General features: G+C 71.8%; 207 protein-coding genes and 2 pseudogenes (2 of these 209 running past the window's edge). 110 read left to right on the top strand and 99 right to left on the bottom strand.

Going from position 1 to position 229,823, the window contains the following annotated elements:
* From IE140_RS03260 to IE140_RS03220, 9 genes are all read left to right on the top strand, one after another.
* Nucleotides 1-77 carry the 3' portion of a hypothetical protein gene (locus IE140_RS03260; protein WP_150197285.1) on the top strand. It extends 865 nt beyond the left edge of the window, so the window shows 77 of its 942 coding nt (coding positions 866-942); its start codon lies off the left edge, out of view; it ends in the stop codon at nt 75-77.
* 136 nt (nt 78-213) lie between these two features.
* Complete coding sequence (locus tag IE140_RS03255) at nt 214-1,452, top strand: amidohydrolase (protein WP_150197296.1); 1,239 nt, start codon at nt 214-216, stop codon at nt 1,450-1,452.
* A 182-nt stretch (nt 1,453-1,634) separates the two neighbouring features.
* Nucleotides 1,635-2,681: a BMP family lipoprotein gene (locus IE140_RS03250; protein ID WP_032763652.1), complete on the top strand. Its 1,047-nt coding sequence runs from the start codon at nt 1,635-1,637 to the stop codon at nt 2,679-2,681.
* A gap of 473 nt (nt 2,682-3,154) precedes the next feature.
* The gene (locus IE140_RS03245; protein WP_093444338.1) at nt 3,155-4,738 is read left to right on the top strand and encodes an ABC transporter ATP-binding protein; all 1,584 of its coding nucleotides are present in this window, start codon (nt 3,155-3,157) and stop codon (nt 4,736-4,738) included.
* Entirely contained in the window at nt 4,735-5,853 is a 1,119-nt protein-coding gene (locus tag IE140_RS03240) for an ABC transporter permease (protein WP_093444339.1), read from the top strand. Before IE140_RS03245 ends, IE140_RS03240 begins: the two co-directional genes overlap by 4 nt.
* Complete coding sequence (locus IE140_RS03235) at nt 5,850-7,115, top strand: ABC transporter permease (protein WP_150196916.1); 1,266 nt, start codon at nt 5,850-5,852, stop codon at nt 7,113-7,115. The genes IE140_RS03240 and IE140_RS03235 overlap by 4 nt, the downstream gene beginning before the upstream one ends.
* Nucleotides 7,112-7,525, top strand: coding sequence for a cytidine deaminase (locus tag IE140_RS03230; protein WP_093444341.1), 414 nt, complete (start codon nt 7,112-7,114; stop codon nt 7,523-7,525). Before IE140_RS03235 ends, IE140_RS03230 begins: the two co-directional genes overlap by 4 nt.
* Before the next feature lie 180 nt (nt 7,526-7,705).
* Entirely contained in the window at nt 7,706-8,983 is a 1,278-nt protein-coding gene (locus tag IE140_RS03225; RefSeq protein ID WP_109179875.1) for a thymidine phosphorylase, read from the top strand.
* Between the two features lie 97 nt (nt 8,984-9,080).
* Nucleotides 9,081-9,671: a Uma2 family endonuclease gene (locus IE140_RS03220; RefSeq protein WP_150196915.1), complete on the top strand. Its 591-nt coding sequence runs from the start codon at nt 9,081-9,083 to the stop codon at nt 9,669-9,671.
* Between the two features lie 81 nt (nt 9,672-9,752).
* Here the strand turns inward: IE140_RS03220 and IE140_RS03215 are convergent, their stop codons facing one another.
* Nucleotides 9,753-13,037 (bottom strand): S8 family peptidase, encoded by a 3,285-nt coding sequence (locus IE140_RS03215; protein WP_167533553.1) that lies wholly within the window; start codon nt 13,035-13,037, stop codon nt 9,753-9,755.
* Nucleotides 13,038-13,295: 258 nt separating this feature from the next.
* On the opposite strand from IE140_RS03215, the gene IE140_RS03210 reads away from it, so the two are divergent.
* Nucleotides 13,296-13,670, top strand: coding sequence for an STAS domain-containing protein (locus IE140_RS03210; RefSeq protein WP_150196914.1), 375 nt, complete (start codon nt 13,296-13,298; stop codon nt 13,668-13,670).
* Nucleotides 13,671-13,785: 115 nt separating this feature from the next.
* Here IE140_RS03210 and IE140_RS03205 read toward each other — a convergent pair whose 3' ends face one another.
* From IE140_RS03205 to IE140_RS03195, 3 genes are all read right to left on the bottom strand, one after another.
* Nucleotides 13,786-14,823 (bottom strand): sigma-70 family RNA polymerase sigma factor, encoded by a 1,038-nt coding sequence (locus IE140_RS03205; RefSeq protein ID WP_109179878.1) that lies wholly within the window; start codon nt 14,821-14,823, stop codon nt 13,786-13,788.
* A gap of 168 nt (nt 14,824-14,991) precedes the next feature.
* Nucleotides 14,992-15,708 (bottom strand): L,D-transpeptidase family protein, encoded by a 717-nt coding sequence (locus tag IE140_RS03200; RefSeq protein WP_093444347.1) that lies wholly within the window; start codon nt 15,706-15,708, stop codon nt 14,992-14,994.
* A gap of 165 nt (nt 15,709-15,873) precedes the next feature.
* Nucleotides 15,874-17,190 carry an MFS transporter gene (locus IE140_RS03195; protein ID WP_150196913.1) on the bottom strand — a complete coding sequence of 439 codons (1,317 nt, stop codon included), beginning with the start codon at nt 17,188-17,190 and terminating at the stop codon, nt 15,874-15,876.
* A gap of 62 nt (nt 17,191-17,252) precedes the next feature.
* Between IE140_RS03195 and IE140_RS03190 the strand changes: the two genes are divergently transcribed.
* Both IE140_RS03190 and IE140_RS03185 read left to right on the top strand, forming a co-directional pair.
* Nucleotides 17,253-18,206, top strand: coding sequence for a LysR family transcriptional regulator (locus IE140_RS03190; protein WP_032763637.1), 954 nt, complete (start codon nt 17,253-17,255; stop codon nt 18,204-18,206).
* Between the two features lie 64 nt (nt 18,207-18,270).
* Nucleotides 18,271-19,020: a hypothetical protein gene (locus IE140_RS03185; protein WP_150196912.1), complete on the top strand. Its 750-nt coding sequence runs from the start codon at nt 18,271-18,273 to the stop codon at nt 19,018-19,020.
* 100 nt (nt 19,021-19,120) lie between these two features.
* Here IE140_RS03185 and IE140_RS03180 read toward each other — a convergent pair whose 3' ends face one another.
* Nucleotides 19,121-19,882: an alpha/beta hydrolase family protein gene (locus tag IE140_RS03180; protein ID WP_167533552.1), complete on the bottom strand. Its 762-nt coding sequence runs from the start codon at nt 19,880-19,882 to the stop codon at nt 19,121-19,123.
* Between the two features lie 103 nt (nt 19,883-19,985).
* Between IE140_RS03180 and IE140_RS03175 the strand changes: the two genes are divergently transcribed.
* Both IE140_RS03175 and IE140_RS03170 read left to right on the top strand, forming a co-directional pair.
* Nucleotides 19,986-21,140, top strand: a complete 1,155-nt coding sequence (locus IE140_RS03175; protein ID WP_032783160.1) for an adenosine deaminase — start codon at nt 19,986-19,988, stop codon at nt 21,138-21,140.
* 134 nt (nt 21,141-21,274) lie between these two features.
* Nucleotides 21,275-21,574: a hypothetical protein gene (locus IE140_RS03170; RefSeq protein ID WP_010058552.1), complete on the top strand. Its 300-nt coding sequence runs from the start codon at nt 21,275-21,277 to the stop codon at nt 21,572-21,574.
* 126 nt (nt 21,575-21,700) lie between these two features.
* Here the strand turns inward: IE140_RS03170 and IE140_RS03165 are convergent, their stop codons facing one another.
* From IE140_RS03165 to afsQ1, 5 genes are all read right to left on the bottom strand, one after another.
* A complete protein-coding gene (locus IE140_RS03165; RefSeq protein ID WP_006127080.1) occupies nt 21,701-21,907 on the bottom strand; it encodes a PspC domain-containing protein in 207 nt (68 codons plus the stop codon).
* A 94-nt stretch (nt 21,908-22,001) separates the two neighbouring features.
* Nucleotides 22,002-22,574: a VanZ family protein gene (locus tag IE140_RS03160; RefSeq protein WP_093444350.1), complete on the bottom strand. Its 573-nt coding sequence runs from the start codon at nt 22,572-22,574 to the stop codon at nt 22,002-22,004.
* 148 nt (nt 22,575-22,722) lie between these two features.
* On the bottom strand, nt 22,723-23,367 hold the full coding sequence (locus IE140_RS03155) for a GerMN domain-containing protein (protein ID WP_150192939.1): 645 nt from the start codon (nt 23,365-23,367) through the stop codon (nt 22,723-22,725).
* Nucleotides 23,364-24,893, bottom strand: coding sequence for an ATP-binding protein (locus IE140_RS03150; protein ID WP_150192938.1), 1,530 nt, complete (start codon nt 24,891-24,893; stop codon nt 23,364-23,366). The genes IE140_RS03155 and IE140_RS03150 overlap by 4 nt, the downstream gene beginning before the upstream one ends.
* Nucleotides 24,890-25,567 carry a two-component system response regulator AfsQ1 gene (gene afsQ1 / locus IE140_RS03145; protein WP_006127084.1) on the bottom strand — a complete coding sequence of 226 codons (678 nt, stop codon included), beginning with the start codon at nt 25,565-25,567 and terminating at the stop codon, nt 24,890-24,892. Before afsQ1 ends, IE140_RS03150 begins: the two co-directional genes overlap by 4 nt.
* A 182-nt stretch (nt 25,568-25,749) precedes the next feature.
* Between afsQ1 and IE140_RS03140 the strand changes: the two genes are divergently transcribed.
* Nucleotides 25,750-26,541, top strand: a complete 792-nt coding sequence (locus IE140_RS03140; RefSeq protein ID WP_093444353.1) for a SigE family RNA polymerase sigma factor — start codon at nt 25,750-25,752, stop codon at nt 26,539-26,541.
* Between the two features lie 304 nt (nt 26,542-26,845).
* Here the strand turns inward: IE140_RS03140 and IE140_RS03135 are convergent, their stop codons facing one another.
* Nucleotides 26,846-27,553 carry a uridine kinase family protein gene (locus IE140_RS03135; RefSeq protein ID WP_093444354.1) on the bottom strand — a complete coding sequence of 236 codons (708 nt, stop codon included), beginning with the start codon at nt 27,551-27,553 and terminating at the stop codon, nt 26,846-26,848.
* 62 nt (nt 27,554-27,615) lie between these two features.
* Between IE140_RS03135 and IE140_RS03130 the strand changes: the two genes are divergently transcribed.
* Entirely contained in the window at nt 27,616-28,035 is a 420-nt protein-coding gene (locus IE140_RS03130; protein ID WP_093444355.1) for a hypothetical protein, read from the top strand.
* A gap of 94 nt (nt 28,036-28,129) precedes the next feature.
* On the opposite strand, the gene IE140_RS03125 is transcribed toward IE140_RS03130, so the two are convergent.
* The 3 genes from IE140_RS03125 to deoC are packed head-to-tail and all read right to left on the bottom strand — an operon-like array spanning nt 28,130 to nt 31,429.
* Nucleotides 28,130-29,047, bottom strand: a complete 918-nt coding sequence (locus tag IE140_RS03125) for an aldehyde dehydrogenase family protein (RefSeq protein WP_150198080.1) — start codon at nt 29,045-29,047, stop codon at nt 28,130-28,132.
* A complete protein-coding gene (locus IE140_RS03120) occupies nt 29,040-30,476 on the bottom strand; it encodes an aldehyde dehydrogenase family protein (RefSeq protein ID WP_150198082.1) in 1,437 nt (478 codons plus the stop codon). Before IE140_RS03120 ends, IE140_RS03125 begins: the two co-directional genes overlap by 8 nt.
* A gap of 5 nt (nt 30,477-30,481) precedes the next feature.
* Nucleotides 30,482-31,429: a deoxyribose-phosphate aldolase gene (gene deoC / locus IE140_RS03115; RefSeq protein WP_150198086.1), complete on the bottom strand. Its 948-nt coding sequence runs from the start codon at nt 31,427-31,429 to the stop codon at nt 30,482-30,484.
* A gap of 134 nt (nt 31,430-31,563) precedes the next feature.
* Here deoC and IE140_RS03110 point away from each other — a divergent pair, with 134 nt between their 5' ends.
* On the top strand, nt 31,564-32,202 hold the full coding sequence (locus IE140_RS03110; RefSeq protein WP_032763620.1) for a PH domain-containing protein: 639 nt from the start codon (nt 31,564-31,566) through the stop codon (nt 32,200-32,202).
* Nucleotides 32,203-32,277: 75 nt separating this feature from the next.
* Here IE140_RS03110 and IE140_RS03105 read toward each other — a convergent pair whose 3' ends face one another.
* The 3 genes from IE140_RS03105 to IE140_RS03095 all read right to left on the bottom strand — a co-directional run bounded on the left by IE140_RS03105 (nt 32,278) and on the right by IE140_RS03095 (nt 35,403).
* Nucleotides 32,278-33,918 (bottom strand): phospho-sugar mutase, encoded by a 1,641-nt coding sequence (locus tag IE140_RS03105; RefSeq protein ID WP_150198084.1) that lies wholly within the window; start codon nt 33,916-33,918, stop codon nt 32,278-32,280.
* A gap of 106 nt (nt 33,919-34,024) precedes the next feature.
* On the bottom strand, nt 34,025-34,849 hold the full coding sequence (locus IE140_RS03100; RefSeq protein ID WP_032763617.1) for a purine-nucleoside phosphorylase: 825 nt from the start codon (nt 34,847-34,849) through the stop codon (nt 34,025-34,027).
* Between the two features lie 116 nt (nt 34,850-34,965).
* Nucleotides 34,966-35,403, bottom strand: coding sequence for a gamma-glutamylcyclotransferase family protein (locus tag IE140_RS03095; RefSeq protein ID WP_006127099.1), 438 nt, complete (start codon nt 35,401-35,403; stop codon nt 34,966-34,968).
* A gap of 262 nt (nt 35,404-35,665) precedes the next feature.
* Between IE140_RS03095 and IE140_RS03090 the strand changes: the two genes are divergently transcribed.
* Together IE140_RS03090 and IE140_RS03085 are read left to right on the top strand one after the other, a co-directional pair.
* Entirely contained in the window at nt 35,666-37,105 is a 1,440-nt protein-coding gene (locus IE140_RS03090; protein WP_032783195.1) for an NAD(P)H-quinone dehydrogenase, read from the top strand.
* A gap of 186 nt (nt 37,106-37,291) precedes the next feature.
* The gene (locus IE140_RS03085) at nt 37,292-38,254 is read left to right on the top strand and encodes a DeoR/GlpR family DNA-binding transcription regulator (protein WP_093444359.1); all 963 of its coding nucleotides are present in this window, start codon (nt 37,292-37,294) and stop codon (nt 38,252-38,254) included.
* Between the two features lie 84 nt (nt 38,255-38,338).
* Here the strand turns inward: IE140_RS03085 and IE140_RS03080 are convergent, their stop codons facing one another.
* Together IE140_RS03080 and IE140_RS03075 are read right to left on the bottom strand one after the other, a co-directional pair.
* On the bottom strand, nt 38,339-38,881 hold the full coding sequence (locus IE140_RS03080) for a TetR/AcrR family transcriptional regulator (protein ID WP_442802322.1): 543 nt from the start codon (nt 38,879-38,881) through the stop codon (nt 38,339-38,341).
* Nucleotides 38,882-39,054: 173 nt separating this feature from the next.
* Nucleotides 39,055-40,809: an acetyl/propionyl/methylcrotonyl-CoA carboxylase subunit alpha gene (locus IE140_RS03075; protein ID WP_093444362.1), complete on the bottom strand. Its 1,755-nt coding sequence runs from the start codon at nt 40,807-40,809 to the stop codon at nt 39,055-39,057.
* 353 nt (nt 40,810-41,162) lie between these two features.
* Here IE140_RS03075 and IE140_RS03070 point away from each other — a divergent pair, with 353 nt between their 5' ends.
* Nucleotides 41,163-41,603, top strand: coding sequence for a hypothetical protein (locus IE140_RS03070; protein WP_032783212.1), 441 nt, complete (start codon nt 41,163-41,165; stop codon nt 41,601-41,603).
* Between the two features lie 41 nt (nt 41,604-41,644).
* On the opposite strand, the gene IE140_RS03065 is transcribed toward IE140_RS03070, so the two are convergent.
* The 4 genes from IE140_RS03065 to IE140_RS03055 form a co-directional block, all read right to left on the bottom strand.
* Nucleotides 41,645-42,256 (bottom strand): nucleoside triphosphate pyrophosphatase, encoded by a 612-nt coding sequence (locus tag IE140_RS03065; protein ID WP_032783214.1) that lies wholly within the window; start codon nt 42,254-42,256, stop codon nt 41,645-41,647.
* 63 nt (nt 42,257-42,319) lie between these two features.
* Nucleotides 42,320-42,448: a morphogenic membrane protein MmpB gene (mmpB, locus tag IE140_RS36370; protein ID WP_006127106.1), complete on the bottom strand. Its 129-nt coding sequence runs from the start codon at nt 42,446-42,448 to the stop codon at nt 42,320-42,322.
* A gap of 99 nt (nt 42,449-42,547) precedes the next feature.
* Nucleotides 42,548-42,754 carry an acyl-CoA carboxylase epsilon subunit gene (locus tag IE140_RS03060; RefSeq protein ID WP_006127107.1) on the bottom strand — a complete coding sequence of 69 codons (207 nt, stop codon included), beginning with the start codon at nt 42,752-42,754 and terminating at the stop codon, nt 42,548-42,550.
* A 42-nt stretch (nt 42,755-42,796) separates the two neighbouring features.
* Nucleotides 42,797-44,377 carry an acyl-CoA carboxylase subunit beta gene (locus tag IE140_RS03055; RefSeq protein ID WP_075264561.1) on the bottom strand — a complete coding sequence of 527 codons (1,581 nt, stop codon included), beginning with the start codon at nt 44,375-44,377 and terminating at the stop codon, nt 42,797-42,799.
* A gap of 227 nt (nt 44,378-44,604) precedes the next feature.
* Between IE140_RS03055 and IE140_RS03050 the strand changes: the two genes are divergently transcribed.
* From IE140_RS03050 to hutH, 5 genes are all read left to right on the top strand, one after another.
* Nucleotides 44,605-45,474, top strand: coding sequence for a biotin--[acetyl-CoA-carboxylase] ligase (locus IE140_RS03050; protein WP_150196264.1), 870 nt, complete (start codon nt 44,605-44,607; stop codon nt 45,472-45,474).
* Between the two features lie 238 nt (nt 45,475-45,712).
* Nucleotides 45,713-46,912: an adenylate/guanylate cyclase domain-containing protein gene (locus IE140_RS03045; protein WP_006127111.1), complete on the top strand. Its 1,200-nt coding sequence runs from the start codon at nt 45,713-45,715 to the stop codon at nt 46,910-46,912.
* 132 nt (nt 46,913-47,044) lie between these two features.
* Entirely contained in the window at nt 47,045-47,857 is an 813-nt protein-coding gene (locus IE140_RS03040; RefSeq protein ID WP_150196263.1) for an enoyl-CoA hydratase/isomerase family protein, read from the top strand.
* Between the two features lie 103 nt (nt 47,858-47,960).
* A complete protein-coding gene (locus IE140_RS03035; protein WP_032783220.1) occupies nt 47,961-49,115 on the top strand; it encodes a GGDEF domain-containing protein in 1,155 nt (384 codons plus the stop codon).
* Between the two features lie 76 nt (nt 49,116-49,191).
* A complete protein-coding gene (gene hutH, locus IE140_RS03030; RefSeq protein WP_030711034.1) occupies nt 49,192-50,742 on the top strand; it encodes a histidine ammonia-lyase in 1,551 nt (516 codons plus the stop codon).
* A gap of 84 nt (nt 50,743-50,826) precedes the next feature.
* On the opposite strand, the gene IE140_RS03025 is transcribed toward hutH, so the two are convergent.
* A complete protein-coding gene (locus tag IE140_RS03025) occupies nt 50,827-51,126 on the bottom strand; it encodes a hypothetical protein (protein ID WP_150196262.1) in 300 nt (99 codons plus the stop codon).
* A gap of 107 nt (nt 51,127-51,233) precedes the next feature.
* Between IE140_RS03025 and IE140_RS03020 the strand changes: the two genes are divergently transcribed.
* The 4 genes from IE140_RS03020 (at nt 51,234) to IE140_RS03005 (ending at nt 55,472) form a co-directional block, all read left to right on the top strand.
* On the top strand, nt 51,234-51,656 hold the full coding sequence (locus tag IE140_RS03020) for a hypothetical protein (protein WP_225682892.1): 423 nt from the start codon (nt 51,234-51,236) through the stop codon (nt 51,654-51,656).
* 263 nt (nt 51,657-51,919) lie between these two features.
* A complete protein-coding gene (locus IE140_RS03015) occupies nt 51,920-53,188 on the top strand; it encodes a L,D-transpeptidase (protein ID WP_093444368.1) in 1,269 nt (422 codons plus the stop codon).
* Nucleotides 53,189-53,426: 238 nt separating this feature from the next.
* Complete coding sequence (locus IE140_RS03010) at nt 53,427-53,792, top strand: DUF1330 domain-containing protein (protein WP_150196261.1); 366 nt, start codon at nt 53,427-53,429, stop codon at nt 53,790-53,792.
* Nucleotides 53,793-53,966: 174 nt separating this feature from the next.
* Entirely contained in the window at nt 53,967-55,472 is a 1,506-nt protein-coding gene (locus IE140_RS03005; protein ID WP_150196260.1) for a SpoIIE family protein phosphatase, read from the top strand.
* Between the two features lie 19 nt (nt 55,473-55,491).
* Here IE140_RS03005 and IE140_RS03000 read toward each other — a convergent pair whose 3' ends face one another.
* Nucleotides 55,492-55,941: an RDD family protein gene (locus tag IE140_RS03000; protein ID WP_150196265.1), complete on the bottom strand. Its 450-nt coding sequence runs from the start codon at nt 55,939-55,941 to the stop codon at nt 55,492-55,494.
* 496 nt (nt 55,942-56,437) lie between these two features.
* Here IE140_RS03000 and gdhA point away from each other — a divergent pair, with 496 nt between their 5' ends.
* From gdhA to IE140_RS02985, 3 genes are all read left to right on the top strand, one after another.
* The gene (gene gdhA, locus IE140_RS02995) at nt 56,438-57,826 is read left to right on the top strand and encodes an NADP-specific glutamate dehydrogenase (protein ID WP_093444372.1); all 1,389 of its coding nucleotides are present in this window, start codon (nt 56,438-56,440) and stop codon (nt 57,824-57,826) included.
* Nucleotides 57,827-58,080: 254 nt separating this feature from the next.
* Nucleotides 58,081-58,632, top strand: coding sequence for a hypothetical protein (locus IE140_RS02990; protein ID WP_308438335.1), 552 nt, complete (start codon nt 58,081-58,083; stop codon nt 58,630-58,632).
* Between the two features lie 9 nt (nt 58,633-58,641).
* A complete protein-coding gene (locus IE140_RS02985; protein ID WP_093444373.1) occupies nt 58,642-59,106 on the top strand; it encodes a helix-turn-helix domain-containing protein in 465 nt (154 codons plus the stop codon).
* Nucleotides 59,107-59,172: 66 nt separating this feature from the next.
* Here IE140_RS02985 and msrA read toward each other — a convergent pair whose 3' ends face one another.
* Both msrA and IE140_RS02975 read right to left on the bottom strand, forming a co-directional pair.
* Nucleotides 59,173-59,838 carry a peptide-methionine (S)-S-oxide reductase MsrA gene (gene msrA, locus IE140_RS02980; protein WP_032783236.1) on the bottom strand — a complete coding sequence of 222 codons (666 nt, stop codon included), beginning with the start codon at nt 59,836-59,838 and terminating at the stop codon, nt 59,173-59,175.
* A 74-nt stretch (nt 59,839-59,912) separates the two neighbouring features.
* Nucleotides 59,913-60,812: a LysR family transcriptional regulator gene (locus IE140_RS02975; protein ID WP_150196365.1), complete on the bottom strand. Its 900-nt coding sequence runs from the start codon at nt 60,810-60,812 to the stop codon at nt 59,913-59,915.
* A gap of 98 nt (nt 60,813-60,910) precedes the next feature.
* Here IE140_RS02975 and IE140_RS02970 point away from each other — a divergent pair, with 98 nt between their 5' ends.
* Complete coding sequence (locus IE140_RS02970; protein WP_150196364.1) at nt 60,911-62,134, top strand: MFS transporter; 1,224 nt, start codon at nt 60,911-60,913, stop codon at nt 62,132-62,134.
* Between the two features lie 105 nt (nt 62,135-62,239).
* Here the strand turns inward: IE140_RS02970 and IE140_RS02965 are convergent, their stop codons facing one another.
* On the bottom strand, nt 62,240-63,343 hold the full coding sequence (locus IE140_RS02965; RefSeq protein WP_109179902.1) for a hypothetical protein: 1,104 nt from the start codon (nt 63,341-63,343) through the stop codon (nt 62,240-62,242).
* 66 nt (nt 63,344-63,409) lie between these two features.
* On the opposite strand from IE140_RS02965, the gene IE140_RS02960 reads away from it, so the two are divergent.
* The gene (locus IE140_RS02960; RefSeq protein WP_093444377.1) at nt 63,410-64,555 is read left to right on the top strand and encodes a cystathionine gamma-synthase; all 1,146 of its coding nucleotides are present in this window, start codon (nt 63,410-63,412) and stop codon (nt 64,553-64,555) included.
* 65 nt (nt 64,556-64,620) lie between these two features.
* On the opposite strand, the gene IE140_RS02955 is transcribed toward IE140_RS02960, so the two are convergent.
* The 4 genes from IE140_RS02955 to IE140_RS02940 form a co-directional block, all read right to left on the bottom strand.
* Entirely contained in the window at nt 64,621-64,818 is a 198-nt protein-coding gene (locus IE140_RS02955; RefSeq protein ID WP_093444378.1) for a DUF1059 domain-containing protein, read from the bottom strand.
* A gap of 70 nt (nt 64,819-64,888) precedes the next feature.
* Entirely contained in the window at nt 64,889-65,152 is a 264-nt protein-coding gene (locus IE140_RS02950) for a hypothetical protein (protein WP_093444379.1), read from the bottom strand.
* Nucleotides 65,149-65,715, bottom strand: a complete 567-nt coding sequence (locus IE140_RS02945; RefSeq protein ID WP_109181584.1) for a sigma factor-like helix-turn-helix DNA-binding protein — start codon at nt 65,713-65,715, stop codon at nt 65,149-65,151. The genes IE140_RS02950 and IE140_RS02945 overlap by 4 nt, the downstream gene beginning before the upstream one ends.
* A 70-nt stretch (nt 65,716-65,785) precedes the next feature.
* Entirely contained in the window at nt 65,786-66,316 is a 531-nt protein-coding gene (locus tag IE140_RS02940) for a MarR family winged helix-turn-helix transcriptional regulator (protein ID WP_006127133.1), read from the bottom strand.
* A gap of 156 nt (nt 66,317-66,472) precedes the next feature.
* Here IE140_RS02940 and ilvA point away from each other — a divergent pair, with 156 nt between their 5' ends.
* The 3 genes from ilvA to IE140_RS02925 all read left to right on the top strand — a co-directional run bounded on the left by ilvA (nt 66,473) and on the right by IE140_RS02925 (nt 69,711).
* Nucleotides 66,473-67,702, top strand: a complete 1,230-nt coding sequence (gene ilvA / locus IE140_RS02935; RefSeq protein WP_150196363.1) for a threonine ammonia-lyase — start codon at nt 66,473-66,475, stop codon at nt 67,700-67,702.
* 159 nt (nt 67,703-67,861) lie between these two features.
* A complete protein-coding gene (locus IE140_RS02930) occupies nt 67,862-68,851 on the top strand; it encodes an ATP-binding cassette domain-containing protein (RefSeq protein WP_093444987.1) in 990 nt (329 codons plus the stop codon).
* Nucleotides 68,848-69,711: an ABC transporter permease gene (locus tag IE140_RS02925; protein WP_093444986.1), complete on the top strand. Its 864-nt coding sequence runs from the start codon at nt 68,848-68,850 to the stop codon at nt 69,709-69,711. The genes IE140_RS02930 and IE140_RS02925 overlap by 4 nt, the downstream gene beginning before the upstream one ends.
* A 94-nt stretch (nt 69,712-69,805) precedes the next feature.
* Here the strand turns inward: IE140_RS02925 and greA are convergent, their stop codons facing one another.
* Nucleotides 69,806-70,303, bottom strand: a complete 498-nt coding sequence (greA, locus tag IE140_RS02920) for a transcription elongation factor GreA (RefSeq protein ID WP_006127137.1) — start codon at nt 70,301-70,303, stop codon at nt 69,806-69,808.
* Nucleotides 70,304-70,496: 193 nt separating this feature from the next.
* A complete protein-coding gene (locus tag IE140_RS02915; RefSeq protein WP_032763791.1) occupies nt 70,497-70,913 on the bottom strand; it encodes a DUF4307 domain-containing protein in 417 nt (138 codons plus the stop codon).
* A 157-nt stretch (nt 70,914-71,070) separates the two neighbouring features.
* Here IE140_RS02915 and mca point away from each other — a divergent pair, with 157 nt between their 5' ends.
* Together mca and IE140_RS02905 are read left to right on the top strand one after the other, a co-directional pair.
* Nucleotides 71,071-71,952, top strand: coding sequence for a mycothiol conjugate amidase Mca (gene mca / locus IE140_RS02910; RefSeq protein WP_078566556.1), 882 nt, complete (start codon nt 71,071-71,073; stop codon nt 71,950-71,952).
* 1 nt (nt 71,953) lies between these two features.
* Nucleotides 71,954-72,199, top strand: coding sequence for a hypothetical protein (locus tag IE140_RS02905; RefSeq protein WP_150196362.1), 246 nt, complete (start codon nt 71,954-71,956; stop codon nt 72,197-72,199).
* Between the two features lie 180 nt (nt 72,200-72,379).
* Here the strand turns inward: IE140_RS02905 and IE140_RS02900 are convergent, their stop codons facing one another.
* The 7 genes from IE140_RS02900 to IE140_RS02870 form a co-directional block, all read right to left on the bottom strand.
* Nucleotides 72,380-75,598, bottom strand: coding sequence for a tetratricopeptide repeat protein (locus IE140_RS02900; RefSeq protein ID WP_150196361.1), 3,219 nt, complete (start codon nt 75,596-75,598; stop codon nt 72,380-72,382).
* A 154-nt stretch (nt 75,599-75,752) separates the two neighbouring features.
* Nucleotides 75,753-76,979, bottom strand: a complete 1,227-nt coding sequence (locus IE140_RS02895; RefSeq protein ID WP_150196360.1) for an ATP-grasp domain-containing protein — start codon at nt 76,977-76,979, stop codon at nt 75,753-75,755.
* A 48-nt stretch (nt 76,980-77,027) separates the two neighbouring features.
* Nucleotides 77,028-78,239: a cytochrome P450 gene (locus IE140_RS02890; protein ID WP_093444983.1), complete on the bottom strand. Its 1,212-nt coding sequence runs from the start codon at nt 78,237-78,239 to the stop codon at nt 77,028-77,030.
* 53 nt (nt 78,240-78,292) lie between these two features.
* Nucleotides 78,293-79,021, bottom strand: coding sequence for a class I SAM-dependent methyltransferase (locus IE140_RS02885; protein ID WP_150196359.1), 729 nt, complete (start codon nt 79,019-79,021; stop codon nt 78,293-78,295).
* A complete protein-coding gene (locus IE140_RS02880; RefSeq protein WP_150196358.1) occupies nt 79,021-80,304 on the bottom strand; it encodes an MFS transporter in 1,284 nt (427 codons plus the stop codon). The genes IE140_RS02885 and IE140_RS02880 overlap by 1 nt, the downstream gene beginning before the upstream one ends.
* 43 nt (nt 80,305-80,347) lie before the next feature.
* A complete protein-coding gene (locus tag IE140_RS02875; RefSeq protein WP_225682880.1) occupies nt 80,348-80,827 on the bottom strand; it encodes a pyridoxamine 5'-phosphate oxidase family protein in 480 nt (159 codons plus the stop codon).
* 31 nt (nt 80,828-80,858) lie between these two features.
* Nucleotides 80,859-82,169, bottom strand: a complete 1,311-nt coding sequence (locus tag IE140_RS02870; protein WP_225682879.1) for an SUMF1/EgtB/PvdO family nonheme iron enzyme — start codon at nt 82,167-82,169, stop codon at nt 80,859-80,861.
* 669 nt (nt 82,170-82,838) lie between these two features.
* Between IE140_RS02870 and IE140_RS02865 the strand changes: the two are divergent.
* Nucleotides 82,839-82,970 (top strand): annotated as a pseudogene (locus tag IE140_RS02865) (DUF255 domain-containing protein); the annotation flags it as partial.
* A gap of 328 nt (nt 82,971-83,298) precedes the next feature.
* Nucleotides 83,299-83,484, top strand: coding sequence for a hypothetical protein (locus tag IE140_RS02860; RefSeq protein WP_150196357.1), 186 nt, complete (start codon nt 83,299-83,301; stop codon nt 83,482-83,484).
* Nucleotides 83,485-83,653: 169 nt separating this feature from the next.
* Here the strand turns inward: IE140_RS02860 and IE140_RS02855 are convergent, their stop codons facing one another.
* On the bottom strand, nt 83,654-84,259 hold the full coding sequence (locus IE140_RS02855; protein ID WP_150196356.1) for a Uma2 family endonuclease: 606 nt from the start codon (nt 84,257-84,259) through the stop codon (nt 83,654-83,656).
* Nucleotides 84,260-84,409: 150 nt separating this feature from the next.
* On the opposite strand from IE140_RS02855, the gene IE140_RS02850 reads away from it, so the two are divergent.
* Nucleotides 84,410-86,431, top strand: a complete 2,022-nt coding sequence (locus IE140_RS02850) for a thioredoxin domain-containing protein (protein WP_189460038.1) — start codon at nt 84,410-84,412, stop codon at nt 86,429-86,431.
* Nucleotides 86,432-86,508: 77 nt separating this feature from the next.
* Here IE140_RS02850 and trhA read toward each other — a convergent pair whose 3' ends face one another.
* Nucleotides 86,509-87,201, bottom strand: coding sequence for a PAQR family membrane homeostasis protein TrhA (gene trhA / locus IE140_RS02845; RefSeq protein WP_150197729.1), 693 nt, complete (start codon nt 87,199-87,201; stop codon nt 86,509-86,511).
* Between the two features lie 225 nt (nt 87,202-87,426).
* Between trhA and IE140_RS02840 the strand changes: the two genes are divergently transcribed.
* Complete coding sequence (locus tag IE140_RS02840) at nt 87,427-89,250, top strand: phosphoenolpyruvate carboxykinase (GTP) (RefSeq protein WP_032763564.1); 1,824 nt, start codon at nt 87,427-87,429, stop codon at nt 89,248-89,250.
* Nucleotides 89,251-89,567: 317 nt separating this feature from the next.
* Nucleotides 89,568-91,301 carry a YncE family protein gene (locus IE140_RS02835; RefSeq protein WP_229826673.1) on the top strand — a complete coding sequence of 578 codons (1,734 nt, stop codon included), beginning with the start codon at nt 89,568-89,570 and terminating at the stop codon, nt 91,299-91,301.
* 129 nt (nt 91,302-91,430) lie between these two features.
* On the opposite strand, the gene IE140_RS02830 is transcribed toward IE140_RS02835, so the two are convergent.
* The 3 genes from IE140_RS02830 to IE140_RS02820 form a co-directional block, all read right to left on the bottom strand.
* A complete protein-coding gene (locus IE140_RS02830; RefSeq protein ID WP_075264521.1) occupies nt 91,431-91,838 on the bottom strand; it encodes an SCO4983 family protein in 408 nt (135 codons plus the stop codon).
* A gap of 81 nt (nt 91,839-91,919) precedes the next feature.
* A complete protein-coding gene (locus tag IE140_RS02825; protein WP_093444975.1) occupies nt 91,920-93,131 on the bottom strand; it encodes a pyridoxal phosphate-dependent aminotransferase in 1,212 nt (403 codons plus the stop codon).
* A 223-nt stretch (nt 93,132-93,354) separates the two neighbouring features.
* Nucleotides 93,355-94,167 carry an arylamine N-acetyltransferase family protein gene (locus IE140_RS02820; RefSeq protein WP_150198005.1) on the bottom strand — a complete coding sequence of 271 codons (813 nt, stop codon included), beginning with the start codon at nt 94,165-94,167 and terminating at the stop codon, nt 93,355-93,357.
* A gap of 189 nt (nt 94,168-94,356) precedes the next feature.
* Between IE140_RS02820 and IE140_RS02815 the strand changes: the two genes are divergently transcribed.
* Nucleotides 94,357-94,686 carry a hypothetical protein gene (locus IE140_RS02815; RefSeq protein ID WP_150198003.1) on the top strand — a complete coding sequence of 110 codons (330 nt, stop codon included), beginning with the start codon at nt 94,357-94,359 and terminating at the stop codon, nt 94,684-94,686.
* A gap of 76 nt (nt 94,687-94,762) precedes the next feature.
* On the opposite strand, the gene IE140_RS02810 is transcribed toward IE140_RS02815, so the two are convergent.
* The gene (locus IE140_RS02810) at nt 94,763-95,581 is read right to left on the bottom strand and encodes an NAD(P)-dependent oxidoreductase (RefSeq protein WP_150198001.1); all 819 of its coding nucleotides are present in this window, start codon (nt 95,579-95,581) and stop codon (nt 94,763-94,765) included.
* A 137-nt stretch (nt 95,582-95,718) separates the two neighbouring features.
* Here IE140_RS02810 and IE140_RS02805 point away from each other — a divergent pair, with 137 nt between their 5' ends.
* Nucleotides 95,719-96,132: a winged helix-turn-helix transcriptional regulator gene (locus tag IE140_RS02805; RefSeq protein ID WP_093444971.1), complete on the top strand. Its 414-nt coding sequence runs from the start codon at nt 95,719-95,721 to the stop codon at nt 96,130-96,132.
* 115 nt (nt 96,133-96,247) lie between these two features.
* On the top strand, nt 96,248-97,108 hold the full coding sequence (locus IE140_RS02800) for a S1 family peptidase (RefSeq protein WP_093444970.1): 861 nt from the start codon (nt 96,248-96,250) through the stop codon (nt 97,106-97,108).
* Nucleotides 97,109-97,151: 43 nt separating this feature from the next.
* Here the strand turns inward: IE140_RS02800 and IE140_RS02795 are convergent, their stop codons facing one another.
* The 3 genes from IE140_RS02795 to IE140_RS02785 form a co-directional block, all read right to left on the bottom strand.
* Nucleotides 97,152-97,973 (bottom strand): TetR/AcrR family transcriptional regulator, encoded by an 822-nt coding sequence (locus tag IE140_RS02795; protein WP_189460036.1) that lies wholly within the window; start codon nt 97,971-97,973, stop codon nt 97,152-97,154.
* Nucleotides 97,974-98,176: 203 nt separating this feature from the next.
* A complete protein-coding gene (locus IE140_RS02790; RefSeq protein WP_189460034.1) occupies nt 98,177-99,796 on the bottom strand; it encodes an N-acyl-D-amino-acid deacylase family protein in 1,620 nt (539 codons plus the stop codon).
* Nucleotides 99,797-99,846: 50 nt separating this feature from the next.
* Complete coding sequence (locus IE140_RS02785) at nt 99,847-101,172, bottom strand: alanine racemase (RefSeq protein ID WP_150198593.1); 1,326 nt, start codon at nt 101,170-101,172, stop codon at nt 99,847-99,849.
* Nucleotides 101,173-101,305: 133 nt separating this feature from the next.
* On the opposite strand from IE140_RS02785, the gene IE140_RS02780 reads away from it, so the two are divergent.
* The 4 genes from IE140_RS02780 to IE140_RS02765 all read left to right on the top strand — a co-directional run bounded on the left by IE140_RS02780 (nt 101,306) and on the right by IE140_RS02765 (nt 105,265).
* Nucleotides 101,306-102,445, top strand: coding sequence for a sugar kinase (locus IE140_RS02780; protein ID WP_150198595.1), 1,140 nt, complete (start codon nt 101,306-101,308; stop codon nt 102,443-102,445).
* A complete protein-coding gene (locus tag IE140_RS02775) occupies nt 102,442-103,200 on the top strand; it encodes an IclR family transcriptional regulator (RefSeq protein ID WP_032763550.1) in 759 nt (252 codons plus the stop codon). The genes IE140_RS02780 and IE140_RS02775 overlap by 4 nt, the downstream gene beginning before the upstream one ends.
* A 6-nt stretch (nt 103,201-103,206) precedes the next feature.
* Entirely contained in the window at nt 103,207-103,617 is a 411-nt protein-coding gene (locus tag IE140_RS02770; protein ID WP_003966665.1) for a RidA family protein, read from the top strand.
* Between the two features lie 172 nt (nt 103,618-103,789).
* Nucleotides 103,790-105,265 (top strand): GntP family permease, encoded by a 1,476-nt coding sequence (locus IE140_RS02765; RefSeq protein ID WP_032763547.1) that lies wholly within the window; start codon nt 103,790-103,792, stop codon nt 105,263-105,265.
* Between the two features lie 60 nt (nt 105,266-105,325).
* Here the strand turns inward: IE140_RS02765 and IE140_RS02760 are convergent, their stop codons facing one another.
* Nucleotides 105,326-106,411, bottom strand: coding sequence for a class I SAM-dependent methyltransferase (locus IE140_RS02760; protein ID WP_189460032.1), 1,086 nt, complete (start codon nt 106,409-106,411; stop codon nt 105,326-105,328).
* A 176-nt stretch (nt 106,412-106,587) separates the two neighbouring features.
* Here IE140_RS02760 and IE140_RS02755 point away from each other — a divergent pair, with 176 nt between their 5' ends.
* Nucleotides 106,588-107,898: an Nramp family divalent metal transporter gene (locus IE140_RS02755; RefSeq protein ID WP_150198300.1), complete on the top strand. Its 1,311-nt coding sequence runs from the start codon at nt 106,588-106,590 to the stop codon at nt 107,896-107,898.
* A 95-nt stretch (nt 107,899-107,993) separates the two neighbouring features.
* On the opposite strand, the gene IE140_RS02750 is transcribed toward IE140_RS02755, so the two are convergent.
* The gene (locus IE140_RS02750) at nt 107,994-109,724 is read right to left on the bottom strand and encodes a chitinase (protein ID WP_308438331.1); all 1,731 of its coding nucleotides are present in this window, start codon (nt 109,722-109,724) and stop codon (nt 107,994-107,996) included.
* A 575-nt stretch (nt 109,725-110,299) separates the two neighbouring features.
* Here IE140_RS02750 and IE140_RS02745 point away from each other — a divergent pair.
* From IE140_RS02745 to IE140_RS02675, 15 genes are all read left to right on the top strand, one after another.
* A complete protein-coding gene (locus IE140_RS02745; protein WP_176741887.1) occupies nt 110,300-111,166 on the top strand; it encodes a hypothetical protein in 867 nt (288 codons plus the stop codon).
* 267 nt (nt 111,167-111,433) lie between these two features.
* Nucleotides 111,434-112,141, top strand: coding sequence for a Flp pilus assembly protein CpaB (gene cpaB / locus IE140_RS02740; protein ID WP_010071967.1), 708 nt, complete (start codon nt 111,434-111,436; stop codon nt 112,139-112,141).
* Between the two features lie 7 nt (nt 112,142-112,148).
* Nucleotides 112,149-113,462: a CpaE/TadZ family protein gene (locus IE140_RS02735; RefSeq protein WP_109179923.1), complete on the top strand. Its 1,314-nt coding sequence runs from the start codon at nt 112,149-112,151 to the stop codon at nt 113,460-113,462.
* 3 nt (nt 113,463-113,465) lie between these two features.
* The gene (locus IE140_RS02730; protein ID WP_093812942.1) at nt 113,466-113,906 is read left to right on the top strand and encodes a TadE family protein; all 441 of its coding nucleotides are present in this window, start codon (nt 113,466-113,468) and stop codon (nt 113,904-113,906) included.
* Nucleotides 113,897-114,292: a TadE/TadG family type IV pilus assembly protein gene (locus IE140_RS02725; RefSeq protein ID WP_093444960.1), complete on the top strand. Its 396-nt coding sequence runs from the start codon at nt 113,897-113,899 to the stop codon at nt 114,290-114,292. Before IE140_RS02730 ends, IE140_RS02725 begins: the two co-directional genes overlap by 10 nt.
* Nucleotides 114,293-114,367: 75 nt before the next feature.
* A complete protein-coding gene (locus tag IE140_RS02720; RefSeq protein ID WP_032763533.1) occupies nt 114,368-115,705 on the top strand; it encodes a TadA family conjugal transfer-associated ATPase in 1,338 nt (445 codons plus the stop codon).
* A 10-nt stretch (nt 115,706-115,715) separates the two neighbouring features.
* Nucleotides 115,716-116,660 (top strand): type II secretion system F family protein, encoded by a 945-nt coding sequence (locus IE140_RS02715; RefSeq protein WP_150197995.1) that lies wholly within the window; start codon nt 115,716-115,718, stop codon nt 116,658-116,660.
* A 30-nt stretch (nt 116,661-116,690) separates the two neighbouring features.
* Nucleotides 116,691-117,578, top strand: a complete 888-nt coding sequence (locus tag IE140_RS02710; protein ID WP_032763530.1) for a DUF5936 domain-containing protein — start codon at nt 116,691-116,693, stop codon at nt 117,576-117,578.
* 144 nt (nt 117,579-117,722) lie between these two features.
* Complete coding sequence (locus tag IE140_RS02705) at nt 117,723-119,123, top strand: sensor histidine kinase (RefSeq protein ID WP_150197999.1); 1,401 nt, start codon at nt 117,723-117,725, stop codon at nt 119,121-119,123.
* Between the two features lie 14 nt (nt 119,124-119,137).
* A complete protein-coding gene (locus IE140_RS02700; protein WP_189460030.1) occupies nt 119,138-120,091 on the top strand; it encodes a response regulator transcription factor in 954 nt (317 codons plus the stop codon).
* A gap of 210 nt (nt 120,092-120,301) precedes the next feature.
* Nucleotides 120,302-120,532, top strand: coding sequence for a hypothetical protein (locus tag IE140_RS02695; protein WP_109179928.1), 231 nt, complete (start codon nt 120,302-120,304; stop codon nt 120,530-120,532).
* Nucleotides 120,532-121,140 (top strand): pilus assembly protein TadG-related protein, encoded by a 609-nt coding sequence (locus IE140_RS02690; protein WP_150198546.1) that lies wholly within the window; start codon nt 120,532-120,534, stop codon nt 121,138-121,140. The genes IE140_RS02695 and IE140_RS02690 overlap by 1 nt, the downstream gene beginning before the upstream one ends.
* Before the next feature lie 34 nt (nt 121,141-121,174).
* Entirely contained in the window at nt 121,175-121,789 is a 615-nt protein-coding gene (locus tag IE140_RS02685; RefSeq protein ID WP_150198548.1) for a hypothetical protein, read from the top strand.
* Nucleotides 121,790-121,797: 8 nt separating this feature from the next.
* On the top strand, nt 121,798-122,439 hold the full coding sequence (locus IE140_RS02680) for an OmpA family protein (RefSeq protein ID WP_150198550.1): 642 nt from the start codon (nt 121,798-121,800) through the stop codon (nt 122,437-122,439).
* A gap of 286 nt (nt 122,440-122,725) precedes the next feature.
* Complete coding sequence (locus IE140_RS02675; RefSeq protein ID WP_189460028.1) at nt 122,726-124,372, top strand: hypothetical protein; 1,647 nt, start codon at nt 122,726-122,728, stop codon at nt 124,370-124,372.
* 76 nt (nt 124,373-124,448) lie between these two features.
* Here the strand turns inward: IE140_RS02675 and IE140_RS02670 are convergent, their stop codons facing one another.
* The 3 genes from IE140_RS02670 to IE140_RS02660 form a co-directional block, all read right to left on the bottom strand.
* Complete coding sequence (locus IE140_RS02670; RefSeq protein ID WP_189460026.1) at nt 124,449-125,216, bottom strand: haloacid dehalogenase type II; 768 nt, start codon at nt 125,214-125,216, stop codon at nt 124,449-124,451.
* Between the two features lie 65 nt (nt 125,217-125,281).
* Entirely contained in the window at nt 125,282-125,908 is a 627-nt protein-coding gene (locus IE140_RS02665; RefSeq protein ID WP_150198234.1) for a hypothetical protein, read from the bottom strand.
* A 19-nt stretch (nt 125,909-125,927) separates the two neighbouring features.
* On the bottom strand, nt 125,928-127,967 hold the full coding sequence (locus IE140_RS02660; protein WP_150198236.1) for a hypothetical protein: 2,040 nt from the start codon (nt 127,965-127,967) through the stop codon (nt 125,928-125,930).
* A 272-nt stretch (nt 127,968-128,239) separates the two neighbouring features.
* On the opposite strand from IE140_RS02660, the gene IE140_RS02655 reads away from it, so the two are divergent.
* The gene (locus IE140_RS02655) at nt 128,240-128,836 is read left to right on the top strand and encodes a hypothetical protein (protein ID WP_150198238.1); all 597 of its coding nucleotides are present in this window, start codon (nt 128,240-128,242) and stop codon (nt 128,834-128,836) included.
* 239 nt (nt 128,837-129,075) lie between these two features.
* Nucleotides 129,076-130,278 (top strand): putative hexosyltransferase, encoded by a 1,203-nt coding sequence (locus IE140_RS02650; RefSeq protein ID WP_150198240.1) that lies wholly within the window; start codon nt 129,076-129,078, stop codon nt 130,276-130,278.
* Nucleotides 130,279-130,297: 19 nt separating this feature from the next.
* Here IE140_RS02650 and IE140_RS02645 read toward each other — a convergent pair whose 3' ends face one another.
* Nucleotides 130,298-130,681: a DUF192 domain-containing protein gene (locus tag IE140_RS02645; protein WP_093444949.1), complete on the bottom strand. Its 384-nt coding sequence runs from the start codon at nt 130,679-130,681 to the stop codon at nt 130,298-130,300.
* A 124-nt stretch (nt 130,682-130,805) separates the two neighbouring features.
* Between IE140_RS02645 and IE140_RS02640 the strand changes: the two genes are divergently transcribed.
* The 3 genes from IE140_RS02640 (at nt 130,806) to IE140_RS02630 (ending at nt 133,201) form a co-directional block, all read left to right on the top strand.
* On the top strand, nt 130,806-131,717 hold the full coding sequence (locus tag IE140_RS02640) for a prepilin peptidase (RefSeq protein WP_189460024.1): 912 nt from the start codon (nt 130,806-130,808) through the stop codon (nt 131,715-131,717).
* A 76-nt stretch (nt 131,718-131,793) separates the two neighbouring features.
* Nucleotides 131,794-132,618: a class I SAM-dependent methyltransferase gene (locus IE140_RS02635; protein ID WP_150198726.1), complete on the top strand. Its 825-nt coding sequence runs from the start codon at nt 131,794-131,796 to the stop codon at nt 132,616-132,618.
* A gap of 136 nt (nt 132,619-132,754) precedes the next feature.
* A complete protein-coding gene (locus tag IE140_RS02630; protein ID WP_150198728.1) occupies nt 132,755-133,201 on the top strand; it encodes a hypothetical protein in 447 nt (148 codons plus the stop codon).
* Between the two features lie 87 nt (nt 133,202-133,288).
* On the opposite strand, the gene IE140_RS02625 is transcribed toward IE140_RS02630, so the two are convergent.
* Nucleotides 133,289-134,482 carry a winged helix DNA-binding domain-containing protein gene (locus IE140_RS02625; protein WP_189460022.1) on the bottom strand — a complete coding sequence of 398 codons (1,194 nt, stop codon included), beginning with the start codon at nt 134,480-134,482 and terminating at the stop codon, nt 133,289-133,291.
* Between the two features lie 401 nt (nt 134,483-134,883).
* A complete protein-coding gene (mgrA, locus tag IE140_RS02620; protein ID WP_150194702.1) occupies nt 134,884-135,933 on the bottom strand; it encodes an L-glyceraldehyde 3-phosphate reductase in 1,050 nt (349 codons plus the stop codon).
* 262 nt (nt 135,934-136,195) lie between these two features.
* Between mgrA and IE140_RS02615 the strand changes: the two genes are divergently transcribed.
* From IE140_RS02615 to IE140_RS02600, 4 genes are all read left to right on the top strand, one after another.
* A complete protein-coding gene (locus IE140_RS02615) occupies nt 136,196-136,957 on the top strand; it encodes an isoprenyl transferase (RefSeq protein WP_093445000.1) in 762 nt (253 codons plus the stop codon).
* A gap of 327 nt (nt 136,958-137,284) precedes the next feature.
* Nucleotides 137,285-138,607, top strand: coding sequence for an RNA 5'-3' helicase PhoH2 (gene phoH2 / locus IE140_RS02610; RefSeq protein WP_006127221.1), 1,323 nt, complete (start codon nt 137,285-137,287; stop codon nt 138,605-138,607).
* 389 nt (nt 138,608-138,996) lie between these two features.
* Complete coding sequence (locus IE140_RS02605) at nt 138,997-139,710, top strand: aggregation-promoting factor C-terminal-like domain-containing protein (protein ID WP_032763504.1); 714 nt, start codon at nt 138,997-138,999, stop codon at nt 139,708-139,710.
* Nucleotides 139,711-139,882: 172 nt separating this feature from the next.
* Nucleotides 139,883-141,265 carry an AI-2E family transporter gene (locus IE140_RS02600; RefSeq protein ID WP_093444944.1) on the top strand — a complete coding sequence of 461 codons (1,383 nt, stop codon included), beginning with the start codon at nt 139,883-139,885 and terminating at the stop codon, nt 141,263-141,265.
* 92 nt (nt 141,266-141,357) lie between these two features.
* On the opposite strand, the gene IE140_RS02595 is transcribed toward IE140_RS02600, so the two are convergent.
* Together IE140_RS02595 and IE140_RS02590 are read right to left on the bottom strand one after the other, a co-directional pair.
* Nucleotides 141,358-141,891 (bottom strand): alkyl hydroperoxide reductase, encoded by a 534-nt coding sequence (locus tag IE140_RS02595; protein ID WP_032763502.1) that lies wholly within the window; start codon nt 141,889-141,891, stop codon nt 141,358-141,360.
* Nucleotides 141,892-141,903: 12 nt separating this feature from the next.
* Nucleotides 141,904-142,458 carry a peroxiredoxin gene (locus IE140_RS02590; RefSeq protein WP_003966619.1) on the bottom strand — a complete coding sequence of 185 codons (555 nt, stop codon included), beginning with the start codon at nt 142,456-142,458 and terminating at the stop codon, nt 141,904-141,906.
* A gap of 133 nt (nt 142,459-142,591) precedes the next feature.
* Here IE140_RS02590 and IE140_RS02585 point away from each other — a divergent pair, with 133 nt between their 5' ends.
* Nucleotides 142,592-143,581: a hydrogen peroxide-inducible genes activator gene (locus tag IE140_RS02585; RefSeq protein WP_150194704.1), complete on the top strand. Its 990-nt coding sequence runs from the start codon at nt 142,592-142,594 to the stop codon at nt 143,579-143,581.
* A 58-nt stretch (nt 143,582-143,639) separates the two neighbouring features.
* Here IE140_RS02585 and IE140_RS02580 read toward each other — a convergent pair whose 3' ends face one another.
* From IE140_RS02580 to IE140_RS02560, 5 genes are all read right to left on the bottom strand, one after another.
* The gene (locus tag IE140_RS02580; RefSeq protein WP_150194706.1) at nt 143,640-146,042 is read right to left on the bottom strand and encodes an FtsX-like permease family protein; all 2,403 of its coding nucleotides are present in this window, start codon (nt 146,040-146,042) and stop codon (nt 143,640-143,642) included.
* Nucleotides 146,039-146,725, bottom strand: coding sequence for an ABC transporter ATP-binding protein (locus tag IE140_RS02575; RefSeq protein ID WP_093444940.1), 687 nt, complete (start codon nt 146,723-146,725; stop codon nt 146,039-146,041). Before IE140_RS02575 ends, IE140_RS02580 begins: the two co-directional genes overlap by 4 nt.
* Complete coding sequence (locus IE140_RS02570; RefSeq protein WP_150194708.1) at nt 146,722-147,246, bottom strand: PadR family transcriptional regulator; 525 nt, start codon at nt 147,244-147,246, stop codon at nt 146,722-146,724. The genes IE140_RS02575 and IE140_RS02570 overlap by 4 nt, the downstream gene beginning before the upstream one ends.
* A gap of 112 nt (nt 147,247-147,358) precedes the next feature.
* Nucleotides 147,359-147,646 carry a type II toxin-antitoxin system antitoxin gene (locus tag IE140_RS02565; RefSeq protein WP_150194710.1) on the bottom strand — a complete coding sequence of 96 codons (288 nt, stop codon included), beginning with the start codon at nt 147,644-147,646 and terminating at the stop codon, nt 147,359-147,361.
* The gene (locus tag IE140_RS02560) at nt 147,643-148,614 is read right to left on the bottom strand and encodes an SPFH domain-containing protein (protein WP_150194712.1); all 972 of its coding nucleotides are present in this window, start codon (nt 148,612-148,614) and stop codon (nt 147,643-147,645) included. The genes IE140_RS02565 and IE140_RS02560 overlap by 4 nt, the downstream gene beginning before the upstream one ends.
* 240 nt (nt 148,615-148,854) lie before the next feature.
* Here IE140_RS02560 and IE140_RS02555 point away from each other — a divergent pair, with 240 nt between their 5' ends.
* On the top strand, nt 148,855-151,083 hold the full coding sequence (locus tag IE140_RS02555; RefSeq protein ID WP_150194714.1) for a transglycosylase domain-containing protein: 2,229 nt from the start codon (nt 148,855-148,857) through the stop codon (nt 151,081-151,083).
* 92 nt (nt 151,084-151,175) lie between these two features.
* Here IE140_RS02555 and IE140_RS02550 read toward each other — a convergent pair whose 3' ends face one another.
* The 3 genes from IE140_RS02550 to IE140_RS02540 all read right to left on the bottom strand — a co-directional run bounded on the left by IE140_RS02550 (nt 151,176) and on the right by IE140_RS02540 (nt 155,626).
* Entirely contained in the window at nt 151,176-153,083 is a 1,908-nt protein-coding gene (locus IE140_RS02550; RefSeq protein ID WP_093444936.1) for an ATP-binding SpoIIE family protein phosphatase, read from the bottom strand.
* A gap of 384 nt (nt 153,084-153,467) precedes the next feature.
* Nucleotides 153,468-154,154 (bottom strand): cytidylyl-2-hydroxypropylphosphonate hydrolase, encoded by a 687-nt coding sequence (gene fomD / locus IE140_RS02545; protein ID WP_088573151.1) that lies wholly within the window; start codon nt 154,152-154,154, stop codon nt 153,468-153,470.
* Between the two features lie 56 nt (nt 154,155-154,210).
* The gene (locus tag IE140_RS02540) at nt 154,211-155,626 is read right to left on the bottom strand and encodes a class II fumarate hydratase (RefSeq protein WP_150194716.1); all 1,416 of its coding nucleotides are present in this window, start codon (nt 155,624-155,626) and stop codon (nt 154,211-154,213) included.
* A gap of 105 nt (nt 155,627-155,731) precedes the next feature.
* On the opposite strand from IE140_RS02540, the gene IE140_RS02535 reads away from it, so the two are divergent.
* A complete protein-coding gene (locus IE140_RS02535) occupies nt 155,732-157,285 on the top strand; it encodes a ricin-type beta-trefoil lectin domain protein (RefSeq protein ID WP_150194718.1) in 1,554 nt (517 codons plus the stop codon).
* A 74-nt stretch (nt 157,286-157,359) separates the two neighbouring features.
* On the opposite strand, the gene IE140_RS02530 is transcribed toward IE140_RS02535, so the two are convergent.
* The 7 genes from IE140_RS02530 to IE140_RS02500 all read right to left on the bottom strand — a co-directional run bounded on the left by IE140_RS02530 (nt 157,360) and on the right by IE140_RS02500 (nt 173,373).
* A complete protein-coding gene (locus tag IE140_RS02530) occupies nt 157,360-159,942 on the bottom strand; it encodes an amino acid adenylation domain-containing protein (protein WP_150194720.1) in 2,583 nt (860 codons plus the stop codon).
* Between the two features lie 109 nt (nt 159,943-160,051).
* A complete protein-coding gene (locus IE140_RS02525; protein WP_373296142.1) occupies nt 160,052-160,951 on the bottom strand; it encodes an SDR family oxidoreductase in 900 nt (299 codons plus the stop codon).
* Nucleotides 160,948-161,688: a thioesterase II family protein gene (locus IE140_RS02520; protein WP_150194722.1), complete on the bottom strand. Its 741-nt coding sequence runs from the start codon at nt 161,686-161,688 to the stop codon at nt 160,948-160,950. Before IE140_RS02520 ends, IE140_RS02525 begins: the two co-directional genes overlap by 4 nt.
* A 58-nt stretch (nt 161,689-161,746) precedes the next feature.
* The gene (locus IE140_RS02515) at nt 161,747-163,048 is read right to left on the bottom strand and encodes a M18 family aminopeptidase (RefSeq protein ID WP_093444931.1); all 1,302 of its coding nucleotides are present in this window, start codon (nt 163,046-163,048) and stop codon (nt 161,747-161,749) included.
* Nucleotides 163,045-168,783: a MupA/Atu3671 family FMN-dependent luciferase-like monooxygenase gene (locus tag IE140_RS02510; protein ID WP_150194724.1), complete on the bottom strand. Its 5,739-nt coding sequence runs from the start codon at nt 168,781-168,783 to the stop codon at nt 163,045-163,047. The genes IE140_RS02515 and IE140_RS02510 overlap by 4 nt, the downstream gene beginning before the upstream one ends.
* Entirely contained in the window at nt 168,780-172,007 is a 3,228-nt protein-coding gene (locus IE140_RS02505) for a type I polyketide synthase (protein WP_150194726.1), read from the bottom strand. The genes IE140_RS02510 and IE140_RS02505 overlap by 4 nt, the downstream gene beginning before the upstream one ends.
* The gene (locus tag IE140_RS02500) at nt 171,952-173,373 is read right to left on the bottom strand and encodes an MFS transporter (protein ID WP_093444998.1); all 1,422 of its coding nucleotides are present in this window, start codon (nt 173,371-173,373) and stop codon (nt 171,952-171,954) included. The genes IE140_RS02505 and IE140_RS02500 overlap by 56 nt, the downstream gene beginning before the upstream one ends.
* Nucleotides 173,374-173,455: 82 nt before the next feature.
* Here IE140_RS02500 and IE140_RS02495 point away from each other — a divergent pair, with 82 nt between their 5' ends.
* The gene (locus IE140_RS02495) at nt 173,456-174,457 is read left to right on the top strand and encodes a LuxR C-terminal-related transcriptional regulator (RefSeq protein ID WP_032763482.1); all 1,002 of its coding nucleotides are present in this window, start codon (nt 173,456-173,458) and stop codon (nt 174,455-174,457) included.
* A 216-nt stretch (nt 174,458-174,673) separates the two neighbouring features.
* On the opposite strand, the gene IE140_RS02490 is transcribed toward IE140_RS02495, so the two are convergent.
* On the bottom strand, nt 174,674-176,344 hold the full coding sequence (locus IE140_RS02490) for a fumarate hydratase (protein ID WP_032763481.1): 1,671 nt from the start codon (nt 176,342-176,344) through the stop codon (nt 174,674-174,676).
* 245 nt (nt 176,345-176,589) lie between these two features.
* Between IE140_RS02490 and IE140_RS02485 the strand changes: the two genes are divergently transcribed.
* Nucleotides 176,590-177,285 (top strand): DUF1707 SHOCT-like domain-containing protein, encoded by a 696-nt coding sequence (locus IE140_RS02485; protein ID WP_150197353.1) that lies wholly within the window; start codon nt 176,590-176,592, stop codon nt 177,283-177,285.
* Nucleotides 177,286-177,456: 171 nt separating this feature from the next.
* Entirely contained in the window at nt 177,457-177,828 is a 372-nt protein-coding gene (locus IE140_RS02480; RefSeq protein ID WP_093444928.1) for a WhiB family transcriptional regulator, read from the top strand.
* A 79-nt stretch (nt 177,829-177,907) separates the two neighbouring features.
* On the opposite strand, the gene glpX is transcribed toward IE140_RS02480, so the two are convergent.
* Nucleotides 177,908-178,939 carry a class II fructose-bisphosphatase gene (gene glpX / locus IE140_RS02475; protein WP_032780787.1) on the bottom strand — a complete coding sequence of 344 codons (1,032 nt, stop codon included), beginning with the start codon at nt 178,937-178,939 and terminating at the stop codon, nt 177,908-177,910.
* A gap of 202 nt (nt 178,940-179,141) precedes the next feature.
* On the opposite strand from glpX, the gene IE140_RS02470 reads away from it, so the two are divergent.
* The gene (locus IE140_RS02470) at nt 179,142-179,648 is read left to right on the top strand and encodes a DUF4245 domain-containing protein (protein WP_006127252.1); all 507 of its coding nucleotides are present in this window, start codon (nt 179,142-179,144) and stop codon (nt 179,646-179,648) included.
* A 141-nt stretch (nt 179,649-179,789) separates the two neighbouring features.
* Here IE140_RS02470 and IE140_RS02465 read toward each other — a convergent pair whose 3' ends face one another.
* The 4 genes from IE140_RS02465 to IE140_RS02450 form a co-directional block, all read right to left on the bottom strand.
* Nucleotides 179,790-180,380: a malonic semialdehyde reductase gene (locus IE140_RS02465; RefSeq protein ID WP_032780786.1), complete on the bottom strand. Its 591-nt coding sequence runs from the start codon at nt 180,378-180,380 to the stop codon at nt 179,790-179,792.
* 138 nt (nt 180,381-180,518) lie between these two features.
* Nucleotides 180,519-180,767 carry an exodeoxyribonuclease VII small subunit gene (locus tag IE140_RS02460; RefSeq protein WP_032780785.1) on the bottom strand — a complete coding sequence of 83 codons (249 nt, stop codon included), beginning with the start codon at nt 180,765-180,767 and terminating at the stop codon, nt 180,519-180,521.
* Between the two features lie 105 nt (nt 180,768-180,872).
* Entirely contained in the window at nt 180,873-182,105 is a 1,233-nt protein-coding gene (gene xseA / locus IE140_RS02455; RefSeq protein ID WP_189460019.1) for an exodeoxyribonuclease VII large subunit, read from the bottom strand.
* A 134-nt stretch (nt 182,106-182,239) separates the two neighbouring features.
* A complete protein-coding gene (locus tag IE140_RS02450) occupies nt 182,240-183,706 on the bottom strand; it encodes an APC family permease (protein WP_373296147.1) in 1,467 nt (488 codons plus the stop codon).
* Nucleotides 183,707-183,897: 191 nt separating this feature from the next.
* Here IE140_RS02450 and IE140_RS02445 point away from each other — a divergent pair, with 191 nt between their 5' ends.
* Nucleotides 183,898-184,887 (top strand): 4-hydroxy-3-methylbut-2-enyl diphosphate reductase, encoded by a 990-nt coding sequence (locus IE140_RS02445; RefSeq protein ID WP_176741886.1) that lies wholly within the window; start codon nt 183,898-183,900, stop codon nt 184,885-184,887.
* 38 nt (nt 184,888-184,925) lie between these two features.
* Nucleotides 184,926-185,678: a polyphosphate--glucose phosphotransferase gene (gene ppgK / locus IE140_RS02440; RefSeq protein WP_032763471.1), complete on the top strand. Its 753-nt coding sequence runs from the start codon at nt 184,926-184,928 to the stop codon at nt 185,676-185,678.
* A gap of 153 nt (nt 185,679-185,831) precedes the next feature.
* Here the strand turns inward: ppgK and IE140_RS02435 are convergent, their stop codons facing one another.
* Nucleotides 185,832-186,389: a DUF6542 domain-containing protein gene (locus IE140_RS02435; RefSeq protein ID WP_064750841.1), complete on the bottom strand. Its 558-nt coding sequence runs from the start codon at nt 186,387-186,389 to the stop codon at nt 185,832-185,834.
* 322 nt (nt 186,390-186,711) lie between these two features.
* Here IE140_RS02435 and ychF point away from each other — a divergent pair, with 322 nt between their 5' ends.
* From ychF to IE140_RS02405, 6 genes are all read left to right on the top strand, one after another.
* Nucleotides 186,712-187,800, top strand: coding sequence for a redox-regulated ATPase YchF (gene ychF / locus IE140_RS02430; RefSeq protein ID WP_150197428.1), 1,089 nt, complete (start codon nt 186,712-186,714; stop codon nt 187,798-187,800).
* Nucleotides 187,801-188,150: 350 nt separating this feature from the next.
* Complete coding sequence (locus IE140_RS02425) at nt 188,151-188,402, top strand: type II toxin-antitoxin system VapB family antitoxin (protein ID WP_097982624.1); 252 nt, start codon at nt 188,151-188,153, stop codon at nt 188,400-188,402.
* Entirely contained in the window at nt 188,399-188,815 is a 417-nt protein-coding gene (locus tag IE140_RS02420) for a PIN domain nuclease (protein WP_150197429.1), read from the top strand. The genes IE140_RS02425 and IE140_RS02420 overlap by 4 nt, the downstream gene beginning before the upstream one ends.
* 310 nt (nt 188,816-189,125) lie before the next feature.
* Nucleotides 189,126-189,476 (top strand): 5-carboxymethyl-2-hydroxymuconate Delta-isomerase, encoded by a 351-nt coding sequence (locus tag IE140_RS02415; RefSeq protein WP_150197430.1) that lies wholly within the window; start codon nt 189,126-189,128, stop codon nt 189,474-189,476.
* Nucleotides 189,477-189,778: 302 nt separating this feature from the next.
* Nucleotides 189,779-190,216 (top strand): NfeD family protein, encoded by a 438-nt coding sequence (locus tag IE140_RS02410; RefSeq protein ID WP_109179956.1) that lies wholly within the window; start codon nt 189,779-189,781, stop codon nt 190,214-190,216.
* A gap of 61 nt (nt 190,217-190,277) precedes the next feature.
* Nucleotides 190,278-191,393, top strand: a complete 1,116-nt coding sequence (locus tag IE140_RS02405) for an SPFH domain-containing protein (protein WP_109179957.1) — start codon at nt 190,278-190,280, stop codon at nt 191,391-191,393.
* Nucleotides 191,394-191,497: 104 nt separating this feature from the next.
* Here IE140_RS02405 and IE140_RS02400 read toward each other — a convergent pair whose 3' ends face one another.
* The 3 genes from IE140_RS02400 to IE140_RS02390 form a co-directional block, all read right to left on the bottom strand.
* Nucleotides 191,498-191,746, bottom strand: a complete 249-nt coding sequence (locus tag IE140_RS02400; RefSeq protein WP_032763454.1) for an SCO4226 family nickel-binding protein — start codon at nt 191,744-191,746, stop codon at nt 191,498-191,500.
* Nucleotides 191,747-191,829: 83 nt separating this feature from the next.
* The gene (locus IE140_RS02395; protein WP_150197431.1) at nt 191,830-194,520 is read right to left on the bottom strand and encodes a glycosyl hydrolase family 65 domain-containing protein; all 2,691 of its coding nucleotides are present in this window, start codon (nt 194,518-194,520) and stop codon (nt 191,830-191,832) included.
* Nucleotides 194,521-194,720: 200 nt separating this feature from the next.
* On the bottom strand, nt 194,721-195,842 hold the full coding sequence (locus IE140_RS02390) for a threonine synthase (protein WP_189460017.1): 1,122 nt from the start codon (nt 195,840-195,842) through the stop codon (nt 194,721-194,723).
* Between the two features lie 229 nt (nt 195,843-196,071).
* Between IE140_RS02390 and IE140_RS02385 the strand changes: the two genes are divergently transcribed.
* Nucleotides 196,072-197,658, top strand: coding sequence for a S8 family peptidase (locus IE140_RS02385; protein WP_150193716.1), 1,587 nt, complete (start codon nt 196,072-196,074; stop codon nt 197,656-197,658).
* 115 nt (nt 197,659-197,773) lie between these two features.
* Here IE140_RS02385 and IE140_RS02380 read toward each other — a convergent pair whose 3' ends face one another.
* Nucleotides 197,774-199,204, bottom strand: a complete 1,431-nt coding sequence (locus IE140_RS02380) for a glycoside hydrolase family 18 protein (protein ID WP_109179960.1) — start codon at nt 199,202-199,204, stop codon at nt 197,774-197,776.
* 269 nt (nt 199,205-199,473) lie between these two features.
* Between IE140_RS02380 and IE140_RS02375 the strand changes: the two genes are divergently transcribed.
* The 5 genes from IE140_RS02375 (at nt 199,474) to IE140_RS02355 (ending at nt 204,775) form a co-directional block, all read left to right on the top strand.
* Nucleotides 199,474-200,226: a GntR family transcriptional regulator gene (locus tag IE140_RS02375; protein ID WP_032763448.1), complete on the top strand. Its 753-nt coding sequence runs from the start codon at nt 199,474-199,476 to the stop codon at nt 200,224-200,226.
* 242 nt (nt 200,227-200,468) lie between these two features.
* Nucleotides 200,469-200,669 (top strand): hypothetical protein, encoded by a 201-nt coding sequence (locus tag IE140_RS02370; RefSeq protein WP_032763443.1) that lies wholly within the window; start codon nt 200,469-200,471, stop codon nt 200,667-200,669.
* A 303-nt stretch (nt 200,670-200,972) separates the two neighbouring features.
* Nucleotides 200,973-201,377: an NUDIX hydrolase gene (locus IE140_RS02365; RefSeq protein ID WP_150193715.1), complete on the top strand. Its 405-nt coding sequence runs from the start codon at nt 200,973-200,975 to the stop codon at nt 201,375-201,377.
* Nucleotides 201,378-201,549: 172 nt separating this feature from the next.
* A complete protein-coding gene (locus IE140_RS02360; RefSeq protein WP_006127301.1) occupies nt 201,550-201,993 on the top strand; it encodes an ATP-binding protein in 444 nt (147 codons plus the stop codon).
* 214 nt (nt 201,994-202,207) lie between these two features.
* The gene (locus IE140_RS02355; protein WP_093444895.1) at nt 202,208-204,775 is read left to right on the top strand and encodes a SpoIIE family protein phosphatase; all 2,568 of its coding nucleotides are present in this window, start codon (nt 202,208-202,210) and stop codon (nt 204,773-204,775) included.
* Between the two features lie 21 nt (nt 204,776-204,796).
* Here IE140_RS02355 and IE140_RS02350 read toward each other — a convergent pair whose 3' ends face one another.
* The gene (locus IE140_RS02350) at nt 204,797-205,510 is read right to left on the bottom strand and encodes a PspA/IM30 family protein (RefSeq protein WP_093444894.1); all 714 of its coding nucleotides are present in this window, start codon (nt 205,508-205,510) and stop codon (nt 204,797-204,799) included.
* A 58-nt stretch (nt 205,511-205,568) separates the two neighbouring features.
* Nucleotides 205,569-207,677 (bottom strand): TPM domain-containing protein, encoded by a 2,109-nt coding sequence (locus IE140_RS02345; RefSeq protein WP_189460151.1) that lies wholly within the window; start codon nt 207,675-207,677, stop codon nt 205,569-205,571.
* A gap of 398 nt (nt 207,678-208,075) precedes the next feature.
* Between IE140_RS02345 and IE140_RS02340 the strand changes: the two genes are divergently transcribed.
* Entirely contained in the window at nt 208,076-209,707 is a 1,632-nt protein-coding gene (locus IE140_RS02340) for a glycosyltransferase (protein ID WP_150195860.1), read from the top strand.
* Between the two features lie 8 nt (nt 209,708-209,715).
* Nucleotides 209,716-211,227: a DUF6056 family protein gene (locus IE140_RS02335; protein WP_150195862.1), complete on the top strand. Its 1,512-nt coding sequence runs from the start codon at nt 209,716-209,718 to the stop codon at nt 211,225-211,227.
* A gap of 6 nt (nt 211,228-211,233) precedes the next feature.
* On the opposite strand, the gene IE140_RS02330 is transcribed toward IE140_RS02335, so the two are convergent.
* Complete coding sequence (locus IE140_RS02330) at nt 211,234-211,755, bottom strand: MarR family winged helix-turn-helix transcriptional regulator (RefSeq protein ID WP_373296141.1); 522 nt, start codon at nt 211,753-211,755, stop codon at nt 211,234-211,236.
* A 128-nt stretch (nt 211,756-211,883) separates the two neighbouring features.
* On the opposite strand from IE140_RS02330, the gene IE140_RS02325 reads away from it, so the two are divergent.
* The gene (locus IE140_RS02325) at nt 211,884-212,309 is read left to right on the top strand and encodes a Rid family hydrolase (protein WP_150195867.1); all 426 of its coding nucleotides are present in this window, start codon (nt 211,884-211,886) and stop codon (nt 212,307-212,309) included.
* Nucleotides 212,310-212,373: 64 nt separating this feature from the next.
* Here IE140_RS02325 and IE140_RS02320 read toward each other — a convergent pair whose 3' ends face one another.
* Nucleotides 212,374-213,399, bottom strand: a complete 1,026-nt coding sequence (locus IE140_RS02320) for a TY-Chap domain-containing protein (RefSeq protein WP_150195869.1) — start codon at nt 213,397-213,399, stop codon at nt 212,374-212,376.
* Nucleotides 213,400-213,495: 96 nt separating this feature from the next.
* On the opposite strand from IE140_RS02320, the gene IE140_RS02315 reads away from it, so the two are divergent.
* The 3 genes from IE140_RS02315 (at nt 213,496) to IE140_RS02305 (ending at nt 219,268) form a co-directional block, all read left to right on the top strand.
* A complete protein-coding gene (locus tag IE140_RS02315; protein WP_093442498.1) occupies nt 213,496-213,972 on the top strand; it encodes a PaaI family thioesterase in 477 nt (158 codons plus the stop codon).
* A gap of 134 nt (nt 213,973-214,106) precedes the next feature.
* Nucleotides 214,107-216,728: a serine/threonine-protein kinase gene (locus IE140_RS02310; protein ID WP_150195872.1), complete on the top strand. Its 2,622-nt coding sequence runs from the start codon at nt 214,107-214,109 to the stop codon at nt 216,726-216,728.
* 161 nt (nt 216,729-216,889) lie between these two features.
* On the top strand, nt 216,890-219,268 hold the full coding sequence (locus tag IE140_RS02305; protein WP_150195874.1) for a serine/threonine-protein kinase: 2,379 nt from the start codon (nt 216,890-216,892) through the stop codon (nt 219,266-219,268).
* A gap of 150 nt (nt 219,269-219,418) precedes the next feature.
* Here IE140_RS02305 and IE140_RS02300 read toward each other — a convergent pair whose 3' ends face one another.
* The 3 genes from IE140_RS02300 to IE140_RS02290 form a co-directional block, all read right to left on the bottom strand.
* The gene (locus IE140_RS02300) at nt 219,419-220,204 is read right to left on the bottom strand and encodes a D-Ala-D-Ala carboxypeptidase family metallohydrolase (RefSeq protein WP_150195876.1); all 786 of its coding nucleotides are present in this window, start codon (nt 220,202-220,204) and stop codon (nt 219,419-219,421) included.
* A gap of 185 nt (nt 220,205-220,389) precedes the next feature.
* Nucleotides 220,390-220,914: a MarR family winged helix-turn-helix transcriptional regulator gene (locus IE140_RS02295; RefSeq protein ID WP_109179969.1), complete on the bottom strand. Its 525-nt coding sequence runs from the start codon at nt 220,912-220,914 to the stop codon at nt 220,390-220,392.
* 59 nt (nt 220,915-220,973) lie between these two features.
* Entirely contained in the window at nt 220,974-221,978 is a 1,005-nt protein-coding gene (locus IE140_RS02290; protein WP_150195898.1) for a PP2C family protein-serine/threonine phosphatase, read from the bottom strand.
* 206 nt (nt 221,979-222,184) lie between these two features.
* Here IE140_RS02290 and IE140_RS02285 point away from each other — a divergent pair, with 206 nt between their 5' ends.
* Nucleotides 222,185-222,688, top strand: a complete 504-nt coding sequence (locus tag IE140_RS02285; RefSeq protein WP_150195878.1) for a nitroreductase/quinone reductase family protein — start codon at nt 222,185-222,187, stop codon at nt 222,686-222,688.
* 49 nt (nt 222,689-222,737) lie between these two features.
* Here IE140_RS02285 and fabG read toward each other — a convergent pair whose 3' ends face one another.
* The 3 genes from fabG to IE140_RS02270 form a co-directional block, all read right to left on the bottom strand.
* On the bottom strand, nt 222,738-223,529 hold the full coding sequence (fabG, locus tag IE140_RS02280; RefSeq protein ID WP_150195880.1) for a 3-oxoacyl-ACP reductase FabG: 792 nt from the start codon (nt 223,527-223,529) through the stop codon (nt 222,738-222,740).
* Nucleotides 223,530-223,800: 271 nt separating this feature from the next.
* On the bottom strand, nt 223,801-224,016 hold the full coding sequence (locus IE140_RS02275; protein ID WP_150195882.1) for a DUF397 domain-containing protein: 216 nt from the start codon (nt 224,014-224,016) through the stop codon (nt 223,801-223,803).
* Complete coding sequence (locus IE140_RS02270; RefSeq protein WP_150195884.1) at nt 224,013-224,852, bottom strand: DUF5753 domain-containing protein; 840 nt, start codon at nt 224,850-224,852, stop codon at nt 224,013-224,015. The genes IE140_RS02275 and IE140_RS02270 overlap by 4 nt, the downstream gene beginning before the upstream one ends.
* A gap of 93 nt (nt 224,853-224,945) precedes the next feature.
* Here IE140_RS02270 and IE140_RS02265 point away from each other — a divergent pair, with 93 nt between their 5' ends.
* Genes IE140_RS02265 through IE140_RS02250 form a run of 4 tightly spaced genes read left to right on the top strand, consistent with a single transcriptional unit; the run spans nt 224,946 to nt 226,359 of the window.
* Nucleotides 224,946-225,206 carry a hypothetical protein gene (locus tag IE140_RS02265; RefSeq protein ID WP_032780723.1) on the top strand — a complete coding sequence of 87 codons (261 nt, stop codon included), beginning with the start codon at nt 224,946-224,948 and terminating at the stop codon, nt 225,204-225,206.
* On the top strand, nt 225,203-225,652 hold the full coding sequence (locus IE140_RS02260) for a hypothetical protein (protein ID WP_229826670.1): 450 nt from the start codon (nt 225,203-225,205) through the stop codon (nt 225,650-225,652). Before IE140_RS02265 ends, IE140_RS02260 begins: the two co-directional genes overlap by 4 nt.
* A gap of 4 nt (nt 225,653-225,656) precedes the next feature.
* Entirely contained in the window at nt 225,657-226,121 is a 465-nt protein-coding gene (locus IE140_RS02255) for a hypothetical protein (RefSeq protein ID WP_150195886.1), read from the top strand.
* A gap of 28 nt (nt 226,122-226,149) precedes the next feature.
* Nucleotides 226,150-226,359, top strand: coding sequence for a hypothetical protein (locus IE140_RS02250; protein ID WP_109179977.1), 210 nt, complete (start codon nt 226,150-226,152; stop codon nt 226,357-226,359).
* Between the two features lie 64 nt (nt 226,360-226,423).
* On the opposite strand, the gene IE140_RS02245 is transcribed toward IE140_RS02250, so the two are convergent.
* A complete protein-coding gene (locus tag IE140_RS02245) occupies nt 226,424-226,834 on the bottom strand; it encodes a DoxX family protein (RefSeq protein ID WP_109179978.1) in 411 nt (136 codons plus the stop codon).
* A gap of 433 nt (nt 226,835-227,267) precedes the next feature.
* Entirely contained in the window at nt 227,268-227,765 is a 498-nt protein-coding gene (locus tag IE140_RS02240; protein ID WP_229826669.1) for a hypothetical protein, read from the bottom strand.
* A 273-nt stretch (nt 227,766-228,038) separates the two neighbouring features.
* On the opposite strand from IE140_RS02240, the pseudogene IE140_RS35815 reads away from it, so the two are divergent.
* Both IE140_RS35815 and IE140_RS35810 read left to right on the top strand, forming a co-directional pair.
* Nucleotides 228,039-228,116: pseudogene (locus IE140_RS35815) on the top strand (hypothetical protein); the annotation flags it as partial.
* Between the two features lie 316 nt (nt 228,117-228,432).
* Nucleotides 228,433-228,888, top strand: coding sequence for a DUF2690 domain-containing protein (locus tag IE140_RS35810; protein ID WP_229826668.1), 456 nt, complete (start codon nt 228,433-228,435; stop codon nt 228,886-228,888).
* A gap of 61 nt (nt 228,889-228,949) precedes the next feature.
* Here the strand turns inward: IE140_RS35810 and IE140_RS02230 are convergent, their stop codons facing one another.
* A protein-coding gene (locus tag IE140_RS02230) for a glucoamylase family protein (RefSeq protein ID WP_150195890.1) crosses the window boundary here: on the bottom strand, nt 228,950-229,823 show its 3' portion. 587 nt of this gene lie beyond the right edge of the window; the window shows 874 of its 1,461 coding nt (coding positions 588-1,461); its start codon lies beyond the right edge, outside the window; its stop codon occupies nt 228,950-228,952.

Here is a 229,823-nt window from a genome sequence, read left to right as displayed (position 1 = left end):
TCCACTTCAGCCTGCCGGACCAGCGCCTGGGCGGTCGGATCTTGGTGGGGGTGTTCGTCGACCACTTGCCCACCTGAGGAGTGAACGGGTATACCCGCAACCACCCTCCGTCACACATCCTCACCCGAACTTTGTTCGCCTGCACGGCTGAAATTTCCTAGATCCATGGCCAGTTGGGGGGCCGAGGGGCCTACGCTTCATAAGGTGAACCAGTTGAAGTCCCGCGCCTCCCGCCCCCACAGCCTGGCCGACCAGCCCGGAGGGGGTGCGCTGCCCGGCCGGCTCGGTGACGAACTCCGTGAGGAGCTGATCGCCTTCCGCCGGGATCTGCACATGCACCCCGAGCTCGGCAACCAGGAGTTCCGGACCACCGCCGCCATCAAGGACCGGCTGGAGAAGGCCGGACTGAAGCCGCAGGTCCTCGCCGTGGGGACCGGGCTCATGTGTGACGTGGGGGAGTGGGACGGGGTCACGCCCATGCTGGCCCTGCGGGCGGACATCGACGCGCTGCCGATCCCGGACACCAAGGCCGGTGTGCCCTACCGGTCCACCGTGCCCGACCGGGCGCACGCCTGCGGGCACGACGTCCACACCACCACCGTCCTCGGCGCGGGCCTCGTGCTCGCCGGTCTCGACCGGCAGGGGCTGCTGCCCAACGCCGTGCGGCTGATCTTCCAGCCCGCCGAGGAGGTCCTGCCCGGCGGCGCCGTCGACGCGATCGAGTCCGGGGTGCTGGAGGGCGTCGGCCGGATCATCGGCGTCCACTGCGACCCGAAGGTCGACGTCGGGCGGATCGGGCTGCGGATCGGGGCCATCACCTCGGCCTGCGACCGGCTGGAGATCACCCTCGACGGGCCCGGCGGCCACACCGCCCGCCCCCACCTGACCACCGACCTGGTCACCGCGGCTGCCCGGATCGCCGTCGACGTGCCCGCGCTGCTGGCCCGCCGCGTCGACGCCCGCGCCGGGCTCGCCCTGACCTGGGGCCGCCTGGAGACCGGGCACGCCCCCAATGTCATCCCGCAGCACGCCGAGCTGTCCGGCACCGTCCGCTGCCTGAATCTGGACGCCTGGCGCGAGGCCCCCGACCTGGTGCACGCCGCCGTGGACGAGGTGGCCGGAATGCATCGGGCCAAGACCGTCATCAACTACGTGCGCGGCGTGCCGCCCGTGGTGAACGACGCCGAGTCCATCGGCCTGCTGGACGCCGCGATGACCGAGCGCCGCGGATCGTATGCGATCGAGGACACCGAGCAGAGCCTCGGCGGCGAGGACTTCTCCTGGTACCTGGAGCAGGTGCCCGGCGCGATGGCCCGCCTCGGCGTCCGGACCCCGGGCGACACGCGCGGGCTCGACCTGCACCGCGGCAACTTCGACGTGGACGAAGAGGCCATCACCGTGGGGGTCGAGCTGTTCACGGCGGCCGCCCTGCTCGACGGCGGCCGTTCGTGAAGCGTTGACACGCTCTTCGTAGTCCGTTCGTGGACTCCTGTGCCGCCTTGTGGGTGGCTTCTGTTCGCGACGATCCGATAACGGCTTCCGTACGTGCTCTTATCTGACATCTACGCGCGTTACGATCGCGGCGAAACCAGCGCCGGAAGAGGCGCTTCGGTCAGGTTTGAAGGAGCCTCCCCTTGCGCCGGATCACCAGGATCACCACCGTGGGCATCGCGTCCGCGGCGCTCGCTCTCAGCGTCACCGCGTGTGGCGGAAACTCGTCGGACTCCGGTTCCGGCTCCGACGGCGACAAGGCCGCCATCGCGTACGACATCGGCGGCCGCGGCGACCAGTCGTTCAACGACGCCGCCTACGCCGGACTCGAGAAGGCCGAGAAGGACCTCGACGTCCAGGGCTCCGAGGCCGAGCCCTCCGACGGTGAGGGCGACGCGGACAAGGTCCAGCGCCTCACCGAGCTGGCCCGCTCCGGCAACAACCCGGTCATCGGCGTCGGCTTCGCCTACGCTCCCGCCATCAAGAAGGTCGCGCCGAAGTTCCCGAAGACCACCTTCGGCATCATCGACGACGCCTCGGTGACCGGCGAGAACATCGCCAACATCGTCTTCAACGAGGAGCAGGGCTCCTACCTCGCCGGCGTCGCCGCCGCCAAGGTCACCAAGTCGAAGACGGTCGGCTTCATCGGCGGTGTCGAGACCCCGCTGATCAAGAAGTTCGAGGCGGGCTTCGTCCAGGGCGTCAAGGACACCGACGCCTCCGTGAACGTGCTTCCGCAGTACCTGACGCAGCCGCCGGACTTCGGTGGCTTCTCCAAGCCCGACCTCGGCAAGGCCGCCGCCCAGGGCCAGCTCGACAAGAAGGCCGACGTGATCTACTCGGCCGCCGGTCTGGCCGGCTCCGGTGCCATTGAGGCCGTCTCCAAGGCGGGCAAGTGGAACATCGGCGTCGACTCCGACCAGTACCAGCAGAAGGGTCTCGCGCCCTACAAGGCGTCCATCCTGACCTCGGTCACGAAGGACATCGAGGACGCGGTGTTCAACCTGATCAAGTCGGTCCAGGACGGCAAGCCGCAGACCGGTGAGATCCGCTACGGCCTGGACAAGAACGGTGTCGCCCTGTCGATGTCCAACCCGGCCTTCGCCGACATGAAGGACGTCATCGCGGCCGTCGACAAGGCCAAGCAGGACATCATCGACGGCAAGATCACCGTCAAGACCGCTCCGTAAGGACGGTCCTGAGTCCGACGGCCCCACCCGGGCCGTCGGGCCCCGTCGGCCCCCGTGCCGTCGGCCCCGGCTGGTTTCCCAGGCCCTGTCCGTACGCCGCGTGGCTCTCGCCGCCGGTGACGGGCAGGGCCGCGGACCAGCCGCCGAGCCGCACACACTGGGGCTTCACCGAAGACCCGCGGCACCGGCGGCCCGCAGCCCGCGGTCCGTAGTCCGCAGCCTGCGGCACCGGCGGTCCGCAGTCCGCGGCACCGGCGGTCCGCAGCCCGCGGTCCGCAACCCTCAGTACGACCCGAAGAAGATCCGCCTCTCGCAGTGCTCTCCCGCCCGGTCCGGACCCCGTGTCCGGGCCATGACGTGCACCCGTGTTTCACGATTCGGCAGCGCTACGCGTGTAGACAGCCCTCCGGCGCGATAACTTCACCCCCGCCCCCCAGGGCCCCCGAGCCCCCCGAGCCCCTCCGCCCCCGCTCCTGTCCGGCCAAGGAGAGTGCGTCATCAACGCGTCCAGCAGTCCCCCTGCCGTAGAACTGCACGGCATCACCAAGCGCTTCCCCGGCGTCGTCGCCAACCACGACATCGACATCACCATCGGCAAGGGCACCGTGCACGCCCTCGTCGGTGAGAACGGCGCCGGTAAGTCCACCCTGATGAAGATCCTCTACGGCATGCAGAAGCCGGACGAGGGCACCATCGCGATCGACGGCGAGCAGGTCTCGTTCGCCAACCCGGGTGACGCCATCGAGCGCGGCATCGGCATGGTGCACCAGCACTTCATGCTCGCCGACAACTTCACCGTCCTGGAGAACGTCGTCCTCGGCGGCGAGAAGCTGTACGGCATCGGCTCCGGCGCCCGGAAGAAGATCATGGAGATCTCCGACGCGTACGGGCTCGGCATCCGGCCCGACGCGCTCGTGGAGGACCTCGGGGTCGCCGACCGGCAGCGCGTGGAGATCCTCAAGGTGCTCTACCGGGGCGCCCGCATCCTGATCCTGGACGAGCCGACCGCGGTCCTCGTGCCGCAGGAGGTCGACGCGCTCTTCGCCAACCTGCGGGAGCTCAAGGCCGAGGGCCTGACCGTCATCTTCATCTCGCACAAGCTGGGCGAGGTCCTCTCGGTCGCCGACGACATCACCGTCATCCGCCGCGGTACGACCGTGGGCACCGCCGACCCGGCCTCCACCACGACCAAGCAGCTCGCCGAGCTGATGGTCGGCAGCGAGCTGCCCTCGCCGGAGACCCGCGAGTCCACCGTCACCGACGTCCCCATGCTGCGGGTCCAGGACCTGAAGCTCACCGTCACCGACCCCGACGGCACCGTCCGCGACGTGCTCGCCGGCATCGACTTCACCATCCACCAGGGCGAGGTCCTGGGAATCGCGGGCGTCGAGGGCAACGGCCAGACCGAGCTCATCGAGGCCCTCATGGGCATGCGCGACCCGGACGCCGGAGTGATCACCCTCGGCTCCGACGACATCTCGCACGCCCCGACCCGCAAGCGCCGCGAGTCCGGCATCGGCTACATCCCCGAGGACCGCCACCGCCACGGCGTCCTGCTGGACGCCCCGCTGTGGGAGAACCGCATCCTCGGCCACGTCACCGAGAAGCCCAACAGCCGCGGCTGGCTGCTGGACAACAAGGCGGCCCGTACCGACACCGAGCGCATCGTGCGCGAGTACGACGTCCGCACCCCCGGCATCGACGTCACCGCGGCCTCCCTCTCCGGCGGCAACCAGCAGAAGCTGATCGTCGGCCGCGAGATGAGCCACGCGCCCAAGTTCCTGATCGCCGCCCACCCCACCCGCGGGGTGGACGTCGGCGCACAGGCCCAGATCTGGGACCAGATCCGCGAGGCCCGCCGCGAAGGGCTCGCCGTGCTGCTGATCTCGGCCGACCTGGACGAGCTGATCGGGCTCTCCGACACCCTGCGCGTCATGTACCGCGGCCGGCTGGTCGCCGACGCCGACCCGGCCACCATCACCCCGGAGGAACTGGGCTCGGCCATGACCGGCGCCGCCACCGGTCACCTCGAAGGCTCGGAGGACGAGGCCCGATGAAGAAATTCGACAAGGACCGGCTGATCCTGGGCTTCGCCGGCCCGGTGCTCGCCCTGGTCGTCGCCCTCGCGCTGACGACCGTGGTGCTGCTCGCCTCCGGGCAGAACCCGTTCGAGCCGTACCGGATCATGTTCGAATCGGCCTCCTACGCCGACGTGCAGGTCCTGATCATCAACCAGGCCGGTACGTACTACCTCGCCGCACTCGCGGTGGCCGTCGGCTTCCGGATGAACCTCTTCAACATCGGGGTCGACGGGCAGTACCGCCTCGCCGCGATGATGGCCGCGCTGGTCGGCGCGAGCGTCGAGCTGCCGGGACCGCTGCACATCGCGCTGATCGTGATCGTCGCGATGCTCGTGGGCGCGTTCTGGTCCGGCATCGCGGGCTTCCTCAAGACCACTCGCGGGGTGAGCGAGGTCGTCTCGACGATCATGCTCAACTCGATCGCCACCGCGCTCGTCGCCTGGATGATCCTGCCGAAGAACTTCGGCGAGCAGCCTCCCGGCTCCAACAACCTCACCACCGGCGAGATCGCGGAGTCCGGCTGGTTCCCGGGGCTGCCGATGGGCGACATGGCCGGGGAGATCTACGGCTTCACCTTCGTCGCCGCCGGCTGCGGTGTCCTCTACTGGTTCGTCCTGAACCGCACCCGGTTCGGCTTCGACCTGCGCGCCACCGGCGCCAGCGAGACCGCGGCCCAGGCCTCCGGCGTGGACGCCAAGAAGATGATCCTCACCTCGATGCTGATCTCCGGCGCCGTCGCGGGCCTGGCCGGAATGCCGACCCTGCTCGGCGACACCCACACCTACAGCCTCGACTTCCCCACGGGCATCGGGTTCACCGGCATCACCATCGCGCTGCTGGGCCGGAACAACCCGCTCGGCATCGCCCTCAGCGCCCTGCTGATCGCATTCCTGGACAAGTCCTCGGCCTCGCTCGACCAGTACGGGTACGAGAAGGAGATCGCCACGATCATGCAGGGCCTGATCGTGATCTCGGTCGTCGTCTCCTACGAGCTGGTCCGCCGTTACGGCATCCGCCGCCAGCAGCAGAAGGTCGGCGAGGAGCTCGCCGCCGGACACGCCCTCACGACCGAGAAGGAGGCGGCCCTGTGAGCACCAGCAAAACCATCGCCGCACGCCCCGCCCCCAAGAAGGGCAACGGCCGCCGCAAGCTCTCCCTGCCCGTCGTCCTGCTGATCATCGCGGGCGGTCTCGCCCTGGTCTCGCTGGTCCGCATCATCAGCGGCGCCAACGACATCACCTCCGTCGGCCAGGTCCGCGGCGCCCTGGCACTCGCCGTTCCGATCGGCCTCGCCGGACTCGGCGGTCTGTGGGCCGAGCGTGCGGGCGTCATCAACATCGGCCTCGAAGGCATGATGATCCTCGGCACCTGGTTCGGCGCGTGGGCCGGATTCCAGTGGGGCCCGTGGGTGGGTGTCCTCTTCGGTGTCCTCGGCGGCTGCCTCGGCGGTCTGCTCCACGCCGTCATCACCGTCACCTTCGGTGTGAACCACATCGTCTCCGGTGTGGCCATCAACATCCTCGCCGTCGGCGTCACCCGCTACCTCTCCAACTTCGCCTTCGACGGCGTCCAGGGCGGCTCCTCGAAGCAGTCCCCGCGCGTCGATCCCATCGACCGGATCACTGTTCCGGGGCTCTCGGACTGGATGCAGGACCTGCAACAACAACACTGGTTCCTGATCTCCGACCTGGCCGGCATCATCGGCGGGCTCGTCACCGGCCTGTCCCTGCTCACCGTCGTCGCCCTGCTGCTGATCCCCGCCACCTGGTGGATCCTGTGGCGCACCCCGTTCGGGCTGCGGCTGCGCTCCTGCGGCGAGTCCCCGGTGGCCGCCGAGACCCTCGGCGTCAACGTCTACAAGTACAAGTACATCGCCGTCACGATCTCCGGCGGTCTGGCGGGCCTCGGTGGCGCGTTCCTCGCGATCGTCTCCACCGGCATCTACCAGGAGGGCCAGACCGGCGGCCGCGGCTACATCGGTCTCGCCGCGATGATCTTCGGCAACTGGATGCCGGGCGGTATGGCGCTGGGCGCCGGCCTCTTCGGCTTCACCGACAGCCTCAAGCTGCGCGGCGGCGCCGAGAACGTCCACGCGATGCTGCTCCTGCTGGCGATCCTGCTGGTCATCGCGGTGTTCTGGCAGCTGTACAAGAAGAAGTACGTCTCCGCGGCGATCGCGGCGGTCGTCTCCGCGCTGCTGTTCACCTGGTACTTCCTGACCGACCAGGTGCCGAGCCAGTTCGTCGACGCCGCGCCGTACGTCACCACGCTGCTGGTCCTCTCGCTCTCCGCGCAACGCCTGCGGATGCCGAAGGCCAACGGGATGCCGTACCGCAAGGGCGAGGGCAAGTGACACCCCCGCCCGCCCCGGCCTTCGGCGAGGCCGACTGGGACGCCCTGCGGGAGGCCGCCCGGGACGCCATGTCCCGGGCGTACGCCCCTTACTCGGGCTTCCCGGTCGGTGTCGCCGCCCGGGTGGACGACGGCCGCACCATCACCGGCTGCAACGTGGAGAACGCCAGCTACGGCCTCTCGCTCTGCGCCGAGTGCGGCCTGGTCTCCACGCTCCACGCCACCGGCGGCGGCCGGCTGACCCACTTCACCTGCGTGGACGGCACCGGGGCGATCCTGGTGCCGTGCGGCCGGTGCCGGCAGCTCCTGTACGAGTTCGGCGGCCCGGAGCTCCTCCTGGAGACCCCGGACGGCTTCCGTACGCTCGACGCGATGCTGCCGCAGTCGTTCGGCCCGCAGCACCTCGGCTGAAGCCCGCAGCACCTCGGCTGAAGCCCGCAGCACCTGGGCTGAAGCCCGCGGCACCTCGGCTGCACCCCGTATCTCCCGGCGGTGGCCCTTCCCTCCCGGAAGGGCCACCGCCCTTTCCCCTCTCTATGCGCGTAGAGTCAACGAGGACTCTTGCGTACGCACCCGGCCGGAAGGATTCCCATGGACGCCATCTCCGTCATCCGCACCAAGCGGGACCGAGGCGAACTGACCCCCGAGCAGATCGACTGGGTCATCGACGCCTACACCCGCGGCGAGGTCGCCGACGAGCAGATGTCCGCCCTCGCCATGGCGATCCTGCTCAACGGCATGAACCGCACCGAGATCGCCCGCTGGACCGCCGCGATGATCGCCTCCGGCGAGCGGATGAACTTCGACGCGCTGTCCCGCCCCACCACCGACAAGCACTCCACCGGCGGCGTCGGCGACAAGATCACCCTGCCGCTCGCCCCGCTGGTCGCCGCCTGCGGCGCGGCCGTGCCGCAGCTCAGCGGTCGCGGTCTCGGCCACACCGGCGGCACCCTGGACAAGCTGGAGTCCATCCCCGGCTGGCGGGCCCACCTCACCAATGCGGAGATGCTGAACGTCCTCGACACCACCGGCGCGGTCATCTGCGCCGCCGGTGACGGCCTCGCCCCCGCCGACAAGAAGCTGTACGCGCTGCGCGATGTCACCGGCACCGTCGAGGCGATCCCGCTGATCGCCAGCTCGATCATGTCCAAGAAGATCGCCGAGGGCACCGGCGCGCTCGTCCTGGACGTCAAGGTCGGCTCCGGCGCCTTCATGAAGACCATCGAGGACGCCCGCGAACTGGCCTCCACCATGGTCGCCCTCGGCACCGACAGCGGGGTGCGCACGGTCGCCCTGCTCACCGACATGTCGACCCCGCTCGGCCTCACCGCGGGCAACGCCCTGGAGGTCCGCGAGTCTGTCGAGGTCCTCGCCGGCGGCGGACCGAGGGACGTCATCGACCTGACCCTCGCCCTCGCCCGCGAGATGCTGGACGCGGCGGGCCTCAAGGACGCCGACCCCGAGAAGGCCCTCTCCGACGGCTCCGCGATGGACGTCTGGCGCCGCATGATCTCCGCCCAGGGCGGCGACCCGGACGCCACGCTCCCCACCGCCCGCGAACAGCACGTGGTCACCGCCCCCGCCTCCGGCGTCCTGACCCGCCTGGACGCCTACGACGTCGGCGTCGCCGCCTGGCGCCTCGGCGCGGGCCGCGCCCGCAAGGAGGACCCGGTGCAGGCGGGCGCGGGCGTCGAACTCCACGCCAAGCCCGGCGACACGGTCACTGAGGGCCAGCCGCTGATGACGCTGCACACGGACACCCCGGAGAAGTTCGACTACGCCCTGAAGGCCCTGCCGGAGTCGTACGACATCGCCCCGGCCGGCACGTCGTTCTCGCCGCTGCCGGTGGTGCGGGAACGTATCGCCTGACCTGCGGTTTCCTCGTACGGGTGAACGGGATCGGTGGACTGCCGCCGGTCCCGTTCGGCATGCTGGACTCGGTGACGTACCGATAGAGGAGACCGCCATGAGCGCACTCACCGTCGACCCCGCGCCGGGCCCTGGCCAGGACTGGGACGACCTCGTCCGGATCTGGGAGGAGACGGACGCACCCGAGGGCTGCAAGGTGGAGATCATCGAGGAGATCGTCACCGTGTCGCCGCCGCCGTCCAAGGACCACAACACCACTGCTGAGCTGCTCCAGCGCAGGCTTTACACCGTCATCCCGGAGGAGTGGGGGATCTACCAGACCCTCGGCCTCTCCCTCCCGGGGCGGGGCGGGATCTACATCCCCGACCTCGTCGTCGTGGACCGCGCCTCCGCCACCGGGCCGGGCAACACCGTCCCCGCCGAAGAAGCCCGCCTCGTCGTCGAGATCACCTCCCGCGCCAACGCCAACCACGACCGCGTCAGCAAGGTCAACGGCTATGCCAAGGCCGGAGTGGAGCTGTTCCTGCTCCTCGACCCCTGGCACTCCGGCCGCCCGACCGCGACGCTCTACGGCGAGCCGGAGGGCGGTACGTACCGGGTGCTGGAGACCGTCGAGTACGGGCGGGAGCTGCCCCTCCCCGAGCCGTTCGGGCTGGTGCTGGACACCGGTGTCCTCCCCATCAGCTGACAGACAGGCGGCCCGCCGCACGGATCCTCTCCGCGCGGCGGCCCGCCGTCGTGCGTGGGGTGAACTACCCGCGAGCGCCTGTCACTTGCCCAGGTACGCGCTGTAGATCTTCACCGACGAGGTGTTGCCCTTCTTGTCGGTGACCTTGGCGGCGAAGGAGATCGCCTTGTTCTTCGCCGGGTTCTTGACGGTGATCTTCCCCTTCTTCACCGTGACCTTCTTCCAGGTCTTGCCGCCGTTGTAACTGACGTACGTCTTCAGCGACTTCAGGTTCTTGCCCGCGGCCGCGCCGTGCACCTTCACCGGTACCGAGACGGTCTTGCCCGCCTTGGCCCGGCCGTCGGCGCCGAGGGCCGGGGTGAACCGGACCGTGGAGACCGGGAGCATCGTGAACGCGGTCTTCTTCGACGAGAACGTCCAGGAGGCGTCCACCCGGGTGGAGAGCGGGTTGACCTTCGCGCTGTGCTTGACCGAGGTCGACAGCTTGTAGGTGGCGGATCCGGCCGGGACCTTGAAGGGCTCGTAGCCGCTCACCGGGTCGTTGTTCTGGCCGACCTTCTTGCCGTTGCGGTACAGGACGGTCTTGGCCGACGTGTACTCGATGCCGCCCGCGTTGCCCGCGCCGTCCGCCAGCAGCGGGAGCATGCCGAAGATCTCGTTGCCCTCACGGACCACGCCGTAGTCCTTGCCCACCAGCGGGCCGAACACCCCGGTGTTCACGGACTTGTTGTAGGTCCTGCCCGCCTTGAACCTTGCTTCGTCGCTGATCTGGTAGTCGGCCTCGTACGTCGGCCAGCCGTCCTGGTCGACCGGGCCCAGCTGGCTGAACTCCAAGCCCCAGCCCACCTTGTCGGCGGTGGACAGGTACAGCGTGCGGGTGCCGGGCAGCTTCTGCTCGACCGCCGTGGACCAGCCGCCGCTCGACGTGGGCAGGAGGCCCAGGGCGGAGACCGAGCCCTTCTTCTTCGGTGCGGCCGAGCCCATGGCGATCTTCACCTTGGCCAGCTGCGCCGAGGTGAACTTCCGGTCGAAGCCGGTGGCGAGCTGCTTGACCGTGCCGCCGACCGCGATGTCGTACTGGGTCGACGCGCCCTTGGTCCAGGTGCCCGACCAGTGCTGGGCGAGCGAACCGTCAGTGATCTTCGGGCCGACGTGGAGCGTACGGATGCCGGCCGGCGAATCCATCACCCAGCCGAAGGAGACCGCGTCGTTCGCCGCCTCCACCACGTAGTCCGGGGAGAACAGCTCACCCTTCGCCTTCGCGTCCGGCAGCGTGACCTTCACCGGCTTCGCCTTGCGGGCGTCGAACGTCAGCGAGGTGTTCTTGGTGACCGCGACCTTGGGCTGCGCGATCCAGTCGGCGCCCTTGGTGACGTCGTCCGGGTCCTCGTACACCGTGGAGTTGGCCACGTACGTGCCCTTGGGCACCCGGATCTTCGCCGTGCCGTCGACGACCTGCGGGCTGAGGAACGGGTTGCCGGACTCCGCGCCGAAGCGGAAGAGCGTGCTGTCCACGTGAGCGGCCGGACGGCCGTCCCGCCCGAGGTGCTTGATGGAGACGTCGTAGCTCTCCACCTCGCGCTCGACCGCGGCGGCCGTGCGCACGGTCTGCCCGCCGCCGGTGGCCACCAGGTAGGCGGAGTACGTGCCGTCGACGGTGCCGCCGAGCCGGGTGTCGGCGGTCAGCGTGACCTCCGCCGTGCCGCCCGCCGGAACGGTCACCTTGTCCGCGCCGAGTGTGAAGAAGCCGGCCGGAGCGGGCTTGCCCGTCGGGTTGGTGCCCGTCGCCTTCAGATCGAGGGTGACATCGCTCGTGCCGAGGTTGCGGTAGGTGACCTTCTCGGTGGCGGGCTTGTCGTCGGCGTGCGGCCACTGCTGCACGCCGAAGCTCACCGAGACCGGCTCCGTCACGACGCTCTGGCCGATTGCGCGGTCCACCTGGATCCGGCCGGAGCCCTGCTGGAACGGGTTGTACGCCCCGGGCTTCGTGGACGCGGTCAGCGCGCCCTTCAGTTCGGCGAACTTCCAGTCGGGGTGCTGCTGCTTGAGCAGCGCGGCCGCGCCCGCGACATGCGGGGTGGCCATCGACGTACCCGAGATGGTGGCGTAACCGGCGGGCTTCTCGCCCACCTCCTGGGCGATCAGCGAACCCGGCGGGATGGCCGCCGTGGTGTCCACGCCGGGAGCCGTCACATCCGGCTTGATCGCACCGTCGCCGATCCGCGGTCCGCGGCTGGAGAACTCCGCCAGCTTGTCCTCGTCGTCGACCGCGCCCACGGTCAGCGCGGCGTCCGCGCTGCCCGGCGAGCCGACCGTACCCGCGCCGTCGCCCTCGTTGCCCGCGGCGATGGCGAACAGCACGCCCTTCTCGGCCGACAGCTTGTCGACCGCCGCCTCCAGCGGGTCCACCTCGGGGGTGTCGGGCCCGCCGAGGCTCAGGTTGACGATGTCGGCGCCCTGGGCGACCGCCCACTCCATACCGGCCAGGATGCCGGAGTCCTCGCCGTAGCCCTCGTCGTCCAGCACCTTGCCCGAGAGCAGCTTGGCGTCGGGGGCCACGCCCTTGAGCTTGCCGCCCGACTTCGCACCGGTGCCCGCCGCGATCGAGGCGACGTGCGTACCGTGGCCGACCCGGTCCTTCGTGTCCTTCGCGGCGCTGAAGTTCTTCTCCGCGAGGATCTGGCCCTTGAGGTCCGGGTGGGTGGAGTCCGTCCCGGTGTCCAGGACGGCGATCTTGACACCCTTGCCGGTGAACCCGGCCTTCCAGGCCGCCGGGGCGCCGATCTGCGGGACGCTCTTGTCGAGGCTCGCCTTCCGCACGCCGTCCAGCCAGACCCGGTCGATTCCGGCGGCGGTCGTCACCCGGTCGCCCCCGGCGCGACGCTCGGTGAGCGCCTTCCAGATCTCCGGCGCGTCGGTCGTCGGCGTCGTCACCGACTCGGCGTTCAGCGACGTCAGGCTCCGGCCGACCTCGGTGCCGCCCGCGTCACGGACCTGCGCCTTCGCGGTGGAGGCCTGCTTGCCCCGGTAGCCGACGATCAGCTTCAGACCGTCCCGCTGGGCCCGCAGGTTCTCCGGACGGCTCAGCTCGGTGACGTCGAACAGCCGGCGGTCGAGCTTGCCGGAGACGATCAGCCGGTGGGCGTCGGCCGGAATGACGAAGGTGTGTCCCTGGTGGCTCATCCGCTGGACCGGGATGTGCTCCCGCCCCTTCGCGGGCCGGAAGGCGACCGGCTTGCCCTGGGCGTCCACGGTGACCCGGTCGCCGGTGACGAGGGTCAGCTGACGTGTCTCCCGGTCCTGGGCCTGCGCCCGGGTGCCGGCCGCCCCCCTCGGGTCGGGCTGGGCGACGGCGGGGCTGACCATGCCGGCCGCCAGCGCCACTGCGGCCGCAGTGGCGACCGCGGGTATGCACGCGTTTCTCACGTGTCTGCGCAACTCTCCCCCTGGAGAACTCGATGGTTCTTCACGCCGTCGGCCCGCAGACGCGCAGAGATGACGGCTGCGGCCGTCGGTTCACCGAACTAGAGGGAAAGCCGAGCAGGTTGGTTCACAGGATCCGCACAGAGAGCCGGAGATGACGCAAAAGAGCCCCCGCGCGAGAGGCTCGCCGGGGGCGGGCCGATGAATTTCGCCCGCCGGTGCGGTCTGCCTGGTGTGGATGCCGAGAATCCGATCGCCCTGACCGTGACCGGCCGGGTCAGCCGTGCCGTCGTACCCGACCTCTGCGCCGAGCTGGAGCGCGCCCTCGCCGGTCCGCGCGGCGCCGCCCTCGCCCCCGGCGCGGCGGTGGACTGCGATGTGGGCGGGGTGATCCGGCCGGATCTGGCCGCCGTCGAGGCGGTGGCCCGGCTGGGACTCGTGGCTCGCCGGGCCGGCCACACCCTGCGGCTGCGCCGCGTGCCACCCGAACTCCGGGCGCTGCTGGACCTGGTGGGGCTGGCCGATGTGGTGGCCCTGGAGGAGGGGCCGGAGGAACGCGTGCCGGGACTGTACTGACGTACGCGGGTGGGGAGACAGACCAGACGTACGCGGGTGGGGAGACAGACCAGACGTACGCGGGTGGGGAGGCAGGCGCCGTACGCGCCTGCCTCCCCACGCGTCCGCCTACGCCCTACGCCCCCTGCGCGTCCGCCGGGAGCCGGTCCGGCAGACCGAACAGCGGGAACCAGCGCGGGACGTCCAGGAAGCAGTGCATCCCGCTGATCGCCCCGTCCTGGATGTCGATGACCTGGATCGCCCACGGCACGAACCCGGATCCGTCCTCGGCGGGCTTGTAGTGCGCGAAGCCGGGGGAGCCGTTGGCCGAGACGGGCACCAGCCTGGAGCCCGCGCACGCCGCGCCGATGGAGGTCATGAAGCCCGTGATGTCCCCGGTGCCCCGCAGCCACAGGTCGAACGGCGGCATGGTCATCACCGCGTCCTCGTGGAGCAGCGCGGTCAGGGCGGCCATGTCATACCCCTCGAACGCCTTCACATAGCGCTCCAGGAGCTTCTGCTGTTCCTCGTCGAGCGGGTCCGCCGCATCGCCCGCCCGGCCCTCCGTCTCGGTCAGTGTGGCGCGGGCCCGCTGGAGGGCGCTGTTGACCGAGGCGACGGAGGTCTCCAGCAGCTCCGCGACCTCGGCGGCCTTCCAGGCGAGCACCTCGCGCAGGATCAGCACGGCCCGCTGCTTCGGCGGCAGGTGCTGGAGGGCGGCGACGAACGCCAGGCGCACCGACTCGCGCGCCACGGCCGCCTCCGCCGGGTCCTGTACCGAGGGCAGGACGCGCCCGTCGGGCATCGGCTCCAGCCAGACGTTCTCCGGGCGGGGGCTCAGCGCGGCCTGGGCGAGCGGGGTCGGGCCGGTCAGATCGACCGGGCGGGCCCGCTTGTTGCCCGCGTTCAGCATGTCCAGGCAGACGTTGGTGGCGATCCGGTATAGCCAGGACCGCAGCGAGGAGCGGCCCTCGAACTTGTCGAAGTTGCGCCAGGCCCGGACCAGGGTGTCCTGCACCGCGTCCTCGGCCTCGAAGGCGGATCCGAGCATCCGGTAGCAGTAGCCAGTCAGCTCGACCCGGTGTCCTTCCAGGCGGCTGTCGATCCCGGCCGCATCCGGCTTCTCGGCGTCCGCCGCCGCTCCCGCGGCCGTCGTCGTGGTCAGATCGCTCATCGCTCCACCCCTGTCGCGCGCCCTCGCGCTGTGGCATCCGTCACCCGGTACGTCGGAAGCTACCGCAGGCCACTGACAGTCGGGGCGGAAAAGAGGACAAGGGGTGCCGGAGGACGTGGCTCCGGCCACGACCGCCCGGCACCCCTAGGGATGCGCTCAGCGCCTCGCTCAGGTCCCGGGCTTGCGCCCGTACACGTACACGTCGTCGCCGTTCTTCAGCAGTTTCCAGTATGCCTTCGCGTCGGCGGGCCGCATGTTGACGCAGCCGCCGGAGCCCGGCGGGTTGTACATGGACTTGGTGACCGAGTGGAACGCCTGGCCGCCGTCGAAGAACTGGGAGTGCGGCATCCAGACCTTGTAGATGGTCGACCAGTGCTTGATGTTGCGCCAGTAGATCTTCTTGGCCCCGGTCCGGGTCTCCGCGCCGTCCCGCCCGGTCCGCACCGGCACGGGACCGTACTTCAGCTTCTTGCCGTCCTGGATCCAGCTGAGCTGCCGGGTCAGGTCGACACAGGCGATGCGCCCCTTGTTGGTGGGGCACTTCCCGGCCTTGTTGGGGTTCTTCCCGGCCGCTTTCTGGGCGAGCATCGTGTTCATCGTGCGCCAGGTCAGCGGACCGGCGTAGCCGATGGTCGGGGTGATCCCGTGGGCCTTCTGGAACTTCTGGATCGCCTTGCAGTCGGCCGTCGACTGCTTGCCGTCCACGGGCCGCTCGAGGAACTTCTCGACCTGCTTCTGGTGGGGGCCCACCGACTTCGTGCAGGACGCCGCGTGGGCGGCGGTGCCGCTGCCCAGGACCAGGGCCGGAGCGGCCACCAGCCCGGCGACGGACAGCGCCACCCCGCGTCGCAGCCGTCTGCCGGATGTCTTCGCCATGTCTCCCATGCGGCAACTCCCCTTCGCCCACAGTGGTTTTGTGGTTACGCCTGGTAGACGTACGAAGGGGAGCGGTGGTTGCGCGGGGGAGGTCTCGGTTGCGTCCCGGTCCGGCAGCGCGGGGATGACGACGTCCGGTTCAGCGGGTCGCCGGACCGAGGCGGACCCGTGCGCTCAGCGGGTGGCCGTCGCCGGAACCAGCGCCCGCCGCTCCGCCCGCGCCACCCGGGTCCCGTACAGGGTGATCGAGACGACGCCGAGCACCGCCAGCAGGCCCAGCGCCACCGTCGCCGCCCAGCCCCCGGCGTGGAAGGCGACCGCGCCCAGCGTGCCGCCCGCGCTGGAGCCCAGGTAGTACGCCGACTGGTAGAGCGCCGACGCCTGCGCCCGGCCCTCCGTCGCGGTCCGGCTCACCGAGGACGAGGCGACCGCGTGCCCGGCGAAGAAGCCGGCCGTGATCAGCACCAGGCCCAGCAGCACGGCGGCCAGCGAGTCCGCCAGCGAGAGCAGCAGCCCGGCGGCGGTCGTGGAGACCGCCAGGTAGAGCGCGCCCCGGCGGCCGAGGCGGGCCACCAGACGTCCGGCGGCCGCGGAGGAGACCGTACCCACCAGGTAGACGAGGAAGATCGAGCCGATGACGCCCTGCGGCAGGCTGAACGGCTCCTCGACCAGCCGGTAGCCGATCACCGTGTAGACCGCGCCGAACACCGTCATGAACAGGGCGCCGATCGCGTACAGCCGGACCAGCAGCGGGTTGCCCAGGTGGGTGGCGACGCTCTTCGCCAGGGCCTTCGGGTTCAGCGAGCCGGGGCGGAAGTTACGGGCCTTGGGGATCAGGAAGTGGAAGACCACCGCGCACGCCAGCGCGAGCAGCCCGACCGCCGCGAGCGCGGCGCGCCAGCCCCAGGCCTGGGCGACCCAGCCGGTGAGGATGCGGCCGCTCATCCCGCCGATGCTGTTGCCCGCGACGAACAGCCCGATCGCGGCGATCAGCGCCTTGGGCCGCACCTCCTCCGCGAGATACGCCATCGCGGAGGCCGGCAGCCCGGCCAGCGCCGCACCCTGGACGGCGCGCAGCGCGATCAGCGCGGCCATCGACGGGGCGAGGGGCACCAGCAGCCCGACCAGTACCGCGATTGCCAGCGACGCCGTCATCATCTGCCGCCGCCCGAACCGCTCCGAGAGCGCGCTCAGCGGGAGGACGAACAGGGCCAGTGCCCCGGTCGCCGCCGAGACGGTCCAGCTCGCCTGTGCGGCGGTGGCGTCGAACGAGGCGGAGACGGCGGGCAGCAGGGCCTGGGTGGAGTAGAGGAGGGCGAACGCCGCGACACCGGCGGCGAAGAGGGCGAAGCTCATCCGGCGGTAGCCGGGGCGGCCGGGCTCCAGGCGCTCATGGGTGGCGGCGGCCGGCGCGGCAGTGGTGGTGACGGGGGACGACGGGGCAGAGGCACCCACCACGACGGTGGATGCCCCGGTATCGGCGGGAGGCATACGTCGAAAGTAGACCCGCGGGTTTCATGCGTCCAATGCACGAAACTGCGATAATCAATCCCATGGCGCATGAACGCAGCTCAGGGCCTCGGCTGTCACCGAGTAGTTACGAAGAAGACATCCGGGCCGTGCTCGCGCCCCGCCTGGCGTACTTCGAGGCGGTCGCCCGGCACGAGCATGTGACCCGCGCCGCACATGAGCTGGGCGTCCCGCAGTCCACGCTCTCCCGGGCCATGGTCCGGCTCGAAGCGGACCTGGGCGTCGCCCTGTTCGCCCGCAAGGGCCGCACCGTCTCGCTCACCCCGGCGGGCCGCACCTTCCTCGGCTCGGCCGAACGCGCCCTGGCCGAGGTGGAGAAGGCCGCCGACTCGGTCCGGGCGGACGCCGACCCGACGGCGGGCCGGGTCTCCTTCGGCTTCCTGCACACGATGGGCTCCGAGACCGTGCCCGCCCTGATCCGCGCGTTCCGGGCCGACCACCCGAGGGTCCGCTTCCAGCTCGTGCAGAACTACGGCGAGGCCATGATCGAACGGCTCCGCGCGGGCGGCCTCGACCTCTGCCTCACCTCACCCGTGCCCGACGCCCCCGACCTGGTCACGCGCCGCCTCGACGAACAGCGGCTGCGCCTCGTGGTCCCCGACGACCACCGCCTCGCTGCCCGCCGCCGGATCCGCCTCGCGGAGGCCGCCGACGAGACGTTCGTGACGCTGGAGCCCGGTTACGGGCTGCGCCGGATCACCGACGACCTCTGCGCCGAGGCGGGCTTCACCCCGCGCGTAGCCTTCGAGGGCGAGGAGGCGGAGACCCTGCGCGGGCTGGTCGCCGCCGGACTCGGGGTGGCGCTGCTGCCGCCGCCCGCCGTCGCCCGCCCCGGGGTCGTCGAGCTGACGGTGACGGCCCCGCGCGCGGCCCGCGAGATCGGCGTCGCCTGGCTGGACGGACACCCCGACACCCCGCCGGTCGCCGCCTTCAAGCGCTTCCTGCTCTCGCGGCGGGGAAACCTGCTGCCGGACTGAGGGGACTGGACGGGGCCGGGGGCCAGGCGGGCTCTGACGGGAACAGGTGAGCGAGAATGGCGCGGTGAACCGTCCCGCTTCTTCCCGGCCGTACCCGCAGCCGCCCGGGCTCCCGGGCCTGCAGGGCGTCATCTTCGCGTCCGTCGTCGGCTCGGTGCTGGTGCTGGCGGCGGCCATCCTGTTCGCGCTGCTGCCCGGCGCCCTCTCCGAGGCCGCCGACTTCCGGGCGGCGCGGCCGTGCTCGGAGGCCGCCGCGCCCGAGAACGGCGACTGCCTCGCCGAGTGGCCCGCCACCGTCGTCTCCACCGAGACCGGCCGTTCGAACAAGGCCGTCACCCACTGGGTCACGCTCGACGGCGGGGCCGCGGAACCGCCGTTCCGGGTGCGGATGCGGGGCGACGGGCCCCTCTGGGAGAAGCTGGCACCCGGGGACCGGGTCACCGTGCTGTCCTGGCGCGACGTGGTGTGGGCGGTGGAAGCGGGCGAGCTGCGCCAGGACACGACCGCCAGGCCGGGCCACGACTCGACCGTCCAACTGGCCCTCGGGCTCACCCTGCTGGTCGTCGGGGCCGTATTCCTGCGGGGGGCGGGGTGGCTGCACCGCCGCCGCGCCACCCGCGCCACGGACACCCCCACGGCACAGGTCGTCGTGGTGATGGCGGCGACCCTGCTGGCGTCCGGCATCGCCGCCACCGCCGCCACCGTCACGGACACCGTCTGGCTCGTCCTGCTGGTCGCCGCCGCGGGATGCGCGACCGTATGGGCGGCCACGGCGCTGCTGCTACGGGGACTCGCGCGGCGCCGGACGGCCTGACGCCGGACCGGACCGGCCCGGCGGTGGCAGCCCGCGCCGGGGGCTCGGACGGCGGCACGCTCACCGTCCCGGTACCCACCCCGGTCCGGCGCCCCGCCCATCAGTGCCGCAACGACCGCCCGAACCCGGCGGCCAGCGGCATCCGCAGCCCCAGTGGCGGCGGTGCGGCGAGCGCGTCCGCGACCGGGCGGGCGTAGGACCGGGCGAAGAGCGAGCCGCGGACGAAGTCGGCTGCCAGCGCCACCACTTCGGAGCGGTGCTGGCGCAACGCGTGCCCGTCGGAGTGGACTTCGAAGCGGCAGGTGTCCCGGTTGGCCTTCTTCGCCCGCTCGGCCAGCCGGTAGGACAACTCCGGGTCCGTGCGCTCGTCGTTCGTGCCGTGCACGATCAGCACCCGCCGCCCCATCAGCTGCTTCACCGGCTCGGGTTCGGCCGCCGTCCGCTCCGGCAGCCACGGCGCCATCGCCAGGACCGAGGTGACCGCACCGTGCCCGGCGGCCCGCAACGCGGCCCGTCCGCCCATCCCGTGGCCGACCAGGCAGACCGGGACGTCGCCGTAGTGCCGCTGGACCTCGTCGGCCGCCCACGCGGCGTCCTCGGCCGGATGCGCGTCGTCCGCGTTCCAGCCCCGGCAGCGGTAGCGCAGCACGTGCACCGCGAGCCCGTCGCCCTCCCCGGCGCGGGCCAGGGCGCGGGCGAACGGCAGTTGTATGGCGTACGAGAGGGTGGAGGGACGGCGGCGCGAGTCGGCCTCGCCGTCCGGGAGCAGCAGAACCACGCCGCTGACCTCGTCGGTTGCTCCGGCCGTCTGTACGGCCCGTCCCAGCCTGGCTGCGGGCAGGGGGAGTGCGCGCTGTCCCATGACAGAACAGTCTCAGAAGAGCAGGTGTACTCCACCCGACTTTCCGGTCACTGTTACGCATCGACAACCGGCGCTCTACGCGCGTAGGCGCTAGAGTGCCAAGATGACGAGCCAGACCCCGAATGTCCCTGATTCCGACCAGATCCGGCGCGCCCCCAAGGTGCTGCTCCACGACCACCTCGACGGCGGCCTGCGGCCGGGCACCATCGTCGAGCTCGCCCGCGCGCAGGGTTACGACTCCCTCCCCGAGACCGAGCCCGACAAGCTCGGCATCTGGTTCCGCGAGGCCGCCGACTCCGGCTCGCTGCCCCGGTATCTGGAGACCTTCGCCCACACCTGCGCCGTCATGCAGACCCGTGACGCGCTGTTCCGGGTGGCCGCCGAGTGTGCCGAGGACCTCGCCGAGGACGGTGTCGTCTACGCCGAGATCCGCTACGCCCCCGAGCAGCACCTGGAGGGCGGGCTGACCCTCGAAGAGGTCGTCGAGGCCGTCAACGAGGGCTTCCGCGAGGGCGAGCGCATCGCCCGCGCCAACGGCCACCGCATCCGCGTCGGCGCCCTCCTCACCGCGATGCGGCACGCCGCCCGCGCCCTGGAGATCGCCGAGCTGGCCAACAGCTACCGCGACCAGGGCGTCGTCGGCTTCGACATCGCGGGCGCCGAGGCCGGCTTCCCGCCCACCCGGCACCTCGACGCGTTCGAGTACCTCAAGCGCGAGAACAACCACTTCACCATCCACGCGGGCGAGGCCTTCGGCCTGCCGTCGATCTGGCAGGCCCTCCAGTGGTGCGGCGCCGACCGGCTCGGCCACGGGGTACGGATCATCGACGACATCGAGGTCGCCGAGGACGGCTCGGTCTCGCTCGGCCGCCTCGCCTCCTACGTACGCGACAAGCGCATCCCGCTGGAGATGTGCCCGACCTCCAACCTCCAGACCGGCGCCGCGGACTCGTACGCCGGGCACCCGATCGGGCTGCTGCGCAAGCTGCACTTCCGCATCACGGTGAACACGGACAACCGGCTGATGAGCGGGACCAGCATGAGCCAGGAATTCGAGCACCTGACTGAGGCTTTCGGATACACGCTCGACGACATGCAGTGGTTCACAGTCAATGCGATGAAATCAGCTTTCATTCCTTTCGACGAACGTCTCGCGATGATCAGTGACGTCATCAAGCCCGGATACGCCGAGCTGAAGTCGGAGTGGCTTTTCCGTCAGACCGCTGTGACCAGCAGTTCTACGGTCTCCGCAGGCTGAGGGGCGCCTGAGGTGAAAGGGCCGGGAAGCGGATTCCCGGCCCTTTTCCGCGTGTCGGGATGTTTGCGGACCGGGCGGCGGGATGGCTAGTTTGCAGAGCCGCTCACATCCCCTTCCCCAAGGATGAATTCTCCATGAAGAAGTCTGCCAAGACTCTCGGTGTCGCCGCTCTCGGTGCCGCTTTCGCCGCTGCCGCCGCCGGCAGCGCCTCGGCCGCCCCCGCGCTGCCGCTGGACGCCGCGGCCGGGGCGCTCCCCGTCTCGACGATGGCGCTGGACACCGTCGCGCAGTCGGTCCAGAACGCGCCGGTCCAGGACACCGTCGGCAAGGTCCTCGGCGGCCAGGCCACCGACGCGGCCGCCCCGGTCACCGGCCTGCTCGGCGGACTGCCCACCCAGGGCCTCACCGCCAACGGGATCCCGCTCGGCGGCTGACCCGCCACCCGCGCGCCGGGATTCCGGCGCGCACCCGCACATGTCGGTGGGGCGCACACCCTGGACCAGGGTGTGCGCCCCACCGCGCGTTCTCCTCCGCCTGCTCGCTCCCCGTGGCCCGGCGCGTCACCAGGCCGTCGCGGAAGAGGCGGACTTCTCCGAGGGCAGCAGCAGCCACAGCGCCAGGTAGAGCAGGAACTGCGGGCCGGGCAGCAGACAGGAGACGACGAAGATCACGCGCATCGTGCTCGCCGACGTACCGAAGCGCCGGGCGAGGCCTGCGCACACTCCGCCGATCATGCGGCCTTCGCGGGGGCGGACAAGTGCGGCCATGGTGGGCTCCTTCGCGAACCGTTGCGGCAGGAGCAGCTTTCTCTGCTCCCCGATGTATCCATGGTGCCGCCGCGAAGGGGGACAAAGCATCGCTCTACGGGGCGAGGCCGACCCCGGTAATCGTCGGGGTCGATCCCTGAGGGGCCTCGTCCCTGAGTCGGGTCTCGTGACGGAAGTACGGCAGGTCCCGGACCCCCGGCAGCCCCCGGCGGCGCAGCCGCGCCCGGCACAGCGGGACGACCAGCAGATGGGCGAGCACCACCCCGGTGGTGTTCAGCAGCAGCGAGTCGATGTCGACGACCTGCCCCGGAACCCCGGTCTGCCCCAGCTCGATGGCCAGCGAGATCAGCGCCCCGGCGGCGACCGTACGCAGCAGCGAGATCCAGGGGGAGACGAAGATCCGGCCCCCGGCCATCGGCAGCAGCACCCCGAGCGGGGCCAGCAGCACCAGCGCCCCGCCGATCCGGCGGGCCGCCTCGGCCGGTCCCAGCGCGAGGTCCGCCCTGATCCCGGCGAGCGGCTCGAAATTGGCCGCCGTGATCCAGGGGACGTCCAGCGGGCGCAGCGTCAGCCACCCGACGAACAGAAGGTGTGAGATCAGGAGAGTGATGCCCGCCGCGCGGAAGTGGATGACGGTCTGGCCGTCCGAACTGTGACGCACGCCCACCAAGACGCCACGACCGGCAGGATCGGTTCCGTACGGCCGGGGCCGACTGCGTACAACCGGCTCTCCCGGCTCTCCCGGCTCTCCCCGACCCCGCCCCGGCCCTCCTGCCGCCCCCTCCCGACCTCGCCCCGGCCCCTCCCGGCCCGCGTCAGTCCAGTCGGAGGGCGTCCGGCGTGGCCAGGTCCCCCGGCCGGGCCTTCGTCTGCGAGGTGCACAGATAGCCGCGCGGCGGGTAGTCCCCGGGCCCGCCGAGGACCACCGAGCCGTCCCGGACCAGCGCATCGCTCTCCGTGTACGTGCACACCAGCTGGGCCAGCGCCTCCTCCGACAGGTCCTCCGGCTGGCTGCTCAGCCGCAGGGTGCCCGCCGGATCGCCGTCCCGGGGCGGATCCACCCGCAGCCCCGCCGGAACCGCCGTGGTGAACCCGGCCCGCCGCTCGCCCGCGGACGGAGCCCGTTGGACCTCGCTCAGCAGCGCGCGGGCCACCTCCACCGGCTCGGCCCCGACCGCGTCGGCCGGCACCGGACGTTCCACGGTGACCAGCTGCGAGGCGCAGACCAGATACACCTCGGCGCTCACACCGTCCGGCGACGGTGTGGCGACGTCCGACGCGGCGAGCCGGCACGGCACCCGGGAGGGAGCGGCCCCCGCGTCCACCGGCACCGAGGTCGTCCGGATCCCGCACCCGGAGACCAGCGCCGTGAGCGTCAGCAGGCCGACGAGGGAGACGGCCGACCGCCCACGCGACCGCAGCGCGCTCCGCCTCCGGTACGTGACATCGCCGCGCTTCACGTCGCCCCGTCCTCGCCCGGGGCGTCCGCGCCCGGTTCGTCGTTCCGTACGATCCGCTCGGCGTCACGCAGCAGCCGCAGGGTGAACACGGCACCGCCGTCCGGGGAGTTGGCCGCCGAGATGTCACCGCCGTGGATGTGCGCGTTCTCCACGGCGATGGAGAGGCCGAGCCCGCTGCCCTCCGACCGCGGTCGGGAGGCGCTCGCCTTGTAGAACCGGTCGAAGACGTGCGGCAGCACGTCCTCGGGGATCCCCGGACCGTGGTCCCGTACCTCGATGACCAGCTCCTCGCCCTCGGTCCGCACCCGCACGCCCACCGGCGAACCGCCGTGCTTGAGGGCGTTGCCGATCAGATTGGCCAGGATCACGTCCAGCCGGCGCGGATCGAGCCGGGCCATCGTGCCGCGCTCCGCGTCCAGGTGCACCGCGTCCAGCCAGGCCCGCGCGTCGATGCACGCGGTCACCTGGTCGGCCACGTCGACGTCGTCCAGGACGAGCCGGGCCGTGCCCGCGTCGAAGCGGGTCACCTCCATCAGGTTCTCCACCAGGTCGTTCAGCCGCCGGGTCTCGCTGACCACCAGGTGCACGGCGGGCGCGATCATCGGATCGAGGGTGTCCGCCTCGTCCTCCAGCACCTCGGCCACCGCGGTGATCGCGGTCAGCGGCGTACGCAGCTCGTGCGACATGTCGGCGACGAACCGGCGGCTCGCCTCCTCCCGCGCGCTCATGTCCGCGACCTTCTTCTCCAGCGAGCTCGCCGTCCGGTTGAACGTACGGGAGAGATCGGCGAGTTCGTCCGTGCCGGAGACCACGAGCCGGGTGTCGAGCTTGCCCTCGCCGAGCTTGCGGGCCGCGTCGCCGAGCCGCTGCACCGGGCGCAGCACCGTCGTCGCGGCCGCCTGCGCGAGCAGCGCCGAGCCGACCAGAGCGAGCGCGGTGGCGATCCCCAGCGACCAGGCCAGCGAGTTGAGGTCCTGCCGCTCCTGGTCGAGGGACTTGAGCATGTAACCGGTCGGGCCGCCGCCGATGATCCGCGTACCGGCGACGAGATACGGGGTGCCCGCGATGCTCGTACGCTGCCAGAACAGGTGGTACTCGTGCTCGTTGCTCGACGACAGCGGCTGCTTGCGGGCCACCTGCTCCTGCAGCGAGTCCGGCACGTGGGCGCGGGTGAAGCCGTCCAGGTCGGAGTAGCCCACGATCGGCTTGCCGCGCTCTCGCTCCGCCTCCAGCAGCACGTTGTAGCCGGGGCCGCTGGACGCCATCTTCCCGGCCGCGCGCTGGAGATCGTCCTTGGTGGGCCGCGCCGGCAGCGCCGCCGCCGTCTCCTGCATCTGCCGCCGGAAGTCGCCGAGCGCGGTGTCCTGCGTCCGGGTCAGCACGGCCTCGCGGTTGAGCCAGTACGCGATCCCCGAGGCGGACACCGCGGCGACCAGAGCCACCAGCGCGAACACCACGACGAGCCGCAGGCGCAGACTGGTCCAGCGCAGCCCCGCACGCAGGGACCGCTTGACGGTCTCGGTCACTGAGGCGAGTCCAGCCGGTAACCCACGCCCCGCACCGTACGGATGAGGGTCGGCGAGGACGGCACGTCCTCCACCTTCGCGCGCAGCCGCTGCACACAGGCGTCCACCAGCCGGGAGTCGCCCAGGTAGTCGTGCTCCCACACCAGACGCAGCAACTGCTGCCGGGACAGGGCCTGCCCGGGCCGGCGGCTCAGCTCCAGCAGGAGCCGCAGCTCGGTCGGCGTGAGCTGCAGATCCTCCCCGTCCTTGGTGACGGTCATGGCGGAGCGGTCGATCACCACGTTGCCGAAGGTCGCCGAGTCGGTCGACTCGCGCTCCCCGCGGCGCAGCACCGCCCGGATCCGGGCGTCCAGCACCCGGCCCTGGACGGGTTTCACCACGTAGTCGTCCGCGCCGGACTCCAGTCCCACCACGACGTCGATGTCGTCGCTGCGCGCGGTCAGCAGAATGATCGGCAGCTGGTCGGTGCGGCGGATCCGCCGGCACACCTCGAAACCGTCGATCCCGGGCAGCATCACATCCAGCACGACCAGGTCGGGCCGCTGCTCGCGCAGCAGCTCCAGGCCGTCCTCTCCCGTCGCCGCGGTGGCCACACGGTGGCCCTGGCGTGACAGCGAGAGTTCGAGGGCCGTGCGGATGGCGTCGTCGTCCTCGATCAGCAACAGGAAAGGCACGAGCGTCATTCTGGCCCATGGTGGCGCTTCAGTTCGACCTGTGGTCCCGTCCGATTGTCCGGGCACGGCCGCGACCGCCCCTGTGACAGGCCTGTGACAGTCGGGGGACAGCGCCATGAAACTGCCCCGGCAAGCTCATGGTCAGCAAGGAACGAACGGACTCCACCGATAGGGGGCGCGAGATGAACGCACTGCACAGCACCAGCTCAAGCGCAGTTGTCACGCGCCTCCACGACATCGGCCGGAGCAGCGAGAAGTCCGGTGTGACGAACATGCGGGGGTGTGTTCGAAGCGCCGGGCGTCAGCATCTGCCGTCGCAGCCGACCGCGGAGCAGCCGCGTTCGACGTACATGACGGTGGTTGACGCACCCACGGGGGATGTGGGGGGCAACGGGGGAAACGCGTACGGGAAGGCCACGGGGGATCGCACCACGGGGGCGGAGAACGCGGACGCCGAAGCGGCGTTCACGGCCTACGTCCAGGAGCGACGGGCCTCCCTGTACGCGACCGCCTACCACCTGACCGGTGACCGCTTCGAGGCCGAGGACCTGCTCCAGAGCGCCCTGTTCTCGACGTACCGGGCCTGGGACCGGATCAGCGACAAGGCGGCGGTCGGCGGCTATCTGCGCCGCACCATGACCAACCTGCACATCAGCGCCTGGCGCAGGCGCAAGCTCAACGAATACCCGACCGAGGAGCTGCCGGAGACGGTGGGCGACACGGACGCGATGCGCGGCACGGAGCTGCGGGCGGTGCTGTGGCAGGCGCTCGCCCGGCTGCCCGAACTCCAGCGCACGATGCTGGTCCTGCGGTACTACGAGGGCCGCACCGACCCGGAGATCGCGTCCATCCTCGACATCAGTGTCGGCACGGTGAAGTCGAGCATTTGGCGCTCCCTGCGCCGGCTGCGCGAGGACGAGGTCCTCAGCTTCGGACGTGACGAGCAGGAGTCCTTCGGCGAGCTGGTGGCCTGAGGCAGGGCCCTCCGCTTCGGGGGAGGCGGGGGCCACGGGGGAGTACGGGGAAACACGGGGGAGCAGTAAAACGGGGACCGAGGGGACCCGGGGGAAACAGGGGGGAACGGCTCGTCGCTTCGGGGGAGGCGCGGGCCACGGGGGAGTACGGGGGAAATCAGCGGGGTCGTACGGGCCGGGGGGTCCTGTACGGCCCCGCTTTCTTTCAGCGCCCCCGGCGTTTGAGGAGCGGGGTCCGGGGCGGAGCCCCGGTGACGGGAAGGGGCGGGGAGAAAGCCCGCCGCAGGCACCCGCCGCCCGCGGGCTACACCGCCCGCCCCGCCGGCGCCCCACGGTGGCACCGCCCCGCCGCTGCGGCGGCGAACCGTCCCAGCGCCTCCTCCTTGCCGCACGGATACGCCCCCAGCGCCGTCTGACGGGCCACGATGCGCCGTTCGGCACGCATCAGGCGCCAGCCGCGCCGCAGCAGGAACGGGACCGACTTACGGCCCTCGCGCAGATCGCGCACCAGGCGTCGGCGGAACGTGGTCGACGGCCGGCCGCGCAGGCAGAGCGCGTCGGCCAGCAGGCCCAGCCCCTGGCAGCGCTCCACGATGTCCGCAGCGAAGATGCCCTCCGCCACGAACAGCGGTGAGCGCTCGATGTGGAAGGTCTCGTGACCCGTACGGGAGCTGGTGGCGATGTCGTACACCGGAACGTCCGTACGGCCTCGCCGGCACAGCTCGGCGATCGCGGCCACCGCCGCGTCCGCGTCCCAGGACCCGGCGGAGTCCCAGTCGATGTCCGTGGAGCCGGGGACCCGGGGCAGCGTCGGGTCGTCGTACTCCTTGTAGAAGTCGTCCAGGCGCAGCACCGGGAGGCCGGTGCGGGCGGCCAGGACGGACTTGCCGGAGCCGGAGGGGCCCGCGAGCAGCACGACGCGGGTCGGGATCGGTTGGGAACTCACAGAACAGAAGTGTGAGGCATTGACCCGCGTAGGCGACCCCTCGGGTCTCCTGTTGGTATCCAGCATCACACCTCAACTACTCTGCGCGTACGGACGATTACCCGACCAGGCTCGATCAGGTGGAAAACATGGCACTTCATGCACGTAAGCCCGAACGTCGCGTCCTGCTGCGCGCCGGTCTGACCTTCACCGCGCTGGGGGCCGCGCTGGGGGCCGGTGCGGGCTCCGCACAGGCCGTCTCGCTGCCGTCGGCGGCCGAGGTCCCGGAACAGGGCGTCTCCGCCCTCCAGGCGGTCGGCGAGACGGCCGCGCCCGCCGTGACCAGCGCGCTCGGGACTTCGCTGGCCAGCAGCGTCGCCCCGATCACCGACCTTCAGCTGGACCCGCTGGCGGGGACCGGCGTGGACCCGCTGGACAACGCCGTCGGCACCCAGATCGCCGACTTCAAGCCGGTGACCACCGCCATCCTCACCGACCCGATCACCAGCGGCGGTTCGCTGAGCGATCTGCCCGTGGTGGGTTCGGTGACCAAGCTCGTCACCGGCTGAAGCGCGGACACGGGCACGGACACGGGCACGGCGAACGGGGCCGCCCCGGGGTGGTGGGGCGGCCCCGTTCGCGTGCGTGAGGCGTGGTTCGTCCTCAGTACGAGGAGCCCGCGGCTCCAAGCGCGCCCGTCGGGTGCCAGACCGTCTTGGTCTCCAGGAACGCCGTCAGGCGGTCCGTGCCGGGGGAGGCCTGCCAGTCCTCGGAGTCGGACGAGCCGTCCGCGTCCACAGGCTGTGGACGGCGTACGCGCTTCAGATTGTCCGCCGCCGCGATCTCCAGCTCCTTCGCCAGCTCGGCGTCCGCGCCGGTCAGGTCGATCGCGTTGACGTCCTGGTGCGCCGCGAGCGGTGCGGCGATCTCCGCCGTGACGCCCGTCAGGATGTTGACCACACCGCCGGGAACGTCGGAGGTGGCCAGCACCTCGCCCAGCGACAGCGCGGGCAGCGGCGCGTCCGCCGAGGCGATGACGACCGCCGTGTTGCCGGTCGCGATCACCGGGGCGATCACCGAGACCAGGCCGAGGAGCGACGACTTCCGCGGTGCGAGGACCGCGACGACGCCCGTCGGCTCGGGGGTGGAGAGGTTGAAGAACGGCCCCGCGACCGGGTTGGCCCCGCCCGCGATCTGGCCGATCTTGTCGGTCCAGCCCGCGTACCAGACCCAGCGGTCGATCGCCGCGTCGACGACGGCCGCCGCCTTGGACTTCGACAGTCCCTCGGAGGCGGCCACCTCACGGACGAACTGCTCCTTGCGGCCCTCCAGCATCTCCGCGACACGGTAGAGGACCTGGCCCCGGTTGTACGCGGTCGCGCCCGACCAGCCGCCGAACGCCTTGCGCGCCGCCACGACCGCGTCCCGCGCGTCCTTGCGCGATGACTTCGGCGCGTTGGCCAGCCACTGGCCCTTGGAGTCCGCCACCTCGTACACCCGGCCGCTCTCGGAGCGGGGGAACTTGCCCCCGACGTACAGCTTGTAGGTCTTGAAGACGCCAAGTCGGTTGTTCTCAGACATCGAGGTACGCCTCCAGGCCGTGGCGGCCGCCCTCGCGGCCGAAGCCCGACTCCTTGTAGCCGCCGAACGGCGACGTCGGGTCGAACTTGTTGAACGTGTTGGCCCAGACGACGCCCGCGCGGAGCTTGTTGGCGACCGCGAGGATGCGGGAGCCCTTCTCCGTCCAGATGCCGGCCGAGAGGCCGTACTGACTGTTGTTGGCCTTGGCGACCGCCTCGTCCGGGGTACGGAACGAGAGCACGGAGAGGACCGGGCCGAAGATCTCGTCCCGGGCCACCGTGTGCGCCTGGGTGACGTTCGTGAAGAGCGTCGGGGCGAACCAGTAGCCGGAGGAGGGCAGTTCGCAGGGAGCGCTCCAGCGCTCCGCGCCCTCCGCCTCGCCCGTCTCGACCAGGGCCGTGATCCGGGCGAGCTGCTCGGCGGAGTTGATCGCGCCGATGTCGGTGTTCTTGTCCAGCGGGTCGCCGAGCCGGAGGGTCGAGAGCCGGCGCTTGAGCGCGTCCAGCACCTCGTCCTGCACCGACTCCTGGACCAGCAGCCGGGAGCCCGCGCAGCAGACCTGGCCCTGGTTGAAGAAGATCCCGGTGACGATGCCCTCGACGGCCTGGTCGATCGGGGCGTCGTCGAACACGATGTTCGCGCCCTTGCCGCCCAGTTCGAGGGTGACCTTCTTGTCCGTACCGGCGACGGAGCGGGCGATGGCCTTGCCCACGGCCGTCGAACCGGTGAAGGCGACCTTGTTGACGTCCGGGTGCGTGACGAGGGCCTCGCCCGCGTCGCCGTAGCCGGTGAGGATGTTGACGACGCCCTTGGGGAGTCCCGCCTGGCGGCAGATGTCCGCGAAGAAGAGCGCGCTCAGCGGCGTCGTCTCGGCGGGCTTCAGGACCACCGTGTTGCCCGTGGCGAGCGCCGGGGCGATCTTCCACGCGAGCATCAGCAGCGGGAAGTTCCACGGGATGACCTGGCCCGCCACACCCAGCGGGCGCGGGTTCGGGCCGTAGCCCGCGTGGTCCAGCTTGTCGGCCCAGCCCGCGTAGTAGAAGAAGTGCGCGGCGACCAGCGGGAGGTCCGCGTCGCGGGTCTCCTTGATCGGCTTGCCGTTGTCGAGGGTTTCGAGAACGGCCAGTTCGCGGCTGCGCTCCTGGATGATCCGGGCGATCCGGAACAGGTACTTGGCGCGTTCGGAGCCGGGCAGCCCCGACCACTTGTCGAACGCCTTCCGCGCCGCCTTCACGGCCCGGTCCACGTCCGCCGCGCCCGCCTGCGCGACCTCGGAGAGAACCTCCTCGCTGCTCGGCGAGACGGTCTTGAAGACCTTGCCGTCGGAGGCCTCGGTGAACTCGCCGTCGATGAAAAGCCCGTACGACGGGGCGATGTCGACGACGGAGCGGGACTCCGGCGCCGGTGCGTAATCGAATGCGGATGCCATGGCTATCAGTCCACCGTCACGTAATCGGGGCCGGAGTAACGGCCGGTGCTGAGCTTCTGGCGCTGCATCAGCAGATCGTTGAGCAGGCTGGAGGCGCCGAACCGGAACCAGTGCGGGTCCAGCCAGTCCTCGCCCGCGGTCTCGTTCACCAGGACCAGGAACTTCACCGCGTCCTTGGTGGTGCGGATGCCGCCGGCCGGCTTCACACCGATCTGTACGCCGGTGGCCGCCCGGAAGTCCCGGACCGCCTCCAGCATCAGGAGGGTGTTGGCGGGGGTGGCGTTGGTGGCCACCTTGCCGGTCGAGGTCTTGATGAAGTCCGCGCCCGCCAGCATCCCGATCCAGGACGCCCGGCGGATGTTGTCGTACGTGGACAGCTCGCCGGTCTCGAAGATCACCTTGAGGCGGGCGGGGCCGCACTCCGCCTTCACAGCGAGGATCTCCTCGTACACCTTCAGGAACCGGCCGGAGAGGAACGCCCCCCGGTCGATCACCATGTCGATCTCGTCGGCCCCGGCCGCCACGGCGTCGCGGACGTCCGCGAGCTTGACGTCCAGCGCGGCACGGCCCGCCGGGAAGGCGGTCGCCACGGATGCCACCCTCACACCGGAACCGGCCAGCGCGGCGGCGGCGGTGGAGGCCATGTCGGGGTAGACGCAGACGGCCGCGGTGCGCGGGGTCGTGCGGTCGGTCGGGTCGGGGTTGACGGCCTTGGCGGCGAGAGCCCGGACCTTGCCCGGGGTGTCCGCGCCTTCCAGCGTCGTCAGGTCGATCATCGAGATGGCGAGATCGATGGCGTACGCCTTGGCCGTCGTCTTGATCGAACGGGTTCCGAGGGAGGCGGCGCGCGCTTCGAGGCCGACGGCGTCGACGCCGGGCAACCCGAACAGGAAGCGGCGCAGCGCACTGTCGGACGCGGTCGCGTCGGCGAATGCGGGGGCAGTGGTGGGCATGGTCACCAGAGGAGCATATCTACGCGCGTAGCGACCTGTACAGGGGGCCGGGCCATCCGTGCGATCCGCCTCGGGGGCGCAAGCGCGGGCGGGCGCTCCTCCCGGGCGGACGCCCGTCAGGCAGAATCGGCCCCATGACGAGCCCCACACCTCCCGCAGAGCCGCCCCACGCCGACCGGACCTACCGTTCCGTGGCCGCGCTGGTCTGCGGGTCCCTGCTGCTCCTGCTGATCGCCTGGATGGCCGGGGACGCCATGATCCGGGGCGAGGGGCGGACGCCGTGGCTCGCGCTGGCCGCGCTGCTCCTCGTGGTGCCGCTGGTGGTGGCGTTCACCCTGCGGCCCGCCGTCTTCGCGAACGACGAGCGCATCCGGGTCCGCAACCCGTTCCGGACGATCCAGCTCCCCTGGACGGAGGTCGCCGACGTACGGGCCTCGTACTCCTCCGAGCTGCTCGCCCGGGACGGCACGAAGTACCAGCTGTGGGCCATCCCCGTCTCCCTGCGCGCCCGCAAGCGCGCGGCGCGCACGGCGGCCCGCGCGGCGCACGACGACCCCTACGGCCGTACGTCGGTCAGCGCCGACGTCCGTGACTCCGCCGGGCGCACCGCCTCCGCCGACCAGACCGTCCGCGATCTGCGGGACATCGCCGAGCGGGCCGGTGACACGACCCCCGAGGGCGCGGACAGGGGCTCGGTGCGCTGGGCGTACGAGGTGATCGCCCCGGCCGTCGCGGGGGTCGTGCTGCTGGTGGTGCTGGTGGCGGTGGGCTGAGGCCGACGCGACGGAACGCCGAAGGGCCGGTACCCGGGTGGGTGCCGGCCCTTCGGCGTGCGGGGAAGTGGTCCGTCAGATGCCCGCTGCCGTCGCCAGGTCCCGCTTGATCCCGGCGAGCAGCTCCGCGCCCCGGGCCCGCGCCGCGGGCAGCCCGGCCGCGTCCGCCACCGGGACGACGACCTCCAGGTAGCACTTCAGCTTCGGCTCGGTGCCGCTCGGGCGGACGATCACCCGGGCCCCCTCCAGGTGGTAGCGCAGCCCGTCGGTGGGCGGCAGCCGGTCCGTGCCCCGCGACAGGTCCTCGGCCGAGGTGACCGCGAGGCCGGCCAGGGCGGTCGGGGGCTGCTCGCGGAGCCGGGCCATGGCGTCCGAGATGACCGACAGGTCCTCCACCCGCACCGAGAGCTGGTCGGTGGCGTGCAGGCCGTGGGCGAGCGCCAGATCGTCCAGCAGGTCCAGGAGCGTACGGCCCTGCTCCTTGAGTACGGAGGCGAGCTCGGCGACGAGCAGGGCGGCGGTGATGCCGTCCTTGTCGCGGACGCCCTCGGGGTCGACGCAGTAGCCGAGCGCCTCCTCGTAGCCGTACCGCAGGCCGTCCACCCGGGCGATCCACTTGAAGCCCGTCAGCGTCTCCTCGTACCCGAGGCCCGCCTTCTCGGCGATCCGGCCCAGCAGCGACGACGACACGATCGACTCCGCGAACACGCCGCTCGCGCCCCGCTCCACCAGGTGCGCGGCGAGCAGCGCGCCCACCTCGTCGCCGCGCAGCATCCGCCAGCCGCCCTCGGCGGAGGTGTCGGGCACGGCGACGGCGCAGCGGTCCGCGTCCGGGTCGTTGGCGATGATCAGGTCCGGGGCCGCCCGGCGCGCGGTGGCGAACGCGAGATCCATCGCGCCGGGCTCTTCCGGGTTGGGGAAGGCGACGGTGGGGAACGCGGGGTCGGGCTCGGCCTGCTCGGTGACGAGCACCGGCTCCGGGAAGCCGGCCCGCGCGAACGCGGCCGTCAGCACGGACGTGCCGACGCCGTGCATCGCCGTGTAGACCGTGCGCGCGGTGCGGGGGCTGCCGGAGGCCAGGACCGCGTCCGTACGGGCGAGATAGGCGGCCAGGACCTCCTCGCCGAGGGTCTCCCAGCCGTCCTCGGGGCGTACGACGCCCGCCAGCGGGCCGACCGCGGCGATGGCGGCCGCGATCTCGCCGTCGGCGGGGGGCACGATCTGCGAGCCGTCGCCGAGGTAGACCTTGTAGCCGTTGTCGCGCGGCGGGTTGTGGCTGGCGGTGACCTCGACGCCCGCGACGGCGCCCAGGTGCCTTATGGCGTACGCCAGGACGGGGGTGGGGAGCGGGCGGGGCAGCACGGCGGCGCGCAGCCCGGCGCCGGTCATCACGGCGGCGGTGTCGCGCGCGAAGTCCGCCGACTTGTAGCGGGCGTCGTAGCCGATGACGACGAGGCCGCCCTCCTGGCCCTGGGCCTTCAGATAGGCGGCGAGGCCCGCCGCCGCCCGGATCACCACGGACCGGTTCATCCGCATCGGGCCGGCCCCGAGCTCGCCGCGCAGTCCGGCGGTGCCGAACTGGAGCGTGCCCGCGAAGCGGGCGGCGAGCTCGTCGGTGTCGCCCGCGTCGATGAGGGCGGCCAGCTCGTCGCGGGTCTCGGGGTCGGGGTCCTCGGCCAGCCAGGTCCTGGCCTGTGCGATGAGGTCGTGCTGCACGGGGGCCGCCTTTCGGGGTGTGCGGGTGGTGGTGGGGCGGTGCGGGTGGGTGGACGCCGGGGCTCCGCCCCGGACCCCGCTCCTCGAACGCCGGAGGGGCTGAGAACTAGATGCGCTCCAGCACCCTCGCCAGCAGCGCGCCCATCCGGGTCGCCGAGTCGCGGCCCGCCTGGAGGACCTCCTCGTGGTTGAGGGGTTCGCCGGAGAGGCCCGCCGCCAGGTTGGTGACCAGGGAGAGGCCGAGCACCTCGGCGCCCGCCTCGCGGGCCGCGATGGCCTCCAGGACCGTGGACATGCCCACCAGGTCGCCGCCCATGACCCGGACCATGTTGATCTCGGCCGGGGTCTCGTAGTGCGGGCCGGGGAACTGGACGTACACGCCCTCTTCGAGGGTGTCGTCGATCTCCTTGCACAGCGCGCGCAGCCGCGGGGAGTACAGGTCGGTCAGGTCGACGAAGTTGGCGCCGATGATCGGCGATGCGGCCGTCAGGTTGATGTGGTCGCTGATCAGGACCGGCTGACCCGGGCGCATGCCCTCGCGCAGACCGCCGCAGCCGTTCGTCAGGACGACGGTCTTGCAGCCCGCGGCCACCGCCGTACGGACCCCGTGGGCGACGGCGGCGACGCCCCGGCCCTCGTAGAAGTGCGTGCGGCCGAGGAAGACCAGCGCGCGCTTCTCGCCGATCCTGTACGAGCGGACCGTGCCGCCGTGGCCCTCGACGGCGGGCGCGGGGAAGCCGGGCAGCTCGGTCACGGGGAACTCGGCCTCCGGGACGCCGAGTGCCTCGCCCGCGGGCGCCCAGCCGGAGCCCATGACCAGGGCGACGTCATGGGTCTCGGCGCCGGTCAGCTCGCGCAGGCGGGCGGCGGCCCCGGCGGCGGCTGCCTGCGGGTCGCCCTGGATGTTGTCCGGAATAACAGATGCGTTCACGCGGATGAGCGTAACCGCTGAATCCCTACGCGCGTAGATGCACTGGCGCAAAGAGGCGCACGTGGTGTTTGTGTTTTTGTACGAAGAGGAGCGGTTCGGGGGTGCGTTCGCCCTGGTCAGCAGGGGCGCTTGCGGAGTTCCATCACATAGTCGTGCGGGGCGCCCGCGGACTCGGCCGCGTCCGCGATCTCGCCCAGATAGCGCGCCGAGGGCAGCCCGCCCTCGTACCCGTTCAGCACGTAGATCCAGGCCGGCTCCTCGCCGTCCAGGGTGTGCACCCGGATGCGCATGCGGCGGTAGATGTCGAGCCCGACGCCCTCCCAGCGGTCCATGGAGTCCTCGTCCATCGGCGCCAGGTCGTACAGCGCGACGAAGACCTGGGAGCGCGGCGCCTCCACCACGGTGGCGAGCGCCCCCTCCCAGCCCATCTGCTCCCCGCCGAAGGTCAGCCGCCAGCCGTTGAGCCAGCCGGTGCTGCGCATCGGGGAATGCGGGGCGCGGCGGGTCATCAGCCGCGCGTCGAGGTTGCCGGCGTACGCGGCGTAGAGCGACATGGGTCCGAGGGTACGGGAGGTGGCGGCGGGAGCGGCGGTTCCTGTGACGAAGGCCCCGGTCGGGGGAGCGGCAAGCCTCCTCGTTCCCGTGCGGTGGACGGGTCCGTTCCGGGGCTCGTTCCCGTATGGAGGGCCCCGGGGCGAAGCACCTTGGCGCGTGCGGGACAATGGAGTACGTACTGCATTCCCCCGGGGCGATCCCCCGGACCCCCGGCCGGGACGGCAGGCGGCCGCGGGTTACACAACGCGAGGCGGACTTTTCGTGACCCGGATCGTGATCATCGGCGGCGGCCCCGGCGGCTACGAGGCGGCCCTTGTGGGTGCCCAGCTCGGCGCGGAGGTGACCGTCGTCGACTGCGACGGCCTCGGCGGAGCTTCGGTCCTCACCGACTGCGTGCCCTCGAAGACCCTGATCGCGACGGCCGAGGTGATGACCACCTTCGACTCCTCGTACGAGGAACTGGGCATCATCGTCGCCGACGACACCCCGCACATCGAGCAGGCCGCCCGGGTCGTCGGCGTGGACCTCGGCAAGGTCAACCGCCGGGTCAAGCGCCTCGCGCTCGCCCAGTCCCACGACATCACCGCCTCCGTCACCCGGGCCGGCGCCCGGGTGATGCGCGGCCGGGGCCGGCTGGACGGGCTCCAGGCCGCCGACGGCTCCCGGCAGGTCGTCGTCACCGCCGCCGACGGCACCGAGGAGCGGCTGACCGCCGACGCCGTGCTGATAGCGACCGGCGGCCACCCCCGGGAGATCCCGGACGCACAGCCCGACGGCGAGCGCATCCTGAACTGGACCCAGGTCTACGACCTCGACGAGCTGCCCGAGGAGCTCATCGTCGTCGGATCCGGTGTCACCGGCGCCGAGTTCGCCGGGGCGTACCAGGCGCTCGGCTCCCGCGTCACCCTCGTCTCCTCCCGCGACCGGGTGCTGCCGGGTGAGGACCCGGACGCCGCCGCCGTGCTGGAGGACGTCTTCCGCCGCCGCGGGATGAACGTCATGGCCCGCTCCCGCGCCCAGTCCGCCAAGCGGGTCGGCGACCGGGTCGAGGTGACACTCGCGGACGGCCGGGTCATCACCGGCTCGCACTGCCTGATGGCGGTCGGCGCGATCCCGAACACCGCGAACATGGGCCTGGAGGAGGCCGGCGTACGGCTCAAGGAGTCCGGGCACGTCCTCACCGACCGGGTCTCGCGCACCAGCGCCCCCGGTGTCTACGCGGCCGGTGACGTCACCGGGATCTTCGCGCTGGCCTCGGTGGCCGCGATGCAGGGACGGATCGCGATGTACCACTTCCTCGGCGACGCGGTCGCCCCGCTGAACCTCAAGGCCGTCTCCGCCAACGTCTTCACCGACCCGGAGATCGCCACCGTCGGCTACAGCCAGGCCGACGTCGACGCGGGGAAGATCGAGGCCCGGGTCGTCAAGCTGCCGCTGCTGCGCAACCCGCGCGCGAAGATGCAGGGCATCCGCGACGGCTTCGTCAAGATCTTCTGCCGCCCCGGTACGGGGATCGTGGTCGGCGGCTGCGTGGTCGCGCCGCGCGCCAGCGAGCTGATCCACCCGATCTCGATCGCGGTCGACAACAACCTGACGGTGGAACAGATCGCAAACGCTTTCACCGTGTACCCGTCCCTGTCCGGATCGATCGCCGAAGTGGCCCGGCAGTTGCACACCCGCAAGCTCACGGGCGAGGGCTGAGGGTCCGGAAGTCCGGGCAACTCACGTCAGACCCCGGCGAATCGGGCGGCGCTCCGGCCGCCTCGCGATCGTCCCTGAGTGATGAAGGGGCCTCCTATACCACTTGGAGGCCCCTTTGAAGTACAACTTCTGTTATTCGGCGCAAACTGCTGAAAACTCACCGGCGGCCAGGTTACTGTCAGTTTCGTGTTCGCTGCAGAACGTCGTCAATTGATCCTCGAAATGGTGCGCGCCAACGGGGCGGTATCGCTCCGTGAGCTCGCCCGCGTCGTCCAGACCTCCGAAGTGACCGTACGGCGGGACGTGCGGGCGCTGGAGGCAGAAGGACTCCTCGACCGCCGGCACGGCGGTGCGGTCTTGCCGGGCGGTTTTACGCGGGAGTCCGGCTTTCCGCAGAAATCCCATCTCTCCACCGCGGAGAAGACGGCCATTGCCGACCTGGCGGCAGGGCTCGTCGGCGAGGGCGAGGCCATCGTGGTCGGCGCCGGTACGACCACGCAGGAGCTGGCCCGCCGGCTCGCGCGGGTCCCCGGTCTGACCGTCGTCACCAACTCCCTGCTGGTGGCGCAGGCGTTGGCCCATGCCAACCGGGTCGAAGTCGTCATGACCGGCGGCACCCTGCGCGGGAGCAACTACGCGCTGGTGGGCAGCGGGGCCGAGCAGTCCCTCCAGGGGCTGCGGGTCTCCCGGGCCTTCCTCTCCGGGAGCGGCCTCACGGCGGAGCGTGGCCTGTCCACCTCCAACATGCTCTCGGCCAGCGTCGATCGCGCTCTCGTGCACGCCGCCGCGGAGGTGGTCGTCCTGGCGGACCACACCAAGCTCGGCGCGGACACCATGTTCCAGACGGTGCCCACCGAACTGATCACCCGTCTGGTGACCGACGAGCCCCCGCTCCACGACGAGCGGGCCGCCGCCGAGCTCCAGTCCCTGGCCGACCAGGGGGTGGAGGTCACCGTGGCCGGTCCGGACGCGGACGCGCCGGGCGGGGACGGGCCCCCTGCGGGGGCCCGTCCCCGGAGGGACATGCCCCTGCCCGGCCAGCGACGCACCCAGAACGGCGGCCTCGGGCCGCAGTTGCGCAGCGCTTCCGCCCTGACGGACGTCTCGGGCGAGCAGCGGGCGAGGGTGGCGGACCTGCGGCGGCGGTAGGTCCGTGTCGGGGGCGCCGCCCCCGAACCTCCGCTCCTCAAACGCCGGAGAGGCTGGATTCGCGGAACCCCGACAAGGTTTCGGCTACTTCAGCCCCCGCAGCGTCAGCCGCAGCAGCCGGTCCGCCAACTCCGGGTCGTCCGGCGACTGTTCGGCGGCCAGGGCGATCGCGTTCGTGAGCTGGAGCAGGTCGTCGATGGAGACGTCGTCCCGTACGGAGCCGCTCTCCTGGGCCCGCCGCAGCAGACCCGCGCCCGCCTCCCGGAGCGGCAGGTGGCACTGGACCAGGGCCGACGTCTCGTCGCGCGAGGCGGACATCAGGGAGTGGGCCAGGCCGCGGTACTCACCCGCATGAGTGACGATCGCGCCCAGCCAGTCCACCAGCGCCCGGCACGGGGCCTCCGCCGCCGCCAGTTCGCGGGAGCGGTCCAGGAGTGAGCACAGGGCGTCCTGGAAGACCGCGTTCATCAGGGCGTCCCGGTTCGGGAAGTGCCGGTAGAGGGTGCCGATGCCCACGCCCGCCCGCCGGGCGATGTCCTCCAGCGAGGCGTCCGTACCGTGCTCGGCGAAGGACCTGCGCGCCTCGCCGATGAGCCGGTCGTGGTTCCGGCGCGCGTCCGCGCGCATCGGCCGGGCCGACGGCTGTTCCGTGCTCGTGTCCATCGGGATCGCCCCTGCCATGGCTCCGCCCCTCCCTCGGTCCTCGGGACCTTCGTGGGTTCCAGGATGCCACTGCGACGAGGGGGCCCGGTCCACGTCGCGAAGACGTGGGCCGGGCCCCCTCGGAGCGTTCCGGGCGGTCAGTCCTTGATCTCGCAGATCAGGGCGCCGGAGGAGACGGAGGCGCCCACCTCGGCGGCGAGGCCCTTGATGGTGCCGGAGCGGTGCGCGTTGAGCGGCTGCTCCATCTTCATGGCCTCCAGGACGACGACGAGGTCGCCCTCCTTGACCTCCTGGCCCTCCTCCACCGCGATCTTGACGATGGTGCCCTGCATGGGCGAGGCGAGGGAGTCGCCGGAAGCGGCGGAGCCGGCCTTCTTGGCCGCGCGGCGCTTCGGCTTGGCGCCGGCCGCGAGGCCCGTACGCGCCAGGCTCATGCCCAGCGAGGACGGCAGCGAGACCTCCAGGCGCTTGCCGCCGACCTCGACGACGACGGTCTCGCGACCGGCCTCGTCCTCCGCGTCCGCTTCGGCGGGCGCGGCGAAGGGCTTGATGTCGTTGACGAACTCGGTCTCGATCCACCGGGTGTGCACGGTGAACGGGTCCGCGGTGAAGGCGGGGTCGGCGACGACGGCCCGGTGGAACGGGATCGCGGTGGCCATGCCCTCGACCTGGAACTCCGCCAGCGCGCGGGCGGCCCGCTGGAGCGCCTGCTCGCGGGTGGCGCCGGTGACGACCAGCTTGGCGAGGAGGGAGTCCCACGCCGGGCCGATCACCGAGCCGGACTCGACGCCCGCGTCCAGGCGGACGCCGGGGCCGGTCGGCGGGGCGAACAGCGTCACCGTCCCGGGGGCGGGGAGGAAGCCCCGGCCCGGGTCCTCGCCGTTGATCCGGAACTCGAAGGAGTGGCCGCGCACCGCCGGGTCGTCGTAGCCGAGCTCCTCGCCGTCGGCGATGCGGAACATCTCGCGTACGAGGTCGATGCCGGTGACCTCTTCGGTGACCGGGTGCTCGACCTGGAGGCGGGTGTTGACCTCCAGGAAGGAGATCGTGCCGTCGAGGCCGACCAGGAACTCGACCGTGCCCGCGCCGACGTAGCCGGCTTCCTTCAGGATCGCTTTCGACGCCGCGTACAGCTCGTCGTTCTGCGCCTGGGTCAGGAAGGGCGCCGGGGCCTCCTCCACCAGCTTCTGGTGGCGGCGCTGGAGCGAGCAGTCACGGGTGGAGACGACGACCACGTTGCCGTGCTGGTCGGCCAGGCACTGGGTCTCCACGTGGCGCGGCTTGTCGAGGTAGCGCTCGACGAAGCACTCGCCCCGGCCGAACGCCGCGACCGCCTCGCGGACCGCGGAGTCGTACAGCTCGGGGATCTCCTCCAGCGTGCGGGCCACCTTCAGGCCGCGCCCGCCACCGCCGAAGGCGGCCTTGATCGCGATCGGGAGGCCGTTCTGCTCGGCGAACGCGACGACCTCGTCGGAGCCGGAGACCGGGTCCGGGGTGCCCGCCACGAGCGGGGCGCCCGCGCGCTGGGCGATGTGCCGGGCGGCGACCTTGTCGCCGAGGTCGCGGATGGCGGCCGGCGGCGGGCCGATCCAGGTCAGCCCGGCGTCCAGGACGGCCTGGGCGAACTCCGCGTTCTCCGACAGGAATCCGTACCCCGGGTGGATCGCGTCCGCCCCGGAGTCCGCGGCGGCCTGCAGCACCTTGGCCATGTCGAGATAGCTGGCGGCCGGGGTGTCACCGCCCAGGGCGAACGCCTCGTCAGCGGCCCGGACATGCAACGCGTCCCGGTCCGGCTCGGCGTAGACCGCGACACTCGCGATCCCCGCGTCCCGGCACGCCCGAGCAACGCGGACAGCGATTTCGCCACGGTTGGCGATGAGCACCTTGCGCACGATGACTCCCTCCTCGAATCAAGCTGAGTTTAGGGACTACCGACACGGCCGTGCGACCTGTCCCCAATGGTGAGCTTGCCCACACGGAGTGTGATCCGAGGCTTGCCCCAGTAGTGAAATCCCTTGTGGCACCACGGTACGCCGGGATCCTCAACCGCACAGTAACCACCCGGTGTGGTCCAGGTCTCTGTCATGGCAGTTAAGTCCTTACGGCGATTCTTTGTGGACTCCCTACGAACGGCCGGTGGATTCTTTGCCCGTCGCCAGAGCCCGTCCAACCCCTTGTCCGGAGGAATACCCACGAGTAGCGTCCGCGCTACGCACGTACCAGAGGTAACAGGGGTGGGACGCTGATGCGCAGACCGGTGGCGATCGTGACCGCGCTCGTGCTGTTCGGGGAGGCGGTGGGCATCGTGCTCATCAACGCCGTCCTGGCCACGGTCGCCGAGAACCAGAACATGTCGCTCGCCGGAATGGACCCGGCCGCCATGTCCGCCGGGACCTGGGCGATGGGCGGCGTCTCCGGACTGCTGCTGGTCCTCTGCGGGCTGATAGCCCTGATCGCCGGGATACGCGACCGCGCCCCCGGACGCGCCGGACGGATCGTCCTGATCGGCTGCGCGGTCGTGCACGGCGTCCTCGGCGCGGTCACCGTCGGCCTGGTCGGCTGGTCCGCCTTCGCGTTCATGATGGTGGTGCTGGCCCTGCTGGTGCTCACCCTGGTCTCGTACGGGCCCGAGAGCCGCGCCGATGACGCGGTGGGCGGCGACAAGGCGGCCCCGGCGGCCGTCTGAGCCGCCCGGGACCCGGAATCAGGCCCAGCGGCGGCCCGAACTCACACCCACAGCTCCGTGACCGACACGTCCAGCTCGCCCAGCAGCCGGCGCAGCAGCGGCAGCGACAGGCCGATGACATTGCCGTGGTCGCCCTCGATCGCGTCGACGAACGGGGCCGACCTGCCGTCCAGCGTGAACGCACCCGCCACGTGCAGCGGTTCGCCCGAGGCCACGTAGGCCGCGACCTCGGCGTCGCTCGGCTCGCCGAACCGTACGACCGTGGACGCCGTCGCCGACGCCGTACGGCCGGAGGCGGTGTCGATCAGGCTGTGCCCGGTCTGCAGGATGCCCGCCCGGCCGCGCATCGACTTCCAGCGGGCGGTGGCCTCCTCGGCGTCGGCGGGCTTGCCGAGCGCCTCGCCGTCCAGCTCCAGCACCGAGTCGCAGCCGATGACCAGGGCGCCCGCCGCCTCGGGGCGCTCGGCGACGGCCGCCGCCTTGGCCCGGGCCAGGACGAGCGCCAGCTCGGCGGGGGTCGGGGCGCTCAGCGCGTCCTCGTCCACCCCGCTGACGATCACCTCGGGAGCGAAACCGGCCTGGCGCAGCAGACCGAGACGGGCGGGGGAGGCGGAGGCGAGCACGAGACGGCGCTGATCAGTCATGCACGCCATCGTAGAAGGGCCGCCGGGCCCTGCGGCAGCGGACGCCGGGGCCGGGGATCCAGGGATGCCGGGTCAGCGGATGCCGAGCACGAACATCGCCAGCAGCATCGCCAGCGCCAGCAGCACGCCGGCTCTGCGCATCATCGCCTGGGCGTCACGCAGTTCCTTCGGCGGCTTGTTCTCGGGGTCGGACCACAGCATGCTTCCGATCCTGCTGCGCCGGGTGCCGCCGCGCCTGAGTACGGGTACTCAAGAGGCGGCGGCACCCGGTTCCGGCCTCAGACCCTCCGGCGGAGGGTCTCAGGCCGGCCAGTACGTCCGGGCCCAGGCCCGGGGGCCCGGACGCGGGCGGCCGGTGCGGGCGATACGGCCCGGGTCGGACCACTGCTCGGGCGGCAGCGGCGCGCCGGAGGACACGGCGGCGGCGGCCGCGGCACGCGCCTGGACCACCGCCACGGCGGCGGCCAGCTCCTCCGGTGTGGGGTTGCCCCGTACGACCTTGATCATGGGCAGACCTCTCTGTGAGCGGGCGAGCGGATGGGCCGATGGCTACAGCGGGATGTTGCCGTGCTTCTTCGGAGGCAGGGATTCCCGCTTCGTACGGAGCTGACGCAGCCCCTTGACGATGTGGGCCCGGGTGTCGGAGGGCATGATCACCGCGTCGACGTAGCCGCGCTCGGCCGCCACGTACGGGTTGAGCAGCGCGTCCTCGTAGTCCGCCATCAGCTCGGCGCGGGTCGCGTCCGGGTCCTCGGCGGCGGCGATGGTGCGCCGGTGCAGGATGTTCACCGCGCCCTGCGCGCCCATGACGGCGACCTGCGCGGTCGGCCAGGCCAGGTTCAGGTCGGCGCCCAGGTGCTTGGAGCCCATCACGTCGTACGCACCGCCGAAGGCCTTGCGGGTGATGACGGTGATCAGCGGGACCGTGGCCTCCGCGTAGGCGTAGATCAGCTTCGCGCCGCGCCGGATGATGCCGCCGTACTCCTGGTCCACGCCCGGGAGGAAGCCCGGCACGTCCACGAAGGTGAGGACGGGCACGTTGAACGCGTCGCAGGTGCGGACGAAGCGGGCCGCCTTCTCGCTCGCGTCGATGTCCAGGCAACCGGCGAACTGCATCGGCTGGTTGGCGACGATCCCGACCGGGTGGCCCTCGACGCGGCCGAAGCCGGTGATGATGTTCGGCGCGAACAGGGCCTGGGTCTCCAGGAATTCGGCGTCGTCCAGGACGTGCTCGATCGCGGTGTGCATGTCGTAGGGCTGGTTCGCCGAGTCCGGGATCAGCGTGTCCAGCTCGCGGTCCTCGTCGGTGGTGGCGAGGTCCGCCTCCTCCGGGAAGGCCGGGGCCTCGGAGAGGTTGTTCGAAGGCAGGTAGGACAGCAGGGACTTGACGTACTCGATGGCGTCCTTCTCGTCGCCCGCCATGTGGTGCGCCACCCCGGAGGTGGTGTTGTGCGTACGGGCGCCGCCCAGCTCCTCGAAGCCGACGTCCTCGCCGGTGACCGTCTTGATGACGTCGGGCCCGGTGATGAACATGTGCGAGGTCTGGTCGACCATCACCGTGAAGTCGGTGATCGCGGGGGAGTAGACCGCACCGCCCGCGCACGGGCCGACGATCAGCGAGATCTGCGGGATCACCCCGGAGGCGTGCACGTTGCGGCGGAAGATCTCGGCGAACAGGCCGAGGGCGACCACACCTTCCTGGATGCGCGCGCCGCCGCCGTCGTTGATGCCGATGACCGGGCAGCCGGTCTTCAGCGCGAAGTCCATCACCTTGACGATCTTCTCGCCGTAGACCTCGCCGAGCGAGCCGCCGAAGATCGTGAAGTCCTGCGAGTACACGCAGACCGGGCGGCCGTCGACCGTGCCGTAACCGGTGACGACCCCGTCCCCGTACGGGCGGTTCTTCTCGATGCCGAAATTGGTGGAGCGGTGCCGGGCGAACTCGTCGAGCTCCACGAAGGAGCCCTCGTCCAGCAGCAGCTCGACCCGCTCACGGGCCGTCAGCTTGCCCTTGGCGTGCTGCTTCTCGACCGCGCGGGCCGAACCGGCGTGCGTCGCTTCGTCGATGCGGCGTGTCAGGTCCGCGAGCTTGCCGGCGGTGGTGTGGATGTCGCTTTGCGGCTCGGACATCGGGGGAGGCTCCCTGCCTGGTCACGGGGACGACGACCGGATGGTGGTCACGGGGGGACCGGCGGTCGTCCGTCCGGCTCTGCGGCTACTGGCTCGTCACGCGGATCAGCGGATCACTGGATGCTGCTCCGGCGCTGTGTTTCGTCACTCTGCGGTTACTGCCTCGTAGGGTATCGGCGCGCCTCCGGAAAGGCAGTGCGTCCTTTGCCACACCTAGGCTGGGTTGCATGACACCACCGGATGCGTCACACAACCGCTGGTCGGACCTCGACCGGCCCCCTCTCAACGCGACCGCGCTGCGCCGCGGGCTGCTGCGGCCGGACACGCTGTGGGCGTCGCTGGAGGTCGTGGAGTCCACCGGGTCCACCAACACCGACCTCGCCGAGCGGGCCCGTGCCGGGGCGGCGGCCGAGGGCACGGTGCTGGTCGCCGAGGAGCAGACCGCGGGGCGCGGACGGCTGGAGCGGAACTGGACCGCACCGCCCCGCTCCGGGCTGTTCTTCTCGGTCTACCTGGAGCCGGGCGACATCCCGGTGGAGCGGTGGGGGTGGGTGCCGCTGCTGGCCGGAGTCGCCGCCGCGACCGGGCTCGCCAAGTCGGCCGGTGTCGACATGTCGCTGAAGTGGCCCAACGACCTGCTGGTCACGGTGGAAGGGGAGGAGCGCAAGACCGGCGGCATCCTCGGCGAGTTCGCCGGCGACGGCATCGTCGTGGGCCTCGGCATCAACGTCTCCCTGCGCGCCGACGAACTGCCCGCCCCCACCGCGGGCTCCCTCGCCCTCGCCGGGGCGGTCTCCACCGACCGCGAGACCCTGCTGCGCGCCGTCCTGCGCTCGATGGAGCACTGGTACGGCGCGTGGAGGGCGGCCGACGGCGACGCGGCCGCGAGCGGGCTCCAGGCCGCCTACGCGGCGGGCTGCGCGACGCTGGACCGGACGGTGCGGGCCGAGCTGCCGGGGGGCGCGTCCCTGGTCGGCGAGGCGGTCGCGATCGACGGGGACGGCCGCCTGATCGTCTCCACCGAGGACGGGCTCCAGCAGCCGGTGTCGGCCGGGGACATCGTCCACCTGCGGGGCGCGGCGGGCGGCCTGACCTGAGGCGGCCCCCGGCCCCCGACGGCGTACGGACCCGTGGGGGCCGCCGCCCCCTACGGCGTACGGACGTGAGAGCGCTCCCGCCGCGGATGTCACGCGCGACGCACCGAGGTCGGACGACCAAGGACGTGAGCCAGAGCACACCTGCCGTATTGTTGAGGCGATCCAGCGACAGATCACTGTTGGGGCGATCAGCGACAGATCGGCAGGCAGTGCGCAGGGAACGGGCAGGAGGCGGCTGGTGACCGTCGGCGACACGTCGTCCGGCGCGGGTGAGGAGCCCGGGGCGGACTCCTCGGTCCACGCCACACCCCACCACGAGGTCGACCACACGGTGGAACCGACCGACGACCCCCTCGCCATCCGCCTCGAAGCGCTGATCCTGGGGGCGGACCGGCGCTACACGCCCTTCCAGGCGGCCCGCACCGCCGGGGTCTCGATGGATCTGGCCTCCCGGTTCTGGAGGGCCATGGGCTTCGCCGACATCGGCCAGGCCAAGGCGCTCACCGAGGCCGACGTCCTCGCCCTGCGACGGCTCGCCGGTCTCGTCGAGGCGGGCCTGCTCAGCGAGCCGATGGCGATCCAGGTCGCCCGCTCCACCGGGCAGACCACCGCCCGGCTGGCCGAATGGCAGATCGACTCGTTCCTGGAGGGGCTGACCGAGCCGCCCGAGCCCGGCATGACCCGCACCGAGGTCACGTATCCGCTGGTCGAGCTGTTGCTCCCGGAGCTCCAGGAGTTCCTCGTCTACGTGTGGCGGCGCCAGCTGGCCGCCGCCACCGGCCGGGTCGTGCAGGCGGCGGACGACGAGGAGATGGTCGACCGGCGGCTCGCGGTCGGCTTCGCGGACCTGGTCGGCTTCACCCGGCTTACCCGGCGCCTGGAGGAGGAGGAGCTCGGCGAGCTGGTCGAGTCCTTCGAGACGACCGCCGCCGACCTGGTCGCCGCGCACGGCGGCCGGCTCATCAAGACCCTCGGCGACGAGGTCCTCTTCGCCGCCGACGACGCGGGCACGGCAGCCGAGATAGCGCTCCGGCTGATCGAGGCGATGTCCCAGGACGAGACGATGCCCGCCCTGCGCGTCGGCATCGCCTTCGGCACGGTCACCACCCGGATGGGCGATGTCTTCGGCACCACGGTGAACCTCGCCAGCCGGCTGACCTCGATAGCTCCGAAGGACGCCGTCCTGGTCGACGGGGCGTTCGCCAAGGAGCTCGTCCGCCACGGCGACGCCCCCGAGTCCGAGGCCCAGGCCGCCGAAGCCGTCGCGGCCGCCGCCGAACGGGCCCGGCTCGCCGAGAAGGAGGGCCGCGAGCCCGACGACGAGCCGCCGCTGCCGACGTACCGCTTCGGGCTCCAGCCGATGTGGCAGCGCCCGGTGCGCGGGCTCGGCGTGGTGGAGCCGTGGCTGCTGGCCCGGCGGGGGAAGACCGGTTCCTGAGCGGTTACGGATTCGCCCTGTCGGCGGTCCGGCCGTCCTGTCTAGGATTCCTGCCGGATAACGCTCGTTAACGGGCGCCCGTCCCACGGCTGTCGTCAACCGACAGCGCCGTCAACCGACAGGGGTGCAGCCATGACCGTCACGTCCGAGCAGCGGTACGGGGAGTTCGTCGTCGTACGGCGGCACGAGGGGCAGGACCACGTCGCCGAGCTGGTCCTCGACCGCCCCAAGGCCATGAACGCCGTCTCCACCGACATGGCCCGGTCGATCGCCACCGCCTGCGACGCGCTCGGCGCCGACCGGGACGTCCGGGCCACCGTCCTGACCTCCAGCCACGAGCGGGCCTTCTGCGTGGGCGCGGACCTCAAGGAGCGCAACTCCTTCTCCGACGCCGACCTCGTCCGCCAGCGGCCCACCGCCCGCGCCGCCTACACCGGGGTCCTGGAGCTGCCGATGCCGGTGATCGCCGCCGTGCACGGCTTCGCCCTCGGCGGCGGCTTCGAACTCGCCCTCGCCTGCGATGTGATCGTCGCCGACACCACCGCGCTCGTCGGGCTGCCCGAGGTGTCCGTGGGCGTCATCCCGGGCGGCGGCGGTACGCAGTTGCTGCCGCGCCGGGTGGGCGCGGCCCGCGCCGCCGAGCTGGTGTTCAGCGCCCGCCGCGTCGAGGCCGCCGAGGCGCGCGAACTGGGGCTGGTGGACGAGCTGGTCGAGGCGGGCCGGGACCGCGAGGAGGCCCTCGCGCTGGGCGCCCGGATCGCCGCCAACTCGCCGGTCGGGCTGCGCGCGGCCAAGAAGGCGCTCCGGCTGGGGCAGGGGCTCGATCTGCGGGCGGGTCTGGAGGTCGAGGACGCGGCCTGGCGGTCGGTGGCCTTCTCCGGCGACCGGGCGGAGGGCGTGGCCGCGTTCAACGAGAAGCGGCGCCCGGACTGGCCCGGCGAGTGACGACGCGCGTGCGTGACACAGGGTGATCTCCCGGCGCGAAATAGTTGAAATTAGTGACGCACCAAACTGATCAAAAGGGGACAAATCTACATAGGCTGTAGAAATGGGTGGTGACGACGAACGGCTGCGGGCCGTGGTTTCGCTGGCGCAGACCATGGCCGCGGCCTACACGCCGCGCGAATCGTGGCGGGCGGCGGCGCTGGGCGCCTGCGAGGCGTTGAGCGGCAGTTTCGCCGCGCTCTCCGTGTGGGAGCGGGACCGGGGCAGGCTGCGGGTGCTGGTGAACGCGGGGCAACGGGCCGAAGGGGAGGAGGAGTTCCCCGAGGAGGAGGCCTATCCGGTCCACGAGTTCCCGGAGATCACCGAGTTCCTGCACGAGCGCTGGGCCGGTGGCGGCGAACCCGACGCCTGGGTGGAGACCGCCGACGGGCTGGCCGGAGCGGGCGGCCCGGCGCGCGGCGCCCGCCCGTACTGCCATCAGCGGGTCGCCGCGCTGCGACGGCGCGGCCGGGGCTGCTGCGTGGTCGCGCCGATCGTGCTGCACGGCCGGGCGTGGGGCGAGCTGTATGTGGCGCGGCCGGCCGGGCAGCCCGTCTTCGGCCGCGCCGACGCCGACTTCGCGACCGTGCTCGCCGCCGTCGTGGCCTCCGGGATCGCCCAGACCGAACGCCTGGAGGAGGTCCGCAAGCTGGCCTTCACCGACCCGCTGACCGGCCTCGCCAACCGCCGCGCGGTCGACATCCAGCTCGACGAGGCCGTCGAGCGGCACCGGGTCGACGACACGGTCGTCAGCCTCGTCGTCTGCGACCTGAACGGCCTCAAGGCGGTGAACGACACCCACGGCCACGCCGTCGGGGACCGTCTGCTGGAACGTTTCGGCTCGGTGCTGTCGCTGTGCGGGGCGATGCTGCCCGAGGCGCTCGCGGCCCGGCTCGGCGGTGATGAGTTCTGCCTGCTCGCGGCAGGGCCGCCGGCCGACGCGGTGGTCGGCGTCGCCACCGAGCTCTGCGACCGGGCGGCGGTGATCGAGCTGGGCGACGGGGTCGCCTGCGGGGTCGCGTCGACCGGTGATCCGATCGGCCCCGTGCACTCGGCCCGGCGGCTGTTCCGGCTCGCGGACGCCGCCCAGTACCGGGCCAAGGCCGCCCGCTCCAAGGGGCCGGTGGTGGCCGGGCGGGACGGCGAGGTCATCCGGCTCGCGGACTCCCCGCCGAAGTCCGCGCACGACCGGCGCAGGCTGCGCGGCAACCGGCCGTGAGCCCGGCCGCTGCCGTAAGGGGCCCTGTACGGCAGCACTAGTGACATGAAGGGTTTCAGTCCGTACGCTGCTGAATATGGATATGCACACTGTCGTGGTGGGGACGTCCGGAACCACCGCCGAGGACGTCGTCGCCGTGGCCCGCCACGGCGCCCGGGTCGAGCTCTCCGCCGCCGCCGTGGACGCGCTCGCCGCCGCCCGTCTCATCGTGGACGCGCTCGCCGCCAAGCCCGAACCGGTCTACGGCGTCTCCACCGGCTTCGGCGCCCTCGCCAGCCGCCACATCAGCCACGAGCTGCGGGCCCAGCTCCAGCGCAACATCGTCCGCTCGCACGCGGCCGGCATGGGCCCGCGCGTCGAGCGCGAGGTCGTCCGCGCGCTGATGTTCCTCCGGCTGAAGACGGTCGCCTCCGGTCACACCGGCGTACGCCCCGAGGTCGCTCAGACCATGGCGGACCTGCTGAACGCGGGCATCACGCCCGTCGTCCACGAATACGGCTCCCTCGGCTGCTCCGGCGACCTCGCGCCCCTCTCGCACTGCGCGCTCACCCTGATGGGCGAGGGCGACGCGGAGGGCCCCGACGGCACGGTCCGCCCGGCCGGCGAACTGCTCGCCGCCCACGGCATCGCGCCGGTGGAGCTGGCCGAGAAGGAGGGCCTCGCCCTCCTCAACGGCACTGACGGCATGCTCGGCATGCTGGTCATGGCCCTCGCAGACCTGAAGAACCTCTACACCTCCGCCGACATCACCGCCGCCCTCTCCCTGGAGGCGCTGCTCGGCACGGACAAGGTGCTCGCCCCCGAACTGCACGCCATCCGCCCGCACCCCGGACAGGGCGTCAGCGCGGACAACATGCTGCGGGTGCTGGCCGGTTCGGGCTTGACGGGCCATCACCAGGATGATGCACCCCGGGTCCAGGACGCCTACTCGGTGCGCTGCGCACCCCAGGTCAACGGCGCGGGCCGCGACACCCTCGACTACGCCGCCGTCGTCGCGGGCCGCGAACTGGCCTCCTCCGTCGACAACCCGGTGGTCCTCCCCGACGGCCGGGTCGAGTCCAACGGCAACTTCCACGGCGCGCCCGTCGCGTACGTCCTGGACTTCCTCGCGATCGTCGCCGCCGACCTCGGCTCCATCTGCGAACGCCGCACCGACCGGCTGCTCGACAAGAACCGCTCGCACGGCCTGCCGCCGTTCCTCGCGGACGACGCCGGGGTCGACTCGGGTCTGATGATCGCCCAGTACACCCAGGCCGCCCTGGTCAGCGAGATGAAGCGGCTCGCGGTCCCCGCCTCCGCCGACTCGATCCCCTCCTCCGCGATGCAGGAGGACCACGTCTCCATGGGCTGGTCCGCCGCGCGCAAGCTCCGTACCGCCGTGGACAACCTGGCCCGGATCGTCGCCGTCGAGCTGTACGCGGCGACCCGCGCCGTCGAACTCCGCGCCGCCGAGGGCCTCGTCCCCGCCCCCGCCTCGCAGGCCGCCGTGGCCGCGCTGCGGGCCGCGGGAGCCGAGGGCCCGGGTCCGGACCGCTTCCTCGCGCCGGACCTGGCCGCCGCCGACACGTTCGTACGGGAAGGGCGGCTGGTCGCCGCCGTGGAGCCGGTGACCGGGCCGCTGGCCTGAGGAAGCCGGACCCGTACGGGTACGGAGGAGGGTCCCGGCGCCGGGGGGCGCGGGGACCCTCTTCGTATGCGTACGCGTACCGGATCAGCAGGCCGAGTGCGTCCCGGACCGGCGTACCGAGTACGTGACGAAGCCTGCGCCGATGCCCAACAGGGCGGTGCCGCCGATGAGATACGGGGTGGTGTCCAGGCCGGGACCGGTGTCGGCGAGGCGCGCCCCGGAGGCGTCGTCGGCCTGGCCGGCGGTCCGGTCGGACGTGGCGGCCGGGCCGCCCTGCTGCCGGGCGTTCTCACCGGTCGCGTTGGCCGACGGGACGAACCAGAGAGCGGCCAGCAGCGTGCCTGCAGCGGTGGCGGTCAGCAGCGTGCGACGAGCGACGGACACAGATTCGATCCCCTTGCGACAAGCATGAGTTAGCCCCGTGGGCCGATGCTAAGCAAAGCAGCGGGTCGGTGGAAAGTCGCGGCCTCGCCGGGCCGTACGCTCCGGCCATGAGCACAGATGAGACATCCAGGTTTGTTCGACTTCGCGTCGAGATGGTGCTGGAGGTCACCGACCTCGACGCCCTGACCGGCACCGCCCTCGAATCGATCGCCGCCGAGTACGGGGAGCCCGTCGCGGGCGTCGGCGGCGGCGAGAGCGCCGAGGAGCGGATGCATGCCGAGGCCACGGTCCGGGCAGACGGTGCAGAGGCCCTCGCCTCGCTGGTCGACCCCTTCGACCTGGTCAGCGAGGTGCCCGGGGTCGAGCTCGCCCAGGCCTCCTGGAGCAGCGAGTCCATCGAGTACGACCCCGACGCGGAGGGCTGGGACGACGCGGACGACGGCGAGGAGGGTCTCTTCCTGCCGCGGGACGGGGACGACGAGGAGGGGTACGGCGACACGGTCGCGCACAATGGGAAGAACGACGGCTAGGACGGTGACCCCGCGCAGCGGGTGTGACGTGTGAGAACACCGGCCCCGGCCCTGCTCACCAGCGGACCGGGGCCGCGCCGTGCGGCGACGGAAACCGGGGCCCGGCAACGGGAACCATGACCGCCGGGGCGGCGTCGATGAGTGGTGTTCCCCACATCTGTCGAGGATGCGGAACGGACCGCCCTTTCCGGGTGTTCTTGGAACATTGACGGGGAATGGCCGCCTGGCGGTCCCGTCCGGGGATTTTGGGGAAATCGGCAACGATGGAGAAGCGTGTGATGACGGACAGCAAGCGGCGCAAGGGCCTCGTGGCCGTGTCCGCACTGCTCGGCGGCGTGCTGGTGCTTTCGGCCTGTACCGACGACGGCGACAAGGGCGGAAAGACGAGCGCCGGGAGTTCGGAGTCGTCGCAGCAGGAAGTGGACAAGGCGGCAGCCGCAGACGCCTCCGAGGCGCAGATAGCGATCAAGCCGAAGAACGGCGCGACCAACGCCAGCATCAACAACGCGGCGCAGGTCACCGTCACCAAGGGCAAGCTGACCAAGGTCGTCATGACGACCGCGGACGGCACCCCGGTCGAGGGCACGCTGGCGGCCGACGGCTCCAGCTGGAAGCCCACGGACCAGCTGGAGCGCTCCACCACGTACAAGATCGACGCCACGGCGGCCGACTCGAAGGGCCGCGAGGCCCACGAGAACAGCTCCTTCACCACCGTCTCGCCCGACAACAGCTTCATCGGGAACTTCACCCCCGAGGACGGCTCCACGGTCGGCGTCGGGATGCCCGTCTCGATCAACTTCAACAAGGAGATCACGGACAAGAAGGCCGTCCAGGACGGCATCACCGTGAGCTCCAGCAGCGGCCAGGAGGTCGTGGGCCACTGGTTCAACGGCCAGCGCCTGGACTTCCGCCCGGAGGACTACTGGAAGGGCGGCTCCACCGTCACCCTGAAGCTGGCCCTCGACGGGGTCGAGGGCGCGGACGGCGTCTTCGGCGTCCAGCAGAAGACCGTCACCTTCAAGATCGGCCGTAACCAGGTCTCCACCGTCGACGCGAAGACCAAGCAGATGACGGTCACCCGCGACGGCAAGACGATCAAGACGATCCCGATCTCCGCGGGCTCCCCCGAGAACCCCACGTACAACGGTCAGATGGTGATCTCCGAGAAGCACAAGGAGACCCGGATGAACGGCGCCACCGTCGGCTTCACCGATGACGACGGCAAGGGCGAGTACGACATCAAGGACGTGCCGCACGCCATGCGCCTGTCCACGTCGGGCACCTTCATCCACGGCAACTACTGGGGCAAGGGCATCTTCGGCAACGCCAACACCAGCCACGGCTGCGTGGGCCTCGCCGACGTGAAGGGCGCGAACGACCCCAACGCCCCCGGCGCCTGGTTCTACGACAACTCGCTCATCGGCGACGTGGTCATCGTCAAGAACTCCCCGGACAAGACGATCACCCCGGACAACGGCCTCAACGGCTGGAACATGAGCTGGGCGGAGTGGACGGCCGGTTCCCAGGCCTGATCCACCCACCGGCTTCCCCTCCGGGGTGCCGGTTCCCCTTCTCCGCGCCACCCCGTCCCCGCCCGAAGGCGGCGGCCCCGGACCCCCGGGACCGCCGCCTTCGGCGTGTCCGGGCCCGGTCGGCCCGCCCCGCACGACCTCCGCATGACCTCCGGGGTAATCGACGGCCGCCGCCTCGCCAGGCAGCATCGTGGGTGTCGAAACAGAGCACCGACCCGATCGCACGGAGGACCGGACCATGACCGCGTACGCCATCGCCCACCTGCGCCCCGCCGACGGCCCCGTCCAGGACGAGGTGCTGAACTACATCGAGCGGATCCAGGCCACCTTCCAGCCCTACGGAGGCCGCTTCCTGGTGCACGGAGGCGAGGTGGAGGTGGTGGAGGGGACCTGGCCGGGCGCGCTGGTCATGGTGGGCTTTCCCGGAGTGGCGGAGGCCCGTGCCTGGTACGCGTCCCCGGCCTACCAGGAGATCCTGCCGCTGCGCACCCGGCATCTGGACGGTGACGTGGTGATCGTTCCCGGCGTCGGCCCGGAGTACGACGCGCCGGCCACGGCGGCGGCGATGCGGGCGGCGCGGGACCGTACGGCGCAGGAGGTCTAGGGCCTCTCGTCCGGACCAGGCCGGATCAGGGACCGGGCTCGGCCCGTGCGCTCGCTCCTGGGCTGCCCACCCAGGTCGCGAGGGGGACAATGGAGCAGCCGGGAGATGGATGTCGGCACAGGGACCGCACCGGCGGACGACAGCCGGAGCCGGGGGCCGGGAGGAGTCTGGGTCATGGGTGCCACCGAACGTTTCCAGGGCGACCCCGGCTCCTCGGCTGTGGCGCCGTCGGGACCCGGTGGCCTCCTGGATGTGCTGAACGTGGCCGCTGTCCTCCTGAACGCCGATGGCAGGATCGATCTCTGGAGCCCCCAGGCCGAGATCCTCTTCGGCTACAGCGCCGAGGAGGCCCTGGGCGAGTACGCGGGCCATCTGCTGATCGACGAGGAACACCTCGACAAGGTGCTGGGGCTGTTCGCCCAGGTCATGGACGACGGCGAGAGCTGGGCAGGAGTCTTTCCCGTCCGGCGCAAGGACGGCAGCACGCGGATGGTGGAGTTCCGCAACATGCGGCTCCAGGACGACCAGCGCGAGTACTGGGCCCTGGGACTGGCCACCGACCAGACGACGCTGCGGCGGGTCGAGCGGAACCTGGCCCTGTCCGCCCAGCTGGTGTCCCAGGCGCCGATCGGGCTGGCCATGCTGGACACCGACCTCCGGTACATCTCCGTCAACCCCGCGGAGGAGCGGATGAACGGTGTGCCTGCAGCCGAGCATGTCGGCCGGCACGTCAGCGAGGTGCTGCCCCTGATCGACGCGGCCTTCGAAGGCGCCATGCGCGAGGTCCTGGCCTCCGGGACACCGATCGTGGACCAGTACACCGTGGGCCGCACGCCGGCCGACCCGGACCATGACCACGCCTGGTCGATCTCGTTCTACCGGCTCGAATCCTCCGACGGGAGGGTCCTGGGAGTGGCCACCTCCAGCGTCGATGTCACCGATCGGCATCGCGCCGTGGAAGAACAGCGCCGGACCGCCCTCACCCTCCAGCGCAGCCTGCTGCCCCACCCGCCCGCACAGCGGCCGGGGCTGGAGGTCGCCTTCCGCTACCGCCCCGCCCAGGCGACGATCGAGATCGGCGGGGACTGGTTCGACGTCATTCCCCTGGCCGGCGACAAGACCGCCCTCGTCGTCGGCGACGTCATGGGCAGCGGTGTGACAGCCGCGGCCACCATGGGACAGCTGCGCACCGCCACGAGAACCCTGGCCGATCTCGATCTGCCCCCCGCCCGGGTCCTGCACCACCTCGACCACATCACGGACGGCCTCGACACCATCGCCACCTGCGTCTACGCCGTCTTCGATCCCCGCACCGAGCGATGCGACCTGTCCGTCGCCGGGCACCTGCCGCCCGTCCTCCTGCGTCCGGACGGCACACGCGAGCTGCTCGACCTGCCCACCGGCGCGCCCTTGGGAGGCTGCGGCATCTCCTTCGAATCGACCTCCATCGACTTCGAGCGGGGAGACCAGCTCGTCCTCTACACCGACGGCCTCGTCGAGACCCGCGACCAGCCGATCGACGCACGCCTGAAGGCTCTCCTCGACGTTCTCGACGACCCCCGCCGTTCGCTGGACGCCACCTGCGACCTGCTTCTGCACACCCTGCGGCACAGCGGAGAGCGCGACGACGTGGCCCTGCTCATCGCCCGGGCCGGTGCCGGCCCGCGGGGGAGGCCATGACGGACTGTTGTCTCCGAGCTCAGTCCGTACGCTCCCGCACCGCCGCCCGGTAGGACCGCAGGTCGCTGCGGCGCACCTGGCGTACCCCCGCGAGGTCCTCGTGCGGCTCGGCGGGGCGGCCGGCGGGGTGCTCGGGGCCGCGGGCCGTCGCCGGGCCGCGGAGCCTGCGCCAGGGCTGGAGCGGCAGCCAGAGGAGCCCGTACAGCCAGCGCAGCACCAGCCTGCGGAAGCCCGGCCGGCCCGCGTCGGGCAGCCGGATCACCCGGACGCCCATGATCAGCTTTCCGGCGCTCGCCCGGACGGCCATCGTCAGCAGCACCTGATTGGCGAACGACAGCACGGTCAGCTGGACGACCAGCAGGGCGATCGCGCGCCCCGTCCCGCCGGAGTCCAGGCAGGAGCGCACCAGCAGCCCGACGGACAGCAGGCACAGATAGGCGTCGAGCCCGACCGCCAGATACCGCCGCATGTCACCCGTGCCCTTGGGGACGCGCGGCTGCCTGGGGGGCCCCGGGGCGGGGTAGGCCGAGAGGCGGGCGTACGCCGGATACTCCGCCCGCGCGGGCGCCCGTACGGGCGGCGGCGGGGTCGGGGCCGGGCGGGACCGGGCGGGGCCGTTCGCGGCCCGGTGCGCCCCGCGCGACGCCCGTAACGCGTCAGGAGGCAGCCCTCTCCGACGCCCCCGTGGCTTGGTCATGGGGGCATCATGACTGATCGTCAGGCGAGGTGTCCCCGTTCCTGACGGGTAACAACGGAGCCGGGCCCCTGTTTCGCCGGGCCCGCCCGGCCGGCGCGCAGGCACCTCTGTACGGGCACGGGGCCGGAGTGGGGGAAAACGCCCGATCATGGTCAGTATGTGGATGGTCCTCGAAGATCATCGGCCCGCACGGGAGAATCGGACCGGTGGCGTCCTCCGGGACGGGGGCGCCGACGCGCACGAGCCGACCACGGAAGGTCAGAATCAGATGCCGGTCATCCCCGACTCGCCCGACTCCGCCCGCACCCAGGACGCCGCGGCCCGTGTCATCGAGCCGCTCTACGCCGAGATCCTGCGCCGCAACCAGGGCGAGCAGGAGTTCCACCAGGCGGTCCGCGAGGTCCTGGAGACACTCGGGCCGGTACTGACCCAGCGCCCGGAGTTCGTCGACGCCCGCATCATCGAGCGCATATGCGAGCCCGAGCGCCAGCTGATCTTCCGGGTGCCGTGGTCGGACGACTCCGGCGACATCCACGTCAACCGCGGCTTCCGGGTGGAGTTCTCCAGCTCGCTCGGCCCCTACAAGGGCGGCCTGCGCTTCCACCCCTCGGTCAACCTCGGCATCGTGAAGTTCCTCGGCTTCGAGCAGATCTTCAAGAACGCCCTCACCGGCATGCCCATCGGCGGCGGCAAGGGCGGCGCGGACTTCGACCCCAAGGGCCGGTCCGACGCCGAGATCATGCGGTTCTGCCAGTCGTTCATGACCGAACTCCACCGCCACCTGGGCGAGTACACGGACGTGCCCGCCGGGGACATCGGCGTCGGCGGCCGCGAGATCGGCTACCTCTTCGGCCAGTACAAGCGGATCACCAACCGCTACGAGTCCGGCGTCCTCACCGGCAAGGGCCTCGGCTGGGGCGGCGCACAGGCCCGTACGGAGGCCACCGGCTACGGCACGGTCCTGTTCACCGCCGAGATGCTGCGCAGCCGCGGCGAGTCCCTGGAGGGCCAGACCCTCGCGGTCTCCGGGTCCGGCAACGTGGCCATCTACGCCATCGAGAAGGCCCAGCAGCTCGGCGCGACCGTCATCACCTGCTCGGACTCCGGCGGATACGTCGTCGACGAGAAGGGCATCGACCTCGCTCTCCTGAAGGAGATCAAGGAGGCCGGCCGGGGCCGCGTCTCCGAGTACGCCGAACGACGCGGCTCCCACGCCCGGTTCGTACCCGGTACGGGCGTGTGGTCGGTCCCCGCCGACGTGGCCCTGCCCTGCGCCACGCAGAACGAACTCCACGAGGCCGACGCGTTGAACCTCGTACGCAACGGGGTCAAGGCGGTCGCGGAGGGCGCCAACATGCCCACCACGCCGGAGGCCGTACGGGTCCTCCAGGAGGCGGGCGTCGCCTTCGCCCCGGGCAAGGCGGCCAACGCGGGCGGGGTCGCGACGAGCGCGCTGGAGATGCAGCAGAACGCGTCCCGGGACTCGTGGACCTTCGCCCACACCGAGGAGCGCCTCGCCGAGATCATGCGGCACATCCACGACTCCTGCTACACGACGGCCGAGCGCTACGGCAGCCCCGGCAACTACGTGGTCGGCGCGAACATCGCGGGCTTCGAACTGGTCGCGGACGCGATGCTGGCGCAGGGGCTGATCTGACGGAGGCCGGGGCGATGCGGGTCGGGGAGGGCTACGCCTCCCCGGCGACCGCTGGCCCGCACGGCTGAGACCGGCGCGTACGGCCTCCCCCGCGCGGGGGAGCGGCCCGGCACGCGCGGGGGATCCGCCGTCGGGCCCGCCCCGCGAGGGTGGAGCCATGACACCGAAGCTCTTCCACCGCCCCCCCGCCCGCGGGGGACACCGAGCGGCCCGTTCCGCGCTGGGCGACGCGCCTGGCCCACGCGTTGCCCCTGTTGCTGCTGCCGGCGTGCCTGTGGCGGCTGCCCTTCGCCGTGCACTTCGAGATGGGGCAGGTGCAGACGGGCGGCATGCCCGCCTACTGGCTGAGCGTTCCGTACGTCCTCGGGCTCAGCGTGCTGACGGAAGTGATCGCGATCCTGACCGTCGGGCTGGTCCGGGGCTGGGGCGAGGCGGCGCCCGCCTGGATACCGCTCATCGGCGGCAGGCGCGTCCGGCCTCTGGCCGCCTTCGTCCCGGCGGTCCTCGGCGGCCTGATCCTCACTGTCCTCTTCACCGCTGTCCCTCTCGGCGACGACCGCAGCCTCACCCTGTACGGAGTCGTCGACAACGTCGGATACAGCAGCGACGCCTGGGAGTTGTTGGCGACGGTGTGCGTCGCCCCCATCGCCGCCTGGGGGCCGGTCACCATCGCCCTCGCGATCGCCTACTACCGCCGCCGGACCGCCCGTCCTGCGAACACAGCCGTCTGTCACGGAACTTCGCCGACAGCAGATCCGCCCGGAGCGCAACGCCGACCCCGTGCCGAGGGGGTGCCGCGCTCCTAGTCTGGGACGGTGACCATCCGAACGACGAACCAGGCCGACGTGATCCCCCTGCGCCCGCTCCCGACGGCGGCGGACCCGGCACCCCGGGACCTGTCCCAGGACCTGCCCCGGGAGCCGCTCTGGCGCGACCTCGTCGGGGAGGTGCTGCGCCGCGAACGACGGGCGCAGGGAAGGACGTTGAAGGACGTGTCCGAGGCGTCCCGGATCTCCATGGCGTATCTGTCCGAGGTGGAGCGCGGCCGCAAGGAGGCCTCCTCGGAGGTGCTGGCCGCCGCGGCCCAGGCGCTGGGTCTCAGCCTTGCCGACGTCCTGGCGCTGGCGGGGGAGCGGCTGGTGAGCCTCGCGGCCGCCCGCACCCGGAGCCGGTCCCGGTCGCTGGGGGCGGCGGGCGGTCACCGGTCGGTACGAACGACAGGACCGGTCGGCGCGACCGGCCCTGCGGGTCCGATGGGCGGCGTGCTGCTGGCGGCCTGAGCGTCGGGCGGCGGCGTGCCGCCGGAGGTCCCGCCCCGACGCCGGGCGACGACGCGAGGCCCTGGCTCAGCCCTCGGCCGGGGCCACGCCGATCGGGCAGGAGACGCCCGTGCCGCCGATGCCGCAGTAGCCGCCCGGGTTCTTGTCCAGGTACTGCTGGTGATACGCCTCCGCAGGCCAGAACGGGCGGCCCTCGGCCGGGAGGATCTCCGTGGTGATCTCCTTGTGGCCCGAGGCCGTCAGGACCTTCTGGTACGCCTCACGGGAGGCGTCGGCCGCCGCTGCCTGGGCGGGGGAGTGGGTGTAGATCGCGGAGCGGTACTGAGTGCCCACGTCGTTGCCCTGGCGGAAGCCCTGGGTCGGGTTGTGCGACTCCCAGAACAGCTTCAGCAGCTCCTCGTACGACACGACGGCCGGGTCGAAGACGACGCGTACCGCCTCCGTGTGGCCGGTCAGGCCCGAACAGGCCTCCTCGTACGTCGGGTTCTCCGTGTAGCCGCCCTGGTAGCCGACCAGCGTCGTCCACACGCCCTCCGTCTGCCAGAACTTCCGCTCGGCGCCCCAGAAACAGCCCAGCGCGAAGTCCGCCACCTCCAGGCCCTCCGGGTACGGGCCCACCAGCGGATTGCCGAGGACCGTGTGGCGGGAGGGGACGGTGAACTCGGGGACGGGGCGGCCGCGCAGGGCCTGCTCCGGGGTGGGGAGCACGGGGGTGCGGTGGTTCAGGAACATGCGGGGCTCCTCCGGGGGTCGGTGTTCGGTACGTACAACACGGGAGAGGCCGCCGGGATTCCGGGCACCGGCGCTCACCTCGTGGCCCCGGTGACGTCCGCCAGGGCCCGGGCGAAGCCCCGCGTCCGGGCCGTCTCCTGGTTCCGGTGCCACACCAGCGCGAGGGAGGACTCCGGGAGGCCGGTCACCGGGACGAAGGCCACCGCGTGGCTGCCGTGGTAGTCGGCCGTCGGGTCGCACAGCAGCATCCCGCCCAGGTCCGCCCGCACCAGGGCGAGGCCCTCCTGGAGGCTGCTCACCGCGGGCCCCGCCGGGATCGCGCGGCCACCGGGCGTGACCACCGGGGCCTGGGCGAGGCGCCAGTACTCCGGGGCCGCTCCCGCAACGCCGATGAGCGGGCAGCCCGCCAGGTCCTCGGCGTCGATGCCGGGGCGGCGCGCGTACGGGTGCCGGTCGGAGACGGCCAGGGTCAGCGGCCGGGCGGAGAACACCGGGCCGAGCACCAGCGCGTCGTCCCGGACCGGCATCAGCACCACCGCCGCGTCCACCTCGCCCCGGTGCACCGCGCCGAACGGATCGGCGAGCGGGATCTCCACGATCTCGGCGGCGCAGTCGGGATGCCCGTCCCGGAACGCCGTGACCGCCCGCATGAACGGGTCGTTCGCCGTCCCCTGGAAGCCGACGCGGAACACCCCGCCGACGCCGCGCGCCGCCTCCCGGACCCCGTCGATCGTCTCCACGATCGCGTCGAAGGCGGGCCGCAGCCCCGCGTGCAGCTGCTCGCCGAGCGGGGTGAGCCGGACCCGGCGGCTCGTACGGTCGACCAGCCGTCCGCCGATCCTGCTCTCCAACGCCCGCAGCAGCTGGCTGATCCGGCTCTGCGAGAGGTAGAGGCGCTCCCCGGCCCGGCCGAAGTGCAGCTCGTCGGCCAGGGCGAGGAAGGCCTCCAGCTCCCGGATCTCCGGATTGCTCATGTGCCCCCGCCTCCCTGGTCCGGATCGATGAGTCCAGCTCATAGAAGGATGAGGACTCGGCCGTTGTTCCCGGTCTCCGGCCCCGATTGGCTGGGGGCATGACGCAGGTTCAGGAATCATCGGGCGCCCGGGCCGCCCGCCCGGCACCCTCGCGCAGCGGCTGGCCCGGCGTGGCGGCCCTCGCGCTCGGCACGTTCACCGTGGTCACCTCCGAGATGCTGCCCGTCGGGCTGCTCACCCCGATGGGCCGCTCGCTCGGCGTCCCCGAGGGCGTCGCCGGACTGACGCTGACCATCACCGGCCTCGTCGCGGCGCTCTCCGCCCCCGCCCTCGTCCCGCTGCTCGGCCGCGCGGACCGGCGTACGGCCCTGTGCGTGCTGGTCGCCGTGCTGGTCGTCGGCAACCTCGGTGCGGCCTGGGCGCCCGACTTCGCGACCATGGTCGTCGCCCGCGTCCTGGTCGGCGTCGGCATGGGCGGCGTCTGGGCCGTCGCGGCCGGACTCGCGGTCCGCCTGGTCCCGGCGAAGTCCGCGGGCACGGCCACGTCCCTCGTCTTCAGCGGTATCGCCGTCGCGTCCGTGCTGGGCGTCCCGGCCGGAACGTACCTCGGGGACCTCGCCGGCTGGCGCGCCGCGTTCCTGGCGGCCGCCGGGCTCGGGGCCGTGGTGCTGGTCGCCGCCACGCTCCTGCTGCCCCGGCTCCCGGCGGAGCGCACCGTCCCGTTCGGCGGTGCGCTGCGGCTGACCCGCGACCCCCGGCTGCGTACCGGGCTCCTCGTCGTCGGCTTCCTCGTCACCGGGCACTTCGCCGCGTACACGTACATCAGGCCGGTCCTGGAGGACGTCTCCGGCGTCGGCGCGGGCACGATCGGCGTCCTGCTCCTCGTGTACGGGATCGCCGGCGTGGCCGGGAACTTCCTCGCCGGGGCCGGGGCGGCCCGCTCGCCGCGCACCACGCTGCTGGTGATCGGCACGGTCCTGGCGGCCACCGTCGCCGCGCTGCCGTGGCTGGGCGGTTCCCCCGCCCTCGCGGCCGTCCTGATGGTGCTCTGGGGCCTCGGCTACGGCGGTGTCTCGGTGAGCACGCAGACCTGGGTGCTGCTCGCCGCCCCCGACGCCCGCGAGGCCGCCTCCTCGCTGTTCGTCGGGGTGTTCAACGGGGCCATCGCGCTCGGGGCGCTGGCCGGCGGGCTGGTGGCGGACGGCATCGGGGTCACGGCCGTCACGGTGACCGGCGCGACGCTGGTGGCGGGTGCCGTGGTGACCACGGCGGTCGGCCGGGCCCCTGTGCCGGAGGCACCCGTCGTACCCGGGAAGACCTGACCCCGCCGCGACGGCCCCCGCCCCCGCCAGGCCATGAAGCCGTACGGAGCCGGAGCCGGAGCCGACCCGGCCCCCGCCCCGCCAGACCATGAAGCCGTACGGAGATCAGTGCGGCAGCGTCGCCGGGCTGCCGCCGTTCGCCTCGTACCCCGCCACCGCCAGCGCCCGGTAGACCGTGTACTGCGCGGCCGGGTCCGCCTCCGCCGTCCAGGGCAGCGCGCCCACATGGCCGTCGATGCGGACCAGCTGGTGCATCGCCTCCGACCAGCGCTCCATGTGCACCAGGAACAGCACCAGCAGGTGGCGGACGTGGGCGAGCATCGGGTCGTCCTGGCGTGCCGCGTGCACCGCGAACATCGCCCCCTCGACCGCCTTCGTCACCACCTGGCTGCGGTAGAAGCCCTGCACCAGATTGACCTCCGGCAGGTGCTCGTACACCGCGAACAGCGGCAGCGCCGCCAGCAGCGAACCCTGCGGGGCGCGGGCCGCGGCGGCCGTGGCGAAGGCCTCGGCGTCCTTGCGCGAACCGTGCCACCGCTCGGAGTGGAAGTGCAGCGCCGCGATGTGCGCGCCCATGTGCGCCGGGGCCCGGTCGATGATCTTCGCCCACAGCTGGTCGAACTGCTCGGGGGTGTAGCCCAGGCCCCGGGCCACCGCCAGCTCCACGATGTAAGGCACGGGGTCGCCCGGGGCGAGCAGGGCCGCCTCGCCGCAGACCGTACGGGCCTCCTCCAGGATGATCCGGAAGTCGTCGCTGCCCGCGGCCGAGGACCGCCACGCCTGCTGCACCAGGAACTCCGCGTGCACCGCAGCGCCGCCCGCGTCCTTCGGGGACTCCGCGCGCCAGGCCCGCAGCCACGACCCGCCCTTCCCCGGCTGCTGCGCCAGCTCCAGCGAGGCCGCCCCCGCGAAGGCCTGGATCCGCTGCCAGCGCACCTCGCCCTCCTTCGGCGTCCCGGCCAGCAGCTGGGAGGCCGCCTGCCACCGCTGAGTGCCCTGGACCACGTCGAGCACGTCCAGGAGGTCCTGGTCCGGGCCCGGCATCCGGACGTCCAGCTCCTCCTGACGCGCGAAGCCGTACGTGTCCGGGTCGGCGGCGTCCGGCGAACCGGGGGCGACCTGGCGGATACCTCCCCGGCGGCGCATCACCCAGGGGCCGATGACCGCCGCGAGCATGCACATCGCGAGCAGGAACAACAGAATCTCCATGGACCCATTGTCCCCGGAGCGGCAAGTGGCCGGTAAGGGCCTCCGCCAGGAACTACGCTCGGCCCCATGAGCGACCAGCACAGCTTCGAAACCCTCGCCATCCACGCGGGGAACACCGCCGACCCCCTCACCGGCGCCGTGGTTCCGCCGATCTACCAGGTCTCCACGTACAAGCAGGACGGCGTGGGCGGACTGCGCGGCGGATACGAGTACAGCCGCAGCGCCAACCCGACCCGCACCGCGCTGGAGGAGAACCTCGCGGCCCTCGAAGGCGGCCGCCGCGGTCTCGCCTTCGCCTCCGGCCTCGCCGCCGAGGACTGCCTCCTGCGTACGCTGCTGACCCCCGGCGACCACGTGGTCATCCCGAACGACGCCTACGGCGGCACGTTCCGGCTGTTCGCGAAGGTCGTCTCGCGGTGGGGCGTGGAGTTCTCCGTGGCCGACACCTCGGACGTGGCCGCCGTACGGGCCGCGATCACCCCGCGCACCAAGGCGGTCTGGGTGGAGACCCCGTCCAACCCGCTGCTCGGCATCACCGACATCGCCGCAGTCGCCCAGGTCGCGCACCAGGCCGGGGCCCGCCTCGTCGTCGACAACACCTTCGCCTCGCCCTACCTCCAGCAGCCGCTGGCACTCGGCGCGGACGTCGTCGTCCACTCCACCACTAAGTACATGGGCGGCCACTCCGACGTCGTCGGCGGCGCGCTCGTCGTCAGCGACCCGGAGCTCGCCGAGGAACTTGCGTACCACCAGAACGCCATGGGCGCGGTCGCCGGTCCCTTCGACGCCTGGCTCGTGCTGCGCGGCATCAAGACCCTCGCCGTCCGCATGGACCGGCACACCGAGAACGCCACCAAGGTCGCCGACCTGCTGACCCGGCACCCCAAGGTCTCCCAGGTCCTCTACCCGGGCCTGCCCGAGCACCCCGGCCACGAGGTCGCCGCCAAGCAGATGAGGGCCTTCGGCGGCATGGTGTCCTTCCGTGTCGCGGCCGGCGAGGAGGCGGCGGTCGAGGTCTGCAACCGGGCGAAGCTGTTCACGCTCGGCGAGTCCCTCGGCGGTGTCGAATCGCTGATCGAGCACCCGGGGCGGATGACGCACGCCTCCGCCGCCGGCTCCCCGCTGGAGGTCCCCGCCGACCTGGTCCGTATCTCCGTCGGCATCGAGAACGGCGACGACCTGATCGCCGACCTCACGCAGGCGCTGGGCTGACCCGGCACCCGTCATCACAGGGGCGCCCGCCGGTCACCGGCGGGCGCCCCTCGCGTTCATGCCGTTCAGGCGCTCACCTTCTCGTTCGCGTCCTCCAGCATGCCCCTGATCTGCTCGCGCAGTTCGGGGGTGTTCTCGTGTCCGTGGACCGACGCCGCGTGCTCGCTCGCGGCCCGGACGACCTCGTCCTCCTCACCGGTGAGCGTGAGGGTGCAGTTCATCTCGCTCGGATACTTGCGGCAGTCCGCGGTCTTCCTCGTCATCACGGCCTCCTCGGCTCGTACGACAGCCGCTCTCTCCAGCGTAGGCCTCTCCCGCCGGGGGCCCAACGGCTCACCAGCCCTCCAGCGGCGGAGTGACCTGTGCGGGCTCGGTCGCCCACGGCTGCTCGACGCCGGCCCAGACCAGGAACGCGACGAGCACCACCGCCAGCAGCCAGCCCGCCGTCCGGTTCGCGGCCCGGCGCAGCCGCAGGCGCCGTCCGCCGTGCCGGACCGCCCGCGCGGCCAGATCGGGCGGCACAACCGGATGCGGGCCGTCCAGCATCCGCCGGACCTGCTCCTCGCGCGGGTCCGGGTCCCGCCGCCCGGCGCTCACGGCGTCCCCCGGCCACCGGGCGCGGAGGCCGGTCCGGCAGCGGAGGCCCGCCCGGACCCGCCGGGGCCGTGCCCGGCTCCTGCCGCCCCACGCCCCACTCCGGCCGCCCCGCGCCGGGGCCCGGCCGTCCGCAGCGTCGCCACCGCCCGCGCGCACACCGCGCGGATCCGGTCGGCCGGCAGCCCGAGCAACGCCGCCGTCTGCTCCTCGCCGACCTCCTCGTACATCCGCAGGACCAGCACCAGCCGCTCCATCGGGGTCAGCCGGTCCAGCAGACCGCCGCGCGGCCGCTGATGGCGCCGGGCCTCCCGGGCGAAGCGGAGCGCCAGCTCCCGGCGGGCCCGGTCGTAGGGGTCGCCGCCGTGGAGCCTGTCCCAGTCGGCGTACGTACGGGCGAGCGCCACGCGCAGCAGCGCCTCGGCCCGCACATACGCACCCGGCGGCTGCGACGGTTCACCGGTGAGCAGCGTCGCCGTGTGCAGCAGGCGTCCGCCCGCGCCCGCCACGAAGGCCTCGAACTCCAGGGCGCGGAGCCGGTCCCGGTGGGTCGCCCGCTCTGCCATGCACCACATACGAGCCCCGGTGCACCGCCCCGGTCAAGACTCCGGACACGACAGGACCTAGGGGCCGCCGTCAGTCGGGCTGCGGCGGCTGGTACGCGGCCTGCCGGGCCGCCAACGACCCGTTGAAGCGAGTGAGCAGGGCGCAGAACGTGTCCCGCTCCTCCTCCGTCCACCCGTCCGTCACCTGCGACATCAGCTCGCGCCGCGAGGCGCGCACCTCCTCCAGGCGGGCCTGGCCGCGCGGGGAGAGCTGAAGCACGACCGCCCGGCCGTCCTCCGGGTGCGAGGTGCGCTTGACCAGACCGGTGTCGACGAGCGGCGCGACCTGCCGCGTCACCGTCGACGAGTCGATCCCCATCCCGGCCGCCAGCGCCTTGACGCCCATCGGCCCTTCCTTGTCCAGCCGGTTCAGCAGCAGGTACGCCGCCCGGTCCATCGAGTTGCGGACCTGGCCGACACCGCCGAGGCGGGTCTGCTCGGCACGGCGGGCGAAGACCGCCACCTGGTGCTGGAGCGCGTCCAGCAGGCGGTCGGGGCCCGGGTGTTCGGGGGCGGCGCCCCCGGAAGGAGACGCAGCAGTCGTCATGTCCTGAGGGGGCATGGCCGGTGACTCTCTTCGTGCGGTGTCGGATGAGTGGGGGACAGAGTACGCGGCCCCGGGGCAACGTGTACCAGTGCCGCACAAACCTGCGGACACCACCGCAGGCCGCCATGGGCAAGTCTGCCGCGCCCCGTCCGAGCTGCAAGACTTGCGGGCATGAACTTCCGCGCGACCCCCCACCACCCGGCCCTGATCCTCGACGACGTCCGGGGCGCGCAGAAAATGCTGGACGGCGTGGCCCGGGTGACCGCACTGGAGGGAAGCCGCCATCTCACCGAGCTGGTCGGCGCCCCGGTCCACCTCAAGTGCGAGAACCTCCAGCGCACCGGCTCCTTCAAACTGCGCGGCGCCTACGTCCGGATCTCCGGCCTCACCCCCGTGGAGCGGGCGGCCGGGGTGGTCGCCGCCAGCGCCGGGAACCACGCCCAGGGCGTCGCGCTCGCCTCGTCCCTCCTCGGCGTACGCTCCACGGTCTTCATGCCCGTCGGCGCACCCCTGCCCAAGGTCGCCGCGACCCGGGAGTACGGGGCCGAGGTGCGGCTGCACGGCCAGGTCGTCGACGAGACCCTCGCCGCCGCCCAGCGGTACGCGGAGGAGACCGGCGCGGTCTTCATCCACCCCTTCGACCACCCCGACATCATCGCGGGCCAGGGCACCGTCGGCCTGGAGATCCTGGAACAGTGCCCGGAGGTCCGCACGATCGTCCTCGGTATCGGTGGCGGCGGGTTCGCCGCGGGCGTCGCCGTCGCGGTGAAGGCCCTGCGCCCCGACATCCGGATCGTCGGCGTCCAGGCCGAGGGCGCCGCCTGCTACCCGCCCTCCCTCGCCGCCGGCTACCCCGTCTCGCTGGACGCCCCGGCCACGATGGCCGACGGCATCAAGGTGGGCCGCCCCGGCGACGTACCGTTCGCCCTGGTCGAGGAGCTGGTCGACGAGGTCCGCACGGTCACCGAGGACGAACTGTCCAGCGCGCTGCTGCTCTGCCTGGAACGGGCCAAGCTGGTCGTCGAGCCCGCCGGGGCCAGTCCGGTGGCCGCGCTGCTCAGCGACCCGAAGGCGTTCCGCGGGCCGGTGGTCGCCGTGCTGTCCGGCGGCAACGTCGACCCGCTCCTGATGCAGCGCATCCTGCGGCACGGGATGTCCGCGGCGGGCCGCTACCTCAGCCTGCGGCTGCGGCTCACCGACCGCCCGGGGGCGCTCGCGGCCCTGCTGGCCACGCTGACCGTGGCCGACGCCAACGTCCTCGACATCAGCCATGTGCGCACCGACCCGCGCCTCGGACTGACCGAGGCGGAGGTCGACCTGTATCTGGAGACGAAGGGCCCGAGGCACTGCGCGGACGTCGAGGAGGCGCTGCGGGCGGAGGGCTACCGGGTCATAGGCTGACCGTGCGATTCGCGCCGACTGGCCGGATCCCGCTATTCACCGCGCGATGCGGCCCTCCGAATCCTAGGATCGCCGAGTAGGCCCGCACGGCCACCGGCTCCCCACCGGCACCGGTTCCGTACGGGCACAGTCGTCCACAAGTGACGGGGGAGTCCCTCCATGCCAGGTGCGATCCACGCCGAGGGTCTGGTGAAGACCTTCGGTGACGTCCGGGCCCTGGGCGGTGTCGATCTCGACGTCCCCGAGGGCACCGTCCTCGGACTGCTCGGGCCCAACGGCGCGGGCAAGACCACCGCCGTGCGGGTGCTGACCACACTGCTGCGCCCGGACAGCGGCACGGCGACCGTGGCCGGGATCGACGTACTGAAGAAGCCCAACGAGGTTCGCCGCTCGATCGGGCTCTCCGGGCAGTTCGCCGCCGTCGACGAGTATCTGACCGGCCGGGAGAACCTCCAGATGGTCGGGCAGCTCTACCAGCTGAGCGCCCGGGACGCGAAGGCCCGCGCGACCGTCCTGCTCGACCGGTTCAACCTCGGCGACGCCGCCGACCGCACCGCCAAGACGTACTCCGGCGGTATGCGCCGCCGCCTCGACCTCGCGGCGGCGCTCGTCGTGTCGCCGCCCGTGATGTTCATGGACGAGCCGACGACCGGCCTCGACCCGCGCAACCGGCAGCAGCTCTGGGACGTGATCGAGGACCTGGTGGCGGGCGGTACGACCCTGCTGCTGACCACGCAGTACCTGGAGGAGGCCGACCGCCTCGCGAACGACATCTGCGTCATCGACCACGGCAAGGTCATCGCCCGCGGCACCTCCGACGAGCTCAAGGCCCGCACCGGCGGCGAGCGCGTCGAGGTCGTCGTGCACCGCCCCGACGAGATCGAGCGCGCCCGGTCCGTCCTGGCCTCCGTCGGCAAGGGCGAGGTCAGCGTCGTCCAGCTCTCCCGCAAGCTGACCGTCCCCGTGAGCGGCGGGGCCAAGCTGCTCGCCGAGATCATCCGCGAGCTGGACGGCAGCGGCGTGGAGATCGACGACATCGCCCTGCGCAGGCCCACCCTCGACGACGTCTTCCTCTCCCTCACTGGCCACGCGGCAGAGGCGAACCGGAACGAGGAAGAGGACTCCCGGAGCAAGGAGGACACCCGGTGAGTGCGATCGCCAAGGATGCCCCCACGTTGGTGCCCCGCCCCTCCGGAGGCGTCACGCAGTCCGTGAAGGACTCTCTCGTCGTCGCCAAACGGAATTTGATCCGAATGGCCCGGATCCCCGAGATGCTGATCTTCGGGCTGATCCAGCCGGTCATGTTCGTGGTGCTCTTCACCTATGTCTTCGGCGGCTCCATCAGCATCGGCGGCTCCACCGACCCGCAGCTGTACAAGGAGTTCCTGATGGCGGGCATCTTCGCCCAGACCGTCACCTTCGCCACCGCGGGCGCCGGCGCGGGCATCGCCGACGACATGCACAAGGGGCTCATCGACCGCTTCCGGTCGCTGCCCATGGCCCGGGGCGCGGTCCTCACCGGACGGACGCTCGCCGACCTCGTCCAGACCACCCTGACCCTCGTCGTCCTCGCGGGGGTCGCCCTGCTGGTGGGCTGGCGCACCCACGAGAACTTCGGCAAGGTCATCTGCGGCTTCCTGCTGCTGCTCCTGCTCGGCTACGCGTTCTCCTGGATCGGCGCGCTGATCGGCCTGTCCGTCCGCACCCCGGAGGCGGCGACCTCCGGCGGGCTGATCTGGCTGTTCCCGCTGACGTTCATCTCGAACGCCTTCGTGCCGGTCACCGGTATGCCGACGTTCCTCCAGCACGTCGCCGAGTGGAATCCGTTCAGCGCCACCGTGGCGGGGGCCCGCGAGCTGTTCGGCAACACGATGCCGGGCGTGCCGAAGTCCGTCACCGGGGCCTGGCCGATGGAGCACCCGATCATCGCCTCGATCATCTGGTCGGTGCTGATCATCGTGGTCTTCCGGACCCTCGCGGTCCGCAAGTACCGCTCGGCCGCCACCTGAGCGACCGGGGACCGGCCCACGACGCGGGAGCCCCGGCCTTCATCGAGAAGGCCGGGGCTCCCGCGTCGTCGTATGCGTCGTGGCGGGCCGGACGTCAGCCCGTGTACGGCTTCGCCGCCAGGATCTTCACCGAGGCGGTCCTGCCGTTCGGCAGCTCGTAGTCCGCGTCGTCGCCCGTCCGCTTGCCGTTCACACCGAGGCCGAGCGGGGACTGCGGGGAGTACGTCTCGATCTCCGTGCTGGCGTATTCACGGGAGGCGAGCAGGAAGGTCAGCGTGTCGTCCTCGTCGCCGTCGAAGGCGATCGTGACGACCATGCCGGGCTCGACCACGCCGTCGTCGGCCGGCGCCTCGCCGACCTTCGCGTGCTCCAGGAGCTGGGTCAGCTGGCGGACCCGCAGCTCCATCTTGCCCTGCTCCTCCTTGGCCGCGTGGTACCCGCCGTTCTCCCGGAGGTCACCCTCCTCACGGGCCGCCGCGATCTTGACGGCGATCTCCGTGCGCGCGGGACCAGACAGGTACTCCAGCTCGGCCTTGAGCTGGTTGTACGCCTCCTGCGTGAGCCAGGTGACGTTTTCGCTGGTCTGAGTCACAGGTGCTCCTCGTCGGTACTGGGAAGTGCTGGGAATACAAAGCATCGCCCTACCCAGAAGCATGTGCCTCTGCGGGTGGGCGAAACCACGAGCCTAACAATTCCCCAGGAAAAGGGGGAGAAGGTAAACCGTCACACGCCCGGACCGGCCGCCGCGCCGGGTATCGCCGCAGGTCAGGGGTGGTCTGTCCGGATCAGCCGCGCGGGCCGTCGTCGGCCGTGCAGCCCATCGGCTCGACCGCGGTCGCCCGGGACCGGGTCACCACGGTGACGAGCTCGTCGATCCGGTCCTCGGCCCGGTCGAACCGGACCTCCTTGCGGCCCACCTCGGAGCCGTCCTCGCTGAGCGCCCGCACCACGCAGTAGCCGTGGCCCTCGCGGTCCTTGCGGACCTCCAGATGGACGTCGGCCCGGGTGTCGGAGACGACCTTGAACTTGATCATCTCGCCGCTGATGCCCTGGTTGCCCACGTAGTCGTAGCCGATCCACCCGATCACACCGAGCAGGGCGACGCCCAGGACCGATCCGACGATCTTCAGCTTGCGGTCCGCACGCTGGTCCTCGGTCCGGCCGTACCGCCCCTCGGGCGCAGCCTCGCGAACCGTCGTCATGATCGTTCCCTCCGGACCGGGCATCGAGGAATTTTCCGGCCCCTCGTTCAGTCACTATAGAAGCCGCCCGCCCGTCACCCGATCGCGCCCCACGCCGACCGGATGGACCAGAGCGACCGATGATCGACCAGAGCGACCAATGACTGAGGATCGAGCTTTGACTGAGCAGCTGCGACTGATGGCCGTTCACGCCCACCCCGACGACGAGTCGAGCAAGGGCGCGGCCACCATGGCCAAGTACGTGTCCGAGGGGGTGGACGTGCTGGTCGTGACCTGCACGGGGGGCGAGCGCGGCTCCATCCTCAATCCGAAGCTCCAGGGCGACGCGTACATCGAGAAGAACATCCACGAGGTCCGCAAGAAGGAGATGGACGAGGCCCGGGAGATCCTGGGCGTCCAGCAGGAGTGGCTCGGCTTCGTCGACTCGGGGCTGCCCGAGGGCGACCCGCTGCCGCCGCTGCCCGAGGGCTGCTTCGCCCTGGAGGACCCGGAGCTCGCCGCGGGGCGTCTGGTGGCGAAGATCCGCGCGTTCCGGCCGCAGGTCATCACCACGTACGACGAGAACGGCGGCTACCCGCACCCCGACCACATCATGACGCACACGATCTCGATGATCGCGTTCGACGGTGCGGCCGACGCGGAACGCTTCCCCGAGGACGAGTTCGGTCCGGTCTGGACGCCGCGGAAGCTCTACTACAACCAGGGCTTCAACCGGCCGCGCACCGTCGCGCTGCACGAGGCGCTGCTCGCCCGGGGCCTGGAGTCCCCGTACGGCGAGTGGCTGGAGCGGTGGAAGGAGTTCGAGCGCGTCGAGCGCACGCTGACCACGCACATTCCCTGCGACGAGTTCTTCGAGATCCGCGACAAGGCGCTGATCGCGCACGCCACGCAGATCGACCCCGAGGGCGGCTGGTTCCGGGTTCCGATGGACATCCAGCGCGAGGTCTGGCCGACCGAGGAGTACGAGCTGGCGAAGTCTCTGGTCGATACCTCCCTCCCCGAGAGCGACCTCTTCGCGGGCATCCGCGACAATGCCTGATATGTACGCGACCCAGGCACTGACGCACCTCGTCCCGCTCGCCGCCGAAGAGCTCGACAAGAACAAGGTCACCCCCGGCGTCCTCGGCTTCCTCGTCTTCGCCGCGCTCGCCGTCGGCGTGTGGGCCCTGATGAAGTCGATGAACCGCCACATGGGCCGGGTGAACTTCGAGGAGGCCCCCGACCCTGACGCGGTGGCGGCCGAGCCCGCGGGGGGCTCGGGCAAGGCGGCCTCGCCCGCCAAGTAGCGCGCCGAACCCCGCGCGTACGGAGACGACCTCGTGCGTACGGAGACAACCTCGCGCGTACGGAGACGGGAAGGCGTCCGGCCGGGTGGCCGGACGCCTCGCTCCCGTTTCTCCGCCCCGTACGGTCAGGCTCCCCGCCCGTACGGTCGTGGGCGCGCGGCCCCCTCGCCGCTCACCCGGTCACGGACTCGCCGGCTCCACCGCCACGCCCATGATCTGGCCGGCGCCACGGGTCGGGGTCAGCCCCAGCCGCCACGCCTGCCAGCCGTCCTCCAGGTCGACGCCCCGTTCCAGCGCCACCGCGAACGCCGCCGCCGACTGCTCCAGCTTGGCGTCCCGCGCCGGATGCCGGGCCGCGACCAGCTCGGCCAGCTCCTGCTGGGCGACCACCGTGCCCACCTCGCTGCCCCCGGGTGAGGCGTACGGCAGAAGCGTGCAGCGCAGGAACCGGGCCCAGTCGCCGCCCCGCGCGTCCCCGTACGAGTCGAACAGCTCCGCCGCCTCGCCGCACAGCTCCAGCGCCTGCGGGGCCCGCCCGTTGCCCGCGTCGATCAACGCCAGCTCCAGGCACGCCCACGCCTCCCCGTACGGCACCTTGATCCGCCGGAAGTCGGCCCGGGCGTCCATCAGCAGCTGCCGGGCGAACCCCGAATTGCGGAGGTTGCCCGTCTGCGCGGCCCGCTGGTCCCGGGTCACCCGGCCCGAGTGGTGCCGGGCGCAGGCCAGCCCGTACACGTCCCGCATCCGGGAGAACATCGTGCGGGCCCGCTCCAGCTCGCGCACCGCCTGATCGGTGTCGCCGTCCTCCTCCAGTGCCTGGCCCAGGTAGTACAGGGTCCACGCCTCACCGCGCGCGTCCTCGTTGTCCCGGTGCCGGGCCAGGGCGTCCCGCAGCTGCTCCAGTGCGGCGGCCGGGTCCCCGTCCAGCAGCCGGGCCCGGGCCAGCTGGGTGATCGCCCACGCCTCACCGCGCCCGTCACGCGTGCGCCCGTACAGCTCAAGGGCGGTGCTCAGGGCCTCCTCGGCGGCCGCCACCTCGCCCGTGCGCAGCCGGACCTGGCCCAGCTGGAACTGCGTCCACGCCTCGCCGTGCAGGGACTCGCCCTCCCGGTGCAGCCGCAGCGCGTCGGCCAGCAGCGCCAGCGCCCTCGGCAGATCGCCCCGGTCGCGCTCCACGGCCGCGAGCGCGTGCAGCGTCCACGCACGGTCCTCGGCCTGCGCCCCGGACGACTGGAGCGCCAGCGCCTCCTCCAGCCGGGCCGCCGCCTCGGTCAGATTGCCCTGGTGGTGCAGGGTGATGCCGAGCGAGCACAGCGCCAGCGCCTCGCCCGCGTCGTTCTGCGCCTCGTGGTAGAGACCGACGACGGAGGACAGGGTGGTGCGGGCCTTGTCCAGCTCGCCGAGCTGCCGGGCCGCGATGCCCGTACGCCACTGCACCGAGCGCTCCAGCAGCCCCTGGTCCACCGCCTGCGTGAGCTCGCTGATCTCACCCAGGCGGTACAGGTCGCCGCGCAGCAGGCAGTAGTCGCACAGCGCGCCCAGCAGATGCAGCACCGTGGCCTGGTCGACGCCCTCCGCGTGCCGCAGCGCGGAGGTGATGAAGCTCGACTCGTCGTCCAGCCAGCGCAGCGCCGAGTCCAGCGAACCGAAGCCGTGCGAGCCGAACTGTCCGGCGCGGGTCGACATCTTCCCGTCGACCATCCGGATCACCGCGTCGGCCAGCTCCGCGTAGTTCGTCAGCAGCCGCTCCTGGGCCGCCGTCCGCTCGGCCTGCTCCTCCTCGTCCAGCAGCCGGGCCAGCGCGAAGGCCCGCACCAGGTCGTGCAGCCGGTAGCGCGATCCCCGTACGCGGGTGAGCAGCCCGGCCCGCGCCAGCACGGTGAGCAGCCGGTCCGCCTCCTGCTCGTCGGCGGAGAGCAGCGCTGCCGCCGCTGCCGCGCCGAGGCTCGCCCGGCCCGCCAGCGCGAGCCGCCGCAGCAGCCGGCGGGCCTGGTCGCCCTGGTCGGTGTAGCGCAGCCACAGGGCCCGCTCGACCGGGTCCACAGGACCGTACGCGCCCAGGTCCTCCGCGAGCGTGTGGCGGCTACGGGCCCCGAGCGCGGAACCGGCCACCCGCAGCGCCAGCGGCAGCCCACCGCACAGCTCCACGATCGCGTCCGTCGACGGGTAGTCGTACGGTCCGGTCTCCTCCTCCTCGGCGACCTCCCGCAGCAGCTCCTCCGCGCCCGCCGCGTCCAGTGCGCCGACCGGCAGCTGGCGCACCCAGGCCGCCAGGTCCTCCGGCAGCTCCAGCGGCTCCCGGGCGGTCACGATCACCAGGCTGTCGGAGCGCTCCGGCACGAGGGCGCGCACCTGACCGGCGTCCGTCGCGTCGTCGAGCACGATGGTGACCGGCGTCCCCGTGAGGTGCTGGTGGTACAGCTCGGAGAGCCGTCGCACCTGCTGCTCCGCCGACGCGCCCTCGCGGAACAGCAGTTGCTCGCGAGGGGCGCCCAGACGGTTCAGGAGGTGCAGCAGGGCGTCCCGGGTCGGCAGCGGGTTCTCCCCGGCGACCTGGCCGCGGAGATCGACCACGCAGGCGCCCCGGAACTGGTCCTTGAGGGTGTGGGCCGCCCGCACCGCGAGCGCGGTCCGCCCCGAGCCCGGGGCGCCGTGCAGCACGACGACGGTCGGCCGGGTCTGCGTGGAGGCGCGGGCCGCGTGCACCCACCGGGCGATCTGCGCCAGCTCGGTTCGCCGCCCGCTGAACGGCCCGTCCGCCTGCGGGAGATGGCCGAACGACTGCTCCAGCACCACCCGGGTGCGGGCCGCCGCGCTGCGGTCGCCGCCGCGCAACTGCTGGACCACCGGGGTGGTCTGCTTCTTCGGCGTGCGCTTGGCGGGGTTGAGCATCCGCTGCTGGTCCAGGTACGGGCGGATGCCCCGCACCTCCAGGGCGGTCAGCCACTGGAGCCGCAACTGCTCGGCCCCGCCCGGCTGTCCGGCGGCCGCGGCCCGGCGGTGGGCGGCGGGCCAGTGCGAGGCGGTGACCTTCGCCATGGTCGTCGCCGTGCCGGCCACCGCGACGGCCGCGCCCGCGCCGAACGCCAGGCCGGTGTTCGCGCCGAGCGCCAGATCGGCGCCGAACGCGGCGGCCGCGGCAACTCCCGTCACCAGCAGGGGCGTTCCGAGTGTCGCTCTGCTGAAGCGCTCCGCCGGCGGGCGGTCGCCCGCCGCCGAGTCCAGCGCCCGCGTGTAGGCGGCGTACTCCTCGTCCGCGCTGGCGGCGATGGTGTCGAGCGCGGCCCGTGCCCGCGACATCAGCGCACCCGCGTCGGTCCGCCCGCCGCTGCGCCGCGCCTCTTCCTCCACGGCCCGCACCAACAGCCTCTCGGCTTCCGCCCGATGGCTGTCCCGCATATGTGTCCCCCTCCGAGAGCTGCGTTCCGGATCCCGGGTTCCGGAGCGTCGGATATCAGGCGCCGGATGTCGACGTCGGGGTCAAGTGTCCTGCGTGGCGCGCTCCGGCGCGAGGGGCGCAGGGCAAGGGAGGGTCAAGGCACGGGCGGAGAACTCACCGCCCGGGAGGCTCCTCCTCGGTCACCTCGAAGCCGATGCTGCTCTCGATCCGGTCGAGGCTCGCGTCCACCTCGGCTCCCGAAGCCCCTTCGACCACGACGAAGCCGTGCCGGTCGGCGGACCAGGTGACGGGCCCGATCCGGTCGCCGGGACCCACCAGCAGGCCCGAAGCGACGCACTGGTCGACAGACACCGCCTCGTCCCAGCCGGAGACCGAGGCGAGCCGCCCGGGAGGCCGGACGATCAGGTGGCGCATGCCCGCGCTGCGGGTGGTGGGCGGAAGGGCCTGCGCCGGCCGCCCCAGCACGTCGTCGAGGTACAGCCCGTACATCTCCAGCCCGGGGCGCGCGTACTCGGCCATCGTCGGGATGAACGCGCCGCCCGGCCTGGCGTGGATCTCGCCGAGCACGACCCCGGTGCCGTTCGTCCAGAACTCGACGTGGAAGGGGCCCCGGGTGAGGCCCACGGCGGGCAGCGCCACCTTCATCTGGGCGTCCACCAGGGCGGTCTGCGCGTCGGAGAGATCGGCGGGAATGCGATGTCCGGTCTCCACGAACGAAGGACCCGTGGACTTCTGGGCCAGTGCGGTGATGACGGGAACACCGCCCACCACGACACCGTCGGCGGAGAACTCCGGGCCGGGAACGAACTCCTCGATGAGGGCGGGGGATCCCTGCGGGCGGCCGTCGAACGCCTGCTCCAGATCGGCCGCCGAGCGGACCAGAGCGACCTGGGCGCTTCCCATGCCGTCGCGGGGCTTGATGATCCAAGGACCCGGAGGTGTGGCGTCGAGGAACTCCCGGGCTTCCGCCACGTCCCGGACGAGGGCTGCGGCGGGCTGCGGCAGACCGGCCTCCCGCAGACGGTCCCGGCTGAGGTCCTTGTTCCGGGTGGTCCTGGCCGCCGCCGGGCTGATCGCCGCTATCCCCAGCGTCCGGGCCACCTCCGCGAGAGGTTCCACGCACAGGTCGCGGAAGGCCAGCACCCCGGCGAAATCCGCGTCCACCGATTTCATCGTGGCCGCCGCCGCGGCCGAGTCCTCCACCTCGCACGGAACGAGTGCGGAGAACCTCGACGCGTCGGCGAACGACAGGTTCGCGGGTTTCTCCGCCCCGATCAGGTCCAGCCCTCTGCGCCGCGCCTGCTCGTGCAGGAGCCGTATCTGGTCACGTCCATGTCCTGACCGCAGACCACAGCCCATGACGAGAACCGCTGTCGGCATGTTCCACTCCCCACTTCCACTCGCCGGATCTCCCTGCCCGTACGCCGCTCACCACTCGACGGGAACCCGTGCGAGTCCTCCCATCATCATGTCCGTCCGCCGGGTGAGTTCCTGGTGCGGAACGGAGAGACGGAGCGCGGGGAAGCGTTCGAACAGCATGCTCAGCGCCGCGGCGATCTCGACGCGGGCGAGCGTGGTGCCGATGCAGAGCCGGGGCCCGTGTCCGAAGGACAGGTGCGGATTGGGATCCCGGGAGATGTCGAACGCGTCCGGTTCCGGGAACACCGACGGGTCGCGGTTGGCGACGAGCGTGGACAGCAGCACGGCCTCGCCGGCCCGCACGGTCGTGCCGGAGATGACCAGGTCCTCGCGGGCGTACCGCAGGAGCGGGTGGTCCGGCGACGACAACCGCAGGACCTCCTCCACGGCGGTCTCGGCGAGCGCGGGATCGGCCCGCAGGGCTGCCCGCTGGCCCTCGTCGGCGAGCAGGAGCACCGCACCGTAATCGATCTTGATGGCGGTGGTCCGGTATCCGGCGAAGAGGAGGGAGGCGGCCACGTAGGAGAGGTCGTCCAGGACAGCTTCGCTCCCCGGCGCGGGGGAGGCGAGGGTCATGTCCCCCGAACCGACCAGATCGCTGATGAGGTCCTCGCCGGGGCGGTCGCGCTTGCGTTCCGCCAGCGCCGCCATGTACGCGCCCATGGCCTGCCGCGCTTCCGAGGACTTCTGGAGGTCCGCCATGCCGGCCAGGCCTTCGAACCAGGACCGGAAGAGGTCGTGGTCCTCGTAGGGAACCCCCAGGAGCCGGCAGATGACGTGCAGCGAGACGGGCATCGAGAAGGCCTGGTGGAGATCGACGGGAGGCGTGAGCCCGGACATCGTGTCCAGCGTCTCCCGGATGACCTCCTCGGTGCTGTCCCGCAGCAGCCGCATGCGCTTCGCCGAGAACGCCGGAGTGAGCCTGCGCCGGTAGCGGGCGTGGTCCTCCTGCTCCGACGCGTAGCTCCCGACCGGACCCGCCGTGCTCAGCGCCGAGTTGCCGAGGCGTGCCGCGTCACGCGGCGCCGGATGGGAGCGGCCGAGACGGGCGTCCGCGAGCAGGCTCCGTACGTCCTCGTAGCGCGTGACGAGCCACGCCTCGTCCCCCGCCGCGGTGAGCACCCTGACCAGGTCCCCACCGCTCTGCATCGCGCGGAGTTCATGTGGAACGTCGAATATGCCGCGCCGCTGGAAGGGAAGCCTGGGCAGAACGGATTCCATGTCGTCCTCTGTTTCGTCACCGGTGGTTTCGGGTCGCGGGCAGTCCCTCCGGATCACGGCTTCTGGTACACCGCGACGTATCCCCCCGAGGCGTCGTAGCCGGAACCGCTCCAGTCGCCCGTGCGGGAGGCCGGACCCAGCCCGGCCAGCCTCGCCATCAGGTCCAGTTCGGAGGGCCAGACGTAGCGGTAGCGCAGCGGGTGGAACCGGTTGCCCCCGCCGTCGAACACGATGTTCTGCACGTCGACCCGCTGTTCCGCGCGGTTGTGCCGGCGAGCGGTGACGACCGCGCTTGCCTCGTCCACGTGACGGGTGTGGGTGCTCTCCTTCTTGCAGAAGAGCCCGTGCTGCGGAACAGTGGCCTGGACCACGAACCGGCCCCCGCTCGTCAGCCGTTCCGCCACATTGCGTACACAGGCGATCTGGCTCTCCTGGGTCGGGAGGAGGAAGAAGGTCTCGCTGATGCAGTAGACGAGGTCGAAGGTCTGGTCGACGCCCACGTCGGCGAAGTCCCCGACGACCACGTCGATGCTCTCGTCGGTGATCTTCCGCTTCAGCTGGTCCACCATCGAGGAGGAGCCTTCGATGCCGGTCACCGAGACCCCGTGACGCGCCAGCGGCAGAGCCACGCGGCCGGTGCCGATCCCGAGCTCCAGGGCCTTGCCGTCCGTCGCGAGGCCGGCGAGGAAGGCGCTCGCCTCGGCTTCGTCCTGCCGGAGCTCCCACAGCATCGCGTCGTAGTCAGGCCGCTTGTCCCCGTACGCGGCGATGTCGTAACCCATCACGTCTCCCTGTTCTGCTGGTGCTTGCCGAGTTGTGCGGCCGGTGCGGCCTCGGGCGGGTCCGGAGGTGGTGCCATCGGCCGTATCCACGTCATACCGAGCGCGAGGCCCAGGATGAGGAACGCCGACAGGAAGACGGCCCCACGGCCGCCGAGCGCGTGGACCAGCGGGCCCGAGGCCAGCAGGCCGATGGGCGCGGCCAGCGTGGAGACCGTGGACCAGAGGGTCAGGACGGGCTGCTCGTCCCTTTCCGAGAGGAAGGTGTGCAGGTAGGAGTACGCCACCGGCGTGAACGGCGCGTAGACCACGCCCCCGATGAAGAAGGCGACGGCCGCCGACGTGACGTTCTGACTGAGCGCCAGCCCCACCGTGGTGGCCCCCCACGCGGCGATGATGCCCATCATCAGGGGAACCTGGGGTACGGACCGCAGAAAGTTCGTCGCCAGGGCGCCCAGCAGGGCGCCGATCCCGAAGAGGGTCCAGACCGCCCCGAGGGCCTTGCCGTCGCCGCTCAGCGGGCCGTTGACCAGCAGGGGCAACGCGATTTCCACCGGCATGTACAGCAGGTTGAAGAAGAAGACGACGACGAGCAGGCGCCAGGCGACGGGGAGCCTGCGCATCACCTTCAGCCCGGACTCGTTCTCCTTCGCCTCCTTGCGCGTAGAGCGGGAACGAGGAACCACCAGAAGGGTGGCGAGCAGCAGCGGCAGGAATGTGGCGCCGTCGACCACCAGAGCCCACTCCGGGCTGGCGAAGCCCGCGATCAGGCCGCCGATGGCGGGTCCCACCACGTACAGGGTGAACTGTCTGACCGTGGCCAGCAGTCCGTTGACGGCGAACCGGCCGTGACTCGGGGCCATACCGAGCGCGGCGAGCCTCGTCGCGGGCGTCCCCACGGAGCGCAGGCAGGACCCGACGAACAAGGCGGCGATGAGCGCGAAGACGGTCAGGGACTCGCTGACGGCAGCCAGCCCGGCGGCGACGAGCGCGGCCCCCCGCAGCAGGCAGTCGGAGACCAGGCCGGCCCGCACCGGAAAGCGCCGGGTGCCGAGGCTGAAGGGGAGGGCGACGAGGGTGGAGGAGACGAAGGGCGCGGCTGCCGCGAGTGACACGGCGATGGCCACCGGCAGGTCGCCGTGGATCTTGATGGCCAGCAGGGGGATGGCGGCGATGAGCATGCCGTCGCCGATACCGGAGAAGGCCACACCGCCCAGGAAGAGAGCCAGCCGGGGGTTCTTCAGCGCCTGGACGTAGGACCACTCCGGCGTGGCAGGCTGCGACATCTTGCATGTCCCTTGCGTGTAGCGGCTCCGCTGCGGGCGGCAGTCACGGGTGGTCGATCGAGGGGCGGAAGGACTGGTCGGAGACCCAGAGCGTGTCCGGGGTCAGCCGTATCCACCAGATGTCCTCGACCGTGCCCCCGATGGCGAACCGGTCGTCCCACAGGCTTTCGTCGGGTCCCAGGTAGCGGGTGAGTTTGCGGCGGCCGCGTTCGGTGTCGAACGGCACGACCGAGCCTTCCCCGCGGCCGATGACCTGGAGCACCTTTCCGGTGTGCGGGTCACAGGTGTCGACGGCGAGTTCGAATCCCGGGTCGGCGCGGAGTCGTTTCGCCATGCGGGACCACGCGCCGCTGAAGACCCAGAAGGACTCGTCCTCCCACAGATACCAGGTCGGCCGCACCACCAGATTTCCCGTGGCGATGCGCGCGACCAGCGGCTGGAGGAGGAACGCGTCCACATCGAACGGTGCTCCGGTCAATTCTCCGAAACCGTCCTGGCGGCGCTTGAATTTCACGGTCGGCACGGAATGAAGCCCTTCGTCGCAGCCACGGCTGTCAGGTCGGATACACGCAACGGAACCCGATTTCGTTGTGCCTGTCGGTGAGGAGGTCTTTTCCTCGGTAGTACGTCGTCAGGCAGACTGCGGGAGACGTCCACGTTCCGCCGCGCAGAGCGTAGAAGGCGTCCCTTCTGTTCATGAACTCGATCGGTTTCCGCCCCTTGAAGAAAGGATCCATTTCCTCTCCGGTGTAGAAATTCGTGGAAGTCATCTCCCAGACGTTACCGGAGAGGTTGAGCGCTCCGTAGGGGCTTGCGCTGCCCGGCAGGGAGTCCGCGGGGAGCACGGGGGTCTTCGGGTAGCCCGCGTGTGCCGACTCCAGCAGGCGTTCGAGATCGAGGCGGCCCTCGGGCTCAACGCCGAAAGACCGGGAGACGTCGTTGGCGTTCGCCGCGTCCCACTCGTTCCCCCAGGGGAAGATCCTCGCGTCCGTCCCGCGCGCGGCCTTCTCCCACTCGTCCTCGCTGGGAAGCCGGCCGCCGGCCCAGGAGGCGAAGGCCCAGGCGTCGTACCAGTCGACGCCCACGACGGGCAGGTCGGGACCGTTGAAGCGGGCGTCGTGCCAGTGGGCCGGCGTGTGGTCGTGACCGACCGGCTGATCAGGGTGGTCGAACCGGTCCGTGCCGTTCGCCTCGGCGAGGAAGGCCGCGTAGCGCCGGTTCGTCACGGCGGTGCGGTCGATGGTGAACGACGGGAGTTCGACGACGCGCAGGCGGTTGTCCTGGTCGTTCATCTGGAAGGAGCCGACCTGCTGGTGCACCCGGTCGATGTGCTCCTGCGACGCGCCGGCGATGAAGGGGCCGCCGGGCACGAGCACCACGTCGTCATGGTTCCGCTGACGCGTCTCGGCCGCCACTTTCCGGCGCAGGCCCGCGAAGTGCTCGTCCTCCAGGCGGCGCAGCGTGTCCGGATCGTCCGACCCGAAGATGGAGAGCAGCGCCCTCTTCGTGTAGGCGGCGCCGAAACCCACCGGCTTGCTGGTGTGCTCACGGGTGATCTGGCTGGGCCATCCGGCGATCCCGATCAGGTCGCGTATCGCGGTGTCGACGCGCCGTTCGCCCGCGGTGCGGATCGCTGTGAACGCCACCTGGTCCACCGGGTCGTGCGTTCCGTAGGCGATGGCTTCCTTGGCTTCCTCGACGTCGGAGAAGTGTTCCCCCAGCAGCTCGACGCATGCGGCGCGGACGGGCCAGTCGCGATGGTCGCGCGCCATGGCGCACAGGGCGTGCACCTGTCCGCTCACGGCGATCTCGCGAGCTTGGGAGATCCCTTTTTCCACCCGTACGTCGAAGGCGTCGGAATTCAAGGCGGCGGTCCTATCTGGTCAAAAAGGATGATCGGGGATTCGGGTGCCGGGAAGCTCTTTCGCGAAGGCCTTGAAGGGTGGTGCCGCCGCCCGGATATCACTGGGCGGCGGCACTCGGTGGGGTCCTGTGATCAGGCCTCCCACTTGGTCGTTGCCTTCTTCTCGTCGCGCGAAGCGATGAAGTCCTTGTCCGACATGGCGAACACCTCCCTCCTCGAATCGGTGAACGCAAATCAACGTAGATACGCGCCACCGGCGGGGTCAATTGTTGAACTTTGTGAACTGGGTCACCCTGGGGCCGTAAACATGTCGTCAGATCTTGGCTGAAATTGGCCACCATATGCGGAGGGTTGAATTCATCCCCCCAGGGGTGTGGCCCACGCCGGCCCGGCACTTTTCCCCGTCCTTCGATGGCTGTGCCAACTATTTGCCTGATCCGGTTGAGTGAACACATTGGTCCGGGTTTCGGGCACGGGGGCGGGTTTGCGCCGGGCCACTATCAAGCCGTGCAATCCGTGATCCGCGCGGGGCCGCCGACCCTGTGCGGCCAGGCGGCCGGGCCGGGGGCCGGCCTTGCGCGGCGGAACGGGACGTCGGAGGCGTCGGGGGTGCGGGTGATTCCTCGTTGCGTACAGCGCCCCGAGGCCGACCGTGGCAGGGAACGGCGCGGTGGCCTTCACAGCGCTGGTGAACACCTCGCCTTACCTGCTTCAGCACGCTGACAATCCGGTCGACTGGTGGCCGTGGGGACCGGAGGCGTTCGTGGAGGCGGAGCGGCGTGAGGTGCCGGCGCTGCTGAGTGCGAGTTCACGGCCATCGGACGTTCAGCCCCGCCGTCCGGCCGACTGTGTGTCAGGTCACATCAACTTGCCTCTGGTGACGGGAACATCAGCCCTCCCATGAGTCGTTCCAGTTACTGGTTCCCGCTGGTGCTCCGATGGGAACCGGTCTTCCTGTTTGGTCTGAGGCACCGGTACAGGTCTGTATGCGGGCGATGACACAGGCAGCCAAGCCGTACTGAGCGCGATCACCAGCAGCGCCCGGATGGATCAACCTGTCGTCAACGGCAGGGTGGTCGGGCTGGGCTGCCGCCATGGCATCGGTCTGACTCCCTGTGGGGAGGAACCCGGTGCAGTTCAAGATCATGACCGTCATCATCGTCCTGCTCATCGCGCTCGTCATCGCGCTGGCCGCGATTCTGTACAGCCTGATTGGCGGCGGCTCGCGCCAGGCGGCGATGAGGACGGGCGGCGTCGCCTTCGTCTCGGTAGCGGGACTCGGCATGGTGATCACCGCCTATCTGAACCCTGCCTGAACCGAGGCGGCCGTGTGGGACGGCTCGCTGCCGTCCCACACGGCCAGGATCGCCACGTGAGCTTCTGTACTTGACTCGGCGGGGGATCGACCTGGCCTCTCCGGGTCCCATGTCTCGCCGCCGACGCAGCGCCGCGGTTCCCGGTCTGTCCGGGCACGGCTGCGTGACGCTAACGGCCAGATGTCGAAAGCGGAGACTTCTCCGGCCCCCGCATATCCCCAAGATCGACCGTGATGGAGAAGGGGGCGGCGGCCTTCACTGTGCCGGTGAACATCTCGCCGTCCCTGTAAGCCTTGGTGGCGGGGTCGAGGACGTACGTATAGACGATCGGGACACCGGTGGCCGCCTGCTCGACCCGCCAGTAGAAGGGGATGCCCGCCTTGGCGTACTGGTCCACCTTCACGATCCGGTCGGTGGTCTCCGAACCGGGAGCCACGACCTCGACAACCAGGAGTACGTGCTCGGGGCGGGTGGGTGTGAGGTCGATGGTCTCCGCCCGGTACACGATGACGTCCGGGCGGCGGTTGGTGAGCGGAACGTCCTGCAGGCGGACGTCGAAGTCCGTGTCGGCGTTCCAGTCCGGGCCTGCGGCGGCGTCCAGGGCATTGGCCAGGATGCGGGCCAGCCGGCTGTGGTGCTTCGAGACCCTTGGGCTGACGACGGTCATCCCGTCCACGATCTCGATGCCGGCACACTGCTCCTCGGACCAGGAGTCGTACTGTTCCGCCCTGATCTGCGTGTGCATCCACGCGGGCACCACCATTTTGGTGGTCACGGTGTGCCTCCTTCAGGTGCTCCCACAGCTTACGGTCCGGGGATGCCGCGCCGCCCGGTATCCGCAGCGCCCACCCTTCCCACCTGCCCCTTCCCACCCCGCCCCGTGGCGCGCGAGTGTCCTGGAGGCGGGTGCGCGAGGATTGGGGGCATGGCCAACCGACTTGCGCAGACCACCTCCCCGTACCTCCTCCAGCATGCCGACAATCCCGTCGACTGGTGGCCCTGGTCGCCCGAGGCGTTCGAGGAGGCCCGGAAGCGGGATGTGCCCGTGCTGCTCAGCGTCGGGTACGCCAGCTGTCACTGGTGTCACGTCATGGCCCACGAATCGTTCGAGGACGAGACCGTGGCCGGCTACCTCAACGCGCACTTCGTGCCCGTGAAGGTCGACCGGGAGGAGCGGCCCGACGTCGACGCCGTGTACATGGAGGCCGTTCAGGCGGCCACCGGGCACGGTGGGTGGCCGATGACCGTGTTCCTCACGCCGGACGCCGAACCCTTCTACTTCGGGACCTACTTCCCGCCCGAGCCCCGGCACGGCTCGCCCTCCTTCCAGCAGGTTCTGGAAGGGGTCACAGCCGCCTGGACCGACCGGCGCGATGAGGTCGCCGAGGTCGCCGGGCGGATCGTCGCCGATCTCGCGGGGCGGTCGCTGGTCCACGGCGGGGACGGGGTGCCGGGGGAGTCCGAGGTGGCGCAGGCCCTGCTCGGGCTGACCCGGGAGTACGACGAGCAGCACGGCGGGTTCGGGGGCGCGCCCAAGTTCCCACCGGCCATGGTCGTGGAGTTCCTGCTGCGGCATTACGCGCGGACCGGGGCCGAGGGCGCCCTTCAGATGGCCGCCGACACCTGTACGGCAATGGCTCGCGGCGGGATCTACGACCAGCTCGGCGGCGGGTTCGCGCGGTACTCCGTGGACCGGGAGTGGATCGTCCCGCACTTCGAGAAGATGCTCTACGACAACGCCCTGCTCTGTCGGGTGTACGCCCATCTCTGGCGGACCACCGGGTCGGACGAGGCCCGCCGGATCGCGCTGGAGACCGCCGACTTCATGGTGCGGGAGCTGCGGACCGCCGAGGGCGGGTTCGCCTCCGCGCTGGACGCCGACAGCGAGGACGCGGACGGTAAGCATGTCGAGGGCGCCTATTACGTGTGGACGCCCGAGCAGTTGCGTGACGTGCTCGGGGAGGACGACGCGGCTTTTGCCGCCGCCTACTTCGGGGTGACTGAGGACGGGACCTTCGAGGAAGGCGCCTCCGTGCTCCGGCTGCCGGGGGACGCGGGGCCCGTGGACGCCGCCCGCGTCGCCGGCGTACGGGCCCGGCTGCTGGCCGCCCGTGACGAGCGGCCGCACCCCGGGCGGGACGACAAGGTCGTCGCCGCCTGGAACGGGCTCGCCATCGCCGCCCTCGCCGAGACGGGCGCCTACTTCGACCGGCCCGACCTCGTGGAACGGGCCACCGAGGCCGCCGATCTGCTCGTCCGGGTGCATCTGGGCGAGGTGGCGCGGCTGACCCGTACCTCCAAGGACGGGCTGGCCGGGGACAACGCCGGGGTGCTGGAGGACTACGGCGATGTCGCCGAGGGCTTCCTCGCGCTGGCGGCGGTGACCGGGGAGGGCGCCTGGCTGGAGTTCGCCGGGTTCCTGCTGGACATCGTGCTGGAGCAGTTCACGGGGGAGGGCGGCCAGTTGTACGACACCGCCCACGACGCCGAGCAGCTCATCCGGCGTCCCCAGGATCCGACCGACAGCGCCACCCCGTCCGGGTGGACGGCCGCCGCCGGGGCGCTTCTCTCGTACGCCGCGTACACCGGGTCCGAGGCCCACCGCACCGCCGCCGAGGGCGCGCTCGGCGTGGTGAGGGCGCTGGGCCCGCGCGTCCCCCGGTTCGTCGGCTGGGGCCTCGCCGTGGCCGAGGCGCTGCTCGACGGGCCCCGGGAGGTCGCCGTCGCGGGACCGGTCGGCGGTGAGCTGCACCGTACGGCGCTGCTGGGGCGGGCTCCGGGCGCGGTGGTCGCGGCCGGGGAGGGACCGGGGGCGGGGGCCGAGTTCCCGCTGCTGGTGGACCGGCCGCTGCTGGGCGGCGAGCCGACCGCGTACGTCTGCCGGCACTTCGTCTGCGACGCGCCGACCACGGAAGCGGGGGAGCTGGCCGCCAAGCTGGGCGGGTGAGAGACCCTCAGCACGAGTGACGCAGGGAGGGCCGGTCGTCTGAAGGCGACCGGCCCTCCCTGCGTCACCCGAGGCGTCTACCCGTGCTGGTACGCCACCAGCGAGATGCCCACGTAGTGCGCGATGAACGCCGCCAGCGTCAGCGAGTGGAAGACCTCGTGGAAGCCGAACCAGCGCGGCGACGGGTTCGGCTTCTTGAGGCCGTAGATCACGCCGCCCACGCTGTAGAGCAGCCCGCCGACGACGACGAGGACCAGGACCGCGATGCCGCCCGTCCGCATGAAGTCCGGCAGGAAGAAGACCGCCGCCCACCCCATGGCGATGTAGCACGGGGTGTAGAGCCAGCGCGGCGCGCCGACCCAGAGGACGCGGAACGCGATACCCGCCGCGGCGGCCGCCCAGACCGCCCACAGCAGCGGCCGCGCCGTCGACTCGGGGAGCAGGAGCAGCGTCAGCGGGGTGTAGGTGCCCGCGATGATCAGGAAGATGTTCGCGTGGTCGAGGCGGCGCAGCACCGCCTCGCCGCGCGGTCCCCAGGTGCCGCGGTGGTAGACCGCGCTCACACCGAACAGCAGGCAGGCGCTGAGGATGTAGACGGCGCAGGCGATCCGGCCCGTCGTGCTGTCGGTCAGCGCGATCAGGGTTATGCCGGCGATCAGCACCGCCGGGAACATGCCGGCGTGCAGCCAGCCGCGCATCCGCGGTTTGACGGGGGCGGGGTCGAGTACGACGGGGCCCGGGGTCGCAGCGGCAGCGGCGGCGTCAGTCATGACTCGCATGCTACCTACGCCCCCGTAGGTAGCGGATACAGGGCGCAAATGAGTGGCGATGCTCACGTGTGAGGCCCCCTGGACATATGGGCGGATCGGTCGGATGATCAAATGAGTGCAGTCGGCACCGGATGAGCGCCAGGGGATTTCGAAGGGTACGAAGCATCCGGGTCGCAGCCCCCACGGGGCCTACAGACAACTGACACCCTCAACGTAGGAGCGATCGTGGCGCGCGACATCGCGGCTCCCCTCACTGTCCCCACCCACCACCAGGAGCTGATCTCCTGGGTCGACGAGATCGCAGCCATCACCCAGCCGGACCGGGTGGTCTGGTGCGACGGCTCCGAGGCCGAGTACGAGCGCCTGTGCGGGGAGCTCGTCGCCAAGGGCACGTTCACCAAGCTGGACGAGATCAAGCGGCCCAACTCGTACTACGCCGCCTCCGACCCCACCGACGTCGCCCGCGTCGAGGACCGTACGTTCATCTGCTCCAAGGAGGAGAAGGACGCCGGTCCGACGAACCACTGGAAGGACCCCGCCGAGATGCGGGAGATCTTCACCGGTGAGAACGGTGTCTTCCGCGGTTCCATGCGCGGGCGCACCATGTACGTCGTGCCCTTCTGCATGGGGCCCGTCGGCTCGCCGCTCTCCGCGATCGGCGTCGAGATCACCGACTCCGCGTACGTCGCCGTCGCCATGCGCACCATGACCCGCATGGGCCAGGCCGTCCTGGACGAGCTGGGCACCGACGGCTTCTTCGTGAAGGCCGTCCACACCCTCGGCGCGCCGCTGGAGGAGGGCCAGGAGGACGTCCCGTGGCCCTGTAACTCCACCAAGTACATCTCGCACTTCCCCGAGGACCGCGAGATCTGGTCGTACGGCTCCGGCTACGGCGGCAACGCCCTGCTCGGCAAGAAGTGCTACGCCCTGCGCATCGCCTCCGTCATGGCCCGCGACGAGGGCTGGCTCGCCGAGCACATGCTCATCCTGAAGCTCACGCCGCCGCGCGGTGAGGCCAAGTACGTGGCCGCCGCGTTCCCGTCCGCCTGCGGCAAGACCAACCTGGCCATGCTGGAGCCGACCATCCCCGGCTGGACCGTGGAGACCATCGGCGACGACATCGCCTGGATGCGGTTCGGCGAGGACGGCCGTCTCTACGCGATCAACCCCGAGGCCGGCTTCTTCGGCGTCGCGCCCGGCACCGGCGAGCACACCAACGCCAACGCCATGAAGACCATGTGGGGCAACTCCGTCTTCACCAACGTGGCGCTCACCGACGACGGCGACGTGTGGTGGGAGGGCATGACCGAGGAGGCGCCCGCGCACCTCACCGACTGGAAGGGCAACGACTGGACCCCCGAGTCCGGCACGCCCGCCGCCCACCCCAACGCCCGCTTCACCGTCCCCGCCGGACAGTGCCCGATCATCGCGCCCGAGTGGGAGGACCCCAAGGGCGTGCCGATCTCCGCGATCCTCTTCGGCGGCCGCCGCGCCTCCGCCGTCCCGCTGGTCACCGAGTCCTTCGACTGGCAGCACGGCGTCTTCCTCGGGGCCAACGTGGCCTCCGAGAAGACCGCCGCAGCCGAGGGCAAGGTCGGCGAGCTGCGCCGCGACCCGTTCGCCATGCTGCCGTTCTGCGGCTACAACATGGGCGACTACATGAACCACTGGGTCAAGGTCGGCGCCGACAAGGACCAGGCCAAGCTGCCGAAGATCTACTACGTGAACTGGTTCCGCAAGAACGACGCGGGCAAGTTCGTGTGGCCCGGCTTCGGCGAGAACAGCCGCGTCCTGAAGTGGATCGTGGAGCGCCTGGAGGGCACGGCCGAGGGCGTCGAGTCCCCGATCGGCATCCTGCCGGCCAAGGGCGCGCTGGACACCGAGGGCCTGGACCTCTCCGAGGCCGACCTCGACTTCCTCCTCACGGTCGACAAGAAGGTCTGGCGCGAGGAGGCCTCCCTGGTCCCCGAGCACCTGAACACCTTCGGCGACCACACGCCCAAGGAGCTGTGGGACGAGTACCACGCGCTCGTCGAGCGCCTGGGCTGATCCCGGCACTCCTCACGGACCCCGCGGCCGGGTCCATCGGACATCCGCCCTGACCTGTGGGGCCGAACGATCCGCCGCGGTACGGGGCCTGTCGTCGCGTCAGTCGTCGCCGGCAGCCCCCGGAGGGCCTGTCCCCGACCAAGGACGCCCCTCCCGGCCCCCGGAACCCCCTCACGGTTCCGGGGGCCGCCCCATTCGCGCAGAACGTCCATGCATCGCCGTATGCTTGCACACGAGATCTTCACTCTTGTTGACTCGGCCTTCACAAGGCGGCCCGCTCGTCGGAGGGCCGCGAACAGTTCGTGGGGGGAACGCAGTTGAAGATTTCTTGGCAGCGCATACGTACGGTGGCGGCCCTGACCGTGCTGGCACTCGGCACCGCGGGCCTGACCGCCGTCTCCGCTCCGGCGGCGGTGGCGGCGACGGGGGAGCAGGTGGCCAAGCTTCCGGTCCCCTCCTACTCGGCCCTCGTCGTCGACTCCGTCAACCAGCGCGTCTACGTCACCGACGACAACCGCTCCCGCAACGCGGGACGGGTCCTCGTCTACAACTTCCAGGGTGAGTACACCGGTTCGCTCGCCACCGACACCTCGCCCTCGGGGATGGCGCTCAGCACGGACGCCTCCAGGCTCTACGTGTCGCAGTCGAACGGCATCCTCTCCTTCGACACGCAGACGCAGACCCGCACCGGCCAGGCGTACGCCGCCTACGTCGTGGAATGCCCGCGCGACGTGGCCTTCGCCGGCGGGAAGCAGTGGTACACCGAGGTCGCGGGCATGACCGACTGCGACACGCGGAACAGCCGGCTGTACACGGCCGAGGGCACGGGAGTCGGCTACACCGGCTGGAACGACTCCGGGCGGCTTCGCCTGTGGAGCGGCCCCGAGGTCCCCGGCCGCCTCGTCATGGGCCAGTCGCGCACCGCGGGGGTGACCGATCCCTTCCTCACCACCTTCGACGCGACCGGCAGCACGCTCGTACGCGGACCGGAGCGCCGGTTCGCGGGCAGCGACGGCAAGGGCGCGCTCGACCTGAAGGACGTGGCGCAGTCCTTCGACGGTACGCGGATCGCCGTCGCCGACGCCGCCGCGGGCACCCGGCTGCTGGACGCCGCCGACCTGTCCGACGCCCCGGTGCAGTACCAGCCGCTGCCGGACGGGGCCACGGCTTCGGCCGTCGCCTTCAGCGGCGACGGGAGGTACCTCGCGCGGGGGGCCTCCGCCGCCGGGGGCACCGCCGACCTGCTGGTGCAGGCGGCCGACCCGGCGGACCGCACGGCGCCGCTGGAGTTCGCCTTCGAAGGGGCGCTGGAGGGCAACAGGGTCGCCCCGCGCGGCCTCGGCTGGTCGGCGGACGGTTCGCGCCTCTTCGCCGTCACCACCAACACGTACGGCACCGAGTACTGGCTGCACGTCATCCAGCCCCCGGCCGTCCAGCACGACTCCCGCTTCACCGGGGCGCTCAGTACCGCTCCGGGGCAGCCGGTCGTCGGTGAACCCCTCGGTATCCGGGGGCGGCTGGAGCTCGACGGCCCCGCTCCCGCCGAGCCGGTGAAGGTCTCCGCGGTGCGCAGTGACGCGAACGGCGACCGCAGGCTCGCCGCCGTCGAGGTCGACGCGGACGGCTCGTTCACGGTCCTGGACGTGCCCGCGCTCGTCGGCGAGGCCACGTACACCGTCTCCTTCACCGGAGACCTGACCCACCGACCGGCCCAGGACGTCATCCTCGCCGTCTCCGTCGCCAAGGCGCCGACCGCGCTCACGCTGAACGCTCCGGCCGAGGGTGTGAAGGGCCAGGGCCTGGAGATCACCGGCAGGCTGACCTGGCAGGGCCGCGCCCTCCCGGCCGGGGTCACGCTGTCCGTGGAGCGCGCCGACAAGAAGGGGACCGGTGTCCTGACGTCGGCGGCGATCGCGGCCGACGGCACGTTCCGGATCAACGACATGCCGCGGGTGAACGGCCCGGTCACGTACACGGTCGGCTACGCGGGCGACGAGCTGCACAGCGGCTCGACGGCGTCGGCGACCGTGCGGGTGCGCAAGGCCGGCTGACCCGGGCTTCCGCCGGGCGGCGGACGGTCGGACGGCGGAGTGCCGCGCTTCGCCCGTGACACCGTTCGCCGCCCGAAGGTGAGCGTGGCGCCCGGTCCGCACGCCTCCGAGGCGCGCGGACCGGGGCCGTCAGTGGGCGCCGACCAGCTGCCCGGAGGAGGCGGGGTCGGCGAGGGCGGCGAGGGCCGCGGTGTGGGCGTCCATCCGCTCGGCGGAGAGGATGGCGGCGGTCGTGTCGGCGCGGGACGCCGCCACCAGCAGGGCGCGGCCCGCGAGGGCGTGGGCGCGGCGGTGGAGGTCGGCGGGGGTGGCGGCGGTCAGCCCGGCGTGCCGGGCGGGCGGGGCGCCGCGCAGCCGGGCCACCTGCTCGGCGATACGGTCGCCCGCCGCGCCCAGGCCCAGCTCGTCGGTGACCGCGAGGAGGGCGGCCAGGTGCCCGGCGAGCTGGATGTCCAGCTCCTCCTCGCGGCTGCGGTGCGGAAAGTCCGCGTCGTCGGCCGGGCTGTGGACCGAGGGGCTGCGGATCGGCTCGTACATGGATGGCCTCCCGAGGGTGCGTACGGCCATCCTACATTGGAACGAGTCTAAAGTTGTCTACGATCCGGAAGCGTGACCGGTCTACGGCTGTCCGTAACCGTCCAGGAAGGTGCCGATCCGGGTCACCGCGTCGGCCAGGTCCTCGACCGCGGGCAGCGTGACGATCCGGAAGTGATCGGGCTCGGGCCAGTTGAACCCGGTGCCCTGCACGACCATGATCTTCTCGGCCCGCAGCAGGTCCAGCACCATCTGCCGGTCGTCCTTGATCTTGTAGACCTTGGGGTCGAGCCGGGGGAAGAGATACAGCGCCCCCTTCGGCTTCACGCAGGTCACCCCGGGGATCGACGTCAGCAGGTCGTACGCCGTGTTCCGCTGCTCCAGGATCCGGCCGCCCGGCAGCACCAGGTCCTCGATCGACTGCCGCCCGCCGAGCGCGGTGGCCACCGCGTGCTGCGCGGGCATGTTGGCGCAGAGCCGCATGTTGGCGAGGATCGTCAGCCCCTCGATGTACGAGGTGGCGTGCGCCTTCGGGCCGCAGACGGCCATCCAGCCGGAGCGGTAGCCGGCCACCCGGTAGTTCTTGGAGAGCCCGTTGAAGGTCAGCACCATGAGGTCCGGGGCCAGGGCCGCCGTCGGGGTGTGGGTGGCGCCGTCGTAGAGGATCCGGTCGTAGATCTCGTCGGAGCAGACGATCAGGTTGTGCCGGCGGGCGATCTCGGTCAGGCCGCGCAGCATCTCGTCGTCGTACACCGCACCGGTCGGGTTGTTCGGATTGATGATCACCAGGGCCTTGGTGCGGTCGGTGATCTTCCGCTCGATGTCCGCGAGGTCCGGCATCCAGTCGGCCTGCTCGTCGCACCGGTAGTGCACGGCCGTCCCGCCCGCCAGCGAGACCGAGGCGGTCCACAGCGGATAGTCGGGAGCCGGTACGAGCACCTCGTCGCCGTCGTCCAGCAGCGCCTGCATCGACATCTGGATCAGCTCGGAGACGCCGTTGCCCAGATAGATGTCCTCGACGTCGAGCTCGATGCCCTTGGTCTGGTAGTGCTGCATCACCGCACGGCGCGCGGACAGCAGGCCCTTCGCGTCGCCGTAGCCGTGCGCGCCCGCGACGTTGCGCAGGATGTCCTCGAGGATCTCCGGCGGGCATTCGAACCCGAACGCGGCAGGGTTGCCCGTGTTCAGCTTGAGGATGCGCTGACCGGCCGCTTCCAGCCGCATCGCCTCCTCCAGCACGGGGCCCCGGATCTCGTAACAGACGTTGGCGAGCTTCGTCGACTGGATGACCTGCATGTCCGCGAGCTTACGGCGGCGTTTCGCGGGGTGCGCGGGGATTGCTCCCGGCGTACTCCCTCCGGGGCGCGCCCCGCCCCCGCCCCGTCTTCCATCGCCATGCCCGCCGCCGCCCCGGACCGTGGGATCGCCCGGTCGGGGCGGGGTCGCGGCTTGGAAAGGAGGCGTGGACGGCCGGGACGGGTGAGATGCGCCACGCGGGGGTTCCGGCCGGCCGGAACCGTCACTCCGGCAGCCGGGTGCCCTCCGGGAGCCGGATGCCGAAATCGTCCGCCAGGACCCGCAGCGCCTCTTCGCCGTCCTTCAGCGTCCGCTCCGTGACCGTGCCGTCGTCGGCCGTCTCCACCAGGTCCAGCCCGGCCAGCAGCAGGTGCGAGCCGGGCCGGGTGCGCTGCGCGTACACCGCCTGCCGGAACGGCGAGCGCGGGTGCGTCGCGATGTGCCAGTTGATGACCTCGTAGTCCGGCGCCTCGAACGGCTCCAGGGTGAACGCGTACTGCGGCTCCCACGCGCCGCCCTTCTCCGCCTGGAACTCCCACATCGGCAGCGGGCCGTCGTGCGCGACGTGGACGAGCCGGTGGTGGCGCGGGCCGTCGAACAGCTCGGCGCCCTCCACCAGCGCGATCGGCTCCACCAGCGCGCCGGTCGCCCCGTAACCGACGTCCGCCACATACGGGTGCGGCTCCCCCTCCACGTCGACCTTCAACAGCATGTGCGTACGCGGCCGGATGTCGCCCGGCGCCGCACCCAGCACCACGCGGGCCACCAGCAGCGTCACGGGGAAGCCGAGCTGCCGCAGGACGGCGGAGAAGAGGGTGTTGTGCTCGTAGCAGTAGCCGCCGCGCTCGCTGCGCACGAGCTTCGCCTCCAGGTCGCCGAGCGCCAGCGACGGGGCTGAGCCGAGAACGGCGTCCAGGTTCTCGAACGGGATGCCGGACAGGTGCGCCCGGTGCAGGGACCGCAGCACCTTCAGGGTGGGGCGGGGCTCCCCGGTCCAGCCGATGCGGGCGAAGTAGGCGTCGAGGTCGAGTGTCATACGCCGACCGTACGCAGCCGGGGGACGGGCGCGCCTCCGGCTGCGGACCGAAGTGCGTGACCGGTGGGCCTCGGTCGCTGGACCGAGGCCCACCCGAGGCGGGCGGGGCAACGTGGGCCCGGCCCCGGCGGCGGCTCAGATCTTGCTCAACTCCGGTGAGAGCCGGGCCGGCCCGGGTAGCAGTGGATCATGAGTCTGTTCCGGAAGCCCCAGCCCCTCGCCGTACTCGTCGTCCGCGACACCCCCGATGTCGTCGCCGGCCTCCGGCGCGCGCTGGAGACCGCCCCGGACGCCGAGCGCCCCGGACTGGAGCGGGCCCTCGCCATGGCCGAGGAGTCCGCCGGGCGCTCGGACGCGGAGCTACGCGGCCGGTGGGTGCGCCAGCGGCTGGACGCCGTCGGGTACGAGGGCCCGGCGGACTCCGTCGAGGCCATCAAGAACCTGCGACAGGCCGAGCCGGGACTGTCGCTGCGCCAGGCGGTGACGTACGCCAAGGAGACCGCGGCGACGGAGGCCTGACGCGGAAGCGCCCGAGGCGTGAGGGCGGGCCGGGGCGGCGCGTGCCCCGGTCCGCCCCGTTGCACGACGCGGACCGTCACACGCCGTTCATCGCGCCCGCCGACGCGACCAGCAGCGCCGTGCCGACGCCCTGCTCCTCCGCCGTACGGAGCAGCGCCGCGTCCCCCGCCTCCGCCACGGCCGCGCTGGTCGGGTCCTCGGGCGCGGGTCCGCCCGCGTACACCGCCGTCGCCGGAGCCATCGCCGTGAGCCAGTCCGCGACCAGGGTGCCGAACTCCTCCTGGTCGATCCCTGCGTCCGCCACCAGCGCGGCCGCGTGCCGGGCCCCGGCGAACATGGCGGTCATCGCGCTGAGCAGCGCCACGTCGTGGAGCGCGGCGAAACCGGGGTCGGCGCCGACGTACCGGGTGGCGGCGGGCACGGCCAGCGTCTCGCGGTGGGCGTCGAAGACCTCGCGGGAGCCGCTGTAGAAGACATAGCCCCCGGCCTCCGGCACCCCGATCATCGGCGGTACGGCCATGATCCCGCCGTCCAGGAAGCGGGCGCCGCGCTCGTCCGCCCAGGCCGCGCGGGTCCGCGACTCGGCGGGGGTGGAGGTGGTGAGGTCGACCAGGTCCCTGCCCGTGAGGTCCGCCTCCGCCAGCGCCTCGCGGACCGAGGCGTCGTCCAGCAGGCAGGTCACGACGAGCGGGCTCGCGGCCACCGCCTCGGCCGCCGTCGCCGCCACCCGCACGCCGGCGGCGGCGAGTTCGGCGGTTCTGCCGGGGCTGCGGTTCCAGACGGTCAGGGGGTGCCCGGCGGCGAGCCAGGTACGGGCGAGCGCGGCGCCCATCGCGCCGAGGCCGAGCAGGGTGAGAGGGGTGGGCGAGGCGGAGGCAACGGTGTTGTCGGACATGGCGATTAGGCTGGTCGAAGGCTCCGACGGCGACAAGTACGCACTTTGGAGTGGGTGGTTACCTCGTTGACAGTGACCAGATGGGGAGGGGTGGACGGGCGATGACGGGCGGACGGGAGACGGCAGGGGGACGGGCGATGACGCGGATCGTGCGGAGACCGGGGGCGTTCGTCTGCGGGATCGACGCGGCGATGGATGTCATCGGCGGCAAGTGGAAGGTGCTCATCCTGTGGGCGCTGAACGAGAAGACCTGCCGCTTCGGTGAGTTGCGCCGGGCCGTGCCCGGGGTGACCGAGAAGGTGCTCAGCTCCCACCTCAAGGAGCTGGAGGACGACGGCATCGTGCACCGCGAGGTGTATGCCGAGGTGCCGCCGCGCGTGGAGTATTCGCTCACCCCGCTGGGTCTCTCGCTGAACGCGGCGCTGGAGCCGCTGGGGGCATGGGGTCGTGACCACATCTACCGGAGCGCGGAGGAGCCCGGCGCGGAGGCCGCCGCCGAGTCCGGCGTGGAGGCCGCCGCCGAGCCCGTGGCGGGACCGGGACGGCGGTAGCCGTGGCCGCGGCCGGAATTGACCTCTTGTGATGGCCTGACATCTGCGCAAACATGCGCATGTCAAAAGCCGGAAGATCTCCGGCCCTTGGCATCACTGGAGGTACCCCCCCCACATGAACAAGCCTCTCGTCGGTGCGTTTCTCGCTGCCCTGCTCATGGGAGCGGGCGTCGCGCCCGCCGTCGCAGCCGAACCCGCACAGCAGGCACAGGAAGCCGCGCCCAAGGCCGGCCCCGAGGCGAAGGCCGTGACCTTCGCCGGGACCGTCGCGCTCAGCAACTGTTCGGGATCCGTGGTCCGCACCCCCGACGCCGCCCCCACCGACCCCGCCCTCGTGCTCTCCAACGGGCACTGCCTGGAATCCGGCTTCCCGGGTCCCGGCGAGGTCATCGTCGACCAGCCGTCCTCCCGGACGTTCACCCTGCTCAACGCCTCGGGCAGCGGTGTCGGCACGCTGAAGGCGAGCAAGATCGCGTACGGCACCATGACCGACACCGATCTCTCGCTCTACGAAACCACCTCCACCTACCAGCAGATCGAGGACAGCTACGGCATCCAGGCGCTGGAGCTGGAGACCGCCCACCCGACGGCGGGCACCGCTATCACGGTCGCCTCCGGCTACTGGAAGCGCACCTACAGCTGCGACATCGACGGCTTCGTCCACCAGCTGAAGGAAGGCCGGTGGACCTGGAAGGACTCGGTCCGCTACACCCCGGAGTGCCGGACCATCGGCGGTACGTCCGGTTCGCCGGTGATCGACGACGCCACCGGCAAGGTGGTCGCCGTCAACAACACCGGCAACGAGAGCGGCCAGGAGTGCACGGACAACAACCCGTGCGAGGTCGACGAGAACGGCAACGTCACCGTCCGCGAGGGCATCAACTACGCCCAGCAGACGTACAACATGGTCCCGTGCATCGGGGCCGGCAGCAAGATCGACCTCGACCGTGAGGGCTGCGGGCTCCCCAAGCCGTAGTCGCCTGAAGTCTCATGGGTGCGTCGGCCGGACCCGGCCCCGGTCAGGTCCGGCCGACGCGTGCCGCCTCGATCCCGTCCAGCAGCACCCCGAGCCCCACCCGGAACGTCTCGCGTGCCTCACGCTCCGGATACGGCACCCCCTCGGCCCCCTCGGCCCCCTCACCCGGACACGGCTCCGCCGGCCCCTCCGCCTCCAGGCCGCTCACCGCCGGGAAGCGCTCCGCGAAGTCGGGGACCAGCTCCAGCAGGGCCGCCGAGCGCGCCGCCCACCACTCCTCGTCGGAGCTCCCGGTCGCCGCGGCGGCGAGCCTCGCGTCGGCCACTGCCTGCGCCGAACCCCGTAGATACGGGAACAGGGTCCCCACCAGCCGCCGCACCACCCCGGTCGGCAGCCCCGTCGCCCGCAACAGGGTCACCAGCGTGTCCAGGCCCGCGTACTCGTGCGGCCCCAGTACCGGACGCGCCTGCGAGACCTGGAGAACCCAGGGATGGCGGACGTAGAACTCCAGGACCTCCCCGGCCCAGGCCGTCAGCGCCGCCCGCCAGTCGCCTGATTCCGACTCCGGGTACGCGGTGGGCAGTTCGGCGTGCACCGCGTCGTACATCAGGTCCAGCAGCTCGCTCTTGCCGGGGACATAGGTGTAGAGCGCCATCGCCGTGCGCCCGAGCCGGTCGCCGACCGCGCGCATCGACAGGGCCGTCATTCCCTCCTCGTCCGCGAGCGCCACGGCCGCCGCCACGATCGCGTCCACGCTCAGCCGGGGCTTGGGTCCCGGGCCGCCGCGGGCCGGCGGCGGGGCGTCCGCACGCCACAGGAGGGAGAGGGAACGACGCGGATCGCCCTGCCCGGCGAAGACCACCACGTGCGACTCCTTACGGCGTAACGTAACGTCCGGCGGGGGATTCATTACGCCGTAAGGTATCAAGCTCCACGGGAGAGGGGTCGGATCGCGATGGGCCAGGCGCCCGGGCGGCCGAGCGCGCGGCGGACGCTTTGCAGGGACCCTGGGGCGGCGGACGCTTCGTAGGCGGGGCCTCGCGCGGCGGGCGGGCTTCCCGTGGGCCGTCAGGCGGCCCCGGCCCCCCTGACGGCCTTGCCCGTCAGGACCGACGTCCGCTTGCCGTCCTCGATGACGAACCGGCCGTCGATCAGGACGTGCGGGATGCCCACCGGCAGCGTGCGCGGCTCCTCGAACGTGGAGCCCGCCGCCACCGTCTCCGGATCGAACAGCACCAGGTCCGCTCGGTAGCCCTCGCGCACCAGGCCCCGGTCCGCGAGCCGCAGCCGGGCGGCCGGACGCGAGGTCAGATGGGCGACGCACTCCTCCAGCGAGAGAATCCCCAACTCCCTTGCGTACCGGCCCAGATACTGCGGGAACGTGCCGTACGCCCGGGGGTGCGGCTTGTCGCCCTGGAGGATGCCGTCGCTGCCACCGGTGTGCACGGCGTGGCGCATGATCTGCTGGACGTTCTCCTCGTGGCCCACATGCTGGAGGATCGTCGTCCCGAGCCGGTCCTCGGTGAGCAGCCGCCGCGCGGTCACCCAGGGCTCCTCGCCCCGCGCCGCCGCCGACTCCTCGACCGTACGGCCCACGTACTCCGCCAGGTGCGGCGCGCTCACGCCACTGATCTCGATGGTGTCCCACTCGATCGGTACCCCGTGGCAGCCGTCCGAGCCCAGCACCTCCAGATGGTGCCGGATCCTCTCCGCGCTCGCCGGGTCCGCGAGCCGGTTCAGGACCGACTCCGGGCCTCCCTCGCTCGCCCAGCTCGGCAGCATCGCCACGAGGGTGGTGCAGCCGGGGGTGTACGGGTACGTGTCGAGCGAGATGTCGGACCCGGCGGCCAGCGCGCCGTCCAGGAGGGCCAGCAGGTCGGGCGCCTTGCCCTTGTTCACGCCGAAGTTCATGGTGGCGTGGGCGAGATGGAGGGCGCAGCCGGCGGTGTGGGTCAGCTGCACCATCTCCTCGTACGCCTCCAGCGCGCCCGCTCCGTAACTGCGGTGGTGCGGGCAGTAGTAGCCGCCGTGGCGGGCCACCACCCGGCAGAGATCGGTGAGTTCGGCGTCGTCCGCGTACATCCCGGGGGTGTACGTCAGCCCGGACGACATGCCCACCGCGCCCTCGCGCATGCCCTGGTCCACCAGCTCCCGCATCCGGGTCAGTTCGGCGTCGGTGGCGGGCCGGTCGTCCCACCCGACCGCGTACATCCGGACCGTGCCCTGCGGGATCAGATAGGCGGCGTTGACCGCGATGCCCTGGCCGCCGAAGTTGCGGTCCAGGCGGTCCAGATAGCCGCCGACCGTGCGCCAGTCGAAGTCGATGTCGCTTCCGTCGCCGTTCCAGCCGGTGATGGAACGACGCACCTCGGCGAGCGTACGGTCGTCGACGGGCGCGTACGACAGGCCGTCCTGGCCCAGCACTTCGAGCGTGACGCCCTGCGCCGCCTTCGCGCTGTGGTCCGGGTCGCGCAGCAGCGCCAGATCGCTGTGGGCGTGCATGTCGATGAAGCCGGGGGCGAGCGCGAGGCCGTCCGCGTCCACGGTCCGGGCGGCGGTGGGGCGGGGGCCGGGGGAGCCCTCGGGGTGGATCTCGGCTATGCGGCCGCCGTCGAGGGCCACATCGGCGCGGTAGGAGGGCTCGCCGGTGCCGTCGACGACGAGCGCGTCACGCAGGACCAGATCCATGGGTGGCCTTTCGGGGCGGGAGGGCGGGAGGTCAGGAGAGGGGCGGCTGCTCAGAAGAAGGTGCGGATGTAGTCCGTGACCGTGCCGTCCGCCTCGACCAGCGGGATCAGCTGCCACTTGTCGAAGCTGGTGCAGGGGTGCGAGAGGCCCATGCCGACCCAGTCACCCACCTCCAGCTCGGCCCCGCCCTCCGTGCGCACCCAGGTGTGCTGGTCGGAGAGGCCGGTGACCGTGACCCCGGTGGCGGGCCGCACCGAGCCGTCCCGGCCGGAGCGGACCACCTGCGCCTCGGGCAGATCGAGGTCGTACGCCGCGTCCCGCTTGCCCGCGTTCAGGAACGCCTGCTCGCCGGTCGGACGGGAGACGACCTGCGCCCAGAGCCGAAAGGCGGGCTCCAGGGCCCCCTCCTCGGGGACGCGGTTGAAGGGGGTGAGGTGCTTGTAGTGGCCGTCGTCGTGCGAGACGTACGCACCGGAGCGCAGCAACTTCAGCACCGGCAGGCTCAGTTCGGGGATCCCGCCGAAGACGTCCGCGACCGCGTCGAACCAGGCGCTGCCGCCCGCGCTGATCACGATCTCCTCGGCCCCGGCGAACCGCTTCTCGCCGTCGAAGACGGCCGCGAGCGCGACGAGCCGCCGCAGCCACGCCCGTACCCGTTCGGGGTCGGCGTCCGGCACCTCGCCCTCGTATCCGGCGACGCCCACCAGGCGCAGCGACCCGGCCGCCGCCACCGCGTCGGCCACGGCCGCGCAGTCGGCCTCCGTACGGGCCCCGGTGCGCGCACCCTCGCCCGCGCCCAGCTCGACGACCACGTCGACCGGGCGGGTGGCGCCGGCGGCGCTCAGGGCCTCGTCCATCAGCTCGACGCCGCGCACGGAGTCGACGTAGCAGACGAAGCGGAACGCCGGGTCGGCCGTCATCTCGCCGGCCAGCCAGCGCAGGGCGACCGGGTCGACCAGCTCGTTGGCGAGGAAGATCCGGCCGATCCCGTACGCCCGGTAGACCCGCGCCTGGTGCGGCACGGCGGCCGTGATGCCCCACGCGCCGCGCTCCAGCTGGTCCACGAAGAGCTGGGGGGACATGGACGTCTTGCCGTGCGGGGCGAACGCGAGGCCGTGGCGCTCGGCGTACGTCTCCAGGAGGTCGAGGTTGTGGGCCACCGACTCGGCGGAGAGCGCGAGGACGGGGGTGGTGAACCCGCCGGTGAAGAGGTTGCGGCGCTCGGCGGCCAGCGCCCCGACGGTCAGGCCCTCCGCGTCCGGCGGCAGAGCTTTGAACCGGTGGTCGACGCGCTCGTCGGCGAGGGAGGCCGTGAGGGACGCCGCGGGGGATTCCCCGGGGGACGCGGTGCGGTCGGTGGGGCTTTCGGCTGCCAAGGGGAGCTCCTCGAAGTTCGTTGCAACATATGCAACACCCATTGCGTATATCGCTCAACGCTGTCTAACATCCGAGCCGATGCCCGGTCAATGGTGACCACCGGCCCGCACGCCGATCAGCGAGGAGCCCTCAGTGTCCGGACCCGCAGCAGGGACGGCCGTCGCCGCCACGACCACCGATGTCGTCTGTCTCGGTGAGTCCATGGTGACGTTCCTTCCCTCGCAGCCCGGCCGCCTCGCCGACGTGCCCTCCTTCGGGCGCGGGATCGGCGGGGCCGAGTCCAATGTGGCCTGCGCTCTCGCCGCCGCCGGGCACCGGGCGGCCTGGGTCGGCCGGGTCGGCGCGGACGGGTTCGGCGACCACCTCGTCGAGACGATCGCGTCGTACGGGGTCGACACGTCGGCGGTCCGCCGCGATCCGGTCCGGCCGACCGGCATCTACTTCCGCACGGCCACGGACCGGGCGACCGACACGCACGAGGTCGCGTACTACCGGGCGGGGTCGGCGGCGTCCGCGATGTCGCCGGCGAACGTGCCGTACGAGGAGCTGTTCGCGGGGCGCGTCCTGCATCTGTCCGGGATCACGGCGGCGCTGTCCGGCGACTGCCTGGCGCTGCTGCGGGAGCTGACGGCCGCGCGGCCGGGGCGCCCGCTGGTGTCGTTCGACGTGAACCACCGGCCGCATCTGTGGCGGGGCGGCGACGCGGACGCGTCCGTGCTCCTGGAGCTGGCGCGCCGGTCCGACCTGGTGTTCGTGGGGGAGGACGAGGCGGAGGAGGCGTGGGGGATCGTGGGCGCGGAGGCGATCCGGGCGGCGGTTCCGGAGCCGGCCGTGCTCGTGGTGAAGCGGGGGAGCGCGGGCGCCACGGTGTTCGCCTCGGGGCTCCGCCCCGGACCCCGCTCCTCAATCGCCGGAGGGGCTGAAAGCGCCGGAGCCCGCTCGTCGAGTGCGGGAGGGGCTGAACTCGCCGACACCGTCACCCACGTCCCCGCCCTCCACGTCGACATCGTCGCCGCCGTCGGCGCCGGGGACGCCTTCGCCGCCGGGTTCCTCTCCGCCACCCTGCGCGGGCTGCCCGTCCGTGACCGCGCCCGGCACGGGCACCTCATGGCCGCCGCCGTCCTCACCGTCCCCGGCGACCTCACCGAACCGCCCGCCCGCGACCACGCCGACCGCCTCGTCGCCCTCGACGACGACGCCTGGGGGAGACTTCGTCTCGGCCCCGGCTGGACCGCAGCCGACCGGGCCTCCGAGGAGGTACGCATACCATGAGCCAGACCGTCGACCGGGCACTGAGCATCCTGCCGCTGCTCGCCCAGGGACCCGCCGACCTCGGGCAGGTCGCCGAGCGGCTCGGCGTCCACAAGTCCACGGCGCTGCGCCTGCTGCGTACGCTCCACGAGCACGGCCTCGTCTACCGCCAGGAGGACCAGCGCTACCGACTCGGCGCCCGGCTCTTCGCGCTGGCGCAGGAGGCCGTCGAGAACCTCGACGTGCGCGAGATCGCCCACCCCCACCTGGTCGCGCTCAACGACCGGTGCGGGCACACCGTCCACCTCGCCGTGTACGAGGAGCAGGAAGTCCTCTACATCGACAAGGTCGAGAGCCGCTACCCGGTCCGGATGTACTCCCGGATCGGGAAGCCCGTCGCGATCACCGTCGCGGCCGTCGCCAAGCTCCTGCTGGCCGACCTCACCGAGCCCGAGCGGCGCGCGATCGCCGAGAAGCTCGACTACCCCATGTACACGTCCCGTTCGACGCCCGACGCGGCCGGCTTCCTCAAGGAGCTGGCCGTCGTGCGCGAACAGGGCTGGGCCACCGACCTCGGTGGCCACGAGGAGTCCATCAACTGCATCGGCGCCCCCATCCGCGGCGCGGACGGGCGGGTCGTCGCGGCCATGTCGGTGTCCGCACCCAATGTGGTCGTCACGGCCGAGGAACTCCTCACCCTGCTCCCGCTGGTCCGGCGCACCGCCGAGACCATCAGCCGGGAGTACTCCGGCACCAACCGACCCAAGAAAGCCTGATCAGCCATGACCGAGAAGACCGCCCTCACCCCCTCCACCCACACCACGCCGCCCGCGAAGTTCTCGCACGGCGTGAAGAAGGGGAACATCCTCCAGGTCGCCGGCCAGGTCGGCTTCCTCCCCGCCGTGGAGGGCCAGGCCCCCACCCCGGCCGGCCCCACCCTGCGCGAGCAGACCCTCCAGACCTTCGCCAACGTCAAGGCGATCCTGGAGGAGGGCGGCGCGAGCTGGGACGACGTGATGATGATGCGCGTCTACCTCACCGACGTGGACCACTTCGCGGAGATGAACGAGATCTACAACGCCTACTTCGCCGAGCAGAACCTGAAGGAGGCCCCCTCCGCCCGCACGACGGTCTACGTGGGCCTGCCCAAGGGACTGCTCATCGAGATCGACGCGCTCGCGGTGCTCGGCTGACGGTCACGGCCCCTGAACGGCTCGCATCCCCTCTGATCCCTGACCCCTGATCCTCTGATCCTTTGCTCCACACGCAGAACCCCTCCCGCAGTACGCCGTACGGCACGGCGCCCCGCTCCCCGGGGGCGCCGTGCCGCGCTCCCCCCTGCCCTCCAGCACCATCGGAGTCCCCATGCTGCTCGCCGCAACCCCCGCGCCGGCCGAGACACCACCGCACACCGGTGGACTGCTCCTCCTGATCGACGGCACGGCCGGTCTGCTGACCGTCGCCGCGCTCGGTATCGCCCTCCTGCTCTTCCTGATCATCAAGGTCAGGCTCCAGCCGTTCGTCGCCCTGCTCGCGGTCTCCATAGCCGTCGGCCTCGGCGCCGGGCTCTCGGTCACCGAACTCTTCGGCACCGTGCAGAAATCCGCCGCCGTCTCGGTCATCGAATCCGGCATGGGCGGCATCCTCGGCCATGTCGCGATCATCATCGGGCTCGGCACCATGCTCGGCGCGATCCTCGAAGTGTCGGGCGGGGCCGAGGTGTTGAGCGCCCGCCTGCTGAACGCCTTCGGCGAGAAGCGCGCCCCGCTCGCCATGGGTATGACGGGTCTCGTCTTCGGTATCCCGGTCTTCTTCGACGTCGGCATCTTCGTCCTCGCGCCGATCGTGTACGCCGCGGCCAAGCGCTCCGGAAAATCGATCCTGCTCTACGCCATGCCGCTGCTGGCGGGCCTGTCGATGACCCACGCGTTCCTGCCCCCGCACCCCGGTCCGGTGGCCGCCGCGGGACTCTTCAACGTGTCGCTGGGCTGGGTCATCCTGATGGGCGTCGTCGTCGGCATCCCGTCCGTCATCGCCGCCTGGGGCTACTCCGCCTGGATCGGCAAGCGGGTCTTCGTCGACGTACCGCAGGACATGGTGGAGGCCGCCGAGGAGGCCAAGGCCGCCGTCGCCGCCGAACAGCGCGCCGCGGGCGTCACCCCGCACGAGAAGCCGGTGCCGCTCGCCACGGTCCTCGCGATCATCGGCACCCCGCTGATCCTGATCCTGGCTGCGACGTTCTCCTCGATCGCGCTGGACCCCTCGACGCCGCGTTCGGTGATCGAGTTCTTCGGCAACCCGTTCGTCGCCCTGACGATCGCCCTGTTCCTCGCGTACTACCTCCTGGGCATCCGGCGCGGCTGGTCCCGCAAGTCCCTGGAGTCCGTCTCCACGTCCTCGCTCAAGCCCGTCGGCAACATCCTGCTGGTGGTCGGCGCGGGCGGCATCTTCGGCGCGGTCCTCAAGGGCAGCGGTATCGCGGACGCGCTGGCCGACACCTTCAACGACGTCGGGCTCCCCGTCATCCTGCTCGCCTGGCTGATCTCGGTCGTCCTGCGCGTCGCCCAGGGCTCGGCGACGGTGGCGATCGTCACGACCGCGGGCATCGTGGTCCCGCTGGTCGAGGGCCAGGACCTCTCCCAGGCCCACCTCGCGCTGATCATCATGGCGATCTCGGCGGGCTCGATCTTCGCCTCGCACGTCAACGACGGCGGCTTCTGGATGGTGTCGAAGTACTTCGGCATCAGCGAGCGCGACACCCTGAAGTCCTGGACGGTCCTGGAGACGGTGCTCTCGGTCGCGGGCTTCGTGGTCGCGGCGCTGCTCAGCCTGGTGATCTAGGGGTACGGGGGCGGGCTCGGCGCGGACAGCACCGCGCCCGCCCCCTCTGCGGCCCCTCCCTCAACTCCCCTTGCGGGCCACGTAGTACACGTTCAGGATGTCGCCCTCCACCTCGCGCACCTCCACCTCCCCGAAGCCCGCCTCCTTCAGCATGCGCAACGCGGTCTGCCTGCCCCATACGGTCCCCAGGCCCGCCCCGCCCTCGCCGAGCGAGACCGTCATGCAGTAGAAGACCGAGAAGGTGTAGAGCGTGGGGCCCAGCGGGAGATCGAGGTTCTCCTCCAGCTTGCTGGAGGCCGCGATGTCGCCCATCAGGAACACCCCGTCGTCCCGCAGCGCACCCGCGACGGCCGCCAGGGCCTCCGCCGGGCGGGCCAGGTCGTGGATCACGTCGAAGGCGGTGATCAGGTCGTACGGGCCGGTCACCGCGGCCGCGTCCGCCAGCTCGAAGTGCGCGTTCCGCAGGCCCAGCCGCTCCGCCGCCTCCCGGGCCGCCGCGATACCGCCCTCCGACATGTCCACCCCGGTGAACCGGCTGGCCGGGAACGCCCGCGCCAGCAGATTCACCGCGTGCCCCTGCCCCGTACCGACGTCGAGCACGTCCAGACAGTCACCCGAGTCCAGCCGCTCCGGCAGCCCCGGCACCAGCGGGATGATCGCGTCCACCAGCGCCGCGTCGTACACCCGGGCCGTCTCCTCGGCCTGGAGCTCCTGGAACTTCGGGTACGAGGAGTAGGGCACCCCGCCCCCGTCCCGGAACGCCGCGACCACCTCGTCCTCGACCAGCCCGAACAGCGCGAGGTCCTGGAGGAAGGAGGCCACGTTGTCCGGCCCGGCGTCGCGGCACAGGGAGGCGGCGTGCTCGGGCGGCAGCCGGTACGTCCCGTCCGCCGGGTCGTACGCGACGATCCCGCCCACGGTCACCCCGCCCAGCCACTCGCGCACATAGCGTTCGTTCAGCCCGGCGGCCCCGGCGATCTCCTCGCTGGTCGACGGCGGCAGCTGCGCCATCACGTCGAAGAGCCGTGTCCGGTGTCCGATGCTGCACAGATACCCCAGGCAGGAATCGTTGAGCACCTGGAGCATCCGCCCGGCGAACTCCTCCTGCCGGACCGGATCCGCTGTCCGTTCGATCGTGTGCGCCATGGCGCACCTCCTTCGGCATGCCCGCAGCGCCCCACCGGAACCGCACCCGCTCCACCCCGCGGACGCCCGCTTCGCCCCCGTATCCGCCGCTCGCTGCCGGCCGATGGGTCCCCTCAAGATTTTACTGCCGTGCACACCCCTTGTGCCGCCCCGCCGATTGCGCTTCCTTGATCGGCATGTCCGAGACGAGCGCAACCACAGAGACAGGGGAGCCGGCCTCCCGACCACGTAAGTCCAGCTGGAAGTACATCGGCCCCGGCATCGTCGTCGCGGCGACCGGGGTCGGTGCCGGGGATCTGGTCGCGACGCTGATCGCGGGCAGCAAGTTCGGCTACACCCTGATGTGGGCGGCGGTGATCGGCTGCGTCGTCAAGATCTCGCTCGCCGAGGCCGCCGGCCGCTGGCATCTGGCGACCGGCCGCACGCTCTTCGACGGCTGGCGCAGCCTGGGGCCGTGGACCACCGTCTACTTCGCGATCTACGTCGTGGTCTGGGGCTTCATCTACGGGGCGACGGCCATGTCGTCCAGCGCCCTGCCCATCGTGGCGCTGTTCCCCGACGGGCCGGGGCTGAAGTTCTGGGCGATCGCGACCGGACTGATCGGACTGGTCTTCGTCTGGTTCAACCGGTACGCCGTCTTCGAGAAGGTCATGACGGTCCTGATCGGCATCATGTTCGTGGTGGTCATGTACGTGGCGATCCGGGCCGTCCCGGACGTCGGGGCCTCGTTCGCCGGGCTGCTGCCCGTGCTCCCGGACGGCTCGCTCCTCTACACCCTCGGGCTGATCGGCGGCGTCGGCGGCACGATCACCATGGCCGCCTACGGGTACTGGGTCAACGCCAAGGGCTGGAGCAACTCCTCCTGGATGAAGGTGATGCGGCTCGACAACCGGGTCGCCTACATCACCACCGGGCTGTTCGTCGTGGCGATGCTCATCGTCGGCGCCGAGCTGCTGCACGCCTCGCAGACCGCCCTCACCTCCGGCGACCGCGGACTGATCGACCTGGGCAAGGTGCTGGAGGACCGCTTCGGCGCGGGCACCGCCAAGCTCTTCCTCATCGGCTTCTTCGCCACGTCGTTCTCGTCGCTGATCGGCGTCTGGCACGGGGTGAGCCTGATGTTCGCCGACTTCGTGGAGCGGCTCCGGGCCCCGGCGGCCGGGACGCAGCAGGTGGAGGAGCACGCCGGCCCGGCCGTCACCGAGCGGCAGCAGCGCTCGCTGCCCTTCCGCGCCTACCTCCTCTGGCTGACCTTCCCGCCGATGACGCTGCTCTGGCTGGACCAGCCCTTCGGCCTCGTCATCGCGTACGGGGTGCTCGGCGCGTTCTTCATGCCGTTCCTGGCCCTGACCCTGATCTGGCTGCTCAACTCCTCCCGTACGCCGGGAGAGTGGCGTAACGGATGGGTCAGCAACGGGATGCTGGCCCTCTCCGGGCTGCTGTTCATCGTGCTGTGCGTCCAGCAGGTGCGCGACCTGCCCTGGTGACGGGCGGGTGCCGACAAAACGCCGCAGCGCCGCCGGGGGAGCGGCGGCGCTGCAGGTTCCGGGATGCGTCGGTGTTACGGGATACGGGATACGGGTTACGGCAGGCTGCGGACGTGCGGGCCGACCGCCTTCGACCAGGCGAACCCGGCCGTCGCGTCCCAGTTCGTCGACCAGGTCATCGCGCCGCGCAGCGACGGGTAGGTCTTCGACGGCTTGAACGAGCCGCAGCTGGTGCCCTTGGTCAGGCAGTCCAGCGCCGCGTTCACGATCGACGGGGCGACGTAGCCGCTGCCCGCACCCCGGGTGGAGGCGGGGACGCCGATGCCGACCTGGGACGGGTCGAGGCCGCCCTCCAGCTGGATGCAGGCGAGCGCGGTGAGGAAGTCCACCGAACCCTGCGAGTAGACCTTGCCGTCACAGCCGAGCATCGAACCGCTGTTGTAGTACTGCATGTTGACGACGGTCAGAATGTCCTTGATGTTGAGCGCCGTCTTGAAGTACTCACCCGACGTCGACTGCATGTCGATCGTCTGCGGAGCCATCGTGATGACCAGTCCGCTGCCCGCCTTCGCCGACAGCTGGCGCAGCGCCTTCGTCATGTAGGTGGCGTTGAGACCGTTCTCCAGGTCGATGTCGACCCCGTTGAAGCCGTAGTCCTGCATCAGCGCGTACACCGAGTTGGCGAACGCGGTGGCGGAGGCGTCGTTGTCGACCCGGACCGTGCCCAGCTCGCCGCCGATCGAGATGATGACGTTCTTGCCCTGGGCCTGCTTGGTCTTGATGTCGGCCCGGAACTGGGCGTCGGTGTAGCCGTTCAGTCCGGCCGTGTCCAGGTTGAAGGTGACCTGGCCCGGCGTCGGCGTGGCGTCCGCGAAGGACACCGCGATGATGTCGTAGTCGGCCGGGACGTCGGTGAGCTTCTGGACGGCCGCACCGTTGTTGAAGTTCTGCCAGTAGCCGGTGACCGCGTGCTTGGGCACCGCGGGGCCGGGGCCGGGGCCCGTGCCCTCCTTCGCCGTACGGGCGCTGATGGCCGCCGACTTGACCGACTCGCCGGCCGCGTTGGTGGCGCTCACCGAGAACTCGTAGGCGGTGTCCGCGGTCAGGCCCGTGACGGTCGCCGAGGTCCCGGTGGAGGTGGTCGCCTGCGCGCCGTTCCGGTACACCTTGTAACCCGTGGCGCCGGAGACCGCGTTCCAGGACAGGGCGACCGACGACGTGGTCGTGGCACCCGCCGTGAGACCGGCCGGAGCCGCCGGGACGACCGGTCCGGGCTCCTCGCCGCCTCCGCCGTCGGGGCCCGTCACCTCGATGTCGTCGGCGAAGTAGGCGGCCTGCCCGTACCAGCCGTGGGTGTAGACGGTCACCGACGTGGTGTTCGCGCCGGTCGTGAAGCTGGTCGACAGCTTGGTCCAGGAGGAGGAGCCCGGCGTCCAGGTGGAGACGTCGGTGGTCCCGGTGCCGCTCGCGCCGAGGTAGGCGTAACCGCCCTGCACCCAGGAGCTGAGTGTGTACGTCGAGTTGGGCTTGACCTTGACCGACTGCGAACACTTGGCGTTGTCCTGGCCGGCCGGGGTGGCCTTCAGCGCCGACGTACCGCTGCGCACGGGGGAGGAGACGGCGGCGCCGCTGCCCCCGGAACAGGTCCAGTTGGCGAGGCCCGACTCGAAGCCCGCGTTCTTGGCGTTGTTGACGTCGGCCGCCTGGGCGGTGCTGACGAGCCCGGTGACGGTCAGGGCGGCGGCCGTGGCGACGGCCAGGGTGCCGCCGAGTACGGACCGGGAGCGGCGGCGTCTTCTGCGACTGCGGCCTGCGGAGCGTTCCACTGGTGCCTCCGGGAGGAGTTGGGGGGTGCCGGGGATGGGCGGTGCGGTGCAGTGCGCATAAACTGGTCCAGACCAATCAAGTTGTCAAGACCTCTGGCAGTGAAAGGCCGTCCGGGTGGGTGGCCGCGAGGGGCAGCGGCCACCCCCGTGCGGGGGTGCCGGACGGCGGATTCCCGGCCCGGGAGCGCCGCCGCGACCGCACTCGGCCCCCCGCACGAGTGATCTTGCGGGAGATCTTCGTGCCGTCACGGAAACGCCCTTACGAAAAGGGAGCAGGTCGCCCCGAAAGCCGGGGTGACGTGCGTGAATGGATACCTGATCGAAAAGCGGACGCGGGGTTCGGTAACGCTCCGCAGTGAACGCCGAGTTGGACGGAATCGATTTCATCCCGTTTAGCACCCGGCCGCCGTTGGAACGGTGTTCGCATGGTGCCGTACTGGTCTCCGATAACTGTTCTCTGCCTGGTGAGACGTGGCTAAAGTGCTGGGGCAGGAGCACGGAGCAGGAGCGATTGCGGTCGGCGTCCCCACGTCGACCGGAGCCGAAACGGGGAGAGCGTGCCGACCGCGATAGCAGTGACGAGCGCAGACCTGGTGCTGCCGCCCACCGACCAGCAGACACCGACCGCCGCTCTGCTCCAGGCCCCCGAGGCCCAGGTGCTGGAGCTGGCGATCGGCGACATGCACCTGCTGCTGGAACAGCACGGTTATGTGATCGCCCTGTACCCCTCGGGCATCCGGCCCGAGCACGAACGCCGCCTCCACTCCATCCGCTCGGTGCTGGAGAGCGACCGGATCGCCCTGGTCAAGGTGGACCTCCCGCCCCTCGGCGTCGCCGTACTGGTGCGCCAGCTGCGGCAGTTGTCCATCTGCGACTTCAGCCCCGGGGTGGTCGCCTCCGCCGCCCGGCTGCTGTCGCACTACATCTACGCGGGCGCCCTCCTCAACTCCGTCGCCCGGCTCGACCGGGTCCCGGTCAGCCTGAAGAGCCACGCCAAGTCCTGGGTGCCCGGCTCCCAGTTCGCCGTGCTCGCCGGCCCCGAGCCGCAGCTGGTGAAAGTGGGCCCGGCGGCCGAACCGCTGACCGGACCGGATTTCGGCACGCATCTTCTGGTGGCCAAAGGGAATCTGCAGTCGGAGTGGGTACAGGAGACCCTTGCGCCCGCCTGGAAGGTCCAGGCCATTCACGACACCTCGGTCCCGGCCGACTCGCCGCGCTGGTGGGGCACGGGAAAGCTGGTGGAGTTCGCCGCCCATCTCCCGGACCTCTCCGTCCTCTACCAGCTGGTTTCCTCCGTACGCCGGGAAAAGTGTCACTGGTGCGCCATGGAACTCATCGGCGACCGCTGCGCATTCTGTTCCGCACCTCTTCCGGTTTCGGAGAACCGCGCGCTGCCCGCCGGTGTCCAACACCTTGGGGCCGACGAATCACCGGGCCCCTGACGCGACCGCTCCCCGCCCACCGTCCCCGCTCCCCGTTCACCGTCCCCGCCGGCCGCCTCCTCCCGGCCGCGGTGGACGCAGGCGCAGATGTAAGCGCGTAACCGATCAGCAGCACGAACCGCTCCACCCGCACCTACCGGTTTCCACCGAACGTCCCCGATCCACTGCACGTCCCCGCTCCACCGAAACGTCCCCGTTCCGCAGCACCGCTCACTCTCTGTCAGCTGTCCGTTCCACGCATCCGATTCGAACGAGGTTGTCCGGACCATGAACTCCCGCCAGCGCCGCGGCGTGATACTCCTGCTCCTGTCGGTCCTGTGTGCCTTCGCGGCCTTCGCCGGCGTGCTCTCGGTGATCAGTGACGTCAACTCGAAGGTCGGACCCGAGGTGACGGCGTACCAGCTGAAGACCAACGTGGCTCCGTACACCGCCCTGAACAGCGGCCAGTTCGAGAAGATCAAGATGCCCAAACGGTGGCTCTCGGAGAACGCCGTGACCGACCTGCGGGAGGTCGAGTCGAAGATCGCGGTGACCGAACTGCGCCAGGGCTCCCTGCTCCAGTCGGACATGATGGTCCGCAAGCCCGAACTCCGGGCCGGCGAACAGGAGATCGCCATCATGATCGACGCCTCCACCGGCGTCGCGGGCAAGATCACACCGGGCGCCACGGTCAACATCTACGCCACCTTCGCCGGTGAGCAGCAGGGCGACCCGGCCCAGTCCAAGGTCATCGTCTCCAACGCCAAGGTGCTGGACGTCGGCGAGCTCACCGCCCTCGACCCGAGCGCGGACGACCGCGGAACCCGGGCCACCGAGGCCGTGCCGATCACCTTCGCCCTGAACACGCTCGACACCCAACGCGTCGCCTACGCCGAGTCGTTCGCGGAGCACGTGCGCCTCGCGCTCGTCGCGCCCGGCAGCGACGGCACCATCCGTCCGGGGGACCGCACCTACACGCTCGACAAGGACAAGTGAGGATGGGATGACCACCAGAATCCTCCCGGCCGTCGGCGACCTCGACGCGGCCCGCTCCGTCACCACCCTGCTCAGCCAGCTGCCCGACGCCGAACCGGCGACCCCCGTCGGCGACTCCACCCAGCTCATCGACACCCTGGCCCGCCTCGCGGGCGAGGCGCTCGACGAGCTGCCCGAGGTGGTGCTGGTCCACGAGCGGATCGGCCCGGTGCCGGCCCTGGAGCTGATCCGGGAGGTGTCGCTGCGGTTCCCGTCCGTCGGCGTCGTCCTGATCACCGCGGACGCCAGCCCGAACCTCTTCGCCAACGCGATGGACTCCGGCGCCCGCGGCCTGGTCACCCTCCCGCTGAGCTACGAGGAACTCGCCAACCGCGTCCAGGCGGCCGCCCAGTGGTCCGCCGGCGTACGCCGCCACCTCACCTCCGGCAACGAGGTCTTCACCGGCCCCGGCGGCACCGTCGTCACCGTCACCGGCGCCAAGGGCGGCGTCGGCGCGACCGTCACCGCCATCCAACTCGCCCTGGCCGCTCAGGCGTCCGGCAACACGGTGGCACTGGTGGACATGGACCTCCAGACCGGGGACATCGCCTCGTTCCTCGACGTACAGTTCCGCCGCTCGCTGGTCGACCTCGCCATGATCACGGACATATCGCCCCGGGTCCTGTCCGACGCGGTGTTCTCCCACTCCACCGGCCTCGCCCTGCTCCTCGCCCCCGGCGAGGGCGAACGCGGCGAGGAGGTCAGCGACCGCTCGGCCCGCCAGATCGTCAGCGCGCTCCGCACCCGCTACGAGATCGTCGTCATCGACTGCGGCAGCCAGATGAACGGGGCCAACGCGGCCGCCGTCGAGATGGCGGACGTGGCCCTGCTGGTCACGACCCCTGACGTGGTCGCGGTGCGCGGCGCGAAACGCGTCGTACGGATGTGGGAACGGCTCCAGATCCGCAAGGCGGAGGAGACGATCACCCTCGTCAACCGCTTCACCCGCAACACCGAGATCCAGCCACCGCTGATCCAGAAGATCACCGGCACCCGGGTCGCCTCCGCGGCGGTCCCCGCGAACTTCAAGGAACTCCAGGCGTCCATCGACTCCGGACGCCTGCACGAACTGGACGCCAAGAGCACGGTCAAGCAGGCGCTCTGGGGCCTGGCGGGAGAGCTGGGCATGGTGAAGGAGAGCGCGACAGGCAAGAAGAGCGGCGGCGCCCTGGCCAGACGGAACAGCGGCGCCCTCAAGAACGACCGGGGCTCGATCGGACGCCCGCGCCGCCGGCGCGACGGTTCCGGCCGCGGCCCCGGCGACTCCGAGGGGACACGTTGAGCGATGACCACCACGAGAACAGCTCGCAGCGGCATACGGGGGCGGATCACCGCCCTACGTGACCGCGGGGGCCGGGACCGCGGCCAGACGGCCGTCGAGTTCCTGGGCATGACCCCCTTCATCATCCTGATCATGCTGGTGCTCTGGGAGTGCGCCCTGATCGGCTACACGTTCAGCCTCGCGGGCAACGCGGCGGACGTGGGGGCGCGCAAGGGCAGCGGGGCGGAGTTCGCGCCCGGGACGGCGTGCCGGGAGGGGGCGCTGAGAGACCTGCCCGACGCGTGGTCGGAGAGCGCCGTCGTCGAATGCGGCGGGACCAACAACCGGCTGTACGAGGCCACGGTGAAGCTGAAGGTCCCGGTGCTGGTGCCGGGCCTGTTCGACCTCGACACCGAGATCAAGGGCACGGCCGGATCGCCGAGGGAGGAGCAGTCATGGTGGTGACGACACAGCCGCACCGGGAGAACGGTCGCGACCGGGGCCAGGTGGCCATGGAGTACCTCGGCTTCCTCCCCCTGCTGCTCCTCGTGGCGGTGGCGGCCATCCAGCTCGGCGTCGCCGCGTACGCCGCGAGCCAGGCGGGCACGGCCGCCCGCGCCGGAGCCCGTACGGAAGCCAGCGTGGACGCCCGGGGCAGCGGCGAGAGCAACGCCCGCGACGCGGTGAGCGACTGGGTGGAGGACGGCGGATTCGAGTACCGCAGGACCGGCGGCCGGGACATCACGGTCACGGTCGAGGTGAAGGTGCCCTCCATCGTGCCGGGACTGGACGACTGGACGGCCAAGCGGAGCGCGACGATGCCCAACGAGCACGTCGGCTCCGGCTTCTGAGCCCGGCCCGCCCGAGAACCCGAACGCGACCCGAAGACCGGACGACCCGACCATCCGACGAGGAGAGTTACGCACATGAGCCTGCGGGCACGCATGACCGCTCCGGAGGAGCAGGGCGGGGCACGGGAGGACGGCCACATGGTGGCCACCTACCGGGCCAAGCTGCTGGAGGAGATCGACCTCGCGGAGATGTCCTCGCTGGCCGCCGCCGACCGGCGGGCCCGGCTGGAACGCGTCCTCGGCCACATCATCAGCCGCGAGGGCCCGGTCCTCTCCACGGTCGAGCGCTCGCAGCTCATCCGCCGCGTCGTCGACGAGGCGCTCGGCCTCGGCATCCTGGAACCGCTCCTGGAGGACGCGTCCATCACCGAGATCATGGTCAACGGCCCCGACCAGATCTTCGTCGAACGCAACGGCAGGGTCGAACAGCTCCCGATGCGCTTCGGCTCCCACGAGCAGCTGATGCAGACCATCGAGCGGATCGTGTCGACCGTCAACCGGCGCGTCGACGAGTCCAACCCGATGGTCGACGCCCGCCTTCCCAGCGGCGAACGTGTCAACGTGATCATCCCGCCGCTGTCGCTGACCGGCGCCACGCTCACCATCCGCCGCTTCCCGCGCTCCTTCACGCTCCAGGAGATGATCGGCTTCGGCTCGCTGGACGAGCAGATGCTGGTGCTGCTCGCCGGGCTCGTCCAGGCCAAGCTCAACATCATCGTCTCGGGGGCCACCGGCACCGGCAAGACGACCCTCCTCAACGCGCTCTCCGGACTCATCCCGAACACCGAGCGCATCGTCACCATCGAGGACTCCGCCGAACTCCAGCTCCAGCAGAGCCATGTGATCCGGCTGGAGTCCCGCCCGGCCAACGTCGAGGGCAAGGGCCAGATCACCATCCGCGACCTGGTCCGCAACTCGCTGCGTATGCGCCCCGACCGGATCGTCGTCGGTGAGGTCCGAGGCGGCGAGTCCCTCGACATGCTCCAGGCGATGTCCACCGGTCACGACGGATCGCTGGCCACCGTCCACGCCAACAGCGCCGAGGACGCGCTGATGAGGCTCCAGACCCTCGCCTCGATGTCGGAGGTCGAGATCCCCTTCGAGGCGCTGCACGACCAGATCAACAGCGCCGTCGACGTGATCGTCCAGCTCACCCGGCACGCCGACGGCGCCAGGAAGATCACCGAGATCGCCGTCCTGGACAGCCACGGCCGCGACCCGTACCGCATCGTCACGGTCGCCCGCTTCGACGCGCAGCCGATGTCGGCGGACGGCCGCATCCACGGCGACTTCCAGTACCTCCCGCTGCCCCGGAGGCTCGCCGAGCGCCTCTACCTGGCCAGTCAGCCCATCCCGCAGGCGTTCGGCGTCGCCCAGTCCGCCGAACAGCTCGCCACCCGAGAGGCCAACTAGGTACCGCGCCATGGACAACGTCAACCTCCCCCTGGTCACCATCGGCGTCACGCTGCTGTGCTGCGTGCTCGGCGTGATGGGCCTGTACGCCTACTCCGGCGGCAAGGCCGACCGCGACGCCCTCGTCGAGCGGCTCTCGCACGTCGGGCAGATCCCCGAGGCGGGGCGCGTCCGCCGCTTCAAGGGGCTCGACCGCAGGCTGCGCGGCACCGTGCTCGGCCGGAAGCTGGAGCTGAAGCTCGCCGCGACCGGCCTGGACATCACGCCCGGTGAGTTCCTCGTCTACGCGGTCGTCGCGATGGCGGGGCTCTGGATGATCGCCTCCTCCATGCTCGCCGCGTTCTTCGGCCCGGTGGCCGCGCTGATCGGACTCTGGGGCACCAACGCGTTCCTCAACTGGCAGCGGATCAAGCGCACCGAGCGCTTCATCAACCAGCTCCCCGAGCTCTCCCGCATCCTCGCCAACGCCACCCAGGCGGGCCTGGCCCTGCGCACCTCGCTGTCCATGGCGGCGGAGGAGCTGGAGAACCCGGCGGGGGAGGAACTGGCCCGGGTGGCACGCCGCCTGGCCGTCGGCGAACCCCTGGAGGACGCGCTGAGCGAGCTGACCGACCGCCTCCCCTCCCGCGAACTGGTCGTCCTGGTCACCACTTTGGTCCTCTCCAACCGGGCCGGCGGTACGGTCGTCAGCTCGCTGCGCAACCTCACCGAGACGCTGGAGGAGCGCAAGGAGACCCGCCGCGAGGTCAAGACGCAGCTCTCCCAGGTCACCGTCACCGCCTACGCGGTCCCCATCTTCGGCATCGGCGCGATGCTGCTGATGAACGCGGTCATGCCCGGTGCGCTGGACCGGATGACGGGTGCCTTCATCGGCCAGGCGGCGGTGGTCGTGGCGATCGTCCTGTACGCGATCGGGTTCGTCGTGATCCGCCGCCTGTCTCGTATCGACGTCTGACGAGCTGACGAGCTGAGAGGAAGAACCGCCATGGACCTGCTGCTGGCTCTCGTCGTCGGACTCGCCGTGTACGGGGCGATCCACGGCATCCGGATGTACCGGGCCGACGCCAAACTCCCCGGCGACCTGGCCGTCGCCCTCGAATCCGGTGCCACCCGCACGAGCGCGGTCGGCTCCGGCATCGACCGCCTCGGTATCCGCTGGGCCCCCGCGGTCCTGCGGATGATGGGCCCCAAGGCCGTCAACAAGAAGCGCCGCCAGATCGACCTGGCGGGCAACCCCGGCGGCCTCACCATCGACCGTTACGCCGCCCGTCGCGCGGTCTACGGCGCGCTGGGGATCCTGGGCGCGTTCTCCATGCTCCTGCGCGGCCAGCTCTTCCTGGCCCTCCTGATGGTCGCCTTCGGCCTGTTCTGGGTGGAGGCGGGCATCTGGTCGGCGATCCGGGTACGCCGCGACCACATCGAACGCACCCTGCCGGACTTCCTCGACGTCCTGGCCGTCGTGGTCTCCGCCGGACTCGGCTTCCGGCAGGCGCTGGACCGGGTCGCGGAGAAGTACGAGGGCCCGTGGTCCGACGAACTGCGCATCACACTGCGCCAGATGGACATGGGCGTCAGCCGCCGCCAGGCCTTCGAGGAACTGCGCCGACGCAACGACTCCGAACAGGTCGCCATGTTCGTCACGACGCTCCAGCAGGGGGAGGAACTGGGCGCGCCGATCGTCGAGACGCTGATCCAGATCGCCAACGACATGCGCCGCACCGACGCCCAGAACGCCCGCCGCAAGGCGGCCAAGGCGGTGCCGAAGGCGACGTTCGCGGTGACCACGTTCCTCCTGCCCGGCACGCTCCTGCTGCTCACGGTCGGATTCGTGTACGGAGCCGACGTCGACTTCGGGGCACTCACGGGCGGGTGACATGAACGACGGGCGGGATGGGGACGGGAACGGAGACGGGGACGGGAACGGAGACGGGAACGGGAACGGAGACGGAGACGGAGACGCAGGAGTCGTCGTACGGGACACCGGACGGACGGGACACACGACGGAGGTGACAGGCACATGGCATACCAGCTCGGCAGCGCGCACCCCGGACTGACCGCGGAACTCACCCGCGCCCACTCCGGCACCCCGGCCCGCCCGGCGTTCGCCATCCAGGTCAACGCGCTCCAGGCGATGTGCCGCCAGGTCTTCGGTTTCCGCCTGGCGATGATCGCGATAGCGACTCCGTACGCCATCGGCCGCACCGCCCCCGGCCTGCCCACCTGGTTCATCGGCTCGGCGATCCTGGTCACCTTCATGGGCTCGTACCTGCTGTTCCGGGACTGGGAACGCTTCGGCCCGGTCCTCCTGCGCCACCCGTGGCTGCTGGCCGTCGACGTGTTCTTCGGCGCGCTGCTGCTGATCACGGCGACCCCCGAGTCGACCCTCGCGTACGTCACCGTCTGCACCCCGCTGCTGGCGGGCCTGGTCCACGGCTGGCGCGGCGCGGCGGTCTTCGCGGTGCTCCAGGTGCTGATCGTCTTCGGCGTCTACGCGAGCGTCCCGAAGCTGGAGGGGGACGGCGCGACACGGCTCCTCCTCCCCGGCTTCTGCGTGATCGCGGGCGCGGTCGGCGTCACCCTGCGCAACCTGCTCCTGCGTTTCGGGACGGCCACCCAGGCGCTCACCGAGACCCGGGCGCGGCTGGCGGTGAACGAGGCGGTGGAGGGCGAACGCACCCGCCTGGCGCGGGAGATGCACGACTCGGTCGCCAAGACCCTGCACGGCCTGGCGCTGGCCGCCGACGGCCTCGCCGGCTCGGCGGACCGCATGGACCCGCCCACCGTGAAACTCCAGGCGGAACTGGTCGCCCGGGCCGCCCGCAGGGCCGCCGCCGAGTCCCGGGAACTGCTCACGGACCTGCGCCGCGAACAGGGCCTGGCGGGCGGTGTCGACCTGATGGCCGAACTGGCGGCCCAGGCACAGGACTTCACCGCCCGCCACCCGATCACGGCCACCTTCCGCCGCCTCTCCGAGGAGACCCCGGTCCCCCCGGTCCCGCAGGCGGTGGCCCGCCAACTGCTCACGGTCGCCTCGGAGGCCATGGAGAACGCCCACCGACACGCGTCCCCGACGTACCTGATCGTCCTCGCGGGCGTGAAGGGCGACATGCTCCGCGTCACCGTGTACGACGACGGCCGCGGCCTGCCCGCCGGAACGACGCTGGAAACGCTGCGCCGGGCGGGCCACTTCGGCCTGGTCGGCATGGTGGAGCGGGCCGCGTCGATCGGGGCCCGGATCAGGATCGGCCGGGGGAAGGCGGAGAAGGGGACGGAGGTACGGGTGGAACTGCCGCTGGCGGCGCTGGCGGGCGGGCCCGGGACCACCCCGCAGCCCCCCGAGCAGGCGCCGGCACACGTACCCGCACCGATGTCCGTACCAGAGACGGCCACGCCACTCACCCACAACCCTCAACCCTGAGAGGAGGTCGCAGCATGCCGGACGATGTCTCCCCAGCGCCGAACCACTACGGGCCGGCGGCCCACCGCCACGCCCCCCAGCACCCGTCGCCGCCCATCCCCAGGCCCTCTGCGATCCCGTCCCCGCCCCCGTCCCCCTTCGCCCCGGGCCCCGCCGCTCCCGCTCCCGAACGCCTCCGGGTGGTGGTCGCGGACGACAATCCGGTGGTCCGGGCCGGCCTGGGCGTCCTGCTGTCCGGCCGGGCGGACATCCAGGTGGTCGCGGAGGCGGCGGACGGCCGGGAAGCGTACGAGAAGACCCTCGAACACCGCCCCGACGTGGTCCTGCTGGACGTCCGCATGCCCGGCGTGGACGGCATCTCGGCCCTGCCGCACCTGGTCGGCATCGCACCCGTGCTGATGCTGACGTACAGCCGCGAGAGCGAGATCGTCCACGAAGCGCTGCGCCTGGGCGCGGGCGGCTATCTGGTGCACGGCGAGTTCACGGCGAACCAGTTGGTCCAGGCGGTACGCGACACGAAGCACGGCCGCGCCAACTTCACCGTCACCGCCGCGGACGCCCTCCTGGCCCATATGCGCCACGGCACCCCGCCCCAGCGGGGCCCGCTCCCCGAGGGCCTCGGCTCGGCACTGGCGACGGCGCCGGCCCCACCGCCCCCGCACACCGCCGAACCTTCGGAAAGTCTTTCGCAACTGCAACCAGTTGTGGGACAGTCTTCTGTATCCGGGGGGTCGGTACCCACCCCCAACAGGCAGCAGTACGGGCTGAGTTCGAGGGAGGTGGAGGTCATGGACCTGATTGCGTCCGGAATGAGTAATCAGCAGATCGCCGCCACCTGCTTCATCAGTGAGAAGACGGTCAAGAACCACATCAACCGCATCTTCACGAAGCTCCACAGCGCCACCCGCAGCGAGGCGATCGCCCACTGGCTCGGCACAGCGCCCCGAAACCCCGGGCGGCAGCCGTGACCATGACCGAGCGATTCCGCAACGCGGAGACCCAGAAGGACCTTTGGGCCCGGGAATGGGCCCACGGACCCTCTGCGGGAGTGCGGGTCCCCGCTTATGTTTCTCATGTCGCCAGCGGCACCGGCCAGGAGGAAGCCGGTAACGGGGGCGGCACCGCAGAAACGCGCGAGTCGGCCGGCAACCGGTCGGCCGAACCCGGAGGGGAACACCATGTCGGACATCACCCTGAAGACCGCCGTCCGCGTCAACGGCTGGGCCAACACCGCCGTCAGCGCCATCCAGAAGCGCTACGCGGCGAAGGACCGGGGGCAGACGGCGTTCGAGTACCTGGGGATCATTCTGGTGGTCGTGGCGATCATCGGGGCGATCGTGGCCACGGGTATCGGTGGCGCGATCTCGGAGCGCATCAGCGGCCTGGTGGATTCCATCACGGCTCAGTGATGATCGGTCGTTCTCGCAACGACGGAGGGCAGGCCTTCCCCATCTACATCATGATGGTGGCGGGCCTGCTCTTCCTTGCGTTGGCCTTCTTCGCTGTGGGTAAGGCGTCGGCTCTGCGCAACGGTTCCCAGGGCGCGGCGGACGCCGCCGCGCTCGCCGCTGCCCAGAAGGCGCGAGACAACTTCGGAACGGGCTTCTACGCCTCGCTTCCCACCAACATGTTGGACGTGTTCCTCAACACGCCTTTCGCTGCGCCTTGTTACGAGGCAAGTCGCCTGGCGGCGGCCAATGACGCCAGAAGGACTTCGTGCTACGCGACTCCTGGATATCTGCGCGACCGGATCACGGTCGGGGTCAGGGGCAACAAGCCGGTGGACTCACCTGTACTCCCTGGTTCGGAGAACAAGAAGGCCAAGGCCAAGGCCACCGCACTCATCGAGTTCCGCTGCCCCAACCCGAAGGCTGTGGACTTCAACAGTGACGGAGTCCAGGACCTGTTCATCTTCACGTGCCGAAACGGCAAGATCCTCGAGATCGCGCCCGCCAGCCCCCCACCATGGGAGAGCGTGAGCAGAACTCTCTTTGACGTGCGGTTGGTCGACCAGTGACAGCGAAGCGAACGACGAGTAGAGGAATCGGACCATGAGCATGCGGCGGACCACGACGACCAGAAGGGCCATGGCGGCTGTCAGTATGACGGCTGCTCTGGCCTTTGCTCTCGCCGGCTGTGGCGACGACGGAGGCGAGAAGCCCGGCAACGAGGGCTCCAGTGCGCCGTCCGCCCCGGCCAGCCCCTCCGCGGAGGACAAGGGCGAGTCGCAGCAGGAGGACACGGCTGCGGGCGAGAACGTGGACCCGAATGCCAAACTTGCGGAGATCCGTGGTGACGGCCTGGTGATGACCATTCACCAGGCCAAGCGCGACTCCGGTGGATTCATCACGCTGCAGGCGTCGATCAAGAATGAGGGCACGCAGTCGAAGAACACGACCGCGTGGGCAGGCACGGAGACGGCACTTCTGGCGAAGAACCCCAACTCGGTCGCCGGCGCGACTCTTGTCGACAAGGTCGGCAAGAAGCGCTACTACATCCTGCGTGACACTGAGAATCGTTGCCTGTGCACGACCGGTATTCCGCCCTTGCTGGCAGGGAAGACCACATCCGTGTTCATGCAGTTCCCGGCACCGCCGGAGACGACGACGGAGGTCGACTTCACGCTGCCGACGTTCGCGACCACGTCGGTGAAGATTTCCGGGTGACGGCAGAGATGACACACACACGCACCCGGAAGAAGCCAGTAGGACTGTCGGCCGCCTCGTTCCTGGTCGTCGCGAGCTTCACGCTGTTCGGGGCGACGCCCGCCCTGGCAGACGACGGCCCGAGCGTCCCCCCGGGAACCGAGGCGCAGTCGGTCCCCCCGGTTCAGGTTGACCCCAACGACCCGGACCTGAAGATGCCCGACGGCGGCACCCTCGGCCCGTCCAAGGTCCTCGACATCGTCCAGGTAGTCGAAGACCTCGGCGGCGAGGAGCGCCGCGAGGACAGCAACGCCGACATCAAGTTCGCGCTCCAGGCGGAAGTCCTCTTCGGCAAGGACAGCGCGAAGCTCTCCTCGGCGGCCAACGCCCGTATCGCCGCCATCGCCGAGGAGATCAAGAAGCAGAACGCGACCAAGGTCCGCGTCTTCGGCTTCACCGACAATCTCGGTTCCTCGGCCCACGGAGACGTCCTGTCCAAGCAGCGGGCCGACGCCGTGCACGGGGTGCTGTCGAAGGAGCTCGGCCCCACGGTCACCTACGAGATCCGGGGCTACGGCGAGCAGTACCCGATCGCCAGCAACAGCAACGAAGAGGGCCGGAAGAAGAACCGCCGCGTGGAGGTCTCCTTCCCGCGCGGAGAGGGGTCCTGACCTCTCCCCACCCCCTCCGGGGCCGCCCACCTCGAAACCCGCGCCCGCCGTCGTTCTTCCAACGACGGCGGGCGCGGGCGCGTCTTCCGAGGCCACGCCGCCAGGGCACGAATCCGGCCACATCCTCGCCGAGCCCGTCACCCGAACGGCGGACCGTCGTTTGTGTTGTGGGCCCGCATCCGGACTGCCCGGCGTAGCAGACTGTGACACGCCGCGCGCCGCTGACACCACGCACAGGCCGGTGGGTGCCGCGGTGCACATACGAACAGTCGTCGAGGAAGGTGTGATGGGTGTGGAGGCCCACGCGACGAACGAACGCGTGACGGGACGCAGGTGGACGGTGCGGCTGGATCCGGTCGGCCGTGGGCGTGCGGACGTGCGTGTCTCGTGCAGCCGCCCGGCCTGCGCCGCGCAGGTGCTGCCGTCCGCCGCCGCCGGTCGTACGGCGGCGATCGGCCACCTCAAGGCCCACCTGCGTGCCGGCCCGGCCCCCCGACCCTCGGCGCAGTGCGCCTGTCGGGCCGAGGAGTGCCACACGCACATCCGCCCCGCCGGACCGCGTGAGCGACCCGTTCCCTGGCGGTGCGGGGGAGCGGTCGTCCTGGCCGTCATCACGGACCGGGAAGGGCGCTGGTGGCAGGTCATGGAGTGCTGCTCGCGCTGCGCCGCCGCCCACCCCACCGCGAAGGTCGTCGCCACTGCTCCGGCCGTCGAGGCACCGGCACGGAGCGACGGGTTCCGGGCCGATGCCGCAGCCCCCACGACCCCCGCCGGCATCGCGCCCCCCGGTGGCCCCGCAGCCACCACGCCGACCTTCTCGGCGGCCGGCCCGCACTTCTCCCACAGCGCCACCGCCACCGCCGCCGGCACCGCCGTCCCCCAGCAGACGTCGGCGCCCCGGTCCGACCACAGGTCCGACCCCCACTCCGCCCCCCGGTCCGCGAGGCCGCCGCGGAGGCGCCCCCCGCGAGGGAGGATCGCCCAGCGCCTCGTCCCCCACGATCTGCGGCCCGTCGCACTGCGGGACGAACTCACCGAGCTGGGCGAGCTCTTCCGCGCCTACCAGGCCCGCACCGAACCCGACCTCGCGATGCTCGCCGACCTCCACGCCCGCAAGGCGGAGGCCTTCCACGCCTGGGCCGAAGCCACCGCCGACACCGGTCTGCGGCTCGACGCCCGGCGGGCCGAACAGGCCGCCGCCACCGCCCGCCTCCAGCATCTGCACCGCATCGGCCAGGCCCCGGACGGCGAAGGGCCCGCCGTGGCGCGGCTGCTGACCGCCCCCGCGCAGTGGAACCACGCCCGATCCGTCCTCGCACACGTGGCCGAGACCGCCCCCCTGCCCGGAGCCGAGGCCCGCCTGCTGGTGGTGATGGTGACGCTGCGCACCGCACAGTCCGGGGTCGGCAACCTCGTCGGGCAGGACATCAAGGGGCTGCCCCTGTCGGATCCCGAGCAGTTGGTGGGGCAGTTGGTGGAGTCCGGCTGGCTCGGCATCTCCGGGACCGTCGAGGAGCTGATCGCCTCCCGCCCGGAGAACCCCACTCAGATCACCGTGCCGTCCCTGACTCCTGACGAGGACGACCCGGGTCCGTTCACGTTCGGGCGGAAGCTGCGTCCCAAGCTCAGCGGATGGGCCCAGCGGGTCGTCGGGGAGAAGAAGCTCCGCAAGGGCAAGACCGAGGCCGGCGTCCGGCTCCTCGCCCTCGCCCTGGCCACCGGCTCCGACGGAGAGGGACGACTGGGGCCCGGAGGGGAGGGCATCGGCGTGGACACCCTGTCCTCCTGGTGCGCCGTCGACCCCGGTGACCTGCCGGCCCTTGTGGACCGGCTGACCGCTGCGGACTGGCTGGCGGAGGCCGACATCACCGGCACCCACCTCACCGGCAAGCTCACCGAACGGGTCCTTCCGCTCGGCTGCCCGCTGACCTGAGAAGCACAACGCGTCCCCAGGGCCCTGGGCAGCGCGCAGCATGCCTCGGTGTCCCCCGGCCCCCCGCCCGCAGGCCTCAGGACACCCCGAGCTGATCCGCCAGGTCCGCCAGGTCCTCGGCGTACAGGTCGAAGCGGTCCGAGGACGTGGGCGGGTCGCCGACCGGACGGGCCACATACGCCGTGCGCAGGCCCAGCGCCTGCGCGCCGCGCAGGTCCCAGGCGTGGGCGGCGACCATCAGCAGGCGTTCCGGTGGCAGCCCGGCGACGGTGACGGCCAGCCGGTAGACCTCCGGATCCGGCTTGTAGGTACGGGCGTCCTCGGCGGACAGGGCCTGGTGCCAGCGCAGCCCGGCGTGGGCGTTCAGCTCCAGCAGTGCCGTCCGGCTCGCGTTGGAGAGGCCGATCAGCGGGAAGCGCTCGGCGAGGCGGGCGAGTCCTGCCACGGTGTCGGGCCACGGCGGGAGGCGACGGGCCGCCCGGGCCAGCGACGCCACGGCGTCCGGGTCCGCCCTCGCCGCCGGGTCCTCCGCTCGGGCCGCCCGCGCCACGATCTCGGCGGCCTCCCGGTCCAGGGCGTCGCTCGGGAGGTAGGGGCGGTCGCCGTCGACGATGCGGCCCTGCTCACGTTCGATGTGCCGTTGCCACAGCAGCAGAAGCCGTTCGGTCCCGGAGTCGTCCAGGGACAGGGACGTGGACGGGGACGGGGGCGGTGGCGGGGACGCGGACGGTGGCGGGGACGCGGACGGGGTCAGCACGCGGATGCCCGCGCGCAGTCCTGCGGGTTCGTCGACAAGCGTGCCCAGCACATCGAACACGACGGCGTCGATCGTCAGCTCTGCCATGGCGAGGTCTCCTCCAGAAGGTGGCCGGCAGAGGGAACAACATCCCAACCGTTCCTCTCCATGCCCTACTTCACCGAAATCGACCCCACGAACGCGTCCAGGTCCTCCGCGTCCACCGCGTCCTTCACCGCGTTCAGGCGCACCACGAACGGAACGCCCTTCGAGTCCACCCCCGCGACCAGGACCCCGGTCATCGGCGTCCCCCGGTTCGGCGTGTCCTCCTGGCCGTCCGACGTGAAGTCGTAGTCGATCCGGCGTGCTTCGCGGGCCTCGCCGGCGTCCTCCGGGCCCGCGAGGCGTACGTCGTCCGTCGCCTTGCGGGTGGAGTTGAGGCCGATGCCCGCGCCCGCCGCTGCCGCCGCCCCGGCCGCGTCGTGCACGCCCGTGGCGAAGTCCAGCTGGACCGAGACCATGCCGGTCCGGATGCCGTCCTCCTCCTTGAGCGCGACGGCCGCGTTGGCCTTGGCCCGCTCGGCCGCGGGCTGCTCCGCGTACCCCTCGCCCTTCGGGTAGCCGACGCTCAGGCTGCCGGTCTCCAGCGTGCCCCAGCCCTCGGGCACGGAGGCCTTGTCCGCGTCGCCGCCGCAGCCGGTCAGCAGCACGGCCGCTGCCGCGACCGCCGCCGTGACCGCTGCCCCGGTGGTCGTCCGCCGCCGTCGGGGCCTTCGCGCGCCCCACGTCCTGGTACTCATCGCTTCTGTCACCGCCCGTTCAGTTCGCGCAGTAGCTGTACGGAAGATACGTGCGCGCGTCGCCCCGTGGCGCCCCGAGGAACTGTGCGTCCGTCAGTGTCTCCTTCTTCTCCTCCGTGGAGAGGGAGAACCCGAGGCTCATCCCGAGCGAGATCTCGAAGCCGAACTCCTGGGCGTCGCTCTCGCCCGTGTACCGCATGGTGCTGGACAGCCCGTCCTCGAACATCAGCTGCTGGAACGGGTCGTTGCCGTCGGGGCGGTTCTCCATGCCGTGGTCCCCGAAGAGGTACTCGAAGGGGGCCGTGTTGTTGCCGGAACCGTCCAGCCACTGTTCCGCGATGCCCCGCTTGGCCTCGGTCGCCGCGTCCGTGTCCTTGCCGAAGACGATCGAGTTCGTCACGACGTCGATGCCGGTCTCGCCCGAGGAGTCCGAGGCGCTGCCCTTGCCGCCCCGCTTGTCCTGGCCGCTCTCGCCGTTGTCGCCGCCGACCTCGACCTTGCCGGACGTCGAGCCGCTCTCCACCGTCTGCGTCATGTCGATGCGGACGATCTTCCCGGTCTTCTGGTCACGGGTGACGGTGATGGCGCCGGTACGGTTCTGCTTGCCGCCCACCGTGCCCTTGACCGGGCCCACGTTCCCGCCGGCCTTGCCCTCCAGTTCGAGCTTCGCGGTGTACGTGTACGACTCGTTGCCGTTCACGTCGTCCTTGGTGATCGTCACCTCGGGGGAGAACTTCGCCTTGCCGCCGAGTTTCGCGCCCAGTTCGTCCTCGTCGCCGCCCTTGACGGAAAGGCCGCCGTCCGCATAGGCGTTGAGGCCGACGGTCGAGTAGGAGATCTTCTTGTCGCCGATCTTCCTCTCGATGTCCTCCTTCTTCTCCGCCCACTTCATCGCGGAGTACCAGCCGCCGCCGTAGCCGCCGCTGTGCTTGGTGGAGGTCTCCCACATCTTCATTTCCTCGATGTCGTCCCGCATCTGCTGAGCCTCCTCCTCGCTCGCGAAGATCCAGGTGTCACCGTTGGTGATCTTGATGCCACCGCCGATGTCGACATCCGCCTTGCCCAGGCTGCCGAGCTTGACGCCCGGCGTGCTGGCGGTCGCCCCGGCGGACGCGGCGTCGGTGAACGTCATCGAGACGACCTTGTCGTCGCCGTCGACCTTCCCGTCGCCGTTCACATCGGTGCTCGCCTGCGAGACCTTCTGCTGGAAGCCGTACTCCTCGCCCCACTCGAACCAGCCGATCTTGACCTTGCCGCCCGCCGTGTCCGAGATGCTGGAGATCTGGCACATCTTCGGTTCGTAGTCCGCGTCCGTCTTCGGCTGTGCCTCGGGGTCCCGGCCGCCGGACGAACAGGAGCCGCCGCCACCCGCCATCGAGCTGATCGCACACCGCAGCCGCTCCCCGATCTGCCCGCCGACCCCGGCCATCGCCATCGCGCCGATCAGCATCGTGACGAGGACGACGAGCCCCAGGTACTCCGTCGCCGTCGCGCCGCCGTCGCGCCAGTTGTACGAGTAGCGGGGCGGCTCCGGGGTCCGGGTGGCGCGCTCCTCCAGCAGCCGGTCGACGGCCACCCCCGACGCCGCGCCCGCCGCCAGCGACACGGCGGGCATGAGGACGCCCTCGATCCCGACGACGTCCCCCGCGACGGCGAAGCCGTACAGCAGCCCGGCCAGCGGTACGGCCAGGGCCGCGAGCAGATACACCGTGCGGGAGGACTCGCGGTGCTCCTCGGGCAGGACGCGGGTCGCCGCCAGGACCGTCAGCAGCGTCACGACGAGGGCGGGCAGGTGGAGCAGGGCCAGCCGCCAGCCGAACGTCTCCAGCCGCTCCTCGGTGGCCAGCAGATCGACCAGGACCCGGCTCATGACGAACCCGAGGGCGAGATAGACCAAGCCGCCGATTACCCAGCTCCGGGTCAACGCGAAGAATCGGCTGCCCTGTTGGGGCGGGTACGGGACGCCGGAGCCGGCGGTGCCGTGGCGTCCCAGCGGTATGTGGCCCGCGCTCCGGTCTCCCCGGGCCCGGCCCCGGCCTCCGCCCCCGTCACCGCTCACGGTGCACCCTCTCCTCGACCCGCGCGTGTTGCCGTCGGCCGAGAGCGTACGGCCGAAGAGCCGCCACGGCCCGGGCCCCCGGTCCCAAAGCCGGGCCCAAGTCCGGTGCAGGTCATGTGTGTTGTGCCGGGGTTCGGTGGCCGTTCCGCTTGGGGCCGGCCGTGGGTCCGTGGGCCCACGCACCCCCGACCGCCGCTCAGTACGCTCGGGGTGCCGGGGGTCGCCGACCACGACGCCGCGCGAAGGAACAAGAACGATGGGGGTGGGCGTCCATGAGTGCCGGATTCTTCTACTCGTACCACCTCGGCTGGACCCGGCTGGACGCCCGCACCCTGCTGGGCGACCTGGAGGCCGAGGGGCTCCGCCCGGTGCACCCGGTGACCGGCCGGACGGTGCTCGTCAACCTCGACGCCGCCTCCCTCGGGGCCCGTTCGCCCGTCACCCGCGAGCAGTTGCTCTCCCTCGCCGGCCTCCAGCGGCTGCCCGAGGTCGGATTCCGGTTGTGGACCGACAGCGGCCTCGACCTCCTGGTGCGCATCCGGCGGGCCCGGGCCGGTGTCGTCGCCGTCGAGTTCTCCGTGGGGGAGCTGCCCGAGCCGGAGCGGGAGCACGCGGTGGGCGCCATCCGGCGGACCGTCGGACGGGCCTCCGTGCTCTGCATCGGCTTCGTCGTCGACCGGGCCGGCGCGACGGCCTCCACCGACTGGGACGGCGTCGTCATCGAGGGCGCCGCCCCCCTCGACGCCTGGCCGGACACCGTCGCCGTACGGGACGAGACGGCGGCCCGGCACCCGCAGCTGGCGGTGGTGGACGCGGTGGAGATGTCACCGTGGAAGGTGTTCGGGAACGAGGTGCTCGACGGCGTCTGAGAGCTGGGTGGCCCCCGGCCGGTACGGGGGGCCTGGGGCCGCCCGCACCTCTGCCGGACACCCGCCGGCCCTCCCACGCGCACCTGTGCCGGACGCCCGCCGGGACGCTCGTCGGCCCCCGCCCGTACGTCTGCGGCCTCCCGTCCGTACGTCTGCGTCCCCCCCGTACCTCTGCGGACCCTCGGCCCTCCCGCTGCCCGTGGCACGGCGTGTCCGCCGCCGACGTCATAATCGGCCGTATGTCCGATCACCAGCTCCGCACCCGGACGCCCGCCGGCCCGGCCCCGGCCCCCCGCACTTCCGGCGGGTCCCGGGCCGCCGCCGCGTTCCGGGCCGCCGCGCCCGCGCTCGCGGTCTACGCCGCCGCCCGGGCCCTGGGGCTCCTGGTCTTCTGGGCGGCCGCCTCCGCCGCCGGGAAGGACCCCCTGGGACCGCTCAGCGGACGCTGGGACTCCGTCTGGTACCAGCGCATCGCCGAGCACGGCTACCGCTACACCGTCACCCTCCCGGACGGCTCCGTCCACTCCGATCTGGCGTTCTTCCCGCTGCTCCCGGCCCTGGAACGCGCCGTCTCCGCGGTGACTCCGCTCACCCTCGGCGGCGCCGGGCTCCTGATCGCCTGGACCGCCGGGCTGCTCGCCGCCTGGGGCATCTTCGCCGTCGGCGCCCAGCTGCACGGACGGCGTACGGGGGTGGTGCTGGCCGCACTGTGGGGCGTGTACCCGACGGCGTTCGTCCAGTCGATGGCGTACACCGAGGCGCTGTTCACCGCGCTCGCAGCCTGGGCGCTGTACGCCGTACTCAAGGGCCGCTGGATCGTCGCGGGCGCCCTGTGCGTCCTCGCGGGTCTCACCCGGCCCTCGGCGGCCGCCCTCATCGCCGCCCTGGCGATCACCGCCGCCGTCACCCTCGTACGGGAGTACCGCGACGAGCGCCGTGCCGGCCCGGGGCTCCGCCGCAACGCCCGGATGATCGCGGGCGTGGCGCTCGCACCGCTGGGCTGGCTGGCGTACGTGGTGTTCGTGGCCGTACGCGAGGGCAGCCCGGTCGCCTACTTCGACGTCCAGGCGCAGTGGGGCAACAACATCGACGGCGGCCGCGCGCTCGCCGGCTTCATCGCCGGGCTGCCGTGGCCCGCCGCCCTCGGCCTGTGCGCGGCGCTCGGGCTGCTGGGGTGGCTGGTCGTCCTGTGCGTACGGCAGCGGCAACCGCTCCCCGTCCTCGTGTACGCGATCACGATCGTCGTCATCTCGTTGATCGGCGCCGGATACTTCGGCTCCCGGCCGCGGCTGATGATGCCCGCCTTCCCGCTGCTGCTCCCGCCCGCCGTCGCCCTGCTGCGGCTGCGCACCACGGGCCGCACGGCCGCCGTGCTCGCCGTCCTCGCCTGCGCGTCAGCGGCCTACGGGGCCTGGACCCTGCTGGGCGCGGGCCCGCCGTAGCGGGTGTCCCGCGCACGGACTACGCCTCCGGGGCCGCCTTCAGCTCCAGCCGCACGCCCGGACGCACCCCCCACCGCTCCATCGCCCCGGCCTCCGCCTCCACCACGTGCCGGGCCCGCAGCCGGGGCAGCCCGAGGCGGCCCGGTTTCATCGTGGTGACCGCCAGGACCGTGAACTTCCGGTCGAGGTACGCCACATCGATGGGGAACCGCATCCGGAAGGTGTGCACACTCCCGCAGGGGGTGAGCATCATCGCCCCCTCGATCCCGTCGCGCCCGAGCAGCCCCTTGGTACGGGCCCGGTACGAGGCGGCGATCCGCAGCGGTACCGCCTGCCCCTCCGGCCCGGCCCCGGAGTCCGTGCCGATCGTCAGCGTCCCGTCGCCATCGCGCCATGTCCTCATGGGCCCCGACCGTAGCCCCCGGCGGACGCGCCCGGACCCCGAACGGTGACGCTTGGGTCCCGGCCGGACGTGTTGGGCCCCCGGACCCAAGACCCCTGCTCCCGAACCCGGTTAGGGTCGCCCCGTGGACGCCGTGCTGCTCGCCCTCGCCGCGGTCTGGGGTGCCGCCACCGGACTGCTGATCCCGCGTGCCGCCTACCGGTTCGCCGTCGAGCCCGAGGAGCCCTGGCGCACGGCGTGCCCCGCCGGCCACCCGCTCACCGGGCCGGCCCGCGGCTGGCTCGGCCCGGCCCGCTGCGCCGCTTGCGCCACCCATGCCGACCCGGCCGCCCAGGTCGCCCCGGTCCCGGAAACGCCCGCCCCGGAACCGCAGGCCTCGGCCGCCCCTGAGGCTCCTGCCCCGGAACCGCAGGCCTTGCCCGCCCCAGCGGCCCCCGCCCAGGAACCGCAGGCTTCACCCGCCCCGCCACCCCCCGTAACGACCGCACCCCCCGCCTACGCCCCGGGCGCCCTTGCCCCCCTCGTCACCGTCCTCGTCTGTGTCGCGCTCGCCGCCGCCACCGGGGCCAGGCCCGAGCTCGTCGGGTGGCTGGTGCTGGCCCCCGGCGCCGTGCTCCTCGCCGTCGTCGACCGGCGGGTCCACCGGCTGCCCGACGTGCTGACCCTGCCGCTGGCGGCCGCGGCCGTCCTGCTGCTCGGCGGGGCCGCGCTGCTCCCCGGGCACGCCGGATCCTGGACCTCCGGGCTGCTGGGCGGCCTGGCTCTCGGCGGCTTCTACCTCCTGCTCTTCCTGATCAACCCGAACGGCATGGGCTTCGGCGACGTGAAGCTCGCCCTCGCTCTGGGCGTGGCCCTCGGCTGGTACGGCTGGACCGTGCTGTTCCTGGGCGGGTTCGCCGGGTTCCTGTTCGGGGCGGCGTACGGGCTCGCCCTCGTGCTCCTGCGCCGGGCGGGGCGCAGGACCGGCATCCCGTTCGGCCCGTTCATGGCCGCCGGGGCGCTGACCGGAGTGCTGCTGGGGGCGCTGGCCGGGTGAGCCGGGGCCGCCCTTCCCCGGGCGGCCCGCGCGGAATCCGTTCGCGCGCCCCGGGGCTGTTTGACACGATTCAGGTATGCCCGAACACGCCACCCCCGACTCCGCCCCTCCCGCCGGGCTCGACTTCGACTCCGCGGCCTCCCGCGACCGGTTCGAGGCCCTCGTGGCCGAGGCCGACGCCGCGTCCGTGGACGGGTGGGACTTCTCCTGGCTCGACGGCCGCGCCACCGAGGAACGTCCCTCCTGGGGGTACGCCCGCGCGATGGCCGACCGGCTCGGCCGGGCCCACGCCGCGCTCGACCTCCAGACCGGGGGCGGCGAGGTGCTGGCCTCCGCCCCGAAGCTGCCGCCGGTCACCGTGGCCACGGAGGCCTGGCCGCCCAACATCGCCCGCGCCACCGCCCTGCTGCACCCGCTCGGGGCGGTCGTCGTCGCCGACGAGGACGAGCCGCCGCTGCCCTTCGGGGACGCCGCCTTCGACCTCGTGGTCAGTCGCCATCCGGTCACCACGTGGTGGGAGGAGATCGCGCGCGTGCTCGCACCCGGCGGCACGTACTTCTCCCAACAGGTCGGACCCGCCAGCGTCTTCGAACTCGTGGAGTACTTCCTCGGCCCGCAGCCGCCCGATGTCCGTCGCGCCCGGCACCCGGAGGACGCGCGGGCCGCCGCGACGGCGGCCGGTCTGGAGGTGGTCGACCTGCGCTCGGAGACCCTGCGCACCGAGTTCCGCGACATCGGCGCCGTGGTCTACTTCCTCCGCAAGGTGATCTGGATGGTGCCCGGCTTCACTGTCGAGCAGTACCGTCCCCAACTGGCCGCTCTGCACCGGAAGATCGAGACGGAGGGGCCGTTCCTCGCCCGTACGGCCCGCTTCCTGATCGAAGCCCGCAAGCCCCGGTGACAGTGTCCGGATCCCATACCGCCGGTCAACCCTCTTACCTCGTACGCCAGTTCAGCCTTGCCTCGGAGGCAACGGGATCGTGCGGGCCACCGTCCTACCCTTCGAGGGCACGCACAGTGAAGGAGTGGGAGCGGGCATGACCGTGGACAGGGAAGACTGTGCGGGGCCCGCCGGGCGCGCGCGGCCCGGCAACGCCGACTGGCTCACGGGAGCCAGGATCACCGCCGTCCTCGGCGTCTACTACCGGCCCGAGGGCCGGGCGGGCGAGCCGGAAGCCGTCGAGTTCGTCCTCGCGGAGGACCAGTCCGTCCTGCTGACCTGCACCTCCGACCGGACGCTGCGCGTCACCCCGGGCAGCTGGCCGCGGTTACCCGACTGGTGTGTACCGGCGAGCCAGTGGCACCACGCGCCGCCCGCACTCCTGCCGCCGGCGCCGTACGGGGGAGCGTGGACGGTCGTGGGCACCCAGGAGCTCAGGGACGACGACGGCGAGGTGCTCCGGGCCGTCATCCGGTGTGAGGAAGGGGACTTCGTGGTGGTCGCCGGAGACACGATGGCGATCCGCTTCGACCCGCGCTCCTGAAGGCGCACACGCCACGCCTCCCCCGGGCCCCTACGCGTGCGGCCCCGCCGTCACCGGCCCTACGCACGCGGCACACCGTCACCGCCCCTACGCGTGCGGCCCCACCGTCACCGGCCCCACCGTCAGCTCCGCCGTCCCCTCCATGATCGCGGCGACCCGCTCCACCTGCTCCGCCAGGTCCCGCAGCCGCGCCCCGGACAGCGGCTTCAGCGGTTCCACCGTCACCGCGATCCGGCGGCCCGAGCGGCGCTGGTGCCAGACGCCCGCCACCACGCCGTCCACCAGCAGCACCGGGAAGTTCCCCGCCTGCCCGCCCCCGAGAGCCCGCTCCCACGCCGCCCCCCGGAACAGCCGCTCGCGGGGCCACGAGGCGATGGCGAACGCGTCGAAGTAGGGGAGCAGGCGCACACCCCGCACCGGCGCGTCCGGGAAGTCCGTGTCACCCGCGACCACCCACGCCGGCCCGTCCTCCTCGAACGCCACCTCCTCGATCGCCCCCGAGGCGGCCAGGGCGGCGAACCGCTCGGCCGCCCAGCGCTTCGGCGCCGCGAGCCACCGGGCGAAGTGCGCGGGGGTCGCCGGCCCGTACGCGTAGAGGTACCGCTCGATCAGGGCGGCCAAGGCCCCGGGGCCCGGCAGCGGGGTGCAGCCGGGGTTCGTGTACGTCGCCTTCCGGCCGCGGTTCGGGGCGTAGGCGAGGGCGCCCCGGTGGCCCGCCAGATGCAGGACCTGCCGCCAGCGCGGCCACATCGCCTGGAACCCGGGCATCACCAGGTCCCCGGCCCACGGCCCGGTCCGCGCGACGACCTCGTCGGAGAGCTCGTCGATCGTGAGCTCCGCCCCGGTCAGCGCGTCCCCGACCGCCGCGACGACCGCCTCCACCTGGTCCGGGGTCATCCGGGCGTCCTTGGGAAAGGGGTTCGGGCCCGTCGGTACGGCGGAGAGGGCCCCGGTCCACAGCGGCAGATCCGCCGCGGGCAGCAGATGGACCGTGCCGCGCGGGCCGAACGTCTTGACCAGGGTCCGGTCGGTCCACAGCGCCGTACGGACGTCCGTGCGGGTCAGCCCGTCCCCGCGCAGCCCCACGGACAGCTCGGCCGCCGACAGCACCTGGGCGTGCGCGCCCAGCATCGCGGCCACCGCCTCGCCGGGGCCGGAGAAGGGCGACGCGGTGGCGGCGGCATCCGGGTGGAGATGCTGGCGGGCCAGCCGCCGGGCGTTCGCCCCGGCCCAGGCCACGGTCACGGCCGCGGATGCGGTCGCGGGGGATCGTGTCGTCATGCCCCGAACCTAGAGCCGGCAGAGGTCAACCTCTGTCCTCTTCCGTGCCCCGGCGGCGTCAAGGCCGTGGCGCCCGGCGACCCCTCGATACGGAGGTCGATAACGGCCGCGCACGGGCTCCGGCGCGGGCCCGTGGACGGGGCGGATCCTGCTCGGAACGGAGTCCGGCATATTCGGAGAGTAATTGTGGAGTGGCGTGGCACGCGTCGGCACTTACGAAGGGTTATGGTGGAAACCCCCCCTCGGGCCGGTCCGTATCCCCCCCCACGGACCGGCCCGTTTTTCATGGGCCGGCACCGGCGCCCCCGTGCGGTCGGGCACCGCCGCTTCCGCGCGGCCCGGGAGCGGCCCCCGGACCGCTCCCGTTTTTCTCCCTCCGCGCGGGCCCGGTTGAGCCGGTGTCAGCCGCGACCGGCCCAGATGTTCGTGCCGGCCGTGTCCACGGCGAAGGTGTCGATCTCCTTCAGCTCCTCGGCGGTGAGCGCCGGACCCGCGAGGGCCGCGACGTTCTCCTCCAGCTGCTTCACGCTCGACGCGCCGATCAGTGCCGAGGTCATGCGACTGTCGCGCAGCACCCACGCGATGGCGAGCTGGGCGAGCGACTGGCCCCGGCCCTGCGCGATGTCGTCGAGGCCGCGCAGCCGGCGCAGGACCTCGTCCGAGAGCAGGCCCGGGTCGAGGGACTTGCCCTGGGTGGCGCGCGAGCCCTCCGGGATGCCCTTCAGGTACTTGTTCGTGAGCAGGCCCTGGGCGAGGGGCACGAAGGAGATGCAGCCCATTCCGGCCGCCTCCAGGGTGTCGAGCAGCCCGTCGTCCTCGATCCAGCGGTTGATCATGGAGTAGGACGGCTGGTGGATCAGGGCCGGGACGCCCATCTCCTTGAGCAGCCGGGCCGCCTCGGCGGTCTGCTCCGCGTTGTAGGAGGAGACACCCACGTACAGCGCCTTGCCCTGCTGGACGGCGGAGGCGAGGGCGCCCATCGTCTCCTCCAGCGGGGTGTGCGGGTCGAAGCGGTGCGAGTAGAAGATGTCGACGTAGTCCACACCCATCCGCTTCAGGGAGGCATCGAGCGAGGACAGCAGGTACTTCCGGGAGCCCCACTCGCCGTACGGGCCGGGGTGCATCAGATAACCGGCCTTGGTCGAAAGGACCAGTTCATCACGGTACGGGGCGAAATCCTGGGCGAAGAGCTTGCCGAAGTTCAGCTCGGCCGAGCCGGGCGGCGGGCCGTAGTTGTTGGCCAGATCGAAGTGGGTCACCCCGAGGTCGAAGGCGCGGCGCAGGATCGCCCGCTGAGAGTTCAGCGTCCGGTCGTCGCCGAAGTTGTGCCACAGGCCCAGCGAGAGGGCGGGCAGCTTGAGGCCGCTGCGCCCGGTCCGGCGGTACTCCATGGAGTCGTAGCGCGAGGGGGCGGCACGGTAATACAGGTCGGGGGAGAGGTAATCAGTCACGTTTCTCTGCTTATCACGGAGTTGTGACAGACCGGGTTGGGCCCCTGTGACCCGGTCGCAGTAATGTGGCGGCTTCGGGGAATGCCGATGTGCGGCGCGGCGAAGGCCCGCGCGGCCCGTGCCGGTGACAGGGGCGCGGACCGCCGAGGGATGGCGCGAGCGGCGCAGGTCGTGCGGCGATCCCCCGCGGGGGATGTCCCCCGTACCCCCGGCGACGGGGAGGGCGGGCCCCGGCCCGTACGGAACCGAGAGGGTGAACACAGTGAACTTCCGCGACCTGGTGTACAGGCTCTACGCGCGCCGGGTGGAAGGCCGCCTGGACCACGACCAGGTGCCGAAGCACATCGGGGTCATCCTCGACGGCAACCGGCGGTGGGCCAAGGCCTCCGGCGGGTCCGCCGTACAGGGGCACCAGGCCGGTGCGGACAAGATCTCCGAGCTGCTCGGCTGGTGCGACGAGACCGATGTCGAGGTCGTCACCCTCTGGATGCTCTCCACGGACAACTTCGACCGGCCCGAGCACGAGCTGAAGCCGCTGCTCGGCATCATCGAGAACACCGTGCGCAACCTCGCCGCGGACGGGCGCTGGCGCGTCCACCACGTCGGCACGCTCGACCTCCTCCCGCCGGAGACGCAGGCCGTCCTCAAGGAGGCCGAGGAGGCGACGTCTCACATCGCTGGGATAATCGTCAATGTCGCCGTGGGCTACGGCGGCCGTCAGGAGATCGCCGACGCGGTGCGCTCGCTGCTCCTGGAGCACGCGGAGAAGGGCACCAGCTTCGAGGACCTGGCCGAGGTCGTCTCCACCGACCTGATCTCCGAGCACCTCTACACCCGCGGCCAGCCCGACCCCGACCTGGTGATCCGGACGAGCGGCGAGCAGCGCCTGTCGGGCTTCATGCTCTGGCAGAGCGCCCATTCGGAGTACTACTTCTGCGAGGTCTTCTGGCCGGCCTTCCGCAAGGTCGACTTCCTGCGGGCCCTGCGCGACTACGCCGCCCGCCACCGGCGCTACGGGGCCTGAGCCGCGCGGGCGTCACCGCGCGTCCACCGGGACTTCTCCACACCGTGTCATATGCAGCGGCATGGCTTCGGTTCGATAAGGGAATACCCCTGACAGGTCGACATCCGGTCATCAACCAGGCGGATGTCGTCACCAAGTGAGCGGCACCCAGTCCGCTCGCCCGGGAGGCCCTTTGCACACGAAGGACCGTACGCAGCGTGCGGCCGACGCGGTGGCCGTGGTCCGGCCCGCGCACGAGGGCCCGATCCCGGTCCGTCCTCTCCCTTCGGGAAGCTCCGCGACCGTCCGTCGCACTCCCCGACCTCGTCCGAGGGGGTACGTCCTTCCGTGGTGAACAGCAGCAAGCGCCGCATGCCCGACCGGCGCACATACGTTCTCGACACCAGCGTCCTGCTGGCCGATCCCGGAGCCATGGCCCGCTTCGACGAGCACGAAGTCGTGCTGCCGATCGTGGTGGTCACGGAGCTGGAGGCCAAACGGCACCATCCCGAGCTCGGCTACTTCGCCCGCCAGGCCCTGCGCCTGCTGGACGACTTCCGGGTCCGGTACGGCCGGCTGGACGCCCCGATCCCGCTCGGGGACCTGGGCGGGACGCTCCGTGTCGAACTCAACCACTCCGATCCCGGCGTCCTGCCCGCCGGCTACCGGTTGGGGGACAACGACTCACGGATCCTCGCGGTCGCACGCAACCTCCAGGCCGAGGGGTACGACGTCACGGTCGTCTCCAAGGACCTGCCCCTCCGTATCAAGGCGTCCTCCGTCGGCCTCCTCGCCGAGGAGTACCGCGCCGAGCTCGCCATCACGGACTCCGGCTGGACCGGTATGAGCGAACTGTCCCTCGCCGGGGAACAGATCGACCTGCTGTTCAGTGAGGAGACGCTGTACGTCCCCGAGGCCGCCGAGCTGCCCGTCCACACCGGCCTGGTCCTCCAGTCCGAGCGGGGCAAGGCGCTCGGCCGGGTGACGGCCGAGGGGAACGTCCGCCTCGTGCGGGGCGACCGGGAGGCCTTCGGCATCCACGGGCGCAGCGCCGAGCAGCGGATCGCGCTCGACCTCCTCCTCGACAGCGACGTCGGCATCGTGTCGCTCGGCGGACGTGCGGGCACCGGCAAGTCGGCGCTGGCCCTCTGCGCGGGCCTGGAGGCGGTGCTGGAGCGGCAGCAGCACAAGAAGGTGATGGTCTTCCGCCCGCTGTACGCGGTGGGCGGGCAGGAGCTCGGCTATCTCCCCGGCAGCGAGGCCGAGAAGATGAGCCCCTGGGCGCAGGCGGTCTTCGACACGCTCTCGGCGGTCGCCGGGCGCGAGGTCATCGAGGAGGTGCTCGGGCGCGGGATGCTGGAGGTCCTGCCGCTCACCCACATCCGCGGCCGCTCGCTGCACGACGCGTTCGTGATCGTCGACGAGGCGCAGTCGCTCGAACGGAACGTCCTGCTGACCGTGTTGTCCCGAATCGGCGCGAATTCGCGTGTCGTGCTCACCCATGACGTGGCCCAGCGGGACAACCTCCGGGTCGGCCGGTACGACGGAGTCGTCGCCGTCGTCGAGAAGCTGAAGGGGCATCCGCTGTTCGCGCACGTCACGCTCACGCGGTCGGAGCGTTCACAGATCGCCGCGCTGGTGACCGAAATGCTGGAGGAAGGGCACATCTGACCCGCATGTCACATTCATGCCGCCCGGCGAGCCAAGGAGCTTAGCCGGGCGGCATTGTGCTGCGCCGTCATTTCCGCGAAACCGGTGGACCAAACGGGGTGTGACCTTTCCCACGCAACACAGAATTGCCTCCATGCGTCCCCGTCCGGCAGAGTCTTGCTTCCGTCAGGCCCCGCATACGGCACTTGGGCACCTCCAGAGGCGCCACGCACCACACAACTCAACACGAGACGCCCGTATGCCGCCCGCGAGCACCACGCGGCAGCCTCCTCACCGGGGTTGCCCACCGGGCCCGTGCCTCCCGTGACCCACGCAGTAGGGAGGCCAGTGCCAGGGGCACGAACGCGCCCGCGAGGTCACCTAAGCGGGCGATGCTGGAAGGACACCATGTGAGCCGGATCTCGGTCCGGGGGTTCGCTGTGGCATCCGCCACCGCGGTCACCACCGTAGGCGCCGTCGTAGGCGTTGCTGCGGGCGGCACACCTGCCGCCGACGACAACAACTTCGAGGCGGCCGCAGCCGACACCACGCTGCTCGCAGACATCCCCGCGGGCCAGCAGGCCCAGGTCCAGACCGCTTCGCTGACGCAGCAGGCCGACGCCCAGGCGTCCGCGGCCGACGCCGCCGCGAAGAAGTCGGCCGAGGAATCCGCCCGCATCCAGGCCGCCAAGGACGCCAAGTCCAAGAAGCAGGCGGCCGAGGACCGGATCGAGGCCGAGCGCCTGGCGGAGAAGAAGAAGAAGGAAGAGGCCGAGCGCGCCAGCCGCTCTTCCGTCCGCGACGCCTCCTCGTTCGCGGCCCAGGGCTCGTACACCGTGGCCCAGGTCCAGGCGATGGCCCGTCAGATGGTCCCCGCCGACCAGTTCCAGTGCTTCAGCAACATCGTGAACCACGAGTCGACCTGGAACTACCGTGCGACCAACCCGTCCTCCGGGGCGTACGGTCTGATGCAGGCGCTCCCGGGCCACAAGATGTCGTCCGCCGGCGCCGACTGGCAGACCAACCCGGCCACCCAGATCAAGTGGGGCCTCAGCTACATGGACGGCCGCTACGGTTCCCCGTGCGGCGCCTGGTCCTTCTGGCAGGCCAACAACTGGTACTAGGCCGGCAACCGGCAGCAGAGGGAGCGGGCGGAAGTTCACCGTTCGCCCTCTCAACCTCGCAAGGCCCCTCACCGTCCAGACGGTGGGGGGCCTCGCGCGTGTACGGTCGCATCCCGGCGAGCACTGAGCGCTGATCGCGCTGGGCGGCGAAGATGGGGGAAGGAAAGCAGGCATGTCGAAACTACCGGGCTGGCTGGGCCGCTTCGGGTCTGAACTGACGGAGCTGGGCGCGCGACTGGAGGAGCGGCGGTCGCGCGCCGCCGCCGACGACGAACCCCTCGCGGTGCGCGGGGCCCCGGCCGTCCCGGACGGCGACGAGCCCGGGCAGGTGCCCGCGCCCCCCAGCTACGCCCCCTCGGTCGCCGCCAAGCCGGATCCGGTGGCGGCGATCCCGTGGGGCATGCGGGTCGCCGCGGAGGCCGGCTGGCGCCTCCTCGTCCTCGCGGGGACGCTCTGGGTGCTGATGCGGGTGATCAGCGCGGTCCAGCTCGTGGTGCTGGCCTTCGCCGCCGCTTTGCTCGTCACCGCGATGCTCCAGCCGACCGTGGTCCGGCTCAAGCGGTTCGGGCTGCCGCACGGGCTCGCCACCGCCGTCACCGCCGTGCTCGGGTTCGTCATCATCGGCCTGGTCGGCTGGTTCGTGGTGTGGCAGGTGATGGAGAACCTCGACACGCTCTCCGACCGGGTCCGCGACGGCATCGACGAACTGAAGCGCTGGGCGCTCGACAGCCCCTTCCACGTCACCGAGTCGCAGATCAACGACATCGCGAAGAACCTCAACGACACCATCGGCACCAACACCGAGGAGATCACCTCCGCCGGGCTCCAGGGCGTCACCGTGATGGTGGAGTTCCTCACCGGGCTGCTGCTGGCGATGTTCTCCACGCTGTTCCTGCTCTACGACGGCCGGCGCATCTGGGAGTGGTCGCTCAAACTGGTGCCCGCCGCAGCCCGCCCCGGGGTCGCCGGCGCCGGACCGCGCGCCTGGCGCACCCTGACCGCGTACGTGCGCGGCACGGTGCTCGTCGCCCTGATCGACGCCATCTTCATCGGCTTCGGCCTCTACGTCCTCAACGTGCCGCTCGCGGTGCCGCTGGCCGTCTTCATCTTCCTGTTCGCCTTCATCCCGCTCGTCGGCGCCGTGGTCTCCGGAGCGCTCGCCGTGGTCGTCGCCCTGGTCACCGAAGGCGTCTGGACCGCGCTGTGGGCACTGGTGGTGGTCCTGGCGGTGCAGCAGATCGAGGGCCACATCCTCCAGCCGTTCATCCTCGGCCGCGCCGTCCGGGTGCACCCGCTCGCGGTGGTCCTCGCGGTGGCGACCGGCGGGCTCGTCGCGGGCATCGGCGGCGCGGTGGTCGCCGTACCGCTGGTCGCCGTGATCAACACCGTGGTCGGCTATCTGCGCTCGTACGGGGAGCCCGGCGAACGCGGCGGACAGCACGGGGCCACCGCCCTGTCGATGACCCCGGCGCACGCCGGTCCCGCGCCCGCGCCACCCGGCCCGCAGGAAGCGCCGGGCGAACGCCCGCAGGAGAACCGGCCGCCGCAGGAGTAGCGCAGCGGCACGGTACGCGCGGAAGAGCCCCGGGGACGGTCGTCCCCGGGGCTCTTCCCGTACCCAGCTGGGTCAGGGGTGGTGCGGTGTCACTACTCGGCGAGTACGGCCTCGGCGTCGAGGGTCACACCGACCGCCTGGATCACCGAAGCGATCTTGACGGCTTCCTGGATGGTCTCGCGGTCCACGCCGGCCTTGCGGAGCACCTGCTCGTGGGAGTCGAGGCACTGGCCGCAGCCGTTGATCGCGGAGACGGCGAGCGACCACAGCTCGAAGTCGACCTTCTCCACGCCCGGGTTGCCGATGACGTTCATCCGCAGGCCCGCGCGGAGCGTGCCGTACTCCGGGTCCGACAGCAGGTGCCGGGTCCGGTAGAAGACGTTGTTCATCGCCATGACCGCGGCAGCCGACTTCGCCGCGGTGTACGCCTCGGCGGAGAGGTTGGCCTTCGCCTCGGGCTCCAGCTCGCGCAGCACCTTCGGCGAACGCGAGGCGATCGCGCAGGCCAGCACGGTGCCCCACAGCTGCTGCTGCGGGAGGTCGCTGTTGCCGATGACCGAACCGAGGTTCAGCTTCAGGTCCTTGGCGAAGTCCGGTATGGCGGACTTCAGTTCGTCGAGAGCCATGTCGGTATCAGCTCACTCGCCCGAGAGCAGCGCGACCGGGTCGAGGGTGTTCTCGCCCTTGGTCCAGTTGCACGGGCACAGCTCGTCGGTCTGCAGGGCGTCGAGGACCCGCAGGACCTCCTTGGGGTTACGGCCCACGGAACCGGCGGTCACCATCGTGAACTGGATCTCGTTGTTCTGGTCGACGATGAAGACGGCGCGCTGGGCGAAGCCGTCCTCGCCCTCGATGCCGAGGTCACGCATGAGCTCGTGCTTCGAGTCGGCCAGCATCGGGAAGGGCAGGTCGGTCAGGTCCGGGTGGTCCTTGCGCCAGGCGTGGTGCACGAACTCGGAGTCACCGGAGAAGCCGAGGATCTGGGCGTCGCGGTCGGCGAACTCCTCGTTCAGCTTGCCGAAGGCGGCGATCTCCGTGGGGCAGACGAAGGTGAAGTCCTTCGGCCACGCGAAGACGATCTTCCACTTGCCCTCGTAGGTCTTGTGGTTGATCTGCTCGAACTCCTTGCCGCTCTCCAGCGAGACACAAGCAGTCAGGTCGAACTCGGGGAACTTGTCACCGACAGTGAGCACGCGCTCTCCTTGCAACGTCTGGAATTCCCTTTTTGAGGGTCTTCCTGAGGGTTGGACGGCTCCTACCCTGGCACAGAGTGCATTGATCACAGAAATAGCTACACTCGGTCCGGATGATCGGAGGTACCTATCAGTGACCCAGGTGAATCAGGGCGTACGCCCCAAGCAGTCCGGTAAGTCGCCCGCCAAGCAGCCCAGCCTGTCCCAGCTGCGGGCCTTCACGGCCGTGGCGGAACATCTGCACTTCCGGGACGCGGCGGCAGCAATCGGGATGAGTCAGCCGGCACTCTCCGGAGCGGTCTCCACCCTGGAGGAGGCACTGGGTGTCCAGCTCATCGAGCGTACGACGCGCAAGGTGCTGCTCTCGCCCGCGGGGGAGCGGCTCGCGGTGCGGGCCGGGGCGGTCCTGGAGGCCGTCGCCGCGCTGATGGAGGAGGCGGAGGCGGTCCGGGCCCCGTTCACCGGAGTCCTCCGGCTCGGCGTGATCCCGACCGTCGCCCCGTACCTCCTGCCCACCGTGCTCCGCCTCGTCCACGAGCGCTACCCGGACCTCGACCTCCAGGTCCACGAGGAGCAGACCTCCTCGCTGCTCGAAGGGCTCGCCGCCGGGCGGCTCGACCTGCTGCTGCTCGCCGTGCCGCTCGGGGTGCCGGGCGTCACCGAGATCCCGCTCTTCGACGAGGACTTCGTGCTGGTCATGGAGCAGGACCACTGGCTCGGCGGCCGCGCGGACATCCCCCGGGACGCGCTGCGCGAACTGCCGCTGCTGCTCCTGGACGAGGGGCACTGCCTGCGCGACCAGGCCCTGGACATCTGCCGCGAGGCCGGGCGCACCCAGGGCGCACCGGTCACCACGACCGCCGCCGGGCTCTCCACCCTCGTCCAGCTGGTGGCCGGCGGGCTCGGCGTGACGCTGCTGCCGCGCACCGCGGTGACGGTGGAGACCGGCCGCAACGACGCCCTGTCCACCGGGTACTTCGCGGACCCGGCGCCCACCCGGCGGGTCGCGCTGACGATGCGGACCGGGTCGGCGCGGGGCGGCGAGTTCGAGGAGTTCGCGGCCGCCCTGCGCGAGGCGATGAAGCCGCTGCCGGTGCGGACGGTCGACGCCGCTGCCGCATGAATACACGCGGGTGCGGCCGGACGTCCGCCCGGCCGCACCCGCGTGATCCCCGTTCCCGCTACTCCGTCCGCAGCCCGTCCGGCCGCATCAGCCGCCACAGCGAGGGCATCGACGCCGCCGTCACCAGCAGGATCAGCCCCGCGCCGACCCCCGTCAGCGGCAGGAACAGCCACCAGTCGGAGACGGACTTCGCGATCATCCAGGCCAGCACGGCGCCCAGTCCCAGCCCGCCCGCGACCGCGACCACCAGGCCGAGGAAGACCGGGACGGCGGTCTGCCACAGCACCGACCAGCCCATCGTCGTACGCCGGGTGCCGAAGGCGACCAGCACCGACAGCAGCCGCTTGCGCTCGCGCAACTGCTCCACCTGGGAGACCAGCATCGAGGCCGCGATCAACAGCAGCACCACACTCGCCCCGACCTTGAGCCCGGTCTGGATGCTGTCGTACTGCCGGTCGCGCTCCACCGAGTCCAGCGTGACGAAGCGCATCCCGGGATCGATGCGGGCCGCCGTGTTCCGTACGTACTCCGCGACGTCCGGCACGCTCCTGTCCACCCGGATCTGGGCGGTGATCTGCGCGCCGGGCAGCGCACTCGCGTCGACCGCGCCGGTGGTGGCCATGATTCCGTAGTGAACGTCACCCATCGGGTCCTTGCGGCCCTGCACCGTCGGGGAGCCGGCGGGCAGCGTCCACCGCAGCGGCTCGCCGTCCCCGGTGCCGATCTCGACCACCTTGCCCTTGCGGGCCGTGCGGTCGACCCAGGCGGACATGTCCTTGTCGCCCGGCGGGTGGACGACGAAGGTGTCGCCGTCCTCGCAGGAGGTGATCCGGGCCAGCTCGCGCAGGGTGTCGCAGGTGCCGACGGTCATCGAGGTGGTGGGCGGGATGTCGTCGTCCGTGTAGACGCCGGGCTTGGAGGCGTACGCCTGCACCGAACCGATCACCACCTCCACGCCCTTGGTGGCGCGGAACTTCTCGATGGCCGAGGTGGCCGCCTCGCCGGTGACGTCCTCCGAGTACGCGGCGAACTGGGCCCGCGCGGGGTCCTGGCCGGTCGCCCGGTTGAAGTCGGCGTTCATCGCCGCGAACAGCATCTGGAGGGCGATCGCCCCCGCCACCGCGACCGTGACCCCGCTGACCGCGCGGGACGCGGCCTCGCTGCTCAGCTGGAGCCTGCGCACGGCCAGTTGCCAGGGCACCGGACCGCCGCGCAGCCGCTTCACACACGCCTCGACCAGCCACGGCAGCAGCAGGGCGAGACCGACCAGCACCAGCACGGCACCGGCCGCGATCGGGAACGGCTTCACCGGTTCGTAGGCGTACTCGTCGACCCGGCCGGTGGTTCCGAGCACCGCCAGACCCGCGACGGGCACGAGCAGCCGCCACCAGAGCCGACGGCCCCGGTTCTTCCCCCGGCGTACGACACCGAGCGGCTCGATCGCCACCGAGCGCATCGCGACCAGCGTGACGAGCACGGCGGTCAGCGGCACCGCGACCGTGATCAGCAGGGCGAGCAGCGGATCGGGCACCACGTCGGCCGGGAACGCGCTGACGTCCCAGATCTCCACCGAGCCGACGAACTCCCGTCCCACGAGGAAGAAGGCCAGCCCGATCAGCAGCCCGAGCACCGCCCCGAACAGCGCCTCCCCGGCGGCGACGCGCCGGGTGGTACGGATGTCCGCGCCGACCAGGCGCAGGGCCGCGAGCCTGCGGTCGCGCCGGTCGCCGCCGAAGCGCACGGCGGTGGCGATGAAGATGGCGACCGGCACCAGCAGCACGACACAGACCATCACGGTGAGGACGATCAGCAACGGCGGCAGGGGAACGCCCTCGCGGGAGTCCCCGTACCCGCCGATGCGGTGGCCGCCCTTCGCGGGCGTCAGGGTGTCGCTGCCCGCGTAGTAGAGGAGTTCGTTGGGGGAGCGCAGCCCGGTGTCCCCGATCGTGCCGGTGATCTCGTACGGCAGTCGCTCGCGCAGCAGCGCGTTGCCCGGGTCGGACAGCAACTCCTTCAGCGCGGGGGAGACCACCATGGTGTCCGCCGCCGGGAAGCGGTCGACCCCCGGCGGCAGGGCCGGCGCCGATCCGTCCGCGCGCATCAGATACCCGGCGACCGTCCGGTCCCGGTACTCGGTGGCGACGTTGATCCGCACCACCGAGCTGTCCGACTTCGCCGCCATCGCGTCGGGTGAGTCGGAGATCCGTGTCTCGCTGCGCGCCTGGTCGCGCGCGTTCCGTTCGTCGAGCAGATGCGGCACGGAGGAGGCGAGCAGCAGCAGCGCGACCCCGAGTCCGACGCCGACGGCGGTCAGCAGCGTACGGATCCAGCCCTCGCGGCCACCGGCGGCGGCGAACCGGACGCCGAGGCCGAGGTCGCGGAGGGTCGCCGCGGCGCGCGAGGGCGGCTTCGGGCGCTCCGGCGCGGCGGGCAGGGCCTTGGGGGAGTCGAGCAGCGTCATGCGGAGTGCTCCAGATCCCGGGCCCGGCCGTCGCGCACGGTGACGTCACGGTCGGAGTAGGCGGCGACCCGGGCCTCGTGGGTCACCAGGACCACGGCGACGTTGGCGGACCGGGCGGCCTCGGTGAGCAGCTCCATCACCCGCTCGCCGTTGAGGGAGTCCAGCGCGCCGGTCGGCTCGTCCGCGAAGATCACCTTCGGCGACCCGGCCAGCGCGCGGGCCACGGCGACCCGCTGGCCCTGACCGCCGGAGACCTCACCGGGGCGCTTGGAGCCGAGGTCGTCGACCTCCAGACGCTCCATCCACTCCAGCGCGGTGCGCTCGGCCGCCTTGCGCCGCACGCCGTTGAGCCGCAGCGGCAGGGCGACGTTCTCCACGCAGGTCAGCTCGGGGACGAGCTGGCCGAACTGGAAGACGAAGCCGAATTCGCTGCGCCGCAGGGCGCTGCGCTCGGCGTCCGACATCGCGGACAGCTCGCGGCCCGCGTAGGTGATGGTGCCGGAGTCGGGCGTGATGATCCCGGCCAGGCAGTGCAGCAGGGTCGACTTGCCGGAGCCGGAGGGGCCCATCACGGCGACGACCTCGCCGGGGTGCACTGAGAACGACGCGCCGTCCAGGGCGGGCGTCGAACCGTAGGTCTTGCGCAGATCGTGCGCGGCGAGCAGGGAGCCTTCGGGAATCACGGAGCCACCACCTTGGCGAGCTGGTCGAGACGGGCGGCAGTCAGTTCCAGCCAGCGCAGATCGGCTTCGAGGTGGAACAGGGCATGGTCGCAGATCAACTGGTCGGCGAGGTCGCCCTTGCGCTTCCGGTCGGTGAGGATGCGCATCATCCGCAGATGCGCCGAGCGCTGGGTGTCCAGCAGGTCGGCCGCGCTGCGGTCGGTCAGCAGCGCGAGGACGACCTTGGTGTAGAGCATCGACTGGAGGTAGGGCTCCGGCTTCTCGGGCTGGGCCAGCCACTGCGAGACATCGGTGATCCCGGCGTCGGTGATCGCGTACCGCTTGCGCTCGGGGCCTCCTTCGCTCTCGACGCCGTCGACCTCGACGAGTCCGTTCTTCAGGAGCCGGGACATCGTCGAATAGACCTGGCCGTAGTGGAGCGGGCGGTCCTGGCCGAACTTCTCGTCGAAGGTCCGCTTCAGGTCGTAGCCGTGGCGGGGGCCGGACTCCAGGAGCCCGAGGAGGGTGTGACCGATAGACATGAGGAGCACTCTACACGGTGTGTATACCCCCGATGTATACGCGTCCGAAAAGCAACCCCGGCCCATGGGGTGGGCCGGGGTCGCGGGGTGGTTACGTACCGGGGGAGCGGTGCTACGGGGTGTCCCGGCCGCCGTTCCCGGGCGAGGTCTCCGGCTCCTCCGGCGGCTGTCCGGGCGGCCGCCCCCGCCGGGGAATCGGCCGCGCCGCCCCGGGCAGCCGGCCCGCCTCCGCGAGCGCCCGCCGCAGCAGGAACTCGATCTGCGCGTTGGCGCTGCGCAGTTCGTCGGAGGCCCAGCGGGCGAGTGCGTCGTGCACCGCGGGGTCCAGCCGCAGCAGCATCTGCTTGCGCTGCTGCGACCGGGACGCCGGCGTCGGCCGGGGAGGCGTCTGGTCGGTCACTGGTAGAGGGTGCCCGTGTTGAGGACCGGCTGGGCGCTGCGGTCACCGCACAGCACCACCATCAGATTGCTGACCATGGCGGCCTTCCGCTCGGAGTCCAGCTCCACGATGTCCTGCTCGGCGATCCGGTGCAGGGCCATCTCGACCATGCCCACCGCGCCCTCGACGATCTGCTGGCGGGCCGCGACGACCGCGCCGGCCTGCTGGCGCTGGAGCATGGCGGAGGCGATCTCGGGGGCGTACGCGAGGTGGCTGAAGCGCGACTCGATGATCCGGACGCCCGCGGCCTGCACCCGGGCGGTCAGCTCGGCGGCCAGCTTCTCGGTGATCTCCTCGGCGTTGCCCCGCAGCGAGAGGCCGTCCTCCTCGTGGGCGTCGTACGGGTACTCGATGGCGATGTGCCGGACGGCCGACTCGGTCTGGGTGGCGACGAACTCCAGGAAGTCGTCGACCTCGAAGAGCGCCTGGGCGGTGTCCTCGACCTTCCAGACGACGATCGAGGCCAGCTCGATCGGGTTGCCGTAGGCGTCGTTGACCTTGAGGACGGCGGTCTCGTGGTTGCGGACGCGGGTGGAGATCTTGCGGCTGGAGGTCAGCGGGTTGACCCAGCGCAGCCCGTCGGTGCGGATGGTGCCGACGTACCGGCCGAAGAGCTGGATCACCCGCGCCTCGCCCGGAGCGACCATCTTCACACCGCTCATGCAGAAGAACGAGGTGAGCACCAGGAGCACCCCGAAGATGAGCAGCGGGACACCGACCGCGTTGTTGCCGTTCGCCCCGATCACCCCGCCGAAGATGCCCAGGCCGATCCCGGCGAAGACGCCGAGCACGGTCAGCAGCAGCCCGAGGCCGCCCGGGATGGAGTGCGCGACGACCTCCCTGACCTGCGGTGCGGGCATGTCGGGAGCGTCGATCGAGAGATCCGCCGCCGAGGTGTCGGGGCGGTGGTCGTCGTGCTGTTCGGTCATGGGGTCCCCCGTTCGCCGCGGTATCGCACCGCGCTAGCAATGTGATTACACATTAACGGTTCTCGCAACCATGTCCACCCCTGGGGAGTCGGTTCCTGTAGAGGCGGGTGCTGATTCTCACGTCCGTAAAAGGCCGGATCGCTTGTCTTTTGTCCCTGTCTTCGGTGTTAGCTGGCAGGTCTGAGCGAACAGAGGAAACCGAGCGAACCGGCCGAGCAGAGAAGCGGGAGCAACACACCAATGGGTCGAGCGGATGCGCGACGAGCCCAGGCGCAGGAGTCGCGCCGGGCCGCGAAGAGCGGCGGCATACGCAGACTCTTCACGTGGAAGAAGTTGCTGGGCACGTTCTTCGGGATCGTCCTGCTGGGCATGGGCGCCTTCGGCGCGCTCTACCTGTACGTCGACGTCCCCGCCGCCAACGCCATGGCGGAGCGGCAGAGCAACGTCTACAAGTACAGCGACGGCACGGTTCTCGCCCGGACCGGCAAGGGCGTCAACCGCCAGATCGTCGACCTGGACGAGGTGCCGAAGAAGGTCCAGCACGCCTTCGTCGCCGCCGAGAACAAGACCTTCTACAAGGACCAGGGCGTCGACCTGAAGGGCACCACGCGCGGTGTGCTCAACACGCTCAGCGGCAAGGGCAAGCAGGGTGGCTCGACCATCACCCAGCAGTACGTGAAGAACTACTACCTGACGCAGGACCCCACCGTGAGCCGCAAGCTCAAGGAGCTGGTGATCTCGCTCAAGATCGACCAGCAGATGTCCAAGGACCAGATCCTCGCCGGGTACATCAACACCGCCTACTACGGTCGCGGCGCCAGCGGCATCCAGGCCGCCGCCCAGGCCTACTACGGCGTCGACGCCAAGGACCTGAACGTCTCCCAGGGCGCGTACCTCGCCTCCGTCCTCCAGGCCCCCAGTCAGTACGACTGGAACTCCGCCACCGACACCGGCAAGAAGCTGGTCAAGGAGCGCTGGGCCTACACCCTGCGCAACATGGTCGAGATGGACTGGCTGACCGAGTCCGAGAAGGCGAAGCTGACGTTCGCCAAGCCGCAGAAGCCGAAGCCGGCCGCGGGCATGGAGGGCCAGACCGGCTATCTAGTCGAGGCGGCCAACAAGGAGCTGGAGAAGCAGGGCGTCACCGAGCAGGACCGTGACGCAGGCGGCTGGACCTTCACCCTCACCGTCGACAAGAAGCGCCAGCAGGCGCTGGAGAAGGCGGTCGACGACCAGCTGGAGTCCAAGCTCGACCGCGAGGGCAACAAGGTCGACGCCACCGTCCAGGCCGGCGCCACCTCCGTCGACCCGAAGACCGGCAAGGTCGTCGCCCTGTACGGCGGCGAGGACTACATCAAGCACTACATCAGCAACGCCACCCGCCAGGACTACCAGCCCGCCTCCACCTTCAAGCCGCTCGTGCTCGCCTCCGCCCTGGAGAACGAGTCGGAGACCCAGGACGGCAGCCTGATCGGGCTCAACACCGTCTACGACGGCACCAGCAAGCGGCCCGTCGTCGGCAGCGACACCCCGTTCGCCCCGCAGAACCAGGACGACCGCAGCTACGGCCCGATCTCCGTCCAGAAGGCCATGAACAGCTCGGTCAACTCCGTGTTCGCCCAGATGATCGTGGACGTGACGCCGGCCAAGGCCAAGGAGACCGCCCTCGCCCTCGGCGTGCCGGACAAGAACTTCCCCGAGCGCCCCGCCGTCACCCTCGGCACCATGAACGCCTCGACCTGGGACATGGCCGGCGTGTACGCCACGCTCGACAACCACGGCCAGAAGGTCACCCCGCACATCCTCCAGTCCGCCGAGCACCGCGACCGCACGGTGAACCCCGAGAAGCCCAAGCGGGAGCAGGCCATCAGCCGCGCCTCCGCCGACACCGTGACCAAGGCGCTCACCGGAGTCGTCGACGCCGGTTCCGGGGGCGCGGCCAACAGCCCCGCCTACGACGCGGCGGCCAAGACCGGCACCTCCGAGAACAACAAGTCCGCCTGGTTCGCCGGGTACACCCCGGAACTGACCACGGTCGTGGCCCTCTTCGGCGAGGGCGACGGCGGCCGCAAGCAGGTCTCCCTGACCGGTACGGCCAACTCCGGCCGCGCCAGCGGCAGCGGCTTCCCGGCCCGCATCTGGGCCGACTACACCCTCGGCGCCCTCGACGGCGGGTCCGGCAAGACGTTCGACCTCCAGGACGTCGAGCGCGGCGAGGTGCCCGCCCCGCCGACCCCGTCGGACACGCCCTCCGAGGAGCCCACGGAGTCCGAGGAGCCGACCCCGTCGGACACGCCCTCGCAGACGCCGAGCGAGACGCCGAGCGAGACCCCGACCACGCCCGCGCCGCCGACCATCAGCCCGCCGGCCACCACGCCCCCCACCAGCCCGGAGCTGCCGCCCCAGCCCGGCGAGGACGACGGGCAGCCGGGCGAGCGGCCCGGCGGCAACGGTCTGCTCGGGCAGTGACGGCCTGACAGCACCACGGACACGGCTCTACGGACATGAGGGAGGGGCGGACCGATCGGTCCGCCCCTCCCTCATGTCCGTAGAGCCGCCCGCTACTGAGCCCGGGCCGCCATCTCGAACCACACGACCTTGCCGGTCGACAGGCGGGTCGCTCCCCACCGCCGGGCCAGCCGGTTGACCAGGAACAGCCCGCGCCCGCCCTCGTCCGTCTCGCGCGCCCGGCGCTGCCTCGGCAGCTGCGGGGAGTCGTCGCCGACCTCGCAGCGCAGGATGTCGGTCCGCAGCAGCCGCAGGGTCACCGGCCGCTCCGCATAGCGCACCGCGTTGGTGACGACCTCGCTGACCAGCAGCTCCACCTCGTCGGCCAGCTCGTCCAGACCCCAGCGGCTCAGCGCCCGCCGGGCCAGCCGGCGGGCCCGGCGCGGGGCCGCGTCCTCCGGCTCCAGATACCAGTACGCCACATCGCTCGGCGCGATCCCGTCGAAACGGGCGGCCAGCAGCGCGATGTCGTCGTCCCGGTCGCCCGGCCCGAGCATGTCCAGCACGTCGTCGCAGAGCGCTTCCAGCGGCGGCGAGTGGTCGTCCCCGGTGAGCTGCGCGGTCGCCGCCAGGCGCTCCCGCAGCTGCTCGATGCCCGTCCACACGTCCCGCAGCCGCGACTCCACCAGACCGTCGGTGTAGAGGAGCAGCGTCGCCCCGGCGGGCGCGTCCAGCTCGACGGCCTCGAAGTCGACGCCGCCCACCCCGATCGGGGCGCCCGGCGGCACCCGCAGCACCTCGGCCCGCCCGCCCAGATGCAGCAGCACGGGCGGCGGGTGCCCGGCGTTGGCGATGGTGATCCGGTGCGCGACCGGGTCGTACACCGCGTACAGGCACGTCGCCATCCGGTCGCTGCCGAGCCGCTGCGCCTGCTCGTCCAGGTGGTGCAGCACCTCCTGCGGCGGCAGATCGAGCTGCGCCAGGGTCTGCGCCGTCGTCCGGAGCTGGCCCATGATCGCCGCCGAGGTCATGGAATGGCCCATCACATCGCCGACGACCAGCGCGACCCGGCTGCCGGGCAGCGGGATCGCGTCGTACCAGTCACCGCCGACCCGGGCCGTCTCGGCCGCCGGGAGGTAGCGCGAGGCGAGCCGGACGCCGGTGGGCTGGGGGAGCGAGTCGGGCAGCATCGTGCGCTGCAGCTCGTCGGCGATGTAGGCCTCGCGCCCGTACAGCACGGCCTTGTCGATGCCGAGCGCGGTGTGCGTCGCCAACTGCGCGGCGACCAGCAGATCACTGGCCTCGAACGGGGTGCGCTCGGTGCCGCGCACGAAGACCGCCGCCCCGATGACCCGCCGCCGGCCGCGCAGCGGGGCCAGGATCGCCCGGTGCCCGGTGGGGACGGACCGGCCGGGGCCGAGCAGCTCCGGCAGCGCGGCCCGCGCCGCCGCGGAGTCGCCGAAGACCGGCCGCACCCCGCGCAGCACCTCGGCCAGCGCACCGCCCGCCCGCACCTCGCACAGCTCGGCGGCGGGCATCAGATCGGCCTGCGGGTCGAGGATCAGCGGCCGCAGCCGCTCCGTCTCGGAACCGGCCGCCTCGGCGCCCTCCTCGTCGCTGACGCGCAGCCGGTCGCTGCGCCGCAGCCGCAGGACGAACGGGCTCACCGGGCGCTCGTCGCCCACCGGCAGCGGGTCGCGGAGGTAGACCAGGATCGCGTCGGAGAACGTCGGCACACTGGCCCGGCACAGCCCGAGGACGATCTCGTCCAGATCTATGCCCCGGGCGATCCGCCGGGTCGCCGCGCCGACGAACCGCAGCCGGTCGCCCTCACGGCGGGTGGCCGCCTGCGCGTCGGCGACGGCGGCCGCTCCGGGACCCGGGTTCGGCGCGGAGGCCGGAGCCGGTACCGCTGCAGCGGCGGCCGCGGCCGCGGCGTCCTGCTGCCGGGGCCGGGCGCGCTCCTGCGGCCGGGCGGCCAGCGGCTGCCGGCCTTCGTGGGAGGTGGGGTGCTCCGTCACGCGTGGGATTCCGTCCGTCCGGGCCGGTTGGATGAGGCAGTCACCTCGTGGGGCGTCACTGTGCCCCGGCAAGCGCGGGAAGAACAACGGCTGTCACCGGATGCCCCCGATGAAGGGGCCGAAACCGAGCGCCGCGGAGATGGCCGACAGGCGCCCCCTCCGGCAGCGGACGCGGCGAGCGGGCAGCGGACGGCGTGCATGTCTCCACCCCCTCGTAGTGGCTCCCGCGACCGCGCGGAACGTCCGGGTCCGTGGCCCGTCGCTCCGCACGACCGGTGTGGTGACTTGTGGTCAGTTCCGGTGTGGTGCCCGCTGGTTGCGGCGATCGGCCCTCCGTGCGACCGGACCTGCCGACCAGGCCGCCCGAAGGGTTCTCCCAGGGTCTCACGACGGCATACGGGCAGGGGTGCGGTCCCAGTCATCCGGCAGCGGCGGAACCTGCCACCCCGGATCGGGCCGCCAGTGCTCCCAGCCGTCCCGGAACGGCGACCCCCAGCCGGTGATCACCTCGACCGCCGCCAGGCCCGCCTCCCGGACCCGCCGGGCCGTCCCGCGGTCCATCAGGCCGACGTGCTGAGCCTGCGCGAACTCGTCCTCGTCGAGCCATTTCCAGCTCCGGTCGGGGTTCACGGAGATGTCGAGAAAGTGATCCTCGGAATCCACCCCTCCGGACCACCGGGTGCGGGGCTCCTCCAGGTTCACGTACCAGTTGCGGAACATCCAGCCGCGGTCCCAGAACAGCCACACCGACCACGGGTCGCCCGGCCGGGCCAGCTTCAGCACCCCGGAGCCGAACCACGTCGAGCGGGCCGTGGTGCGCGGCGCGGTGTAGCGGGTGGCGAGCGGCTCGGCGTGCACCTGGGTGCCGTTCGCCAGGACCGGCCGCACGCACTCGGTGCCCGGCGCCATCCAGACGGCGAGCAGCTCGTCGGTGTCCTGCACGACGGTCACCGGTCGGCAGATGTGCACGGGCGCGGCACCGGCCGTCCGGTGGGCCCGGCCGTTGTCGCGGTAGCGCCAGAGGATCTGGTCCCCCGGCGCCCAGCGTGCGCACTCTCCCGTACCTGTCATGGATAGATCTTACGGAGCGCTCCCACCGGCCCGCTGCGACTCAGGTCACCCGACGATCACGGACGGGTCATCCGCAGGACGTCCAGCGCCTCGTCGAGCTGTTCCAGCGTCAGGTCGCCGCGCTCGACATAACCCGAGGCCAGGACCGTCTCGCGGATCGTCGTTCCGTCCTTCAGGGACTTCTTCGCGACCTTCGCCGCCTCCTCGTAGCCGATGTACTTGTTCAGCGGGGTCACCACCGAAGGGGACGATTCGGCATAGGCGCGGGCCCGCTCGACGTCGGCGGTGATGCCGTCGACCGTACGGTCCGCGAGCAGCCTGGAGGCGTTGGCCAGCAGCCGCACGGACTCCAGGAGGTTCTTCGCGATCACCGGGAGCATCACGTTCAGCTCGAAGTTGCCCGCCGCGCCGGCCGTGGCGACCGTCGCGTCGTTGCCGGTGACCTGGGCGGCGACCATCAGGACCGCCTCCGGGATGACCGGATTGACCTTGCCCGGCATGATCGACGAGCCCGGCTGGAGGTCGGGCAGCGCGATCTCCGCGAGCCCTGTGCGAGGACCCGAGGCCATCCACCGCAGATCGTTGGAGATCTTCGTCAGCGACACCGCGATGGTCCGCAGCTGGCCCGAGGTCTCCACCAGCCCGTCCCGCGCGCCCTGGGCCTCGAAGTGGTCGCGGGCCTCGGTCAGCGGCAGCCCCGTGGCCTCGGCGACCTCCGTGATCACGGCGGCGGAGAAGCCGGGCGGGGTGTTGATGCCGGTGCCCACCGCCGTACCGCCCAGGGGCAGTTCGGCGAGCCGGGGCAGGGAGGCGCGCAGCCGCTCCACGCCGTAGCGGATCTGCGCCGCGTAGCCGCCGAACTCCTGGCCGAGGGTGACCGGGGTGGCGTCCATCAGGTGCGTACGGCCGGACTTCACGACCTCCGCGAATTCGGCTGATTTCCGCCCCAGGGAATCGGCCAGGTGATCGAGCGCCGGGATCAGATCGGCCGTCACGGCGGCGGTGGCCGCGATGTGGATGGAGGACGGGAAGACGTCGTTGGACGACTGCGAGGCGTTCACATGGTCGTTGGGGTGGACCTCGCGGCCGAGGCGCTCGGTGGCCAGGGTGGCGATCACCTCGTTGGTGTTCATGTTCGACGAGGTGCCCGACCCCGTCTGGAACACGTCGACCGGGAAGTGCTCGTCCCAGCGGCCCGAGGCGACCTCCGCGGCGGCCTCCTGGATCGCGGCGGCGACGTCCGGATCCAGCACCTTGAGCTCGGCGTTGACCTTGGCGGCCGCGCCCTTGATCCGGGCCAGCGCCTCGATGTGCGCCCGCTCCAGACGCTGCCCGGAGACGGGGAAGTTCTCCACCGCCCGCTGGGTCTGCGCGCGCCACTTGGCGTGCGCGGGGACCCGCACCTCGCCCATCGAGTCGTGCTCGATCCGGTACCCGGTATTACCCGACGTGTCACCAGATGCGTCAGTCATGTGTTCAAACCTCCTGAAAAAGATGAGCACTTGTCTTGTTCTCTGTATTCCCAAGTGGCCTACCAGCCAGTAAATACCGGGGGTAACCACTTACCGGGAGGCGCAATGAGGCGCACCAGCACCAGACTTCGAGGGCTCCGAAGCCTTCGCCGGCTCCGCTGTACCGTCGCCGCCGCCGTCGCTCTCGCGGCTGCCGTCGGCGGTATGGCCGCCGCCGGACCCGCGGGCGCGACGGAGTCGGCTACCAGCTCTATCGCATCCACCCCTCTTCCGCCCGCGCTGGAAGCCGTCCGGGCCGCCGAAGCCACCCAGCTGTACGGCAGCCCCGCCGAGCGGCCGCTCGCCGAACGGAAGACCGGGCTGATCTCGCTCGGCGACAGCGAGATCTCCGGCGAGGGCGTCGGCACCTACGACCCCGGAACGAACGGGCCGGACAACTGGTGCCACCGCTCCCCGGAGGCCGCCATCCACCGCACGGGCATCGCGGCGGACGTCACGTACAACGTCTCGTGCTCCGGCGCCTATACCGGGAACATCAGAATCGGCGGAAACAAGCAGTACGCCGACGAGCTCGTGCAGAGCGACAGCCTCGCGATCAAGGCCCGCAACACCCGGATCAAGATGATCGTCCTGGTCGCCGGGGCCAACGACGACCTCCAGTTCGGCCCGGTCATGACCGACTGCGTGGTCCGCTACATCACCCTCCAGGGACCCTGCGAGCCGAAGTACGCGGGCGGCTGGCAGGCCCGCGTCGACGCGCTGGTCCCCAAGGTCGAGTCGACGGTCCGCGATCTGCGGACGGTCATGACCGACGCCGGGTACGCGAACAGCGACTACAAGCTCGTCCTCATGGGCTACCCGAGCCCGATCGGCCCGGACTTCCGCGACAACCCGAACTTTCCCGGCAAGCTGATCTGCGGCGGACTCGGCTACGACTCCGACACCGTCTGGGGCCGCAACACCGCCGTACCCGCCTTCCAGGCCGGGATGCGCAGGGCCGCCGCGAGCACCGGGGCCTCCTACCTCGACAACTCCCGCCTCTTCCACGGCCACGAGGTGTGCAGCGAGGCCCCCTGGGCGCGCGGCCTCTACATCGACCTGAGCAAGCCCGGCCTGCCCGACGAGAACTCGGTCCGGCAGTCGTTCCACCCCAACGCGGCCGGCCACCGGGCCTTCGCCTCCTGCCTGACCCAGCTGTACGACTCCGGACTGCGCGAGGCGAGCTGCGCCGACCCGGCGAGCACGGGAAACCCGGTCCTGACGGGCAAGGCCTGGGACGACCTGTTCACCCCGCTGAAGAACGAGGCCACCGGGACCTGCGTGGACGTGCCCGGCTCGGTCACCCGTAACGGCACGGCCATCGGCGGCTGGGACTGCCACGGCGGGCGCAACCAGAACTGGTGGTACGACGCCGGTACGCAGACCCTGCGCACCGCGCTCAGCCACGACCGGTGCCTGGACGTGTCCGGCGCCACGTACAACCCGGGCGCCACGCTCATCGTGTGGAACTGCGCGGGCGCGGCCAACCAGAAGTTCGTCCAGCAGTCGGGCACCATCCGCCCGGCCGCCGCGACGGGCCTGTGTCTGACGCTGGCGGGAGCGAAGGACCCGCTCAAGCTCCAGACGTGCGACGGCAGCGCGAAGCAGCGCTTCGCGTAGCCACGGGCCGGTGAGCCGGGGGGTGACCGTGTGGGGCGGTCACCCCCTGTCCCTTTTCCTGCCTTCCGGTCTTCTCATGCCTCCAGGGCCAGGGCCTCGGACAGCGCCCCCAGCGTCGGCGTCAGATACAGCTGGCGCAGCGGGATGCCCGGCAGACCGCGCTCCCGGGCGAGCGTGCCGATCCGGATCGCGTACAGGGAATTGCCGCCCAGATCCCAGAAGTCGTCGTCCGGGCCGATCGCCTCGACGCCGAGCACGTCGCACCAGACGGCGGCGAGGGCGGCGGCGGGAGACGCCGCGTGCGGGGAGGCCGGCGCGGTGACCGGATCGCGCCGCGTCCCGGGCGCGGGCAGCCGGGCCGGGTCCAGCTTGCCGTTCGCGGTGAGGGGGAGGGCGGACAGCACGGTCACCGTCGAGGGCACCATGTGCGCCGGCAGCAGCCGGGCCGCCCGCTCCCGTACGGGGCCGGGGTCCTCGTCCGACCCGGGGGCCGGAACCACGTACGCGTCGATCCGCACGGCCGCCGCGTCGTCGCCGTTGCTGCCGGACACGGTGACCGCCGCCGCCGACACCGCGGGGTCCTCCAGCAGTACGTGCCGGATCTCGCCCGGCTCGATCCGGAAGCCCCGCACCTTCACCTGGTCGTCGATCCGGCCCAGGTGTTCCAGCGATCCGTCGGGCAGCAGCCGCCCCAGGTCCCCGCTGCGGTAGAGCCGCCGCCCCGCCGGGTCCAGGGGGTCCGGGACGAAGCGTTCGGCGGTCAGGGCGGTCCGGTTCAGATAGCCGAGCGCCACACCCGCCCCGCCCACCACGATCTCCCCGGGGGCACCCGGCGGCACCGGGGACCCGTGGGCGTCCAGGACCCGGACCGACCAGCCGGGCAGCGGCCGCCCCACCGACCGGGAACCGGCGAGCGCCTCCCGCCGGGTCACCGTGGCCGCCGTGACATGGACGGTGGTCTCGGTGATCCCGTACATGTTCACCAGTCGGCAGCGGCCCTCCGGGTGCCGGTCGAACCAGTCCAGCAGCGGCCGGGCGTCCAGCGGTTCGCCGCCCAGCACCACCAGCCGGGCGCCCACCGCTTCCTCTGCGACCCGGTCGGCCGCCGCGAGCTGGGTGAACGCCGAGGGGGTCTGGCTCAGCACGCTCACCCGCTCCCGGACCAGCAGGGCGTGGAAGTCCTCCGGCGACCGGGTGGTCCAGTGGTCCACGACCACCAGCCGCCCGCCCGTCAGCAGCGCGCCCCAGATCTCCCACACCGAGAAGTCGAAGGCCGCCGAGTGGAAACACGTCCAGGTGTCGTCGGGGGAGAGGCCGAAGTCCTCGCGCACGGCGTCGACGAGAGCCGTCACGTTGGCGTGCGGGACGAGGACGCCCTTGGGGCGGCCGGTCGAGCCCGAGGTGTGGATGACGTACGCGGCTGAGCCCGGCTCTCCGCGGGATGCGGCGGGGCGGGCCTGGTGGCCGATGAGAGCCGCCGGGTCCTCGACCGTCAGCCGGACCCCGGCATCCCGCGCGGTGCGCTCCCGCCGGTCCGCCGGATGCTCCGGATCCAGCGGTACGTGGACCGCGTCCGCCTTCAGCACGGCGAGCATCGCCGCCACCAGGTCCGTCGAGCGGGGCAGGCAGAGTCCGACGAGATCACCGGGGCGGACCCCGTGGGCGTACAGGCCGTCGGCCAACACCTCCGCACGGCGGTCCAGTTCGGCGTACGACAGCGTGGTGCTCCCGGCGGTGAGCGCGGGAGCGTCGGGGCGGGCGGCGACCTGTGCGGCGAAGGCGTCGTCGATACGGAGAGGGGAGGCCGGAGCGTCGAGGGGTGCTCCGAAGGCACGTTGCTCCGCGGACTCCGCCTCGCTCAGCGGATTCAGCAGGGAGAGCGGGGTGTCGGGCGGACTGGTCATCAACTGCTGCCGGACGCGCTGGACCTGGTGCGCCGGTACGGGAAGGGAGCCGGGGGCGGTCGGCAGGGTGGCGGGCCCGATTCCGTCGCCCGCCACCAGCTCCGACAGGGGTGGCTCCTCGCCCTCGGCCGGGGCGACCGGCTCGGTGGCCAGCAGCTCCGCGACCGTACGGCCGGGCGACAGGTCCGCCGCGAACACCGCGTACCCGTCGAGCGCCCCCAGCGCGTACGGCGTCCGGTCCCGGGCCGTTACGGGGACGGCCACGCGCACCGCGGCCGCCCCCTCGTACCGTCCGACCGTGAGCGCGAGCGCCGAGGCGAGGCGGCGGGTCTCCTCGTCGAGGCGCAGGTCGAGCGGGAGCGGTCCGGCGAGCGGCGTCACCGCATCCGGGGCCAGGTCGCCCCGCAGCACCCGGGCGACGAGCCGCAACGACCGGGCGTCCAGGGCGGATCCGGCGGCCGTCAGGACGAGGTCGGGGCCCGCGGCCACCTCTTCCCGCCGCTCGTCCGCGTACCGCAGCAGCACCGCGCGCAGCCGGTGGCCGGGCGCGACCGGGCGGCGGGCCTCGGCCGCGCGCCGCCCGGCCGCGGTGTCGGACACGGCCAGCGCGGGCACGGACTCCGTCCACAGGCGGGGACGGCGGTGGTCCCCGGGCCACCACAGCCCGGCCGCCGCCGCGAGTGCGGCGTCGAGTGCGGCGTCGGTGGTGGCCGACGGCAGGCGGACCATCAGGCTGTGCTGGGCAGGCGGCACGGGCGCAACTCCTCGGGGGTGCAGGGGAGACCGGGCGTCAGCGGGTCCTTGGGGGTGAACAGGGCATCGGGCGTCAGCGGGGCCTCGGGGGTGACGGGGAGATCGGGCGTCAGCGGGCGGTGAAGCCGCCGTCCACGGTGATCACGCTGCCGGTCACCTGCCGGGACGCGTCCGTGGCCAGCCAGAGCACCGCCTCCGCCACATCGCCCGGCTCCACCAACGCGTTCATCGGCTGGTCCCGGACGAAGGTCTCCTCGTGCTCCGCCACCGGCACCTCCAGCGAACGGGCGATCTCCGCCAGCATCCGGCCCTCCATCGCCTCGTCGTCCCGCACCGAGCCCGGACAGACCGCGTTGACCCGCACCTTGCGGGGCGCGTAGTCCAGAGCCACCGCCTTCGTCAGGCCCACCAGACCGTGCTTGGCCGCGACGTACCCGGCGAAGTGCCGGTAGCCCACCAGCCCCGCCGTCGAGGCCACGTTGACGATCGAACCGGATCCCCGGGCGACCATCCGGGCCCCCACCGCACGGATCGCCCGCCACGCGCCGCCCAGGTCCACATCGATCATCAACTGCCATTCGGCCTCGGTGATCTCGTGCGCCGGTCGGCCCGAAGGAGCGGCGATACCCGCGTTGTTGACCAGTACGTCGATCCGCCCGAACCGTTCCTCGGCCGCCTCCGCCGCCGCCTCCAGCGCCGCCAGGTCCCGCACGTCCGCCTGCCGGGTCAGCACGGCGGCCCCCGCCTCGCGGCAGAGGTCCGCGGTGTGGGCGAGCTGCGAGGCGGAGCCGAGCGGATACGGCACCCCGGGCAGCTCGCCCGCCACGTCCAGCAGCATCAGGTCCGCCCCCTCGCGGGCGAACGCCAGGGCGCAGGCCCGGCCGAGACCGCGCGCCGCCCCCGTGATCAGGGCCGCCCGCCCGGCCAGCCGTCCCGCGCCACCGCCGGTCAGCGGTTCCGTACCGGGGCGGCCGGTCGCCGGTCCCGTACCCGCGCCACCGCCGGTCACCGGTCCCTCGCCGCGCGTACCTCGGCGGCCACCAGCTCCAGCAGCTCCTCCGGCCGCTCGGCCAGATACATGTGCCCGCCCGCCGGCTCGGCCACCGTCAGCTTCCGCGTCGTCGCCCGGCCCCACTCGGCCGCCTCCGCCGCCCCCACGAGGGTGTCCTCCCGGCCCCGGACCGACAGGACCGGAACGCTCAACGGGCGGTCCGTGGACGGCACATACGTCTCGTGGAGCCGGACGTCCGCCCGCAGCGCCGGGAGCAGCAGCTCCCGCATCTCCGGGTCCGCCAGCGCCGGGTGGTCGTACCCGGCGAACGCCCGGACCCGGGCGGCGAACTCCTCGTCCGGCAGCCCGTCCGCCCGGTCCGTGCGCGCCGTCCAGGGGCCGGGCGCGCCGCTGACGACGAGCGCGGTCAGGCGGACCGGCCAGCCCGCCCGCTCGATCCGGTGCGCCAGCTCGTACGCCAGCACCGCGCCCATGCTGTGCCCGAACAGCACGACCGGGCCGCCGGTCCCGTCCCCGTCCGCTCCGCCGAGCGCCGCCGTCACCTGCGCGTACGCGTCGTCGACGGCCGGGGCCGCCGCGTCGTACGCGGGCTCCGGGAACCGCTTCTCGCGACCCGGCAGGGAGACCGGGAGGATCCGCAGTCCCTCCGGCGCCCGTTTCTGCCAGGGCGTGAAGAAGGAGGGGCCGGCCCCGGCGAAGGGCAGGCAGATGAGGACGGTGTCTTCGTCGGCCACGATCGTTCCTGTTCTTTCTCTACGCAGCTCTACCAGCTGCTCTTCTGCCGGAGTCCGGTCAGTCCCCGACCATGATCGTCGTGAGGATCGCGGCGAGGTACCCCGGGTCGCGCACTCCGCACAGTTCCCGCGCCGAGTGCATCGACAGGCCCGGCACCCCGACATCCACCGTGGTGACGCCGAGGCGGGCCGCCGTGAGCGGGCCGATCGACGTACCGCAGGGCATCGCGTTGTTCGAGACGAACGGCTGCCAGGGCGCCCCGGCCCGCTCGGCCGCCGCCGTGAACATCGCGATGCCGGTGGAGTCGGTGGCGTACCGCTGGTTGACGTTCACCTTGACCGTGGGGCCGCCGTTGGGCAGCGGGCGGTGGTCGGGGTCGTGCCGCTCGGAGTAGTTCGGGTGCACCGCGTGCGCCATGTCGGCGGAGACGCAGAACGCGCCCGCCAGCGCCCGCGACCAGTCCTCGTCGCTGCCGCCGCGCGCCGCCACCGACCGCGACAGGATCCGCTCCAGCATCGGGCTCTGCGCACCCGTCTCGGAACCGCTGCCGACCTCCTCGTGGTCGAAGGCGGCCAGCACCGGGATGAACGCCGGCTGTGCGGCTCCCGTCGCCGCGTCCACCAGCGCGGTCACCCCGGCGTGCACCGAGATCTGGTTGTCCAGCCGGGACGCCACCACGAACTCCCGGTCCACGCCCAGGTATCCGGGCGGCTGGATGTCGTGGAGCATCAGGTCCCAGCCGAGCACGTCCGCCGGGTCCTCCCCGGCCGCCGCCGCGACCCGGCGCAGCAGCTCGCCCTCCCGGGGCTCGCCCAGCGCCCAGATCGGCGCGATGTGCCGCTGCCGGTCCAGCGCCACGCCCTCGTTCACCGAACGGTCCAGGTGGATCGCCAACTGGGGTACGCGCAAAAGGGGTTCGTCGATCTGGACGAGGCGGCTGCGCGGCACGCCGTCCGGACCGCGCAGGGCGAGCCGGCCGGAGATGCCGAGGTCGCGGTCGAGCCAGGTGTTCAGCGGCACCCCGCCGTAGATCTCCACCCCGATCTGCCGCCACCCCGAAGTCCCGGTGTCCGGCGCGGGTTTGATCCGCAGGTTCGGCGAGTCGGTGTGGGTGCCGACGATCCGGAACGGGGTGTGGGCGGCCGCGCCCTCGGGGACGTACCAGGCGATCAGCGCCCCGGCACGGCTGACGAACAGGCCGCCGGTCGCTCCGGTCCAGTCGTCGGTGCCGCGCAGTTCACGGAACCCGGCCTTCTCCAGACGCTGGGCCGCACTGGCCACCACGTGGTACGGAGAAGGGCTCGCGGCGATGAAGGAGAGCAGGTCGTCGGTGTGGCTGCGGTGGGGGGCCGGAGTCATACGGCGTCCGCCTTTCCGGTGTTCGGCAGTGACAAAGAGGGTCGCTCCGCGAGAAGTTCCCGCACCGGCCGGTCGGGCCGGGCGCAGAACTCCGCGAGCAGGTCGGTGTACGACGCGAGCAGGTCGTGGGCGGTCGTGTGGTCCCACAGGTCGGTGGAGAATTCCAGGAACGTTCGATAACCCTTCGCGGCGTCCCGGCGCGGCGCAAGCCCGAAGCACAGCTCGCTGCGGGAAAGCGGCGGTGCCAGATCGGCCACCTCGACCCGCAACCCGGGGATCTCGATGTCCGTGTCGACGGAGTTCTGGAAGGCCAGGACGTGCGGCACCCGGTCGGGGACGCTGACAGCGCCCGCGTCCCGCATCGCCTGCATGATGCGGGCCGTGGGCAGCACATGCGCCATGGCGCCGAGCGCGCCCGCGCCCGTACGCACCGCGAGCTCCGCGCACGTCTCCCCAAGATTGGCTGAATCCAGTCGTACGCGGACCATCACCGCTGTGGACGTCATCGCCACGAGCGACTCCGAAGCGGTGCCCTCCCGGTTGGCGTACGGCACGCTCAGCAGAGTGTCCTCCTCGCCCGACAGCCGGGTCAGGAACACCCCGAGGGCGGCCGCCGCGACGGCGAACGGGGTGGTGCGCAGGTCGGCGGCGAGCTTCTCCACCGCCGCCCGCACGTCGCCCGACGCGACCCCGCGCACCGTGTCCCCGTGGCCGCTCAGCTTCTGCGGACGCGGCCGGTCCGTCGGTACGGGGACGGCGGACGGCACCCCGTCCAGATAGCGGGCGCAGAACGCGGCCCGCTCCGCCTCGGCCCCGGGCTCGTGGTGCTCCCGCTGCCACCGGGCGTACCCGGGCGCCTGCATCGCCGGGTCGGGCAGACCGTGCGGGACGCCCGCGGCGGCGGCCGTGTACAGCGCGGCGATCTCCGCGAGCAGCAGGGACAGCGACCAGCCGTCGGCGCACACGTGGTGCAGGACGAACATCAGTTCCCAGCGGTCCTCCTCGACCCGCAGCAGCCGCAGCCGGGGCACCAGGGGCCGCCCCAGCTCGAAGGCGACCGCCGCGTCCGCCCGGCACAGGGCGTCCGCCCGGGACCGCCGCTCACCGGCGGGCAGCCCGGTCAGGTCCTCCACCGGCAGCGGCACCGGCCCCGCCGCCACGACCTCCTGCCACCAGGGCCCGTCCGGCGCGTCCTCCTGGACGAAGCGGGTCCGCAGCGCGTCGTGCCGGGCGATCACCCCGGACACGGCGGACCGCAGGGCCGCCGGATCCAGCGCCCCGGTGAACGTGATCCGCGTGGGGACGTTCCACACGGCGGGGTCGGGCATGGTGTGGTGCCCGGCGATCATCCGGGCCTGCTGGTCGCTGACGGGGGCGCGGTCGACGGCGGGGGGCTCCTCGGCGGCGGGGGCCTCTTCGGCGGTGCTGTCCTCGCCTGCTGCCGTTGCCGGTGCCTCGGGCCCTTCGCCGCCCGCCAGTTGCCCGGTCATCGCCCGCAGCGTGGCCTCGGCGAAGAAGTCCGCCATCGGGTAGTCGACGCCGAGGGTGTCCCGGACCCGGTTCACGAGGCGGATCGCGGCGATCGAATTGCCGCCCAGGTCGAAGAAGTTGCTGTCGTCGGGGAAGCCGCGCACGCCGAGGAGGGACTCCCAGATCTCACGCAGAAGGGTGGCGGTGTCCGGGGCGGCAGCCTGCTCGCCCGGCGCGGCGTCCTCGCACGGGACGGCCTCCTCGCCCGGTGCGGGCTCCTCGCCCGGCGCGGCTGTCACCGCGTCCAACCGCTCCTCCAGCTCCGCCAGATACCCGTCCGCCGTCGCCGCGTCGAACAGGTCCGCGTCGTACCGCAGCCGCAGCCGCAGACTCCCGTCCGGGGCATGGGTGGCCATCAGCGCCAGCTCCAGCGGCGCCGACTCCGTCCCGGCCGCCACCCCCTCCGCCCGCAGCCCGGGCAGTTCGATTCCGGCCAGCGCCGAGCGGTCCAGATCGACCGAAACCGTCACCAGCGGCCGTGGGTTCCCCGGGTCGGGGTGGACGGCGGCGACCAGGGCGTCCAGGTCCACCCCGCTGTGCTCCTCCGCCGCGAACAGCGCCCGGCCGGTCGCCCGTACGGCCTCCGGCAGCGGGGCGGCGTCCGTCGCGGAGAGCGCCAGCGGCAGCAGGGCCACATGGAAGCCCACCGTGTCCACCGTCTCCGGCCGACGCCGCCCGAACGTCGTGCCCAGCAGGAACGCGTCCTGCCCCGACCGCCGCCGCAGCACCGACTGCCACGCCGTGCACAGCGTGGCGAACAGGGTCACGCCCTGCTGCCCGCTCCACTCCCGCAGCCGGTCCGCCCGCTCCCGGCCCACGCTCCGGGCCACCGCCCCTCCGCGCCCGGCCACCCGGCGCCCGCGCGGCCGGTCCGTCGGCAGGGCCAGCACCGGGGGCTTCTCGCCCAGCAGCTCGCGCCACCAGACCAGGTCGGCCGGGTCGTGCGGCGGCTCGGGCGCCCCGACGGTCGTCCCGGCGGGCCGGGCGAAGACCGGCGCGCGTCCGGCGCGGGCCGCCGCGTACAGCTCCCGGAGGTCCCCGGCGATCAGCGCGGCCGAGTGCGCGTCCGTGACGATGTGGTGCATCCCGAGGACCAGGACGTGATCGTCCTCCGCCAGCCGGAGCAGCCGGGGCGTGAACAGCGGCCCTCCGGCCAGGTCGTAGGCACGGTGGCTCTCCTCGGACAGCAGCGCCGCGACCGCCTCGTCCGGGTCCTGCCCCCGGGCGTCGGACACCGCCAACGGGATGCGGAGCCCCTCCCGGACGACCTGGACGACGCCCGCCTCGTCCTCGCCCCGGAACACCGTCCGCAGCCCCGCGTGCCGCTCGACCAGGCCGTCGACCGCCGCCCGCAGCGCCTCTACGTCCAGCGGGCCGCGCAGCCGTACGGCCTGGGTCTCGTTGTACGCCGCCGGGTTCTCCAGCAACTGCGCCGCCAGCCACAGCCGCCGCTGCGCGGAGGTGGCGGGCGCGACGGTCTCCCGGCCCTGCCCCCGGGTGTCCCGGGCCACGCCGACGCGCTCCCGGGTCCGGCGGCGCAGCACGTCCAGATGCTCCAGCCCCGACCGCAGCCGCTCCCGGTCCATCCCGAAGTCGACCAGCGCGGCGATCTCGTCCACCCCGGCCCCGTGCAGCGCGGCCACGAACGGGGCGACGCTGTCCGGCGTACCGATCAGGGCCCGCCGGTCGCAGTAGCGGTCGTACGCCCGGCGGAACAGGTAGTCCAGGTCCTCCTCGCTCGCCGCCGCCACGTCCTCGCGCCGCTGCCCGGCCGCCGTCGCCGCCGAGCGCATCAGCAGCGAGGACCGCAGGTAGCGCACCATCGGCTCCAGCGCGTCCGCCCGGGCGGTGGCGTGGTCGTCGCCGAGATACGTGTGCACCAGCACCGTCACCCGCCCGGCGTCCGGGTCGAGCCCGCACGCCGCCCGCGTACGCCGGTAGAGCGCGATGTTCGCCGCCAGCTCGTCCACGGTCTGGCTCATCAGGTTGGTGACGACCCCGAGACCGCGCCGGGCCGCCTCCTCGTACGAGGCCGGCTGCCCGGAGGTCGCCAGGAAGAACGGCGGCTCCTCCTGCACCGGACGCGGCCGGATCAGGATCTCCGCCTCCGCGCCCTCGCCCGTACGCCGCCGCACCGCCTCCCCGCGCCACAGCCGGCGCACCTCGTCGAGGTGGTCGAAGGCGATCCGCCGCCGGTCCGCGAACCGGTCCGGGTGCAGGGCGAAGTCCCGGGCGTGCCAGCCGGTGGCACAGCCGATGCCGACCCGGCCGCCGGAGAGGTTGTCGACCACCGACCACTCCTCGGCGACCCGCACCGGATCGTGCAGCGGCAGGACCACCGAGCCCGCGTTGATGCGGATGCGCCCGGTCTCCCTGGCCACGACGGAGGCGAGCACGGAGGGGTTCGGGAAGAGCCCGCCGAAGGAGTCGAAGTGCCGCTCGGGCAGCCAGACGGAGGAGAAGCCGTGCTCGTCGGCGAAGCGCACGGTCTCGAAGAGCGCGTCGTACGCCTCCGGAGTGCCGGCTCTGTCGGCCCCGGCGGATTCACCGGTCTCCGGCTCCGGGTAGTCGCCGAAGAAGTAGACGCCGAAGTCGGGTGCGGGGCGTGGGGCGTCGACCGGCTTCACCGCCGCGCCCGGGCGGGGAGCGGACCGGGGAAAGAACCCGCCGTCGCGCAGTTCGCGCAGCGATCCCTCGACGGCCTCCGCGACCCGGTTCACGTCCTCCTCCGTGTGAGCGGTCGAGAGGTAGAAGCTGCGCCACTCCCATACGTACACACCGCGCAGTTGGAGGTGGTGGTAGAGCAGCTCCAGGTCCGCGCGGTGCCTGAACCGGAACATCGACCCGAAGTGCTCCAGCTCCAGCGGGAATTCCTCGTCACGGAAGAAGGCGTTGAGCCGGTCCGCCAGCGCCTGGGTCCGGTCGTTCAGTCCGCTCTGGAGCCCGGGGCCCCGCTCGGTGAGATGGGTGAGCACCGCGCGGGCCGCTGCCATGGACAGCGGGTGCTGCATGTACGTACCGCCGATGAACGTGGTCTCCCGCGCGGGCCCGCCGGGCTCCCCGTACCGCCAGAACCCCCCGTCCACCCCGTCGAGCAGATCCGCCCGCCCGGCCACCGCGCCGATGGGGAAGCCCGCGCCGAGCGCCTTGCCGTACGTGGCGAGGTCCGGCACCACACCGAAGTGGTCCTGCGCACCGCGCTGGTGGGGCCGCAGTCCGGTCAGCATCTCGTCGAAGAGCAGCACGATGCCCCGGCGCGCGGTGAGTTCACGGAGCGAGCGCACGAACTCCACCGGCCGCAGGCCCGGGTTGCGGCACTGCACGGGCTCGACGAGCACGGCCGCGATCGTGTCCCCGAGGGCGTCGATCGTCTCCAGGGACTCCTGCTCCCCGTACTCCAGCACGATCAGCTCCGCCACCGCACTGTCCGGGATGCCCCGGGAGACGGGCACCGCGTGCTGCCCGGGACCGCCGGGGCGGCCGAGGACGGAGTCGATGTGCCCGTGGTACGAGCCCCGGAACATGACGACCTTGTCGCGCCCGGTCGCGGCCCGGGCCAGCCGGATCGCCGCCGAGTTCGCCTCCGTACCGGAGGAGGCGAAGGCGACCCGCTCCATGCCGGTCAGCGAGGCCAGCAGGGCGGCGGCCTCCCCGGTGTCGGGGGACCGCGGGCCGAAGCGCAGCCCGTCGGCGAGGTGGCGGCGCACGGCCTCGGTGACCGGCTCCGCCTCATGGCCGAGCAGCAGCGCGCCGAAGCCCATGGTGATGTCGGTGTACGTGTTGCCGTCCACGTCGACCAGCCGGGAGCCGTGCGCCGAGCGGGCCGCGACCGGGTACAGCATCTCCTTGGTGGCGTCCCGGAACCCCACGACGGCCCGGCTGTCGGCCAGCACCGAACGGTGCTGCTGGGCCAGCTTCTTGGAGGTGCGGGTGCGTTCGGTGAACCGCCGGATCAGCGACGCGGTGTGGGCCCGCTGAGCCTCGTCGGCCCCCGCCCCGGCCATGCCGCCCGCCGCGTCCACGACGAGCCGGGGTCCATGCGCGCTCGCGTCGGCGGGCGGCTTCTCCTCCGGGGTCTCCGTCGCGATCTGCGCGCGGGCCGCCGCCAGCCGTTCCGTGAGCGCCCGTGACAGCTCCGCCGCCCGGGCCACGGCCTCGGAGGCCCGTGCCGCGGCGTCGCCGGACGCGGGTGTCCCCGCGCTCATCGCGCGTCCGTCCCGGTGGTGCGGGCCGTCAGCAGGGCGACGGCATCGGAGAGCTGGGTGAGCATCGCCGCCTGGGTCTCGGCCAGTTGACGAATCTGCTCGGACAGGGCCGCGACCTCGGCCTGGGTGGCGTACCCGGGCTCGTCGGCCACGGGTGCCGCCACCGCTGCTGCCTCCGGGACGGCCGCGGGCACCGGAACCGACACCGACACCGGCACCGACGCCGGAACCGACGCCGGCACCGTCGCGGGCACCGCCCGCCCGGCTATCAGCGCGGCCGTCAGCCGTGGTGTGCCCGCCTCCTCCAGGACCTCCCGCATGCTGATCTCCGTGCCGAACTCGGCCTCCAACTGCCGTACCATCCCGATGAGCTGGAGCGAGTCGGCACCGAGGCCGACGAACGTGCGGTCGGCGGAGACCTCGTCGGGACGGTGGCCGAGATGGCGCGCGGTCAGCTCCAGCACCCTTTCCAGTACGGCCTGTTCGGTCATGCGGTCCTCCGTGGAGCGTGCGGATGGGTGAGCGTACGGTGCGGGCCCCCGCCAGTGGGAGCGCCGCCGGAAGGGGTACGGGGGCAGCCGGACGCGCCGGCCGCCGCAGCCGTCGAGCAGCGCAGCCCAGTCCACCCCGGCGCCGGCGCAGTGCAGCGCGGCAACCGCCCGCTCCCAGTCCCGCGTCGGTACGCAGACGGCGTCCGGCGACGCCCGGCGGACCAACCCCGTGAGCACGGCGGACGGGCCCAGCTCCAGCAGCAGCGGCGAGGAGGTCAATTCCCCCAGCACGGCGGCGAAGTCGGCCGTCCGGCGGGCCTGCGCGACCAGGTACGCGGCGTCCGGCCGCCACCCGGCGGGGCGGACCGTGCCGTCGATGCCGTCGACGAACTCCGTGTGCAGCGGGCGCGTTTCCGTCTTCTCCGCCAGCAGCCGGAACTCCTCCAGTGCCGGATCGAGCAGCGCCGTGTGGAACGCCCGGTCCACCGCCAGCACCTCGTACACCTCACCGCCCGCCGCCAGCAGCTTGCGCACCGCGTCCACCGCCGCCGGGGAGCCGCCCAGCACGTGGTGCGTGGCACCGTTGACCACGGCGAGCTCAAGACCGGGGACGGCGGCCAGCAGCTCCCGCACCCGGGTCCGGGGGACGAACGCGGAGACCATCGCGCCCGGGGCGGACCGTTCCTGCATCAGCCGCCCGCGCCCGCATACCAGCCGCATAGCGTCCTCCGTGTCCAGCGCCCCGGCCACGCAGAGCGCCGCGTACGCGCCGACGCTGTGCCCGGCGACCCGGGCCGGGGTGACCCCGAGCCGCTCCCACAGCCGGGCCTGGGCGAGCTGGAGGGCGAACAGGGCGGGCTGCGCGAAGGCGGTGTCCCAGCGCGCGGGGCCCTGCCCGCCGACGATCCGGCCGAGGAAGTCGTCCCGCCCGGTCTCCTCCGCGTACACCCGGGCGCACGACGCCAGTACCTCGGCCACCACCGGGAAACGCGCGGCGAGTCGGGCGCCCATGCCCGGGTGGCCGCCGCCCTGCCCGCTGAACAGGAACACCGGCGCCGGGTCCCGTACGCCGTCGGCGACCCCGGTCGTGTACGCCTCGCCCGCCGGGGCCCCGGACAGGAACGCCTCCAGTCCGGCGACCGGGTCCGCGGCCGTGACGACCAGCCGGTGCGGCAGGAGCCGCCGCCCGAGCGCGGTGGTGGTCAGCAGATCGGCGGGGGAGGGGCGGGCCCCGCCCGCCAGGTGGTCCCGCAGGGCGGTGGCGTACGCCCGCAGCGCGTCCCCGTCGGCGGCCGACAGCGGCAGCAGCGCGGGCACGGGGGCCGCCGACGGCACGGGGGGCCGCGGCACGGCCTCCGGCGCCTGCTCCAGGATCACGTGAGCGTTCGTACCGCCCATGCCGATGGAGTGCACACCGGCTCGCCGCACCCCCGCCAGCGGCCAGTCCCGCTCCCGTACCGGCAGCAGGAACGGGGAGTCGTCCACCGCCAGCGCCGGGTTGGGCCGGGCGAAGTTCACGAGCGGCGGGACGATCCCGTGCCGCAGCACCTCCACGGCCTTGATCAGCCCCGCGAGCCCCGCCGCACTGTCCAGATGGCCGATGGCCGGCTTCGTCGAGCCGAGCGCGCAGAACCCGGTCCGGTCGGTGTGGGCGCGGAACGCCTCGGTCAGGGCGGCGAATTCGATCGGATCACCCTTCAGCGTCCCCGTACCGTGCGCCTCCACATATCCGATCGACGCCGCGTCCACGTCCGCCGCGCGCAGCGCACCGAGCACCGCGTCCCGCTGCCCGGCGACCCCGGGAGCGGCGAACCCGCCCTTGCCGGAACGGCCGCCGGCCGTCTTGTCCGCGCCGTCGTTGGTGACCGCCGAGCCCAGGATCACCGCGTGCACGGTGTCGCCGTCGGCCAGTGCCCGCTCCAGCGGCTTCAGGAGGACGGCGGCGGCCCCGTTCCCGCCGACCGTGCCGTCCGCGTCCGCGTCGAACGCCCGGACCGTGCCGGTGGGGGAGAGCGTGGAGCCCTTCACCGGAACACGGCCGCTGACCTGCGGCAGATGCAGAGCGGCGGAGCCCACCAGCATCAGGTCCGCGTCCCCGGCACGCAGCGCCTGGCAGGCCAGATGCACCGAGACCAGGGCGCTGGAACAGGCCGTCGACACGGTCAGCGCGGGCCCGGTCAGACCGAGGCGGAAGGCGGCCCGGGTGGCGGTGAAGTCGGTGTAGTTGCCGACCTGGACCTGCTTGGCGGTCATCCAGTCGCCCGAGCCGGCCTCCGCCGCGAGGTGGTTGGCCAGATAGCTGTGCAGCGAGTACAGGCGATAGCCGGAACTGCCGTACACCCCGATCCGTACGGAACCGGTGCCGCCGCCCGCGCAACGCCTTCCGGAGCCCGCGTGCCCGCTCCCGCCGCCTGCGTACCCCCCGTCCTCCAACGCGTGGAAGCAGCACTCCAGGAACAGCCGCTGCTGCGGATCGGTGAGCTCGGCCTCCCGCCCGCTCATCCCGAAGAACCCGGCGTCGAAACCGTCCACGTCCGCGAGTGGCGCGCTCGCACCGCCGAACCCCGGCTGCTCGTACTCCGTCGCCGGGACCCCCGCCGCGGCGAACTCGGCCCGGGTGAACCGGCGTACATGGCTCTTGCCCGCCCGGATGTCGCGCCAGTACGCGGCGGGGGTGTCAGCCCCGGGAAACCTCAGCGCCGTCCCGATCACCGCGATCCGGTCGTCCTTCAACGGCTTCTTCCTTTCGCAGCCCCGCCTGCCCCGCCCCGCCCGCGCGTCCACTCGGACCCGCGGGCTCCGCCCGTCGCAGCGCCGCCACCCGCAGCAGGAACACCACGGCGACGACGATGGCGGCGCCGTGGGACCACCCCACCACCGCCAGCGGGGAGAACCGGTCGAGGGCCGCCGCCACCAGGATCATGCCGACCCCGAAACCCAGGTTCTCGAACGTGGCCGAAAGACCGAAGGCGTGACCGCGCAACGTGGCCGGAAGTGTCTGGAGATGCGAGGTGTACGCGACCTCGGTGAGACCGTCCGCGGCCCCCGCGATCAGCGCGATCACCGCCGTGACCGCCAGCGGGAATCCGGCGAACGCCGCGATGAACGCGGCCGACATCACCACCGTGCCGTAGCCGAATCCGAGCGCCCCCACGGTCTTGCCGGTGCGCTGGGTGTACCGCTGGATCACCTGCTGGGCACCGATGTTGCCGAGCGCCCACACACACCAGAACGCGCTGACGAACACCGCCGGGTTCGACGCGTCCAGCGAGGTGGAGTAGATCGGCAGCGCCGCGTTGTGGGACGCGGAGCCGAACGCGTCGACCCCGCGCAGGGCCACCATCAGGCCGAGACCGGGAGCGGCGGCGAGCGCCAGGAAGGCCACCGGCCGCCACCGCGGCCCGCCCTTCCCGCCCCGCTCGGCCTTCCCGGCCTTCTCCGGCTTCCCGGCGTCGGTGCCGGACCCCTTGCCGCCCCCCGCGATCGGCAGCAGGGCCACCGTCACCGCGCAGATCACGAACGTCGCCATGTCGAGCAGGAAGGCGGCGGTGTACCCGACGAGGGACACCACCACACCCGCCGACGCGAACCCCGCCACCATCGCCAGCGAACGGCCGGTGATCGAAAGGGAGTTGGCCCAGGCCCTGCGGTCCTCCCCGACCATCTCCGGGATCGAGCTGCGCAACGCCACCATGAACAGCGTCCCGCACGCCCCGATCACCACCGAGACGGCCATCAGCGCCCCGGTCACCAGGCTCTCCGGCGCCAGAATGAGCAGCAGCATCACGCCGCCCTGTCCGACATTCGCCCACAGCATGATGCTTTTCGCGCTGAAACGGGCGAGCAGTGCGCCGACGACCAGTCCGGCGACGAATCCGGAGCCCAGCCGCACCGCCATGAACAGCCCCATGGCCAGCGCCCGGCCCGTCGTCTCGTAGACGAACAGATTGAGCGCGACCATATTCAGGAATGTGCCGTACGAAGACACCGCGTATCCGCCGACCAGGAATCGAAAACGGCGCTCGGAGACCGCCGTGTCCCGGGCCTTTCGGGATCCGTCGTCCGGCTCGTCCGCCGTCGGCCCGTCCGCACTCTCGATTCCAGAAGTCACCCGCTCATACTCGTCGAGCGCGGGAGCCGGGCGGGAGACTCCCGATTGCACAAAGGTAATCTGCATCCTTGTGAAGGACGATCATTCCCCCTCACCGGTATGCGATTGCCGTGAATCACCCTCGGACCGGTCGATACCGGAACAACCCTGCGAGGCGGCGCTCGCGACCTATCGCCGTGCGCTGACGCAGGGCAGTCTCCCGGCCGCCGCCGCCCCCTCCTGTCTGCTCTCCCTGCACCTGCTCGTCGCCGACCGGGACTCGCCCGGCCGCCTCATCCCCGTACCGCCGGAGACGGCCTCGTTCGCCGCGCTCGCCCCGATCGAGGAGGCGATCGTCGAGCAGCGCCGCACCCTGCGCTCCGCCCGCGCCACCCTCGCCGCCTTCGAGGGCCTCTACGCCGAGGTCCACCGGCCCGAACGCCCCGCCCTCACCCGGCTCTCCGGCGAGGCCGTCATCAGCAAGGCCCTGGACGCCGGGGTCAGCGGCTGCCGCGCCGAGGTCCGCACCGCGCACCCCGGCGGCGGACGCCCCGCCCACGTCCTGGAGCAGTCCCTCCCGCGCGATCTGAACAACCTGCGGCGCGGCATCCGCCAGCGCACCCTCTACCAGCACACCGTCCGCTCCGACCGCACAACGCTCGCCTACATCGAGCAGGTGACCGCCGAAGGGGCCGAGATCCGGACGCTGCCCGAGGTCATGGACCGGTTCATCGTCTTCGACCGGGACCTCGCCTTCATCCCGTTCTCCGACGAACCGCACACCGCCCTGCGCGTCCGGCACCCGTCGCTGGTCCGCTTCCTGGTCCGCCACTTCGACGAGGCGTGGTCCCGCGCCGTGCCCGTACGCCCCGAACGCGCCCCGCTGCGCACCCCCGTCGTCACCTCCGACCTCCAGCGCGCGATCCTCCAGGCCGTCGTCAACGGCGAGACGGACGCCGCCATCGCCCGCCGGATCGGCATGAGCCGCCGCAGTGTCGCCGAGCACATGCGCAAGGTCTCCGAGCAGCTCGGCAGCAACAGCCGGGCCCAACTCGGCTACCTGGTCGCCACATCGGGCCTGCTGGACGACTGAGAGGCGCTGAGAGGCGGAGAGAGGCGGAAGAGGAGGCGGAGAGAGGCGGAAGAGGAGGCGGAGAGAGGCGGAAGAGGAGGCGGAGAGAGGCGGAAGAGGAGGCGGAGAGAGGCGGAAGAGGAGGCGGAGAGACGCGGGGAGGCGACGAGTGGCACCGCGGGACGGCGAAGGGGCCCACCCGCGAGGGAGGGCCCCTTCTCACTCACGTGCCACGGGTCAGGCCAGACCCGGACCCCGTACCGGAATGCTGGTGAACGTCGGAGCCGGGGCGGGCTCGGTGAAGAAGTCGTTGCCCTTGTCGTCGACGACGATGAACGCCGGGAAGTCCTCGACCTCGATCTTCCAGACCGCCTCCATGCCGAGCTCCTCGTACTCGACGACCTCGACCTTCTTGATGCAGTCCTGGGCGAGCCGGGCCGCCGGGCCGCCGATCGAGCCGAGGTAGAAGCCGCCGTGGGAGCCGCAGGCGTCGGTGACCTGTTTGCTGCGGTTGCCCTTGGCGAGCATCACCTTGGAGCCGCCCGCCGCCTGGAACTGCTCCACGTAGGAGTCCATCCGGCCGGCCGTCGTCGGGCCGAAGGAACCGGAGGCGTACCCCTCGGGCGTCTTCGCCGGGCCCGCGTAGTACACCGGGTGGTCCTTCAGGTACTGCGGCATCTCCTCGCCCGCGTCCAGCCGCTCCTTGATCTTGGCGTGCGCGATGTCGCGGGCCACGACCAGCGGGCCGGTCAGCGAGAGCCGGGTCTTGACCGGGTACTTCGTCAGCTCGGCCAGCACCTCGTCCATCGGCCGGTTGAGGTCGATCTCCACGACGTCCCCGCCGGCCTCGTCGAGGTGCTCGTCGGTGGTGTCGGGCAGGAAGCGCGCCGGGTCCTTCTCCAGCTGCTCCAGGAAGACGCCCTCGGCGGTGATCTTCGCGGTGGCCTGGCGGTCCGCCGAGCAGGACACGGCGATCGCGACGGGCAGCGAGGCGCCGTGCCGGGGCAGGCGCACCACGCGTACGTCGTGGCAGAAGTACTTGCCGCCGAACTGCGCGCCGATCCCGATCTTCTGCGTCAGCTCGAAGACCTTCTCCTCCAGCTCCTTGTCCCGGAAGCCGTGCCCGGTCGGGGAGCCCTCGGCGGGCAGCTCGTCGAGGTAGTGCGCGGAGGCGTACTTCGCGGTCTTCAGTGCGAACTCCGCCGACGTGCCGCCGACCACGATCGCCAGGTGGTACGGCGGGCAGGCCGCGGTGCCCAGCGAACGGATCTTCTCCTCCAGGAACTTCATCATGGAGGCCTCGTTCAGGACGGCCTTCGTCTCCTGGTAGAGGAACGACTTGTTGGCCGAGCCGCCGCCCTTCGCCATGAACAGGAACTTGTACGCGCCGCCGTCGGTGGCGTACAGCTCGATCTGGGCCGGCAGGTTGGAGCCGGTGTTCTTCTCGTCCCACATGGTCAGCGGGGCCATCTGCGAGTAGCGCAGGTTGAGCTTGGTGTACGCGTCGAAGATCCCGTGCGACAGGGCCTCCTCGTCACCGCCCTCGGTCAGCACGTTCTGCCCGCGCTTGCCCATGACGATCGCCGTCCCGGTGTCCTGGCACATCGGCAGGACGCCCGCGGCGGCGATGTTCGCGTTCTTCAGGAGGTCCAGCGCCACGAACTTGTCGTTGGAGGACGCCTCCGGGTCGTCCACGATCCGCCGCAGCTGCGCCAGGTGGGCCGGGCGCAGGTAGTGCGAGATGTCGTGCATCGCCTCGGCGGCCAGCGTGCGCAGCGCCTCCGGCTCGACCTTGAGGAACGTACGGCCGTCGGCCTCGAAGGTGGAGACACCCTCGGCGGTCACCAGACGGTACGGCGTGGTGTCCTCCCCCAGGGGGAGCAGATCGGAGTACGCAAACTCTGCCATGACGGCCATTCCTCACTCGGCGACAGCGGCTGACCTCCCTCGGGCAGCGCGTCCACCAGGGTAGAACGCCGCCTTCGGGTGGATCCTGTGAGGTAAGGCTCACCTGGACGCGGACCGGGCGGTGGGACGCGCCGGCCGGAGGCGTGGGCGCGCCGGTCGGGAGGCGAGGGCACGCCGGTTGGGAGGCCTGGGCGCGCCGGTCGGTGGGGTAGTCGCGATCTATCGCGTTTGGGTACGCTGGGCCGGTGGACCTAGAGAAGCAGCCCCAGCAGCCCCGCGAGCCGGCCGTCCCACCGCCCGCCGACGTCCTGGGCGCCGACGACATCCGCGCCTCCGACGCCGACCGCGACCGGATCGCGGACATCCTGCGGGAGGCGATGGCCGAGGGCCGCCTGACGGCGGACGAGCATGCCGAGCGGGTGGACCTGGTCTACCGGGCCAAGACCGTCGGCGAACTCCAGCCGCTCGTCCGGGACCTGCCCGCGTCCTCCGGTTCCACCGCGCAGAGCCCGGGCCCGCGCCCGTACAGCTACGGCCCCGAGGCCCCGGAAGGCCCCGCGGACAATCTCGTCGCGGTCTTCAGCAGCTCCGTCCGCAAGGGGCGCTGGCGGATCGGCGGCCGGACGAACGCCTTCGCGCTCTTCGGCACCGTGGAGATCGATCTGACCGAAGCGCTTTTCGGCCAACGCTTCACCGTCATCAATGCGACGTCCATCTTCGGCAGCGTCGAGGTTCGCGTCCCGGAGAACATCTCGCTGCGCGGCAACGGCACCGGTGTGTTCGGCGGTTTCGAGGTGAAGGCGCTCGAATCCACGGACCCGGAAGCCCCGGTCGTCGTCGTGAACGGCTATGCGGTGTTCGGGAGTGTGGAGGCGAAACCGAAGCGGGGAAAGTTCGTCGCGGATCTCCAGAAGCGGCTGGGTAAACACCTGGGCCACTGAATACGACACGACGGACGACCTCCGGTAATCAGCCAGAATGCCGCGGGGGCGCATTGCGGTGAGTCGCGCGCCGGTGCCACTCAGTGCATAGGCGTACGCACAGCGGGTAGGGAGTGCTGCATCGACTCTCGCTCGCGAAGCCGTAGCCGTAGCCGTCGTCAGGAGTAGCCCGTGCTGCAATCGCCGCATCAGCCTCTGCAGGTCGCCGCCGTTCCGGCCCAGCGGACCCCCGCTCGGGAGGACGATGCGGGCCCCTGGCATTCCGAGGCGGCCTGCCGCCGCGACGAGGCGGGCCTCTTCTTCGCCCCCTCCAAGGAACCCACCGCCGCCCGGCTGGCCCGCGAAGAGGCCGCCAAGCGGGTCTGCGGCGGATGTCCTGTCATGATTGAGTGCCGGGAGCACGCGTTGGTGCAGCCCGAGCCGTACGGGGTGTGGGGCGGGCTCACCGCGGCCGAGCGCCGGGTGGCGCTGGCCCGTCGGCGACGACGGGACATCGAGCTCACGGCCACGACGACGGCCGAGCGCATAGCCGCGGCGGGCTGAAGGCGTACGCGAAGGGGGTGCGGGGAGCGAATCGGCTCCCGGCACCCCCTTCGTGCGCTCTGCGCGCCCCTGGCGTCGGCTACTTCGCGCGGTCGAAGTCGATGGCGCTGTAGGCGCGCAGCTTCGACAGCCGGTGGCTGGAGGAGATCGTCCGGATCGTGCCGGACTTGGACCGCATCACGATCGACTCGGTGGTCGCCGTCTCCGCGCGGTACCGCACACCGCGCATCAGCTCACCGTCGGTGATCCCCGTCGCCACGAAGAACACGTTGTCGCCGCTGACCAGGTCGTCGGTGGACAGCACCCGGTCCAGGTCGTGGCCCGCGTCCAGCGCCTTCTGCCGCTCGGCCTCGTCCTTCGGCCAGAGCTTGCCCTGGATGACGCCGCCGAGGCACTTTATGGCGCATGCCGAGATGATGCCCTCGGGCGTTCCGCCGATGCCCATCAGCAGGTCGACGCCGGTGCCCTCGCGGGCCGCCATGATCGAGCCCGCGACATCGCCGTCCGAGATGAACTTGATCCGCGCGCCCGTCTCCCGGATCTCCTTGACGATGCCCTCGTGCCGGGGCCGGTCGAGGATGACGACGGTGACGTCCTCGGGCGTGGAGTTCTTCGCCCGCGCGACGCGCCGGATGTTCACCGCCACGGGCGCGTTGATGTCGACGAAGTCCGCCGCCTCGGGCCCCGTGACCAGCTTGTCCATGTAGAAGACGGCCGACGGGTCGAACATCGCGCCGCGGTCGGCCGCCGCCAGCACGGCGATGGCGTTCGGCATGCCCTTGGCGTTGAGGGTGGTGCCGTCGATCGGGTCGACGGCGATGTCGACCTCGGCGCCGGTGCCGTCGCCGACCCGCTCGCCGTTGAACAGCATGGGAGCTTCGTCCTTCTCGCCCTCGCCGATGACGACGACGCCGTTCATCGAGACGGTGGAGACGAGGGTCCGCATGGCCTTCACGGCGGCGCCGTCGGCGCCGATCTTGTCGCCGCGGCCCACCCAGCGCCCGGCCGCCATGGCGGCGGCCTCGGTGACCCGGACCAACTCCAGGGCCAGGTTGCGGTCGGGGGCCTCCGGGGAGACCTCCAGTTGGGACGGCAGATGATGCTCGGACATCGGAGCGCACCTTTCTGTACGGCGACGACCGGATATGAGGGTGCTGCGACTCTATCGGTAGGTCGATAAAATGAGCAGTGCGGGTCACGCATGAGCACCCCGGCGTCGCCTCCCGCGAGCGGCACCCTGCGGCCGGGCGTGTCAGGCCGCGTGCCACCATGGACCCGTGGCAAGCAAGCGAGGCAAGCAGACAGTCCGGGACATGTTCCTGTCGACTTTGGTGATCGCCGCCTGCGCGGGGGTCATATACCTCTTCATCCCGAAGGACGAGCACGCCGACCCGATCAAGGCGGTCGACTTCACCGTGGAGCTGGCGACGGTGCGGACCGCCGCCCCCTACCCGGTGGCCGCGCCGGAGGGCCTGCCGGAGAAGTGGAAGGCGACCTCCGTCCGGTACGACGAGGCCGAGGGCAAGGCCTGGCACCTGGGCTTCCTCGACGCGGACCGCAGGTACGTCGCGGTCGAGCAGTCCACCGCCGCCGCGCGTACGTACGTCCCCGAGGTCAGCCAGAAGGCGAAGGACACCGGCCGGACCGAGACGGTGGCGGGCAAGGAGTGGCAGGTCTGGGAGGGCGAGAAGTACAACGCCCTCGTCCTGCCCGGCAAGGGCCACACCACGGTGGTGACCGGCTCGGCGCCGAAGGAGAGCCTGGTCGAGATGGCGGCGGCGCTGAAGACGACACCGCCGCCCGCGACGCCTGCTTCCTGACGCGCGGCCCGCGCCGACGGCGTACGCGAAGGGCCCCGGAACACCAGGTGATGGTGTTCCGGGGCCCTTCGCGTGTGTCGGGACCGTGAGACGTGCCTCAGACGGTGACGTGCTTCAGACGCCTCAGACGCCTTAGGCGCCTCAGACGGTGGTGACGACCTCGTCGAATGAGAGGCGCGGGCTGCGCGGGAACCAGGCGTCCTCGCCCGGCTTGCCGATGTTGACGACCATCAGCGGGGTGTGGTCGTCGTCCAGGAACTCCTTCTGGATGCCCGCGGCGTCGTAGCCGGTCATCGGGCCGGCGGCCAGACCGGCGGCGCGGACGCCGATGATGAAGTAGGCGGCCTGGAGCGCGGCGTTGAGGCCGGCGGCCGACTCCCGGGCCGGGCGCTCCGAGAAGAAGAGGTCCTTGGCCTGCGGGAAGTGCGGGAGCAGCGCCGGAAGCTCCTCGTGGAACTCGTTGTCGGCGGCCAGGATCGCGACCAGCGGGGCGGTGGCGGTCTTCGGGCGGTTGCCCTCGGCCATGTGCTGCACCAGGCGCTCGCGGCCCTCGGCGGAGCGGACCAGGACGACGCGCAGCGGCGACTGGTTGAAGGCGGTCGGGCCGAACTTCACCAGGTCGTAGATCGCCTGGACCTGCTCGTCGGTCACGGGCTCGTCGGTGAAGGTGTTGGCGGTGCGGGCCTCGCGGAAGAGGAGGTCCTGAGCGGTGGGGTCGAGAACGAGGGACATCTGGTGCAAACCTTCCGAACGAACGCGGTGGGGAGACTCCGAAGGTACGCCAGAGATAGGTTAACTTTCAACTAAACCGGGCGGTGAGTGATCCATTGCACACCGCTGCGTGATGCGGCTGGTTCGCCGGGGCCGGGCTCAGCCCTCGTCGTCGCCACCGTTCTGCGGACGGGCCAGGGCCGCGTCCAGCCGGGCGCGGGCGCCCTCCAGCCAGTGCCGGCAGACCTTGGCCAGCTCCTCGCCCCGCTCCCACAGGGCCAGCGACTCCTCCAGCGTCGTACCGCCCGCCTCCAGTCGGCGCACGACCTCGATCAGCTCGTCGCGCGCCTGCTCGTACCCGAGCGTGCCCGTGGCGGCGGCAGTCGCCGCCGTACCGTCGTCCGTCATGTGATCCACCCTAAATGTGAGCTGTTACGTCATCGTGGGCACGGCAAATGTGAGCGGTTGCGTCACCGTGGGCACGGCCCGGACCCCGGCCGCTGCTGGGCCGACTCATCCGCCCCCGCCCCCGCCCCCGTTCTCCACCCGCACCGTGAACTCGCCCTCGGACACCCGCGCCCGCAGGGGCTCGCCGGGCGCCCCGGCCTCGTCGGGGGAGCGCACGACATGGCCGTCGGGCCGCTGGAGCACGGCGTACCCCCGCTCCAGGGTCGCGGCCGGCGACAGCGAGACGACCCGGGCGAGCGTGTGCGCCAGCTCGGAGTCGGCCCGGTCCAGCAGATGGCCCAGCACCCGGCGGCTGCGCCCGAGGAGCGCGTCCACCTCGGCCTCGCGCTCGTCCACCAGCCGCTGGGGCCGCTCCATCGCGGGGCGGCCCAGCGCATGCGCGAGCCCCCGCTCCTCGCGGTCCAGCAGCCCCCGTACGGTCCGCAGCGCCCGGTCCCGCAACTGCTGTACGCGCTCCAGCTCCTCACCCACATCCGGGACGACCTTCTTGGCCGCGTCCGTGGGCGTGGAGGCGCGCAGATCGGCGACCAGGTCCAGCAGCGGGGAGTCCGGCTCGTGGCCGATCGCGGAGACCACCGGCGTACGGCAGGCGGCCACGGCCCGGATCAACTGCTCGTCGGAGAACGGCAGCAGATCCTCGACGCTGCCGCCGCCCCGGGCCACCACGATCACGTCGACCTCGCCCATCGCGTCCAGCTCCTCGACCGCCTGCACCACCTGGGCGACCGCGTTCACGCCCTGCACGGCGGTGTTGCGGACCTCGAAGCGCACGGCGGGCCAGCGGCGGCGGGCGTTCTCCAGGACGTCCCGCTCGGCGGCGGAGGCCCGCCCGCAGACGAGCCCGATGAGCTGGGGGAGGAAGGGGAGCGACTTCTTCCGGTCCAGCGCGAAGAGCCCCTCGGCGGCGAGCGACTTCTTCAGCTGCTCCAGCCGCACGAGCAGCTCACCGATGCCGACCGGCCGTATGTCGGTGGCCCGCAGCGACAGCTGCCCCCGGGGCGCGTACCACTCGGGCTTGGCGAGGACGACGACGCGCGCCCCCTCCGTCACCACATCGGCGATCCGGTCGAAGACCTGCCGGAAACAGGTGACGCTCACCGAGATGTCGTGCGACGGATCGCGCAGCGTCAGAAAGACGACCCCGGCCCCCGGCCGCCGCGACAGCTGGGTGATCTGCCCCTCCACCCAGATGGCGCCGAGCCGGTCGATCCACCCCCCGATGAGCCGGGACACCTCGCCGACGGGCAGCGGCGCTTCCGCGGACGTGTTGAGAGCCATACGGGCGAGCGTATCGGCACCCACCGACAGGACACCGGCCCCGCGCGGAGGCCACGGCCCGCGGGGAGCCCGGCCCGGACGGCGGGTCGCTCACGCGGCCGGTCCACGTGGCTCACGCGGGCGGTCCACGTGGCTCACGCGGACCTGCCGGATCCACCAGGCCCACCAGCCGCACCAGACCCACGAGCTCCACTGGGTCCACCAGACCCACCAGACCCACCAGACCCACCAGCTCCACCGGGCCCACCAGCCCCACCGGGCCCACCAGCCCCACCGGGCCCCTCGGCCCCGCTCTGCCGCCCCGTCCCCTGCACTGCCAGCACCACGAGCCCCACCCCGAGCCAGCAGAGGCCCACCACCTGGGCGGAGGCCGTCGCCTCCACGATGACCGCGACCAGCGCCCCCGCACCGACCACCGGGAAGAGGACGTGCCGCCACCACACCGGCGGCCCCGCCATCCGGCGTACGACGAACCAGCCGACCACCGACGCGTGCAGCAGGACGAACGCCGTCAGCGCGCCGATGTCCACCACCGAGACCAGATGGTCCAGGCCGTCGTCCCGCCGGGCCGCCCACACGGCGGCGACCAGCGTGACGATGCCCGCGCCGAGGATCGCCAGGCGCGGTACGCCCGACTTCGGGTCGACCTTCGCCAGGAGGCGCGGCAGCCGCCGCTCCCGGGCCATCGCGAAGACGAGCCGGCCGGCGGCGGCCTGCCCCGCCAGTGCGGCGAACGCGGCGCCGATCGCCTTGCTGACCGCCACCAGGTCGTGCAGCCAGGTCCCGACCGAGGCGTCCACCGCGTCGTAGAACGCGGACCCCTGCGCCGCCGGGTCCGCCGCCAGCTCCGCCGAGCTCACCGGCTCCAGCAACGCCGCCAGGTACGTCTGTGCGACGAACAGCGCACCGGCCAGCACCAGACAGAACAGCACCGCCCGCGCCACCTTCTGCGAACCGCCGGTCACCTCCTCGGCGAACGAGGCGATGGCGTCGAAGCCCAGATACGACAGCACGGCGATCGACACGGCCCCCAGCACCGCCGCCATGGAGAAACCGGTGTCCCCGGTCAGCGGTGTCAGCCAGCCGCGCTGCGCCCCGTCCCGTACGAGGACGACCACGGCCGAGACCACGAAGACCAGCAGCACCACGATCTCCATGGCCAGCACCGCGAAGCCGGCGCGGGCGGCGGCCCGTACGCCCCACAGGTTGAGCAGGGTGGTCACGAGGACCGCGATCGCGGTCCACACCCACCGCGAGACCTCCGGTACCAGGGCGTTCATCGCGATCCCGGAGAAGAGGTAGGCGACGGCGGGGATCAGCAGATAGTCGAGCATCGCCATCCACCCGGCGATGAACCCCGGCCCTTCCCCGAGCCCCTTGCGGGCATACGTGAAGACCGAACCGGCGAAGGGGGCGACCCGCACCATCTGGGCGTAACTGAAGGCGGTGAAGCCCATGACCACGGTGGCCACGATGTAGACGAGGGCGACCGCGCCGTCGGACTTCGCGTCCAGGGTGCCGAACACGCCGACGGGGGCCATCGGGGCGATGAAGAGGAGCCCGTAGACGACCAGGTCCCGGAACCCGAGAGTCCGCCGCAACCGGCCAGGTTCCGCGCTGCTGCCCGAACCGCCTTGAGCATCGCTCACGGAACCACTTCCGGAACCGCTCTCCTGACCACTGTCCGACACCGAGGCCACACCCCTCCATCACCATCAGCGACTGATCACACGCGCACCGCGACCAGTGTCCCGATCGGACCGTCCTCGCGCCTGTTCGCCACGGCCTTACGATGGGACGCATGACTGCAACGCCTGCCCGCCGTGTCCTGCTCGCCGCTCCTCGTGGCTACTGCGCGGGCGTGGACCGTGCCGTGATCGCCGTCGAGAAGGCCCTGGAGCAGTACGGGGCCCCGATCTACGTCCGCCACGAGATCGTGCACAACAAGTACGTCGTGCAGACCCTGGAGAAGAAGGGTGCGATCTTCGTGGACGTCACCGCGGAGGTGCCCGAGGGCTCCATCGTGATGTTCTCCGCGCACGGCGTCGCGCCCACCGTCCACGCGGAGGCCGCCGAGCGCAAGCTCGCCACCATCGACGCCACCTGCCCGTTGGTCACCAAGGTCCACAAGGAAGCCGTCCGGTACGCCAAGGAGGACTACGACATCCTCCTGATCGGCCACGAGGGCCACGAGGAGGTCATCGGCACCTCCGGCGAGGCCCCCGACCACATCCAGCTGGTCGACGGCCCCGAGGACGTGGCGAACGTCGAGGTCCGCGACGAGTCGAAGGTCGTCTGGCTCTCCCAGACCACGCTCTCCGTCGACGAGACGATGGAGACGGTCGGGGCCCTCAAGTCGAAGTTCCCGAACCTGCTCTCGCCGCCCAGCGACGACATCTGCTACGCCACGCAGAACCGCCAGATCGCGGTGAAGAAGCTGGCCGAGGACGCCGAGCTGGTCATCGTGGTCGGCTCCAAGAACTCCTCGAACTCCATCCGCATGGTCGAGGTCGCCCTCGACGCCGGAGCCGACGCCGCGTACCTGGTCGACTTCGCGAGCGAGATCGACGAGGCGTGGCTGGAGGGCGTGACCACGGTCGGCCTGACCTCGGGCGCGTCCGTCCCCGACGTCCTGGTCGACGGCGTCCTGGAATGGCTGGCGGAGCGGGGTTACGCGGACGTGGAGACGGTGAAGACGGCCGACGAGTCGATCACCTTCTCCCTGCCCAAGGAGCTCCGCCGCGACCTGCGTGCCGAGGCCGCCGCCCTTTCCGCCGAGTAGCCGGGCAAGGGGCCCGGCCTGCCCGTACCGTGGGTTCCATGGAGATCTTCGGCGTGGACATCGGCGGATCCGGGATCAAGGGCGCTCCCGTGGACCTGGACCGCGGAGACCTGGCGCGGGAGCGCCACAAAGTGCTGACACCGCATCCGGCCACGCCCAAGGGCGTGGCCGACGGTGTGGCGGAGGTGGTCGGCCATTTCGACTGGTCGGGCCCTGTCGGCATCACCTTCCCCGGGGTCGTCACGGACGGCATCACCCGCACCGCCGCCAATGTCGACAAGGGCTGGATCGACACGGACGCCCGCACCCTGCTGGGCGAGCGGATCGGTCAGCCCGTCACCATCCTGAACGACGCGGACGCGGCCGGGGTGGCCGAGATGACCTTCGGCGCGGGCAAGGGCCGTACGGGCACGGTCATCCTGCTGACGTTCGGTACGGGCATCGGCAGCGCGGTCTTCACCGACGGCAAGCTCGTCCCCAACACCGAGCTGGGCCATCTGGAACTGCACGGCCACGATGCGGAGAAGCACGCCTCCACGAAGGCCAAGGAGGACGAGGACCTCAGCTGGCAGCACTGGGCGCACCGGGTCCAGAAGTATCTGCTGCACGTGGAGATGCTGTTCTCGCCGGAGCTGTTCATCATCGGCGGCGGCGTGAGCCGCAAGGCGGAGAAGTTCCTGCCCCTGATCGAGAAGGTCCGGGCCGAGCTGGTCCCGGCGCAGTTGCAGAACAACGCGGGCATCGTGGGGGCGGCGATGGCGGCGGCGGGCTCGGCGGCAGGCAAGGGCTGAGCGGGGCCGAGGGGGCAGACCGGGCCCGAGGAGGCGGACCGGGCCCGGGGCGAGAGGCCGTCGGGGCTGTCCGGCCGGACCAGGACTGAGCGGGACCCGCAGGGCAGGCCAGCCCCACGGGCGGACCGGGCTCGCGTGGCGGACCCTCGGACGTCAGGGCCGCTGAGGACGACGGGCCCCGGCCGCCGTGCCGGCCCCGGCCCGCACGGGCTTCGCAGCCGAGGCGGAGGCGGCGGCCCGGGCCGGGCGCTCACCCGCGGGGCCGCGCCCCTGAGCCAGGACGTACCGCCGCCGGGCCCGCATCAGCCGCACCTTGCGTACGGTGGCGATGACGCCCGCGACGAGGGTTCCGCCGTACAGCCAGCCGGCGTGCACGGCGAGGGCGGTGACGAGGCCCATGACCTGCCCGCCGAAGCCCTCGGACCCTCCGGAGATCGGGAAGACCCCGACGGCGAAGGCGATCGGCACGCTGATCGGCGCGGTGACCAGGTCGGCGGGCCGGACCCAGAGGGCGGTGAGCGCGCTGACGGGCAGGAAGAGCAGCCCGTAGACGAGCTCCGAGCTGTCGAACAGCAGCCGGTCGACGCAGGCGAGCACGAACATGGTGAGCGAGGCGAACAGCCCGGCCCCGATCCCGGTGAGCCGGGGGTTGGGGAACCGCCGCAACGCGAGGACGACGGGCGGCACGCTCCGCACCCGTACCCGGTACACGGCGGAACCACCCGGCGCGGGCGGGGCGGGCGCGGCCTGCGGGGGCTGCCGACGCTGCGGGGGACGTGTCCTGTGCTGCTCCACCTCCACAACGTAGGTCGCGGGGGGCGGGGAATCCGGCGTTGGACACGCGCTTTGGCCGACCTTGGGGTTGCGTTCGATGTCACACGGCCGAAAGCCGCACTGTTCGGGCCCGTGGGACAGGCCCGTAGACTGGAGAATCGGTCCACAACGGGGCCCCGGCCGACCCGGCCCGAAACGCACAGCCGGACCGGACGCCTTACCCCTTGCCCTCCCCGCCTCACTCCAGGAAGTCGCCAAAGTGTCGCTCACGATCGGAATCGTCGGTCTGCCGAATGTCGGCAAGTCGACCCTGTTCAACGCCCTGACCAAGAACGACGTGCTGGCGGCCAACTACCCGTTCGCCACGATCGAGCCGAACGTCGGCGTGGTCGGCGTCCCGGACCCACGCCTGAACAAGCTCGCGGAGATCTTCAGCTCGCAGCGCCTCCTCCCGGCGACGGTGGACTTCGTCGACATCGCCGGCATCGTCCGGGGCGCGTCGGAGGGCGAGGGCCTGGGCAACAAGTTCCTGGCGAACATCCGCGAGTCCGACGCGATCTGCCAGGTCATCCGGGCCTTCAAGGACGAGAACGTCGTGCACGTCGACGGCAAGGTCTCGCCGAAGGACGACATCGAGACGATCAACACCGAGCTGATCCTCGCCGACCTCCAGTCCGTCGAGAAGGCCGTCCCGCGCCTGACGAAGGAGTCCCGCCTCCAGAAGGAGAAGGTCGCGGTCCTCGCCGCGGTCGACGAGGCGCAGAAGATCCTGGAGTCCGGCCAGACCCTGTTCGCCGCGGGCATCACGGCGGGCACCGAGAAGGGCAAGCTCCTCCACGAGCTGCACCTCCTCACCACCAAGCCGTTCCTGTACGTCTTCAACGTCGACGAGGACGAGCTGGTCGACGAGGACTTCAAGAACGAGCAGCGCGCCCTGGTCGCCCCCGCCGAGGCGATCTTCCTGAACGCCAAGATCGAGTCCGAGCTGATCGAGCTCGACGACGACGAGGCCCTCGAACTGCTCCAGTCCATGGGCCAGGAAGAGCCCGGCCTCGCCACCCTCGGCCGCGTCGGCTTCGAGACCCTGGGCCTCCAGACCTACCTCACGGCAGGCCCGAAGGAAGCCCGCGCCTGGACCATCAAGAAGGGCGCCACGGCCCCGGAGGCGGCCGGTGTCATCCACACCGACTTCCAGAAGGGCTTCATCAAGGCGGAGATCGTCTCCTTCGACGACCTGGTGGAGACCGGCTCGGTCGCCGAGGCCCGCGCCAAGGGCAAGGCCCGCATGGAGGGCAAGGACTACGTCATGCAGGACGGGGACGTGGTGGAGTTCCGCTTCAACGTCTGAACGCCGCCATGTCGACGATGTGGTGGAGTTCGGTTCAGAGGTGCAAGTAGCTGATGGGGCCGGGGCGATTTTCCCTGGCCCCATCAGTCTTTCAACCCGCCGTCAGAGGTGCCTGGCAGCAGCTCGGGGTCTGAGCAGCTCATGGAGTGGGCCGGACTCATCGCGTTGGGCGTCTCTTTGCTGTCCGGGGCCTGAGTAGGGCGTACGAACTGAGAGCCGGGCGATCCGGCTGATGGCCGATCTCCGCCGCCGCACTCCGCCCCTGATCGGTGAACCCCGACACCCTCGATATCATCTGCTGGCGATAATTGATATCGTTGATGTGTCGTCGGGCTGCGAAGGGATGGCTGATGGCCAGGACTGTGATCGACCTGGACGAGGAGATCGTCGAGCAGGCGATGCGGGTGTACGGCGTAAAGACCAAGGCCGCCGCAGTGCGGGCGGCCATGGAGGAGGGGGTGAAGCTGCGGCTGCGCCGGGAGCTGTTCGACGCCATGGATGACGGCGAGTTCGAGGACGTCTTCGCGGAGATCCGTTCGCAGACTGGGCCGCGGAATCCGGACGGTTCCCTCAAGCGTGACGGTGGGGTCTCGGCGGCGTGAGGGGGCGCTACCTCGTCGACAAGTCCGCGCTGGCCCGCCGGGGCAAACCGGCGGTGCGGGCTCGGCTGGACGCGCTGGATCGCGATGGGCTCCTGGCGGTGTGCGCCCCGACCGAGTACGAGGTTCTGTACTCGGCGCGCGGAAAGCCCGAGGCGTTGCGGCTGCGCACCCTGCTTCGTGGATTCGACTACCTGCCCTGCAACGACGAAGACTTCCAGCGGGCGCTCGAGATCCAGGCCTTGGCCCTGAACGTCGGCTTCCACCGGGCTCTGTCGCTGGCCGACGTCCTGATCGCGGCAACCGCCGAGCGGCATCGTGCCATGGTCCTGCACTACGACGGCGACTTCGACATGATCGCTTCGGTGGGCGGGCTGCAGGCCGAGTGGGTCGTGGAGCCGGGCACCGCCGACTGAGCCGGGAACGCGCATCCCGTGTTGGGATGCTGCTGGGCGCGCCCCGGCTGTGGGCGGTGTGGCAGGCCGGACAGCACATCGGCGCGAGCAGGTGAGGCCCGGCGATCCACCGGGGCACGCGCTCCACGGGCTCCCGACAAGCCGTACAGAACACGCGCGTCCACCGACCCGAGCGTCCTTTCTGTCGCCCAGCGCACGTCATGGTGCGGATCACAAGGGGCGGACCGTGCTGAGCGGTTAGCGTTCTCCCCGTACAACGAGCGCCTCTTCGGCGCGCGCTGACCGGCTGCCGCCCGAGGAGTTGCCCGCCATGCCTCAGATCACCGTCGACTACTCCAGCACGCTCGACACGGCCTTCGACCGGCAGGCCTTCGCGCTGGCTCTGCACCCGCTCGTCGTCTCGACCGTCGACGCTCGCCCGGAGGCGTGCAAGACCCGCTTCCGCCGAGTCGAGGACTTCGTCGTCGGCGCCGAGACCGCGGGACGTGCCGTGCTGCACATCGAGATCGGCCTGCTCCACGGCCGTACTGACGCGAACAAGATCCGTCTCGCGGACGCCGTGCTCACTCTGATCGCCGCCCACGTCAAGCCGGTGGACGGCGTCACCGTGCACTCGTCCGTCGAGATCCCCACGCTGGATGTGTCCTACCGATCGCGCTGACCCACGGGTCGTCTTCCGCGATGCCCGTCAGGTCACCGGACACCCATGCCGCGCCGCCGAAGCGGCGGTGAACGCCGTCAGCAGCCGTTGGCCGTCCTCGCCGCGGCCCGTATCCCGTCGGCGGGCAGCACGCCGTCGCACGCGGGCGTGAGCGCCCGGTCGGTCGGCCGGCGGTCGTAGCCGCCTCCGGGCCCGGCCCACGCGGCCCGACCGCAGTTCGGGCAGTTCGGGCAGTCCGGGCGGTTCCGTCCGGGGTCCGAAGGGGTACACCCTGAGTAGGTCCCCTTGGGGAGGCTGATTCGATGCCGTGGTTCGCATGGTTGTTCGCCGCCGCGGCGCTCGGCGCTGCGGAGTTCTTCACGCTGACGCTGGTCTTCGGGCTGCTGGCCGGCGCGGCCCTCGTCGCCGCCGTCGTGGCGGGTGTGGGCGTCGGTCTGCTCGGTCAGCTCGTGGCGCTCGGACTGGCGGCCGCGGCCGGTCTCGCCCTCGTCCGCCCCGTCGCGCTGCGTCACATGGCGCAGGCGCCCCTGACCCACGAGGGCAGCGACGCGCTGATCGGCAAGCGCGCGGAGGTCGTGCAGGAGGTCACCGCGACCCATGGCCTGATCAAGCTCTCCGGTGAGGAGTGGACCGCCCGCGCCCTCGACGAAAGCCATGTGATCCCGGTGGGAGCACTGGTGGACGTCATGGAGATCGAGGGCGCCACCGCCGTCGTGTATCCCCGCGAGCTCCTTCCGTGACGGCGTGCCCGCGCGCCCGCGTGACCGGCCGAACACGTAGCGAAGCAGGGTTGGAGGAAGCATGGATCCGGTGGTCATACCGATTCTCGTGGCGGCGCTCGTCGTGGTGTTCCTCGTGGCGGCCACCGTGCGGATCGTTCCGCAGGCGCGCCGCTACAACATCGAGCGGTTCGGCCGGTACCGCAGAACGCTCCAGCCCGGCCTGAACTTCGTCCTGCCGGTGGCGGACCGCGTCAACACCAAGCTCGACGTGCGTGAGCAGGTGTACTCCTCCGACCCCAAACCGGTGATCACCGAGGACAACCTCGTGGTCAACATCGACACCGTGCTCTACTACCAGATCACCGACCCGCGGGCCGCGGCCTACGAGGTCGCCGACTATCTGCAGGCCATAGACCAGCTCACCGTGACCACCCTGCGGAACGTCATCGGCTCCATGGACCTGGAGGCGACGCTCACCTCGCGCGAGGAGATCAACGCCCGGCTCCGCGCCGTGCTCGACGACGCGACCGGCAAGTGGGGCATCCGGGTCAACCGCGTCGAGATCAAGGCCATCGACCCGCCGAACACCATCAAAGAGGCGATGGAGAAGCAGATGCGCGCCGAGCGTGACAAGCGCGCCGCCATCCTGCACGCCGAAGGTGAGCGGCAGGCCAAGATCCTCACCGCGGAGGGCACGAAACAGAAGGACATCCTGGAGGCCCAGGGCACGCAGCAGGCCATGATCCTTAGGGCGGACGGCGAGTCGAAGGCCGTGGAGCTCGTCTTCCAGGCCGTCCACCGCAACAACGCCGACGCGAAGGTCCTGGCGTACAAGTACCTGGAGACGCTCCCGCATCTGGCGCAGAGCGACAACAACACCTTCTGGGTGATCCCGGGCGAGCTGACCGAGGCGATCCGTACGGTCACCACCGCGTTCGGCGACCAGTCGGCCGGGGCCGGGCCGTCCGTGTCCGCGGAGCGCGAGGACTCCGCCGCGGCCGATGTCGCCGCCGGCGACAAGGACGGCGTCGGCGCGCCGGAGATCGAGCCGAACTCGACCCTCGCGCTGGACGCCGTCGCCGCCGCCGACGAGGCCGCCAAGGAGGCCGCCGCCGCGGTGAGCGACGCGAAGGCGGAGGCGGAGGCCGCGGGCGAGACCCGGCTGCCGGGCCGGGGGCGTGCCTCCGGCGCCTGAGCACAACGGCCGGAAGCTCTGCGCGCCTGAGCACAACGGCAGGAAGCCCTGCGGGGGTTGGGGTCCGCAGGACTTCCGTCAGGCTTCCGCAGGGCCTGCGGCCCTCACACAGCCAGCGGCACCGCGTGGATCTCGTCCGCGGAGTGGCCCGCGCGTTCGTGGATCCGCTGGACGGCGTCGGCCGAGGGGGCGGTGGACAGGCAGTAGACCGTGCCGGATTCCGGGTCCGCCCAGGCGCGTTCGAAGTGGACGCCCTCCTCCTTCTCGATCGCGGTGTCGGCCGCGTGCGCTTCCTTCAGCTCCGCTGCCGTGATCCCCTTCATGCCCCGGTGGACATCCATGTACATGCCCATGACTCGTACACCTCCGGATGCTCGGTGTTCGGTTGTGGCCCCTCTTCCATGCTGCACCCGATGCGGGGCAGGGGCGCGTCCTGCTACGACCCGTCCGCCGCCACCCGCAGCTCCGCCACCCCCGCCGTTTTCTCCGGGTCCTGCGAGCGGACCGTCACCCGGACCTTCCTGGCCGTGTCACCCGCCAGGAAGGGACGCCAGAACCGGCCGTCGACGGAGGTTTCCAGCGTGTGGGAGGAGGGCGGTACGTCGCTCCAGCGCGGGGTCACCGCCGTGATCCGCAGCGGGCGCGGCCCCAGGTCCACCGTCAGGGAACCCGCCGCGCCGTCGGGGGACCAGGCCGTCGCCGGGCTCCCGTCCACCGCCGCCTCCGCGTACAGGCCCGGGGACTCCGAGGTCGCCGTCACCGGGCGGCAGCGCGCCGCGTCGGCCGTCGGGGTCAGGTCCGGGCGACGGGTGGGCAGGGTCAGCGTGGTGGCGAGGCGGCGCGGCCCCTCCGTGGTGTGGACCGTGAACGGGGTGCCCGAGGTCAGCCGGACCGTGGTGTTCCGGGGCCCGATCCCGACCTCGTACACCGCGTCCCGGAACCGCAGGCCCTTCAGCGTGACGCCCTCGCGCAGCTGGGGCGGCAGCGTCGGGTCCAGGCGCACGCCGTCCTCGCGGAGCCGGAGCCCCGTCAGGCCGTGCGTGAACACCTGGAGGAAGCCGCCCTTGCCGGTCAGGAAGTCGTCGGCCGGGAAGCCGGACAGCGGGTCTTCCGAGCCCGCCTTGTCGCCGCGCGCCTCGGAGAACAGGTCGTACGGGCCGCGCATGAAGGGGCGTACCGAGCGCTGCATGTACGTGTACGCCGAGCAGCCCGGCTCCCCGATCGCCGCCGCGTCGATCGCGTGCACCGAGTCCGTCATCGCCGGGCCGTCCGGGTCGGTGCGGGCCGCGTAGTAGTCCAGGGTGGCCGCCGCCGCGCCCGGCTCCATCGGCCACTCCAGGGGGTACGTGAGCAGGACCGTGTCCGCCTGCTTGATCGTGGAGCCGTTGTAGCCCGCGTACTGGAGGAAGACCTTCCTCTCCGCGTCGTACGGGATCCGGAGCCGGTCCGCGACCCGGTTCCAGCCGGCGGGCGGCGTCCGGCCGAGGATGCGGGCCGCGCGGGTCGCGTTGCGCAGGGCGGTGGCGGCGACCGCGTTCGTGAACACGCCGTCGTCGACGCCGTTGCTGTACTCGTCCGGGCCCGCCACATCGTTGATGGAGTAGCTGCCGTCCGGGTTCGCCGTCGCGCGCGACCGCCAGAAGTCGGCGATGCCCGCCAGCAGCGGCCAGCCGCGTGCCGCCAACCAGTCGCGGTCGCCGGTGGCGAGGTAGTACTGCCAGACGGCCAGCGACACATCGCCCTGGAGGTGATTCTGGGTCAGGCAGTGCGGCGGGTCCACGCTGTGGCACTCGGAGTCCAGCCGGCCCCGGCTCGCGCTCGTCCAGGGGTAGAACAGCCCGTCGTAACCCAGCTTCCCGGCGTTCGCCCGGGCCGCGCCACGGGTGCGGTAGCGGTACTCGACGACCGAACGCGCCAGCTCCGGGCGGGTGGCGAGCAGCCCCGGGAACATCCACGTCTCGGCGTCCCAGAACACCAGGCCCGCGTAGTTGTCGCTGGTCAGACCGGCCGGGGCGATGCTGTCCGAGGACCCGCGCCGGGTGCTCGCCAGCAGCCCGTACTGGGCGGAGCGCAGCCAGCCCTGCAGTTCACGGTCGCCGGGGACCAGCACATCGGCGGACCAGGCCTCGCGCCAGGCCGCCTCGTTCGCCGCGAACACCCGGTCCCAGCCGCGCCGGGCCGCCCGGTGCGCCGTCTCGCGGGCGTCGTCGGCCGGGGCACGGGAGGTGAGGGCGGTGTCGACACCGACGTACTTCTCGAAGGTGTACGTCCGGCCCGCGTGGACCGGCGTCGCGCGGGGGGAGGCACCCGGGCGCAGGGTCTCGACCACGCCCGAGCCGCGCCGCATCGCCTGCGCGATCGCCCCCTCGACGCCCGTGCCGAGCGTGCGGAACGTGCCGTTCTCGCGGAGCGTGATCCGGCGTGCGCCGCGTTCGTCGAGCCGGCCGGTGACGGTCGCGGCGCCGCTCCAGCGCGGGGTCATCCGCAGGCGTACGGCACCGGCGTGGACGTCGGAGCGGTCGGCCAGGACCTCGTAGGTGAGGTCGGTCGCGCGGCCGTCCGCCGTCGTCCACCGCAGCGAGGTGCGCACGAGGCCGCAGGAGAGGAAGACCGTCTGGCGGTAGTGCGAGATCCGGCCCGCCGGGGTGGCGTCGCCCAGCGTCTCCTCGCCGACGCCCACGTCGATGCCGGTCCAGCTGGGCAGCGCGGCGACCGCCTCCCGCCCCTCGGCGACGGCCTGGTCCGCCGCGTACAGCCCGGAGACGAACGCGCCGTCGTAGCGGGGGGTGTAGAGCGGCCAGCCGGTCTTCTCCCCGGTGGACGCGTATCCGGCTCCGGTGGCGGGGACCCGGTGGCCGAGATAGCCGTTGCCGACGTACGGGTCGTAGCCGTCGGCCTCCCCGAAACGGGTGGAGGACGGCGCCCAGGCGGGGTCGGAGGTGTTCCCGCAGGCGGGGGGACGGCCACCGGATCCGGGCCCGGGCCCGGGGGAGTCGGACGGCCGGGACCGGCCGTCCGACGGTACGGGGTCGGGTCCGGCGGCCGCGGCGACGGGCGGCAGCGGGGCGATCAGGGCGGCGACGACCAGCGGTGCGAGGGCGAGGACGGAGACGCGGGGGAGGCTCACGGTACGAAAGTAGGGAGATTGCGGCGCGGTCGGCGGCCACGGCACGCACGGCCCCCGGAGCGCCCCCGCACGGGGCGCCCGCCTGCCCGCCGGATGGAGCAGATCCGGCCACCGGGGCCCGGGAAAGGCCTCGCCGGGGAGGCCTCGCCAGGAGGGGTCTCAGCGGGGGAGGCCTCACCGGGGAAGGCCAGGGGAAGCCCCTACCCCGCCGTCCCCGTCTTCAGCCCCGCCCCGCACAGCGGTACCACCACGCTGCCCCGTACCGCGTCGCCCCCCTCCCGTACCGCGGCCCAGCAGGCCACGCCCGTCGTCTCGACGTAGAGCCCGCGTGCGGCCAGGTCCCGTTGGGCCTCGCGGATGTCGTCCTCGGGGACCGTCAGGAACGTGCCGCCCGAGGCCCGCACCGCCGCCAGGATCTGGCGGGCGCGTGGCGGGCGGGGGATCGCGATGCCCTCCGCGAGCGTGGGGGCGGGGGCCGTGGCCGGGGCGGCCGGGAGCAGGTCGTCCGCGCCCGCGTGGAAGGCGGCGGCCAGCGGAGAGACCGCCTCCGCCTGGACGGCGAGCAGGCGGGGACGCGTCTCGATCAGGCCCAGTGCGTGCAGTTCGGACACCGCCAGTGCCGCGCCCAGCAGCAGCGTGCCGTTGCCGACCGGGACCGCCAGCGCGTCCGGCAGCCGGCCGCCCAGGTCCTCCCAGAGCTCGTACACGTACGTCTTCGTCCCGTGCAGGAAGTACGGGTTGAAGACGTGCGAGGCGTAGAAGACCCCCGCTTCGTCCGCCGCCGCGCGGGCCGCCAGCGCGGTCGCCTCCCGGCCGCCCGGGACGGCCACCAGGTGCGCGCCGTGGGCTCGGATCTGCTCGGTCTTCTTCGCCGACGTGCCCTCGGGGACGTACACCGTGCACGGCAGTGCGGCCCGCGCGCAGTACGCCGCGACCGACGTGCCCGCGTTGCCCGTGCTGTCCGCCACCACCCGGTCCGGGCCCAGCCGCCGGGCCAGCTCCGCGAGCATCACCGCGCCCCGGTCCTTGAAGGAGAGCGTCGGCATCAGATAGTCGAGCTTCGCCGAGACGGTGTCCGTGAGCCCGACGAGAGGGGTGCGGCCCTCGCCCAGGGAGATCGTCGAGGAGTCGAGCGGGAGGAAATCCTTGTAACGCCACAATGAATTGATCCGGCGGGAAAGCGCGTTCATCCCGACGCCCCGCGCGGGGGTGAAGTCGAGGTCCCAGGGTCCCCGGCAGACCGGACAGCACCAGGTCAGAGCGGTGATCGCGGATCGCGTCCCATCCACTGGACAGTAATAGGTCGTCATGTCCGCCAGCATGTCAGGCAGATGGCAGGTGAATGGCGGGCGTAGGGAAACCCCTCAAGGCACCCTTGTGGGTTTGCCATGGATCGGTCAATCTTTCGCTGGCAGCAGGGCGTGCGGCTCACCGGACGGCGCAGAACGTGGGGCGTTCCGATGGCTGATTTGTCATGCCCCTGTCCGGAGTTGCCGTTCGGCTCCGGCACCACCCCCCACCAGAGCACCGCCAATGAGGAGGACCCCTCACATGTCAGTGACGCGTCAGACCCCCCAGGCCCGTCGAAGACTCGCCGCGGCGACCGTCATAGCCACCGCAGCCGCCGTCGCCCTCGCCACCGCCGCCCTTCCGGCGACCGCGGCCGAGCGCGCACCCGAAGGCGTGATCCTGAACGCGGACGCTCCGGGCACCATCAGCGACAGCTACATCGTCACGCTGAGGGACTCGGCCGCGAAGTCGGACTCCGCCAAGGGCAAGGCCCTCGCGAAGAAGTACGGCGCGAGCATCGAACGCACCTACCGCTCGGCCCTCAACGGCTACGCCGTCGAGGCCACCGCCGCGGAGGCGAAGAAGTTCGCCGCCGACCCGGCCGTCGCGTCCGTCTCGCAGAACCGCACCTTCACGGTCTCCGCCACCCAGACCAACCCGCCCTCCTGGGGGCTGGACCGGATCGACCAGCGGAGCCTCCCGCTGGACCAGCGCTACACCTACCCCGACAAGGCCGGCGAGGGCGTCACCGCCTACGTCATCGACACCGGGGTACGGATCAGCCACAGCGACTTCGGCGGCCGGGCCTTCAACGGCTACGACGCCATCGACAACGACAACGTCGCCCAGGACGGCCACGGCCACGGCACGCACGTGGCGGGCACCGTCGCGGGCACCGCCCACGGCGTCGCCAAGAAGGCGAAGATCGTCGGCGTCCGGGTGCTCAACAACCAGGGTTCCGGCACCACCGCGCAGGTCGTCGCCGGTATCGACTGGGTGACGGCCAACGCCGTCAAGCCCGCCGTCGCCAACATGAGCCTCGGCGGTGGCGCGGACGCGGTCCTCGACGCGGCCGTGCAGCGGTCCATCGACTCGGGCATCACCTACGCCGTCGCGGCGGGCAACGAGTCGACCAACGCCAGCACCAAGTCCCCGGCGCGGGTCGCCGACGCCATCACGGTCGGCTCGACGACGAACACCGACGCCCGCTCCAGCTTCTCCAACTACGGCGCGGTCGTGGACATCTTCGCGCCCGGTTCGTCGATCACCTCGACGTGGAGCACCAGCGACACCGCCACGAACACCATCTCCGGTACGTCGATGGCCAGCCCGCACGTCGCCGGCGCCGCCGCCATCTACCTCGCCGACAACCCGGGCTCGACCCCCGCCCAGGTCTCCGCCGGACTCGTCGCGGCCGCCACCACCGGCGTCGTCGGCAACCCGGGCAGCGGATCGCCGAACCGCCTGCTGCACGTGGGCCCCGGCGGCACCACCCCGCCGCCCGGTGACCGGTTCGAGAACACCACCGGCTACGCGATCAACGACAACGCCACCGTCGAGTCCCCGGTCACCGTCACCGGGATCACCGGCAACGCCCCGGCCGCGCTCCAGGTCCCGGTCAACATCTCCCACACCTACATCGGTGACCTGAAGATCGACCTGGTCGCTCCCGACGGCTCGGTCTACAACCTGAAGGCGTACGGCTCGGGCGGCAGCAGCGACAACGTGGTCACCACGTACACGGTCAACGCCTCCTCCGAGACCGCCAACGGCACCTGGAAGCTCCGGGTCAGCGACAACGCCCGCTACGACACCGGCCGGATCAACAGCTGGGCGCTCCAGTTCTGAGCCCGCCCCGGCGATGAGCCACGCACAGTGTGAGACAGCGTGAGAAGGGCCGGGACGGTCGCGTCGTGCGACCGTCCCGGCCCCTTCGGCCGTTCGGCGACGGGATCCGGTGCCGTCAGCGGCGGTTGAGCGCCCGGTCGACCGTCGTGACCAGCTCGGCGTTCTCCGTGTCGCCGTCCAGCGACCAGAACATCGCCCCGCCGAGCCCCTTGTCCCGGATGTAGGAGGCCTTGGCGCGCAGCACCTGCGGGTCGTCGTACGTCCACAGCGTCGTGCCGTCGAAGAGCCACGCGTGGCCGTTCTTCACATCACGGTGGATCTTGTACGTCCCCGAAGCGGCCAGCTTCTTGAGGACCTTGTAGTCCTCGTAGCCCGCCGCCCAGGTGGCCGGAGCCGGGGCCTCCGCCGGCTGGCCCAGGCCCTTGCCGCCGCCGGTCACACCGGTCCAGCCCTGGCCGTACGTGGGCATGCCCATCACGATCTTGTGCTTGGGCGCCCCGCGCCGCACCCAGTCCCGTACGGTCTGGTCGACACTGAAGTCGTTCCGCGCGTACAGGGCCGACTGCTGGGCCGTCTTCTTCTCACCCGAGACGTGGTAGTCGTAGCCCTGGATGTTGACGAAGTCGAAGTCCTTCATGAGGCGCTTCACGTCGAAGCCCGCGTCGATGGCCTTCGGGTTGGCCGGGACGTACGCCGACAGGTCGTAGTGCTTGGGCTTCGGCTTGTGGTGCCCGTGGCCGTGTCCCTTGCCCTTCCCCCTGCCCGACTTCTCCGCCGCCTTCGCCTCGCTCTTCGCGTGGGCGTCGAGCTGGGTGCGGAACTCGTGGATCAGGGCCGTGAAGTTCTTCTTGTCCTCCGGGCGGAAGACGGTGCCCTCGTTGGCCGGCGAGCCGGGCCACTCCCAGTCGACGTCGATGCCGTCGAAGAGTCCGGCCGCCGCGCCGTCGCCGCCGCGTGCGCCGTCCTGGGGGAGGTTGCCCTTGATGTACAGGTCGATGCAGGAGGCGACGAGCGCCTTGCGGGAGGCCGCGGTGCGGACCGCGTCGGAGAAGTGGGTGGACCAGCTCCAGCCGCCCAGGGAGATCATGACCTTGAGGCCGGGGTGCTTGGCCTTCAGCTCGCGCAGCTGGTTGAAGTTGCCCGCGAGCGGCTGGGTGTCGGTGTCGGCGACGCCGTCCACCGAATCCGCCGCGTCGAGCGGACGGGCGTAGTCCGCCCAGGCGTCGGCCTGGCCGGGGATGTTGCCCGTGAAGCACTTGCCCTCGGCGCTGACGTTGCCGAAGGCGTAGTTGATGTGGGTCAGCCGGGCCGCGGCCCCGCTGGTGTCCAGGTCCTTGACCTGGAAGTCGCGTCCGTAGACGCCCCATTGGGTGAAGTAGCCGATGTTCTTGTACGCGGGGCGGTGGTGGCCCTTGCCGCGGTCACCGCGGTCGCCGCCGTCGTTCCGGTCGTGGCCGGTACCGGCCGAGGCCGCGGGCGCGACGCCTGCCAGCAGGGCCAGCGCGACGCCGGCGATGGTCATTCGGGACAGGTTTCTTCGACGCATGGGGCTCGTTCCTGTGCGGAAGGGGCGGGGGAGAGCCGTGCTGTGCACAGGGACGGTATTGGTCTGGACCAAAAATGGTCAAGAGCAACGGAGTTGCCGCCCTGCACGGGTGCGTGGGCGGGGGGTGTGAGGGGCAGTGATGCGGACGGCCGGGGTATGCGTGGATCGCCACAAGATCATCACATTGGGTGAAACTCTGGCCCATGCTTGCGGTATACAACCCACGGTTGTCAGGCTGTCGCAGACTGTCAACCTGTTGGGAGTGGCCTGTGACTTTCGGTGAGCAGCCCGCCTATCTGCGCGTGGCGAGCGATCTCAGGGAGAAGATCGTCAACGGCGCGCTGCCGCCTCATACCCGCCTGCCGTCGCAGGCCCGCATCCGTGAGGAGTACGGGGTCTCGGACACCGTCGCCCTGGAGGCGCGGAAGGTCCTGATGGCGGAAGGGCTGGTCGAGGGGCGCTCCGGCTCCGGCACCTATGTGCGCGAGCGCCCTGTGCCCCGCATGATCGCCCGCTCCGGCTACCGGCCGGACAAGGGGGCCAGTCCGTTCCGGCAGGAGCAGACGGCCGAGGGGGCGCGCGGGACCTGGGAGTCCAGCAGCGAGCAGGAGGAGGCGAGTCCCGAGATCGCCGAGCGGCTGGGCATCGAGCCGGGTGACCGGGTGATGCGCACGCACTACGTCTTCCGGGAGGCGGGCGAGCCGATCATGCTCTCCACCTCCTGGGAGCCGCTCGCCGTCACGGGCCGCACGCCCGTGATGCTGCCGGAGGAGGGTCCGTTGGGCGGCTGCGGGGTCGTCGACCGGATGGCCGCGATCGACGTCGTCGTGGACAACGTCGCCGAGGAGGTCGGCGCGCGCCCGGGGCTGGCGGAGGAGCTCCTGGCGCTCGGAGGTGTGCCCGGGCATGTCGTCATCGTCATCGGGCGTACGTACTACGCGTCGGGCCGGGCCGTGGAGACGGCCGACGTGGTCATCCCGGCCGACCGGTACCGGGTCGCCTATCACCTGCCGGTGAGGTGAGGCGGGGTGACGCCGCGTCGGGTCGTCGTCGGGCGGCCGTGAGCCGAGTGTGAAGTGAACGCGTAGTGGGGCACGAGGGGGCGCATCCTGTGGATGCGCCCCCTTTCGTGATGGCCGGATGTGTATCTCTTTGTGTAAAGACGCCTGCGCTGAGTGAAGGTCAGGCGTACGCTCGGGCATATGCGTACTGCGGTTTCCTGGGGATCCTTAGAGACGTGCACGTCGGTGGGGAGAGGGGCGATATGCGGGGGAGCGACACGATGAGCGAGAGCGGCGCCGTGCTCCCGTGGCAGGTGATACGGCAGGACGACGGCGGTAACCGCTACCGGGTGGGCCGGTATGCCACGCAGGCCGAGGCCCAGAAGGTCGCCGACGGCCTCGACGACCGCCACCACCATCAGGTCTACCGGGTGGAGCGCGTGAGTCAGGGAGCCGGTCCCTGACGGACGGACGGGTGGATGAATGGACGGGCCGGGCAGCCCCGAGAGGCCGGACGACCCCGAGGGGCCCCGGGTGGCCGTTGAGCCGCCCTGGGGCCCCTCGGCCGTCCTCGGGGACCTCCTGGGAGCCCCTCGGTCTCTCCCGGGCCCCCTGAAGCCCTCTCGATCTCTCCCGGGCCCCTGAAGCCCCTCCGTCTTCCGCGCTCCGGCGCCCCGGGCGGTAAGGTCCGGCCCGACCGGGGTGCGGAAGCCTCCGGCGGGACGGCGCCGCGAGCGGGGCGGGAGTGATGACGGAGTGGTGACGAAGTGACGTCGGTGCTGATCGACACGGTGGCGTGGGTGCGGATCGAGGGCGGCAGGATCCTCTGCGCGCGGCCCCGGGGCAAGGACGTCTTCTACATCCCGGGTGGCAAGCGCGAGGGCACGGAGACCGACCTGCAGACCCTCCTGCGGGAGATCGAGGAGGAGCTGACGGTCGGCCTGATCCGGGAGACCGTCGTCCACGCCGGGACGTACGAGGCCCCCGTGGACGACCGGCCCGGCTCCGCCGTCGTACGGATGAGCTGCTACTACGGCGACTACCGGGGCACGCTCGCCGCGAGCAGCGAGATCGAGGAGATGGTGTGGTTCTCCTTCGCCGACCGGGCTCTCGTGCCGCCCGTGGACCAGTTGCTCTTCGACGACCTCAGGGCGACGGGTGCGCTGAGTTGAGCTGATCCGCCGACCGCCGACCGCCGACCGCCGACCGCCGACCGCCGGCCGTGGGGGGCGTACGGCCGTATGCACCAAACACCCGGTTGCGCGGTAGTGGGCAATCAATGGTGGGTATGGGCTGTTTAGTCCCCGTTTGCACAGGGGGTGCGCCCGCGGTCGTCCCTGGGAAGTGATCGGCGTGATCGATACCGAAGGCGACTGCGCCGAGTGGACCTTCGCGGCCGAGCCCGGTTCCGTGCGCAGTGCCCGGCACGCCGTCCGGGGCGCGCTGGGCTCCTGGGGACTCGACGCGGCGGTGGGCGACCTGGCGGTCCTGCTCGTCAGCGAGCTGGTGACCAACTCCCTCCGGTACGCCTCCGGCCCCATCGGCGTACGCCTGGCGCGTACGTACCCCGACGGGGAGCCCCCGCCCGCCGACCACCCGCCCGTCACCCCGGGACTGCTGGTGGAAGTCTCCGATCCGCTTCCGGATCCACCCACCGAACGCACGGCGGGACCCGACGACGAAGGCGGTCGCGGACTCCAGCTCGTGGCTTGTTCCGCACGCCGTTGGGGGACCCGTCGCGGAAAGAGCGGCAAGACCGTGTGGTTCGAGCTGGCTCTCCCTGGTTAGGAGAGTGGAGGGAAGCACAGCGATCACCAGAGGTCGGGCAGAACCTGGCTGAAAGGGACTGAGACCGTGCTGTGATCGTGAACGCCGTGTCGGTCGGGGCCGTAGTGCTGAATACTGCGGGCAGGACCGGTCCGGTGTGTGAGCTGGAGGGGACGGTCGCGTGAGCGAAATACCTGGGACAACGGGCGACGCCGTCGGGACGGCCGGTGACGTCGTGTGGCAGAACAGCCCGCCCGGCTCGATCTATGACTACATCAGGGTGGCCTCCTTCTCGATCGGCCCCGACGGTCTGATCGAGCAGTGGAGCAGCCGGGCCGCCGCGCTGTTCGGCATGGCCTCGACCGAGGCGATCGGCCGTGACCCGGTGGAGGCCTTCATGCCCGCCGAGCTGCGCTCGGACGGCCACCGGCGGGTCGGCGAGATCCTCGACGGCAAGGAGTGGACGGGCCTCGTCCCGTTCCGGATGCCGGGCGAGGGCGGGGCGCACGGCGTCGCCGAGGTCTATGTGATGCCGAGTCTGACGGGGCAGGGGGAGCGGGCCGCGCTCTGTATCGTCGTCGACGTCCGGGCCCTGCGGCGCATCGAGACCGACCTCGCCGCGTCACAAGCCATATTCGGCCAATCTCCCTTCGGCTTCGTGCTGTTCGGCACCGACTTCGCGGTCGTCCGGGCCAACCAGCGCTTCGCCACGGTCTTCGGCGGCGCGGCCGATGACCACCGGGGCCGCACGGTCGACGACTATCTCCCGCAGGCGGAGGCCGACCGGCTGTCCGCCACCCTGAAGCGGGTCCTGGAGACCGGGGAGTCGGTCACCGACCTCCAGCTCGTCGGCACCGCCCCCGGCACCACCGAGCGCCGCCACTGGTCCATGAACCTCTACCGGGTGCACAGCGGGGCCGGCCGTCCCGTAGGTATCGCCGGGCTCGCCACCGACGTCACCCGTCGGCACATCGCCGCCCGCGAGGCCGCCAGCGCCCGCCGCAACCTCGCCCTCCTCAACGAGGCCAGCGCCCGCATCGGCAATTCCCTGGACCTGGAGACCACCGCCCGCGAGCTCCTCGACGTGGCCGTGCCCGGCTTCTGCGACCTGGCCGCCGTCGACCTCTACCAGGGCCTGCTCACCGGCGAGGAGGCCGCGCCCGGCAGTTGGGCGCCCGCGCACCGCGAGTCCGCCGGAGGCTCGGCGGAGCTGCGCCGGGTGGCCCACGCCAGCGCGGTCGCCGACGCCCTGCCCACCGCCGTGGCGGGCAGCGGGTCCCCGGGCCCGGACGACGTGCCGCCCGCGCTCGGCTCCGTCCACCGATTCCCGTTCGGCTCGCCCTGCGCCGTCGCGCTGCGCTCCGGCCGGGTCGAGGACGTCCCCGGCGACGAGATGGGCTTCGTCCAGTCGACCCTCGCCGTGCCGATGGTCGCCCACGACACCGTCGTCGGCCTCGTCCAGTTCTCCCGGACCAAGGGCAGCGAGCCGTTCGGGGAGCGCGACCGGGCGCTCGCCACCGAACTGGCCGCCCGCGCCGCCGTCTGCATCGACAACGGCCGCCTCTACCGCCGCGAACACGAACGCGCCCTGATCCTCCAGCGCAGCCTGCTGCCCCCCGGCGACCCCGAGGCCGCCGGACTCGACATCGCCTGCCGCTATCTGCCCGGCAACACCGCCACCGAGGTCGGCGGCGACTGGTTCGACGTGATCGAGCTGCCCGGCCACCGCACCGCCCTCGTCGTCGGCGACGTCATGGGGCGCGGCCTGCGCGCCGCCGTCGCCATGGGCGAACTGCGCACCGCCGTACGGACCCTGGCCCTCCTCGACCTGGAACCCGCCGAAGTGCTCTCCGCCCTCGACGAGGTCGCCCGCGGCCTCGGCTCCCCGGGCGGCGGCGAGCGCAGCGAGGGGCTCGGCGGCAGCGGCGGAGCCCAGTGGCCCTCCCGCGCCGCGCAGAAGTCCCGCGAGGCGGACCTCTCCGAGGTGTATCTCGCGACCTGCGTGTACGCCGTCTACGACCCGGTCACCCGCCGATGTACGTTCGCCAACGCCGGGCACATGCCCCCGGCCGTCGTCGAGCCCGGCCGGCCCGCCCGGCTCATCGACGTACCCCCGGGGATGCCGCTGGGCGTCGGCGGCGAGCCCTTCGAGGAGGTCGAGGTCGAGCTCGCCGAGAACGCCCTGCTCACCCTCTACACCGACGGCCTGGTCGAATCCCGGGACCAGCCGCTGGACGAGGGCCTCGCGGCGCTGCGGTCCGTGCTCACCGGTCCGCAGATGGAGCTGGAGGACGCCTGCGACTTCGTCCTCTCCACCCTCGACACCCGGCACGGCGAGGACGACATCGCCCTCCTGATGGCCCGTATCCAGGGACTGCCCGCGGAGGCGGTGGGGGACTGGACGCTGCCCCGCGAACCCCGCTCGGTGGGCCGCGCCCGCGAGCTGGCCCGCACCCAACTGCTCGCCTGGGACCTCGACGACCTGGTCGACACCACCGAACTCCTCGTCAGCGAGCTGGTCACCAACGCCCTGCGCTACGGCGAGGGAGAGATCCGGCTCCGGCTGCTGCGCGACCGCACCCTGGTCTGCGAGGTCTGGGACGCCGGCCTCGTCCAGCCGCGCCGCCGCCGCGCCCGCGACACCGACGAGGGCGGCCGCGGGCTCCAGCTCGTCGGCCTGCTCAGCGCCGCCTGGGGCTCGCGCCGGACCCCGCGCGGCAAGACCGTCTGGTTCGAACTGGCCCTGCCGGACGGGGAACCGGCCGCCGAACTCTCCGTGGAGCAGCTGCTGAGCATGTACTGACCCGGCCCGGTTCGCGAGCGGCTACGCGCCCGTCTTCAGGGCCGCCAGCCGCGCCTCGATCTCCGCGCTGTCACCCAGGCCGTCCAGCTGCTCGAACTGGGCGTCCAGCGAGGAGGCGGCCAGCTCCTGCTTGCCCAGGGCCTTCGCCTCCTCGCGCCGGACCTTGTCCTCGAAGCGGCTCAGCTCGCTCGTCGGGTCGAGGACGTCGATGTTCTTCACCGCGTCCATCATCCGGTTCTGCGCCTGCGCGGACTTCGCACGCGCCACCAGCTCGTCGCGCTTGGCCTTGAGTTCGGAGAGCTTGGCCTTCATCTGGTCGAGCCCCGTCTTCAGCTTGTCCACGACCTCCGTCTGCGAGGCGATCGTGGGCTCCGCCGTCTTCGCCTCCTGCTCGGACTGGAGCTGACGGCCCAGCGCCACCTTCGCCAGGTTGTCGAACTTGTCGGCCTCCGCCACCGACCCGGCCCCGCGCAGCTCGTCGGCCTTCCGGCTGGCCGCCAGCGCCTTGCCGCCCCACTCGGCCGCCGCCTCCACGTCCTCCTGGTGGTCCTGCTCCATCAGCCGGAGGTTGCCGATGGTGGCCGCGACGGCCTGCTCGGCCTCCGCGATGTTGTTCGTGTAGTCCCGGATCAGCTGGTCCAGCATCTTCTGCGGGTCCTCGGCCTGATCGAGGAGGGCGTTGATGTTGGCCTTCGCGAGCTGGGTGACGCGGCCGAGGATGGTCTGCTTGGTCATGGAACGGCTCCTTGGAAGTCGAGACGGTTCACGCTGTGGTCCTGCTCTGCCGGTCGTTTCAGAAGCGGCCGCCACCGCCCCGGCGCCCCCGGGTTCCGCCGCCGCCGAAGCTGCCCGGCCCGCCCCCGAAGCCACCGGACCGGCCGCCGCCGCCGAACCCTCCGCCGAGGCCGCCGCCCATGCCACCGCCCCGGCCGCCGCCCCCGAAGAGCCCGCCGAGGATGATGCCGCCGAGCACCGCCCCGCCCATGCCGCCGCCCCCGCCGCCCATCCCGCCCATGCCGCCGGGGCCCCGCGGGGAGCGGAAGCCGCGTACGTCCTGTTCGGCCAGGGCCAGCGCCTGCCCGGCCAGCGAGTCCGCCTGCTGTGCCTCGGCCAGCGCCCCCCGCGCGTCCGTGGCCGACAGCTCCCGGGCCCGCTCCCACCGCCGCTGCGCCTCGGCCAGCCGGGTACGGGCCTGGCTGCCGACCGCGCCCCGGTTGGTCGTGATGTGGTCGGCCGCCGCCCCGATCGCGGACCGGGCGGTGAGCATCGCCTGATCGAGGAGGGACCGGGCCTTCGCCTCGCCACGCTCCTGGTCCCGGGCCCCGGCCAGCGCCTCGTCCAGGGCCGCGTCCGCCTCCTCCACCCGGCGCAGCGCGTCGACCGGGTCGTACGGCCCCGCCGCCATCGCGCCCCGCACATCGGCGAGTACGGCCTCGGCGCGGGCGATCCGGCCGCGCAGATCGGCGGTCGACGCGCCCTCTGCGGTCCCTTCGAGCAGCCCGCCCGCGTCCGCGAGGTCGGTCTCCGTCTCGGTCAGCGCGGCGGGCAGCTTCCGCGCGGCCTCGCCCAGTTCCGCCGCCCGCCGGTCCACCGATTCCAGCAGCGTGCCGGCCTGGCCCACCGCGCCCTCGGCGGCCCGGATGTACACGGCGGCCCGGGAGTTCTCGCCGGCCTCGACCGCCGTTCGGGCCTCGCCCACGGCCGAGCCCGCGAAGACGAGCCGGTCCTCGGCTTCCTCGACGTCGGCCGCCACGGGTGCGGCGGCGCCCTCCCCGTACCGCTCGCGCAGCCCGGCGACGCCCGCCTCGGCCGCCGCGACCCGCCCGGCGAGGTCGCGGTGGGTGGCGTCCACGGTGGCCAGGGCCTGTGGAGCGGTACGTTCCAGGGCGCGCAGCCGGTCGAAGTCCTCGGAGACCGTGTCGAGCCCCTCGTTCGCGGTGGCGCACCGCCGCAGGATCTCGTCCAGCATCCGGCGGCGGGTCGCGTCGTCCTCGGGGAAGGCGTCGTCGAGCTGCTGGCGCAACCGGAACGACTGCGTCAGCTCGCCCTTCGCCCGCGCGACCGCCGCCGTGAACGGCTTCGCCGCCTCCTCGCCGAACTGGGCGGTGGCGAATCCGAGTTCCTCCTCGCTGGTGCGTACGGCGTCATCGGTGTCCACCAGCACCTGCTTCGCCTGCGCGTCCAGCTCCGGCAGCGGCGTCGGCGGCTCCGGCGCACCCCCTGCCCCCGCGCCCCGGCCCCAGCCGGTGGCCGCCGGGGTGGTGCGGGTCGTCGTGCGCCGTTTGCGCCGGGCGTACGCGTAGACGCCGACCGCGCCCACGCCCGCGACGACGGCCACCGGAAGGATGAAGTCGCGGGCGCCGGTGGAGCCGGAATCGCCCGTTCCGGGGTCGGCGGGGCCCGGGGTGATGGCGGGGGCGGTCACGGGACGTCCGGCCAGGACGGAGGCGTAGCCGTCGGCCGCGCCGATCGCCGCCCCCGCCCAGTCGTTCTCCCGCAGCGCGGGCTCGATCGCGGTACCCGCCACCTCCCGCAGGTCCGCGTCGGTGAGCCGGGAGTCCACGTCGACGGAGTACGCGTACTGCCGGTCGTGGGTGGCGACGGAGAGCAGCACGTCGTCCTGGCCCAGCCCGTTGCGGTCGGCGGTCTCGTCGCTCCAGGTCTGTCCGGACCGGCCGGAGAAAGCGCGTACGTACACCACGAAGAGCTGGATGCGCTGCTCGTCGTACAGCCGGTCGAGGGCGTCCTCGACCTGGCCCGCCCGGTCGCCCAGGGCGCCGACCCGGTCGGTGATCTGCCCGTCCCGGGACAGCTCGACGGGGTCGTCGGCGTGCGCGGGCACGGCGGCGGGGAGCACCAGCCAGCCCACGGCGAGCAGCGCGGAGGCCAGCGCGGAGGCCAGCGCGGCGAGGGGCGCGGCGGAGAGCGCGGCGAGTCGGGCGGTGGTCCGTGGCAGTCGAGGAGACGTCACCTTCGCGAGGCTATGTGTGGTTTTCCACCCCCGCGACCCGGCGATCCGGTGAACCCGATCCGCCGCGATCCGGCGAACCGGGCCCGCCGCGATGCGGCGAACCGGGCCCGCCGCGATCCGGCGAACCGGGCCCGCCGTCCGCCGGAGCGTTGGACCGGGTCCGCCTCCGCTGTTCGCATGAAAGGGCGCGGGAAAGCGGTCCGCCCGCGCGTGTGCGGAGAGACGAAGGGCCGCCGTCCGTCGTCAGATGGGGCGGACGTGGCGCGACCCGGGCCCCGGCCCCACGGGAGGCCCGGCCCCACGAGAGGCCCGAAGTCCGGAGGTGGCGAGTGACTGGCCTTCAGCTGTCGGTCGTCGTGCCGTGTTTCGACGAGGCCGAGGTCATCGAGTCCTTCCACGCCGCCCTGCTCGGCGTCCTGGACCCCCTCGGGGACAGCTTCGAGATCTGTTACGTCGACGACGGCAGCCGGGACCGCACCCGCTCGCTGCTGAACGCCATCGCCGCCCGTGACCCGCGCGTCCACTACACCGCCTTCAGCCGCAACTTCGGCAAGGAGGCCGCCATGCTCGCGGGTCTCCGCATGTCGCGCGGGGCGGCCGTGGTGATCATGGACGCCGACCTCCAGCACCCGCCCGAGCTGATCCCCCGCATGCTGGAACTGCACCGGCACGGCTACGACCAGGTCATCCCGCGCCGCGACCGCACGGGCGAGGGCATGATCCGCAGCACCCTCAGCCACACCTACTACGCGCTGGTGCGCCGCTGCATGGACGTGGAGCTGATCGACGGCTCGGGCGACTTCCGGCTGCTGTCGCGGCGGGCGGTGGAGAGCGTGCTCTCCCTCCCCGAGAGCAACCGCTTCTCCAAGGGGATCTTCTCCTGGATCGGCTTCGACACCGTCACCTTCCGCTACCGCAACAGCGAACGGGTGGCCGGCCGGTCGAAGTGGGGAAGCAGGCGGCTGCTGAACTACGGCATCGACGGACTGCTCTCCTTCAACAACCGGCCGCTGCGCCTCGCGATCTACACCGGCTTCTGGGTCTTCGTCTCGGCGCTGGCCTACGCCCTGTGGACCGTCGTGCGCGTCGTCCTGCACGGCGTGGACACCCCCGGTTTCGCCACCCTGCTCATCGCCGTCGTCGCCCTCAGCGGCATCCAGCTGGTGACGCTCGGGGTGATCGGGGAGTACGTGGGCCGCATCTACCACGAGGCGAAGCACCGCCCGCCGTACGTCGTACGGGAGACCGACGCGACCTGCCGGGCGGCGCTGCCGGACGGCCGGCCGCGCCCGCGGCTGACCGGGAACCGGGCGCTCACCGGAGATGCCGCGCTCACCGGGAACCGGCCGCCCACCGGAGACGCCGCGCTGACCGGGAACCGGGCGGTCACCGCAGATGCCGCGCTCACCGGTGGCGGAGAGGGGACCGAGACCCCGGCCACCGGCCCCGCCGCCTCCCCGGGGTCCGCCCAGGCCCGGGCGACCGGCGCCCCGAGCCGGTCCCGTACCGTCCGCCAGTTCGGCAGCTTCGTCCTCATCGGCTGCGTGAACACCGCCGTCTACCTCGGCGTCTACGCCTCCCTCAACCGCTGGATCCCCTACCTGACCGCCCACGTCATCGGCTACGTGGTCAGCATCGTGTGCTCGTTTCTCCTCAACTCCTACGTCACCTGCCGGACGCGGCCGACCTGGCACGCGTTCGTCCGCTATCCCCTCTCCAGCCTGGTCAACCTGGTGGCGTCCGGCGCACTCCTCTACGGGGCGGTCAGCGGCCTCGGGATGGACAAGAACCTCGCGGCGCTGGCGGCCGGCGTGATCGTCACGCCCGTCTCGTTCCTGCTGGCGCGATGGGCGATCACCTCGGGCCAGGCCAGGGCCGCCACGGCCGAGCCGCAGGCCGGACCGCTGCCCGGCCGTGCGGCGCCCGGACCGCTGCCCACCCGCTCGTCCCAGAAGGGGTGACGTCCGCGATGTCCGACGACGTTCCCGTGACCGCCGCCCCGGAGGGAGTGCGGCGGGGCGAGGAGGAGGCGGCGGACCCGGCCGGGCGCCCGGCGGACCGCCCCTGGACGGCGCTCTGGGTGACCGCGCTCGCGCTGCCGCCGCTCGCCCTGCTCGCCGCCGCGTCCTGGTTCGGGCGGTGGGTGAGGCCCGGCGCCGACGACTGGTGCTTCCTGCCGCGCGTACGGGACGACGGCATCAGCGGTCTCGTCGGGCAGTTCTACCTCGACGACAACGGGCGGGTCGCGAACGCGCTCCTGGTCGGCGCGTACGCGAAGTTCCAGGTCGCGGGACACCAGTGGTACCCCCTGGTCAGCGGGGTCCTGGTGCTCGCGGTCCTGTGGGCGGTGGCCGTCCTGGCGCTGCGCCGGGCCGCCCTGCGCACCCCGCGCGGAACGCCGCTCCTGCTCGCGGCGATGACCACCGCGCTGTTCCTGTTCGTCACGCCGAACACGTACAAGACGTTCTACTGGCCCGCCGCGTCCGTCTCGCACACGCTGCCGCCGGTACTGGCGTGCGCCGCGCTGATTCCGCTCCTGCTCGCCCGGACCCGGCGGGGGCGGGCGTTCGCGATCACGGTCGCGGTGCTGATGGCGGCCTTCCTCGCCACGCTGTCCGAGGAGACGGCGATCGTCGTGGTGATGGTGCTGCTGGCCGCGCTCATCGTGTCGGGCCGGGTCGTCCCCGCCGCCGACCGGGGGTTCGTCCGGCTGTGGTGCGCCGGGGGCATCGCCGGGACGGCGGCCGGGGCCCTGGTCCTCATCACCTCCCCCGGCTCCACGCACCGCAGGGAGCGCTTCGGTGCGGAGACCACGTCCCTCCTCGCCTCCGACTCCCTCGCCGCGTCGCTGCGCGCGTTCGCGGAGATCACGGTCACCGTGGTGACGACCTGGCAGTACGTGGGCGGGGTCGCGGCGGGCGTCCTGCTGGGACTGCTCTGCCGACGGGCGGACGGGACGACGCCCCGCCCGCCCGCGCGCTGGCCGCTGCTCACCTACGCCGGACTGGTCACACTCCTGGTCTCCGGCTACCTCTGCACGGTCATCGCCTACCCCGTCTTCGGCGACCGGGTGAGCGACAGGAGCGCCAACCGGCTCTGGAACGACTACCTCCTGCTGTACGTGATCCTGCTCGTCGGCGCGGGCGCCCTGCTGGGCCTGGCGGTCCGCCGGTACGCCCACCGCACCGCCCCGGCGAAGGCGGTGTGCGCGGCGCTCTGCGTCCTGGTCTGCGTCGGCCCGGCGATCGCCCTGACCGACCTGGACACCGCGATGCGGTCCCGGGCCGAGAAGTGGGACGCCCAGGACCGCCGCCTGCGCGAGGGGGCGGCGGCCGGGGAACGGGTCATGCCGTACGAGCGGCTGGTGATCAGCCAGATGCTGGAGCCCTTCAGCGACGGCGGGGAGCGGTACTGGCCGGGCGGCTGCGTCGCCGACCTCTATCGGCTCGATCGGGTCACGGACGGGGCCAGGGGGCGGTGACGGCGGTCAGCCGAAGTCGTCGGGCACGATCCGCATCTTCTCCGCGATGCGGACGAGCGCCTTCTGGTCGGCCGTGTTGAGGGAGTCGAGGACGAGGCCGCGCACGGTGCGCAGGTGGGTGGGGGCCGCCCGGTCCACGATGTCGAAGCCCGCGTCGGTGAGTTCGGCGAGGGTGTAACGCCCGTCGGCCGGGTCGGGGGTCCGGACGACCCAGCCGCGCTGCTCGCACCGTTTGATGACGTTGGAGAGCCGGGAGAGGGACCCGCTGGCGAGGAAGGCGAGCTCGCCCATCCGCAGTTTCCGCCCGGGGGCCTCGGAGAGATGGCTGAGCACGAGGTACTCGAACAGGGTGATGCCGTGCTCCTGTCGCAGCGGCGACTCCAGCTTTCCGGGCAGCAGCAGGACCAGGGAGATCAGCCCCGTCCACGCCGCCTTCTCCTGCTCGTCGAGCCAGCGCGGCGGTTCGTCGACCGCATGCTCCTCCGAGGTGCCGCCCGTCTCGTCCATGGACCTCTCCGTCCCGCTCATCGGTCTTCCCGTCCCCTCGGTGCGCTCCCCGATGACTTTGCGCTTGAAGTCATCGCTTGTTACGGTTACTTTACGCGTGAAGTCATGGAAGCGGAAACGCACCCTCGGGTGCGGGGAGAGGAAGCATCATGAGCACCGTCACCTTCGGCGTCGTTCCGGGCTACGGCGAGAAGCTTCACGAGGCCCTCGGCTACAGCGGCGCCGTCCGCGTCGGGGACCGGGTCGAGATCTCCGGTCAGGCCGGGGTCGACGACGACCTGGTCATCCCCGACTCGCTGGAGGACGAGATCGTCCGGGCCTTCGACAACGTGGAGCGCACGCTCGCCACGGTCGGCGCGACCTGGAAGGACGTCATCCACGTGAACTCGTACCACAAGGTCGCGCCGGGGGGCGACGTCATCGGCGAGGACCACAACCGGGTCATGGCCGAGCAGTTCCGCCTCCGTCTCGGCGGCCGTGCGCCGATCTGGACCGAGACCGGCGTCACCGTCCTCGGGCTCGCCGCCATGAGGGTGGAGATCCGCGTCACCGCCATCGTCGGCTCCGGAGCCTGACCGGCGCCCCCCGGTGCGCCCCACTGCCCGCGACTCCGGCAACGACCGCTTCGAGTACGGGCGTTCAGTCGGCGGGGTGGTGCACGCGCGGGATCCCCAGGTCCGGCAGATCGAGGTGGAAGCCGCGTCCCCGACCGCTCATGGTGCCGTCGTAGGAGAGGTCGGCCAGGTCGACGCCCAGCTGCCGCAGCTCCTCGACGAGCATGTGGGCGCCGGTGGCGGCGTGCGCGGGGCTGTCCATGGCGTCGGGGAACCGGCGTTGCCAGATGGAGCGGGAGGACTCCCAGCCGTTCCGCTCCATGCGGGCCGGGTCGGCCGCGTCCGGCCGGTGCAGGTGGCCGGTGGCCTCGACGACGAGGCTCAGGTCCTGGCTCCAGCACTGGACGAAACGCTGGGGATCACGGGCGTCTCCCAGGTGCAGGATGAACCGGCCGGGGAAGAACGGGGTGTCGTGGTCGAGCGACCGAAGGGTTTCGGACAGGCGCTTCTCCACCGCTTCCCAGGTGGTGCCGGACCGATCCGGGGAGGCGGGGGCAGGGGCGGGCGGCAGATCGGCCGGCTCGGCGGCACGCCAGCGGCCGCGGGAGCGGCGGCTCCCGGCGGAATCGCTGTCCGTCACGGCGGGCAGGAGTTCGAGACTCACCTCGCCCTCGTCGTGCGAGTGCACGAGGATGCTGGTGTCGGGGCGCCGCCACAGCATCCACGGGCCCGAGGCGCCTCCCCAGAGCGTGGGCGGTCCCAGCTCCTCCTCCATGACCCACCAGGCGGCACGGATGAGTCCGGCGGCCGTGGCCAGGTCCTCGGCGGGCAGGTCGACGACGCGTACGTTCAGCTTGCGTATCCGCTCGGGCTCCGAGGCGTCGGAGATGAGGGTGCCGTATCCGGCCGAGGGTCCCTTCCGCGGAGGGAACCTGCGCCAGACCTGGCCCGCGACCTCCTTCGGCTCCTGAAGTTCCCAGCCCAGCCCGGAGGTTGCGCGCTCGAACTCGGCCAGGCCCCAGGAGCCGAAGCGGAGCGGTGCGACCTCTTTCACGAACGTACGGAAGGTGTGGTCGCCGAGCCAGTTGCCCCGAGGGATCAGGTTCTCCATGCGTCGGACACTAGCGGTCCGGTACGACAGGGCCGATGTTGACGACGCCGTACCCGGACGGCGAGGCTCGTCCCTCCCGAGGAGATGAGGTGGAGCATGGCGGCGATGGACCAGGAACTCGCTTTCGGGCGGAAGGTGTTGGAGGCCCAGCCCTTCAGCGTCCTGCTGGGCGCGCGGCTGACCGCCTTCGGCGACGGGGCGGCGGTCCTGGAGCTCGACGTACGCGACGACCTGCGCCAGCAGAACGGCTTCGTCCACGGCGGCGTCCTGAGCTACGCGGCCGACAACGCCCTCACCTTCGCGGCGGGCGCGGCCGTCGGCCCGGCCGTCCTGACCGCCGGTTTCACCATCGACTATCTGCGCCCGGCCCGGGGCGAAGTGCTGCGCGCGCGGGCGCAGGTGGTCCGCCCGGGCCGGAGCCGCGTCGTCTGCCGCTGCGACCTGCTGATGGTGGACGCCGAGGGGACGGAGACGCTGTGCGCGGTGGCTCAGGGGACGATCGCGGTGGCGGGCTCGGCCGGCTCCGCCCCTGCCGCCGCCGAGGGGCCGGCGGAGCCGACCGGGGCCGGGTGACCCCGGCGGGCCTCACGGGCGGCCGGGCCGCGAGGAGCCGCTCGCGGTCGGGGGTGGCGCGGGGCTCGGCCAGATGCCAGGCTTGATCGTCAAGGGGCGGACAGGCCCGTCACGGGTCAACGGGGGAGCGGGGCATGGCAGTCGAAGAGCGGGGCGGGGACGCGGCCGACCGGGGGCGCGAAGCTCTCGGCGTGCTGCCGGAGCGGGCTCCCCGGCGTATCGGCCCGTACCGGATCCTCGCCCGCCTCGGCGCGGGCGGTATGGGAGAGGTCTACCTCGGTGCCGACACCCGGCCGGTGTCCGAGGGCTCCGGGCCGCAGTTGGCGGCGGTCAAGACCGTCCGGTCCGAACTGGTGGGGGACCAGGCGTTCCGCGACCGGTTCCGCCGCGAGATCGACACCGCCCGGTCGGTCGAGAGCCGTTTCGCCGCCCGGCTCCTGTCCGGTGACGCGGAGGCCGCGGAGCCCTGGCTGGCCACCGAGTACGTGGCCGGGCCCACGCTGGAGCGTGCGGTCCGCGCGGCCGGGCCCCTGCCCGTGGCGACGGTGCGGGCCCTGGGGCTCGATCTCGTGCGGGGGCTGCGCGGTATCCATCACGCCCGTGTCCAGCACCGGGATCTGAAGCCGTCGAACGTCCTGCTCGGCAGGGACGGTGCCAAGGTGATCGATTTCGGTATCGCGCGGGCTTTCGGCGCCAGCACGATGACCGCGACCGGGGCGATGCTGGGCTCACCGGGATACATGTCCCCGGAGCATGTGCTGGGCGGACGGCATGTGGTCGCGGCGTCCGACGTCTTCTGCCTGGCCTCGGTGCTGTGCTACGCCGCCACCGGGCAATCCCCTTTCGGCACCGGCCCGTTGGCCGCCGTGCTCTACCGGATCTCGCAGGCGCAGACGGATCTCGGCGCGGTGCCGGACGCCGTGCGCGAGCTGATCGAGGACTGCCTGTCCCTCGATCCGGCCCGGCGACCCGACTCGGTGGCCCTGGAGGAACGGTTCCGGGCGGCGGTCCTGGCGGACGCGCCGGACGCCGGCACCGCTGCGGACGCGTTCGCGGCGGGCGTCGGTGCGGAGCGGGGCGCGCCCCAGGACGCCCCTTCCGGCGACGGCGTCGGGCAGCGGTTCTGGCCGGTCGCGGTACGGGAGTCGGTGGCCACCCACGAGAGGGAGCTGGCCGCTGTCATCGCGGCGGCGGGCCCCCTGACCACCCCGGTACCCACGATGCCGGGTGCGTCTCCGCTCCACAGCGCCGAAACGATCACTCGCCCGCCGGACGGGACCGCCTCCGCGTCGTCCCCCGACACCCCTCGTTCCGGTCGGCGCCGTCGAACCGTCATCGCGGTCACGGCGGTGCTGGCCGTGAGCGTGCTGAGCGTGGTCGGCCTGAGGACCTTGCGGGACGACGGCGGGAACGAGGCCAGGAGCGGCGGGCCGGGCGCCTCGTCCGGGCCGTCCGGTGCCGCCTCCCCCTCGGTGTCGGGTTCACCTGCGGCCGAGACCGCGGCGGGCGCCGGGCTGGACCGGCTCGGCGTCGACCGCAGCGGCTACTTCCCGGTCGATTCCGCCGCGCGCCCGGCCGGGTGGAAGCCGTGGTCGGGGAAGCTGGAGGAGCGGCCGTGGAGTTGTGCCCTCAGCCGCGAGATCCTGGTCTGCCGCACCGTCGCGGGCGGGCTGGAGGCCGTACGCCCCTCCGACGGGAAGCCGTTGTGGAAGGCGGCCTCTCCCTCTCCCGGTGACCGGGCGGCGACCAGCAACCGGGGTGTGGTCCTGCCGGGCCGCGGCAGCAGCCCGCTGATCCAGGACGATGTCGTCGTCACCATGGAGGCCGGTGTGGTGAGGGGACGTGCGGCCAAGGACGGGAAGGTCCGCTGGGAGAGCGATACGGGTGGCGGCGAGGAGACCGAGCTCTTCGGCGACCCGCTGCTCGGCGACAAGGTCGCGTTCTTCACCCTTGGCGGCAGCGCGGCGAGCATCTACGCGGTGGACGTCCGCAACGGCGAACGGCTGTGGGCGGAGGGGCTCACCTCGCACGACGCGCCGATGGCCGGGCACGGGCTGTACCGTGCCGAGATCTTCGTGGAGGGCAGGCTCATCGCCGTGACCGACGGCGGCCTGGTCGCGTTCGACGGCAGAACCGGGAAGCGCACACCGGTGATCGTGCCGGGTGACAAGAGCTGCGCCGCGATGCGCGTCCACGGCGGCCAGGTGTACTGCGACATCGAGGGCCAGGACACCGCGATCCTGGACGCGGTCACACTGCGTTCGGTCCCGGCGGACCAGGACCCGGACGCCCGTGCCCCGCGGGCCCGGGGCGTGGTCGCCGCCGGGGGGCGGGAGTACGGGCTGAAGGCGAACGCGTCCAGTGGCGCGGTCGAGCTCACCGACCTCTCGGCCTCCGGCGGCGACCCGTCCCCTCGCACCGTCGGCGCGCTGCCCGGAGAGGAAGCGGACCAGGCCGACCCGGCGAAGGCCGGCGGTCTCCACTCGGATCCGGTGATCGTCGGATCCACCGCGCTCTTCGCCGACAACCGGAACCTCTACACCCTGCCCCTGCGCGGCGGCGAGAGCGCCCGGCACGAGATCGAGGGAGCGCCCGGGTACGTGCCGCCCGGCGGTTCGGGTGCCGGATCCGACGACTTCGGGGAGTTCGACGAGGTGGCGAACAAGGTCTGGGCGCCCGAGGTGATCTCGCTCGGCGGACTGCTCTACCTGGTCTTCCACGACGGGACCGTCCGGTCCCTCGAACTCCCCACCTGACCGTGAGGAAGCCGGCTCCAGCTCCCCCGTCCGCCCCGCAGACCCGTCCGACAGCTCCATCCCCCCGTCCGCCCGCAGACCCGTCCGACAGCTTCATCCCCCCGTCCGCCCGCAGATCCGTCCGCCGCCCGTGAGGGCAGACCGCTCCGGAGAGGTGCCCCGTGCTGCGCCCGCTCGACGCCGACGCCCCGTACGACATCGGCCCCTACCGGCTGCTCGCCGGACTCGGCTCCGGCGGGATGGGAACGGTCCACCTCGCCGTCCCGCCCGGCGGCGGTCCCGAGGGCCTCGTCGCACTGAAGACCGTCCGCCGTGACCTGGAGCACGCGGGGGACTTCCGGCTCCGCTTCCGGCGTGAGGCGGAGGCGGCGCGCGCCGTGCGCGGACCGTACGTCTCCGCACTCGTCGACGCCGACCCGGAGGCCGAACGGCCATGGCTGGCCACCCAGTACATCGCCGGGCCGTCGCTGGAGGAGGCGGTGGGCCGACACGGTCCGCTGCCCGTTCCCGTCGTCCGCGACCTCGGTGCGGCCATCGCCCGCGGCCTGGCGGCCGTGCACGGCGCACGGCTCGTCCACCGGGACCTGAAGCCCGCCAACGTCGTCCTCGGCGCCACGGGACCGCGGCTGATCGACTTCGGGATCGCCCAGGCGTACGACGCGACGGCGCTCACGGCGACCGGTGTCATGGTGGGGTCGCCGGGCTTCATGTCGCCCGAACACGTCGCCGGCGACCGGTCGGTGACGGGTGCGTCCGATGTGTTCTGCCTGGGGACGGTGCTCTGCTTCGCCGCCACCGGCCACGGGCCGTTCGAGGACACCGAACTCGCCGCGATCGTGCACCGCATCGCCCAGGGGCGGCCCGACCTCTCCCGGGTGCCGGATGAGCTGCGGCAGACCGTGGCCGACTGCCTGCACCGGGACCCGGCCCGCAGGCCGACGACCGCCGAGCTGATCCGGGCGCTCGACACCTCGTCCCGGCCGGACAGACCGGGCGTCCCGCACGCGCCGGCCCGCGGAGCCTTCCCCTGGCCGGACGGCGTACGCGAACTGATCGGTACGTACGAGACCGCCGTGGCGGCGGCTCTCGCAGCACCCCCGATGCCCCGGACCGCCCCGACCGCTGCCCCGGCCGGCGCCGGCCAGGCCGCGCCGCACGGGCAGAGCACGGAGGACGGGGACGGCGCGGCGGACGGGCGCCCGGGGCCGGGGCGGCCCCGCACCGGCAGACCGGCCTGGGCGCGGGGCCGCCGGCTGCGCCTGGCCGTCGGCTTGGGAGCGGGCCTGCTCGCCGGAGTGCTGACGGCCACGCTGCTGCTCCTCCCGGGCGACGACCCCGAACCGAGGGCCCCGGGCAACGCCGCCCCGGCACCGGAACGGAGTGCCGGGGAGAGCGGCGGGAGCACCGCCCCCTCGGCCACACCGCCCGCACGCACCGCGGCCGTGGCCGTCAGCGGGATGGCGGACTTCGGGCCCGACAGCCTGGACCGAACCCTCCAACCCGAGGACTGGAGCCCGTGGGCAACCTCCTTCGACGGTCCCGGCGCGGCTGACGACTGCGCGCTCAGCGGCGATGTCATCGTCTGCCGGATCAGGGACGAGGCGACACGGCAGACCCGGCTGGAGGCGCGCGACGCCTCCGACGGCTCCCGGCTGTGGGGCTATCCCGCCGAAGGCGTGCCCACCGGCCTCTTCGGCGTCAGCGGCCTCGACGTCGACGACCGGCACGCCTATGTCACCGCGGCCGACGGAGACGGGTTCGAGGTGCTGAACCTGTCCGACGGAAAGCCGGTCGCCCGGCTCCCGGGCCGGACCGGGTACGACCCCGTGGTGGCCCGCGTCCACGACGGGCGGATCTTCGTCTCGTACGCGGGCGGCGGCGGAGCGGGCAGCGCCGCCAACATGCTCTTCCGCGCGTACGACGCCGACGACCGTACCCAGGTCTGGGAGCGGGTGATCCCCTGGGCGTTCCCGCCCAGCCTCGACGTCGTGGGCGACCGCGTCTGGCTCACCGGCAGCCAGGAAACCCTCACCCTCGACCCGGCGACCGGGAAGACACTGGCCGAGGCTCCCTGGAACTGCGACCGCCGCATCCGCAGCGCCCCCTACGACGTCTGCGGCGGCTTCATCGTGGACGCGCGGAGCCTGCGGAAGGTGGGCTCCACCCGCGCGATGCCCCCGGAGGCCGTAAGCCGCGACGGACTGCTCTTCATAGAAGGGGAGGGCCTCCGCGAGGGCTCCCGGTACATCCAGGCGATCGATGTGCGCAGTGGACGCGAACTGTGGACCGCCCCCTGGACGCGCGGGGACTCCGTGGTGGTGGCCGGGGACAGACTGCTGACCTTCGGCGCCGGCGGCGTACGCGCCTTCGCGCTGGACGACGGCACCCCGGAGGCGACTTTGGACAACGTCAGGAACTGGCCCCGGAAGGGCGGTGCCTTCGACGGCGGCAAGGCCCAGCCGACCACGGTGCTCGTGTCCGGGGGCGCCTGCTTCCTGACCTTCGACGACGGCACGGTCATGACGGCCCCGGTCTCCTGAGCCCCGCCCCGGACGAAGGCCGGGGCGCACGTGGTTCTCCACGGCTCTGCGTGTTCGGCGCACACCTGTCCCGAGGCCTGTGTATCGCGAGTGCGGGGGCCTCCGGTCCGCCGACCGGAGGCCCCCGCACGTCAGGGGAGCGCCGTGGCGTCAGATGCCGCAGCTGGGCGCGGACCAGAAGCGGCCGCTGCCTCCGGCGACGTGGGTGTGGTCGTTGTGGCCCGGGTAGCCCGGGCCGAGGATCTCGGTGAAGCCGTGGTTGCGGGCCGCCTGGGCGAGGGCGCAGAAGCCCTGGGACCCCGCGCCGAGGTCGGCCGCGTGGCCGTACATGTGGCGGCTGTTGGCGGCTCCGCCGACGGCGCTGTTGCAGGACACGCTGCGGAAGCCGCCGTTGACGGTGATGGGCCGGTCACCCATGGCGTGCCGCATGGCCTGGAGCTTCCACATGGTGACCAGGGCGTTGGCGCGGGCGGTCGCGGCGCTGACCTTGCCGCCCGACCAGTCGGAGTTGCAACGGTTCAGCTCGGCGTAGGTGAAGTTGACCGGGGTGCAGTCGTCGTCCTGCAGTTGGTAGATCTTGCTGAACGTCGCAGGTCCGGCGATGCCGTCGGCGGCGAGACCGTACGCGGCCTGGAAGCGCGTCACGGCCGCCTTCGTGGCCGGGCCGAACGCCCCGTCGATGGCGATCTGGTTCCCGGTGCCGGGGTAGCCCGCGACCCGGATCTGGAGCTGACGCACCGCCTCACCGCTGGAGCCCTCCCGGAGCGTTCCGCTCCAGGTGTAACAGCCGTCGGCCGCACGGGCGGCGCCGACCGACGCGGAACCGGTCTCCGGGGCGGAGGACGGGTTCGCGGAGGCGGTGGCGGTCGCTCCGCCGAACGCCAGGGCGGCGCCTGCGAGGGTGGAGAGGAGGAATCCGATGGGGCGTGATCGCATGGGAATAGCACCTCATTGTCGTCAGCGTTCCATGGGGGGTTCCGAGCCTCGGGCGCACAGACCTTTCATGTCAAGGTCATGTCAACATGCTGTCAGGGGTCAGGGGTCAGGGGTCAGGGGTCAGGGCCCAGGGGGCGGCGATCAGGGGTGCGGCCGACGCTTCCGCGCCAGGGCGCGGCGTCGGATCAGCCCGCCGTCTCGCCCCAGCCCAGCGGGTGCGGCCCAGGGCTCTCGCCCGACAGCCCCGCGGGCCGCTCCCCGCCCGCGCTGTTGAAGTCCGTCAGCGCACTGATCAACGCCGTCCGCTGGTCCGGGGAGAGGTGCTGAACGATCGAGGCGATCTCCTCGCGCCGGCGCGCGGTGACGTTCTCCACCGTGCGGCGCCCCTCCGAGGTCAGTCGGAGCAGCGTTTCACGGCGGTTCTCCGGGTTGGTCTGCCGGTCCGCGAGTCCCGCGGCGATCAGCCGGTCGATCATGCGCATCGCCGTGGACGGGGCCACGCCCAGCAGCTCCGCCAGCGTGACGAGTTTGGTGTCGCCCCGGGAGGAGAGCACCACCAGCATCCGGAACTGGGGGAGGGTCACCCGCTCCTCCACCTCCGCCAGAGAGCGCGCGGAGACCGCGACCAGCAACCGGGAAGCCGTCAGCACCGCCTCGGTGACCGCGTCCACGTCGTCCATGCGCTCCGGCGGAGCGCCCTTGCTGCTCATGGCACCTTTCTATCCTGTGCCCGCACCGGTGGTACATCGCGGGCCGTGACTGCGCGCAGTCACCGTTGCCGGTAGCGCAGCAGCATCATCGCCGCGTCGTCGTGCAAGGGGCCGTTGGCGTGCCGCACCACGTCCCCGCGCAGTGCTTCGAGTGCCTCTTCGGCATCCGCGTCGCCGAGCAGTCCGGCTCGTTCCCGCAAGGGGTAGAAGGTGCCGTCGGCGTCACGCGCTTCGGTGACTCCGTCGGTGTAGAGCAGGAGCTGGTCGCCCGGAGCGAACCTGGCCCGATGGGTCAGGGGAGGTTCTCCGCCGTGCATGCCCAGGCCCAGTGGCAGGGCGTAGGCGGGCGGGCGGGGAAGATCGGTGGAGCCGTCGGCACGGACGATCATGGGAGGAGGGTGTCCGCAGTTCAGGAAGACAGCGGCCCGCTCGTCGGCGTGGATCTCGGCGATGATGGCCGTCACGAACTTCTCCCCGTCCTCTTCGCGGGCCACTGTGCGCTCCAGTCTGGCGGCCAGTGACGCCAGATCCGGTTCGTCGTGAGCCGCCTCCCGGAACACGCCCAGGACGGAGGCCGCCGTCGCCACCGCGGCGAGGCCCTTGCCCTGGACGTCACCGACGATGACGCGGACTCCGTACGGCGATGCCACCACCTCGTGCAGATCGCCGCCGATGCGCGACTCCGCGACCGCGGACGTGTAGGAGACCGCTGTCCGCAGTTCGCCGACGTGGCGGGGCACGGGGCGCATCAGCACGCTCTGGGTCACCTCGGCGATCGAACGCACACCGGCCAGCTCCGCCTCGCGCCGCATCCGGGAACCGGAAGCCAGGACGCCCGCCAGGGTGACCCCGGCGACCGAAGCCATGGCCGTCCAGCCCCGCTGGGTGTCGAAGAGACCGTCGTACACGCCCAGACCGGCGCACAGCAGCAGCGCCACGCCGCCGATGAGCGCGGTACGCCGCCAGGCGCCGATCAGCCCGGCGAAGGCGGGGCCGAGGGAGACCAGAGGCAGGAACCCGGCCTCCGGCCCCGCGGCGAGGTCGATCCCGGCGACGACCGCCATCACCACGATCGGCAGCCAGGACAGCACTGTTCCGCCGTCCCTTCGCTTCCCAGTGATCACGGCGCTCCTACCAGACAGACGTCCTGCGGCGGGCCACCGTCCCTGGCGACCCAGCTTTAGATTATGCAAAGATTGCCCCTGCTAAGGGTTGGCTCCGGCTTCCGTTACGCAATCGGTTCCCCTGCACGGCGCGAGGAGGCGGCTCGATGAGAACAGAACGCCACGGCGTCCATCACCACCTTCCACCGCCGGGCGGCTGGCGGCGACACGTCGCACGCCTGCCCGCCACCCTCTTCCGCGTGGGACTCGGGCCGGTGCTGGGCCGCCATCTGCTGCTCCTGCACCACATTGCCAGAGCCGACGGACATCTCCATCACACCGTGCTGCAGGTCATCGCGTACGACGCGGAGCGCGGCTGCTGGATCCTGGCCGCCCCCGCGGACGCGCCCTGGTACCTGGATCTCCGGGCGGCGCCCCTGACGACCGTCCAGGTCGGCAGCCACCACTACGCCGTCACCGCCCACTTCCCGGAAGCCGACGAAGCCGCCGAGATCGTGACGCGATACGTCACGGGCGGGCCGCGCCGCGCGCGACGCGCGTGCCCGGCGGGCCGCATGGCCGAGAACGCCTCCGTCCGGCCGCACGGGCGGACGGGGAACCCTCCCGCCTTCGTGCGCCTCGACGTCGCCCTGGGGCAGCGTCTGCCCTGACGGGGGCGAACACTTCATCGTCGGCCACCGGGCGGCCGGGCCGCCTTCGTCAGGCCGTCGGGGTGAAGGAGTCCAGCGATTCGGGCAGGGTCTGGCCGCCGTCGACGGTGAGTGTCTGACCGGTGATGAACGCGGCTTCGTCGGAGGCGAGGAAGAGCACGGCGTGGGCGATGTCCGCGGTCTCGCCGAGCCGGCCGACCGGGATCGTGGCGGTCATCCGTCGCAGGTAGTCCTCGCCCATCTCGCTCAGCCCCTCGGTGCGGACGTTTCCGGGCAGGACGGCGTTGACGGTGATGCCCGCCGGGGCCAGTTCCAGCGCGGCGCTGCGGATGAACCCCAACTGGCCCGCCTTGCTCGCCCCGTAGTGGGACCACCCGCCGAAGCCCGTGGTCGGCCCGGTGATCGAGGAGGTGAGCACCACGCGCCCGCTCCCGGCGCGCTCCATGGCCGGCAGGAACGCCTTCGTCGTGAGGATCGAGCCCCGCAGGTTGACGGCGAGGACGTCGTCCACGTCCGCGGCCGTCATCTCCCGCAGGGGCTTCTCGGGGAAGACCCCGGCGTTCGCGCTCACGACGTCGACGTGGCCGTGGCGCGCCTCGGCCTCTTCCGCCATGGCCTCGACGGCCGCTGGGTCCCGGAGGTCCAGGCCCAGTCCGGTCACCCGGGATCCGGTGGTCCGGGCGAGTCCGTCCGCCGTCTTGCGGGCGATCTCCTCGTCCCGCCCGGTGAGGACGACGGCGGCGCCACGACGGGCGAACAACTCCGCGATGCCCCGCCCGATGCCCCGCGTGCCACCCGTCACGACCACGGACCGGCGTCGCCAGTCGGTTTCCGTCACCATCGGACTCCCTCGCTCCTCGTGCCCGTACCGCGTGCCCGCATGTCACCGCTCGCGGCGATGATCAACACGCTAGGTCACCGGTGGGGAATTCACGGCGAAGCACGGAACCCTGGCCTGATACCGCCCCGGGGCGGGCCGGGAGCGGCGTCCGGCTCACGCGGCGGCCCCCTGCCGGAATGCCGGGGGTCCGCAGCCGCCGCGCCTTCCGTGCGTGGCGTGAGTCGACGCCCCCTGGGCGGTACAGGGGGCGTCGGCAGTCAGGAGTCGGGGGTCAGGAGGCTTCGAAGCCGCCTGCCTTGACGCCCGCCACGAAGGAGGTGAACGCGTCGGCGGTGACGGCCAGAGCCGGGCCGCCCGGGTTCTTCGAGTCGCGTACGGGGACGATGCCGGTGGCGGAGGCGGTACGCGGGGCCCACTGGACGCACGAACCGCCGTTGTCGCTGTAGGAGGACTTGACCCACTGCGGGGTCGTGGATTCGGTCGTCACGGGGTGCCCTTTCGATGCTGGTGGATCATGTCCACGGTATCCGTCTGCGACAGAGACACAGCCTGCAACTGATGGTAGGCCCTCACCATCGGGATGACAGAGCTGAGTTCACGGTCCAGGTGGCCCTGCGTCTCGGACTCGACGTAGGAGACCACGGACCGGTCCTGGAGCGTCAGCAGATTCACCAGCCGGTTGAAGGGCCGCTGCTCGCCGACGCTGAACGGGACGATCTGCAGCATGGTGTGGGACTGCGTGGCGAAGTCGACCAGATGCTGCAACTGGGCGTCCATCACGGCGGGGCTGCCGACCGGGCGGCGGATGCAGCTCTCGTCCAGCACCGCGATCAGCATCGGCGGGACGGTGCGTAACAGGGCGCCCTGGCGCTCCATGAGCAACGAGACGCGCTGATCTGCCTGTTCGGGGGTGATGACGCCCCGGTCGACCGCCCCGCGTGCCAGCGCCTCCGCGTACCCCCGGGTCTGCAACAGCCCCGGGATGACGCCCACCTCGAACAGCCGGATCTCCGCCGCCCGGCCCTCCAGAGCCACGTACTCCGGGAAGCCCTGCAACAGCACCCCGTGCTTGATCTTGCGCCACTCGCGCTCGAACGAGTCAGCGGTTCCCGTATAGCCCATCGCCACGTCAACGGCGATCGAGAACTTGCGAGTTGGGGACTTGTGGCACAATTCCACGCCGGAAACGTGCCGCCCGGTGTAGCCGATGCGGCCCCCGAGATCGTCCTGTTTCCAGCCCCGAGCCTCTCGCTCCCGCCGCAGACGCGCTCCGTAGGCCGCCTCCGGGCCCCCGTCCGGGTTCACTTCCTTGCGGTTGACCAACGTATCCCCCAGTTCCGAAACGTTGAAGACGTATCCACGCTAGGCCACGCTGAGTCGCCCTGGTAGTCGTTCGGCTACAGAGAGGAGCGATCGGTGTACGGCGAGAACGCCAGCGCGAATACGGAGCGGCCCTTACCCGTCCCGGACCCCGGGACCCTGCTCGCGGACACCAGCCGCGGTGACCGCGTGGGGGAGTTCCAGGGCGTCGCCGGCCCGTACTGGTCCCTCCGTCCGGTCGGCGGCGGGCGCGAGTGGGAGGTCGAACCCCGTTACGTACGGCCCGCGTTGCTCATGGAGCAGCTTCGGGCGCGTACCGCGCGGCTCAACGCGCGCAGCCGGGGAGAAGTGCTGTGAAGGCGGGGCGCCCGAGGGTGCTGGACTACGTCGCGGCCGTCACGGTGACGACCGGCGGCCGGGCCCTCCCGCTCGGCGGGGTCGCCCTGCCGAACCGCCGCCTCGTCCTCCGCTGGCTGCGCCGGCAGGCCCTGCGGCTGGCGGACGCGCACGGGCGCAGTCTGCCCCCGCCCGCCCCGTGGCTCGGGGCCAGGGACGTCCGGCCGGTCGCCTTCCACGGGTCCGACGCCCCCGAGGCGCTCCGGGCCTGGGCGGACGACCACGGCAGCCAGGACCACGCCCTGAGCGCGCTGGAATCCGGGCTCCCCGCCCTGCTCACCGTGGTCGATCCGTTCGTGGGGCTGCGCGTCACCCTCGGCGCGTGGCCCGTGGATCTTTGGGGGTGGACGGCGGCAGCCTCGGCGAACCACCCGTCCTCGCGTCACCTCCGTACGGAAGGGGTCTGACCGCGTGCTGCAATGCACCGCCGTGACCCAAGTCCCCTACGCGGAAGCGTTGCTGGCGCTGGCGACGATGGAGGGCGGGCCCGAGCATCCGCCGGACATCGTGGAACCGGAGGACTTCGTCCTGTGCGAGCTGGGCGACCACGACGAGTCGGCCGAGCACGCCGCGCATCTGTGGACGGCGGACGCCCCGGACGACCGGGACCTGTGGTTCCTCTGGTCGGGGACCGGGGCCCACCGCGTCCACCGGCTCGACGTGCTCCGCCTCTGCCCCGCCGTGCTCCGCGAGCTGGCGACCCGCACGGTGACCACGTGCGCGTACTTCGACCACCACCCCGGGCCGCACTCCTTCTCCGTGACCGACCCGCTCGGCGACCTCATCGCCGAGCACGTCCACAGCGAGGTCCGGCGACTGGTCGCGGAGGACGACGGTCCCGGCACCCCCGACGAACCCGACATCGACGCGCCCTGACGGCGACGACCGGAGGATTCCCCGCCCCATGGACCAGTGCACCGCCGTAACCCTGCTGCCGCCCCCGGACTTCGTGCTCCGCCTCGCCGCTGCCGACGGCGGCAGCCGCCCGGAAGCCGGACACCTGCTCTGCGAGCTGGCCCCGCATCTCTTCTCCGACAGAGAGCGCCAGGTGTTCTGTCCCGGGAGGTTGTGGACGGGCGATGCAGGTCTCGGCCGAGGGATCTTGAACCGGTGAGGGCCTTCCGGGTTCGGTGTGGACTGCGAAACGCTTTCAGGTCCCACGTGCTCTTCGGGCTCGGTCAGCGGCGGCGCGGGACGGTCAGGGTGTGGCGTCGGCCGTACGCGACGGCGCCGAGAAGGGCGGCTGCGATCAGCGGGGTGGCCCAGTTGACGCCGTCCAGAAAGGCCCAGGTGAACACCTCGGCGCCGAGCATCACGCCGACCAGGCCGAGGGCGGCGAGTGCCGCCAGGCGCGGGATCAGCAGCCCGACGGCACCGGCCAGTTCCAGCACGCCGGTGAGGTACATGAGCCAGTCGCCCCAGCCGATCGCGTCGAAGGTGACGGTGGCCGAGGAGTGCGCCACGAGCTTCGGGACGGCGCTGGCGACGCCGTAGAACAGGGCCAGCAGGATCTGCAGACCCCACAGCGCGCGGTCGGCGCGGCGGGAGACGGCGGGGGCGGTGGCGGCGGAGAGTGCGGTGGAGGTCATGGCCGGGTCCTTCGAAGTGGCGTCGGGCCGCGGTGCGCGGTCACAGATATAGACGACCGCCGTTCCATGAACTCATCGGTTCCCGGGAGGCTTTCAGTGTCCGTTCTCGGTGGAACCAGCAGGACGTTCGACCGGGGGCGGGACTCGGTCGGGGCGGCCGGGGCCGGAGCGGTTCGGGATGACTGTCGCTCCCGACGGCGCGCATGTGCCGTGGTTGGACACGCCGGACAGCCCGGTTCCGGCCTCCTCTGACCGGCGCTCCCCGCCCACGACTGGGACGTCACCGATCCGACGCTCGCGGCGGTGGACGCCGTACTCGCGGGGGAGTACCCGCATCTCGCCCCGCGTGACCGTGAGCGATGAACAGGCATGTGGTGACTGCCCCGATCACGGATCGGGGCAGTCACCGCGTTGCCGGAGGAGGGGGCCGGAATCAGGCGGTGCCGTAGATCGTGTAGACCTTCTCCTTCATCGCCTTGTCGTCGTAGACGGTGACCGTCACCCTTCTGCCCTCCGGGATGTCCAGGTTCACCTTCCTGATGTCAATGACGTTGGACGTGCTCGGAGCGGCGTACAGACCCCACTTTCCGCCGTCACCCTCGTAGGACACCTTGTAGTACAACGTGTCGCCGTCGTTCTTCACGTCGTACACATAGAGAATCTCGTCATACGGGTGGAACTCGACCTTCGCCACCGCGTGGCGGCTGGCGTTGCCGTGGATGACCTTGAACCCCGTCCCACCCACATCCTTGTGGAAGTAGGTTCCGTCGATCATGTCGTTGTACCGGCAGGGGCAGTAGTCCGTACCGGTCGACTCGCGCCCCACGACGGGCAGATCGCCGTAGGCGTTGGCCGGTGTGGCGGTCATGGCGACGACGGTGGCCGCGGCGGACGCCGTTGCGGCAAGGGAAGCGATGGCGCGATTACGCATGTTCATCCTTCGGTGGGCGGGACGGTGAACCGTGCTTGTTCCCGGTGGCGTTGCTCGACAGATGCTCGTGCCGCGACGAGAACCCCGGTAGAGCGGTGGGACCGGTTGGGACATGATGGGAATCGGGACACGTCAACAGGCCCTATAACAGGGGACACAGCGTGGGAGGACGAGCGATGGCGGGACAGGCTGGGAGACCCCGGGGCCGGGGAGCCGCCCCGGGAAGCCGGGCTTCTGACCGAACAACTCCGGTTACTGCGAGGGCGCGACGGAATGACCCTCGCCGCGCTCGCCAACCGGACGAGCTACAGCAAGTCGTCGTGGGGGCGCTACCTCAGCGGCAAGGCACTTCCACCCCGGCAGGCGGTGCGGGAATTCGCCCAGGCGGTCTCGGTGAAGCCCGACCGCCTGCTCCTCCTGCTGGAGATCGCCGAGCGCGGTCAGGCGCAGCCCGACCGGAAGGCCCCGGAGGACGTCGTCGCCGAGGTGCCGCCGACGGCCGCCCAGGATCCTGATTCCTTATCCGATTCCGAGCCTGATCCGGTGGCTGCCCCGCAGGCGGAGCCACCCGGGGCGCGATCGCCGGAGCAGCCCACTCCCGCCCCCCGCCTCGCCCCGCCGGCCCCGGCGCTGGGGTCTCATCGTCGGGGCCGCCACCGGTGTGGGGATGGCCACGGGGCTGCTCGCGGGCATGCTCGTGGGCGCTCCGGAGAGCCGGGGGGAGCCGACGTCCAGGGGAAGTTCCGCGAAGTGCACCGGGTTCGAGTGCCGGAACAAGGACGCCCAGGGCATGGAGTGCCACATCGGGGTGTGGACCGCCGCGGCGGAGAAGGTCGACGGGATCCACCTGGAGCTGCGCTACAGCCCCCGCTGCGGAGCCGCCTGGGCCAGGATCACCGAGGGCCGGGTCGGGGACACGGCACGGGTCGAGGGGCCGCACAACCACTCGGCGGCCCGCGCGATCACCTACGACCGGGACACCTACTCACCCATGGTCGAAGCCCCCTACCCCGCCGCCGCCCGGGCCTGCGTGGTCATCAAGGACGGGGGCAAGGAGGTCTGCACCGCGCACGGCGGCGCCTCGCCCCTGCCCGAAGCGGTCACCGACGAGCGGAAGCCGTAGGAGCCGCCGCCCGCCCCGGACGGGGGGCGGACGGCGGCTCCTGCGGACCGTACCGCCGCCCTCAGACCGAGAACCGCTCCCGCTCCAGCAGCGGACGGACGCGCGAGCGGAAACCCCCTGTGCGGAAAGGGCGTTGCAGCAGACCCGGGCGCAGCTCCTGGGCGAGCGCCGCGACGATCATGCCCTGGTCCAGCGCGAGCATGAAGTCGCTGACCCGGCCCGTCGACACGTTCACCGAGTCCCGGAAGCCGAGCCCCTCCTCGTACGCGCCGAAGTCCCGGTCCAGCGCGCGCAGGTTGGCCACCGCGTCCCGGCGCGCGTACGGCAGGGCCAGGAAGGAGGCGTGCGGGGTGACGACTCCGTTGGTGAACGCGGAAGGGGGCGGGAGCGGTTCGCCGTCCGTCGTGTGCGTGCGGTCCGTGTTGGAGGCGTAGCCGTCGACCGCCATGCCGAGCGCGTCGACCCCGTACTCCTGGTAGCCGTCCTCGGGGACGTTGGCGGGGGAGAAGCCCCAGTAGCCGTACTGCGCCTCCCGCAGACCGTGGTCGATCTGGCCGCGTACGTAACGCTGGTGGGTCACGCCCCACGCGCGCGGCGACCACTCCGGCTCCGGCACGAACAGCGGCACCATCAGCGCCTCGAACATCGAGCCGCCCCAGGTGGGGACCACCTTCCGGCCCCGGTGCGTGTAGTGGCCGTTCCATACGCGTACGCCGTCGACCGTGACGTAACCGCCGCCCGGCTTCTGCTCCTGCTCGTGCTCCGGGAGCATCGTGCGCAGCAGGTGCCAGTAGTGGTCGCCGGGGAGCGAGCCGTCCGCTATGCCCAGGTAACTCGCCATGCGGGGCTCGGTGTTGAGCGCGCCGTAGTGGTGCGGGGTCGGCTCCTCCGTGTCCGTCCAGACGCCGCCGCGCAGCTGGCCGGGGCCCGCCACC

Source organism: Streptomyces parvus (assembly GCF_014648875.1).
Lineage (GTDB): Bacteria > Actinomycetota > Actinomycetes > Streptomycetales > Streptomycetaceae > Streptomyces > Streptomyces parvus.
The sequence above is the reverse complement of the archived record's forward strand: the minus strand, read 5'-3'. Positions and strand labels throughout refer to the sequence as shown.

Coding starts and splice junctions, on each gene's coding strand:
- IE140_RS03240 (WP_093444339.1), top strand. CDS start 4,735: ATGAAGAAATTCGACAAGGACCGGCTGATCCTGGGCTTCGCCGGCCCG.
- IE140_RS03225 (WP_109179875.1), top strand. CDS start 7,706: ATGGACGCCATCTCCGTCATCCGCACCAAGCGGGACCGAGGCGAACTG.
- IE140_RS03220 (WP_150196915.1), top strand. CDS start 9,081: ATGAGCGCACTCACCGTCGACCCCGCGCCGGGCCCTGGCCAGGACTGG.
- IE140_RS03215 (WP_167533553.1), bottom strand. CDS start 13,037: ATGGTCAGCCCCGCCGTCGCCCAGCCCGACCCGAGGGGGGCGGCCGGC.
- IE140_RS03210 (WP_150196914.1), top strand. CDS start 13,296: ATGAATTTCGCCCGCCGGTGCGGTCTGCCTGGTGTGGATGCCGAGAAT.
- IE140_RS03205 (WP_109179878.1), bottom strand. CDS start 14,823: ATGAGCGATCTGACCACGACGACGGCCGCGGGAGCGGCGGCGGACGCC.
- IE140_RS03200 (WP_093444347.1), bottom strand. CDS start 15,708: ATGGGAGACATGGCGAAGACATCCGGCAGACGGCTGCGACGCGGGGTG.
- IE140_RS03195 (WP_150196913.1), bottom strand. CDS start 17,190: ATGCCTCCCGCCGATACCGGGGCATCCACCGTCGTGGTGGGTGCCTCT.
- IE140_RS03190 (WP_032763637.1), top strand. CDS start 17,253: ATGGCGCATGAACGCAGCTCAGGGCCTCGGCTGTCACCGAGTAGTTAC.
- IE140_RS03180 (WP_167533552.1), bottom strand. CDS start 19,882: ATGGGACAGCGCGCACTCCCCCTGCCCGCAGCCAGGCTGGGACGGGCC.
- IE140_RS03175 (WP_032783160.1), top strand. CDS start 19,986: ATGACGAGCCAGACCCCGAATGTCCCTGATTCCGACCAGATCCGGCGC.
- IE140_RS03170 (WP_010058552.1), top strand. CDS start 21,275: ATGAAGAAGTCTGCCAAGACTCTCGGTGTCGCCGCTCTCGGTGCCGCT.
- IE140_RS03165 (WP_006127080.1), bottom strand. CDS start 21,907: ATGGCCGCACTTGTCCGCCCCCGCGAAGGCCGCATGATCGGCGGAGTG.
- IE140_RS03140 (WP_093444353.1), top strand. CDS start 25,750: ATGAACGCACTGCACAGCACCAGCTCAAGCGCAGTTGTCACGCGCCTC.
- IE140_RS03135 (WP_093444354.1), bottom strand. CDS start 27,553: ATGCTGGATACCAACAGGAGACCCGAGGGGTCGCCTACGCGGGTCAAT.
- IE140_RS03130 (WP_093444355.1), top strand. CDS start 27,616: ATGGCACTTCATGCACGTAAGCCCGAACGTCGCGTCCTGCTGCGCGCC.
- IE140_RS03125 (WP_150198080.1), bottom strand. CDS start 29,047: ATGTCTGAGAACAACCGACTTGGCGTCTTCAAGACCTACAAGCTGTAC.
- IE140_RS03120 (WP_150198082.1), bottom strand. CDS start 30,476: ATGGCATCCGCATTCGATTACGCACCGGCGCCGGAGTCCCGCTCCGTC.
- deoC (WP_150198086.1), bottom strand. CDS start 31,429: ATGCCCACCACTGCCCCCGCATTCGCCGACGCGACCGCGTCCGACAGT.
- IE140_RS03110 (WP_032763620.1), top strand. CDS start 31,564: ATGACGAGCCCCACACCTCCCGCAGAGCCGCCCCACGCCGACCGGACC.
- IE140_RS03095 (WP_006127099.1), bottom strand. CDS start 35,403: ATGTCGCTCTACGCCGCGTACGCCGGCAACCTCGACGCGCGGCTGATG.
- IE140_RS03080 (WP_442802322.1), bottom strand. CDS start 38,881: ATGCGCGCGGACGCGCGCCGGAACCACGACCGGCTCATCGGCGAGGCG.
- IE140_RS03070 (WP_032783212.1), top strand. CDS start 41,163: ATGCGCAGACCGGTGGCGATCGTGACCGCGCTCGTGCTGTTCGGGGAG.
- IE140_RS03065 (WP_032783214.1), bottom strand. CDS start 42,256: ATGGCGTGCATGACTGATCAGCGCCGTCTCGTGCTCGCCTCCGCCTCC.
- mmpB (WP_006127106.1), bottom strand. CDS start 42,448: ATGCTGTGGTCCGACCCCGAGAACAAGCCGCCGAAGGAACTGCGTGAC.
- IE140_RS03060 (WP_006127107.1), bottom strand. CDS start 42,754: ATGATCAAGGTCGTACGGGGCAACCCCACACCGGAGGAGCTGGCCGCC.
- IE140_RS03055 (WP_075264561.1), bottom strand. CDS start 44,377: ATGTCCGAGCCGCAAAGCGACATCCACACCACCGCCGGCAAGCTCGCG.
- IE140_RS03050 (WP_150196264.1), top strand. CDS start 44,605: ATGACACCACCGGATGCGTCACACAACCGCTGGTCGGACCTCGACCGG.
- IE140_RS03040 (WP_150196263.1), top strand. CDS start 47,045: ATGACCGTCACGTCCGAGCAGCGGTACGGGGAGTTCGTCGTCGTACGG.
- IE140_RS03035 (WP_032783220.1), top strand. CDS start 47,961: ATGGGTGGTGACGACGAACGGCTGCGGGCCGTGGTTTCGCTGGCGCAG.
- hutH (WP_030711034.1), top strand. CDS start 49,192: ATGGATATGCACACTGTCGTGGTGGGGACGTCCGGAACCACCGCCGAG.
- IE140_RS03020 (WP_225682892.1), top strand. CDS start 51,234: ATGAGCACAGATGAGACATCCAGGTTTGTTCGACTTCGCGTCGAGATG.
- IE140_RS03015 (WP_093444368.1), top strand. CDS start 51,920: ATGGAGAAGCGTGTGATGACGGACAGCAAGCGGCGCAAGGGCCTCGTG.
- IE140_RS03010 (WP_150196261.1), top strand. CDS start 53,427: ATGACCGCGTACGCCATCGCCCACCTGCGCCCCGCCGACGGCCCCGTC.
- IE140_RS03005 (WP_150196260.1), top strand. CDS start 53,967: ATGGGTGCCACCGAACGTTTCCAGGGCGACCCCGGCTCCTCGGCTGTG.
- IE140_RS03000 (WP_150196265.1), bottom strand. CDS start 55,941: ATGCGGCGGTATCTGGCGGTCGGGCTCGACGCCTATCTGTGCCTGCTG.
- gdhA (WP_093444372.1), top strand. CDS start 56,438: ATGCCGGTCATCCCCGACTCGCCCGACTCCGCCCGCACCCAGGACGCC.
- msrA (WP_032783236.1), bottom strand. CDS start 59,838: ATGTTCCTGAACCACCGCACCCCCGTGCTCCCCACCCCGGAGCAGGCC.
- IE140_RS02975 (WP_150196365.1), bottom strand. CDS start 60,812: ATGAGCAATCCGGAGATCCGGGAGCTGGAGGCCTTCCTCGCCCTGGCC.
- IE140_RS02970 (WP_150196364.1), top strand. CDS start 60,911: ATGACGCAGGTTCAGGAATCATCGGGCGCCCGGGCCGCCCGCCCGGCA.
- IE140_RS02965 (WP_109179902.1), bottom strand. CDS start 63,343: ATGGAGATTCTGTTGTTCCTGCTCGCGATGTGCATGCTCGCGGCGGTC.
- IE140_RS02960 (WP_093444377.1), top strand. CDS start 63,410: ATGAGCGACCAGCACAGCTTCGAAACCCTCGCCATCCACGCGGGGAAC.
- IE140_RS02955 (WP_093444378.1), bottom strand. CDS start 64,818: ATGACGAGGAAGACCGCGGACTGCCGCAAGTATCCGAGCGAGATGAAC.
- IE140_RS02945 (WP_109181584.1), bottom strand. CDS start 65,715: ATGGCAGAGCGGGCGACCCACCGGGACCGGCTCCGCGCCCTGGAGTTC.
- IE140_RS02940 (WP_006127133.1), bottom strand. CDS start 66,316: ATGCCCCCTCAGGACATGACGACTGCTGCGTCTCCTTCCGGGGGCGCC.
- ilvA (WP_150196363.1), top strand. CDS start 66,473: ATGAACTTCCGCGCGACCCCCCACCACCCGGCCCTGATCCTCGACGAC.
- IE140_RS02930 (WP_093444987.1), top strand. CDS start 67,862: ATGCCAGGTGCGATCCACGCCGAGGGTCTGGTGAAGACCTTCGGTGAC.
- IE140_RS02915 (WP_032763791.1), bottom strand. CDS start 70,913: ATGACGACGGTTCGCGAGGCTGCGCCCGAGGGGCGGTACGGCCGGACC.
- IE140_RS02905 (WP_150196362.1), top strand. CDS start 71,954: ATGTACGCGACCCAGGCACTGACGCACCTCGTCCCGCTCGCCGCCGAA.
- IE140_RS02900 (WP_150196361.1), bottom strand. CDS start 75,598: ATGCGGGACAGCCATCGGGCGGAAGCCGAGAGGCTGTTGGTGCGGGCC.
- IE140_RS02895 (WP_150196360.1), bottom strand. CDS start 76,979: ATGCCGACAGCGGTTCTCGTCATGGGCTGTGGTCTGCGGTCAGGACAT.
- IE140_RS02890 (WP_093444983.1), bottom strand. CDS start 78,239: ATGGAATCCGTTCTGCCCAGGCTTCCCTTCCAGCGGCGCGGCATATTC.
- IE140_RS02885 (WP_150196359.1), bottom strand. CDS start 79,021: ATGGGTTACGACATCGCCGCGTACGGGGACAAGCGGCCTGACTACGAC.
- IE140_RS02880 (WP_150196358.1), bottom strand. CDS start 80,304: ATGTCGCAGCCTGCCACGCCGGAGTGGTCCTACGTCCAGGCGCTGAAG.
- IE140_RS02850 (WP_189460038.1), top strand. CDS start 84,410: ATGGCCAACCGACTTGCGCAGACCACCTCCCCGTACCTCCTCCAGCAT.
- trhA (WP_150197729.1), bottom strand. CDS start 87,201: ATGACTGACGCCGCCGCTGCCGCTGCGACCCCGGGCCCCGTCGTACTC.
- IE140_RS02830 (WP_075264521.1), bottom strand. CDS start 91,838: ATGTACGAGCCGATCCGCAGCCCCTCGGTCCACAGCCCGGCCGACGAC.
- IE140_RS02825 (WP_093444975.1), bottom strand. CDS start 93,131: ATGCAGGTCATCCAGTCGACGAAGCTCGCCAACGTCTGTTACGAGATC.
- IE140_RS02820 (WP_150198005.1), bottom strand. CDS start 94,167: ATGACACTCGACCTCGACGCCTACTTCGCCCGCATCGGCTGGACCGGG.
- IE140_RS02815 (WP_150198003.1), top strand. CDS start 94,357: ATGAGTCTGTTCCGGAAGCCCCAGCCCCTCGCCGTACTCGTCGTCCGC.
- IE140_RS02810 (WP_150198001.1), bottom strand. CDS start 95,581: ATGTCCGACAACACCGTTGCCTCCGCCTCGCCCACCCCTCTCACCCTG.
- IE140_RS02805 (WP_093444971.1), top strand. CDS start 95,719: ATGACGCGGATCGTGCGGAGACCGGGGGCGTTCGTCTGCGGGATCGAC.
- IE140_RS02800 (WP_093444970.1), top strand. CDS start 96,248: ATGAACAAGCCTCTCGTCGGTGCGTTTCTCGCTGCCCTGCTCATGGGA.
- IE140_RS02790 (WP_189460034.1), bottom strand. CDS start 99,796: ATGGATCTGGTCCTGCGTGACGCGCTCGTCGTCGACGGCACCGGCGAG.
- IE140_RS02775 (WP_032763550.1), top strand. CDS start 102,442: ATGAGCCAGACCGTCGACCGGGCACTGAGCATCCTGCCGCTGCTCGCC.
- IE140_RS02770 (WP_003966665.1), top strand. CDS start 103,207: ATGACCGAGAAGACCGCCCTCACCCCCTCCACCCACACCACGCCGCCC.
- IE140_RS02765 (WP_032763547.1), top strand. CDS start 103,790: ATGCTGCTCGCCGCAACCCCCGCGCCGGCCGAGACACCACCGCACACC.
- IE140_RS02760 (WP_189460032.1), bottom strand. CDS start 106,411: ATGGCGCACACGATCGAACGGACAGCGGATCCGGTCCGGCAGGAGGAG.
- IE140_RS02755 (WP_150198300.1), top strand. CDS start 106,588: ATGTCCGAGACGAGCGCAACCACAGAGACAGGGGAGCCGGCCTCCCGA.
- cpaB (WP_010071967.1), top strand. CDS start 111,434: ATGAACTCCCGCCAGCGCCGCGGCGTGATACTCCTGCTCCTGTCGGTC.
- IE140_RS02735 (WP_109179923.1), top strand. CDS start 112,149: ATGACCACCAGAATCCTCCCGGCCGTCGGCGACCTCGACGCGGCCCGC.
- IE140_RS02730 (WP_093812942.1), top strand. CDS start 113,466: ATGACCACCACGAGAACAGCTCGCAGCGGCATACGGGGGCGGATCACC.
- IE140_RS02725 (WP_093444960.1), top strand. CDS start 113,897: ATGGTGGTGACGACACAGCCGCACCGGGAGAACGGTCGCGACCGGGGC.
- IE140_RS02720 (WP_032763533.1), top strand. CDS start 114,368: ATGAGCCTGCGGGCACGCATGACCGCTCCGGAGGAGCAGGGCGGGGCA.
- IE140_RS02715 (WP_150197995.1), top strand. CDS start 115,716: ATGGACAACGTCAACCTCCCCCTGGTCACCATCGGCGTCACGCTGCTG.
- IE140_RS02710 (WP_032763530.1), top strand. CDS start 116,691: ATGGACCTGCTGCTGGCTCTCGTCGTCGGACTCGCCGTGTACGGGGCG.
- IE140_RS02705 (WP_150197999.1), top strand. CDS start 117,723: ATGGCATACCAGCTCGGCAGCGCGCACCCCGGACTGACCGCGGAACTC.
- IE140_RS02700 (WP_189460030.1), top strand. CDS start 119,138: ATGCCGGACGATGTCTCCCCAGCGCCGAACCACTACGGGCCGGCGGCC.
- IE140_RS02695 (WP_109179928.1), top strand. CDS start 120,302: ATGTCGGACATCACCCTGAAGACCGCCGTCCGCGTCAACGGCTGGGCC.
- IE140_RS02690 (WP_150198546.1), top strand. CDS start 120,532: ATGATCGGTCGTTCTCGCAACGACGGAGGGCAGGCCTTCCCCATCTAC.
- IE140_RS02685 (WP_150198548.1), top strand. CDS start 121,175: ATGAGCATGCGGCGGACCACGACGACCAGAAGGGCCATGGCGGCTGTC.
- IE140_RS02680 (WP_150198550.1), top strand. CDS start 121,798: ATGACACACACACGCACCCGGAAGAAGCCAGTAGGACTGTCGGCCGCC.
- IE140_RS02675 (WP_189460028.1), top strand. CDS start 122,726: ATGGGTGTGGAGGCCCACGCGACGAACGAACGCGTGACGGGACGCAGG.
- IE140_RS02670 (WP_189460026.1), bottom strand. CDS start 125,216: ATGGCAGAGCTGACGATCGACGCCGTCGTGTTCGATGTGCTGGGCACG.
- IE140_RS02665 (WP_150198234.1), bottom strand. CDS start 125,908: ATGAGTACCAGGACGTGGGGCGCGCGAAGGCCCCGACGGCGGCGGACG.
- IE140_RS02655 (WP_150198238.1), top strand. CDS start 128,240: ATGAGTGCCGGATTCTTCTACTCGTACCACCTCGGCTGGACCCGGCTG.
- IE140_RS02650 (WP_150198240.1), top strand. CDS start 129,076: ATGTCCGATCACCAGCTCCGCACCCGGACGCCCGCCGGCCCGGCCCCG.
- IE140_RS02645 (WP_093444949.1), bottom strand. CDS start 130,681: ATGAGGACATGGCGCGATGGCGACGGGACGCTGACGATCGGCACGGAC.
- IE140_RS02635 (WP_150198726.1), top strand. CDS start 131,794: ATGCCCGAACACGCCACCCCCGACTCCGCCCCTCCCGCCGGGCTCGAC.
- IE140_RS02630 (WP_150198728.1), top strand. CDS start 132,755: ATGACCGTGGACAGGGAAGACTGTGCGGGGCCCGCCGGGCGCGCGCGG.
- IE140_RS02625 (WP_189460022.1), bottom strand. CDS start 134,482: ATGACGACACGATCCCCCGCGACCGCATCCGCGGCCGTGACCGTGGCC.
- IE140_RS02600 (WP_093444944.1), top strand. CDS start 139,883: ATGTCGAAACTACCGGGCTGGCTGGGCCGCTTCGGGTCTGAACTGACG.
- IE140_RS02595 (WP_032763502.1), bottom strand. CDS start 141,891: ATGGCTCTCGACGAACTGAAGTCCGCCATACCGGACTTCGCCAAGGAC.
- IE140_RS02580 (WP_150194706.1), bottom strand. CDS start 146,042: ATGACGCTGCTCGACTCCCCCAAGGCCCTGCCCGCCGCGCCGGAGCGC.
- IE140_RS02570 (WP_150194708.1), bottom strand. CDS start 147,246: ATGTCTATCGGTCACACCCTCCTCGGGCTCCTGGAGTCCGGCCCCCGC.
- IE140_RS02560 (WP_150194712.1), bottom strand. CDS start 148,614: ATGACCGAACAGCACGACGACCACCGCCCCGACACCTCGGCGGCGGAT.
- IE140_RS02555 (WP_150194714.1), top strand. CDS start 148,855: ATGGGTCGAGCGGATGCGCGACGAGCCCAGGCGCAGGAGTCGCGCCGG.
- fomD (WP_088573151.1), bottom strand. CDS start 154,154: ATGACAGGTACGGGAGAGTGCGCACGCTGGGCGCCGGGGGACCAGATC.
- IE140_RS02540 (WP_150194716.1), bottom strand. CDS start 155,626: ATGACTGACGCATCTGGTGACACGTCGGGTAATACCGGGTACCGGATC.
- IE140_RS02535 (WP_150194718.1), top strand. CDS start 155,732: ATGAGGCGCACCAGCACCAGACTTCGAGGGCTCCGAAGCCTTCGCCGG.
- IE140_RS02515 (WP_093444931.1), bottom strand. CDS start 163,048: ATGACTCCGGCCCCCCACCGCAGCCACACCGACGACCTGCTCTCCTTC.
- IE140_RS02510 (WP_150194724.1), bottom strand. CDS start 168,783: ATGAGCGCGGGGACACCCGCGTCCGGCGACGCCGCGGCACGGGCCTCC.
- IE140_RS02490 (WP_032763481.1), bottom strand. CDS start 176,344: ATGGCAGAGTTTGCGTACTCCGATCTGCTCCCCCTGGGGGAGGACACC.
- glpX (WP_032780787.1), bottom strand. CDS start 178,939: ATGTCCGAGCATCATCTGCCGTCCCAACTGGAGGTCTCCCCGGAGGCC.
- IE140_RS02470 (WP_006127252.1), top strand. CDS start 179,142: ATGTTCCTGTCGACTTTGGTGATCGCCGCCTGCGCGGGGGTCATATAC.
- IE140_RS02465 (WP_032780786.1), bottom strand. CDS start 180,380: ATGTCCCTCGTTCTCGACCCCACCGCTCAGGACCTCCTCTTCCGCGAG.
- IE140_RS02460 (WP_032780785.1), bottom strand. CDS start 180,767: ATGACGGACGACGGTACGGCGGCGACTGCCGCCGCCACGGGCACGCTC.
- xseA (WP_189460019.1), bottom strand. CDS start 182,105: ATGGCTCTCAACACGTCCGCGGAAGCGCCGCTGCCCGTCGGCGAGGTG.
- IE140_RS02445 (WP_176741886.1), top strand. CDS start 183,898: ATGGGACGCATGACTGCAACGCCTGCCCGCCGTGTCCTGCTCGCCGCT.
- ppgK (WP_032763471.1), top strand. CDS start 184,926: ATGGAGATCTTCGGCGTGGACATCGGCGGATCCGGGATCAAGGGCGCT.
- IE140_RS02425 (WP_097982624.1), top strand. CDS start 188,151: ATGGCCAGGACTGTGATCGACCTGGACGAGGAGATCGTCGAGCAGGCG.
- IE140_RS02415 (WP_150197430.1), top strand. CDS start 189,126: ATGCCTCAGATCACCGTCGACTACTCCAGCACGCTCGACACGGCCTTC.
- IE140_RS02410 (WP_109179956.1), top strand. CDS start 189,779: ATGCCGTGGTTCGCATGGTTGTTCGCCGCCGCGGCGCTCGGCGCTGCG.
- IE140_RS02405 (WP_109179957.1), top strand. CDS start 190,278: ATGGATCCGGTGGTCATACCGATTCTCGTGGCGGCGCTCGTCGTGGTG.
- IE140_RS02400 (WP_032763454.1), bottom strand. CDS start 191,746: ATGGGCATGTACATGGATGTCCACCGGGGCATGAAGGGGATCACGGCA.
- IE140_RS02390 (WP_189460017.1), bottom strand. CDS start 195,842: ATGCTGGCGGACATGACGACCTATTACTGTCCAGTGGATGGGACGCGA.
- IE140_RS02385 (WP_150193716.1), top strand. CDS start 196,072: ATGTCAGTGACGCGTCAGACCCCCCAGGCCCGTCGAAGACTCGCCGCG.
- IE140_RS02380 (WP_109179960.1), bottom strand. CDS start 199,204: ATGCGTCGAAGAAACCTGTCCCGAATGACCATCGCCGGCGTCGCGCTG.
- IE140_RS02370 (WP_032763443.1), top strand. CDS start 200,469: ATGCGGGGGAGCGACACGATGAGCGAGAGCGGCGCCGTGCTCCCGTGG.
- IE140_RS02350 (WP_093444894.1), bottom strand. CDS start 205,510: ATGACCAAGCAGACCATCCTCGGCCGCGTCACCCAGCTCGCGAAGGCC.
- IE140_RS02335 (WP_150195862.1), top strand. CDS start 209,716: ATGTCCGACGACGTTCCCGTGACCGCCGCCCCGGAGGGAGTGCGGCGG.
- IE140_RS02330 (WP_373296141.1), bottom strand. CDS start 211,755: ATGAGCGGGACGGAGAGGTCCATGGACGAGACGGGCGGCACCTCGGAG.
- IE140_RS02325 (WP_150195867.1), top strand. CDS start 211,884: ATGAGCACCGTCACCTTCGGCGTCGTTCCGGGCTACGGCGAGAAGCTT.
- IE140_RS02320 (WP_150195869.1), bottom strand. CDS start 213,399: ATGGAGAACCTGATCCCTCGGGGCAACTGGCTCGGCGACCACACCTTC.
- IE140_RS02315 (WP_093442498.1), top strand. CDS start 213,496: ATGGCGGCGATGGACCAGGAACTCGCTTTCGGGCGGAAGGTGTTGGAG.
- IE140_RS02310 (WP_150195872.1), top strand. CDS start 214,107: ATGGCAGTCGAAGAGCGGGGCGGGGACGCGGCCGACCGGGGGCGCGAA.
- IE140_RS02300 (WP_150195876.1), bottom strand. CDS start 220,204: ATGCGATCACGCCCCATCGGATTCCTCCTCTCCACCCTCGCAGGCGCC.
- IE140_RS02295 (WP_109179969.1), bottom strand. CDS start 220,914: ATGAGCAGCAAGGGCGCTCCGCCGGAGCGCATGGACGACGTGGACGCG.
- IE140_RS02290 (WP_150195898.1), bottom strand. CDS start 221,978: ATGGCGGTCGTCGCCGGGATCGACCTCGCCGCGGGGCCGGAGGCCGGG.
- IE140_RS02285 (WP_150195878.1), top strand. CDS start 222,185: ATGAGAACAGAACGCCACGGCGTCCATCACCACCTTCCACCGCCGGGC.
- fabG (WP_150195880.1), bottom strand. CDS start 223,529: ATGGTGACGGAAACCGACTGGCGACGCCGGTCCGTGGTCGTGACGGGT.
- IE140_RS02250 (WP_109179977.1), top strand. CDS start 226,150: ATGGACCAGTGCACCGCCGTAACCCTGCTGCCGCCCCCGGACTTCGTG.
- IE140_RS02245 (WP_109179978.1), bottom strand. CDS start 226,834: ATGACCTCCACCGCACTCTCCGCCGCCACCGCCCCCGCCGTCTCCCGC.
- IE140_RS02240 (WP_229826669.1), bottom strand. CDS start 227,765: ATGCGTAATCGCGCCATCGCTTCCCTTGCCGCAACGGCGTCCGCCGCG.
- IE140_RS35810 (WP_229826668.1), top strand. CDS start 228,433: ATGGCCACGGGGCTGCTCGCGGGCATGCTCGTGGGCGCTCCGGAGAGC.